Origin of the sequence: Pseudomonas sp. NFACC41-3 (assembly GCF_900109505.1) — a bacterium.
GTDB lineage: Bacteria > Pseudomonadota > Gammaproteobacteria > Pseudomonadales > Pseudomonadaceae > Aquipseudomonas > Aquipseudomonas chlororaphis.
In genome coordinates this window covers 506,108-731,340 of sequence record NZ_FOAE01000003.1, presented here as the reverse complement: position 1 = coordinate 731,340, position 225,233 = coordinate 506,108, and the positions used below count along the sequence as shown (strand labels likewise).

Here is a 225,233-nt window from a genome sequence, read left to right as displayed (position 1 = left end):
CCGCAATGAGCTTCGGTCAGGCACATGGTGCCGGTCCACTGGCCAGCGGTGAGCTTGCTCAGATAGGTCTGCTTCTGCTCTTCGCTGCCATGGGCGTGAATCGCCGACATGGCGCCGTGGGTCAGGCCCGGGTACATGCCCCAGGAAGTGTTGCTGGAGCCGACCATCTCGCTGATCACCAGCCCCAGCGAATGCGGCAGGCCCTGGCCTCCGTAGTTCGGGTCCGCCGCCAGGCCGTGCCAGCCGCCTTCTACATACTGGGCGAAAGCCTGCTTGAAGCCTTTGGGCGTGGTGACCACGCCATTGTCGAAATGGCAGCCCTCTTCATCGCCGGAGCGGTTCAACGGCGCCAGCACGTTTTCACAGAACTTCGCCCCTTCTTCGAGGATCGCGGCCACCATGTCCGGGCTGGCATCGCTGGCCCCCAGGGCGGCGTAGCTGGTGTGAAAGTCGAAGACGTGATCGATCAAAAAGCGCATGTCGCGCAGGGGAGCTTTGTACTCGGGCATGGTCGTTTCTCCGGCAGCAGATCAATCCAACCTACTGCCGCTCATCCGACCTGCCAATTACAGTCCAGACGCTGAATGCGCCGCTATCACTCAACCCGCAGCGGTGTCCATGCGCACCGCGCCACGGCGGTTCTGACCGAAGGCCATGACGCAGTTACGCCCCGCGCCCTTGGCGCTGTACAGCGCCTGGTCGGCAGACTTGAGCACCTCCTCGGGCGAACGGTGCTCCATCTGCCGCTCGGCGACGCCGATACTGACGGTCACCGATACGCTGGATGCCGCGGCCGCACCCCGGCGCTGACGCCCCTGCTGGTCGTCCTGGGGGCGGTTCTCCTGATTGCGCAACTGGATGTTGTAGTTGGCGATGGTCTCGCGAATGACCTCCAGGTGCGGCATGCATTCCTCGAGGGTCTTGCCGGCGAACACCACCGCAAACTCCTCGCCGCCATAACGGTAGGCACGACCGCCGCCGCTGACTTTCGACAGTTTGCTGGCCACCAGGCGCAGCACCTGGTCGCCCACATCGTGGCCGTGGGTGTCGTTGAATTTCTTGAAGTGATCGACATCGCTCATCGCCAGCACGTAGTTGCGACCCAGGCGCTGCATGCGCTCGTTCAAGGCGCGACGCCCCGGCAAGCCGGTCAGTTCGTCGCGGAAGGCCATCTGATAGGCCTCGTGGGCAACGGCCGCGGCGATCATCAGCATCACCTGGCTGCACATGATGTTCAGGGTGAACGGCAGGATGAAGGTCTTGGGCAGCATCCAGAACAGGCCCAGCAGCCCCACCAGCTGCGCCGCATGCAGCGGGCGTGGATTGCGCCAGTACTGGATCGCCAGCAACAGGAAGGCGGCGATAAACACCGGGTACGACAACTGGATCAGACTCATCCAGGCGCCGTGCAGGGCCGGCCAACGGATTTCCGCCAGCCAGGCCAGCAGCGCCTGGGGATAACTCTGCTCCAGGCCCAGCGCCACGCTGCCAAAGGCGAGCAATACGGCAAAGCGCGCCACCATGTCCTGGAACAGGTGGGTACGCTCCTGCCAGGCCGCAAACAGGCCGAACAGCAGCGGCAGCAGCAAGCAGACCAAGTGGAACACCACGGCCGCATCTTCGCGCACCTTGCCGTTGTCGCGGTAATAGTCGGTCTGGGTATCGAGCAGGAAATAGGCGATGTACACCGTGACCATCAGGAACAGTTCACGCTGGCGCCGATACACCGCGCAATAAGCACCGCCGAGCAGCAGCACCAGGGTCGGCAAGACGTTGAACAGCGAGGTGAAGAAGACGTTGAGATCCTTGACGTAGGCAGCCGCGAGCCCCGCAAGCAAGAGTAACAATGACGGTAGAAAATGGCTGAAACGTACAGCAGAAGAACGCGGCAAGGTAAAGCTCCGACGCGGTTAAACAGTAGATGGCACTATGCCTTCACCTGGCATGGTTAAACAGCACAAATGTGATGCATGTCACATTGCCACTTCTGTAACGGCAGGGATCGGCTTCTTCTTAACGTTTTAGTCGGATTATTTTCAGATTCATCCCGCGCACAAAAAAGCCGCTTCTCCCGAAGGAGAAGCGGCCTCTGAAGAGATGCCGGTAGGGCTTAGTAAGCCAGGCCGAAATCTTCTTCTTTCATGTCCATCAGGTTGTTGGCACCCGACAGCATGGCCGCCACGTGAGTGCGGGTACGCGGCAGGATGCGCTGGAAGTAGAAGCGCGCGGTCTGCAGCTTGGCGGTGTAGAACGCCTCTTCGGTGGTGCCGGCAGCCAGCTTCTCGGCAGCCAGGCGTGCCATGTCGGCCCAGAAGTAAGCCAGGCAGGCATAACCGGAATACATCAGGTAATCCACGGACGCGGCACCGACTTCTTCACGATCTTTCATGGCCGCCATACCGACCTTCATGGTCAGCTCGCCCCATTCCTTGTTCAGTGCAGCCAGCGGTGCGACGAACTCTTTGACCGACTCGTTGCCTTCGTTGTTCTGGCAGAACTTGTGGACGATCTTGGTGAAGCCTTTCAGGGCTTCGCCTTGAGTCATCAGCACTTTACGGCCCAGCAAGTCCAGCGCCTGGATGCCGGTGGTGCCTTCGTACAGCATGGAAATGCGGCTGTCGCGAACGTTCTGCTCCATGCCCCACTCGGCGATGAAACCGTGGCCACCGTAGATCTGCACGCCGTGGTTGGCGGATTCGAAACCGACTTCGGTCATGAAGGCCTTGGCGATCGGAGTCATGAAGGCCAGCAGTGCGTCGGCTTTCTTCTTCTCTTCTTCGTCCACGCCGTACTTGACGATGTCGACCTGCTTGGCGGTGAAGTAGACCATGGCCCGGTTGCCTTCGGCGAAAGCCTTCATGGTCAGCAGCATGCGACGTACGTCAGGGTGCACGATGATCGGGTCGGCGGCCTTGTCCGGCGCTTTCGGGCCAGTCAGGGAACGCATTTGCAGACGATCGCGAGCGTATTTCAGGCCGCCCTGGAAACCGATCTCGGCGTGGGCCAGGCCTTGCAGCGCGGTACCCAGGCGAGCGGTGTTCATGAAGGTGAACATGCAGTTCAGGCCTTTGTTCGCCGGGCCGATCAGGAAACCGGTGGCCGCGTCGAAGTTCATCACGCAGGTGGCGTTACCGTGGATCCCCATCTTGTGTTCCAGGGAACCGCAACTCACGGCATTGCGCTGGCCGACAGTGCCATCGGCGTTCGGCAGGAACTTCGGCACGATGAACAGCGAGATACCTTTGGTGCCAGCCGGTGCATCCGGCAGGCGGGCCAGAACGATATGGACGATGTTGTCGGCCATGTCGTGTTCACCGGCCGAGATGAAGATCTTGGTGCCGGTGACTTTGTAGGAACCGTCGGCCTGAGGTTCGGCCTTGGTACGCAGCATGCCCAGGTCGGTGCCGCAGTGCGGTTCGGTCAGGCACATGGTGCCAGTCCACTCGCCGGATACCAGCTTGGTCAGGTAAGCCTCTTGCTGCTCAGGCGTGCCGTGTTCGGAGATGGTGTTCATCGCGCCATGGGACAGGCCTGGGTACATGCCCCACGACCAGTTGGCTTCGCCGACCATTTCGCTGACAGCCAGGCCCAGGGACTCCGGCAGGCCTTGACCGCCATGCTCGACATCGTGAGCCAGGCTTGGCCAGCCGCCTTCGACGAATTGCTTGTAGGCCTCTTTGAAGCCAGTCGGGGTCTTAACGCCAGACTCGCTCCAGGTGCAGCCTTCCAGGTCACCCACACGGTTCAGAGGGGCCAGTACCTGCTCACAAAACTTCGCGCCTTCCTCGAGGATGGCGTCAACCATGTCTGGAGTAGCGTCCTGGCAAGCCGGCAGGCTCTGATAGTGCGCTTCATAGCCGAGCAGTTCGTCACGAACGAAGCGAATATCACGCAAGGGGGCCTTGTAGTCAGGCATAGCGATAAACCTCTGCTGATGTAACCGGGAATGAACGACCGCGTTGATTTATTGTGGCGGTCAAACAGTTGTTTGAAACATACGTTTACGCCCAAACCTTGTCAAGCGCCACGCAAACACCGTTCGTCATCGATCCTCTGCAGGCCTTGCACGCAAAGGCCCACAGCGAATGCCGTGAAATATTCGGAAGCTGAATAGAGTGTAGGAGCTGGCAGGCCAGCAAGACGGAAGATGGGGCTGTGCAGGGTGTTCTTGCGCGGGTCACCCTGCCCGCAAAAATAGGCAGGGCTACCGAAGGAGGGTCAAGCGTAGGTGTCGATCAGCGTACCGAGCACTTCATCGGCGGCCTTGGCGACTTTCACACCCAGCTCCGCCTGAACCTTGCCCATGGCCATCTCGACCATATTGCTGGCCAGGTCCGATTGCTGGCTGCGATCGACAGACCGCAGGCGCTCGACCTGAACCTCGGAAGATTGGCTGGCGACAGAACGTTCGATGGTCGTATTGGCGATCTGGCTGGCGGCCTGATCGACACGATTCTGCCCGGTCTGCACGGTACTCAGGCCGGCGTAGAAAGCGGTATTCCCGGAAATTTCCATGGGAGAATTCGACCCTGCAAGGAATGAACAGCGGCTATTGAACCAGACGCATCAGGAAAAGACCCGTCAAAAACACTAATGGCACAGTGCCTTACCATAGGCAAAATCTAGTCAAGCAGGTCCAGTTGCAGATACTCGGCCACCGCTTCGGCGCTGATCGCCTTCAATCTCGGGACCCGCCCCAGACAAGGTGCTGGCAGGCGCTCCGCCAGCGTGGCGAGGTTCTCCTCGAGCCGCGAAGTCTTCGGCTCGATGATATTGGCCACCCAGCCGGCCAGCTGCAATCCGTCCTGGGCAATCGCCTCGGCCGTCAGCAGCGCATGGTTGATACAGCCCAGACGCACGCCCACCACCAGGATCACCGGCAGATCCAGGGCCATGGCCAGGTCGGACAGGTTGTCCTGATCGGCCAGCGGCACACGCCAGCCGCCGGCCCCTTCGATCAGGGTGAAATCGGCGCCCTTGGCCAGCACCTGGCGCATGGGCGCCAGCAAGGCCTGCACCGTCAACGCCACACCAGCCTCGCGGGCCGCCAGATGGGGAGCGATGGCTGGTTCAAAGGCCAGTGGATTGACCTCATCGTAGGTCAGCGGCAACGAGCATTCAGCCAACAGAGCCAAGGCATCGGCGTTACGCAACCCCTTGGGGGTCAGCTCACAGCCCGAAGCCACCGGCTTCCCGGCCGCGGTGCTCAACCCCGAGAGTCGCGCGGCATGTAGCAAGCCAGCGGCGACGGTAGTCTTGCCAACATCAGTGTCTGTTCCGGTAACGAAATAGGCTCGGCTCATAGCGGCTTCTCCAATACGGCGTAGACCACCTGGTAGGTCGCGGGCAATCCCTGCGCTTGACGGAACTGTTCGTAGGCGTCGATCAGGCCCTTGATCCGCGCACGCCCTGTCAGCCCGCCGGGCCGTCCAGGGTTGAGGTTGTGCGCCCCCAGGGCCTTCAACTCATGGGTCAGACTGCGCACATCCGGGTAGTGCAGCACATGAGGACAGGTTTCCAGGCTCAGCACCCGCAAGCCGCTCGCCGCACACAGCTGTTGATACGTGCTGAACTCACGAAAGCGATTGACATGCACCATGCCGTCGACCTGACGCCAACTGTCGCGCAATTCGTACAGCGTACCGACGCACAGGCTGGCGAACGCCAGCACGCCGCCCGGCTTCAGCACCCGATACGCCTCGCTGAGAACCGAACGGAAATCCGCGCACCACTGCACCGCCAGGCTGGAGAAAATCAGTTCGCAACTCTGCCCTTGCAACGGCAAACGCTCGGCATCGCCAGCAATGAAATACCGCGCCCCGCCCAACGGCCGGGCGTGCTCGAGCATGCCTTCGGCGATGTCCAGCGCCAACCCTTCGCTGGCCTGGAAACGCTCGCCCAGCAGGCGGCTGAAATAACCGGTGCCGCAGCCCATGTCCAGCCAGCGGCCAGGCTCGCGGTCTTGCGGCAGGCGGCCCAGCAACTCGTTACCGACGTCGCGCTGCAGTTGCGCCACGCTGTCATAACTGGACGCCGCGCGGGAAAAGGAAGCCGCCACCTGGCGCTTGTCGGGCAAGCTGCCGGGGGGCTTGGGAAGGGACAGATCAGTCATCACCGGACTCATGCAAAAAAGCCTGGATCGCCCCCGCCACACCGTGGGGATCCTCCAGAAGAAACGCGTGGCTGGCCTGCTCAATCAGGCCAACTTCAACATCGGGCAACAACGCCAGCAGCTCGCCCGCGGCTTCGGCCGGCACCAGGCCGTCGAGCCCGGCGAACAGATGCAACTGCGGTCCACGAAACGCCTGCAAGGCATGGCGGGTATCCAACTGCGCCAACAGCTCCAGGCCGGCCATCAACACCGTGCCCGAGGTATGCGGCGCACCGCCCGACAGCAGGCGCGACAGACCGCGCGGATCTTCGGCGCCCTGGGCACACAACAGGCTGAAGCGCTTGAGGGTGGTGCGTGGGTCGGCGTTACAGCCGGCCAGAAACCCGTCGAAGGTCTCCCCCGGCATTGCGCTTGCCCACTCGGCATGCGCCACGAAACTGGGGTTGCTGGCCAACGTCAGCAGACCGCAGCAGCGCTCGCCACGACGCGACGCCAGCTCGGAAGCCAGCATGCCGCCCAGCGACCAGCCACCGAGCCAGGCATTGTCCGGCACGCTGGCATCCAGTTCGTCGAGCCACTCATTCAGGTCGCTGGACTCCAGCTCCGGCAACGGCTCGATCTCGACCCGCAGGTGTTCGTCGAGCCCCTGCAGCGCCGCCGCCAAGGGCTCCAGCGGCGATACACCGAGGCCCCAACCGGGCAGCAGAATCAGTCGATCACGCATGGCTTGGCTCCGGTCCTGGTTCGCTAAAACAATCCGCCAGTGCATTCAACAATAGCTGGACCTGAGCTTCACTGTGGGCGGCGGACAGGGTCACCCGCAGGCGGGCGCTCCCCGCAGGCACGGTAGGCGGACGAATCGCGGTGACCATCAGGCCGCGCTCGCGCAACATCTGCGACAGGCGAATCGCCCGCGCGCTGTCGCCGATCAGGATCGGCTGGATCGGCGTGAAGCTGTCCATCAGGGTCAGCCCGATCTGCTCGGCGCCCTGGCGGAACTGGCGGATCAGGGTGTTCAGGTGCTCACGCCGCCAGTGCTCGCTGCGCAGCAACTCCAGGCTTTTCAGGGTGGCGCAGGCCAGGGCCGGCGGCTGGCTGGTGGTATAGATGTAGGGACGGGCGAACTGGATCAGGCTTTCGATCAGTTCCTCGCTGCCGGCGACAAAGGCGCCGGCGGTGCCGAACGCCTTGCCGAGGGTGCCCACCAGGACCGGCACATCTTCATGGCTCAAGCCGAAGTGCTCGACGATCCCTGCGCCATTGGCCCCCAGCGGCCCGAAGCCATGGGCGTCGTCGACCATCAGCCAGGCGCCCCTGGCCCGGGTTTCGCGAGCCAGCGCCGGCAGGTCGGCCAGGTCGCCGTCCATGCTGAACACACCATCGGTGACCACCAGGGTATTGCCGGTGGCTTTCTCCAGGCGCTTGGCCAGGCTCTCGGCATCGTTGTGCAGGTAACGGTTAAAGCGCGCGCCGGAGAGCAGGCCGGCATCCAGCAATGACGCGTGGTTGAGGCGGTCTTCCAGCACCGTGTCGCCCTGCCCCACCAGCGCGGTGACCGCGCCGAGATTGGCCATGTAACCGGTGGTGAACAGCAGTGCCCGCGGGCGACCGGTGAACTCGGCCATGGCTTCTTCCAACTGGTGGTGGGGCATGCTGTGGCCGATCACCAGATGCGAGGCACCACCGCCCACGCCCCAGCGGGACGCTCCGGCGCGCCAGGCTTCGATCACTTGCGGGTGATTGGCCAGGCCCAGGTAATCGTTGTTGCAGAAGGCCAGCAACGGCTGGCCGTCGACCACCACTTGCGGCCCTTGCGGGCTTTCCAGCAGTGGGCGCTGACGATAGAGATTTTCGGCACGACGGGCAGCGAGACGCGCGCGGAGATCGAAAGACATGCAGGCCTCGATGATCGGACGATGATTGCCGTAGCCGCTGCCGCAGGCTGCGATCGCCCCGAAGGGGCGCGAGGACCTTGAGTCCGTCGAGGTCCTGCGACCAGCGTGGCCCGGACTATCGCAGCCTGCGGCAGCGGCTACACAGAGAGATGCTTAAACCGCGGCGTTGTAGAACTGCTCGCTGCTCTTCTGCTCCACCAGCGCCTGCTCGATGGCGGCCTGGTGCACCTCGTCGGCGTGCTCTTCGCGGGCTTCCGGCTGGATGCCCAGGCGCGCGAACAGTTGCATGTCCTTGTCGGCCTGCGGGTTGGCAGTGGTCAGCAGTTTCTCGCCGTAGAAAATCGAGTTGGCGCCGGCGAAGAACGCCAGGGCCTGCATCTGCTCGTTCATCGCTTCGCGGCCGGCGGACAGGCGCACATGGGATTTCGGCATCAGGATGCGGGCCACAGCGAGCATGCGGATGAAGTCGAACGGGTCGACGTCCTCGGAGTTTTCCAGCGGCGTGCCGGCCACTTTCACCAGCATGTTGATCGGCACCGATTCCGGGTGCTCCGGCAGGTTGGCCAACTGGATCAGCAGGCCGGCGCGGTCATCGAGGGATTCGCCCATGCCGAGGATGCCGCCGGAGCAGATCTTCATCCCGGCATCGCGCACGTAGGCCAGGGTCTGCAGGCGCTCGCTGTAGGTGCGGGTGGTGATGATGCTGCCGTAGAACTCCGGCGAGGTATCGAGGTTGTGGTTGTAGTAGTCCAGGCCGGCCTTCGCCAGCGCTTCGGTCTGGTCCTGGTCCAGGCGACCGAGGGTCATGCAGGTTTCCAGGCCCATGGCCTTCACGCCCTTGACCATTTCCAGCACGTACGGCATGTCTTTGGCCGACGGGTGTTTCCAGGCCGCGCCCATGCAGAAACGGGTCGAACCTATGGCCTTGGCGCGCGCGGCCTCTTCGAGGACCTTTTGCACTTCCATCAGCTTTTCTTTTTCCAGGCCGGTGTTGTAGTGACCGGACTGCGGACAATATTTGCAATCTTCCGGGCAGGCGCCGGTCTTGATCGACAACAGGGTGGAAACCTGGACGCGGTTAGCGTCGAAATGCGCGCGGTGCACCGTCTGCGCCTGGAACAGCAAGTCATTGAACGGCTGGACGAAGAGGGCTTTGACTTCAGCCAAAGTCCAGTCATGACGCAGATTGGCGGTGGTGCTGGCGCTCATGGGCGATTCCTTGATTATGCTTGGCAAGCGGCTGCGGGAAGGCAATACCCACAGCCGCGACACGGATGTTGGGCATATTTAAGGAAGCGCCATGCGGTGTCAACCACATTACCAAGGACCGGTTTACATCTGGTTAAAAAACAAACAAACCTGTTTACTCTGCGACGAACCGACCGACACGCCCCAAGCCATTTGCACCGCCTGCGAAACCGAACTGCCGTGGCTCGGCGATCATTGCCAGGTCTGCGCCCTGCCCCTGCCCGCAGCCGGCCTGACCTGCGGCCAGTGCCTCAAGCGACCGCCCGCCTTCGCCCAGGTGGTGGCGCCCTGGCGTTATGGCTTTCCGGTCGACAGCCTGGTCAGCCGTTTCAAGCACAACGGCAAATGGCCCTTTGGCCGTCTTTTGGCCGAACTTCTCGCGCAATCGCTGCAACATCGCTTTGCCGAGGACCTGGCGCAACCCGACGCCCTGCTACCGGTGCCCCTGGCCCGCAAGCGCCTGCGCCAGCGCGGCTATAACCAGGCGGCGATGCTCGCGCGCTGGCTGGGCGAGATCCTGCAAATCCCCTGTGACGAAACCTCGTTGCAGCGCACCCAGGACACGCCATCGCAGCAGGGCCTGGATGCCAGGGCGCGGCAACGCAACTTGCACCACGCCTTCGCCCTGCTGCCCGAGGCGGTGGTCCATGGCCGGCACCTGGCGCTGGTGGACGACGTGCTCACCACCGGCGCGACCGCCCACGCCCTGGCGCGGCTGCTGCTCAAGGCCGGGGCGCGGCGGGTCGATGTCTATTGCCTGGCACGCACGCCAAAACCCGGCGAGCCCGACTGAACTTGACTCTCGCCCCTCAAGCCGCAAACTCCCTTTCCATTCCCAGCGTTCAAAGCGTTCAGCCATGCCCTTGCCCACCTTGTTGACCCAGCACATCGCCCGTCGCCCGCAGCGCATTGCCCTGCTGCAGCACATCGCCGAACAGGGCTCGATCACCCGTGCCGCGAAAAGCGCCGGCCTGAGTTACAAGGCGGCCTGGGACGCCATCGACGAATTGAACAACCTGGCGCAAAAGCCTCTGGTCGAACGCAGTGTCGGTGGCAAAGGCGGCGGTGGCGCCAGGCTCTCCGTCGAAGGCGAACGGGTGCTACGCCTCTACCAGCGCTTGCAGACCTTGCAGGCCCAGGTGCTGGAAGCCGCCGAAGACGCCGCCGACCTCGATCTGCTGGGGCGCCTGATGCTCCGCACCAGCGCCCGCAACCAGTTGCACGGCACGGTGCTGGCGATCGAAGCGCAGGGGCGCAACGATCTGATACGACTGGCGCTCGCAGAAGACCTGGTGATCCAGGCGCAAATCACCCATGACAGCACCCTGCACCTGGAACTGGAGCCCGGCACAGGCGTCGTGGCGTTGATCAAGGCCGGCTGGCTGGAATTGCTGGCCATCGATCAACCCGCAACACCCGGACACAATTGCCTGCAGGGCACCCTGGAAACGATCCTCGACGCCGAAGACGGCCCCAGCGAAATCAGAATCGCCCTGCCCAGCGGCCAGACGCTGTGCGCCCTGGCCGAACCGCTGCACCTGCGACACCTTGGCTTGAGCGCCGGCCAGCCGGTACGGGTGCAGTTCTCGCCATCCAATGTGCTGCTCGGCACGCCGCTGTAACCAGACTTATCACGGCTCTGTAGCCGCTGCCGCAGGCTGCGATAAGGTCGCAGGACCTTGATTGACTCAAGCTCCCTGCGAGCCTTCGGCTCGATCGCAGCCTTCGGCAGCGGCTACACAAGCGGCGGAATGCTTGCGTCACTGCAATATGTTCGTCATCGACGCTGATTAAGGTGGCTGCAAAATCCCGCAGGAGCCTGTGATGAGCCTATTAGAAGAAGACCAACCTACCGACCTCGAAAAGATGGTCGGCCTCAGCCGCCGTGGTTTCATCAGCGCCGGGGCCCTGTGCGGCGCGGCCATGTTCCTCGGTGGCAACCTGCTGAGCCGCAGCGTGCTGGCCGCCAGCGTCAGCGCCGGTTCCAGCAAGCTGCTGGGCTTTGAAGGCATTGCCGCCGCCACCAGCGACACCATCACCCTGCCGCCAGGCTACAAGTCTTCGGTGCTGATCAGCTGGGGCCAGCCCCTACAGAAGAACGGCCCGGCCTTCGACCCGAGCGGCAATGGCACCGCCGCGGCCCAGGAGGTCCAGTTCGGTGACAACAACGACGGCATGAGCCTGTTCGCCTTCCCGGACGACAAGAATCGCGCACTGATGGCGATCAACAACGAATACACCAACTACCGCTACCTCTACCCCCACGGCGGCATGCCGCAGTCGGCGGAAGACGTGCGCAAGGCCCTGGCCAGCGAAGGCGTGTCGGTGATCGAAGTGCAGCGCCGCAGCGGCCAATGGCAGTTCGTCCAGGGCTCGCGCTACAACCGGCGCATCCATGGCAACGCGCCGATTCGCCTGAGCGGCCCGGCCGCTGGCCACGCGCTGATGAAAACCAGCGCCGACAAGAGCGGCCGCAAAGTCCTCGGCACCTTCCAGAACTGCGCCAACGGCAAGACGCCATGGGGCACCTACCTGACCTGTGAAGAGAACTTCACCGACTGCTTCGGCAGCAGCAACGCCCAACAGACGTTCGATGCCGCGCAGAAACGCTATGGCGCCTCGGCGAGCAGCCGCGACATCAACTGGCATCAGTTCGACCCGCGCTTCGACCTGGCGAAAAACCCCAACGAGCTCAACCGTCACGGCTGGGTCGTGGAGATCGACCCGTTCGACCCGCAGTCCAAGCCGATCAAGCGCACCGCCCTGGGCCGCTTCAAGCATGAAAACGCCGCCCTGGCCGAAACCCGCGACGGACGCGCCGTGGTCTACATGGGCGACGACGAGCGTGGCGAGTTCATCTACAAGTTCGTCAGCCGCGACCGCATCAACCACCGCAACCCCAAGGCCAACCGCGACCTGCTGGACCACGGCACCCTGTACGTGGCGATCTTCGACAATGGCGACGGCAACCCGGACCACCCGAAAGGCAAGGGCAAATGGGTCGAGCTGAGCCATGGCAAGAACGGCATCGACGCCAGCAGCGGTTTCGCCGACCAGGCCGAAGTGCTGATCCACGCCCGCCTCGCGGCCAGTGTGGTCAAGGCCACGCGCATGGACCGTCCGGAATGGATCGTGGTCAGCCCGAAGGACGGCCAGGTCTACTGCACCCTGACCAACAACTCCAAACGTGGCGAAGACGGCCAGCCTGTGGGCGGCCCGAACCCGCGGGAGAAAAACGTCTACGGGCAGATCCTGCGCTGGCAGACCGCCCGCGGCGACCACGGCTCGATGGACTTCACCTGGGACCTGTTCGTGGTCGCCGGCAACCCGGCCGTGCATGCCGGCCAGCCCAAAGGCGGCTCGTCGAACATCACCCCGCAGAACATGTTCAACAGCCCCGACGGCCTGGGTTTCGACAAGGCCGGCCGGTTGTGGATCCTCACCGACGGCGACTCCAGCAATACCGGCGACTTCGCCGGCATGGGCAACAATCAGATGCTCTGCGCCGACCCGGACACCGGTGAAATCCGTCGTTTCATGGTCGGGCCGGTGGGCTGCGAAGTCACCGGCATCACCTTCTCGCCGGATCAGCGGAGCCTGTTCGTGGGCATCCAGCATCCGGGCGAGAACGGCGGTTCGACCTTCCCCGAGCACCTGCCCAACGGCAAGCCGCGTTCCTCGGTAATGGTGATCACTCGGGAAGACGGCGGCATCGTCGGCGCCTGATCCACTGCTTCGCGAGCAAGCCTTGCCCCTACACATGTCTGTAGGGGCAAGGCTTGCTCGCGATAGCGCCCTCACAGTCACCACCTGTCATCCTTCGTGCGCTACCATGCTTGGCCGGACGCAGCAGCCTGCTGCGCGCAGGAGTCAGCATGTCTCACCCGTTCGAAACCCTTACCCCTGATCTAGTCCTCGATGCCGTCGAAAGCATCGGTTTTCTCAGCGACGCCCGTGTCCTGGCACTCAACAGTTACGAAAACCGTGTCTACCAGGTCGGCATCGAAGACAGCGAGCCGCTGATCGCCAAGTTCTACCGCCCGCAGCGCTGGACCAACGAGGCGATCCTCGAAGAACACCGCTTCACCTTCGAACTCGCCGAATGCGAAGTGCCGGTGGTGGCGCCGCTGATTCACCAGGGCGAAAGCCTGTTCGAGCATCAAGGCTTCCGCTTTACCCTGTTCCCACGCCGTGGCGGCCGGGCGCCGGAACCCGGCAACCTCGACCAGCTGTATCGCCTGGGGCAATTGCTCGGCCGCCTGCATGCGGTCGGCGCCACCCGCCCGTTCGAGCATCGCGAAGCGCTGGGAGTGAAGAACTTCGGCCACGATTCGCTGACCACCCTGCTGGAAGGCGACTTCGTGCCCAAGAGCCTGCTGCCGGCCTATGAGTCGGTGGCCCGTGACCTGCTCAAGCGAGTGGAAGAGGTCTACCAGGCCACGCCGCACCAGAACATCCGCATGCACGGCGACTGCCATCCCGGCAACATGATGTGCCGCGACGAGGTGTTCCATATCGTCGACCTCGACGACTGCCGCATGGGCCCGGCGGTGCAGGACCTGTGGATGATGCTCGCCGGCGATCGCCAGGAATGCCTGGGGCAGCTGTCGGAACTGATGGATGGCTACAGCGAGTTCCACGACTTCGACCCGCGCGAACTGGCGCTGATCGAACCGCTGCGCGCCCTGCGCCTGATGCACTACAGCGCCTGGCTGGCCCGGCGCTGGGACGACCCGGCCTTTCCACGCAGCTTCCCCTGGTTCGGCAGCGAGCGTTATTGGGGCGACCAGGTGCTGGCGTTACGCGAGCAACTCTCGGCGCTCAACGAAGAACCGTTGAAGCTGTTCTGACCCCAAGCCCTGATCCGACCTGTAGGAGCGAGGCTGGCCCGCGATCAACACACCGCGCTGCACCAGACCTGCCGCGGCGAGGCTATCGCGGGCAAGCCTCGCTCCCACAGACCCCGGATTGATCACAAAAGCCGGCAACCAGGATGACGCCGACAAAGACACGGCCTGACAAACCTCCTTACAATCCCCTCTTTGTTAGCTGCCTAAGCAAGGATTCTGCATGCAAGCCGCCAACCCGCGTCGCGGGTACATCCTGGGCCTGAGTGCCTACATCATCTGGGGCCTGTTCCCGATCTACTTCAAAGCCATCGCCAACGTGCCCGCCGTGGAAATCATCATCCACCGGGTGCTCTGGTCCGCGCTGTTCGGCGCGCTGCTGCTGATGGTCTGGAAGCATCCCGGCTGGTGGCGCGAGCTGCGGGACAACCCCAGGCGCCTGGCGATCCTGGCCCTGAGCGGCACCCTGATCGCGGCCAACTGGCTGACCTATGTCTGGTCGGTGAACAACGGGCGCATGCTCGAAGCCAGCCTGGGTTACTACATCAACCCGCTGGTGAACGTGCTGCTGGGCATGCTGATCCTCGGTGAGCGGCTGCGGCGCATGCAGTGGCTCGCGGTGGGCCTGGCGGCGGTGGGCGTGGCGCAGCAGGTGTGGCAGGTCGGCAGCCTGCCCTGGGTTTCCCTGGTGCTGGCGCTGACCTTCGGTTTCTACGGGCTGATCCGCAAGCAGGCACCGGTCAAGGCGCTACCGGGGCTGGTGGTGGAAACCTGGATGCTGGTACCGATCGCCCTCGCCTGGCTCTTGTTCAACCCCACCGCCACCAGTGCCCAGGCGGCCTTCTGGACCAGCTCCGAGGCCTGGTGGCTGGTGGCGGCGGGCCCGGTCACCCTGGTGCCGCTGGTGTGCTTCAACGCCGCCGCCCGTCACCTGCCCTACACCACCCTGGGCTTTTTGCAGTACCTGGCGCCGACTCTGGTGCTGCTGCAGGCAATACTGCTGTTCGACGAGCACCTGTCGTCGAGCACCCTGGTGGCGTTCATGTTTATCTGGGCCGGCCTGGCGGTGTACAGCGTGGATGCCTGGTTGAGCCTGCGCAAACGCAGCTGATCAATAAACGTACAAAGATCTGCAGGCCACGGTTGGCGTGGCCTGCATCTATCCTTCCCAAGGTTATCCACAGCGTGATCCCCGCCGTTTGTGCACAAGCCCTTGAAACTGCTGGTTTTTTGATCAGATTCCGCAAAGCCTTGGCCGGCTTGGGCTGGCGCTGGGTCTCTACAGGTTATCCACAGGCGCATGCACGCTAAAACTGGATAACCTGCCCCTTCGGTTCACACCTCGCTGCGCAGCACCAACTCCACCATCAGGTCATCCGCCAGGGTTTCCAGGCGCGACTGCAAAACGTCGAGGGACAAGGTCAGCGGCACCGCCAGGATCGCTTCGGCGTGGAACAGCGGCTCGCTGCTCATGGGCGCCGGGCGCACTTCGGTCACCAGTCGCTCCAGGTTCACCCCCTGCTCGCTCAACAGGCGGGTGATGTCGCGCACGATGCCCGGCCGGTCGTTGCCCACCAGTTCCATGGCGATCGGCTTCCAGGTGCAGGATTGTTCGATACCGCTTTCGGCGATCAGCACCCGAATGCCCTGGGCCGCCAAGCCTTGCAAGGCGTCCACCAGCTCGTCATAGGCTTCCGCCGGCACGCCGACCCGCAGGATGCCGGCGAACTGCCCGGCCATCCGCGACATGCGGCTCTCCAGCCAGTTGCCGCCGTGCGCGGCGATGCATTGGGCGATGCGCTCGACCTGTCCGGGCTTGTCCGGGGCGAATACGGTGAGTACGAGGTGGTCCATGGCGCAACCCTCTGTCAGGACGTTTGTTGTAGAAGGTCAAGTATAGGCAAGCCGCAGGGTCGCCGCGGCCCGGCAGGAGCGACGCCTGCTCGCGACAAGAATCACCCGGCCGGCATCGTTGGGACTGTCAGGACGCCATCGCGAACAAGCTTCGCGCCTACAAGGAAAAAAGGGGCTTGAGACAAATCGTGTACATGTTTTTTGAATTCTATGGAACAATCCGCAAGTTTTTTGAGAACATCCTGTTCCCCAGCGTGACCATGCCGCGAACTTGAGTCGCGGAACGACGTATTTAGTCTAATTTTCACAACCGCAATTCATCATGTAGTATGCCGCAGCGCGCACTACATAACGTTGAATCGATGTCTGCCAAGGCGCGGTCGCAACCCTGAAAGCCCTGTCAGCAAGGCTCCGAGCCGTTGATTGGAACCATCCCAGCCGCCCGCGATGGCATGTACTGGTAGAGGGGTTTGTGGTTTAAATGGCCAGAGGCTTCATTGTTAATTTGAAGAGCTGAAAAGCGAAATAGCTGAGCAGAGTGAGGCAAGCAATGACTGAACACGTTCAAGTCGGTGGCCTGCAGGTCGCCAAAGTCCTGTTCGACTTCGTGAACAACGAAGCCATTCCCGGTACCGGCCTCACCGCCGACACGTTCTGGGCCGGTGCCGACAAGGTCATCCACGACCTGGCGCCGAAGAACAAAGCCCTACTCGCCAAACGCGACGATTTCCAGGCGCGTATCGATGCCTGGCACCAATCTCGTGCCGGCCAGGCCCACGACGCCGTGGCCTACAAAGCCTTCCTGCAAGACATCGGTTATCTGCTGCCAGAAGCGGCGGACTTCCAGGCCACGACGCAAAACGTCGATGACGAGATCGCCCGCATGGCCGGTCCGCAGCTGGTGGTCCCGGTGATGAATGCCCGCTTCGCCCTCAACGCCTCCAACGCCCGCTGGGGCTCGCTGTACGACGCGCTCTATGGCACCGACGCCATCAGCGAAGCCGACGGCGCGGAAAAAGGCAAAGGCTACAACAAGGTGCGCGGCGACAAAGTCATCGCCTTCGCCCGCGCCTTCCTCGACGAAGCCGCGCCATTGGCCGCCGGCTCCCATGTCGACTCCACCGGCTACAAGATCGTCGACGGCAAGCTGGTGGTCGCCCTCAAGGGTGGCAGCAACAGCGGCCTGCGCGACGACGCTCAGCTGATCGGCTACCACGGCGATGCCGCGGCACCGACCGCGGTGCTGCTGAAACACAACGGCCTGCATTTCGAGATCCAGATCGACGCCAACAGCCCGGTTGGCCAGACCGACGCCGCCGGCGTCAAGGACGTGCTGATGGAAGCCGCCCTGACCACCATCATGGACTGCGAAGACTCGGTCGCCGCCGTCGACGCCGATGACAAAGTGGTGATCTACCGCAACTGGCTCGGCCTGATGAAGGGCGACCTGGCAGAAGAAGTGGCCAAGGGCGGCAAGACTTTCACCCGCACCATGAACGCCGACCGCGAATACACCGCGCCCAACGGCGGCAGTGTGAAGCTGCACGGCCGTTCGCTGCTGTTCGTGCGCAACGTGGGTCACCTGATGACCATCGACGCGATCCTCGACAGCCAAGGCAACGAAGTGCCGGAAGGCATCCTCGATGGCCTGGTCACCAGCCTCGCGGCGATCCACAACCTCAACGGCAACACCTCGCGCACCAACAGCCGCACCGGCTCGGTGTACATCGTGAAGCCGAAGATGCACGGCCCGGAAGAAGCCGCCTTCACCAACGAGTTGTTCGGGCGCATCGAAGACGTGCTGGAGCTGCCGCGCAACACCCTGAAAGTCGGGATCATGGACGAGGAGCGCCGCACCACGGTCAACCTCAAGGCCTGCATCAAGGCCGCCAGCGAGCGCGTAGTGTTCATCAACACCGGTTTCCTCGACCGTACTGGCGACGAAATCCACACCTCCATGGAAGCCGGCGCCGTGGTGCGCAAGGCCGAGATGAAGGCCGCCAAGTGGATCGGCGCCTACGAGAACTGGAACGTCGATATCGGCCTGAGCACCGGCCTGCAAGGTCGCGCGCAGATCGGTAAAGGCATGTGGGCCATGCCGGACCTGATGGCCGCCATGCTCGAACAGAAAATCGCCCACCCGCTGGCCGGCGCCAACACCGCCTGGGTACCGTCGCCCACCGCCGCGGCCCTGCACGCCCTGCACTACCACAAGGTCGACGTGTTCGCCCGCCAGGCCGAGCTGGCCAAGCGTGCCCGCGCCTCGGTGGACGACATCCTGACCATCCCGCTGGCCAGCAACACCAACTGGTCGGCCGAAGAGATCAAGAACGAACTGGACAACAACGCCCAGGGCATTCTCGGTTACGTGGTGCGCTGGATCGACCAGGGCGTCGGCTGTTCCAAAGTGCCGGACATCAACGATGTCGGCCTGATGGAAGACCGCGCCACCCTGCGTATTTCCAGCCAGCACATCGCCAACTGGCTGCGCCATGGCGTCGTCACCCAAGCCCAGGTCATGGAAAGCCTCAAGCGCATGGCGCCCGTGGTGGACCGGCAGAACGCCGGCGACACCCTGTACCGTCCGCTGGCACCGAACTTCGACAGCAACATCGCCTTCCAGGCGGCGGTCGAACTGGTGATCGAAGGCACCAAGCAGCCCAACGGCTACACCGAGCCGGTGCTGCACCGCCGTCGTCGCGAGTTCAAGGCCCGCAACGGCCTGTGATCCTGCGTTGACGCGGTAAAAGAAAAAGCCCTGGTCGCAAGATCAGGGCTTTTGTGTTTCTGCCGGGGAATCTTATCGCGAGCAAGCTCGCTCCTAGGGGGACACCCTGTTCCTAGCGCACCACTCCCAGCTCATGCTTGACCAGCGCCAGCAGCTTGCCGGTGTCGATCGGCTTGAGCAGGAAGTCCACCACGCTCAGGTGCATGGCCGCGATGGCGTCGCGCACATCGGCATCCCCGGAAATGATAATGATCGGCAACGCCGCCCGCTCCGATTCGCGCACCTGGCGTATCAGGTCCAGGCCGTTGCAGGGGGCCATGCGCAGGTCGGTGATCAGCAGTCCGATCGATTTGTTCGAGTTCAACAGTTCCAGCGCTGCCTTGCCACTGGCCGCGGTCATGCAGCGAATGCCATCCAGTCCGAGAATCTCCGACAGCAACTCACGGGCATCCTTGTCATCATCGGCGATCAACACGCGCTGGGGCGGCAGATCGGGCTCGAGCATCACGGCGTTCAACGCCTCGCGCTCGGCATCACTCAAAATATCGTGGTCGGACATGGCTTTCTCTACATATTCAAATCGATCCCCTAGCACAGTGGTCAGACATCGCTAAGCAGGCCTCCAATGTGCACTTCGTCGGATTTTTTTCCAAGAGGCCGGATAAGTACTTTTTTCACAGTTTTGACACCTGCTTGAAGCGAATTAACAGGTGCAGAGCCGCTACCTAGACTTACGTCCAATGGGCACCCGGCAGCGTGGGACCGACCATGACCCAAGACCCGACCACGACAAATCCAAAAAGACTGCGGTAATGGTTATGAGTAAAGCGGATGCCTTCACCCAGGCAGGGAAAACCGCGGTGTTGCAGAACATCCACGGCACGATGCAGTTTCTCCAGCGGTTCCCCCCCTTCAATCAGATGGAAAACGCTCACCTGGCGTATCTGGTCGAGCAATGCCAACTGCGTTTCTACGGCCCCGGCGAAAGCATCATCAAACCCGCCGACGGACCGGTCGAACACTTCTATATCGTCAAGCAGGGCCGGGTGGTCGGCGAGCGCCAGCACGCCCTCAAAGGCGGTACCGAAACCACTTTCGAGATCACCGCAGGCGAGTGTTTCCCCCTCGCCGCGCTGCTGGGCGAGCGCGCCACCCGCACCGAACACCTGGCGGCCGAGGACACCTTCTGCCTGCAACTGAACAAGCCAGCCTTCATCAAGCTGTTCGCTCTTTGCGCGGTGTTTCGCGATTTCGCCCTGCGCGGCGTCAGCAGCCTGCTGGACCAGGTCAACCAGCAGGTCCAGCAAAAAGCCGTGGAAACCCTCGGCACCCAATACTCCCTCAACACCCGGCTGGGCGAACTGGCGATGCGCCACCCAGTGACCTGCAGCCCGTCCACCCCACTGCGCGAAGCCGTGAGCCTGATGCACGAACAGCAGGTCGGCAGCATCGTGGTCGTGGATGAACACAAGGCACCGCTCGGCATCTTTACCCTGCGCGACCTGCGCCAGGTGGTGGCCGACGGCACCAGCGACTTCAACCAGGGTATCGAACGGCACATGACCCAAGCGCCGTTCGCCCTCTCGCCGGACCACAGCGCCTTCGACGCCGCTATCGCCATGACCGAACGGCACATCGCCCACGTCTGCCTGGTCAAAGAGCAGCGCCTGTGCGGCGTGGTTTCCGAGCGCGACCTGTTTTCCCTGCAACGGGTCGACCTGGTGCACCTGGCGCGGACCATCCGCAACGCGCCACGGATCGACAACCTGGTGGCGATTCGCGGCGAGATCGGCCAGCTGGTGGAGCGCATGCTCGCCCACGGCGCGTCCTCGACCCAGATCACCCACATCATCACCCTGCTCAACGACCACACCGTGTGCCGGGTCATCGAACTGACCCTGGCCGACAAGGGTGACCCGGGCGTGCCGTTCAGCTGGCTGTGTTTCGGCAGCGAAGGCCGGCGCGAGCAGACCCTGCACACCGACCAGGACAACGGCATCCTGTTCGAAGCGCGCGACGCCGCTCATGCGGCAGAGATTCGCGGCAAGCTGCTGCCCCTGGCGCAACAGATCAACCAGAGCCTGGCGCTGTGCGGCTTCACCCTGTGCAAGGGCAACATCATGGCCGGCAACCCCGAGCTGTGCCTGTCCCGCGCCGAATGGGCACGGCGCTTCGCCGCCTTCATTCGCGAGGCCACGCCGGAGAACCTGCTGGGTTCGAGCATCTATTTCGACCTGCGGGTGGTCTGGGGCGACGAGCAGGGCTGTGCGCAACTGCGCCGCGGCATCCTCGATCAGGTCGGCGACAACCGCCTGTTCCAGCGCATGATGGCCGAGAACGCGCTGCGCCAGCGCCCGCCGGTGGGGCGTTTTCGCGAGTTCGTCCTGGCCAGGAAAAATGGCGAAAAAGCCACCCTCGACCTCAAGGTCCAGGGCCTCACCCCCTTCGTCGACGGTGCGCGCCTGCTGGCCCTGGCCAATGGCATCGATGCCAACAACACCCTGGAGCGCCTGCGCCAGCTGGTGGCCAAGGAAGTCATCGAAACCCTCGACGGCGCCGCGTATGAAGAGGCTTATCACTTCATCCAGCAGACCCGCATGCAACAGCACCAGTTGCAGACCCGGCAGAACCTGCCCTACTCCAACCGCGTCGACCCGGACAGCCTCAACCACCTGGACCGGCGGATCCTGCGCGAGTCGCTGCGCCAGGCCCAGCGCCTGCAAAGCAGCCTGGCGCTGAGGTACCAGCTATGAGCCTGTTCGCCTGGTTGCGCCCGGCCAGCGCGGCACTCAGCGCCGAGCAACAACAACGCCGCGAACGCCTGCCCGTCGCCCCGGCGCTGGGCGAATGCAGCCTGCGCGAACAGCGCTGGGTGGTGCTGGACCTGGAAACCAGCGGGCTCAACCTCAATCGCGACCAGGTGCTGTCCATTGGCGCGGTGGTGATAGAAGACGGCGCCATCGATTTGGGCCAGCAGTTCGAGCGCACCTTGCAACGTACCGATCACAAGCTCAGCCCCAGCGTGCTGATTCACGGTCTCGGCCCTAGCGCGATCGCCGCCGGCAGCGACCCGGTGGAAGCCTTGCTGGATTTCATGGCGTTCGTCGGCGACAGCCCGCTGCTGGCCTTCCATGCGCCATTCGACCAGCACATGCTCGGTCGGGCGCTGAAGGACAGCCTGGGTTATCGCCTGCAGCACCCGTTCCTCGACGTCGCCGACATGGCCCCACTGCTCTGCCCCCAGGCGCATATCCGCGAAGCCGGGCTGGATGACTGGATAGGCTACTTCAAGCTGCACGCCGGCGAACGCCACCATGCCGCCGCCGACGCCCTGGCCACCGCCGAGCTGGCGCTGATCCTGTTCAGCCGCGCCCGCCAGCAGCAGATCCACAGCCCGCTGAACCTGCAACAGCGGCTCAGCCAATGGAAACGCCGGCAGCAGAGCCACTCCTTCTGACCCTGTAGCCGCTGCCGAGCCCTGCGAGGCTGCGATCGAGCGCATAGCGGTCGCCGGCCGGGGGCAACGCGCTCTGCCTGACACACTGCAAGCCCAGGCTTTGCGGCAACTGCGTTGCCGGTCGCAGCCTCGCGTTGCTCGGCAGCGGCTACAGGTATCGGCCCGCAAACATTGGCTGCGCCCCCGCCGACCGGCGCCCATTGCGCGGCTCTTTGCGCCCTGCCACAATCGCGAATAATTCTCGTTAGTTTCAACTTCTCGATTGGGATACCCAGGTGCCGTCAGCCCAAAGCCCCCACAGTGACCTCGTTGGTGCGTTGTATCGCGACCATCGCGGCTGGCTGCTGGCCTGGCTGCGGCGCAACGTGGCCTGCCCACAACGGGCCGAGGACCTGAGCCAGGACACCTTCGTCCGCCTGCTGGGCCGCGACGAACTGAAAGCCCCGCGCGAGCCGCGGGCGTTCCTGGTGGCCATCGCCAAGGGCCTGCTGTTCGACTACTTCCGCCGCGCCGCACTGGAGCAGGCCTACCTCACCGAACTGATGCTGATCCCGGAAGAGGAACACCCCTCCCCGGAAGAACAGCAATCGATCCTCGAAGACCTCAAGGCCATCGACCGCCTGCTGGGCAAGCTGTCGAGCAAGGCCCGCGCCGCTTTCCTCTATAACCGCCTCGACGGCCTCGGCCACGCCGAAATCGCCGAACGCCTCGGGGTGTCCGTGCCGCGGGTCAGGCAGTACCTGGCCCAGGGCATTCGCCAGTGCTACGTCGCCCTGTACGGTGAGCCGGCATGAGTTCGCTCAACGCCAAACCAGTGTCCGCCCGGGTGCTGGACGCGGCGATTGCCTGGCAGTTGTCGCTGGATTCCGGCGAGGGCAATCCGATGGCCCGCGAAGAATTCGCCAAATGGCACGCCGCCGATGAAGAACACGCCCGCGCCTGGCGCCAGCTGGGCATGCTCGACCAGCGTTTCAGCGTCGCCAGCGGCCCGGCCCGCAGCGCCCTGCTGCAATCGCGGGACGGCCTCCGCCGTCGTGTGCGCAAGCTCGGCAGTGGGCTGGCCAGCGTCGCCCTGCTGCTGGGCCTGGCCCTGTTCGCCGGCGAACGTTACGGCCAGCTGGATTACTGGCTCGCCGACCAGCGCACCGCCACCGGCGAGCAGCGCACCCTGCGCCTGGCCGACGGCACGCTGATCAACCTCAATACCCACAGCGCCGTGGATGTGCGTTTCGACGAAAAGCAGCGGCGCATCGTGTTGCAGGAAGGCGAGATCCTGGTCGAGACCGGCCACAACGACGCCCGCCCCTTTATCGTCGAAACCCGCGAAGGCCATATGCACGCGCTGGGCACGCGGTTCCTGGTCAAGCGCGAGGAACAGGGCACGCGCCTGAGCGTGCTGCAATCGGCCGTGGCCGCGCGGCCGGAATCCAGCCAGGACGAACAGATCCTCAAGGAGGGCCAGCAGGTGCTGATGCGCCGCGACGGCCTCGGCCCGCTGCTGGCCCTGAACCCCGGCGCCGATGCCTGGACCCGCGGCATGCTGGTGGTGGACAACGCGCGCCTGGCGGACCTGGTCAGTGAGCTGGGGCGCTATCGCCGTGGCCATCTGGGGGTGGCCGACGAAGTCGCCGACCTGCGCATCACCGGCAGCTTCCCGCTGCACGACACCGACCTGGCCCTGAGCGCGCTGCTGCCGACGCTGCCCGTGGCCATCGAGCGGCATACGCCCTGGTGGGTGACGTTGGTGGCGCGGTCCGAGAGCAAGACCAAGCCCTAGGCAGCACGATTTTTATCGCGAGCAAGCTCGCTACTACAGAAACGGCGGCGCCCTGTAGGAGCGAGCTTGCTCGCGAAAATTCCAACTGACGCCGCCTGCCCCAACCTGAAATATCCCTCTTGTTTTCGCAAATCGAAATTATTTTCAGTCCGCCCTATCACTTTTTGAATCTCGTCCGGCACATAGGCAATTGAGAAATGTTTCCATCCAGGAGCCGCCGTATGTCCCGCTCGCTAGACACCCTGTTGCGCCCCAGCCTGTTGGCCGTGGCGATTGCCCTTTGCGCCCCGCTGGCCAGCCCCCCGCTGATCGCCGCCGAACAGGCGTCCAGCGTGCGCGCCTACAACCTGCCGGCCGCGCCCCTGGCCAGCACCCTGAACCAGATCGCCAGCCAGGCCGGCCTGGCCCTGAGCCTCAACCCGAGCCTGGCCGCCGGCAAGACCTCGGCCCCGGTCAAGGGCCAGTTCGACGCCGCCGGCGCCCTGCGCGAGGCCCTGCGCGGCACCGGCCTGCAACTGGAACAAAGCAGCGCCGGCACCTACAGCCTGGTGGCGATTCCCGACGGTGTGGTGGCCCTGCCGGAAACCAGCATCACCGGCCAGCAGGCTTATGAGAGTGCCTGGGGGCCGGTGGACGGTTACCTCGCCACGCGCACCGCCGCCGGCACCAAGACCGACACCTCGCTGGTCGAAGCGCCGCGTTCGATTTCCGTCGCGACCCGCCAGCAGATGGAAGACCGCAATGTGCAGAATCTGGACGATGCCGTGCGTTACATGCCCGGCATCGTTTCCGCCAGCTACGGCAGCGACACCCGTTATGACTGGATGCGCGTGCGCGGCTTCGAGCCCACCCAATTCCTCGACGGCCTGCCACTGCCCCGCGGCGTGTATGCCAACCCGAAAGCCGAAACCTGGAACCTCGACCGCCTGGCCCTGCTGCGCGGCCCGGCCTCGTCGGTCTACGGCCAGACCCCGCCGGGCGGCCTGCTGGACATGGTCAGCCGGCGTCCCAGCGCAGAATCGAGCAATGCCATTCAGCTGCAGTACGGCAGCGACAACTACCGCCAGATCAACTTCGCCAGCACCGGCAAGATCGACGATGAAGGCCAGTTCCTCTACGGCCTCAGCGGCGTGGTGCGGGATGCCGGTACGCAGGTCGATCACATCGACAACAAGCGCTACAACATCGCCCCCAGCCTGACCTGGAACATCGATACCGATACCAGGCTGACCCTGCTCTCGCAGTTCACCCGCGACGATACCGGCGCGACCAGCCAGTTCATGCCGATCCAGGGCACCAAGATCAAGTCGCCACTGGGCGACGTCTCCCATCACAAGAACCTCGGCGACCCGGACTACGAGTTCTACGACCGTACCTACTACGCCCTGGGTTATGCCTTCGAGCACCGTTTCAACGATGTCTGGCAGTTCCGCCAGAACCTGCGCTACACCAAATCGGAGCTGTCCTTCCAGCAACTGACCGTGGGTTCCTACGCCTACTCTCCGGCTGACGCGGCAGGCAATATCAGCCGTACCTCGACCAACGTCGACGAGGACATCAGCCAGTTCGCGGTCGACAACAACTTCCAGGCCGACTTCGCCACCGGCGACATCACCCACACCGTGCTGATCGGCCTGGATCACCAACGGACCGACACCTCCTACCTGTCGATTTACGGCGACGGCGGGACCACCAACATCTTCAATCCGGTTTATGGCCAGCCGATCGTGCGCCCGGCGCGCTCCAGCGCTTACTACGACTACAACCAGAAAACCGTGCAGACCGGCCTCTACGTGCAGGACCAGATGGCCCTGGACAAATGGCGCCTGACCCTGGGCGGGCGTGAAGACTGGGTGCACCAGGGCACCACCTACTTCAACAAGAACGACGTGACCAACACCGACCGCAGCAAGAACTTCAGTGGCAACGCGGCGCTGAGCTATGTGTTCGACTCGGGCCTGGTGCCGTACCTGTCCTACGCCGAATCCTTCCAGCCCGCCAGCAACGCCAGCGTCTCCCCCACCGAGTCGTATAAACCCACCGAGGGCAAGCAATGGGAGCTGGGCATCAAGTACCAGCCGCCGGGCTCCAATACTCTGCTGAGTGCGGCGGTCTACGACCTGACCCAGAAAAACGTGCTGGTGACCAGCATCGGTGCCGGTGGCGAGTCGGTCACCAACCAGACCGGCGAAGTGAAGGTCAAAGGCCTGGAACTGGAAGCCGTGTCCGACGTGACCGACAACCTCAAGGTCATCGCCGCCTACACCCTGGCCAAGTCCGAGGTGCAAAAAGGCATCTACAAAGGCAACCGCCTGCAACTGATGCCCAACCAGCAAGCCTCGCTGTGGACCGACTACACCTGGCACAGCGGCGTGCTCGACGGTTTCGGCATTGGCGCCGGTGCCCGCTATACCGGCAACACCTACGGCGACCAGGCCAATACCTGGCTGGGCAAGGCCAATGCCTACACGGTGTTCGATGCCGCCGTGCATTACGACCTGGGCCGCCTGGACAACAGCCTCAAGGGCGCGTCGCTGAAGCTCAACGCCACCAACCTGTTCGACAAGGACTACCTGTCCACCTGCGATGGTTCCTACTGCTATTTCGGCGATCAGCGTAGCGTGGTCGCCAGTGCCACCTATCAGTGGTAATCGGCTGAGTTAACCACCGGGCCGTCCTGCAAGGACGGCCTTGCTGTGTCTGAAGGCGAAGAAATGAAAAGCAAAACCATCCGCCGCTGGTCCTTTATCCACACCTGGACCAGCCTGATCTGCACGGTGTTCCTGCTGATGCTGGCCCTGACCGGCCTGCCGCTGATCTTTCACCACGAGATCGATCACCTGCTGGGCGACGCGCCGCAGCTGCGGGAAATGCCCGCCGACACCCCACAACTGGACCTGCAGCAGCTGGTGCGCGCCGCCGAGGCCCATCGGCCGGGCGAGGTCATGCAGTACTTCGGCTGGGATGAGGAAGACCCCAACGGCGTGCTCACCATCATGGCCAGGACCGCCGGCACCGAACCCAACTCGTCCCACACCTTCATGCTCGACGCGCGCACCGGTGAAGCCGTGGAAACACCCTCGGCCAATGGCGGGCTGATGATGTTCATGCTGCGCCTGCACGTGGACCTGTTCGCCGGCCTGCCGGGCAAGCTGTTGCTGGCGTTCATGGGGCTGCTGTTCGTGCTGGCGATCGTCTCCGGCGTGGTGCTGTACCTGCCATTCATGCGCCGGCTGGAATTCGCCACGGTGCGCCAGGACAAATCCACCCGCCTGCGCTGGCTGGACCTGCATAACCTGATCGGCGTGGTAACCCTGACCTGGGCCCTGGTGGTCGGCGTCACCGGGGTGATCAGCGCCTGCGCCGACCTGCTGATCGCCGCCTGGCGCAACGACAGCCTCAGCGCGATGATCGAGCCTTACCGCGATGCCCCGCCATTGACCCGACTGGCCCCGGCCAGCCGCCTGCTGGAGATCGCCAAGGAGGTGGCGCCGGGCATGCAGCCGGACTTCATCGCCTTCCCCGGCACACGCTTTTCCAGCGAGCATCACTACGCGGTGTTCATGAAAGGCAGCACCCACCTGACCTCGCACCTGCTGACTCCGGTGCTGATCGACGCCAGCACCCTGGAGGTCACCGCGGTGGCCGAACGTCCCTGGTACATGGACGCCATGGGCATGTCGCAACCGCTGCACTTCGGCGACTACGGCGGCCTGCCGATGAAGATCCTCTGGGCGACCCTGGATGTGCTGACCATTATTGTCCTGGGCAGCGGGGTGTACCTGTGGCTGGTGCGGCGCCGCGCGGCCCGGCCGGCATTGGGCGAACCCGCCGCGGTGGCGCCATGAGGCCGCGGCAATCGAATTTCTGGAAGGTCTTCGGCGCGCCGCTGTTCATTGCCGTGCTCTGTGCCGCGGGGCTGTTCTCCGCGCTGCTCGGCGACGGCATCTGGGACGCCCTGAGCTGGCTCGGCCTGGGCGCCCCGGCCCTGATCGCCCTGCGGGGTCTGTTCAACCGCCCGCCACCGGCCTGACCCCGGCGACGGGGAAACCGCGCCACAGGTACAGCGCCAGCCCCAGGCCGATCGGCAGCACCGGGATGAATACGCGGTTTTCCTGCTGCGCCTCGGCGGCCACCAATACGCAGAACAGCGCCAACCCCAGCAGCGGTACATAGCTCGCCGCCAGGCTCCAGCGCCAGGGCCGGGTCACCGGACCGGGGCCCCGCAGGCTCAACAGGGCACAACCCAGGGCCGGCAGGGCCAGCGCCGGCAGCGCCCAGTACCAGGCCATGTAGGCGAACGCCATGATCAACTCCGGCTCACCCTCGCCGTGGCGACGAAACTCGTACTGCAAGGCCAGGTACACCGCCAGCGCGCCCGACAGCGTCAGGACCAGGCTGTACAACCCGTGTCGAAAATAACACCTGCGCATTCATCACTCCTTGTCTGTCCTGCATGCCGCCCCTGTGGCCGGGGCCAGAGGCTGCGTTAAGATCCCCGGGGCGGCGAGCCTGCGCTCCACTTCCACCTTCGAGGAATATTCATGTCCACCCCCAGCATGACGCTGTTCCACAACCCGGCATCACCTTATGTGCGCAAAGTCATGGTGCTGCTGCACGAGACCGGCCAGCTGGACCGCGTGGCCCTGCAAGCCAGCCAGTTGACCCCGGTGAACCCGGACACCGCCCTCAACCAGGACAACCCGCTGGGCAAGATTCCCGCCCTGCGCCTGGCCGACGGCAACGTGCTGTACGACAGCCGGGTAATCCTCGATTACCTCGACCAGCAGCATGTCGGCAACCCGCTGATCCCCCGCGAAGGCTCGGCCCGCTGGCGGCGCCTGACCCTGGCGGCGCTGGCCGACGGGATCCTCGATGCCTCGGTGCTGATCCGTTACGAACTGGCCCTGCGCGCCCCCGAGAAACACTGGGAGCAGTGGCTCGACGGCCAGCGCGACAAGATCCGCCGCGCCCTGGCCGTGCTCGAGGCCGATGCGATCGCCGAACTGGCCAGCCACTTCGACGTCGCTTCCATCGGCGTTGCCTGCGCCCTGGGTTACCTCGATTTCCGCCACCCCGACCTGCGGTGGCGCGACGCCCAGCCCCAACTGGCGGCCTGGTACGCCGAGGTCAGTCGACGCCCTTCGATGCTGGCGACCCAGCCGCCGGTTTGAAGCCTCCCACCTGAAGCATGGTGGTGGCCGCGCCGACCCTATCGCGAGCAAGCTCGCTCCTACAGGTACTGCGCTGTTCCATGTAGGAGCGAGCTTGCTCGCGATGGCCGCCCCACGGTGCTTCGGGCAACAACCCGACGATCCACGACAGCAGGGCCTGCGCCGCCTGCTGGTCCTCGCGCAACCCCAACGACCTACTCATGGGCCACCTGCGCCTCGAATGTCAGCGGCTGGTTCGCTTTGGCCTGGCCTACGCCGTACCAGTCGAGTTTGCGGGTCAGCACCATGAACACCCCCAGCAGGCCGAACAGCAGCAACGAGCCCATCAGCAGCGCGTAATCCTCGGCGCTGAGCAAGCCGTACAACAGGCCATACAAAGCGGCCAGGCCGGCGGCGAAACTCAGGCCGTGGCCCAGGCTGCGCAACACATGGCTGACGTAGAAACCGATCAGCGCCACACAGGCCCCGGCCGACAGCAGGTAGGCCAGGGCGAAGCCGATGTGCTCCGACAGCGACAGCAGCAACAGATAGAAGAACGCCAGGGCCACGCCCACCAGGGCGTATTGCACCGGGTGCACCGCCAGGCTCTTGAGCACCTCGAAGAGGAAGAAGCCGGCAAAGGTCAGGGCGATGAACAGCAGCGCGTATTTGATCGCCCGATCGCTCTTGAGGTACTGGTCCACCGGGTCGATGAAACTCACGCCGAAGGAGCGGTTCTTGAATTCCTTGCACTGCCCGCTGGCCAGGCAATTGATCAAGGCGCTTTCCAGGTTGGTGGAGAAGAACGAGGTCTGCCAGTTGGCGGCGAAGCCCAGGTCGGAAATCTCACGCTGGGCCGGCAGGTAGTTGCCGATAAAGCTCGGATGAGGCCAGTCGGCACGCAGACGCACCTTGCTGGTCTTGCCCACCGGCAGCACCTGCAACTGGCCGGTGCCTTGCAATTGCAGATCGAAGGCGAAGTCCAGGTCGGTGCTGCGCTTGCCGTCCAGCAGCGGCAGGTTGACGTGTACGCCCTCCCCGAGCCAGTCAATCCGGCTGCCGGGCGCGAAAGGCAGGTTCTGCCCGTTCAGTTCGAGGGCCAGCGCCTGTTCGATGCCGCGAATGTCGCTGATGCCCACGGCGAGAAACGGCTGCTCGAATTTGTAGTCGACGAAGTCTTCCTTGATCCCCAATTGCTCGGGCAGCGCAAACTGGCCGCTGATGCGGTTGTTGGCATGGAACAGCCGGGCCTGGTAGATGCCCCGGGCGCGCAATTCGGTCCGCACCTGGCCGTCGAGTTCGAAATGCTCCGGCAGGAAATACAGCTGCCCGCGTTCTTCTCCCTGTTCCTGGTAACGCGTGTTGGTCTTCTCGTTGGTTTTCCAGGTGCGCACCACCTTGCGATAAGGCACCACCAGCAGCGGGCCGCTCAGTTGCTGGCTGTAGCTGGAGCTGCGGGCGATATCGGTCAGCACACCGTCGCGCAGTTCCTGGCGCTCCTGGATCAGCCCGTCGATCATCAACAGCGGGACCAGCAGCCCCAGGATCAAAAGGGCGATAGCCCCAAGCTTTATGGTCAGATTGCGATTCATGGGTTCTCTCCCTGTTCGAATGAGGGAGAGTCTGGGCAGCCCATGTGGGGGTTTTATGGGGGCTGTGTGGAGACTGTGTGGAGATTGCGGTTCTGTCTTTGCAGGAACAGCCGGCCAACGACTGACAACCTGTAGCCGCTGGCGCAGCCTGCGATCGACTGCGCAGCGGTCGTAAAACCAGCCGGCACGTTTTTCCAGGTGAATCGCGGGTTCAGGGTTTACGGTCGCTACGTCGGAATGCCGCCCAAACCGGGCGCAGCCTCGCGGGCTCGGCAGCGGCTACATGGACTGCGCGCATCCTGTAGCCGCTGGCAAAGGCTGCGATCGGTCTGCGAAGCAGCCGCAAAACGGTACACGCAGGCAATCAGGCCGGGAACTGCAAGGTCACTTCAACGCCCCCGGCCACGTTGCCGATCCGCATCTGGCCGCCATGCAGCTGCACCACCTCTTCGACGAAGTTCAGCCCCAGGCCGGTGCTTTTGCGCCCGCTGTCGGGCCGTGGCAGGGAGTAGAAACGTTCGGTCAGGCGCGCCAGGGCGTAGTCCGGGATGGGCTCGGCCTGGTTGAACAGGCTGAACCGCAGCTGGTCGCCCACCCGGCTGGCGCTCAAGCGCAGCACGCCACCGGCGGGGGTGAAGTCCAGGGCGTTTTCCAGCAGGTTGCCCAGGGCCTGGCGCAACAGGAATGCCTCTCCCGACAGCTTCAGCCCCGGGTCGATGCGCTGCTCGACCTGCAGGCCCTTGCCCTCGATCCGTGCCTTCTGGCTGTCCAGAACCTGGTTCGCCAGGTCCGCCAGCGGCACCGCTTCCCGTTCTTCCAGGCCATGGCGCTGCTCGACCAGCGCCAGGTTCAGCAAACGCTCGATCAAGTGCTGCATGCGCGCGCTTTCGCTGTCGATGTTGCTGACGAAACGTGCGCGCTGCTCGCCGGGCATATCGCTCTGCAGCAGCTCCGCCGCCCCGCGAATCGCCGCCAGCGGGCTTTTCAGTTCGTGGGTCAGGGTGTGCACATAACGCTCGACATAGGCCTTGCCCTCCAGCTGGGTGCGCATGTCCTCCACCGCCGTGGCCAGCTGTTCCAGCTCGCCGCCGCGATAGTGCGGCAGCTCGGCGCGACGGCCTTCGCTGACCGCCTGGGCATAACCGGTCAGGCGGCGCAGGGCAGCACTCAGCCACCAGGACAGCAAGGCGCCGAACAGCAGGCCCAGGCCGATCAGGCCGGCGCCGTACCACAGCAGGCGGCGCTCGGTGCGGTCGACATAGGGTTGCAGGGAACTGTTGGGCTTGGCCACGGTGACCACGCCGATGATCCGGCCGTTGTCGCGAATCGGCGCGCCGACATGCATCACCGAGGAGTTCGGGTCATCGGCCACGCTGCGCGAGGAGCGCGCGCCGTATTGGCCGCGCAGGGTCAGGTACACGTCGTTCCAGCGCGAATAGTCCTGGCCGACCGCCAGGCCACTGGAGTCCAGCACCACCTTGCCCTCGGCGTCGGTGACGTAGATGCGGTGGTTGACCTGGTTCTTCGGCAGACCCCAGATGGTCGCCGCCGGCTGCCGCTCGCCATAGGCCTTGAGCAACTGCGGCCAGCGGTTCTCGCTGAGGGTGCCGGCCTTGAAGTCATCGCGCAGGATTTCCGCCAGCAGGTTGGCGGTGTCCACCAGAGTTTCCTCGGTGGACTGGCGCACGCCCGGGCGGATTTCTTCCATTACGGTGCTGAGCACGAAATAACCGGTCAGGCCGACGAACAGGACGTAGACCAGGAAAATCCGGATTCCCAACGGCATCAGCTGTGCCCCGGGCTGTAGCTGTAGCCCAGGCCGCGATGGGTCTGGATCGGCTCGGCATCGGCCGTCACCAGTCGCAGCTTGGCCCGCAGGCTCTTGATATGGCTGTCGATGCTGCGCTCGTAGCCGGCATCCGCCGCCACGCCCAGGGCATCGAGCAACTGCTCGCGGCTGAACACCCGCTCGGGTTGCTCCAGCAGGCAATGCAGCAGGCGGAACTCATGGCGGGTCAGGCTCAGCAGCTGGCCGCGGTAGCTGATCTGGAACTTGTCGGTATCGACCTGGAACGGCGAGGCCGGCGCCTCGAGCACCGCCCGCGGCGCCATGCGCTTGAGGATGGCCTTGACCCTCGCGGCGACCTCGCGCGGGCTGAAGGGCTTGACCACGTAATCGTCGGCGCCGATTTCCAGGCCCACCACCCGGTCGATTTCACCGTCCCGGGCACTGAGGAACATCACCGGCACCTCGCTGAAACGCCGCAGTTGCTTGCAGGTTTCGAAGCCGCTGATGTCCGGCAGGCCAATGTCGAGAATCAGCAGGTCCGCCGGTGTATGGCGCTGATAGTCCAGCGCCGCCTGCCCGAGATTCAGCCAGGTGGTGCTGAAACCTTCACCTTGCAGGGCAAAAATCAGCGTATCGGCAATCGCCGCTTCGTCTTCGACAATCAGGATATGAGGCATGGCATCCAAGCACGGGAGGTAAGTGCCAGAACGGTGCCGGATGCCTCATGCGCCGTCAATCAGCAGTCGGGCTTGTCCGCGGTATAACGCCGGGCCGGGTTCACCGCCGCGCCGAACTCACGCAGGGCCTTGGCGCCGATCAGCAGCGGATAATTGAAGCTGCTGCGGTCGGTCAGGTTGACCTCGACGGTGCGTTTGACGTTGCCCAGGCACATTTCCAGGTCGACCACCGGCCGCTTGGCCACCTGGGCCTCTTCCTTGTCTTCGTCTTCATCGGCGCGGCTCTTGATCTTGCTGATCCGCGCCACCTTGTGTTCGTAGACCTTGCCGTCGGCATCCTTGGTCGCCAGGCGGAAGCGCACCCACTCCTCGCCATCGCGGGTGAAGGTCTCGATGTCCTTGGCCGACAGCGAGGCGGTCAGGGCGCCGGTGTCCATCTTGGCCTTGAGGGTTTCGCCGATTTCCGGCAGTTGAATGTATTCGTAGCGCCCGTAGAGGGTCGGCTCGGCGGCCATGACCGGCAGCGCCAGCAGGGACAGGAGTGCAAGGACGGATTTCACGTGAGCAGGTTCCTTGGAAAGTGGGCAGCAGGATTTTAGACCGTGGCCGGGCAATTGGTTCGGCCCGCGAGAAAACCCGCAGCCGCCACGGTCGGCGAAATTGACCACCAGCATATCCCGGTATACGTGAAACATTCGTCAGCACATCAGGATTTGGCCAGCCCGGCGAAGGTGCTTATCATGGCGCGCCCAAAGGTTTTCAAGAGTTCCTTATGCGCCGCCTGCTCACCGGCTGTTTCGTCACCCTGCTGCTGTTGCTCAACACCCTGGTCCTGTTCGGGCCGCTGATGGTGTTCGCCCTGCTCAAGCTGGTCCTGCCAGGGCGCCTGCGCGACCATGCGTCGAAGGCGGTGATGTGGATTGCCGAAACCTGGGCCGAAATCGACAAGCTGATCTTCGCCCTGTGCATTCCCACCCAGTGGGATATCCGCGGCGGTGACGAGCTGCGGGGCGACACGTCTTACCTGGTGATCAGCAACCACCAGTCCTGGGTCGACATCCCGGCGCTGATCCAGACCCTCAACCGCCGTACTCCCTTCTTCAAGTTCTTCCTGAAAAAAGAGCTGATCTGGGTGCCCTTCCTCGGCCTCGCCTGGTGGGCCCTGGATTACCCCTTCATGAAGCGCTACAGCAAGGCCTTCCTGGCCAGGAACCCGGAGCTGCAAGGCAAGGACCTGGAAATCACCAAGGCTGCCTGCGAACTGTTCAAGCGCCAGCCGGTCACCGTGGTCAACTACCTGGAAGGCACCCGCTTCACGCCGGCCAAGCGTGAGCAGCAGCAATCTCCTTTCAAGCAACTGCTCAAGCCGAAAGCCGGCGGCGTGGCCTTCGTGTTGGCGGCCATGGGCGAACAGCTCGACGCCATCCTCGATGTGACGGTGGTCTATCCGCAGCAGAAGATTCCCGGTTTCTGGGACCTGATCAGCGGCAACGTGCCGCGGGTGATCGTCGATATCCAGACCCGTGAGCTGGACCCGGCGTTGTGGCAGGGGGATTACGAAAACGATCCGGCGTTTCGCCAGACTGTCCAGAACTGGGTCAACCAGCTCTGGACCGAAAAGGACCAGCGCATCGACGCCTTGCGCGCCGAGCGCCGTTGATCAACTGCCGCTGCCGACGCCCCAGATCCCACCCAGGCTGTTGAGCAGCGAACCGCCCACGCCCTGCTGACCCAGGTACTGCAGGATCACCGGGGCGAACTGGCCGATCATGCCGCTGTCCATGCCCAGGGCGCTGAACGCGCTGTTCAGGTCATTGGTGTTCTGCACGTTACCCAGCGCACTCTCCAGGCCGGCGGTCTTGCCGCCACCGCTCTGCCCGAGAAGGCCGCTCAAGGCACCCAGGCTGCCCAGCGCGTTGCCGCCCGAGAGCTTGTCCAGCCCCGGAACGCTTTTGCTCAGTTGCGAGTAGTCGGTGCTGCTCAGCTGGTTCTTCGCCAGGCCCAGCATCGCGCCGGTACCGCCGATGGCCTGCTCCGGCGTGACATCCAGTTGCGAGAGTGCACTGAGCAGATTGGCGGTCTGCGAGGTTGGAGCGGCAGCGGCGGCCTTGTCGCCACCCTGCATGCTGGACACCGCATTGGCGGCATCGCTCAGGCTGAAGCCTGCGGCAAAAACCGGGCTGGCTCCCAGGGTCAGCAACGTAGCCAGTGCAACACTGCGGGAAATTTTCATCGAGACAACCTCTTGAGCATGAAAACCACCCGAGATTGGGTGGGAAAAAGCAGCCATTTGACTGATGGCCAATAGGAATGTTCCCGGTCGCCGATCACAGATCACCACAAGGTTACCTCCCCAGCGCGAAACTAGGTTTTCCGAAGATCGACCTTTAGCCCCGCACGACAAAACCTGAATCAATGTCGAGCAGGTTTTATTGCGGGCAAGCTCGCTTCTACAGCGCAGAAGCGGCCCCTGACCGATAACCTGGCAAAGACGTTTCTGAAAAGTCTCAGCATGGTCCCCATGCAACCGGGTCTATGATTTCGCTGTTTTCGTCAAAGCAGCCATAGCAAACCACAATGAAAAAAATCCTGTATCCACTCTTGGCCATTGCACTCATCTCCATCGTGGCCTGGCGCGTCTGGTCACCGGTCGATGATTTGGCCTGTGCAGGCCAAACCGTAGCCAACGGCCCGCTGACCCGTTTCGTTACCGACTACTTCAAGCAAGGTAATGAAAGAGCCTGGCAAGAAGACACCAACGTCTTCGATATCCTCGCCGACCCCACGGCCAGCAGCATCACCCAGCAGCCGCAAGCGTATTACTGCGAAGCGCTCGGTCTGCTTGAAAGTCCGACACGCACACAGTCGGAGAAGGTCTATACCTCGATCCTGATGCTGAAGCTGCCCATCAACCATTACCTGAACCTCATGGATCACAGCCACAGGTTTTATAAAGAGGGGCGGATCGATGACACAGTGCTGGGGTTTGTCCTTAAACCCAGAGGAACCGCACTCAACTATTGGTGGCTTGCGCAATGGCGCTCCCGCTTCAACCGAGATGCGCCGTCTGTGTTCCCTCCACCCGATATTGCAGAAATACTGTCCGGAAAGTACTGGCTCCACTATCCGGGCGCAGGTTTCTGAACATCGAAAACAGGCATAAAAAAGGGCGACCCGAGGGTCGCCCTTTTTACTGCGTCAAAGCCTTAGGCCGCACTGAACAGCTTGTGCGGGTCGATGACGAATTTCTTCGGCACGCCGGCATCGAACTCGCCGTAGCCACGCGGTGCGTCGTCCAGGCTGATGACCTGCACGCCGACCACTTCGGCGATGTTGATGCGGTCCCACATGATGGCTTGCATCAGTTGGCGGTTGTACTTCATCACCGGGGTCTGGCCGGTGTGGAAGCTGTGGGACTTGGCCCAGCCGAGGCCGAAGCGGATGCTCAGGCTGCCCATCTTGGCCGCGGCATCCACCGCGCCCGGGTCTTCGGTGACGTAGAGGCCCGGAATACCGATCTTGCCGGCGACCCGCACCACGCCCATCAACGAGTTGAGCACCGTGGCCGGCGCTTCGTGCTGGGCACCGGAATGGCCATGGCCGCGGGCCTCGAAGCCCACCGCGTCGACCGCGCAATCCACTTCCGGCTCGCCGAGCAACGCGGCGATCTGTTCGTGCAGCGGGGTGTCCTTGGACAGGTCGGCGATTTCAAAACCCTGGGCCTTGGCGTGGGCCAGGCGTACCGGGTTGACGTCGCCAACGATCACCACCGCCGCGCCCAGCAGACGGGCGGACGCAGCCGCGGCCAGGCCCACCGGGCCGGCACCGGCGATGTAGACGGTGCTGCCCGGGCCAACGCCGGCCGTCACCGCGCCGTGATAGCCGGTCGGCAGGATGTCGGACAGGCAAGTCAGGTCGCGGATCTTCTCCATGGCCTTGTCGCGGTCCGGCAGTTTCAGCAGGTTGAAGTCGGCGTACGGCACCAGCACGTATTCGGCCTGGCCGCCGGTCCAGTCGCCCATGTCGACGTAGCCGTAGGCACCGCCGGCGCGAGCCGGGTTGACGGTCAGGCAGACCCCGGTGTGTTGCTCCTTGCAGGAACGGCAGCGCCCGCAAGCCACGTTGAACGGCACCGAAACCAGGTCGCCGAGCTTCAGGTTCTCGACGTCGCTGCCCTTCTCCACCACCTCGCCGGTGATTTCGTGACCCAGGACCAGGCCGACCTGGGCAGTGGTACGGCCGCGCACCATGTGCTGGTCCGAACCGCAGATATTGGTGGATACCACGCGCAGGATGACGCCGTGCTCAATCTTCCTGCCGCGCGGGTCCTGCATTTTTGGATAGTCGATTTTCTGTACTTCGACCTTGCCATTGCCGAGATACACGACACCACGATTACCAGACATGCTTTCACCTCGCTGTTGTTTTTATGAAACCGCGTTGCCGGAAAAAGGCAGCGCGTAGAGTGCTCGGGTACAGATGCTGTTTCGTTCTTCAAAATCGCTTCGCTGTAGCCGCTGCCGCAGGCTGCGATAAGTCCGGGCCACGTTGGTCGAAGGGCCCTCAAGGGCGGCGCCCCCTACGGGGTCGATCGCAGCCTGCGGCAGCGGCTACAGGTCATAGAACCACTGTTCGATTGGCGTTGAGGAACACCCGCCGTTCGATGTGATAACCCACGGCCCGCGCCAGGGTCAGGCCTTCGATATCGCGCCCCTTGGCAATCAGGTCCTCGGGGTAATGACTGTGGTCCACCACTTCCACGCCCTGGGCGATGATCGGGCCCTCGTCCAGGTCGTTGTTGATGTAGTGCGCGGTGGCGCCCACCAGTTTCACGCCCTTGTTGTAGGCCTGGTGATAAGGCTTGGCGCCCTTGAAACCGGGCAGCAGGGAGTGGTGGATGTTGATCGCCTTGCCATCGAGCTTGCGGCACAGCTCCGGCGACAGCACTTGCATGTAGCGCGCAAGGATCACCAGTTCGGCGCCGGAGTCCTCGATCACCTGCCACACCTGGCGCTCCTGGGACGGCTTGTCGTTGGGGTCCAGGGGGAAGTGGTAGTACGGAATCTGGTGCCAGTCGGCCAGGGGCTTGAGGTCCGGATGGTTGGACACCACCGCCACCACGTCCATCGCCAGTTGGCCGATGCGCTGGCGGTAGAGCAGGTCGTTGAGGCAGTGATCGGCCTTGGAGACCATGATCACCACTTTCGGCCGATGCTGCGGCGGGGTCAGTTCGACGTTCATGTCGAAAGCCCGGGCGCGCTCGGCCAGACCGTCGCGCAGGCCCTGCTCGTTGAAATTCTCGGGCTGGCGGAATTCCACGCGAATGAAAAAACGCGCCGAAAGCCGGTCATCGAAGGAGTGGTGCTCGGTGACATAGCAGCCCTGCTCGAACAGAAAGCGGGTCACCGCATCCACCGTGCCGAGCACGCTGGGGCAGTCGGCGGTGAGAATCCAGGTATCGGGTGCGCGGCTCATGCGGGGTGACTCCTGTTCGTAAGTACACTTCTGTAGCCGCTGCCGCAGGCTGCGATCGACCCCGAAGGGGGCGTGCCCTGCAGAGCCTCGGAAGGCCCTGCGGGCCTTCATCGCAGCCTGCGGCAGCGGCTACAGGGATTCGCGTCAGGCCTGGACGCTGAGGCCGTATTCGGCGGCGGCATCCTGCAGCCACAACCACCAGTAATCAGAGAAGCTGCGGCGGATCACCAGTTCCCAGGTGTCTTCGCCCATGCGGCGGATCACCAGTTGCGACTTGGCGAACACAGTGCCAACGGCCTTGCCCACCGGGAAGTTGTTCGGGTGCACGTCGTAGCTGGTGGACTTCATCAGCACTTGGCGCACGTTCGGGCCGGACAGCTCGAGGATCTGCTGGCCGCCACTGACGTTGACGATCTGGATATGCAGGTCGCCCAGCGCTTCACGCAGTTTTTTCTCGGCGGCGAATTCTTCGCCGCTCGGCACCACCAGCAACCACTCGTCCGGCCCCATCCACTGCAGGCTGGTTTCGCCCTTGGCGACCACGGTCAGGGCCACTGGCAGCTCCAGGCCCAGGGCCTTGTGCACGCCGGCAGCGAAGGCCGGGTCATGAGCATCGCCACGGATGGTCAGGTGGCCGAGGAGTTTCTTCTCGCGCAGGGTCACGCCTGCGTTCTTGCGGCCCTTGCCCACCAGGCTGGCGAGGTCGGCATGGTGCAGCGACGACTCGGCTTTGGCGCCAGTGGTCGGGCGCTGTTGGTAAACGTTGACTGCGGTCATAGAGCACCTGTCTTGAATTCTGTTGTGCGAAAACCACCGATCCCGTAGCCGCTGCCGAAGGCTGCGACAGGCCGGGGTCGCGCCCGACTCGAAGAACCTTCCTGCGCCCTCGAAAGCGGCGCCTGCTTCGCAGTCGTACGCAGCCTGCGGCAGCGGCTACATGGATCTTTGTTAAACGTTCTGGCGATCGCCTTTCGGATCGAAGAACACCGAAGAAACGATTTCCGCCTCGATCACCGTGCCGTCGGCCAATGGCGCGAACACCCGCTCACCCATCCGCTTCAGGCCGCCCTTGACCACACCCATGGCAAACGAATAACCCAGGGAGTTATGGGCGTAGCTGGAGGTCACGTGACCGACCATGCTCATCGGGATCGCCTGCTTGGTGTTGAACACCAACTGCGCGCCTTCCGGCAGCCACTGGTTCGGGTCGATCGGTTTCAGGCCCACCAGCTGCTTGCGCTGGTCGCGCACGCAGTCTTCGCGGTTCATGCCACGCCAGCCGATCCACGAGAACGGTTTGGTGCGACCGACGCACCAGCCCATGTTCAGGTCGTCCGGGGTCATCGAGCCATCGGTGTCCTGGCCGACGATGATGAAGCCCTTCTCGGCCCGCAGGACGTGCATGGTTTCAGTGCCGTACGGGGTCAGGTTGTACTTCTTGCCGGCCTCGACGATCTGCTCCAGTACGCCCATGGCATAGTCGGCCTGGACGTTGACTTCGTACGACAGCTCGCCGGTGAAGGAAATGCGGAACACCCGCGCCGGCACGCCGCCCACCAGGCCTTCTTTCCAGGTCATGAACGGGAAGCCGTCCTTGTCCAGGTCGATGTCGGTGACTTCGCTGAGCAGCTTGCGGCTGTTCGGCCCGGACAGGGTCATGGTCGCCCAGTGGTCGGTGACCGAAGTGAAGTACACCTTGAGGTCCGGCCATTCGGTCTGCTGATAGATCTCCAGCCATTGCAGGACACGCGCGGCGCCGCCCGTGGTGGTGGTCATGATGAAGTGGTTTTCGCCGACGCAGGCGGTCACGCCGTCGTCGAAGACCATACCGTCTTCCTTGCACATCAGGCCGTAGCGCGCCTTGCCCACGTCGAGCTTGGTCCAGGCGTTGGTGTAGATGCGGTTGAGGAACTCACGGGCGTCCGGGCCCTGGATATCGATCTTGCCCAGGGTCGAGGCGTCGAGCAGGCCGACGCTGTCGCGCACCGCCTTGCACTCGCGCTTGACCGCGGCGTGCAGGTCTTCGCCATTCTTCGGGAAGTACCAGGGGCGCTTCCACTGGCCGACGTCCTCGAATTCGGCGCCGTTCTTCACGTGCCACGCATGCAGCGCGGTGAAGCGCACCGGCTCGAAGATGTGCCCGCAGTGACGACCGGCCACGGCGCCGAAAGTCACCGGCGTGTAGTTCGGACGGAACATGGTGGTGCCCATCTGCGGGATGCTCACGTTCAGCGAACGGGCCGCGATGGCCAGGCCGTTGACGTTGCCGAGCTTGCCCTGGTCGGTACCGAAGCCCAGCGCGGTGTAGCGCTTGACGTGCTCGACCGACTCGAAGCCCTCGCGGGTCGCCAGTTCGATGGCGGCGGCGGTGACGTCGTTCTGCAGGTCGACGAATTGCTTGGGTGCCCGCGCGGTGCCTTTTTCATGGGGCACCTGGAACAGCGCCAGGGTCGGCTCTTCCACACGGCTCAGGGCTTTGGGCAATACCGCTTCCACGGCCTTGAAACCCGCTTCGCTGGCGGCGCGCACGCCCCCTTCGAAACCGTCGGCCAGGGAATCGCCGAGACCGTAGACGCCGTTGATGCCGCCGACGCACACGCGTTTCTGCGGCGCTTCGCCCGGTACGAAACCGAGGATGTCTTCACGCCAGATCGGCTTGCCGCCCAGGTGCGACGCCAGGTGCACCACCGGGCTGTAGCCGCCGGAGCTGGCAATCAGGTCGCAGTCCAGCCACTCGCCTGGGCTGGTGACCTTGTGGGCCTTGACGTCGATCGCCGCGACGCGGGCGCCGGTCACATGCTTGCTGCCACGGGCTTCGATCACCGCACTGGAGGTGAGGATGCGAATGCCCTTGGCGCGGGCTTCTTCCACCAGCGCGCCACGTGGGTTGTGACGGGCATCGGCGATGGCCACCACTTGCAGGCTGGCGTCGAGCCAGTCCAGGGCCACACGGTAGGCATGGTCGTTGTTGGTGCTCAGCACCAGTTTCTTGCCCGGCGCCACGCCGTAGCGACGCACGTAGACCGAAACCGCGCCGGCCAGCATGTTGCCCGGCACGTCGTTGTTGCCGTAGACCAGCGGACGCTCGCAGGCGCCGGTGGCCAGCACCACGCGCTTGGCGCGCACCCGGTGGATGCGCTGGCGCACCTGGCCGATGGGTGCGCGGTCGCCGAGGTGGTCGGTCAGGCGCTCGTGAATGGTCAGGAAGTTATGGTCGTGGTAGCCGTTCACGGTGGCCCGTGGCAGCAGGGTCACGTCCGGCAGCGACTTCAGCTCGGCGACCACGGTGGCGATCCACTCGGCCGCCGGCTTGCCGTCCAGGCTTTCGCGGCTGTCCAGCAGGCTGCCGCCGAATTCTTCCTGCTCGTCGGCGAGGATCACCCGCGCACCGCTGCGCGCAGCCGCCAGGGCCGCGGCCAGGCCGGCAGGACCGGCGCCGACGATCAGCACGTCGCAGTGCTGGTTCATGTAGTCGTAGGTGTCCGGATCGTTCTCGGTCGGCGAGCGACCCAGGCCCGCGGCCTTGCGGATGTACTTCTCGTAGGTCATCCAGAACGATTGCGGGTACATGAAGGTTTTGTAGTAGAAGCCCGGTGGCATCAGCTTGCCGCCGACCTTGCCGAGAATCCCCATCATGTCGTTGTTGACGCTCGGCCAGCCGTTGGTGCTGGTGGCGACCAGGCCCTGGTACAGCGCCTGTTGGGTGGCGCGCACGTTGGGGATCTGGGTGGCTTCGGTGGCGCCGATCTGCAGCACCGCGTTCGGCTCTTCGGCACCGGCGGCGAAAATGCCGCGCGGCCGGGAATACTTGAAGCTGCGACCGATGATGTCCACGCCGTTGGCCAGCAGGGCGGCGGCCAGGGTGTCGCCTTCAAAGCCTTTGTAGGTCTGGCCGTTGAAGGTGAAGCTGAGGACTTTGTTGCGGTCGATGCGTCCGCCGTTGGACAGGCGATTGGACTGGCTCATACCTTCTCTCCCAGAGCCTGCGTGGCCGCTTTCGGGCTATCGGTCTTGTCGGTGAATTGTGGCTTGGTACCGATCTTGTAGGTTTCGAGAATCTCGTAGGTCACGGTGTCGCGGGTGGCGTTGAAGTACTGACGGCAGCCGGCGGCATGGATCCACAGCTCGTGGTGCAGACCGCGAGGGTTATCGCGGAAGAACATGTAGTCGCCCCACTCCTCGTCGGTGCAGTTGTTCGGGTCCAGAGGACGCGGGATATGCGCCTGGCCGGACGAATGGAATTCCTCTTCGGAGCGCAGTTCGCCGCAGTGAGGACAGAAGATGTGCAACATAGGGATTTCTCCTGTTAGTGGGCGACAGCTGCAGCGCCGTGTTCGTCGATCAGCGCACCGTTGTGGAAACGGTCGATGGAGAAAGGTGCGGCCAGCGGGTGCATTTCACCCTTGGCCAGGCTCGCGGCGAATACGTTGCCCGAGCCAGGTGTTGCCTTGAAGCCGCCGGTACCCCAACCGCAGTTGAAGAACATGTTCGGCACCGGGGTCTTGGAGATGATCGGGCAGGCGTCCGGGGTGGTGTCGACGATGCCGCCCCATTGGCGGTTCATGCGCACCCGCGAAAGGATCGGGAACATCTCGACGATGGCCTGGATGGTGTGCTCGATCACCGGGTACGAACCGCGCTGGCCGTAGCCGACCCAGCCGTCGATACCGGCGCCGATCACCAGGTCGCCCTTGTCGGACTGGCTGATGTAACCGTGCACCGCGTTGGACATGATCACGCTGTCGATGATCGGCTTGATCGGCTCGGACACCAGTGCTTGCAGCGGGTGCGATTCGATCGGCAGGCGAAAGCCGGCGAGCTTGGCCATGTGCCCGGAGTTACCGGCGGTGACCACGCCGACGCGCTTGGCGCCGATGAAGCCCTTGTTGGTTTCCACGCCGATGCACACACCGTTTTCCTTGCGGAAGCCGATCACTTCGGTCTGCTGGATCAGGTCCACGCCCAGGGCGTCGGCGGCGCGGGCAAAGCCCCAGGCCACGGCGTCGTGACGGGCCACGCCGCCACGGCGCTGGACGGTGGCGCCCAGTACCGGGTAGCGGGTGTTCTTGGAGCAGTCCAGGTACGGAATCTCGTCCGCCACCTGCTTGGCGTTGAGCAGCTCGCCGTCCACGCCGTTGAGGCGGTTGGCGCTGACCCGACGCTCGGAATCACGGATGTCCTGCAGGGTGTGGCACAGGTTGTAGACGCCGCGCTGGGAGAACATCACGTTGTAGTTGAGGTCCTGGGACAGGCCTTCCCACAGTTTCATCGCGTGTTCGTACAGGTGCGCCGACTCGTCCCACAGGTAGTTGGAACGCACGATGGTGGTGTTGCGCGCGGTGTTACCGCCGCCCAGCCAACCTTTCTCGACCACGGCGACGTTGGTGATGCCGTGCTCCTTGGCCAGGTAGTAGGCGGTCGCCAGGCCATGCCCGCCACCGCCGACGATGACCACGTCGTAGACCTTTTTCGGGGTCGGCGTGCGCCACATGCGCTGCCAGTTTTCATGGTGGCTGAGGGAGTGCTTGAAGAGGCCGAAGCCCGAGTAGCGTTGCATAGTCATTTACTCCAAAACCGCACTCAGCGATAAACCGGGAAGTCCGCGCACAGGGCCGATACCTGACGAGCGACATTGGCCTCGACATCGGCATCGCCGAGGTGGTCGAGGATGTCGCAGATCCAGCCGGCCAGCTCCACGCACTGGGTAACCTTGAAGCCGCGGGTGGTCACCGCCGGGGTGCCGATACGCAGGCCGGAGGTCACGAACGGCGACTGTGGATCGTTCGGCACGGCGTTCTTGTTCACGGTGATATGGGCGCGCCCCAGGGCGGCGTCCGCATCCTTGCCGGTGAGACCCTGACGGATCAGGCTGACCAGGAACAGGTGGTTGTCGGTGCCGCCGGACACTACATCGTAGCCGCGTTTGATAAATACGCCGGCCATGGCCTGGGCGTTGTCGATCACTTGCTGCTGGTAGGCCTTGAAGCCAGGCTCCAGCGCTTCCTTGAAGCACACCGCCTTGCCGGCGATCACGTGCATCAGCGGGCCGCCCTGGGCGCCCGGGAAGACCGCGGCGTTGAGCTTCTTCTCGATTTCTTCGTTGGCCTTGGCCAGGATCAGGCCGCCACGCGGACCGCGCAGGGTCTTGTGGGTGGTGGTGGTGACCACGTCGGCGTAAGGCAGCGGGTTCGGGTACAGGCCAGCGGCGACCAGGCCGGCGACGTGGGCCATGTCGACGAACAGCAGCGCGCCGACCTTATCGGCGATCTGGCGGAAGCGCGGGAAGTCGAGGGTCTTGGAGTAGGCCGAGAAACCGGCGACGATCATCTTCGGCTTGCACTCGACGGCCAGGCGCTCGATTTCGTCGTAGTCGATCAGCCCGGTGTTGGTGTCGATGCCGTACTGCACGGCGTTGTACAGCTTGCCCGAGGACGACACCTTGGCGCCGTGGGTCAGGTGGCCGCCATGGGCCAGGCTCATGCCCAGGATGGTGTCGCCGGCTTGCAGCAGGGCCAGGTACACGGCGCTGTTGGCCGAGGAACCGGAGTGCGGCTGGACGTTGGCGTAGTCGGCGCCGAACAGTTGCTTGGCGCGTTCGATGGCCAGGGCCTCGACCTTGTCCACGTGCTCGCAGCCGCCGTAGTAGCGCTTGCCCGGATAACCTTCGGCGTACTTGTTGGTCAGGCCGCTGCCTTGCGCTTGCATCACGCGCTTGCTGGTGTAGTTCTCCGACGCGATCAGCTCGATGTGATCTTCCTGACGTTGCTCCTCGGCATTCATGGCCGCCAGCAGTGCATCGTCATAACCCTGGATTTGGTCTTGCTTGCTGAACATCGCGTCTCTCCCAGCGGCGGCGGTGCGCCTTTCGTCTCGGTGAGGCACGTACCCTGCGGTAGTGCCCTTTGGATGCGATGGTATGACCGGCGCTGACCGGCCAAATGCCTATGGACGCCACGCAAAGGTGCGTTTACGACATGGCCTGGCGCAGAGAGACAATTGCTTGCGGGCGCCACGCGCCGAAGGCTCTATATCGGTGGCTTGCCCACGACCGCCAGCCCCCGCCACCGACCAGTGGCGCCACAGCTTTCGGGTTGGCGTGTCGCCTCTGTAGCCGCTGCCGAGCCTGCGAGGCTGCACTCGAGGACGCAGTCCTCGCAAAACCTGAGCACGCGATATGCCTGGAAGAACAGGTTGCCTGGTTTTACGACCGCTCCGTGGCCGAGCGCAGCCTCGCCAACTCGGCAGCGGCTACAGGACGTTCGTAGCGACAACGGTTCGCCGTCAGGCCAGCAGGTTGCGCAGCATCAGCAGCAGGAGGAAATGCCCGGGGTACAGCAGATAGGCCCAGCGCCGCATCGGTGGCGGCGAAAAACCGCGCATCCGGCGCAGGATCGCCAGCCCCAGCCACGGCGCCAGCACGCAGGCGAGCAACGCCCAGGCCGCCACCTGATTACCCAGGCGCGCCGCCGGCAGCAGGCTTTGCCACTGGTTGGCCGCCAGGCCCAGCAGCCCCGGCAGCAGCGCCCAATACCAGCGGCGCTGCAGCACCAGCAACATCGCCAGCGGCAGCAAGACGCCGAACAGGCCGAACATCAGGTACCGGTCGAACAGCCCGCCGAGCAAGGCCGCGCCGATCCCCAGCCACAGCGCCAGCCCGCCGCGACGCTGCCAGGCGCGGGCCACCAACAGCCCCAGGGCCAGGGTCGGCAGCACATTCAGGGTGTCGGGGTCGGGAATGTACAGCCGGTACGGCACCTCGCTGAGCAGGCTGAACAACAGCAGCCAGCCCAGGTAACGCCATTGCCCCGCGCCCTCGCGATCCACCGCGCCGGCCCGCGCCACATTGGCCGCCAGCGCCAGGCAGAACCAGGGAAACGCCAGGCGCCCGGGCACATACAGCAGATCGAGGCTCCAGCCGACGTAGCGCAGGTGATCGAGCACCATGCAAAGCAGCGCCAGCCACTTGAGCAGGTCCAGGGCGCCATCGCGCCGGGCGGCCAGCGGGGTCAGTATCGGGTCTGGCATATATCCTCATGGCCTGTGCATTTTTCACCCATAAACAGAGCCTGTGCTCCCCCCTCAATCTTGGGTAAAGTGGCGCTCCACCGATCTCTGCGGGGCCTGTGCTGTCCTGCTGGCCCAGACCTCGTTGCGGACGCTTTACCCAAGGGCTCCTTACCCAGGAGCGCCTTATCCGGAGCCCTTTATCGAAGGACTCCCCTTTCGGACCCTTAGCACGGAAGACGGCCATGACCGACAAGAGCCAACAATTCGCCAGCGACAACTATTCCGGCATTTGCCCCGAGGCCTGGGCGGCCATGGACCAGGCCAACCGCGGCCACGAGCGCGCCTATGGCGACGACCAGTGGACCGCGCGCGCCGCCGATTATTTCCGCAAGCTGTTCGAGACCGACTGCGAGGTGTTCTTCGCCTTCAACGGCACCGCCGCCAACTCCCTGGCCCTGTCGTCGCTGTGCCAGAGTTACCACAGCGTCATCTGCTCGGAAACCGCCCACGTCGAAACCGACGAATGCGGTGCCCCGGAATTCTTCTCCAACGGCTCCAAGCTGCTGATCGCCGGCACCGAGAACGGCAAGCTGACCCCGGACTCGATCCGCGACATCGCCCTCAAGCGCCAGGACATCCACTACCCCAAGCCACGGGTGGTGACCCTGACCCAGGCCACCGAGGTCGGCAGTGTCTATACCCCGGAAGAAATCCGCGCCATCAGCGCCACCTGCAAAGAGCTGGGGCTGAACCTGCACATGGACGGCGCGCGGTTCTCCAACGCCTGCGCCTTCCTTGGCTGCTCGCCCGCCGACCTGACCTGGAAAGCCGGGGTCGACGTGCTGTGCTTCGGCGGCACGAAAAACGGCATGGCGGTGGGCGAGGCGATCCTGTTCTTCAACCACAAGCTGGCCGAAGACTTCGACTACCGCTGCAAGCAGGCCGGCCAGCTGGCCTCGAAGATGCGTTTTTTGTCCGCGCCCTGGGTCGGCCTGCTGGAAAACGACGCCTGGCTCAAATACGCCCGCCACGCCAACCATTGCGCGCAATTGCTGGCCGAGCTGGTGGCGGACATTCCGGGGGTGGAACTGATGTTCCCGGTGCAGGCCAACGGCGTGTTCCTGCAACTGTCGGAACCGGCCATCGCCGCGCTGACCGCCAAGGGCTGGCGCTTCTACACCTTCATCGGTAAAGGCGGCGCGCGCTTCATGTGCTCGTGGGACACCGAAGAAGCGCGGGTCCGCGAACTGGCCGCGGACATTCGCCAGGTCATGGCCGGCTGAATGCCCTCGCCGGCCTGCCGCCGCCTGTCGAGATCGGGAGCGGTGGGCCGGCGCTGCGTGACATCAGTTCACAAATTCCTGAACTGATTATTTCCCTCCACTGATTCAACATCACAGGCGTATATCCGAGACTCCGGGGTCAATTTATAAAAACAAGGCACAGCCCCATGACCAGCCTGCCCGCGGCAACGGAAAAAGCCCCGTCCCCCAGCCTCAAGATCGAAACCCGCTCCATCGACTACGTGCCGCGCCACGAGCGCCACGGCAAGGTCTGGCACCAGGGTCCGTTCTGGTTCACCGGCAACTTCGTCCTGACCACCATGGTCACCGGCTTCACCGGCGCCGCCCTCGGCCTGAGCCTGCACTACTCGATCCTGGCCATCGTCCTCGGCGTCTGCCTGGGCACCTTCTGCATGGCCTTCCATGCCAACCAGGGGCCACGCATGGGCCTGCCGCAGATGATCCAGTCGCGCGCGCAATTCGGCCTGCGCGGGGCCATCGTGCCCTTCACCGCGGTGGTCTTCGTCTACATCGGCTTCAACGTGTTCAACGTGATCCTCGCCACCGATGCCATCAACACCGTGGTGCCCGGCGCGCGGGCGCCCTGGTACAGCCTGATGATCATCCTTGCGGTGATCATCGCCGTGGTCGGGCATGACCTGCTGCACGCCGTGCAGCGCTGGCTGACCTACATCATGATCAGCGTGTTCACCGTGCTGACCATCAGCGCGCTGATGACCCTGCAGGCCGACGCCGCCGTGGCCGACGCGCACTTCTCCTGGTCGGCGTTCCTGATCCAGCTGTCGGCGGCCGCCGGCTACCAGATCAGCTACTCGGTGTATGTCTCGGACTATTCGCGCTACCTGCCGCACAAGACCTCGTCGCGCCAGGTGATTTTCTGGACCTACCTGGGCGCCGCGGGCTCGGCGCTGTGGCTGATGTCCCTGGGTGCCTTCCTCGCCTCCGCCCTGCCGTCCCCCGACGCCATCGGCAGCGTCCGCGAAGTCGGCAACCAGATGATCCCGGGCTTCGGCACCTTTACCGTGCTGATCGCCGTGCCCGCCCTGGTCGGCATCATGGCGGTCAACTGCTACGGCGCGATGCTCACCGGCATCAGCGCCATCGACGGCTTCCTGCAGATCCAGCCGAACCTCAAGAGCCGGGTGGTGGGCATCGCCCTGGTGGCGGTGGTGATTTTCCTGATCGCCATGAACATTCCCGACAGCTACCTGGCGAGCTTCAACACCTTCGTGCTGCTGATGCTGTATTTCCTGGTGCCCTGGACCGCGGTCAACCTGGCGGACTTCTACGTGGTGCGCAAAGGTCACTACGCCATCAACGACATCTTCAACCCGGCCGGCATTTATGGCCGCTGGGCCATGCCCGGGCTCATCGCCTATTTCCTCGGCCTGGTCGCAATGATTCCGTTCATGTCCCTGAGCTTCTACCAGGGCCCGGTGGCCCGGGCGCTGGAGGGCGCCGACATCGCCTTTGTCATCGGCCTGGCCGTGGCCGGCGTGGCCTACTGGGCGCTGACCCGGGGCCTGGACCTGGACGCCGAGCGCCTGGCGATCCAGGCCAGCGAACGCCAACTGGAAGGAGCCGGCCAATGACTGGATTGCCCACCCTGAAAGTCGCCTGCCAGCAGATCGCCCCACGGGTGGGCGAGCTCGACTACAACCGCGAGCTGGGCCAGCGGGCCATCCGCGAGGCCGCTGCCGAGGGCGCCCAGGTGGTGGTGCTGCCGGAGCTGGTGCAGAGCGGTTATGTGTTCACCGATCGGCAGGAAGCGCTGGCGCTGTCCGAGGCCCTCGACGGGCCGACGCTGACCCTGTGGAAGGCCCTGGCCGCAGAGCTGCAGGTGGTGATCGTCGGCGGTTTCTGCGAGCGCCTGAATGCCGGAGTGGCCAACAGCGCCGCGCTGGTCGAGCCCGAGGGGCGGGTGACGGTGTATCGCAAGGCCCATCTGTGGGACCGGGAAAAGCTTGTGTTCACTGTCGGCGACCAACCGCCGCCGGTGGTGGAGACCCGTTTTGGCGCGATCGCGATGCTGATCTGCTACGACCTGGAGTTCCCGGAATGGGTGCGCCTGCCCGCGCTGGCCGGCGGCGCCCTGCTCTGCGCCCCGGTCAACTGGCCGGACGGGCCGCGTCCGCCGGGCGAACGCCCGGCGGAAATGGTCCGGGTCCAGGCCAACGCCGCGGTCAACCGCATGTTCATCGCCGCCTGCGACCGCTGCGGCGACGAGCGTGGCGTGGCCTGGGTCGGCGGCTCGCTGATCGTCGACGCCGATGGATATCCCCTGGCCGGCAGCGCCCGTCAGCCCCAGCAGCAACTGCTGCTGGCGGAGCTGCCCCTGGCGGACGCCCGGCACAAGCACATCAGCGCCCATAACCACGTGCACCTGGACCGCCGCCCGGCGCTGTACTGAGCCCTCCCCGGCCGCGGGCAACACTCGCGGCCCTTCGCCTTTTCGCCCCTGATCCGCGCGCGCCGCCAGACATGAACTAGATTGTCTGGCGAGCCGCTGTACCCGCTCGGATAACGACAATAATCAGGAGCGCATCCATGTCCTTACAAGGCAAGACCCTGTTCATCACCGGCGCCAGTCGTGGCATCGGCCGTGAAATCGCCCTGCGGGCGGCGCGGGACGGGGCCAATATCGTGATCGCGGCGAAAAGCGCCGACCCCCATCCCAAGCTGCCCGGCACCATCTTCAGCGTGGCCCGCGAGGTCGAGGCGGCGGGCGGCAAGGCCCTGGCGTTGCAGGTGGACGTGCGTGACGAAGAGACGGTGCGCCAGGCCCTGGCCAAGGCCGCCGAGCAGTTCGGCGGCATCGATGCGCTGGTCAACAATGCCGGGGCGATCAAGCTGACCGGGGTGCAGCACATCGAGCTCAAGCGCTTCGACCTGATGCACCAGATCAACACCCGCGCCGTGCTGCTGTGCAGCCAGGCGGCCCTGCCCTACCTGAAAACCAGCGGTGGGCACATCCTCAACCTGTCGCCGCCGCTGAACCTGGCAAGCAAATGGTTCGCCCAGTACAGCCCCTACACCGTGACCAAGTACGGCATGAGCATGCTGACCCTGGGCATGAGCGAAGAATTCAAGAACTACGGCATCAGCGTCAACTCGCTGTGGCCGCAGACCATGATCGCCACGGCCGCCATCGAGTTCCAACTGGGTTCGCGCGAGTCGTTCAAGCATGCGCGCACGCCTGCAATCATGGCCGATGCGGCCCACGCGATCCTCTCCAGCAGCCAGCGCCGCATCACTGGGTGCTTGCTGATAGACGAGGAAATACTGCGCGAACAGGGGGTGAGCGACTTCGCCCATTACCGCTTCGATCCCGACAGCAGCGAAACGCTGATGACGGATCTGTTTATCGATTGAGCGAGTGGATCAATCTGTAGCCGCTGCCGAGGTACGAGGCTGCGATCGACTGCAAAGCAGTCGCAAACCCAGCCCCTCGATAGGTCAGAAGCACCGAGAGCTCCGGGTTCACGGTTGCTACGCAACCGATCGCAGCCTCGTGCCTCGGCAGCGGCTACGGGTTATGGGTCCGACGCTCAATACTCGACCCGCACATCCCCCTTCGGCACGCTGCAGCAGGACAGGATGTAGCCTTCGGCTTCGTCTTCCTCGGTGATGCCACCGTTGTGGTCCATCTCCACTTCACCGCCCAGCTTGAGCACCTTGCAGGTGCCGCAGATCCCCATGCCGCAGGCCTTGGGGATCATCAGGCCAAGCTTGGCCGCGGCGGCGTGGACGGTCTCGCCCGGCGCCACGCGGATGCTCTTGCCCGAAGCGGTGAACTCCACCTGGTGCAGGTCGGCGATGTCGATTTCCGGCGCCTCGGCGGCCTGCTCGGCCTGTTCCACGGCGTCGGCACGGGCTTCCGCCGGCGTCGCGCCGAAGGATTCCTCGTGGTAACGCGACATGTCGAAGCCGCTGGCTTCGAGCAGGCGCTTGACCGCGTTCATGTACGGCGTCGGGCCACAGCAGAACACCTCGCGTTCGAGGAAGTCCGGCGCCATCAGCTCCAGCATCTTGTGGTTCAGGTAGCCGCGATAACCGGCCCAGGGCTCGCCCAGGCCGTGTTTCTCGCAGATCAGGTGCAGGCTGAAGTTGTCGATCCGCGACGCCATGTGCTCCAGCTCGCGGTGATAGATGATGTCCTTCGGCGAACGGGCGCTGTGGATGAACACCATGTCGACATTGCCGTTGGTGTCGTAGAACCAGCGCGCCATGGACATCACCGGCGTGATGCCGACGCCGCCGCTGAGGTAGAGGACTTTCGGGCTCGGGAAGTCAATGGCGTTGAACAACCCCACCGGCCCGTGCACCGCCAGTTCCTGGCCTTCGTGCAGGGTGTCGTGCAGCCAGTTGGAGACCTTGCCGCCCGGGACGCGCTTGATGGTCACCGAGAAGCTGTACGGCACCGAGGGCGAGCTGGAAATGGTGTAGGAACGCATGATCGGCTGGCCTTCGATCTCCAGCTCCAGGGTGACGAACTGCCCCGGCTTAAAGAAGAACATGATCGGCTGGTCGGCCATGAAACAGAAAGTGCGCACGTCCCAGGTTTCCTGGATGACTTTGACGCAACGGACGATGTGTCGGCCATTGGCCCAGGTCTGGGTGGTTACCGGGTTCAGGAAGTTGTTGGACATGCTGATCTCCACGGCCGACTGCCGGCCTTTATGGTGGCGATTGTGCGCAGGCCCATGAACACCCATTTACCTATCTGCGACATTCACATACTTATCGCGACCAGCCCCCAACCACCGGGGCTTGCGCGTCGGGAACAGATTGGGCCATGTCGCCCATGGATAAGGTTCCGGGCCGCGCCGGCCCCACACTCGCCTCAACTGATAACCGCTGATTTTTCAGCCTTGCGTCGCACCAACCGTAGCCACTTTCGCCGGCCACACAGATGGCCATGAGGACCAAAACGATGGACGTCACCGCAACCCTGAGCCTGGGCGATCCGCTGGAACCCGCACGCAAGGCCACCGCGCAAATGCTCCAAGAACGCGAGCGGACCTTTTCCCTGCCGCAGCCGTTCTACTGCGACGAGCGCCTGTTCGATATCGACATGCAGGAGATCTTCCAGAAGGAATGGCTGATCGCCGGCATGACCTGCGAGATTCCGACCAAGGGCAACTACATGACCCTGCAGGTCGGCAAGAACCCGATCATCGTGATCCGTGGCGCCGACGGCGTGGTCCATGCCTTCCACAACGTCTGCCGCCACCGCGGTTCGCGCCTGTGCACCAGCGACAAGGGCAAGGTCGCCAAGCTGGTCTGCCACTACCACCAGTGGACCTACGAGCTGGACGGTCGCCTGCTGTTCGCCGGCACCGAGATGGGCGCCGACTTCGACATGAAGCAGTACGGCCTCAAGCCAGTGAACGTGAAGACCGCCGGTGGCTACATCTTCATCTCGCTGGCCGAGAACCCGCCGGCCATCGATGACTTCCTGGCGACCCTGACGCACTACATGGAACCCTACGACATGGAGAACACCAAGGTGGCGGTGCAAACCACCTTGATGGAAAAGGCCAACTGGAAGCTGGTGCTGGAAAACAACCGCGAGTGCTACCACTGCGGCGGTTCGCACCCGGAACTGCTGAAGACCCTGCTGGAGTGGGACGACGTCACCGACCCGCGCGCCGACCAGGCGTTCAAGGACCACGTGGCCGCCTCCGCCGCCGCCTGGGAAGCCGAGAAGATCCCTTACGCCCACGCCAGCTTCGGCCTGCGCAACCGCATCGTGCGCATGCCGCTGCTCAAGGGCACCGTGTCCATGACCATGGACGGCAAGCAGGGCTGCGCCAAGCTGATGGGCCGGATCAAGAACCCCGACCTGGGCTCGATGCGCATCCTGCACCTGCCGCACTCGTGGAACCACTGCATGGGCGACCACATCATCGTGTTCACCGTGTGGCCGATCAGCGCCCAGGAAACCATGGTCACCACCAAGTGGCTGGTGCACAAGGACGCGGTCGAAGGCGTGGACTACGACGTCGCGCGCATGCGCCAGGTGTGGGACGCCACCAACGACCAGGATCGTCGCCTGGCCGAAGAGAACCAGCGCGGCATCAACTCCACCGCCTACCAGCCAGGCCCGTACTCCAAGACCTACGAGTTCGGCGTGGTCAACTTCGTGGATTGGTACAGCGAGCGCATGCTGAGCAACCTCGGCGCCGAACCGGCTCCGTACCTCAAGGGCGTGCCGGTTCACGGCTGATCCCGGGCTGGGCTTCTGTAGGAGCGAGGCTTGCCCGCGGAGGCCGCGACACGGTGTACCGAACCACCGCGTTAGCGTTCATCGCGAGCAAGCTGAGCTCCTACAGGGGCAAGCTTGCTGTACGTTTTTTGATCGGAACCCCTCCCGGCCATGGCCGACAAGGCTCCCAGCCTTCCGCGAACAAGTTATCCACACCTCCACCCACAGCAAATGTGGGCAACTCGGCTTTCAGCCGGTGAAGTCGTTGGTAGAACCTGAAGAAAATCCGTGACTTATCCGGAAAGGCCTTTTCCACAAGGCCTTGATCGTTTTTTGTACAACCTCCTGTAAGCCACGTATTTAAAGGCCCGCAGATGAAGGCGAACACCTTATCCACAGAAGCGCCAACAGACTTTGGGGGCAACTTTGCGGCCAAGGGCCGCGAGCTGTGGAAAACCGCCGAATAGCGCGAAATATCAAGGCTTCAGGGCCGCCGGCGAGGCAAAACCGCGGATTTGCCTGTTTTTTGATCAGACCTCTGCAGACCACTGTTTATAAGGCTCTCAGCGGAGAGCGAACATCTTATCCACAAAGAGGCCAACAGACTTTGGGGGCAACTCGGCAGCGGCAGAGGACCGAGGGAATTCCTTATCCACAGAAAAACCTTTGGAAAAACCTCGACTTAGCTTGATCGTTTTTCGTACAACGCGCTGTAACGCTTGATTGGCGAGGCTTACAGAGAGGGACGAACATCTTATCCACAGAGGCGCGCACAGGGATTGTGGGTAACCGTGGGGTATGTGGCGTTTGGAGGATTTATCGCGAGCAAGCTCGCTCCTACATGGGACTCACACATCCCTGTAGGAGCGAGCTTGCTCGCGATAACGTACAACGGCGGCCCGACCCTAGCGGACCACGCCTTCTTCGATCAGCAGCTTGAGGATGGCCTCGGCCCCGGCTTCGGCGCTGACGCCCTTGAGCACCTGGCCGCCACCGCCGCTGGCCTTGGCGGTCGCGGCTTTCATGCGGTCGGCGCCGCTCTTGGCCTTGATCACTTTCAGGCGCTTGGGCCGCGGTTTGGCCGGTTGCAGGGTGGCGCTTGTGAATAACTCATCGTCGAGCACTTCCACCTGCCGCGCCTGCAACACCCCACGCCGGGCCGGGCCGTAGGCGCTCTGCCGAGGCTTGGGCGCGGCGTTATCCACAGTGGCGAGGAACGGCAGGCGCACCTTCAGCCGACGGCGCTGGCCGCGCGGCAGGGCTTGCAACACCAGGGCCACGCCGCCGTCGATGGATTCCACCTGGGCCAGGCCCACCACCAGCGGCCAACCGAGGTTTTCCGCCAGCAGGAACGGCAGCATGCCCGAACCTTCGCCGGTTTCCGCCTGGCTGCCGGTGAGCACCACTTGCGCCCCGGCATCGCGCAGATAATCGGTCAGCGCCGGCAGCGCATCGGCACCGGCCGACTGCTCCAGCACGTGCATCTGTTCCAGGCCCATGCCCAGGTACGCGCGCAGGGCCGGCTCGGCGATATCGCCGGCGTGCAGCACCTGCAGCCTGTCCCCGGCCAGTTGCAGCCCCAGCTCGACCGCCCGCGCATCCTGCTCGGCGCGCCGTGGCCGGCCGGAAGTCGGGTGGGCGCCGATGGACACCAGGCTGATCACATTGGTACTCATAAGCTCTGTCCTTCCCTTAAGCCGCATCGCGCTTGGCGCCGTTGCGGTAGGCCTCTACCGCCGCGATCAAGGCTTGAAGCAGCTCGGCGCTTTCGCCAATCACCGACAGGTCGGCGCGTTTGATCATGTCGCAGCCCGGATCGAGGTTGATCGCCACCACCTTGTCGCAGGCACCGATGCCCTGCAGGTGCTGGATCGCCCCGGAAATCCCCACCGCCACGTACACCCGGGCGGTGACCCAGGTGCCCGAAGCGCCGACCTGACGGTCGCGGGCCATGAAACCGTCGTCCACCGCCACCCGCGACGCGCCTTCGGTGGCGCCCAGGGCCGCGGCGGTCCTGTGGAACAGCTCCCAGTCCTTGACCCCGTTGCCGCCGGAGAAAATGAATTCGGCCTCGGCCATGGGAATCGCCGCCGGGTCCACCGCCACCGCGCCCAGGTCCTCGATTCGCGCCAGGCTGCGTGCCACCGTTGTGGATAACTCCACCGGCAGGGCTTCGTGGCGGGTTTCACTGACCGGCTCCGCGCATTCAGCAGCGGCCAGGATCAAGCGCGCCAGCGGTCGAGCCAGGTCCTGCAAGCCGGCACCGGCGCGGCCGACGCACTGCTCGTCCTTGACCTGCCAGACCCGCGTGGCCGGGCGTTCGCCCAGGGCCGCGGCAAAACGCCGGCCCAGTTCGCCGCCACCGGTACGGCTGTCGGGCAGCAACCAGTGGCGCGGGCTGAACTGGTTATCCACAGCCCGCAGGCCCTGGACCCGTTGTTCCGGTGCATAACCGCTGAATTCGTTGCCTTCGAGCACCAGCAGGCGGTCGACGCCGGCCGTGGCGAAGGCGTTTTCCTTGTGCTCGCCGAACACCACCGCCAGCACCGCGCCGTCCTTGCCGGCCAGCTGGTGGGCCAGTCCCAGAAGATCGCGGTCGTGGCTGCTCAGGCGGCCGCCGACCATGTCCGGCACCACGCTGATGTAGAACGCCGGCTGCGCCACCTGATGCAGCGGCAGCTGGACTTCGACCGCGGCGCTGCGTTTGACCGCCCCGCCCTGCTGGGCGCCGCTGCGGTCGATACGCTTGATGCCGTTGGGGCCGATGAAACCGATCCCGTGGGGGTTCTTGCGGAGGATGCCGTTGGGCCCCATCCAGCTGTGCTGCGCCGGTTGCATGGCCGCGTGCAGCGGATGCAGGCGGTTACGGGCGATCCATTCGGCCCGCGGGTCGCGGCGGATAATGTCGCTCATCAGTGGGCCTCCGCAGGTTCACGTTTGGCCGGGGTCACCGGCTTGCCAGGCGCGGCGTCTTCGAGCAACGCATCGGCCACCAGTTCGGCGATGTCCTTGATCAGCGGTCGTGGTTCGACCACGCCTTCGAGCATCGCGGTGCACTGTGGACAACCCACGGCCACCAGCTCGGCGCCGGTTTCGCGGATGTCGTCCATGCGCATGTCGGGGATCCGCTGCTTGCCCGGAATGTCGGTGATCGGCGCGCCGCCGCCACCGCCGCAGCAGCGCGAGCGGAAACCGGAGCGTTGCATTTCCTTGACCTCGATCCCCAGGGCGCGCAGGACCTCGCGCGGCGCCTCGTACTCGCCGTTGTAGCGGCCCAGGTAGCACGGGTCGTGATAGGTCACACTGTTGCCTTTGTGCTGGCCCAGATTCAGGGCGCCGCCGGCAATCAGCTCGGCCATGTAGGTGCTGTGGTGCTGCACCACGTACTCGCCGCCGAGGGCGCCGTATTCGTTTTTCAGCACATGGAAACTGTGGGGGTCGCAGGTGACGATGCGCTTGAAGCTGTACTTGGCCAGGGTCTGGATATTGCGCTTGGCCAGCAGCTGGAAGGTCGCCTCGTCGCCCAGGCGCCGGGCCACGTCGCCGCTGTCGCGCTCTTCCAGGCCCAGTACCGCGAAGTCGACCTTGGCCGCTTTCAGCACTTTGACGAAGGCACGCAGGGTGCGCTGGTTGCGCATGTCGAAGGCACCGTCGCCCACCCAGAACAGCACGTCGGTGGTTTTCTTCTCGCCGAGCAGCGCCAGGTTGAGGTCCGCCGCCCAGTTCATCCGCCCACCCGGGGCGAAACCGCCCGGGTTGTCGGTGGCGATCAGGTTTTCCAGGACTTCGGCGCCCTTGTTCGGAGTAGCGCCCTTTTCCAGGGTCAGGTGACGGCGCATGTCGACGATGGCATCGACGTGCTCGATCATCATCGGGCATTCCTCGACGCAGGCGCGGCAGGTGGTGCAGGACCACAGGGTCTCGGCGTCCACCAGGCCGTTGACGATCGGCTGGTGCGGATTGCCGCTGTGCTCACCGATGGGCTTGCCTGGGTAAGGACTGCCAGCGAACTTGGCATCGGTACCGCCAGCCAGGCCGACGACCATGTCCTGGATCAGCTTTTTCGGGTTCAGCGGCTGGCCGGCGGCAAAGGCCGGGCACGCGGCTTCGCATTTACCGCACTGCACGCAGGCGTCGAAGCCGAGCAACTGGTTCCAGGTGAAGTCCTTGGGTTTTTCCACGCCCAGCGGCGCGTTCGGGTCTTCCAGGTCCAGCGGCTTGAGGCCGGTGGAGCGGCCGCCACCGAAACGTTCGGCACGGCGGTGCCAGGCCAGGTGCAGGGCACCAGCGAAGGCGTGCTTCATCGGGCCGCCCCAGGTCATGCCGAAGAACAGCTCGGACACGCCCCACAACACACCGATGCCGAGGATCGCGGCCAGTACCCAGCCGCCGAAGTTTTCCGGGAGGATCCCGGCCACCGGCAGGGTCACCAGGAAGAACGACGCCGAGAACGCCAGCAGGCTTTTCGGCAGGCGCATCCACGGGCCTTTCGACAGGCGCGCCGGCGGGTTGCGACGGCGCAGGTAGACGAAGATCGCGCCGACGAACATCACCGCCGACATCAGCAGCAAGGCGTAGCCGAGGATGCGGTTATGCAGGCCGAAACCGTGCACCAGGATCGCCAGCACGATGGACGCCACGGCGCCACCGGCCGTGGCCACGTGGGTGTTGGCGATGTATTTGTCCCGCGCCACCACATGGTGCAGGTCGACCATGTAACGCTTGGGCATGGCCAGCAGGCCGCCGATCAGGTCGACCTTGGACGCACGGCCCCGGCGCCACATGGCCACCCGCCGCAACGCGCCCAGGACAACCAGGCCGATGGCTGCGAACAGCAGGATGGGAAGAAGGGTGTTCAACATGGTGGAGCTCCCAAAGACCTCGGGCTTAACTACCTGGATGACTTGCTTGATTCCTTGTAGGAGCGAGCTTGCTCGCGAAAAGCCCGAGAACGACGCGTTAAATCAGACCGCACGCGTCATCGTTCACGTCCATCGCGAGCAAGCTCGCTCCTACAGGGTTATCCACAAGCGCTTAGAAATCCTTGCAGATCCGCAGGGCGTCATAGATGGCCGCGTGGGTGTTGCGCTGCGCCACGCAGTCACCGATGCGGAACAGCAGATAACCGTCGCCCGCCTGGCTCAACGAAGGCTGCGGCTTGATCGCGAACAGCGCTTCGACGTCGACCTGGCCCTTGTTGCGCGAGCCTTCCTTGAGCGCGTAGTAGATCGCTTCGTCGGGCCGCACGCCGTTCTCCACCACCACCTGGTCGACCACCCGCTCCTCTTTGGCGCCGGTGTATTCGTTCTCCAGCACCGCCACCAGCTTGTCGCCTTCGCGGTAGACCTTTTCCAGCATCATGTCGCCGGTCATGATCACTTCCTTGGGGTACATGCTGCGGTAGTAGGTCGGGAACGACGTACCGCCGATGGCCACGCCCGGCTTGATGTCGTCGGTGACGATCTCGACCTGGCTGCCCTTGTCGGCGAGGAAGTCGGCCACCGACATGCCGGTGAACTCGCAGATGGTGTCGTAGACCAGCACGTTCTTGCCCGGCGCGACCTTGCCGTCGAGCACATCCCAGCTGCTGACTACCAGCCCTTCGGCGGCGCCCCAGTGCTCGTTCTGCTCAAGGAACGGATGCCCGCCGACGGCCAGCACCACGATGTCCGGACGCAGGTCGAGGATGGTCTCGGCATCGGCCGCGGTGCCCAGGCGCAGGTCGACCTTCAGCCGCGCCAGCTCCAGCTGATACCAGCGGGTGATGCCGGCGATCTGGTCGCGCTGCGGCGCTTTCGACGCAGTGGTGATCTGCCCGCCGATGGCCTCTTTCTTCTCGAACAGGGTCACGTCGTGGCCACGTTCGGCCGCCACCCGCGCCGACTCCATACCGGCAGGGCCGGCGCCGACCACCACCACCTTGCGTTTCGGCCCGGTGGACTTCTCGATGATGTGCGGCACGCCCATGTATTCACGGGAGGTCGCGGCGTTCTGGATGCACAGCACATCCAGGCCCTGGTACTGGCGGTCGATGCAATAGTTGGCGCCCACGCACTGCTTGATCTGGTCGACCTGGCCCATCTTGATCTTGGCGATCAGGTGCGGGTCGGCGATGTGCGCCCGGGTCATGCCGACCATGTCGACGTAACCACCCTCGAGGATGCGGGTGGCCTGGTTCGGATCCTTGATGTTCTGCGCGTGCAGTACCGGAACCTTGACCACTTCCTTGATCCCGGCGGCCAGGTGCAGGAACGGCTCCGGTGGATAACTCATGTTCGGAATCACGTTGGCCAGGGTGTTGTGGGTGTCGCAACCCGAACCCACGACGCCGATGAAATCGAGCATGCCGGTGTCGTCGTAATACTTGGCGATCTGCTTCATGTCCTCATGGGACAGGCCGTCCGGGTGGAACTCGTCACCGCAGATACGCATGCCCACGCAGAAATCGTCGCCGACTTCGGCGCGCACTGCCTTGAGCACTTCCAGGCCGAACTTCATCCGGCCTTCGAAGCTGCCGCCCCATTCGTCGGTCCGCTTGTTGACCCGCGGGCTCCAGAACTGGTCGATCATGTGCTGGTGCACGGCGGACAGCTCGACGCCGTCCAGGCCACCAGCCTTTGCGCGACGGGCAGCTTGCGCGTAGTTGCCGATCACCCGCCAGATCTCTTCCACCTCGATGGTCTTGCAGGTGGCGCGGTGCACCGGTTCGCGGATGCCCGACGGCGACATCAGGGTCGGCCAGTTGAAACCGTCCCAGCGCGAGCGGCGACCCATGTGGGTAATCTGGATCATGATCTTGGCGCCGTGCTTGTGCATGGCGTCGGCCAGATTCTGGAAGTGCGGAATGATGCGGTCGGTGGACAGGTTCACCGAGCTCCACCATTCCTGCGGGCTGTCGATGGCCACCACGGACGAGCCGCCACAGATCGCCAGGCCGATACCGCCCTTGGCTTTCTCTTCGTAATACTTCACGTAGCGGTCGGTGGTCATGCCGCCATCGGTGGCGTAGACCTCGGCGTGCGCGGTGCTGAGCACCCGGTTGCGGATGGTCAGTTTGCCGATCTGGATCGGCTGGAACATCGCTTCGAAAGCCATTTTTCTTAACTCCGCTTACAACGGCTTGACGGTGAACAGGCCATCGTCGTGGCCTTCTTCGGAACCGCCGTAGACCTGTTCGGCGACGGTGCGGATCTTGCTACCGCGGGCGGCCAGAATCTGGTCCATGGCGCCGGCGAACCAGCCGGTGAACATGTAGTCGACCTTGCGCCCGACCTTGCCGTACACATAGACGAAGGCCGAGTGTTCGAGCTTGACGCTGGCGGTGCCCTTGTCGAGGTCGATGTCCTGGATCTTGAACAGGCCCCAGCCGCGCTGCGACAGGCGCTTCATGTAGTGCTCGAACACCGCGACGCCTTCCAGGCCATGGCACTCGGCTTCTTTTTCACACCAGTGCCAGGCGGACTTGTAGCCGGCCTTGTAGAGGATCTCGGCGTAGGCGTCGGCGCCCAGCACTTCCTCGATGCCCATGTGGTTGTTGACGAAGAAGTGACGCGGCACGTACAGCATCGGCAGGGCGTCGGAGGTCCAGACACCGGTTTCGCTGTCGACTTCGATGGGCAGTTGCGGGGCGATCTTGGCCATGTTTCAAAACTCCGGAATTCTTTTGGATTGGTGCATCCGTAGCCGCTGCCGAAGGCTGCGATAAGGCTCGAAGAGCCTTCCGAGGGCCGCAGGAGCGAGTCTCCTTCGGAGCCGATCGCAGCCTTCGGCAGCGGCTACAGGTGTGTGCTGTGGAGGGTTGGCGTTATTCGCCCCAGACGTCCTTGAGGACGTTCACCCAGTTCTCGCCCATGATCTTGCGCACCACACGCTCGGAGTGACCGCGCTTGAGCAGGGTCTCGGTGAGGTTGGGGAACTCGCCCACGGTGCGGATGCCCAGCGGGTTGATGATCTTGCCGAAGTTGGTCAGGCGACGGGCATAGCCCTTGTCGTGGGTCAGGTATTCGAAGAAGTCCTGGCCATGGCCCTGGGTGAAGTCGGTGCCGATGCCGATGGCGTCTTCGCCGACGATGTTCATGGTGTATTCGATGGCCTCGGCGTAGTCGTCGATGGTCGAATCGATGCCCTTGGCCAGGAACGGCGCGAACATGGTCACGCCGACGAAACCGCCGTGGTCGGCGATGAACTTCAGCTCTTCATCGGACTTGTTGCGCGGGTGTTCCTTGAGGCCAGACGGCAGGCAGTGGGAGTAGCAGACCGGCTTTTTCGATTCGAGGATGACTTCCTCGGAGGTCTTGGAGCCGACGTGGGACAGGTCGCACATGACGCCGACGCGGTTCATCTCGGCGACGATCTCGCGACCGAAGCCCGACAGGCCGCCATCGCGCTCGTAGCAGCCGGTGCCCACCAGGTTCTGGGTGTTGTAGCACATCTGCACGATACCCACGCCCAGCTGCTTGAACACCTCGACGTAGCCGATCTGGTCCTCGTAGGCATGGGCATTCTGGAAGCCGAACAGGATGCCGGTCTTGCCCAGTTCCTTGGCCTTGCGGATGTCGGCGGTGGTGCGCACCGGCATCACCAGGTCGCTGTTCTCGCGGATCAGCTTCTGGCTGGAGGCGATGTTGTTGACCGTGGCCTGGAAGCCCTCCCACACCGACACGGTGCAGTTGGCCGCGGTCAGGCCGCCCTTGCGCATGTCTTCGAACAGTTCACGGTTCCACTTGGCAATGATCAGCCCGTCGATAACGATGCTGTCGGCGTGCAATTCGGCTGGGCTCATCAGGCAGTCCCCTTATTGGCAATTCATGCGCCGAATCGTCTGCCGGCGCTTTGGGGTCAGCATATGCCTCGGTGCCCGGGCAGCCGGGTGCAAAAACGACAGGGGAATTGCCGAAAGCGTCAATCCGCGACAAAGGGTCTGCCGGGCGTCCCTTGCACCATCTGTTCTTTGTCATGCGCATGGGCCAGAATCCGCCGCATCACTGGATTAGAGGGGGCTGCGACGCAATGAAATCGATCTTCCTGGCTTTGGCACTGCTGGCGACGGGCGCACAGGCGGCTGAAGAGGCCGACAACTCCCCGTGCGACAGCGTCGAACAGGATCAACAGACTCTGGAATGCGCCACCTTCAACAAAACCACCGCCGAGCAACTGCTGAGCGACAACCTGCAGGGCCTGCTCGAACGCCTGGGCACGCAATACGGCAGCGACAAGGCGCAGCTGGCCGACATCACCGCCAAGGTGCAGAACGCCCAGCAGCTGTGGCAGAAACAGCGCGACGCCGACTGCGCCATCGACACCTTCCCCGCCAAACCCGGCAGCAAGGCCTACGCCATTGCCCAGGCCGATTGCCTGGCGCGCATGAGCGATGAACGGTCGGAGTTTCTTGAGTCGATCGGGCAGGAATAGGCCCGACCGATACCTCTGCGGCAACCGTCATGACGTCATCGCGAGCCAGCTCGCTCCTACAGGCGTTGCGCCATACCTGTAGAGCGAGCTTGCTCGCGAAAATCCCCCGGCCTCCCCTCTCTCCCCGCTGTAACAAGCCATGAGCAATACCCGGACAAGGTTCTCGCCTTGGCCCGCGAGCGAATATAAGCAAAGATTGATTAATCTTATAAAAGGCTTATATTTGTTCATGAACAGCATCCTGTGGACCCGTAAGGCCGTCAAACAACTGCTGCGATTGCACAGCGCCCATCAGGTACAGATCCGCGACGCGGTGACCTTGCTCGGCGACATGCCCGACACCGGCAACGTCAAGGCACTCAGCGGTCACACCCATGCTTACCGCCTGCGAGTGGGCAACTATCGAATCCTGTTCGACTGGGATGGCGCTATCAGAGTGGTCAGTATCCAAGAGGTCAAGAAACGTGACGAACGCACCTACTGACATCCAGATCATCAACGGCACGGACGGCAAGCCGGCGTTCGTGGTGATCCCTTATGCGGACTATGTGGCGCAACGCCAGGAGCCGGACCTGATCCCCCATGACGTGGTCAGCCGCATCGTTGACGGCGCCACGCCAATCCGAGCCTGGCGCGAGCACCTGCACCTGACCCAGGACGAGGTCGCCAAGCGCCTGGGCATTTCCCAGCCGGCCTTCGCCCAGCAGGAAAGCGTCGCCAAGCCCCGCCGCGCCACCCGCGAGAAGATCGCCGCGGCCTTTGGCATTCGCGCCGACCAGCTGGAACTGTAAGCTGCACGCCATTCATCGAGAAAAGGTTTTCCCATGAGCATCTGCGGCATCGAAATCAAAGGCAGCGAAGCCATCTTCGCCCTGGCCACCCTGCAAGACGGCACGGCGCAACACCTGGCCAACGCCTGCAAGAAAATCGCCCTGGACGACGATGACGAAGCCGCCAACGTCAAAGCCTTCGCGGCCCAGGTGGCCGCCTTCGTCCGCGACAACGGCATCAGCCGCATCGCCATTAAGAAACGCAGCAAAAAAGGCGAATTCGCCGGCGGCCCGACCACTTTCAAGATCGAAGGCGTGTTCCAGCTGCTGGACAACTGCGAGGTGACCCTGCTGTCGCCGCAGACCATCAACGCGCAGAACAAGAAGCACAACTTCGACCTGCCGGCGACGCTGAACAAATATCAGCATGAAGCCTACAAAACCGCCTGCGCGGCCCTGCTGAAGAAATAAACCCTGGCTCTGGAGCGAGGCTTGCCCGCGATGTCGGCTTGTCTGACGCTGCGAGTTGCCTGCATCGCGAGCAAGCTTCGCTCCTACAGAATCGGGCAGCTCAAGCCTTCAGGCTTTGGCGCCGGTCTTCCCGCGGGCACTGGGCAAACCGCGCGCGATAGCTGCGGGTGAAATACGAGGGTGATTCGAAGCCGCAGGCGATGCTGACTTCCAGCACGCTCATGTCGGTCTGGCGCAGCAGTTGCCGGGCCTTTTCCAGGCGCAGCCCCAGGTAGAAGTTGCTCGGGGTGTCGTTCAGGTGCAGGCGGAACAGGCGTTCGAGCTGACGCCGGGTGACCTTGATCGACTCGGCCAGCTGCAGGGTGCTCAGGGGCGGCTCGCTGTGCTGTTCCATCTCGCCGATCACCTGCACCAGCTTCTTGTTGCGGATGCCGTAGCGGGTGGCGACTTCCATGCGCTGGTGGTCCTTGCGCGGGCGGATGCGCCCGAGCACGAACTGTTCGCTGACCTGGATCGCCAGCTCCGGGCCGTGGGCCTGGCCGATCAGGTCGAGCATCATGTCGATGGACGCGGTGCCGCCGGCCGAGGTGATGCGCCGTCGGTCGATCTCGAACAGCTCCTGGGTCACGCTGATCTGGGGATAGGACTCCTTGAACGCCTCGATCGCTTCCCAGTGCAGGGTCACGCGGTGGCCTTCGAGCAACCCGGCTTGCGCCAGGACCACGCTGCCGGTATCGATGCCGCCCAGGGTCACGCCCTCCACATCCAGGCGGCGCAACCAGTGCACCAGCGCCGGGGTGACGAACTTCAGCGGCTCGAAGCCGGCCACCACCAGCAGAGTCGCGCCCTTCTTCAACGGCTCCAGCGCCGCGTCGGCGTTGACCGACATGCCGTTGCTCGCCAATACCGCGCCACCATCGGCGCTCAGCACATGCCAGCGATACAGCTCGCCGCGAAAGCGATTGGCCACGCGCAGCGGCTCGATGGCCGAGATGAACCCGATGGCCGAGAAACCCGGCATCAGCAAGAAATAGAAATCCTGGGACATGGAACGCACTCGGATGACGGGCAGCGTGGCCACTGTGATACGCCGTTTCCACGCCGGGTTCAAGACGAAGGTCGCCGCAGTGCAAGAGCCGGTCGCCGCTGTGCGTTTTCAGCGCCCGCCGGCTGCGTAACGTGGCATCACCGGCGCACATAGACGCCGGAACCGACAATAACGACCTGCCGAGGAAACCTTCATGAAACGACTGATCAGCAGTTGCGTCCTTGCACTCAGCGGTACCGTCTTTCTCAGCTCCGGCGCCATGGCCGCCGACGCCGCCAGTTGCCAGAACGTGCGCCTCGGCGTGGTCAACTGGACCGACGTGATCGCCACCAGCGCCATGGCCCAGGTACTGCTCGACGGCCTCGGCTACAAGACCAGGCAGACCAGCGCCTCGCAGCAGATCATTTTCGCCGGCATCCGCGACCAGCGCCTGGACCTGTTCCTCGGCTACTGGAACCCGCTGATGACCCAGACCATCACCCCCTTCATCGAGGCCAAACAGGTCAAGGTGCTGGCCGAGCCCAGCCTCAAGGACGCCCGCGCGACCCTCGCCGTGCCTACCTACCTGGCGGACAAGGGCCTGAAGACCTTCGCCGACATCGCCAGATTCGAGAAGGAACTGGGCGGCAAGATCTACGGCATCGAGCCCGGCTCGGGCGCCAATACCCAGATCAAGGCAATGATCACCAAGAACCAGTTCGGCCTGGGCAAATTCCAGCTGGTCGAATCCAGCGAGGCCGGCATGCTCGCGGCGGTGGATCGCGCCGTGCGACGCAAGGAAGCCGTGGTGTTCTTCGGCTGGGCGCCGCACCCAATGAACGTCAACGTGCAGATGACCTACCTCACCGGCAGCGACGACGCCCTGGGCCCGAACGAAGGCATGGCCACGGTGTGGACCGTCACCGCGCCGACCTACGCCGAGCAGTGCCCGAACGTGAACCGGCTGCTGAGCAACCTGACCTTCAGCGCCGAGGACGAGAGCCGCATGATGCAACCGCTGCTCGACCACAAGGACGCCCTGGAATCGGCCAGGCAATGGCTCGCCGAACATCCGCAGGACAAGGCGCGCTGGCTCGAAGGGGTCACCACCTTCGACGGCAAGCCGGCCGCCGACAACCTGAAACTGACCAGCCAATAACCACCCCGAACTCCCTCTGCGCAGCGCCAAACGGCTGCGCAGCGACCCACCACGCCTGTAAGGAACCCGCACCATGAACCACGACGTCATCATCACCTGCGCACTCACCGGTGCTGGCGACACGACCGCCAAGAGCCCCCACGTGCCGGTCACCCCGAAACAGATTGCCGCCGCCGCGGTGGAAGCGGCCAAGGCCGGCGCCACCGTGGTCCACTGCCACGTGCGCAACCCGGACACCGGCAAGTTCAGCCGCGACGTCGCGCTGTACCGCGAAGTGATGGAGCGCATTCGCGAAGCGGACGTCGACATCATCGTCAACCTCACCGCCGGGATGGGCGGCGACCTGGAGATCGGCGCCGGCGAAAACCCGATGGAGTTCGGCCCCAACACCGACCTGGTCGGCCCGCTGACCCGCCTGGCCCACGTCGAGGAACTGCTGCCGGAAATCTGCACCCTGGACTGCGGCACCCTGAACTTCGGCGACGGCGACACCATTTACGTGTCCACCCCGGCGCAACTGCGCGCCGGCGCCAAGCGCATCCAGGAACTGGGGGTGAAGGCCGAGCTGGAGATCTTCGACACCGGCCACCTGTGGTTCGCCAAGCAGATGATCAAGGAAGGCCTGCTGGACGACCCGCTGTTCCAGCTGTGCCTGGGCATTCCCTGGGGCGCGCCGGCCGACACCACCACCATGAAGGCCATGGTCGACAACCTGCCGGCGGGTGCGGTCTGGGCCGGCTTCGGTATCGGCCGCATGCAGATGCCGATGGCCGCGCAGGCGGTGCTGCTGGGCGGCAACGTGCGGGTCGGCCTGGAGGACAACCTGTGGCTGGACAAGGGCGTACTGGCGACCAACGGCCAGTTGGTGGAGCGCGCCGGCGAGATCCTCAGCCGCCTCGGCGCCCGCGTCCTGACCCCGGCCGAGGGCCGGGCCAGGATGGGCCTGCGCAAGCGCGGCTGACCCGGAAGGCGGTTGCCTGTAGCCGCTGCCGAGCCCGCGAGGCTGCGCACGGCTGCAACGCAGCCGCCACAAGGGCGACCACGAATGACCTGATTTACCGCACCGTCCGGCCTTACGACTGCTGCGCAGCCGCACGCAGCCGCACGCAGCCTCGCGCTGCTCGGCAGCGGCTACAGATGCATTCACTTTTGACTTTCAGGAAATGACCATGAGCTTTATCACCGAGATCAAAACTTTCGCCGCCCTGGGCAGCGGTGTCATCGGCAGCGGCTGGGTATCGCGCGCCCTCGCCCACGGTCTGGACGTGGTGGCCTGGGACCCGGCGCCCGGTGCCGAGGCGGCCCTGCGCAAGCGCGTGGCCAATGCCTGGGGCGCCCTGGAGAAACAGGGCCTGGCACCGGGCGCTGCGCAGGATCGCCTGCGTTTTGTCGCGACCATCGAGGAGTGCGTGAAAGACGCCGACTTCATCCAGGAAAGCGCCCCGGAACGCCTGGAACTGAAACTCGACCTGCACGCCAGGATCAGCGCCGCGGCCAAGCCCAATGCGCTGATCGGCTCCAGCACCTCCGGCCTGCTGCCGAGCGAGTTCTACGAGAGCTCGACCCACCCGGAACGCTGCGTGGTCGGCCACCCGTTCAACCCGGTGTACCTGCTGCCGCTGGTGGAAGTGGTCGGCGGCAAGAACACCGCGCCAGAAGCCGTGCAGGCCGCGATCAAAGTCTATGAATCCCTGGGCATGCGCCCGCTGCATGTGCGCAAGGAAGTCCCGGGCTTTATCGCCGACCGTCTTTTGGAGGCGCTGTGGCGCGAGGCCCTGCACCTGGTCAACGACGGCGTCGCCACCACCGGCGAAATCGACGACGCGATCCGCTTCGGCGCCGGCCTGCGCTGGTCGTTCATGGGCACTTTCCTGACCTACACCCTGGCCGGGGGCGATGCCGGCATGCGGCACTTCATGGCCCAGTTCGGCCCGGCCCTGCAACTGCCGTGGACCTACCTGCCGGCCCCGGAACTGACCGACAAGCTGATCGACGACGTGGTCGAAGGCACCGCCGAGCAGCTCGGCACCCACAGCATTTCGGCGCTGGAGCGCTATCGTGATGACTGCCTGCTCGCCGTGCTCGAAGCGGTTAAAACCACCAAGGCCAAACACGGCATGAGCTTCAGCGAGTAACCCTGACGCCCCCTGTAGCCGCTGCCGCAGGCTGCGATAAGGCTCGAAGAGCCTTCCGCAAGAGCGCGTCTCCTGCGGAGCCGATCGCAGCCTGCGGCAGCGGCTACAGGTTCAGCCCGCCATTTTCGTGAGCCCATGACATGCCCGCACTCACCACCTACACCACCCGCATCAGCCCCGACTGGGTCGATTACAACGGCCACCTGCGGGACGCCTTCTACCTGCTGATTTTCAGCTACGCCACCGACGCCCTGATGGACCGGCTGGGCATGGACAGCAACCACCGCGAAGCCAGCGGCAACTCGCTGTTCACCCTGGAGCTGCACCTCAATTACCTGCATGAAGTGAAGCTCGATACCGAGGTCGAAGTGCACACCCAGATCATCGGCCACGACCGCAAGCGCCTGCACCTGTACCACAGCCTGCACAAGGTCGGTGACAACCTGGAACTGGCCGGCAACGAGCAGATGCTGCTCCACGTCGACCTCGCCGGCCCGCGCTCGGCGCCGTTCAGCGAGCCGGTGCTGAACAGGCTACGAGACATCGCCGCCGGGCAGGCCGACCTCCCCGCCCCCGCCTGGATCGGCCGGGTGATTGCCCTGCCGCCGGAAAAATAACCACCCATAAGAAAGGACCGCACCGTGAATACCTCCACCGCTTTTGCCGACTTCCGCAGTTACCCGTTGATCAGCGCGTTGACCGCCGTACAAGCCCTGGCGGACCGTGTTCAGGTGCAGTGGGCCGACGGTCGTTCGAGCCCCTTTCATCATCAGTGGCTGCGCGACAACTGCCCCTGCGCGCACTGCGTGTACAGCGTGACCCGCGAGCAGGTGCTGGAGATCGTCGACGTCGCCGAAGACCTGGCCCCGGCCGCCAGCCGGATCGACGCCCAGGGCTGCCTGAGCATCGACTGGCAGGACGGCCACCTCAGCCGCTTCGATCCGGGCTGGCTGCGGGCCCACGCCTACGACGATGAAAGCCGCGCCGAGCGCCGCGCGCGTCGCCCGCACAGCCAACTGTGGGACAGTCGGCTGCAACTGCCGGTGTTCGAGTACCAGGCGCTGATGGAGGATTCCCAGGCGCTGCTGCAATGGCTGCTGGCGGTGCGCGATATCGGCCTGACGCAAGTCCGTGGGGTGCCCACCGCACCGGGGTCGCTGGCCCAGGTCGCCAAGCGCATTGCCTTTATTCGCGAGAGCAATTTCGGCGTGTTGTTCAACGTGCAATCCAAGGCCGACGCCGACAGCAACGCCTACACCGCCTTCAACCTGCCGCTGCACACCGACCTGCCGACCCGCGAGCTGCAACCGGGCCTGCAGTTCCTGCATTGCCTGGTGAACGACGCCGAAGGCGGCGAAAGCATCTTTGTCGACGGCTTTGCCATCGCCGACGCCTTGCGCCGCGAAGACCCCCAGGCGTTTCGCGCGCTGTGCGAGATTCCCGTGGAGTTTCGCAACAAGGACCGCCACAGCGACTACCGCTGCCTGGCGCCGGTGATCGCCCTGGGTGCGCTGGGCGAGGTCACGGAGATCCGCATGGCCAACTTCCTGTGCGGGCCGTTCGAGGCCTCGGTGGACGACATGCCCCGGCTCTACCGCGCTTATCGACGTTTTATCGCCATGACCCGCGAGCCGCGCTTTCGCCTGATCCAGCGCCTCAACCCGGGCGAGCTGTGGTGCTTCGACAACCGCCGCACCCTGCACGCGCGCAACGCCTTCGACCCCGCAACCGGCGCGCGGCATTTCCAGGGTTGCTACATCGACCGCGACGAGTTGCTGTCGCGGATCCTGGTGTTGCAGCGCTAGACCGCGTCGCGTCAATCGCGAGCAAGCTCGCTCCTACAGAGGCGATGTCGTACCCAGCATCGTGCTACGACGCGAACCTGTAGGAGCGAGCTTGCTCGCGAAAAAATCTCCCAGGCAGCACCTTTTTCCCAGACAAAAAAAGACCCCGATCAAGCCGTGACAGGATCGGGGCAGAGGAGGTTTTCTGAGGAGCCGACACGAGGGTGACCAAACCTTCGATGACCGAGCTGGAATCCAGTGTGCCCAGTCGCCTTCAAGCCAAGTTAGCCGAAAACGACCTGTTCATAGGCATCCCGGCCATTGCGACAATTCGCCCTTGCCGACTGTCCGGGTGGCTACCAGAATCGGCTCACGACCACGCTCCCTGAACAAGGATAAGAGTCATGATGCACGCGGATCTGATTGACCAGGACGACCTGCTCGGCCAGCTGAGGGCCCTGGGTTTTGAAATGCCGGCCGGCGCCACGGCCGACCAGGCCTGCGAGTGTGCGGTGCGCGGCTTGAGCGATGCCCGGGCCAAGGCCCTCAAGGGCATGGTCGAGCAGATGCTGACCGGCAATGCCACCATCCTGCCAGCCGTGCGCCAGGCTATCGACAAACAACTGTTGCCGGCCCTGGCCCAATTCCAGAACAGCCGCGCCTGAGCCTTCGCCGGGCGCGGATCGCGGAGTAGAGTGCGGTGCCTGCAAGCCAAGGAGCCGCCCCCATGATTCGAATCGAACCCTGCCAGTCAGCCCATCAAGCGGGCTGGCTGTCATTGCGCCAGGCGCTGTGGCCCGACTGTCCGGCCGAGGAACACCGGGACGAAATCGCCCGCTTGCTGGACGACCCGCGGCGTTATATCAACCTGCTCGCTTATACCGCCGATGGGCAGCCAGTAGGGTTGGCCGAGGCTTCGTTGCGCCACGACTACGTGAACGGCACCGAGCATTCGCCGGTGGTGTTTCTGGAGGGGTTGTACGTCAGCGCCGAACAGCGGCGCCAGGGCATTGCCGAACGACTGGTCGATGCCGTCGCCCAATGGGGACGGGATCAGGGCTGCGTGGAAATGGCTTCGGATACCGGCCTGGAAAACCTGGTGAGCCAGACCGTGCACAAAGCGCTCGGTTTCGAGGAAACCGAGCGCGTCGTGTACTTCAGGAAAAGCCTGTGATTACAGCCTGACGCTGGCGAAGGTCGATTCGTTGCGCGCCTGGCTCAGCGAGGACATCGGGCCAGCCAGCACCAGCGCCTGCGGAATCGGCATCATCGCCACCTGTTGGGCGGTGTTGGAGCCCACGCGTTCGTCACGCGGTGGAATGCCGAAGTACTCGCGGTAGCACTTGGAGAAGTGCGGCGTGGAGACAAAACCGCAGACCGAAGCCACTTCGATGATCGACATCGGCGTCTGCTTGAGCAGCTGGCGGGCGCGGATCAGGCGCAGCTTCAGGTAGTAGCGCGATGGCGAGCAGTGCAGGTATTTCTGGAACAGCCGCTCCAGCTGGCGACGGGATACCGAAACGTAGACCGCCAGTTCGTCGAGGTCGATCGGCTCTTCCAGGTTGGCTTCCATCAGCGCGACGATTTCCTGCAGTTTCGGCTGGTTGGTGCCGAGCATGTGCTTGAGCGGCACGCGCTGGTGATCCTGCTCGTTGCGGATACGTTCGTAGACGAACATTTCCGAGATCGCCGCCGACAGTTCACGGCCGTGATCGCGGCTGATCAGGTGCAGCATCATGTCCAACGGCGCGGTGCCGCCGGAACTGGTGAAGCGATTGCGGTCGAGGGTGAACAGGCGGGTGCTCATGGCCACCCGCGGGAAGGCTTCCTGCATCGAGGCCAGGCATTCCCAGTGCACGCTGCAATCGAAGCCGTCGAGCAGGCCGGCGCAGGCCAGGGCCCAGCTGCCGGTGCAGACCGCGCCGAGGCGACGGGACTGGCGCGCCTGGCTTTGCAGCCAGGACACATGTTCGCGGGTCACGGTGCGCTGAATGCCGATGCCGCCGCAGACGATCACGGTGTCCAGGGCCGGGGCTTTGTGCATGGAGGCGTCGGGGGTGATCTGCAGGCCATCACTGGCCCAGACCTGGCCGCCGTCGACGCTGAGGGTGGTCCAGCGATATAGCTCGCGGCCGGACAACTGGTTGGCCATGCGCAGCGGCTCGACCGCGGACGCCAGGGAAATCAGCGTGAAATTGTCCAGCAGCAAAAAGCCGATGGATTGAGGCGCACGGTTCTGGGGTTGAGCCCCGGAGTTGAACGTCGTCATCGCGGTATCTCCTCACACAAAGCAGGTGATGGCCTCAGGCGGAGGCTCTTGTTATTGCCATCATTCTCACGCGGGAGACGGGCTTTGTGATGACAGAGCAATTGCCATGCCTAAAATTGAATGGCCATTCAATAACTCCTGAAAACGACGTCGCGATGCGTCTATATAAGCCGTGCGCAATGTGCGGGTTATCAGTGCCGAATCGGCCGTGGAGGGCCCTGGGCCGGTGGCTGTGAGCAAATCGGTAGCACTTGTGGGAACGGCGAGAAACGTCCCGGGAAAAGAGTGTCACCGCAAGCACAGATGGGCGCTCAGCCGAGGTCAGCGAAAAACCTGACCGATGGGCCTTGGGACTTACCTGTTTGCGACGCTCCAAAAGGTGGCGTGGGCGTCGCGAGGTGTTCAATTTATGAGCAGAACCCGGCTGACCTGACGGATGAATTCTACTTGTGGTTGGCGGTAAAAAGCCTGACTTCATCGCGAGCAAGCTCGCCCCTACAGGAGAACGCAGCACCTTGTAGGAGCGAGCTTGCCCGCGATGGACTGCGCAGCAGTCCCGCTGTTAAAGCATCAACACTCCACAGCGCTGACCGCCAAGCCACCGCGGGATGTCTCCTTGTATTTGTCGTGCATGTCGGCGCCGGTATCGCGCATGGTGCGGATCACCCGGTCCAGGGAAATGAAGTGCTGGCCGTCGCCGCGCAGGGCCATTTGCGCGGCGTTGATGGCCTTCACCGCGGCAATCGCGTTGCGCTCGATGCACGGCACCTGTACCAGGCCGCCGACCGGGTCGCAGGTCAGGCCAAGGTTATGCTCCAGGCCGATTTCCGCGGCGTTGCACAGTTGCTCCGGCGACGCCCCGAGAATCTCCGCCAGACCAGCGGCGGCCATGGCGCAGGCCGAGCCCACCTCGCCCTGGCAGCCGACTTCGGCGCCGGAGATCGAGGCGTTTTTCTTGCAGAGGATGCCCACCGCCGCCGCGCCGAGGAAAAAGTCCACCACGTTGGCGTCGGTGACGTCCTCGCTGAAGCGCATGAAGTAATGCAGCACCGCCGGGATGATCCCCGCCGCGCCGTTGGTCGGCGCCGTCACCATGCGTCCGCCGGCGGCGTTTTCCTCGTTCACCGCCAGGGCGAACAGGTTGACCCACTCCATGGCGCTCAGGGTCGAGCCGATCACATTGGGTTTGTTCAATTCCTGCAGGCTGCGGTGCAGCTTGGCCGCGCGGCGCCGCACATTGAGCCCGCCGGGCAGGATGCCTTCGTGTTTCAGGCCCTGCTCGACGCAATCCTGCATGGCCTGCCAGAGCTTCATCAGGCCGGCGCGGATCTCCTCCTCTGAACGCCAGACCTTCTCGTTGGCCATCATCAGTTCGGCCACCCGCAGGTTGTGCTTCTGGCACAGGCTCAGCAGTTCCACGGCGCTGGAGAAGTCATAGGGCAATTCGGTGCGATCCAGGTCCACCACGCCGCTGCTGGCCTGGGCCTCGTCGACGACAAAACCGCCGCCCACGGAATAATAGGTATCGCGGTGCAGCTCCCCGGACTCGCCTTCGGCCACCAGGGTCATGGCGTTGGGATGGAACGGCAGGTTCTCGTCGATCAGCAGCATGTCGCGCGCCCAGACGAAGGGAATCGGCAGGCGGTTGTCGAGCAGCAGGGTATTGGTTTCGCGCAGGGTCTCAATGCGACAGCCGATCTGCGACGGATCGATCGCATCCGGCCATTCGCCCATCAGCCCCATGATCACCGCGTTGTCGCTGCCGTGGCCGATGCCGGTGGCCGACAGCGAACCGTAGAGCCGTACCTCGATGCGGCGCACCTGCTCCAGCAGGTCTTTCTCGCGCAGGGCCTGGACGAACAGCGCCGCGGCACGCATGGGCCCGACGGTGTGAGAACTGGAGGGGCCGATGCCGATTTTGAACAGATCGAAAACACTGATAGCCATGACTGCGAAACTCCTCGATGAGCACACGCCGGGCGCCAAAACGCCCGGTGGCGAAGCTGCTACGCTCAAGCAGTAATCCGCCGAGATACGCGCATCATCAGGCTTTTGCAGTGTCGTTCGACGTCTCACACCGACTCACTCATGCCCACCAACGCCGTGGCCCGCCGACCTCCGGTTTCGGCCGTTTTTTTGCGGTTCAGATGGGCAAAAAGTGCTGAAAAAAGCTGTAAGCGACCTCACCGACACTGGATGCGACCCTCCCTGTACTGGATACGACGCACCCTGTAGGCGTCAGATTTTCACTGGTACATGATCAGTCTCGACTCGATTGCAAGGCACTGTGGTAGAGCTGTCCCACTCGCCCCAACCGCAACACTTATAAGTGCGGTCAGATACACCGCCAGAAAACACCCAGGAGTCCACCCCATGAAAGGTTCCCCGTCGTTGTTGTTGTTGGCCGCCATGCTGAGTCTGCCGCTTCTGGCGCACGCCGCAGAACCGGCGCAATGCAGCACCGTAAACTTCTCCGATGTCGGCTGGACCGACATCACCGTCACCACCGCGACCACCAGCGTCGTTCTCGATGCCCTTGGCTACAAGACCAAGACCACGATGATTTCCGTGCCGGTGACCTACAAGTCCCTGGCCGATGGCAAGAACATGGATGTGTTCCTCGGTAACTGGATGCCGACCATGGAAAACGACATCAAGCCCTACCGCGATGCCGGCACCGTGGAAACCATCCGCGCCAACCTGGAGAATGCCAAGTACACCCTGGCGGTCCCGGAAGAGCTGTACAACAAGGGCCTGAAGGATTTCGCCGACATCGCCAAGTTCAAGAAAGAACTGGACGGCAAGATCTACGGCATCGAGCCGGGTAACGACGGCAACCGCATGATCCAGAGCATGATCGACAAGAACGCCTTCGGCCTCAAGGACGCCGGCTTCAAGGTGGTCGAGTCCAGCGAGGCGGGCATGCTGTCCCAGGTCGAGCGTGCGCAACGGCGCAGCACCGCGGTGGTGTTCCTGGGCTGGGAACCGCACCCGATGAACACCCGTTTCAAGATGAAGTACCTGACCGGCGGCGACGAGTTCTTCGGCCCCAACTACGGCCAGGCGACCATCTACACCAACACCCGCAAGGGCTACGCCGAGGAATGCAGCAACGTTGGTCAGTTGCTGAAGAATCTGTCGTTCACCCTGAACATGGAAAGCACCCTGATGGGTAACGTCCTGGACGACAAGATGAAGCCCGAGGCGGCCGCCAAGGCCTGGCTGAAGAAAAACCCCGAGGTACTCGATACCTGGCTCGCTGGCGTGACCACCATTGACGGAAAACCTGGCCTGGAGGCCGTGAAAGCCAAGCTTGCACAGTAAGTCGCTTATGCCGGGTGGGGTCGCCCGCCCGGGCTGTTTATTCCTTGCATGCGGACGTTCAATACCATGCTCATTGATCAGAAAATCCCTTTAGGCCAGTACATCGCTGCCTTCGTCGAATGGTTGACGCAACATGGCGCCAACACATTCGATGCGATCGCATCGACCCTGGAAACGATGATCCACGGCGTGACGTTTGCGCTGACCTGGTTCAACCCACTGGCCTTGATCGGCCTGATTGCCTTGCTGGCGCACATCATTCAACGCAAATGGGGCCTGACGGCCTTCGTCGTGCTGTCCTTCCTGCTGATTCTCAATCTGGGTTACTGGCAGGAAACCATGGAAACCCTGGCCCAGGTGCTGTTCGCCACCCTGGTCTGCGTGCTCATTGGCGTGCCGTTGGGCATCGTCGCCGCGCACAAGCCGATGTTCTACACCATGATGCGTCCGGTGCTCGATCTGATGCAGACCGTGCCGACCTTCGTTTACCTCATTCCTACCCTGACCCTGTTCGGTCTGGGCGTGGTACCAGGCCTGATTTCCACGGTGGTGTTCGCCATTGCCGCGCCGATCCGCCTGACCTACCTGGGCATCCGCGATGTACCACAAGAGTTGATGGACGCCGGCAAGGCCTTTGGCTGCTCCCGCCGTCAACTGTTGTCGCGTATCGAGCTGCCCCATGCCATGCCGAGCATCGCCGCCGGCATCACCCAGTGCATCATGCTGTCGTTGTCGATGGTGGTGATCGCGGCCCTGGTGGGCGCCGATGGCCTGGGCAAACCCGTGGTCAACGCACTGAACACCGCCGATATCGCCCTGGGCTTCGAAGCAGGCCTGGCAATCGTACTGCTGGCGATCATGCTCGACCGTATCTGCAAACAACCCGAAGCCAAAGTAGGGGGTGACGCATGAGCATAATCCGCTTCGATAACGTCGACGTTATCTTCTCCAAGGATCCACGCGAGGCGCTCAAGCTGCTGGATCAGGGCATGACCCGCAACGAGATCCTGAAAAAGACCGGCCAGATCGTCGGTGTGGAAAAGGCCAGCCTGGACATCGAGAAAGGCGAAATCTGCGTGCTGATGGGCCTCTCCGGCTCCGGCAAGTCGAGCCTGCTGCGCTGCATCAACGGCCTCAACACCGTGAGCCGCGGCAAGCTGTTCGTCGAGCATGACGGCAAGCAGATCGACATCGCCTCCTGCACCCCGGCGGAACTGAAGATGATGCGCACCAAGCGCATCGCCATGGTGTTCCAGAAGTTCGCCCTGATGCCCTGGCTGACCGTTCGCGAGAACATCAGCTTCGGTCTGGAAATGCAGGGCCGGCCGGAAAAGGAACGGCGCAAGCTGGTGGACGAGAAACTCGAGCTGGTGGGCCTGACCCAGTGGCGCAACAAGAAGCCCGACGAGCTGTCCGGCGGCATGCAGCAGCGTGTCGGCCTGGCCCGCGCCCTGGCGATGGACGCCGACATCCTGCTGATGGACGAACCCTTCTCCGCCCTCGACCCGCTGATCCGCCAGGGCCTGCAGGACGAACTGCTGGAGCTGCAACGCAAGCTGAGCAAGACCATCGTGTTCGTCAGCCATGACCTCGACGAGGCCCTGAAACTGGGCAGCCGCATCGCCATCATGAAAGACGGCCGGATCATCCAGTACAGCAAGCCGGAAGAAATCGTGCTGAACCCGGCGGACGACTATGTGCGCACCTTCGTCGCCCATACCAACCCGCTCAACGTGCTCTGCGGTCGCAGCCTGATGCGCACCCTGGACAACTGCAAACGCATCAACGGCTCGGTGTGCCTGGACCCGGGTGGCGACTCCTGGCTCGACCTGGCCGAGGGCAACACCATCAAGGGCGCACGCCAGAACGGCGCCAGCCTCGACCTGCAGAACTGGATCCCGGGCCAGGCGGTGGAAGGCCTGGGCCGCAAGCCGACCCTGGTCGACTCCAATATCGGCATGCGCGACGCCCTGCAGATCCGCTACCAGACCGGCAACAAGCTGGTGCTGCACGACAACAACAAGGTGGTGGGGATCCTCGGCGACAGCGAGCTCTACCACGCGCTGCTCGGCAAGAACCTGGGGTAACAGCGACACGCAGACAAAAACGCCGCGACATCGATCGCGGCGTTTTTGTTTTATCGGGAATAAAGAGTGCAGGTTTGCTCCCTGTTGCGGGAGCGGGTGTTGCGCTGGGTCAGGGATGGCGCTTCGCGAGCAAGCTCGCTCCTACAGGTCAAATGCAATCCTTGTAGGAGCGAGCTTGCTCGCGATACAGGCGACACGGTGTAACAGGGCTACACCGCGCCTCTCACGTCTTAGCTGTAGACCCGGCCAAGGAGCTGCCGATGGCTTTCGAACTGGTCGAGCACATCACGGGTGATCTGCTCCTGCGTGAAGCCCATCAAGTCGTATTCCTGACTGCCGTTGTGCAGGTAGACCTCGGCGCGGTAGTAGCGCGCACGCTCTTCGGGCGCATCGGCCGATTCGCTCGGCGCCGCCAGGTAGCCGTCCAGGCTCACTTCATAGACAAAAGGGTTGCCCTCTTCCATCTCGATCCGCACGCCCATGCAACGCTTGGACTTGCCCAGCAGGGTTTGCACATCCAGGCCCTGGTTGCGCAGCTGGGTCGCGGCCTCTTCCAGCGCCGGCGTCACGTGCTTGTCCATGAAACGCTGGACCACCGCCTGGGTCGGCTGCAGGTCAAGCTGGGTCAGGCGCTCGCTGAAACCACGACGGCCACGGGCCGCCAGTTCCGCCTGCTCCTGTTCGATCTGCGTGTCCTGGCGCATGGCCTTGTGCAGGCCGAACATAAAGCACACCAGCACCACCGAGAACGGCAGGCCGGCCAGCACCACCATGGTCTGCATGGCTTCGAAGTTACCAGCGAACAGCAGACCGACGGTCACCAGGGTGATCACCACCGACCAGAAGATCCGCAGCCAGTGCGGGGCGTCTTCATCGACGTTGCCGCCCTTGCAGGACAGGTTGGCCATCATCACCGCGCCGGAGTCGGCCGGGGTCAGGAACAGCACGAAGCCGACGAAAATCGACACGCCGATGACAATCTTCGACGCCGGGTAATGATCCAGCAGCTGGTAGATCGCCATGGACGGCTGTTCCAGCGCCGTCTTGCCGAGTTCCACCGCGCCATGGTTCATCACCAGGTCCAGGGCCGAGTTACCGAACACCGACAGCCAGGCCAGGGTGAAGCCCAGCGGAATCAGCAGCACGCCCGCCACCAGCTCGCGCACGGTACGGCCACGGGAAATACGCGCGATGAACATGCCCACGAATGGCGCCCAGGAAATCCACCAGGCCCAGTAGAACAGGGTCCACAGGCCCAGCCAGCGGTCGGACTTGGCGCTGTCGCCTTCGTACACATAGAGGTCGAAGGTCTTGAGCACCACACCGTTGAGGTAATCGCCGACGTTTTGCACGAAACCGTTAAGCAGGTGCAGGGTCGGACCAAACAGCAGCACGAAGATCAGCAGGCCGCTGAACAACACGATGTTCAGGTTGGACAGGCGGCGGATGCCGTTTTCCACACCCGATACCGCGGCAATGGTGGCCACGGTGCTCATGACGATGATCACGATCAGCAGGTTGGTGTTGCTGTGTTCCATGCCGAACAGGTTTTCCAGGCCGGAAGACACCTGCATCGAGCCGATGCCCAGGTTGGTCACCAGGCCCAGCAGGGTCACGAACATGCCGAAACCGTCCACCGCGTGGCCGGCCGCGCCTTTGACCCAGCGCTCGCCCACCAGCGGGTAAAGCGCCGATCGCAGCGCCAGCGGCTGGTTGTGGCGGTAGGCAAAGTAGGCCACGGCCAGGCCGACCAGGGCATAGATCGCCCAGCCGTGCAGGCCCCAGTGCAGGAACGTCAGCTGCAGCGCCGAACGCGCAGCCTGGTTGCTGCCCGGTACACCTTCAGGCGGATTGAAGTAGTGGTCCAGCGGTTCGGAGGCGCCGAAGTACAGCAGCGAAATGCCGATACCGGACGAAAACAGCATGCCGGCCCAGGCGCCATAGCTGAAATCCGGAGTGTCTTGCTTGGTTCCCAGCTTGAGTTTGCCGTAGGAGGAAAACGCCAGGCCGACGACGAAGACCAGGTAGGCGGCGATCACCACCATGTAGTACCAGCCGAAGCTGCGGGACAACCAGGCCTGGGCAATGCCGAGCAGTCTGCCGGCCTCTTGCGGGGCGATGATCAGAATGGCGGTCAGCAACAGGATCAGCGCGGTAGAGGTGTAGAACACCCAACCGTTGACCCGCACCTTTTCCGGTGGGGTCTTTATAAGAGAGGCAGAACTCATGGCACAGATGCTCCAGGCAGTGCGAGAGAAGAACACAAGGCAACACGGCACCCGACCAATCGGTTAGTTGGCAGCCGACCGACGGGTGATATAAAGACACCCCGAAAAAAGCCCGAACCCGCAGGGGTTGCGTTGAGAACCAGCGTCGAAGGCCTTGTGCAAACGTGCAGTTCGTCACCTGGCCTTAAGCGTCTTGCCCATTCAACACATCCGTCCTCACTGGTTCACGCCATGCCCCGCTTGGGTTTCAGGCTTTTTCGGAGGTCGCTTTTCCGCCATCTACACGCAGGAAGGACCTGGAGGCAGCGACGATTTGTCGCAGATCTTATTCTTTGTTGATTGAACGTTCAATCAAAACAAAATAGACTGGCCCTCACGCCGGTAGCCGTTTCACGACTGCCAGCAGGCCTAAGGAGATGTGCAAGATGCCCAAGGTCGGTATGCAACCCATACGCCGCCAGCAGTTGATCGAAGCCACGTTGCTGGCGGTCGATCAGGTCGGGATGGGGGACGCCAGCATTGCGCTGATCGCCCGTTTGGCCGGTGTCTCGAACGGCATCATCAGTCATTACTTTCAGGACAAGAACGGCCTGATCGCCGCCACGGCGCAGTATCTGATGAGTGTCCTCAGCGAGAACGTCACCGCGCGCCGTCAGGCGCTGGAGGACAGCAGCCCGCGGGCGCACCTCCAGGTGATCATCGAAGGCAACTTCGACGCCAGCCAGGTCAATGGCCCGGCAATGAAAACCTGGCTGGCCTTCTGGGCCACCAGCATGCACCACCCGTCTTTGCACAGGTTGCAGCGGATCAACGATCACCGCCTGTATTCCAACCTGTGCTGCCAGTTTCGCCGCGTCCTGCCGCTGGATGATGCACGCAGCGCAGCGCGAGGCCTGGCAGCCCTGATCGACGGTTTGTGGTTGCGCGGCGCGCTGTCGGGAGACTCTTTCGACACCGAGCAGGCGCACCGGATCGCTTACGAATACATGGATTTCCAACTGGCTAAGCAGGAGCGCTAGAGCACATTACAAGACGCTCGGCCCCCTGAACTGCCACTGACCAGCGCGCCCAGGCTACACGGCACGCCCAGTGGTGAACGCCAACCACTTATGCACTTGCGAGGACTATCAACATGGCCCGTTTCGAACTGCAAAAACTCTACATTGACGGCGGCTACACCGACGCCGGCAGCGACGCCACCTTCGATGCCATCAATCCGGCCAACGGTGAAGTCCTCGCTCAAGTGCAACGTGCGACCAAGGAAGACGTGGAACGCGCAGTGGTCAGCGCCGAGAAAGGCCAGAAGATCTGGGCCGCGATGACCGCCATGGAGCGTTCGCGCATCCTGCGTCGCGCCGTGGACATCCTGCGCGAGCGCAACGATGAACTGGCTGCCCTGGAAACCCTGGACACCGGCAAGGCCTACTCCGAAACCAAGTATGTCGACATCGTCACCGGCGCCGACGTGCTGGAATACTACGCGGGCCTGGTACCGGCCATCGAAGGCGAGCAGATCCCGCTGCGCACCACTTCGTTCGTCTACACCCGTCGCGAGCCGCTGGGCGTCGTGGCCGGTATCGGCGCGTGGAACTACCCGATCCAGATCGCCCTGTGGAAATCCGCGCCAGCCCTGGCGGCCGGTAACGCGATGATCTTCAAGCCAAGCGAAGTCACTTCGCTGACCACCCTGAAACTCGCCGAGATCTACACCGAAGCCGGCGTTCCGGCTGGCGTGTTCAACGTCCTGACCGGTAGCGGCCGCGAAGTCGGCACCTGGCTGACCGAACACCCGCGCATCGAGAAAGTCTCCTTCACCGGCGGCACCGACACCGGCAAGAAGGTCATGGCCAGCGCTTCCAGCTCCTCGCTGAAAGACGTGACCATGGAACTGGGCGGCAAGTCGCCGCTGATCATCTTCGACGACGCCGACCTGGATCGCGCCGCCGACACCGCGATGATGGCCAACTTCTACAGCTCCGGTCAGGTCTGCACCAACGGTACCCGCGTCTTCGTACCGAGCCACCTGAAAGCCGCTTTCGAAGCCAAGATCGTCGAGCGCGTCGCGCGCATTCGCGTTGGCAACCCGGAAGACGAAAACACCAACTTCGGCCCGCTGGTCAGCTTCGCCCACATGGAAAGCGTGCTGGGCTACATCGCCAAGGGCAAGGAAGAAGGTGCTCGCCTGCTGTGCGGCGGCGAACGCCTGACCGACGGCGCATTCGCCAAAGGTGCTTTCGTGGCGCCGACCGTGTTCACCGACTGCACCGACGAGATGACCATCGTTCGCGAAGAAATCTTCGGCCCGGTGATGAGCATCCTGACCTACGAAACCGAAGAAGAAGTGATCCGTCGCGCCAACGACACCGACTTCGGCCTGGCCGCCGGTGTGGTAACCCGTGACCTGAACCGCGCGCACCGCGTGATTCATCAGCTCGAAGCCGGTATCTGCTGGATCAACGCCTGGGGCGAATCCGACGCCAAGATGCCGGTCGGCGGCTACAAGCAGTCGGGTGTTGGCCGTGAGAACGGCATCAGCTCGCTGAATAACTTCACCCGCATCAAATCGGTACAGGTCGAGCTGGGCGACTACGCCTCGGTGTTCTAAGACACCCAGCCTGAACGACAAACCCTGTAGCCGCTGCCCCGCTTGCGAGGCTGCGACAAGGCCCGTAGGGCCTTCGAGAGCCTCAGAGCGCGTCCCGTTCCGGGCCGATCGCAGCCTTCGGCAGCGGCTACAGGTTTATTGATCGTCCGATCCGACCCATCTCAAAGAGGGTGCATTCAATGTCCCAAGAATACGATTACATCATCATTGGTGCCGGCTCCGCCGGTAACACCCTGGCGACCCGTCTGACTGAAGACGAAGGCGTCACCGTGCTGCTGCTCGAAGCCGGCGGCCCGGACTACCGTTTCGACTTCCGCACGCAGATGCCGGCCGCCCTGGCGTTCCCGCTGCAAGGCCGTCGCTACAACTGGGCCTACGAAACCGACCCGGAGCCACACATGAACGGTCGCCGGATGGAATGCGGCCGCGGCAAGGGCCTGGGCGGCTCCTCGCTGATCAACGGCATGTGCTACATCCGTGGCAACGCCATGGACTACGACGGCTGGGCAAAACTGCCAGGCCTGGAAGACTGGACCTACCTGGACTGCCTGCCGTACTTCCGTAAAGCCGAAACCCGCGACATCGGCCCGAACGACTACCACGGCGGCGACGGCCCGGTCAGCGTGACCACGCCAAAAGCCGGCAACAACCCGCTGTTCCACGCCATGGTCGAAGCCGGCGTGCAAGCCGGTTACCCGCGTACCGAAGACCTCAACGGCTACCAGCAGGAAGGTTTCGGCCCGATGGACCGTACCGTGACGCCTAAAGGCCGTCGCGCCAGTACCGCCCGCGGTTACCTCGACGTGGCGAAAAAGCGTTCGACCCTGAGCATCGTCACCCACGCCCTGACCGACAAGATCCTGTTCGAAGGCAAGCGTGCCGTTGGCGTGCGTTACCTGGTCGGTTCCGCCGAAGAGCGCGTCGAAGCCCGTGCCCGCAAGGAAGTGCTGCTGTGCTCCGGCGCCATCGCCTCGCCACAGATCCTGCAACGTTCCGGCGTCGGCCCGGCCAAGCTCCTGGAAAGCCTGGACATCCCGGTGGTCCACGACCTGCCGGGCGTTGGTGAAAACCTGCAAGACCACCTGGAGCTGTACCTGCAGTACGCCTGCACCCAGCCGGTCTCGCTGTACCCGTCGCTGCTCTGGTACAACCAGCCGGCCATCGGTGCCGAGTGGCTGTTCAACGGCACCGGCATCGGCGCCAGCAACCAGTTCGAAGCCGGCGGTTTCATCCGCACTCGCGAAGAGTTCGAATGGCCGAACATCCAGTACCACTTCCTGCCGGTGGCGATTAACTACAACGGCAGCAACGGTGTGAAAGAACACGGCTTCCAGGCACACATGGGCTCCATGCGTTCGCCAAGCCGCGGCCGGATCCAGCTCAAGTCGAAGAACCCGCGCGACTACCCGAGCATCCTCTTCAACTACATGGCCACCGAGCAGGACTGGCAGGAATTCCGCGACGGCATCCGCCTGACCCGGGAAATCATGCAACAGCCGGCGCTGGACGCCTTCCGCGGCCGCGAAATCAGCCCGGGCATCGAAGTGCAGACCGACGAGCAGCTGGATAAATTCATCCGCGAGCACGCCGAAACCGCGTTCCACCCATCCTGCTCGTGCAAGATGGGCACCGACGAAATGGCCGTGGTCGATGGCCAGGGTCGTGTGCATGGCATGCAGGGTCTACGCGTGGTCGATGCCTCGATCATGCCGATCATCACCACCGGCAACCTGAACGCGCCGACGATCATGATGGCCGAGAAAATCGCCGACAAGATCCGTGGCCGCCAGCCACTGCCGCGCAGCAAGGCCGCCTACTACGTGGCGGGCGATGCTCCGGTACGTGGCAAGCCGGTACGTGAAGTGAGCGCTACCGCGCAGTAACTCCGAACGGCGCCGATCGCAACGATCGGCGCCTTTTTGCTGTGTCCGGCCTGTAGCCGCTGCCGCAGGTTCGGGCCGCGTTCGGACGATCGGCGGCGCAGCCGACGTAAACCAGCCACCATGATTCACCAGGCAAGAACCCGATTGCCGAATCACAGCCCTTGGCCACAACTACAGTTCTCCAACATTTCCCTGCCCCTCCCTGCTTGATACCGCCCACCGCACGGGCCTAATCTAGGCGCTCGCAGCATTCCCCAGCACCTTTTCCGACCTGGCTTCACAGCCCTTCGGGCTTTATCGCGAGCAATCGAACGTCGACCGGCCGCTCCTACAGAAAAAACCTGGCCCGACGCCCGCTTGCTCTCGATAAGGCCTGCAACAGCCAGACTGTTCACATGGAGGTTCCTCAGATGTTCGATTTCCACCCCCAGCTCAAGCAGCGCTTCGCTGCCTTGCGCACGGGCGCCGAATTCTTTTCCCTGCGCTACGTGCGCGAATCCGGCCAGTACCTGTCGGTGCGCAAGAACGTCGCGGAGCCGCCGAGCCTGAGCCGCGACGAAGGCGCGATGCTCACCGTGCGAGTCAATGGCGTCGAGGCTTACGCCGCCACCAACGACCTGTCGCAAAGCGGCCTGCAGGCCGCGCTGCAACGCGCCGAGCAACAAGCCCGGCTGATCGCCGCCCACGCCCTGCTCGACCTGCGCGAACAGTCGGTATCCAGCGACCGCGGCGACTACTTCTCGCCCAATCTCGACCAGCCCTTTCCCTCCCTGAGCGACTGCTACCAGTTGCTCGGCGACGAATCCGCGGCCGTGCCCAAGGACGAGCGCCTGGTGAACTGGCAGGTCAGCCTCGGCCTCACCCAGGTCGAGCAGATCTACCTCAACAGCGCCGGCGCCGAACTGCGCCAGGCCCAGCGCTTCGTCTACCCGGGCATGGACGTCACCGCCTACGACGGCAGCGACAGCCAGACCCGCAGCCTGGGCCGCGAGAACTTCGGCCAGCAGGGCGGCGCCGACGTGATCAGCCGTTGCGGGCTGATCGGCGCCGGGGCCCAGGTCGCCGACCAGGCGCTGCAATTGCTGCTGGCGCCCAATACGCCGCAGGGCCCGCGCGACCTGTTGCTGATGCCGGACCAGATGATGCTGCAGATCCACGAATCCATCGGCCACCCGCTGGAGCTGGACCGCATCCTCGGCGATGAGCGCAACTACGCCGGCACCAGCTTCGTGAAAAGCAGCGACTTCGGCAGCCTGCAATATGGCTCCAGCCTGCTCAACGTGACCTTCGACCCGGACATTCCCGAGCAGTTGGCCAGCTACGGCCATGACGACGACGGCACGCCCGCCAGCAAGCAGTTCCTGATCAGGCAAGGCCTGCTGCTGCGCCCGCTGGGCGGCGCGCTCTCGCAATTTCGCGCCGGCCTCGACGGCGTGGCCAACAGCCGCGCCTGCAGCTGGAACCGCCCGCCCATCGACCGCATGGCCAACCTTAATATCGAACCCGGCGACCAGCCGCTGGAGAAGCTGATCGGCGGTATCGAGAACGGCATCCTGATGTCCACCAACCGTTCCTGGTCCATCGACGATGCGCGCAACAAGTTCCAGTTCGGCTGTGAATGGGGCCAGTTGATCGAGAACGGCGAACTCAAGGGCGTGGTGAAAAACCCCAACTACCGGGCGATTTCCGCGCATTTCTGGAAAAACCTCAGCGCCGTCGGCGACGCCAGCACCTTCAAGGTCCTGGGCACGCCGAACTGCGGCAAGGGCGAACCGAACCAGGTGATCCGCGTCGGCCATGCCTCGCCGGCCTGTGTGTTCAGCCATGTCGATGTATTTGGAGGAGATGCCTGATGAGTACGTCCCTGAATCAGGCCGAGCAGTTCAAGGCCTTGGTGGACTGGCTGCGCGATGCCGTGCGCGAGCCCGAGCAGTTCACCCTGAGCTACGCCGCCGAGTCTTCGCAGTTCATCCGCTTCAACCACGCCAAGGTGCGCCAGGCCGGGCAAGTGCAGCAGGCCAGCCTCGGCTTCAAGCTGATCGACGACGGGCGCCATGCCGACCTCGAGATTACCCTCGCCGGCGATCCGCAGGTCGATGTCCAGCGCCTGGCCGAAGGCCTGCAACAATTGCGCGAGACCCTGCCGCTGCTGCCCCGGGACCCGTACCTGCTGCTCAACCCCGATGCCTGGAACACCCACAATGTGCAGGAGCACCCGCTGCCCAGCAGCGAGCAGGTAGTGGCCGAAATCGGCCAGGCCGCCGCCGGGCTGGACCTGGTGGGGTTCTATGCGGCCGGCCCGATCAGCCGGGGTTTTGCCAGTTCCTCGGGAGCCTTTGGCTGGCACCAGGCCAACAGCTTCAACTTCGACTTCAGCCTGTTCCACGAGAATGGCCAGGCCGTCAAAGCCAGCTACGCCGGGCATGAATGGAGCAGCCTGGGCTTCGCCCAGCGCTTCCAGCAGGCCCGGGAACAGCTGGCGTTTCTCGGACGACCGCTGCGCACCCTGGCGCCCGGGCACTATCGCGCCTACCTGGCGCCGGCGGCCCTGGAAGAAATCATGGGCATGCTGAGCTGGGGCGGTTTTTCCGCGCAGTCCATCGCCAGCAAGCACAGCCCGCTGCAAAAGCTCTATGCCGGCGATGCCAGCCTGAGCCCCCTGGTGTCGCTGGACGAGCAGGTCAGCGGCTCGTTGAGCCCGGCGTTTTCCGATGAAGGCTACCCGCGCAGCGACCTGTCGCTGATCGCCGGCGGCGTCGCCCAAGGGCAACTGATCAACTCGCGCAGCGCCGCCGAATACAGCCTGGCCACCAACGGTGCCGGCAGCGGCGAATACCCCAGCGCGTTGAACATGGCGCCCGGGCAGTTGTCGCAGCAGGAGATTCTCAAGCAACTGGGCACCGGCCTGTACATCAGCAACCTGTGGTACCTGAACTACTCGGACCAGCCGGCGGCGCGCCTGACCGGCATGACCCGCTTCGCCACCTTCTGGGTGGAGAACGGCGAGATCCAGGCTCCGGTCAGCACCATGCGTTTCGATGACAGCGTCTACAGCCTGCTGGGTTCGCACCTGGAAGGCCTGACCCGGGAGCGCGAGCTGCTGCTGTCGGCCAGTACCTACAGCCAGCGCCAGACCGCTTCGGCGCAATTGCCGGGCGCGCTGGTGAGCCGGCTGACGCTGACCTTGTAACCGCTGTCGCACGCAAATCTCGCTCCTACGGGATGGCGTCTGTAGGCGCGAGGTTTGCCCGCGATGCGGTTGCAGAGGGATACGTGCTCACCACAAGAAAGAGGTCCCATGCCCAACCGTGCCGAACTTGACGCCACCACCGCCCGCTGGCTGCCGTGGGTGGTGGCCATCGCCTTCTTCATGCAATCCCTCGACGGGACCATCCTCAATACCGCCCTGCCGGCCATGGCCCGCGACCTGGCGGAAGATCCGTTGCGCATGCAGGGCGTGGTCATCGCCTACATGCTCACCGTGGCGCTGCTGATCCCTGCCTCGGGCTGGATCGCCGACCGTTTCGGCACCAAGAAGATCTTCTTCGGCGCCATCCTGCTGTTCAGCATCGGCTCGTTGCTCTGTGCCCTGTCCAACTCCCTGAGCATGCTGGTCGGCGCCCGGGTGATCCAGGGCCTGGGCGGCGCCCTGATGCTGCCCGTCGGCCGGCTGGTGGTGCTGCGCGCCTACCCGCGCTCGGAACTGGTGCGGATCATGGGTTTCATCACCATTCCCGGGCTGCTCGGCCCGCTGATCGGCCCGACCATGGGCGGCTGGATGGTGCAGTACCTGACCTGGCACTGGATCTTCCTGATCAACCTGCCGGTGGGCGCGATCGGCTGTTATGCCGTCTGGCGCTTCATTCCCGACCTGCGCGGCAGCGAGCGCACGCGTTTCGACGGCCTGGGCTTTTTGCTGTTCGGCGCGGCAATGGTGCTGATCACCATCGCCATGGAAGGCCTGGGCGAACTGCACCTGCCGCACCTGCGGGTGATGTTGCTGCTGTTCGGCGGCCTGGCCTGCCTCGCGGCCTACTGGCTGCGGGCCGGGCATATCGACAATCCGCTGTTCGCGCCTTCGCTGTTCAAGGTGCGGACTTTTGCCGTGGGCATCCTCGGCAACCTGTTCGCCCGCCTCGGCAGCGGCGCCCTGCCGTTCCTGGTGCCGCTGCTGCTGCAAGTGGCCCTCGGTTATTCACCGTCCCAGGCCGGGATGAGCATGCTGCCGCTGGCCGCCGCGGCGATGCTCGCCAAGTCCATCGCCCGCCCGCTGATCGAACGCCTGGGCTATCGCATCGTCCTCACCGGCAACACCCTGGCGCTGGGGATCATGCTCGCCAGCATGGGCCTGGTCACGCAGCAGACGCCCTACCCGCTGCTGCTGGGCATGCTGGCGGTGCTGGGGGCGATCAACTCGCTGCAGTTCACGGCGATGAACACCGTGACCCTGATCGACCTCGACGACGCTTCCGCCAGCAGCGGCAACAGCCTGCTGTCGGTGGTGGCACAACTGTCCCTGAGCCTGGGGGTAGCCTGCGCCGGCGCGCTGCTCGGCGGCTTCACCGCCGAAGTCGGCAACGATGGCGTGAACACCGTGCTCGGCGCCTTCCAGCTGACCTTCCTCACGGTGGGGATCATGGCAATGCTGGCGGCGGCGATCTTCCTGCAGCTGTCGCCCAGGGACGGCCGGCGGGCGAAGAAGGTCCAGGAGCATATCGAGCACTGAGCCGCATCGGATAAAACATGCAGCTCGATTGACGTCGGCTGCGCCGCCGATCGCAGCCTTCGGCAGCGGCTACAGGAGGGAGCGATGGCTCGCTCGTCCAGAAATTGCAGGTAAAGGGAGCGGGACTGATACACTGCGCGACATTTTGTTTTGCAGGCCCGTCCCGTGACCACCATTGCCACCGCTTTTAATACTTTGCCGCTGTCCGCCGCCATGCTGGCTAACCTCGACTCACTCGGTTATGCCCAGATGACGCCGGTCCAGGCGCAAAGCTTGCCGGTGATCCTCAAGGGGATGGACTTGATCGCCCAGGCCAAGACCGGCAGCGGCAAGACCGCCGCGTTCGGCATCGGCCTGCTGAACCCGATCAATCCGCGTTATTTCGGTTGCCAGGCCCTGGTGATCTGCCCGACCCGCGAGCTGGCCGACCAGGTGGCCAAGGAAATCCGCCGCCTGGCCCGCGCCGAAGACAACATCAAGGTCCTGACCCTGTGCGGCGGCGTGTCCTTCGGTCCGCAGATCGCCTCGCTGGAACACGGCGCGCACATCATCGTCGGCACCCCGGGCCGCCTGTCCCAGCACTTGCGCAAAGGTTCGCTGAAACTCGACGGCCTCAACACCCTGGTCCTCGACGAAGCCGACCGCATGCTGGACATGGGCTTCTACGACCCGATCGAAGAGATCATCGCCTACACCCCCGAGCGCCGGCAGACCCTGCTGTTCTCCGCCACCTACCCGGTGGGCATCAAGCAGCTGGCCTCGAAGTTCATGCGCGACCCGCAGCAGGTGAAGGCCGAAGCCCTGCACGCCGACAGCCAGATCGAGCAGCGCTTCTACGAGATCTCGCCGGAAGAACGCATCGATGCGGTGGTCAAGGTACTTAACCACTTCCGTCCGCAATCCTGCGTGGCCTTCTGCTTCACCAAGCAGCAGGTCCAGGAAACCGTCGACCACCTGACCGCCAAGGGCATGTCCGCGGTGGGCCTGCACGGCGACCTGGAACAGCGCGACCGCGACCAGGTATTGGCGATGTTCGCCAACCGCAGCACCTCGGTGCTGGTGGCCACCGACGTGGCCGCCCGCGGCCTGGACATCGATGCCCTGGACATGGTGATCAACGTTGAGCTGGCGCGGGATTCGGAGATCCACATCCACCGCGTCGGCCGCACCGGACGCGCCGGCGAGAAAGGCCTGGCGGTCAGCCTGGTGGCGCCGTCCGAGGCGCACCGCGCCCAGGCCATCGAGCAATTGCAGAAGTCGCCCTTGAACTGGGAACAGATCGACAGCCTGAAATCCCAGGGCGGCGGCCCGCTGCTGCCGGCCATGAGCACCCTGTGCATCGGCGCCGGGCGCAAGGACAAAGTGCGTCCGGGCGACATCCTCGGCGCCCTGACCGGTGAAGCCGGCATCCCCGGCACCCAGGTCGGCAAGATCGCGATCTTCGACTTCCAGGCCTATGTCGCCGTGGACCGCGGCATCGCCAAGCAGGCCCTGCAACGCCTGAACAGCGGCAAGATCAAGGGCCGTTCGCTGCGCGTGCGTATCCTGTAATCCCGCAGCCCCCTTGTAGGAGCGAGCTTGCTCGCGATAGCGTCCGAACGGCCAACATCGATGCTGAACCAGACGCCGTCATCGCGAGCAAGCTCGCTCCTACACAAATTTTGTGTGAGGACACCGTTTTGCGCTCTACCGAAGTCGTGATCATTGGCGCTGGCGCCGCAGGGTTGATGTGCGCGCTGACCGCGGCCGGCCGTGGCCGCCAGGTGCTGCTGCTGGACCACGCCAACAAGGCCGGCAAGAAGATCCTCATGTCCGGCGGTGGGCGCTGCAACTTCACCAATATGTACACCGAGCCGGGCAATTTCCTCTCGCACAACCCGCATTTCTGCAAGTCGGCCCTGGCCCGCTACACCCAGTGGGATTTCATCGGCCTGGTGGCCAAGCACGGCGTGCCGTACCACGAGAAAAAGCTCGGCCAGCTGTTCTGCGACAACAAGTCCAGCGACATCCTCGGCATGCTGCTCGACGAGTGCGACCAGGTCGGCGTGCAGCTGCACCTGGACACCTCGATCCAGCAGATCGAGAAGCTCGACAGCGGCTACCTGCTGGAAACCACCCTCGGCCAGCTCCAGTGCGAATCCCTGGTGATCGCCACCGGCGGCCTGTCGATTCCGACCCTGGGCGCCACCGGCTTCGGCTATCAGGTGGCCAGGCAGTTCGGCCACGAGCTGCTGCCGACCCGCGCGGGCCTGGTGCCGTTCACCATCACCGACCAGCTCAAGGAGCTGTGCGGCGAGCTGTCCGGTACCTCGGTGGACTGCCTGGTGAGCTGCAACGACATGAGTTTCCGCGAGAACATCCTGTTCACCCACCGTGGCCTGAGCGGTCCGGCGATCCTGCAGATTTCCTCGTTCTGGGAATCCGGCGACACGGTGGAGATCAACCTGCTGCCAGACCACGACGCCGCAAGCTGGCTGCAACAGCAACAGGCCGAACGCCCGAACAGCGAGCTGAAGACCCTGCTCGGCGAGATCTTCACCAAGAAGATGGCCGGCCTGCTGGCGGACAACTGGTTCGTCTCCAAGCCGATGAAGCAGTACACCCACGCCGAACTGGCGCAGATCGCCGAGCAACTGGCGTGCTGGAAAGTGGTCCCGGCCGGCACCGAGGGTTATCGCACCGCCGAAGTGACCCTGGGCGGCGTCGACACTCGCGAGGTGTCGTCCAAGACCATGGAGTCGCTGAAGAGCCCGGGGCTGTATTTCATCGGCGAGGTGCTGGACGTCACCGGCCACCTGGGCGGCTTCAACTTCCAGTGGGCCTGGGCCTCCGGCTACGCGGCCGCGCAGTACGTCTGATCCGCTTCCCGGCATTCCCCTGACACCTGTAGCCGCTGCCGCAGGAGCCGCAGAACCGGCCACTGCGGTGGGACAGGCCGAACACGGTCGCCTGTTATGCGGCCGCTGCGCGCCCGATCGCAGCCTCGCGGGGCTCGGCAGCGGCTACAAGGTTTCCCCATTTCCTGTAGCCGCTGCCGCAGGCTGCGATCGACCCGAAGGGGCGCTACGATCTGGCGTCTCCCCCTGAGGTCCTGCGGACCTATCGCAGCCTTCGGCAGCGGCTACAGCGAGCGTCCGGCAACACGCCGGATGAACACTCCAGCTCCGGGCGGGAACAGAATTTGCCGTCGGATGTGACGACCCCATTGCGCGGTCGTCAATACTGGCTCAATTTAGCGGCATCGCCCCGGAAGGCTTTCTCACTTCATGTCATCGACCAGCTTTCGTCAGTCACTGCGGCGCCTTTGGGCGCTGGATAAATTCAGCTACAGCGTGCGGGTGTTCATCGCTCTGACCGGGAGCATGGCGCTGTGCTGGTACCAGGACGAAATGGCCTTGCTGATCCCCTTGTTCCTGGGGATTATCGCCAGCGCCCTGGCCGAGACCGACGACAGCTGGCAAGGCCGGATCAATGCCCTGGCCGTGACCCTGGTGTGCTTCAGCGTCGCTGCCCTTTCCGTCGAACTGTTGTTCCCCTATCCCTGGATCTTCGTCATCGCCCTGGCGCTGGCCAGCTTTGGCCTGACCATGCTCGGCGCCCTGGGCGAACGTTATGGGGCGATTGCCTCGGCGACCCTGATCCTGTCGGTCTACACCATGATCGGCGTGGACCAGCGCGGCGGCGCCGTCACCGACTTCTGGCACGAACCGCTGCTGCTGGTGGCCGGCGCCGCCTGGTATGGCCTGCTGTCGGTGCTGTGGCAGGCGATGTTTTCCAACCAGCCGGTGCAGCAGAGCCTGGCGCGCCTGTTCCGTGAGCTGGGCTATTACCTCAAGCTCAAGTCGTCGCTGTTCGAGCCGATCCGCCAGCTGGACGTGGAAGCACGCCGGCTGGAACTGGCGCAGCAGAACGGCCGGGTAGTGGCGGCCCTGAACGCCGCCAAGGAAATCATCCTGCACCGGGTCGGCAACGGCCGGCCGGGCTCCAAAGTCAGCCGCTACCTGAAGCTGTACTTCCTCGCCCAGGACATCCACGAACGTGCCAGCTCGTCCCACTACCCCTACAACGCCCTGGCCGATGCGTTCTTCCACAGCGACGTACTGTTCCGCTGCCAGCGCCTGCTGCGCCAGCAGGGCAAGGCTTGCCGGGCCCTGGGCGAATCCATCCAGCTGCGCCAGCCCTTCGTCTACGACGCCAGCTTCGCCGAGGCCCTGAGCGACCTGCACGCCTCCCTGGAACACCTGCGCATCCAGAGCAACCCGGCCTGGCGCGGCCTGCTGCGTTCGCTGCGGGCGCTGGCCGCCAACCTCGGCACCCTCGACCGCCTGCTCAGCGACGCCAGCAACCCCGATGCCCTCGCCGACGCCACCGACAGCAGCCTGCTGGACCGTTCGCCGCGCAACCTCAAGGACGTCTGGACCCGCCTGCGCACCCAGCTGACCCCGACGTCGCTGCTGTTTCGCCACGCCCTGCGCCTGCCCCTGGCCCTGAGCATCGGCTACGGCATGGTGCACCTGATCCACCCCTCCCAGGGTTACTGGATCATCCTCACCACCCTGTTCGTCTGCCAGCCGAACTATGGCGCCACGCGGCGCAAGCTGGGCCAGCGGATCATCGGCACCGCCATCGGCCTGGTGGTCGCCTGGGCGCTGTTCGACCTGTTCCCCAGCCCGCTGGTGCAGTCGCTGTTCGCGATTGCCGCCGGGGTGGTGTTCTTTACCAACCGCACTACCCGCTACACCCTGGCCACCGGCGCCATCACCATCATGGTGCTGTTCTGCTTCAACCAGGTGGGCGACGGCTACGGGCTGTTGCTGCCGCGCCTGTTCGATACCCTGCTGGGCAGCCTGATCGCCGGCCTGGCGGTGTTCCTGTTCCTGCCGGACTGGCAGGGCCGACGCCTGAACAAGGTGCTGGCCAATACCCTGACCTGCAACAGCATCTACCTGCGGCAGATCATGCAGCAGTACGCGGCCGGCAAGAGCGACGACCTGGCTTACCGCCTGGCCCGGCGCAACGCCCACAACGCCGACGCGGCGCTGTCCACCACCCTGGCCAACATGCTGATGGAGCCCGGGCATTTCCGTAAGGAAGCGGACGTGGGCTTTCGCTTCCTGGTGCTCTCGCACACCCTGCTCAGTTACCTCTCCGGCCTCGGCGCGCATCGGGAAACCCAGCTGCCGGCGGAAGTCCGCGAGCACCTGATCGACGGGGCCGGGGTCAGCCTGGCCAGCAGCATCGATGAAATCGCCCAGGGCCTGGCGAGCAAGCAGCCGGTGGCGATCCAGAGCGATGCCGAAGAGGCCCTGGCCAACGAGCTGGAGCAGATGCCGGACGAGATCGATGAAGGCCAGCGGCTGGTGCAGACCCAACTGGCGCTGATCTGCCGCCAACTGGGCCCCTTGCGGACCCTGGCGGCGCATCTGATCAAGGACACTGGCGAAGAACAGGCCGCGTAGCCGCTGCCGCAGGCTGCGATCGCCTCCGCAGGAGGCGCAAGCTTTCAAGAACGCCGCAGGTTTTGGCCTCGGCGCCCAGCCTGCGGCAGCAGCTTTAATGACGCCGTTTCACATCCCGTGCTGGCGCAGCAAGCGGTCGTAGCTGCCGTCGGCTTTCATCGCCTCGATCTCTCGATCGAACCCCGCCACGATCTGCGCATGCGCGGGGTTCTTCAGGCTGACCAGGATATGCAGGCCGTTCTCGCTCAGGGAATTGGGCAGGAACTCCACCGCGTTACGCACCCGCGGCGACTCCCGCGCCAGGTAATAGCGGGCGACGTACTCGTCCTCCAGGGTCAGCTTGACCCGGTCGGCGGCCAGCATGCGCACCGCCATCGCGAAGTTGTGCACCAGGACCTTCTGCAGCTCTGGATCGCTGTCGAAATCGGGGGAGTAGGCATAACCGCGCACCACCGCGATGGGGTACTGGTGCAGTTGCTTGAGGCTGGTGTATTCGATGGGGGCATCCTTGCGCCGGATGAAACGCACCCGATTGACCAGGTACTCCGAGGAGAATTGCCCCAGCTGGGTGCGGGCCTCATTGAACCAGGCATTCACCAGCACGTCGTAACGCCCCTCGCCGACGCCAAGCAAGGCCCGCGCCCAGGGCACCTGTTCGAACTCGCTGGCATAACCGGCCCGGGCCAGCGCGGTGCTGACGATGTCGGTGGCCAGCCCGCCGTTGACCAGCGTCGCATCCGTGAAGGGTGGCCAGGCGTCGGCCACCAATCGCAATTTTTCCGCATAAGCGCTCTGGCCCAGCAACAGCAATCCGATCAAAGCAAAAGCTCGATGCAATCGCGGCATGCGAAAAGATCCTTAGCGGGCGGACAGCCCTGCGTGTTTTTTTGCCCAGACTCGAGGTTCTCCGGCCGATGGACGGCCGCGACCCAGCTCCTAACAGTAGCTTATGGGCGCCACTGCACAGCGCTTCAGCGCAGATTACACAAAGAAGACCGCTACGAACCAACGCAATGATGGCATTTTGACCTGCCTCACAGAAACGCTACTCCAGCGCCGGGCAAGACAAGCCACCCGCCAGTCGCTTAACATCCGGGCACCGCTTTCCAAAGGATGAAACGATGACAATCGAATGGGTCTGCAAACACCACACCGATCTGGGCAAGGAGCAGCTGTACGCGATCCTGCAGTTGCGTACCAAAGTCTTCGTGGTCGAGCAGAAATGTGCCTACCAGGAAGTCGATGGCCAGGACCTGGAAGGCGACACCTGCCACCTGATGGCCTGGGACGATGACCAACTGGTGGCTTACCTGCGCCTGCTCGACCCGACCTCCCAGGGCGGCGACGTGGTCATCGGCCGCGTGGTGATCGCCCCGCAAGCCCGGGGCAAGGGGCTGGGCCATGAACTGATGGAGCACGCCCTGAAACAGGCGCAGAAACGCTGGCCGCACATACCGATCTATCTGTCGGCCCAGGCGCATTTGCAGGGGTATTACGGGCGCTACGGCTTCAACGTCGTGGGCGAGGAGTACCTGGAAGACGATATCCCGCATATCGGCATGCGCCGGGCCTGACAGGACAATCGCAAGCCTGCTGGCGCCAGCGGGCTTGCATTCAGATCGGATCCCTCAGGGATACTCCAGCACCGTCTTGATCCGCGACAGGTTCGCTTCGATCCAACCCTTGTCGATCGCGCCCCAGCTTTTGATCCGATAGCTGCCGGCATGATTGCGCGCGCCGTCCTGCTGCTCGAACTCACAGACGATATCCAGATCCGCCAGGGCGGCGATGGTGTCCTGCGCCGTGCGCCGCGGCATGCCGGTGGCCTCGGTCAGGGCCGGGACATTGCTGGCCAGGCCGCTGTCGATCAGGTACGCCACATACAGCCGGCGGTAAAAGCTGCTCTTGGTCTTGCTCACATCCATCGCCCGTTCCTTGTACAGGGTTACTCGGAACCACCTGCCCTGGCTTGCAGGTCGCGCCAGGTCAGGTAGACCCGCAGGTCGAATTCCAGTTGGTGATAGCCCGGCAGCATGTGCTCGCAGAGCTTGTAGAACGCCTTGTTGTGCTCGCTTTCCTTGAAGTGCGCCAGCTCGTGGACAACGATCATGCGCAGGAACTCCGGCGCCGCCTCCTTGAACAGCGAAGCGATGCGGATTTCCTTCTTGGCCTTGAGCTTGCCGCCCTGGACCCGCGAGATCGTGGTGTGCAGGCCCAGGGCGCGGTGCGTCAGGTCCAGGCGGTTGTCGAACAGCACCTTGTCGATGGCCGGGGCGTTGCGCAGGTACTCCTGCTTCAACTCCAGGGCATAGCCGTACAGCGCCTTGTCGCTCTGCACCCCGTGCTTGCCGGGGTACCGCTGGCTCAGGTAATCGCCCAGCCGCCCTTGCGCAATCAGCTGGCGCACTTGCTCTTGCAGGGTGGCGGGATAGGCCTGGAGGTATTTCAACGCGGTCATGGGGCGGCAACGCAATCACGAAAGGCCGCCAGTGTAGCGAATTCAACCCGGCAACGCGCTCCAGTCGAAAGGCTCGGCAAAGCGCTCGGCATCCGCGGCGATCAATGGCCGCGCCACCAGGAAGCCCTGCACGTACTCGCAGCCGTTGGCCTGCAGCCAGCGGTACTGCTCCAGGGTTTCCACTCCCTCGGCGATCACCAGCACGCCGAACGCCTTGCACAGGTCGATCACGCAGCGCGCCAGCGCCGCATCCCGTGCCGAATCCGGCAACCTGGCGATCAGGTGACGGTCGAGCTTGAGGGTGTCGAGCTGCAGATCCCGCAGGTGGGCCAGCGAACAGGCGCCCGAGCCGAAGTCATCCAGCGCCACCCGCACCCCGAGACTGCGCAACAGGCGCAGCTGCTTGCGCGACTCGTCGAGGTTCTGGGTCAAGGCGTCTTCGGTGATCTCGACCTCCAACTGCCGAGGCTCCAGGCCATGGCGTTCCAGGACCTGGCGCAGTTCGGTGGCGAGGTTCGGCATGGCGAACTGGGTGCCGCTCAAACTCACGCCCAGCACGGTCTGTTCGGCGAACAGCGTTTTCCAGGACGCCCGCTGGCTCGCACTCTGCTGATAGATCCAGCTCCCCAGGCGGCTGATCAGCCGCGCCTCCTCCAACAGCGGCAGAAACAACCCCGGCGGCACATCGCCGACGCTCGGATGCCGCCAGCGCAACAGGGCTTCGAAACCGCGCAGGCGCCCATCGACAATCGCCACCTGGGGCTGGTACACCAGGTTGAACTCCTTGTGCTCGACCGCGCTGCGCACACTTTCCTCGAGCATCAGCCGCGAACGGGCACGGCCGTTCATTTCGTGGTCGTAATAACGATATTGCTGGCGCCCGGCACGCTTGGACTCGTACATGGCGATGTCCGCCGCGCGCATCAGGCCATCCAGGTTGGAACTGCAATCGGGGTAGGTGGCGATACCGATACTGGCCCCCAGCGCGACCTCCAGGCCATCGAACTGCTGACAGATCGATATGCGCTCGATGAGCTTCTCGGAAATCTTCGCCGCCTGTTCCGGAAATTCCAGCTCCAGCAAGGCGGTGAATTCATCGCCGCCCATGCGCGCCAGGATGTCGAAGGAACGCAGGCAGGCCTTTATCTGTTCGGACACCCAGCGCAGCACCCGGTCCCCGGCGTCATGCCCCAGGGAATCGTTGACCCGCTTGAAACCGTCCAGGTCCAGGTACAACAGCACCAGCGACTTGTCGGAGCGCTCGCTGCGCAACAATAGGCTTTCCACAGTCTGGTAGAAGCCACGACGGTTGAGCAGGCCGGTCAGCGGATCGGTCACTGCCTGGTATTCCAGCTGCTGGTGCAGATGACGGACTTCCGACATGTCGAGCAAGGTCACCACCATCGCCTTCTGCTCGCTCGGCAGCGGCGCGCAGGACAACGCCACCGACACCTGCTGGCCCGGAGCCGTACGCAACGTGGCGTCGTGCAGGCGGTAGGTCTCGCCCTTGCGGTAGCTGGCATACAGCTCGGATTCGGCCCACTGCGGCACATGGGGCTTTTGCAGATAGTCGAGCAGCCACGCCCCCTCCAGCTCATTCACCGGAGCGTTGAGCAAGCGTGAAATCGCCGGATTGGCAAAGCGGATGACCCCGCCCTCATCCACCACCAGAATCCCCTCCGCCGCGTTCTCCAGCACCGAGGCATTGAAGGCCCTGGCACTCTCCAGGTCATGGCTCAGGCGCTGCAGTGCGCGGCGATTGCGCTGCTGCTCCAGTAGCGCCTGTACCTTGGGCTTGAGGATCTGCGGATCGAACGGCTTGAACAGATAATCCACCGCGCCGCTGGCGTAGCCCTTGATCACCGCGTCCTTGGACTGCTCGTTGGCGGTGAGGAAAATGATCGGGGTCAGGCGGGTTCGCTGGCTGCCGCGCATCAGGCGGGCGACTTCGAAACCGTCCATTTCCGGCATCTGTACATCCAGCAACACCAGATCGATCTCGTGTTCCAGTAACAGCCCCAGGGCCTCGACACCCGAGGCGGCAGTCATGACCTGCCAGTCGTGGCGCTGCAGGAGTGCTCGCATGCTGAGCAGATTTTCGGGGTAATCATCAACAATCAGTAAGACCGAGCTGGCTTCACCTGGCCGAGTTTGCGCGCATTCCATGCTGCTTCTCTTGTCTGTGTAGGGTCGGCCTGCGAACAAGACCGGACAAATACTGTGACTTCACTCTAGCCCTGGATCCAATAAAGCAGAAGCTGTCACAGCGCCATCATTTGGCCAAAGCCCGAGGCACCCGACTAACGGTCAGCCTCATAGTTGCTGAAACCGGTGGAAGCGTTTTTTCGACAGATGGTTGACGCCAATTATCCGCCGGACGGGCATTAACAAAAGTCCCTTCTACGCTTATAAAGATCGCCTTCAAAAGCGCAGGCTAAAGCCTTTGTCGGCTTTTTTATCCGGCATCAAATCGGGAAGCTTTGACTATGATCGACCTCGCAACCTGGAATCTGAGCATTCCCGAAGGCAGTCCACCGGCGACTATCGACACCCCCCGACTGGTGGAGGGCTTCAAGGATCAATATTTCCATTCCGACACCGGCACCCTGTTCTTCTGGTCGCCCGTCACCGGTTCCCGCACCGCCAACGCCATCTACCCACGCAGCGAGCTGCGTGAAACCTACTCCAACGGCACCCTGAAGAACTGGACCTACCCGGAAGCCGACAACCTGCTCTACGCCACCCTGGCGGTGAACCAGGTGCCGTCCACGGGCAAGATCGTCATCGGCCAGATCCACGCCTACAACAGCACCAAGCCCCTGGTGAAGGTCGAGTACCAGTACAAGACCACCACCCAGAGCGGCAACATAGTCGCCAAGGTCCGCATGCATCCGGACGATACCGATAGCCGGGTGATCATCGTCGCCGAAAACGTGCCGCTGGATCGCGAGTTCTCCTACCTGATCCACCTGAGCCCGGGCGGCGCCCTGGGCGTCAGCGCCGCGGGCTATCAATGGGACACCCAGCTCAGCAGCACCTGGCGCGACAAGCCGCTGTACTTCAAGGCCGGGGTGTACGTGCAGGACAACACCGGCTACACCACCGAAGGCGGCAAGGTGACCTTCTACAAGCTGGATATCGATCACAACCCGACCTGACGCTCCCGCGAATGGCAGATACGTGAGGCATGTCGGGAGACAGGTACAGAAAAACCGCATCGCTGCGGTTTTTTCTCAAGGGGTGGCCAACGCCTTATCGAGCCTAGCGCATGGTGCCAACATCGTCGATGATGCGCTCGAGCATACGGTCAGGGGTGTATCTGCATAAGATGTCCCAATCCACCTTGACCGATTTTCCCCTCAGAAAGCTGCCGATGCCCGGAAGCGAGCCATCCACGGTGACGAATATGTTTTCCGGCCGGTAGAAATCCAGGGTCTTTATCGACTCGTTGGTGGTGATCAGCTTCTTGTTGAAGAAAGCTGCCTCGAGTGCTCTCAGCGTCAGGCCCGACTGGCCATCCTGATTGACTTCCAGCAGCACATCCGCCGCGAGCGATCGGCGGATGTTGTCGTCATATGTCAGGACCTTGTCGATATGGAACCTGGAGTGCTCCTTCGAGGTACTGTCCCGGACGATGGCGAAATCGACGCTCGCACCTTCACGCTCAAGCGCCTGCGCCATGGCCTCAATCCTGGCGACACGCCGCTTGTCCTGTCCAAGAAAGAAGCATTTTGGCGCGTGCTCGTTCGCCGTCGCGGCGTCGACCAGCCCTTGCATTTCGTGGAATCCGAAGGGGAAAAACTGCTCCATGTACTCCATGCCGAAAGCAGCGCACTGATCTTTGTCGAAGCTATAGATACGATCGAAATGCCGATGCATTTCCCGGACAAAGTCCGCGTCCACCAGATCGCGCATCAACAACACTTTCTTGCCGGTGAAACTGGCGATGACACTGGGAATCAAGCCCCGTTTCACCTGCCCCTCGTTGCAAACCAGAATGTCGTCGCGCCCCACCCGGTTGATCGAGAGCACCAGTTTCCCAAGCCAGCCAGTGCCCACTCTTGGATAGCGTAGCCTTTTGTTGATCGACTTGATGTAGCGGCCCATTCTCTTGGCCGTCGAAGGGAAGACCATCAACCTCGCGCTGTGTCGGGTGGACAAATAATCAATCATCCGACGCTCGTATTGAGCCGTCCAGCCCAGGAAAAAAATCTTCATGTACTACCTGACACAACTACATTCGACTTTAAGAAAGCAGGATTTCTGTATCGTCCAGCCCGAATCAAAACAGCGTCGATACTAACATGATGGCTCCCTGGATAGCCGGCCAAATAATAGCGCAAGGCCACTCCATCCGGATGACAGACACAAAAAAGCCCGCATCGCTGCGGGCTTTTTTGTGAAACGCTAAGGCTTAGTTGACCTTGGCGTTCAGCTCACCTTTGAGGTAACGCTGGAACATCGCTTCCAGGGAGATCGGCTTGATCTTCGAGGCGTTGCCAGCGGTGCCGAAGGCTTCGTAACGGGCGATGCACACGTCGCGCATGGCGGTCACGGTGGCGCCGAAGAACTTGCGCGGGTCGAACTCGCTCGGGTTGGTGGCCATCAGGCGACGCATCGCACCGGTGGACGCCAGGCGCAGGTCGGTATCGATGTTGACCTTGCGCACGCCGTACTTGATGCCTTCGACGATTTCTTCAACCGGCACGCCGTAGGTTTCTTTGATGTCGCCGCCGTACTGGTTGATGATCGCCAGCCACTCTTGCGGAACCGAAGACGAACCATGCATCACCAGGTGGGTGTTGGGGATGCGCTTGTGGATCTCTTTGATGCGGTCGATGGCCAGCACGTCGCCGGTAGGCGGCTTGGTGAACTTGTAGGCACCGTGGCTGGTACCGATGGCGATAGCCAGGGCGTCGACCTGGGTCTTCTTGACGAAGTCCGCGGCTTCTTCCGGGTCGGTCAGCATCTGGCTGTGGTCCAGCACGCCTTCGGCGCCGATGCCGTCTTCTTCACCGGCCATGCCGGTTTCCAGAGAACCCAGGCAGCCCAGCTCGCCTTCCACCGAAACGCCGCAGGCGTGAGCCATGGCCACGGTCTGCTGGGTCACGCGAACGTTGTACTCGTAGTCAGTCGGGGTCTTGCCGTCTTCGCCGAGGGAGCCGTCCATCATGACCGAGGAGAAGCCCAGCTGGATCGAACGCTGGCAGACGTCAGGGCTGGTGCCGTGGTCCTGGTGCATGCACACCGGGATATGCGGGAATTCTTCGATCGCCGCCAGGATCAGGTGGCGCAGGAAAGGCGCGCCGGCGTATTTGCGGGCACCGGCCGAAGCCTGGACGATCACCGGAGAGTCAGTCTTGTCAGCGGCTTCCATGATGGCGCGCATCTGTTCAAGGTTGTTGACGTTGAAGGCTGGAACGCCGTAGCCGAATTCGGCTGCGTGGTCCAGCATCTGGCGCATGCTGATGAGTGCCATTGTGTGTATCTCTCCCGGTCGAGGGTCGTTAATCGTGCAAGCCTGCCGTAGCGGCGGCTGCTATTCAAGTGATTGCAGATCGGGGGTCAGCCCGGCCTGCCGGCATTATTACTACTGTAGGAGCGAGCTCGCTCGCGATGGGCTTCGGGACAACGCGATCATCCAGACGGATGGCGTTATCGTTGACGATCATCGCGAGCAAGCTCGCTCCTACAGGCCTACGGCGCTTTACAGCCGCGGCCGATCAAATCGTTGGTGGCGACCCAGTAAACCAGGCCTTCGTCACCTTTTTCGTGAAACGCCAGCATGTCGTTGCTGTACAGCGAACCGGAACCGCTCGGCTCCAGCTTCAGGCGATAGACCTGATCGGCCCCGCCCAACCGCACATCGACTTCCTTGCGGCTGCTGTCGGTATAGCGCCAGACCACTTGCGCCTGGCTGTCACACACCCAGGTCGTCCAGTTGTCCGTCTCGGCCGGTTTGAACAGGTCGAAGTTGGCGCAACCTGCCAGCAATCCCAGCGCAGCCACGGCGATAAAGCCTTTCATCGGTGTTCCTCGGCTGACGGCCCATGGCCGCCAGCACAACGCGTTATCGAATCAGACCCGTCAAGGGCAACCATGTTCCTTGGCCTTGGCTGGAGTCTCGTACTTGTCCAGACCATCGGGCCCCATGCGCTTGTTGATCACCGGCGCAGTCTCAGCCTGCCAGTCGGCCTGATAGCAACCTCTCTCAGGCTCTCCCGACTCGGGCTCCGGCTGGGCAGGCTGGCTGCCGCAACCGGCCAGCAGGCCCGCGACGATCAACAGCGGTAACGTCTTGACCATATGAACACTCCTTTGCCTGGCCATCGGGACTTCAGGCTTTGGCCCGGCTTTCCAGGACTTCGACCGCCGGCAGCACCTTGCCCTCGACGAATTCGAGGAAAGCGCCACCGCCGGTAGAAATGTAGGAGATTTGCTCGGCCACGCCATATTTATCGATGGCCGCCAGGGTGTCGCCGCCGCCGGCGATGGAGAACGCCGCGCTCTCCGCGATGGCCTGGGCCAGCACCTTAGTGCCGTTACCGAACTGGTCGAACTCGAACACGCCGACCGGACCGTTCCACAGGATGGTCTTCGACGACTTCAGCAGCTCGGCGAAGTTCGCCGCGGTTTGCGGGCCGATGTCCAGGATCATGTCGTCGGCCGCCACCTCGGCAATCAGCTTGACGGTAGCGGTCGCGCTTTCGGCGAATTCCTTGGCCACCACCACGTCCACCGGCAGCGGCACACTGACCTTGGCGGCGATGGCGCGCGCGGTATCCAGCAGGTCCGGCTCGTACAGCGACTTGCCGACCGGGTGACCGGCAGCGGCGAGGAAGGTGTTGGCGATGCCGCCGCCGACGATCAGTTGGTCGCAGATCTGGCTCAGGCTATTGAGGACGTCGAGCTTGGTCGAGACCTTGGAGCCGGCGACGATAGCCGCCATCGGCTTGGCCGGGGCGCCCAGGGCCTTGCCCAGCGCGTCCAGCTCGGCGGCCAGCAGCGGGCCGGCAGCGGCGACCTTGGCGAACTTGGCCACGCCGTGGGTCGAACCCTCGGCGCGGTGCGCGGTGCCGAAGGCGTCCATCACGAACACGTCGCACAGGGCGGCGTATTGCTGGGCCAGCTCGTCGGCGTTCTTTTTCTCGCCCTTGTTGAAGCGCACGTTCTCGAACAGCACGATGTCGCCGGCCTTGACGTCGACGCCGCCCAGGTAGTCGGCCACCAGCGGCACTTCACGACCCAGGGCACGGCTCAGGTAGTCGGCCACTGGCTTGAGGCTGTTCTCGGCGGAGAACTCGCCTTCGGTCGGACGGCCGAGGTGCGAGCAGACCATCACGGCCGCGCCTTTTTCCTGGGCCAGCTTGATGGTCGGCAGCGAAGCCAGGATACGCGCATCGCTGGTGACAACACCGTCCTTGACTGGGACGTTGAGGTCTTCGCGGATCAGTACGCGCTTACCTTGCAGATCGAGGTCGGACATCTTCAACACGGTCATGGGTCGCAATTCCTGGGTTACTGTTTTTTTGGAAACGGGAAGTTAAGAGACAGCTTTGGGTGCGGCTGTTTGCAGATAGTGTCCTGCAACGTCCAGCATTCGGTTGGCAAAACCCCACTCGTTGTCGAACCAGGCCAGGATGTTCACCAGCCGCGGGCCGGAAACACGGGTCTGGCTGGCATCGACGATCGCCGAATGCGGATCATGGTTGAAATCACAACTGGCGTGCGGCAACTCGGTGTAGGCCAACAGGCCCTTGAGCGGACCGCTGGTGGCGGCCTCGCGTAGGATCCGGTTGACTTCGCCGGTGTCGGTATCGCTCACGGTCTGCATCGTGATGTCGAGGCAGGACACGTTGACGGTCGGCACGCGCACAGCTTTGGCCTGAATTCGCCCGGCAAGTTCCGGCAGCAGCCGTTCGATACCGCGCGCCAGACCAGTGGACACCGGGATCACCGACTGGAACGCCGAACGGGTGCGGCGCAGGTCTTCATGGTGATAGGCGTCGATCACTGGCTGGTCGTTCATCGCCGAGTGGATGGTGGTGATCGACACGTATTCCAGGCCAATGGCCTGGTCCAGCAGGCGCAACAGCGGCACGCCGCAATTGGTGGTGCAGGACGCGTTGGACACCAGCAGCTCGTCGCCGGTCAGGCAGTCCTGGTTGACGCCGTAGACGATGGTGGCGTCGACATCCGCCTCGCTGGCCATCGGCTGGGAAAACAGCACCCGCGGCGCACCGGCGTCGAGGAAACGCTGGCCGTCTTCACGGGTGTGATAGGCGCCGGAGCATTCGAGCACCAGATCGACGCCCAGGGACGCCCAATCGATGCCTTCGGGGGTGGCACTGCGCAGGACCTTCACGCAGTTGCCATTGATATGCAGACAGTCGCCGTCGACCTTCACTTCGCCGGGAAACCGGCCGTGGGTGGAGTCGAAGCGCGTCAGGTATTCCACGCTGGCCATGTCGGCCAGATCGTTGATCGCGACAATCTCGAACCCGGCCGCAGCCCCCCGTTCGAACAGGGCACGCAAGACACAACGACCGATCCGGCCGTAGCCGTTGAGTGCAACTTTGTAGGGACGCGGTTGAGGCATGGGGTTCTCGTTAGCCGACAACTTCATGAGCGATACAAAACCATTGCAGGAGCGAGCTTGCTCGCGATGGACTTCAGGACGACGCGGTTATCCGGATAGCCAGCGTTATCGTTGACGACCATCGCGAGCAAGCTCGCTCCTACAAAGTGATGCGGCGACCAGAGGCCGCCGCATTCGCGCTTTTTTAGTCTTCCAGCAGCTCTTCGGCCTGACCCAGGATGTTTTCCAGGGTGAAACCGAACTCTTCGAACAAGGCCGGCGCAGGCGCCGACTCGCCGTAGGTGGTCATGCCGATGACGCGACCTTCCAGGCCGACGTACTTGTACCAGTAGTCCGCGTGTGCGGCCTCAATGGCGATACGCGCGCTGACCTGCAGCGGCAGGACCGACTGCTTGTAGCCGGCGTCCTGGGCATCGAACACGCTGGTGCATGGCATGGACACCACGCGCACCTTGCGGCCCTGCTCGGTCAGCTTGTCGAAAGCCTGCACCGCCAGGCCGACTTCGGAACCGGTGGCGATCAGGATCAGCTCAGGCTCGCCAGCGCAGTCCTTGAGCACGTAGCCGCCGCGGCTGATTTCGGCGATCTGCACGGCATTGCGGGTCTGATGCTGCAGGTTCTGACGGGAGAAGATCAGTGCCGAAGGGCCGTCCTTGCGCTCGATCGCGTTTTTCCAGGCCACCGCCGATTCCACGGCATCGGCTGGACGCCAGGTGTCGAGGTTCGGGGTGCAGCGCAGGCTGGCGATCTGCTCGATCGGCTGGTGCGTCGGGCCGTCTTCGCCCAGACCGATGGAGTCGTGGGTGTAGACATGGATCACGCGCTGCTTCATCAGGGCCGACATGCGTACCGCGTTGCGCGCGTATTCCATAAACATCAGGAAGGTCGCGCCGTAAGGCACCAGGCCGCCGTGCAGGGCCACGCCGTTCATGATGGCGGTCATGCCGAACTCGCGAACGCCGTAGTACATGTAGTTGCCGCTGGCGTCTTCGGCGCTGACGCCCTTGCAGCCTTTCCACAGGGTCAGGTTGGAACCGGCCAGGTCGGCCGAACCGCCGAGGAATTCCGGCAGCAGCGGGCCGAACGCGTTCAGGGCGTTCTGGCTGGCCTTACGGCTGGCGATGGTTTCGCCCTTGGCCGCGACTTCGGCGATGTAGGCATCGGCCTTCTCGGAGAAATCGGCCGGCAGGTCGCCGCTCAGGCGACGCACCAGCTCGTTGGCCAGCTCGGGGAATTCGGCGGAGTAGGCGGAGAAACGCTGGTCCCACTCGGCTTCGACGGCGCGACCGGCTTCCTTGGCATCCCATTCGGCATAGATGTCGGCCGGGATTTCGAACGGGCCGTGGTTCCACTTCAGCGCGGCGCGGGTCAGGGCGATTTCCTCGGCGCCCAGTGGCGCGCCGTGGCAGTCTTCCTTGCCTTGCTTGTTCGGCGAACCGAAGCCGATGGTGGTCTTGCAGCAGATCAGGGTCGGCTGCTCGCTTTTGCGCGCGGTGTCGATCGCGGTCTTGATCTCTTCCGGGTCGTGACCGTCGACGTTGCGGATCACCTGCCAGTTGTAGGCTTCGAAACGCTTTGGCGTGTCGTCGGTGAACCAGCCTTCGACTTCGCCGTCGATGGAGATACCGTTGTCATCGTAGAAGGCGATCAGCTTGCCCAGGCCCAGTGTGCCGGCCAGGGAAGCGACTTCATGGGAAATGCCTTCCATCATGCAGCCATCACCCAGGAACACGTAGGTGTGATGGTCAACGACGTTGTGCCCTGGACGGTTGAACTGCGCCGCCAGGACCTTTTCCGCCAGGGCGAAGCCCACGGCATTGGCCAGGCCTTGGCCCAGCGGGCCGGTGGTGGTCTCGACGCCCGGGGTGTAGCCGAATTCCGGGTGGCCCGGGGTGCGGCTGTGCAGCTGGCGGAAACTCTTCAGGTCGTCGATGGTGACGTCGTAGCCGGTCAGGTGCAGCAGCGAGTAGATCAGCATCGAGCCGTGGCCGTTGGACAGCACGAAGCGGTCACGGTCGGCGAAGGATGGATTGCTCGGGTTGTGCTTCAGATAGTCACGCCAAAGTACTTCGGCGATATCCGCCATCCCCATGGGGGCGCCGGGATGGCCGCTGTTGGCTTTTTGCACGGCATCCATGCTGAGGGCACGAATGGCGTTGGCACGCTCACGACGGCTTGGCATCGCTGATCTCCTGGGGGTTATCTAAGTCGGGTTGAATAAAAACGAATCGGAAAAAGGCGTGCATTTTCCCTCAGCCGGTAGGCGGGGGCAATGACAGATAGTGACTCTGGCGCGTTTTTCCGGTCGATAAAGGGGCAATAGCCTGATGAAACCATTCCGCAGTTCGTTTGTAGAACACAGGGACCTGCGTTAAGTGCCATCTATCGACCAATATCAAAACTTTTTGATATTGGTCTTGCGAGGTTGGGGGTGCGTCACTAGACTGCTGGCCTTATGAATTTACGCGCGCCCTCCATGAACCATGACGACTGCGACGAGCTGGCGGCCCTGTGCAAGGCCGGCGGCGATCCGCTGCGGCTGAATGTGTTGCGCGCGCTGGCCAACGACTCGTTCGGCGTACTGGAACTGGCGCAGATCTTCGCCATCGGCCAGTCCGGCATGAGCCACCACCTGAAGGTCCTGGCCCAGGCCGACCTGGTGGCAACCCGCCGCGAAGGCAACGCGATCTTCTACCGACGCGCCCTGCCCCACACCGAACTGCTGGGCGGCAGGCTGCACGCCGCCCTGCTGGATGAAGTGGACAACCTGACGCTGCCCGGCGAAGTGCAATCGCGTATCGGCCTGGTGCACCGCCAGCGGGCGGCCGCCAGCCAGGACTTTTTCTCACGGGTCGCGGAGAAATTTCGCGCCCAGCAGGACCTGATCGCAGGACTGCCCCAGTACCGCGAAAGCGTGCTGGCACTGCTCGACAAACTGAACTTCACGGACACCGCCACGGCGATCGAAGTCGGCCCCGGGGATGGCAGTTTCCTGCCGGAACTGGCCCGTCGCTTCGCCCGGGTGACCGCGTTGGACAACAGCCCGGCCATGCTCGAACTGGCACGCCAGGTCTGTGAGCGCGAAACGCTGGCTAACGTCAGCCTGCAACTGGCCGATGCATTGAATGGCGCGAGCCTGACGGCCGATTGCGTGGTGCTGAACATGGTCCTGCACCATTTCGCCGCGCCGGCCGATGCGCTGAAACGCCTGGCCGGCTTGCTGCAACCGGGCGGCAGCCTGTTAGTGACAGAGTTGTGCAGCCACAACCAGAGTTGGGCCAGGGAGGCCTGCGGTGATCTCTGGCTGGGGTTTGACCAGGATGATCTGGCCCGCTGGGCCACCGCTGCGGGACTGGTTCCCGGAGAAAGTCTGTATGTAGGTTTACGTAATGGTTTCCAGATCCAGGTCCGCCACTTTCAGCGACCGGCTGGCGACACTCACCATCGGTAAATTTTAGGAAACCGTCGAGATGAGCGAATACTCCCTTTTCACCTCCGAGTCCGTGTCTGAAGGGCATCCGGACAAAATCGCCGACCAGATTTCCGATGCGGTGCTGGACGCCATCATTGCCCAGGACAAGCACGCCCGCGTAGCGGTGGAAACCCTGGTCAAGACCGGTGTGGCCATCGTCGCCGGCGAAGTCACCACCTCGGCCTGGGTTGACCTGGAGCAGATCGTTCGTGACGTCATCACCGACATCGGCTACACCAGCTCCGACGTCGGCTTCGACGGCGCGACCTGCGGCGTGATGAACATCATCGGCAAGCAGTCCCCCGACATCAACCAGGGTGTCGACCGCGCCAAGCCTGAAGACCAGGGCGCCGGCGACCAGGGCCTGATGTTCGGCTACGCCAGCAACGAAACCGACGTGCTGATGCCGGCCCCGATCACCTTCTCGCACCAACTGGTGCAGCGCCAGGCCGAAGCCCGCAAGTCCGGCCTGCTGCCGTGGCTGCGTCCGGATGCCAAGTCCCAGGTCACCTGCCGCTACGAAGGCGGCAAGGTGGTCGGCATCGACGCCGTGGTCCTGTCGACCCAGCACAACCCTGACGTGTCGTACAAAGACCTGCGCGAAGGCGTGATGGAACTGATCGTCAAGCACGTGCTGCCGGCCGAACTGCTGTCCAAGGACACCCAGTTCCACATCAACCCGACTGGCCAGTTCATCATCGGCGGCCCGGTCGGCGACTGCGGCCTGACCGGCCGCAAGATCATCGTCGACAGCTACGGCGGCATGGCCCGTCACGGCGGCGGCGCGTTCTCCGGCAAGGACCCATCGAAGGTCGACCGTTCGGCCGCCTATGCCGGTCGTTACGTGGCCAAGAACATCGTCGCCGCCGGCCTGGCCGAGCGTTGCGAGATCCAGGTGTCCTACGCCATCGGCGTGGCGCAACCGACTTCGATCTCGCTGAACACCTTCGGCACCGGCAAGATCAGCGACGACAAGATCATCAAGCTGGTGCGCGAAGTGTTCGACCTGCGTCCATACGCGATCACCACCATGCTCGACCTGCTGCACCCGATGTACCGCGAAACCGCGGCCTACGGCCACTTCGGCCGTACCCCGCAAACCAAGACCGTGGGTGATGACACCTTCACCACCTTCACCTGGGAAAAGACCGACCGCGCCGAAACCCTGCGCGCCGCTGCCAACCTGTAATCCCGGCAGCACTTACCCAAGCCCCGCACGGTTCGCCTTGCGGGGCTTTTTTGTGGCTGAAGGTTTCATGATTTGCAGGGCGCTCCTACGGGGTCAGCCTGATTCCTGCGGGTATAAGCCGGCTCGCGAAAAAACCGGCGCATCGTCCAACCGGCCCGCGAAATACCCGGCAATCCATACGCCCTTTCTCCCTCCCGCCCACCCCTCTAGCCTGCAACCTGACTCCCCGAGCAAGGATGCTCCCCATGCCCTACAGAGCAACGCTATTGGCCGCAATCCTCCTGAGCGCCATCGCCCTGCCAAGCGTCGCCAGCCCGTGCCCCGACTGGACACCTGCCCAGGCGCAAACCGAAACGGCCACCCTGCAACAGCAAATCAATCGCTGGGACGACAGCTACCACCGTGAAGGCCTGTCGCCGGTGACTGACGAGCTCTACGACCAGTCCCGCGCCCGGCTCGAACATTGGCAAAGCTGTTTCCCCACCGTCAGTGCAGACCGCGCCAACCCGCTACGCACCGCACGCGGTACTGTCCCGCACCCCATTCCCCATACCGGCGTGGAGAAACTGGCCGATGAAAGTGCCGTACGCCAGTGGCTCGCCGGGCGCGAGGAGGTCTGGGTACAGCCCAAGATCGACGGCGTGGCCGTGACCCTGATCTATCGCCAGGGACGCTTCCAGCAAGCCATCAGCCGCGGGGATGGCCTTCAGGGCCAGGACTGGACCGGGCCCGCGCAACTGATAAGCGCCATCCCCAAACGCCTGCCCGAACCTCGGGACCTGCTGCTACAGGGCGAGCTCTATTGGCGCCAGAACGATCACATACAGGCCAAGGCTGGCAGCCTGAATGCCCGCGGCCAGGTTGCCGGCCTATTGGCGCGCAACCAGCTGGACCCTCGGCAAGCCAGCCGGATCGGCCTGTTCGTCTGGGACTGGCCACAAGGCCCGAGCACTCTGGCGCAGCGCCTGGCCGGCCTCAAGGCCCTGGGGTTTGCCCACAGCAGCGAGTACAGCCAGCGCGTCAGTACGTTCGCCGAGGTCCGGCACTGGCGAGAGCACTGGTATCGCTCGGCCCTGCCCTTCGCCAGCGATGGCATCGTCCTGCGCCAGAGCCGACGCCCAGAGGCGCAACGCTGGCAGGCCAAGGCGCCCTACTGGATCGCCGCGTGGAAATACCCGTTCGCCCAGGCCCTAGCCAGGGTGCGCAAGGTCGACTTCAAGATCGGCCGCACTGGCCGGATCACCCCGATGCTTGAGCTGGAGCCGGTCCTGCTCGACGACCGGCAGATCAGGCGGGTCAGCGTCGGCTCGCTGCCGCGCTGGCAGAAACTGGATATCCGCCCTGGCGACCAGGTGTCGATCAGCCTCGCCGGCCTGACCATCCCGCGCCTGAACGCGGTGATACTGCGCACGCCCCAGCGTGTGCCGCTGCAGGTTCCGGATGCCTCGGCCTTCCATGCGCTCAGTTGCTGGCACCCCCTGCCCGGCTGTGAGAGCCAGTTCCTAGCACGCTTGACCTGGCTGAGCGGAAAATCCGGGCTGGACCTGCCCCATGTGGGCACCGGCACCTGGGAGAAGCTGGTGGACGCCGGACTGATCAACGGCTTGGTCGATTGGTTGACCCTTGAGCCTGCAGAGCTTGCTAACATTACCGGCCTTGGCGAACGCAGCATCGCGCGTTTGCTGAGCAGCCTGCACAGCGCCCGCCGGCAACCGTTTCATCGCTGGCTCAAAGCCCTTGGACTGCCACCGACCGGCGACGCCAGGCTCGAAGATGGCTGGGCGGCGTTGGCGGCCAGAACCACCGAACAATGGCAGGCCCAAAGCGCTATCGGCCCGGGACGCGCCGCTCAGTTGAGCGCCTTCTTCCGCGATCCGCAGGTCCTGGCCTTGAGTGAAGAATTACGTGCCGCCGGAATCGAAGGCTTCTGAGGCTTTTACAGCCGGCGGCGTTGAACCCCGGGGACGCAGATGGCTCAAACAGCCCGTCGCCCCACTCCTGCTATTCATCTTTTCACATGGAGCCTTTATGAAATTTCTTGCACCGCTCACCCTCTTCACCGCATTCGCCCTGACAACCCCAGCCCTGATGGCCGCCGAGCAGGCCCCGGAACTCACCGGCTGCGCCGCCAAGCGCCAGGCCATCAGCACCCAGCTCGAACAGGCCAAGGCCCACGGCAACAGCGAACAACAGGCCGGCCTGGAAAAAGCCCTGAGCGAAGCCACCGCGAACTGCACCGACGCCTCGCTGAAAAAGGAACGCGAAAACAAGGTGCTGGACGCCAAGCACGAAGTCAGCCGGCGCCAGACCGACCTGGACAAGGCCATGAAAAAAGGCGACGCCGAGAAGATCAACAAGCGCAAGGACAAGCTGGCCGAGTCCCGCAAGGAATTGCAGGAAGCCCTCGACGAACTGGACAAGTAAGTTCGAGCCGCCGCGGCTGATGTGCCCGCCGCAGACACCTCAGGCGACAGAATCAGTGATCGCGAAACTCTTTATGGCAGGCACTGCAGGCATCTTCGACTTTCTGTACCGCCGGCCCCAGGTTGCTGGCCTTGTACGGCTGGACCTTGCTGGCGATGACCAGTTCACCGGTGGCCGCCTCAAGGGTGCGGGCCAGCTCCTGGAAACGTGCCTGCTTCTGCCAGACATCGTCAGTCGCGCTGGTGTGCTCCTGTTCCTTGACCTGCGGGAAGTGCTTCCAGGGTTCGTGGGACAGGTTGTCCAGCTTGATCGCGCCTTCGGTAAAGCGCGGGCCGTCGAACGGGATACGCCCACGGAGCATGCCGCCCAGGTCTTCACCGGTCTTGAGCATCTGTTTGAAGATCGCCTTGCGCTGACCCAGCGGGGAGTTCGGATCGACACCGCCGCAGGCGGACAACGTCAGGCAGGCCAGCAATACAACAGAGAGTCTTTTAAGCGTCATGGTGGCTTCGGGTCACGGGAAACGGCCGCCAGTATCCTCGCCTGTCCGGCAAAGACCAATAGCCCTATTAACAATATGGATTGCCTGACGTTGCCATGCGCCCAGGCAAGCCACAAAGGAAGTACCCAATGAACACCCGTTTCAAGCTGTGGCGTCGACACCTGGCCTGGGCCTTGCCGACCGCGATCCTGCTGGCCGGATGCAATGGCGGCGAAGTCGGCAAGCCACCCCAGCCCCATGCCATCGCCACCTATACCAGCGCCAGTTGGGAAGCCTTGCCCACTGTGTCCGACGACGACCTGCTGGCCGGCTTCGGTTCCTGGCGCAGCGCCTGCACCCGACTGAAAGCTGACCCGGTGTGGGGCCCGACCTGCGCGACGGCGGCCAATGTGCCACTCACCGCCCTCGATGTCCGCAGCTTTCTCAAGCAGCACCTGGACGTCTACGGCCTGCGCTCGGCCAGCGGCAGCAGCAACGGCCTGATCACCGGCTACTACGAGCCGGTCTATCCGGGCAGCCTGACCCAGACCCAGGCCGCTTCAGTGCCGGTCTATGGTGTGCCGGAAGACATGATCATCGTCGCCCTCGACAGCATTTATCCCGAACTCAAGGGCAAGCGCCTGCGCGGCCGCCTCGAAGGCCGGGTACTGAAACCCTACGACGATGCCGCGACCATCGAGACCAAGGGGGTCAAGGCGCCGGTGATCGCCTGGCTGACCGACCCGATGAACCTGCAATTCCTGCAGATCCAGGGCTCGGGCCGCATCCAGCTGGAAGACGGGCGCCAGTTGCGCATCGGCTATGCCGACCAGAACGGCCACCCGTACCGCCCCATTGGTCGCTGGCTGGTGGATCAGGGCGAGCTGAAGAAAGAAGACGTGACCATGGGCACCATCGCGGCCTGGGCCAAGGCCAACCCCAATCGCATCCCGGAACTGCAGGGCAGCAACCCCAGCTACGTGTTCTTCAACCGCAACCCGGACAGCAACGAAGGCCCGCGCGGCTCGTTGAACGTACCGCTGACGTCCGGCTACAGCGTGGCGGTGGACCGCAAGGTGATCCCCCTGGGCAGCCTGTTGTGGCTTTCCACCACCCGGCCGGATGGCAGCAGCCTGATCCGCCCGGTGGCGGCGCAAGACACCGGTGGCGCGATCGCCGGCGAAGTTCGCGCCGACCTGTTCTGGGGCACCGGCGACGCGGCCGGGCAACTGGCGGGAGACATGAAACAGCAGGGCCAGATCTGGATGCTCTGGCCCAAGGGCGCCACGCTGCCGAAAGTGCCTGAAGTCACCGACAGCAAATAGCCCTGTAGCCCCGTAGCCGCTGCCGAGCCCGCGAGGCTGCGATCGACTGCGTAGCAGGCGCAAAACCTGAGAATGCGCGGGGTCAGGATAACCGCGCCTGCTGCACGCCCGAGCGCAGCTTCGCGGGCTCGGCAGCGGCTACAGGATCAGATCGAAACGAAAAAGAAGCTGGCAATCAGCGCCATGCCGACGAGCCACACCAGCGAGCGCAGGATCGCCCAGTCCGCCAGGTAGCAGATGATGTACAGCAGGCGGCTGGTGATGAACAGCACCGCCAGCACATCGATGGTCACCAGTTCGGCGACGTTGGCGATGTGGGCAATGATCACCCCCGCGGCAAAGGCCGGGGTCACTTCAAAACTGTTGAGCTGCGCCGCTTGCGCCCGCCGGGCGAAACCTTCGAGGGTTTCGAGGTAGGCCCGCGGGTCATGGTTCTGCCGCAGGCCAAAGTTGCCCCCGCTGAACTTGGCGATGCTGTTGCACAGGTACGGCAGGAAGATGGCGATCAATACACACCAGAAAGCGACGGTCATGGCAGAGTCCTTTTTAAAGTCATGAGGGGAGCGGGGTCAGAACTTCATCACCAGCATGCCGAGCAGCACCAGCCCACAAGCTAAGAGCCGAGGTCGGCCGAAAGGTTCTTTCAGGTAACGCATGCCGAACAGCACCACCAGGATCACGCTGATTTCCCGCAGCGCCGCCGCCTCGGCGATCGATCCCAGCTGCATGGCCCACAGCACCAGAGCGTAGCTGAACAATACGCAGAACCCGACGCTCAACCCCAGCCTCCATTGCTCGCGCCAGAACAGGCTGAAGGCCGCACGCTTGCGCAGCAGCGCCAGCAGCGGAAAGGGCCAGGCGCTGAGCAGCGTCACCCACACCAGGTAATCCAGCGGATGGGACCAGCGGCGCAATGCCTGGCCGTCGATAAAGGTGTAGCAACCGATGCACAGGCCGATCAGCGCCACCACCGGCAACATCGACCATGGCAGGCGGTCGCCGCCACCGCCCTGCCACAGCAGGCACAGCATGCCGAAAGGGATCAACAGGATGCCGAGGATCTGCTGGAGGCTGAGCACCTCGCCCGCGAAGATCAGGGTCAGGGCCAGCACCACCAGAGGCGAAAGGCCGCGCATCAGTGGATAGACCAGGCCCAGATCGCCGACCCGATAGGCCTGGATCAGCAGGTAGCGGTAGAGCAACTCGAAAACCGCCGACGCCAGGATCCACGGCCAGATCTGCAGCGGTGGCCACTCGACGAACCCCAGCATCAATGCCACGAACAACAAGGCGACGCTGTCCATGCAGGCCACCACCAATAACCGTTCACCACTGAACTTGATCAGGGTATTCCACGCCGCATGCAGCAGCGCCGCCACCAGAACCAGAGTTGTCGCCAGCACCTCACACTCCCTGTTTGCTATAAGAGAATCGATTCACCTAAGGGCCTCGGCTGTCTATACTGACGCCGACCACGCCGCACTCAGTTGCGCATATCCATTCCAATAATTCCTGCCGCTGCCCAATCCGCCGGACCTGATCCGATGGAGGCGCAAAGCTGGCATGCGTATGCCTGATCAGGGCGTCAAGACTACAGACAGAGAATCCTCGCATGCCACTCGCCTTGCTCGCACTGGCTGTTGCCGCCTTCGGCATCGGCACCACTGAATTCGTCATCATGGGCCTGCTGCCCGATGTCGCCCGCGACCTGTCCGTCAGCATTCCCCATGCCGGCCTGCTGATTACCGGTTACGCCCTGGGCGTGGTGTTCGGCGCGCCGATCCTCGCCGTCGGCACCGCCAACATGCCGCGCAAGGCCACGCTGCTGGGCATGACCCTGATGTTCATCCTCGGCAATGTGCTCTGCGCGCTGGCGCCGAACTATGCCACGCTGATGGCCGCGCGGGTGATCACCGCGCTCTGCCACGGTGCGTTTTTCGGCATTGGCTCGGTGGTCGCCGCCAGCCTGGTGGCGCCGAACAAACGCGCCCAGGCGATCGCCATGATGTTCACCGGCCTGACCCTGGCCAATGTGCTCGGCGTGCCGCTGGGCACGGCACTGGGGCAATACGCCGGCTGGCGCTCGACCTTCTGGGCGGTGTCGGTGATCGGGGTGATCGCCGCCATTGCCCAGTGGTTCTGGCTGCCCCGGCACATCGCCATGGACAAGGCCAACCTGGCCAGCGAGTTCAAGGTCCTGGGCAAGACCAACGTGCTGCTGGCCCTGGGCATGAGCGTGCTGGCCTCCACCAGCCTGTTCAGCGTCTTCACCTATATCGCGCCGATCCTGCAGGACGTCACCGGCGTCAGCCCCCATGGCGTGACCATCATGTTGCTGCTGTTCGGCGTCGGCCTGACGGCCGGCAGCATGCTCGGCGGCCGCCTGGCCGACAGCCGCCTGCTGCCATCGCTGGTGGCCATGGCGCTGGCCGTGGTGTTGGTGCTGGCCGCGTTCAGCCAGACCAGCCACCTGCTGATCCCGGCGGCGATCACGTTGCTGCTGTGGGGGATTTTCGCCTTCGCCCTGTGCCCGATCCTGCAATTGCTGATCATCGACCAGGCCCACGAGGCTCCCAACCTGGGCTCGACCCTGAACCAGAGCGCCTTCAACCTGGGCAACGCCGCCGGCGCCTGGATCGGCGGGCTGGTCGTCGCCAGCGGCGCCGACCTGGCCGACCTGCCGTGGACCGGCGCACTGGTCGGCGGACTGACGGTGCTGACCGCGCTGCTGTTCATTCACCTGCAACGTCGCCAGGCGGCCGCGATCAATGTATCCGGCTGAGCCTCGACGAGCGTGCGACTGACCCACGGTCGCCTGCAGAACCGCGCACTGTCCGACCGGCTCACCGACAGAAGAATCTGAACTTTCCTTGTCGGTGTGCCCCGGGTCGCCAGCGGCCCATCAAACCCTTGCCCGGTGGTTTTCGGGCTTTCTTTTCACGTTTCTATCCAAGGGACTCCGGATGCTTGAACTCGTTGCCGCCTTCATCTGCCTGACCACCCTGCTCACCTACGTCAACTTCCGCTTCATCGGCCTGCCGCCGACCATCGGCGTGATGGTCACCGCCCTGCTGTTTTCCCTGCTGTTGCAAGGCTTGAGCTTCCTCGGCTATCCCGGCCTGGAAGAGCATGTGCAACAGCTGATCGGCCAGATCGACTTCGGCGACCTGCTGATGAACTGGATGCTGTCGTTCCTGCTGTTCGCTGGCGCCTTGCACGTCAACCTCAACGACCTGCGCAGCTATCGCTGGCCCATCGGCCTGCTGGCCACGGTCGGCGTGCTGATCGCCACGTTCGTCATCGGCAGCCTGGCCTACTGGATCTTCGGCCTGTTCGGCTGGCACGTGAGCTTCCTCTATTGCCTGCTGTTCGGCGCCCTGATCTCGCCGACCGACCCGATCGCGGTGCTCGGCGTGCTGCGTACCGCCAACGCTTCCAAGCCGCTGAAAACCACCATCGTCGGCGAGTCGCTGTTCAACGACGGCACCGCGGTGGTGGTGTTCACCGTGCTGCTGGGTATCGCCCAGCTCGGCGAAACCCCGACCATCGGCGCCACCGCCCTGCTGTTTGCCCATGAGGCCATCGGCGGCGTGGTGTTCGGCGGGCTGATCGGCTACCTGGTGTACCTGATGATCAAGAGCATCGAGCAGCACCAGATCGAGGTGATGCTGACCCTGGCCCTGGTGATCGGCGGCTCGGCGATGGCCAGCGAACTGCACGTCTCGGCACCGATCGCGATGGTGGTGGCGGGCCTGATCATCGGCAACCTGGGGCGCAACCTGGCGATGAACGACATGACCCGGCGTTACCTGGACGGCTTCTGGGAACTGCTCGACGACATGCTCAACGCCCTGCTGTTCGCCCTGATCGGCATGGAGCTGTTGCTGCTGCCGTTCAACTGGCTGCACTTGCTGGCCGCGAGCCTGCTGGCGGTGGCGATCGTGCTGTCGCGCCTGCTCACCGTGGCGCCGGCCATCGTCCTGCTACGCCGCTGGCGCAGCGTGCCGCGCGGCACTATCCGGGTGCTGACCTGGGGCGGCCTGCGCGGTGGGGTTTCGGTGGCACTGGCCCTGGCCCTGCCATTGGGCCCGGAGCGCGACCTGGTGCTGAGCATCACCTACATCGTGGTGCTGTCGTCGATCCTCCTGCAGGGCCTGACCATCGGCAAACTGGTGCGCCATGTCACCCAGGATGCACCGGCGGCCACCCAGGACGCTCACTGATCGTTTTTTGATCGATCGCGGACCCGCCCAGGGTCCGCAGTCGTTTTTGGCAGGCCACTTTCACTGCGCACCTGGGCATGGCTGATCAGGGCGAAGATGAAGCTGCCGCCGATGATGTTCCCCGCCAGCGTCGGCCCGGCGAACACCCACCAGAAATCCCGCCACGGCAACTCGCCGGCGAACACCAGGTACGAGACCTCCACCGAACCGACCACGATATGGGTGAAGTCCCCCAGGGCCATCAGGTAGGTGATCAGGATGATGATCCACATCTTGGCGCTCTCCATGGACGGGATCATCCAGACCATGGTGGCGATCATCCAGCCGGAGACGATGCCCTTGGCGAACATCTGTCCGGCATCGTTTTCCATGACCTTGCGCCCGATATCGAGGAAGGCCAGGTCGGTCCTGGCGTCGAAAATCGGCAGGTGCAGCATTACGTAGGCCACCAGCAGCGTGCCGCACAGGTTGCCCACCAGGACCACGCCCCACAAGCGGCACAGGCGCGCGAAATTGCCCAGGGTGGGTTTGCTCATGATCGGCAGCACGGCCGTCAGGGTGTTTTCGGTGAACAGTTGCTGGCGCGCCAGGATCACCGCCAGGAAACCCGCGCAATAACCGAAACTGGCAATCACCTTGAACCCTTCGCCGTCGGGCAGGCGCGAGTCGAGCAGGCCCATGCCCATCAGCGACAGGCCCATGGTCAGGCCGGCGGCCAAGGCCGACCACCAGAGCGCCGCGACGCTGCGCTCCAGCTCCTTGTCGCCCTGGGTGCGGATGATCTCGTGCAAGACCGCCGCGCGGGGCGGCTGGTTCTTGTCTACGTCGTGCTGCTCTTCGGGAGAAAGGCCCGGGGTCTTGCCGTCTGTCTGCACGTTAATGGCTCCTGAACCTGTGGGTACCTTGTCAGGTACGACATCCGGGGTTCAGGGCTCGTTCAGTGCCCTCATGCAGGAGCAGGCAGACTCACGCCCACAGCGGTCAGGCGATCGGCTCGTCGTCTTTGAACTGGTCCTTCACGTACCGGATCTCGGTACGACCGTGGGGAGCCGGCAAGCCGTCCTCGCCCAGGTTGACGAAGACCATCTTCTCGACGGTGAGGATGCTCTTGCGGGTGATCTTGTTGCGCACTTCACAGGTCAGGGTGATCGAGGTCCGGCCGAATTCGGTGGCGGTGATACCCAGCTCGATGATGTCGCCCTGGCGCGAGGCGCTGACGAAGTTGATTTCGGAAATGTACTTGGTGACCACGCGCTGGTTGCCCAGCTGGACGATGGCGTAGATCGCCGCTTCTTCGTCGATCCAGCGCAACAGGCTGCCGCCGAACAGCGTGCCGTTGGGGTTGAGGTCTTCGGGTTTTACCCATTTGCGGGTGTGGAAATTCATACTCACTCCTGACCGTCTTGCCGATTGATGCCGGCATCATGGCAGACCCCGGCGCAGAGCTCTATTGAGCTTCTACTATGGTCGCGATAACCGTTCGATCATCGTCCGACAGAAATCCTTGGGAAGTCGCTGGCAGACGGCTATAATCGCCTCCGTTTCAAAACGGTAACGATCACCTGATACCGTTTTCCCGCCACCTGTCCGAGGGGCGCTGCAGCAGGTTCGACCTGTCAGGCTCGGATGGGGCGTTGTCTGGCCGTGATGGTTCGGTCAGTCACTAAACGCACAACGGCGCCCATTCGCATACTTACGAATGGAGGCTCTTCATGAGCGCTGTCATCACGCCTGCAGATTTTACCGACTACAAAGTCGCCGACATGTCCCTGGCCGCCTGGGGCCGTCGTGAAACCATCATCGCCGAATCGGAGATGCCGGCCCTGATGGGTCTGCGTCGCAAGTACGCCGCTGAACAACCGCTCAAGGGCGCGAAGATTCTCGGCTGCATCCACATGACCATCCAGACTGCCGTGCTGATCGAAACCCTGGTTGCCCTGGGTGCCGAAGTACGCTGGTCGTCCTGCAACATCTTCTCGACCCAGGACCAGGCCGCTGCCTCCATCGCCGCCGCCGGTATCCCGGTATTCGCCTGGAAAGGCGAGACCGAGCAAGAGTACGAGTGGTGCCTGGAGCAGACCATCCTCAAGGATGGCAAGCCTTGGGACGCCAACATGATCCTCGACGACGGCGGCGACCTGACCGAGCTGCTGCACAAGAAGTACCCGCAGGTGCTGGATCGCGTCCACGGCGTGACCGAAGAAACCACCACTGGCGTGCACCGTCTGCTGGACATGCTGGCCAAGGGCGAGCTGAAGATCCCGGCCATCAACGTCAACGACTCGGTGACCAAGAGCAAGAACGACAACAAGTACGGCTGCCGTCACAGCCTGAACGATGCGATCAAGCGCGGTACCGACCACCTGCTGTCCGGCAAGCAAGCGCTGGTCATCGGCTACGGTGACGTGGGCAAGGGCTCGGCCCAGTCCCTGCGTCAGGAAGGCATGATCGTCAAGGTTTCCGAAGTCGACCCGATCTGCGCCATGCAGGCCTGCATGGACGGTTTCGAACTGGTTTCGCCGTTCATCGACGGCATCAACACCGGCACCGAAGCGAGCATCGACAAGGCTCTGCTGGGCAAGATCGACCTGATCGTGACCACCACCGGTAACGTCAATGTTTGCGACGCAAACATGCTCAAGGCCCTGAAGAAGCGCGCCGTTGTCTGCAACATCGGTCACTTCGACAACGAAATCGACACCGCTTTCATGCGCAAGAACTGGGCATGGGAAGAAGTGAAGCCGCAGGTGCACAAGGTTCACCGCACCGGCCCAGGCGCTTTCGACGCCCAGAACGACGACTACCTGATCCTGCTGGCCGAAGGCCGCCTGGTGAACCTGGGCAACGCCACCGGTCACCCAAGCCGCATCATGGACGGTTCGTTCGCCAACCAGGTTCTGGCGCAGATCTTCCTGTTCGGCCAGAAGTACGCCGACCTGTCGCCAGCCCAGAAAGCCGAGCGCCTGACCGTTGAAGTACTGCCCAAGAAACTCGACGAAGAAGTGGCCCTGGAAATGGTCCGCGGCTTCGGTGGCGTGGTCACCCAACTGACCAAGCAACAGGCTGACTACATCGGCGTCACCGTCGAAGGCCCGTTCAAGCCGCACGCTTACCGGTACTAAGAGCAGTTGCAAGTCTTGAGCTTCAAGCGGCAAGCAAAGGCCACAAGCCGTGCTTGCCGCTCGAAGCTTTCGGCTTCGTCCCTATTTGCTTAAACAGTTTCAAGCAGCCCGTTCCAGGCACAAGAGCTGAGCGCACCTCCGCTACTCTTGCAGCTTGTGGCTTGCAGCTTGTAGCTGGAGGTTTCCTCCATGTCCCAAGACCGTCGCTACAGCTTCGAGTTCTTCCCGACCAAGACCGATGCTGGGCATGAAAAACTGCTCGCCACTGCCCGCCAGCTGGCCAGTTACAACCCCGATTTCTTCTCCTGCACCTACGGTGCCGGTGGCTCGACCCGCGACCGCACGATGAACACCGTGCTGCAGCTCGAAAGCGAAGTGAAGATCCCCGCCGCACCGCACCTGTCCTGCGTGGGTGACAGCAAGGCCGACCTGCGTGGCCTGTTGACCCAGTACAAGGCCGCCGGCATCAACCGTATCGTCGCCCTGCGCGGCGACCTGCCTTCGGGCATGGGCATGGCCAGCGGCGAGTTGCGTCACGCCAACGACCTGGTGAGCTTCATTCGTGAAGAGACTGGCGACCACTTCCACATCGAAGTGGCGGCGTATCCGGAAATGCACCCACAGGCGCGCAATTTCGAAGACGACCTCAACAACTTCGTGCGCAAGGCCAACGCCGGCGCCAACAGTGCGATCACCCAGTATTTCTTCAACGCCGACAGTTATTTCTACTTCGTCGAACGCGTGCAACAAATGGGTGTGAACATCCCGATCGTGCCCGGCATCATGCCGATCACCAACTACAGCAAGCTGGCGCGTTTCTCCGACGCCTGCGGAGCGGAAATCCCGCGCTGGATCCGCAAGCAACTGGAAGCCTACGGCGACGACAGCCAAAGCATTCAGGCGTTCGGCGAACAGGTCATCACCGAAATGTGTGAGCGTTTGTTGCAAGGCGGTGCGCCAGGGCTGCATTTCTATACCCTGAACCAAGCCGAGCCAAGCCTGGCCGTCTGGAACAACCTGAAGCTGCCGCGTTAACCGCCCGACAGCATCAGAAAAGGCCTTGGCGAAATCCAGGGCCTTTTTTTTAACCCCCAATACATCCGAAGGATCGCCGTAGATGTCCACAGGCAGCACCGCAGCACGCCCACAATTGATTTATCTGGTTTACGGCGCCGCGACCTATCACCAGGAAGCCGCGTTCAGTATTGCCAGCGCCCTGGCCGGGCTGCGCGAAACACCGGGCGAAGCCCTCGACATCCAGGTCTTCACCGACAATCCCGCGCCTTACCGCGACCTGCCTGTGCGCGTGCGCCCCTTGGACGAAAACACCCGCCAGGCCTGGATCGCCCCACACGGCTACCACTTTCGCGCCAAGCACGTGGTGATGCAGCAGGTGCTGCAAGAGTCCGAACTGGCACTGCTGATCGACACCGATACCTTTTTCCACTGCTCGCCGCTGGAGCTGTTTCGCCGCATCCAGCCCGGCACCCTGCTGTGTAACGCATTCGGCATGTGCTACGGCGCCAACAAGGAGTCCGGCCTCTACCAGTGCCTGGCCGGCTTGCTGCGGGAACGAAAACTCGCCGACGAGCAGATGCCATTGCTGAACTCCGGCGTAATCGGCCTGCACCGCGCGGATGCCGATGTGCTGGACCGCTCCATCGCCCTGATGGACGAGCTGTACCCGCTGGCCAACGGCGCCTACACCCTCGAAGAATTCTGCCTGTCGGTGGCGGCCTATCGCACCAAACAGGTTCGCGAATGCCCCGACCTGATCCACCATTACTGGAGCCGCAAGCAGCTGTTTCGCGCCAAGATCAAGGCCTGGCTGGACAAGCACATCGCAGCGCCCACCAGCAGCGTCGCCCTGGACGAAACCCGCCTGGTCACCGCGACCCTGCCACGCCCGCCGACCTTGCAACGCCTGGCCTACAAGATCGTGACCCTGGCCCTGCCCGGGCACCAGCGGCAGTTCATGCGCGAAATCCTCTACGGCTGCTACCGCCACACCAACGAATTCGACCAGGCCTGCGCCCCGGTCTGGTGGGAGAAAGCCCGGGAAAACGCCGAAGGCCGCCTGAAAAAACCGCTCAACAGCCATCAACTCGAGCGCTGGTTCAACCACCCGGTGATTCGCCTGGTACTGGGCCAGCGGCGCAAGGCCATCTACCTGCATCTGATCGAGACAAAGGCTGACTGAGGCTTGAGCTAGACGGCCTCTAGCATTGGACGACCTGTCGTCGTAATCTCCAGCGATGCCCGTCATTGCCCAGCTGCTGACAGCCTTTATCTGCGCTTGCCTGAGCCTCACCGCTCATGGCGAGAAGCTGCGCATTGTCACCGAGCCCTGGGCCCCTTATGTCTATGAGGAACAGGGCAAGGCCCAGGGCCTGGATTACGAAACCACGGCGATCGTCTTCCAGCGTCTGGGGATCGAAGTCGAATGGCAGTTCCTGCCCTGGAAACGTTGCCTGGCCATGCTCGAACAAGGCCAGGCCGACGGTGCCCTGGACATCTTTCATAGCAACGAACGCGAAAGCAGCCTGCTCTACCCCAGCGAGCCGCTGTCGGACGTCGAGTTCGTGATGTTCTATGCCAACGCCCGGCCCTTTCCGTTCCACTCCCTGGAAGACTTGCGCGGGCTGACCGTGGGCACCTCCCCCGGCTACCTGTACAGCCAGGACTTCAGGGAATCCACCCTGTTCAAGCACGAGCCGGCGCCAACCCACGAAGCCAACTTCGGCAAGCTGCTGCGCGGTCGCATCGACCTGCTGATCACCGATCGGCGGGTCGGCCAGCATCTGCTCGACCAACTGAACATTCGCCAGCAGATCACCGAGAACCCGGTGGTCATCAGCCGCCAGAGCCAGTTTCTGGCCGTGCGGCGCAATGCCGGCATGGACTTGCTGGTGCAGCGTTTCGGCGCCGAACTCAAGCGCTTCAAGCGCGAGCCGGCCTACGCCGAACTGAGCGCCCGCTATGGCGCGGCGCCGGCCATCGCCGACTCAAGCGCAATGCCGCCCGGCACACCGCGCAAAACCGTTGAGCAGCAGGAAAGCAGCGCACGCTGATTGCTCTGTTATACTCCGGCCTTCCCGCCAGGCTCACGCCCGGACGCTCGATCCTGTTCAAGGCATCTCGATACCGCTACAGCGCAGCCACAAGGCCCGCGCGAGCCCTCGCCGATGAGCCTTCAGGAGCCAGCAGGACCGGACGGGATTGCGTCCTCTTAAACGCCATTCGCGCCAGGCAAGACTATCCCTCTGGGCCAAGCCCTCACTAAAACAGGATTACTCATGTCCTTTGCTTCCCTCGGTCTCTCCGAGGCTTTAGTCGGCGCCATCGAAGCCGCCGGCTACACCCAGCCTACTCCGGTGCAACAGCGGGCCATTCCCGCCGTGTTGCAAGGTCGCGACCTGATGGTCGCGGCACAGACAGGTACTGGTAAAACCGGCGGTTTCGCCCTTCCGATCCTGGAACGGTTGTTTCCCAATGGTCACCCGGACAAATCCCAGCGTCACGGCCCGCGCCAACCGCGCGTACTGGTCCTGACCCCGACCCGCGAACTGGCCGCGCAAGTGCATGAGAGCTTCAAGGTCTATGCCCGCGACCTGAAGTTCGTCAGTGCCTGTATCTTCGGCGGCGTCGGCATGAACCCACAGGTTCAGGCCATGGCCCGTGGCGTCGATGTGCTGGTGGCCTGCCCCGGCCGCCTGCTCGACCTGGCCGGCCAAGGCAGCGTCGACCTGTCCCACGTGGAAATCCTCGTGCTCGACGAAGCCGACCGCATGCTCGACATGGGCTTTGTCCATGACGTGAAGAAAGTCCTCGCGCGCCTGCCCGCCAAGCGCCAGAACCTGCTGTTTTCCGCGACCTTCTCCAAGGACATCACGGACCTGGCCGGCAAACTGCTGCACAACCCGGAGCGCATCGAAGTCACGCCGCCGAACACCACGGTCGAGCGTATCGAGCAACGGGTGTTCCGCCTGGCCGCCAGCCACAAGCGCGCCTTGCTGGCCCACCTGATCACCGCCGGCGCCTGGGAACAGGTACTGGTCTTCACCCGCACCAAGCACGGCGCCAACCGCCTGGCCGAGTACCTGGACAAGCACGGCCTGACCGCCGTCGCCATCCACGGCAACAAGAGCCAGAACGCCCGCACCAAGGCCCTGGCCGACTTCAAGGCCGGTGAAGTGCGGATCCTGGTCGCCACCGATATCGCCGCCCGTGGCCTGGACATCGACCAGTTGCCACACGTGGTCAACTTCGAGCTGCCGAACGTCGACGAAGACTACGTGCACCGTATCGGCCGTACCGGCCGCGCCGGTCGTTCGGGCGAAGCGATCTCGCTGGTCGCACCGGACGAAGAGAAGCTGCTCAAGAGCATCGAGCGCATGACCAAGCAGAAGATCCCCGACGGCGATCTGATGGGCTTCGATGCCAGCGCCGTGGAAGCCGAGAAACCGGAAGTGCGCGAGCGTCCGGACGTGCGTAACCCGCGCAATTCCCGTGGCCCGCGTGGCGACGGTCCGAATGGCGGCGGTGGTGGCGGCGGCCGTAAAGACAAAGGCAAGGACAAGGGCAAGGACAAACCGGCCGCTCGCGGCGACCGCCCGGCCCGTGAGCAGAAGCCTCGCGAAGGCACCCCGGCCCGCGAACAGCGCCAGCCGACGCCACGCGCCGACCGTGCGCCGGATGAGTTCCTGGACGACGACGTAGACAACTTCGGCAATCGCGCCGACTACGTCAGCCCGTACCAGAACAAGAACAACCAGGGCCGCGGCCGTCGTCCGGGCGCTCCAGCCCAGGGTGCAACCAGCAGCAACGCGCCACGCAGCGGCGGCCAGGGTCGCTCCGGCGGTCCGCGCACCAGCAACGGTGCCACCACCGGCACCCCGCCTGCCAAGCGCAACGGCCCACGCAGCGGCGCTCCACGTGACGGCCAGGCCCGTCGCGAAGAGTCGCGCAATCGTCGTCCGGCCCGTGACGACCAGGCGCGTCAGGAGCCGGCTGTGCAGAACCCGCGCGGCAACCAGCCGAAGATCATGCACAAGGAATCGAAAGCCGACCGCTTCCCGACACCCGAGCAGCTCGATCAACTGCCAAGCCGTCCACGTGGCGAGAAGCCAGCCTTGCTGACCCGCAATCGCTGAAGTTTTCGCGACAATAAAAAACGCCCCTGATCTCGCAATCAGGGGCGTTTTTTTATGAGCTCTGTAGCCGCTGCCGAGGCTGCGAGGCTGCGATCGACCGGGAACCGGTCGCAGGCCTTGAAGACCATGAAGGTCCTGCGGACCTTATCGCAGCCTCGCGGGCTCGGCAGCGGCTACAGGCGAAGCATTACTTCGCTTTCACACCTTCAAAGGTGATGTACAGCTGAACGGTATCGGACTGTGGGCCAACATCCATCCCGTCCTTGTTGAACTCTTTGCGGCTGATGCTGGTGGTGCCTTCAAAACCGGCACGGTAGCCACCCCATGGATCCTTGCCTTCACCCAGGAAGGTGGCCTTGACCACGATAGGCTTGGTCACACCGTGGAAAGTCAGGTCGCCAGCCACATCGGCGGTCTGCTTGCCATCAGCATTCTTGCCGGTTGGCTTGACGCTGGTGGAAACGAACTTCGCATCAGGGAATTTGCCCGACTCCAGGAAGTCCTTGCTGTTGACGTGCTTGTCACGCTCGGCGTGGTTGGTGAACACGCTGGCGGTGCGCACGTTGACTTCGATCTTGGCGTCTTCAGGCTTGGCCGCGTCGAAGCTGAACTTGCCGTCCAGGTCCTTGAAGGTACCGGTGATGAAGCTGTAGCCCAGGTGGCTGATCTTGAAGTCGACGAAGGCGTGCTGGCCTTCCTTGTCGATCACGTAGTCCGCGGCCATCGCCTGACCGGCAGACAACAGAGCAGAACCGATTGCCAGAGCGGCGAGAGTCTTTTTCAACATGCTTTCTATTCCTTTTGAGTCGAGGTTGAGCATCAGGCTTTGCGCCCCAGCATACGAGCCAGGGTCGTGTCACGATCGATAAAGTGGTGTTTCAAGGCAGCCAGAGCATGCACTCCGGCGAAGATCACCAGGGCCCAGGCCAGGTACAGGTGCACCTCGCCGGCCACATCTGCCTGGTCCGGCAGTCCGGAAACCAGGGCAGGTACTTCAAACAGGCCAAACACCGGAATCCCGACACCGTCTGCGGTGGAAATCAGGTAACCGGCAATCATCACAGCGAACAGACTGAGATAAAGGAAGGCATGGCCGAACTTGGCGCCCAGGCGCGTCAGGCGACCGTGGTTGGCCGGTGCCGGTGGCGGCGGGCTGACAAAGCGCCACAGCACCCGCAGCAACATGATCGCGAACAACGTCAAGCCAATGCTCTTGTGCAGGTCCGGCGCATCTTTACGCCAGGCACTGTAGTAATCCAGGCCGACCATCCACAGGCCCAGGGCGAACAATCCAAAGACTGCCAGCGCCACGCTCCAGTGCAGAAAAATGCTTACCCAGCCGTAGCGGGAAGAAGAGTTACCTAGCTGCATTACTTAAATCCTGTAAGAACTGCTGCCCAAGACTATCGATTTAACTATCGAATTAAAGCGGAAATTTTCGCTTTGAAATATCGAGAAATACGATGTTGATCCTACGAACACTAAATTAACCAGGCATTAAGGTCTACGTGGGGAAAACGTGACAGACCGTCCTGCGACCGCGATCAATTCGCCCTTCCAGGCATGCAATGGGTTGTGACACGGCCTGGCATTGCATAGGCTTGCGCGATTGTTTGCTCGCGTACTTAGAGCCGCCTCCAGGAGACTGAACATGGGCCTCAACAACCAGTGGATGCAACGCGATCTCGCGGTGTTATGGCATCCCTGCACCCAGATGAAAGACCACGAGCAGCTGCCGCTGATCCCGATCAAGCGCGGCGAAGGCGTGTGGCTGGAGGACTTCGAAGGCAAGCGCTACCTCGACGCGGTCAGTTCCTGGTGGGTCAACGTATTCGGCCACGCCAACCCGCGCATCAACCAGCGCATCAAGGATCAGGTCGATCAGCTGGAGCACGTGATCCTCGCCGGATTCAGCCATCAGCCGGTGATCGAGCTGTCCGAGCGCCTGGTGAAAATGACTCCCGAAGGCCTGACCCGCTGCTTCTATGCCGACAACGGCTCGTCGTGCATCGAAGTGGCGATGAAGATGAGCTTCCACTACTGGTTCAACCGCGGCCAGAAAGACAAGAAGCGCTTCGTCACCCTGACCAACAGCTACCACGGCGAAACCATCGCCGCGATGTCGGTGGGCGACGTGCCGCTGTTCACCGAGACCTACAAGGCCCTGCTGCTGGACACGATCAAGGTGCCAAGCCCGGACTGCTACCTGCGCCCCGAAGGCATGAGTTGGGAAGAACACTCGCGCAACATGTTCGCGGCCATGGAACAGACCCTGGCGGAACACCACGCCACCCTCGCCGCAGTGATAGTCGAACCACTGATCCAGGGCGCCGGCGGCATGCGCATGTACCACCCGGTGTACCTCAAGCTGCTGCGCGAGGCCTGCGACCGCTACGGCGTGCACCTGATCCATGATGAGATCGCCGTCGGCTTCGGTCGTACCGGCACGATGTTCGCCTGCGAACAGGCCGGCATCCGCCCGGACTTCCTCTGCCTGTCCAAGGCCCTGACCGGCGGCTACCTGCCGCTGGCCGCGTGCCTGACCACCGACGACGTCTATAGCGCCTTCTACGACGACTACCCGACCCTGCGCGCTTTCCTCCACTCCCACAGCTACACCGGCAACCCGCTGGCCTGTGCGGCGGCGCTGGCGACCCTGGATATCTTCGAGCAGGACAACGTCATCGAGAACAACCGGGTCCTGGCCCAGCGCATGGCCAGCTCGACCGCGCACCTGGCGGATCACCCGCACGTTGCCGAAGTCCGCCAGACCGGCATGGTGCTGGCCATCGAGATGGTCCAGGACAAGGCCAGCAAGACCGCCTACCCGTGGCAGGAACGCCGTGGCCTGAAAGTCTTCCAGCACGCCCTGGAGCGTGGCGCCCTGCTGCGTCCGCTGGGCAGCGTGGTGTATTTCCTGCCGCCCTACGTGATCACTCCGGAGCAGATCGACTTCCTCGCCGAAGTCGCCAGTGAGGGCATCGATATCGCCACCAGCGACAAGGTCAGCGTGGCGGTGCCCAAGGACTTCCACCCAGGCTTCCGCGATCCGGGTTGAGCCCCTCGCCGGCAAGCCCGCCGTTTTGCAGAAGCGGGCTTGCCGACGCAAAGATCCATTGACCCACCTCGAACCGAATTTTCCCCAGAGAACCACCATGAGACTGTCCCGCTTCTTTATCGACGCCCCCCTGAGCCTCGGCGAGCACGAGCTGCCGGAAGCCCAGGCCCACTACATCGGGCGCGTACTGCGCATGGCCGAGGGCGACGCGCTGCAGCTGTTCGACGGTTCGGGCAACGAATTTCGCGGCACGCTGCTGGAAGTCGGCAAAAAACGCGTGGTGGTCCGGCTCGATGAAAATTTTGCCGGGCAGGTCGAGTCGCCGCTGCAGATCCACCTCGGCCAGGGCCTGTCCCGGGGCGAGCGCATGGATTGGGCGATTCAGAAGGCCACCGAACTGGGGGTGAATGAAATCACCCCGATCTTCAGCGAGCGCTGTGAGGTGCGGCTCAAGGACGAGCGCGCCGACAAGCGCCTGGCCCACTGGCGCCAGGTGGCCGTGAGCGCCTGCGAACAATGCGGGCGCTCGCGGGTGCCGGTGATTCATCCGCCGGTGCTGCTGGCCGACTGGATCAAGCAGACCCAGGCCGACCTCAAGCTGGTGCTGCACCCGGTGGCCGAGCCACTGGTAAGCCACGCCAAACCTGCGACCCTGGCATTCCTGATCGGCCCGGAAGGCGGTTTGTCCGATGCCGAAGTGGACCAGGCCCAGGACGCGGGCTTCCTGCCGGCGCGCCTCGGGCCGCGGGTGCTGCGCACCGAAACCGCGCCAGTGGTAGCGCTGGCCGTGGCCCAGCAACTCTGGGGCGACTTCTAACCCCTTCTGTAGGAGTGAACTTGCTCGCGAAAAACGGGCTCAGCCAACGTAATTGCCACGCTCGGACGATCCAATCGCCAGCAGGCTCGCTCCTACAGAGGGGCCGATCACTCCACCGGATCGCTCACCGGTTTGGCGATGATCGCCTTCAACTCGCTGGTCATCGGGAACTCCAGGTTCAGGCCCTTGGGTGGAATCGGTTGTTCGAACCAGCGCTGGTAGATCCCGTTGATTTCCCCTGAGCGGTACAGGTCCGCCAGGGTGGCGTTCACCAGCTCCAGGAACTGCGGATCGTCCTTGCGCACCATGCAGCTGTAGATTTCCCGCGACTGCTCCTCGCCGACCACCACCCAGTTGTGCGGATCGCGGGCCTTGGCCCGTTCGCCGTAGAGCAGCGCGTCGTCCATGTAGAACGCTGCGGCGCGACCCGATTGCAACATCTGGAAGGCTTCGCCGTGGTCCTTGGCGCTGATCACGAACATGTCGACCTTGTGCTCGACGTTGTAGCTCTTGAGGAAACGCTCGTTGGTGGTGCCGGCGGTGGTCACCACGTTCTTGCCACGCAGGTCGGCAAAACTCTTGATCCCGCTGTCTCTGGCCGTCAGCAACTGGCCCTTGACGTAGATGAAGCCGTAGGAAAACGCCACCTGCTTCTGCCGTTCGGCGGTCACCCCGGTGGAGCCGCATTCCAGGTCCACGGTGCCGTTCTGCACCAGCGGAATGCGCGTCTGCGACGTCACCAGGTTGTACTTCACCGCCAGTTGCGGCAGCGCCAGCTTGTCGCGGATGCGCTCGACGACCTTGCTCGCCAGGTCCACCGAGTAGCCCATGGGTTTGCCGCTGTTGTCACCCACGTAGGAAAACGGCACCGAGGCATCGCGATAACCCAGGGTAATACTGCCGGCAGTGGCGATCTTGCCCAGGGTGCCGGTCAGCGGCGCCTCGCTGGCGTACAGCGGGGAGCCGAGCAACAGGCCCAGGGTGCAGCCGAGCAACGTGATTTTTTGCATTGTTATTCTCCGTTGTGGGTGAAGGCGTTAGCGGCGAACCGCGATGACGGTGATTTCCACCAGGATGTCCGGACGCGCCAGGGCGGCCTGCACCGTGGTGCGGCTTGGCGCCTGGCCCGGGGACAGCCAGGCCGACCAGACCTCGTTCATCGCGGCAAAGTCCCGCTGGATGTCTTTCAGGTAGAGGGTCGCACTGAGCAGATGATCCTTGTCGCTGCCGGCCTCGGCCAGCAAGGCGTCGATCTTCGCCAGCACTTCGCGGGTCTGGCCGGCGGCATCGGTGGCCGCGCCCGGCACCTGGCCAGACAGGAACAGCAGATCGGCAAAACCCGCGACAGCGCTGAGGCGGTCATTGCTGTGAAGACGCTGGATGGTCATGGGACAGCTCCTTGTACGTGAAAGAAATCAGGCGGCATGGGGCGCGAGCCCCTGCATGTCGATGGAAGTGCGGCGCTGGCCGATCAGCTCGGCCAGCAGGCGCCCGCTGCCACAGGCCAGGGTGAAACCCAAGGCGCCATGGCCGAGGTTGAGCCACAGGTTGCGGTAGCCGGTGGCGCCAATCAGCGGTACGCCGCTGGGGGTCGCCGGGCGCATGCCGGCCCACTCGATGGCGGCATCGTAGTCGCCGGCGTTGGCGAAGGTTTCCCGGGCCTGGCGCTGCATCAGGGCCAGGCGCCTGGGGTCCAGGGCCGGGTCGAAACCGACGATATCGACCATGGCCGCCACCCGCAGCTGCTGGCCGATCCGCGCGTAAACGATCTTGCGGTTGTAATCGGTGATGCTGATTTCCGGCGCCCGGTGCCCCGCGCCGATCGGCACGCTGAGGCTGTAGCCCTTGAGCGGATACAGCGGCAGCTTCAGCCCGGGCAACGCCAGTTCGCCACTGCGATGACCGGCGGCAAGTATCAGTTGATCCACCGCCAGCACTTCGTCGCCCAGCTCGATGGCCTGCACCTGGCCGCCCACCTGGCGAATGCCGGTGACCGGGCGCCCGGTCAGCAGCTGGCAACGACCGGACGCCTGCAACCGCGCCACCAGTTGCTGGCAGAAGGCGTGGCAGTCGGCCACTTCTTCGTCCGGGGTGAAGATGCCGCCGACAAAGGGCGCGCCGCCGAGGGTTGGCTCCAGTTGCGCGCATTCGCCAGCGGACAGCACCTGCTGTTGGCGGGGATCGGCCAGGCCGTGGCGGGCGTGCTCGAAGCTCGTGGTTTCGCGGAAGGTCACCAGCTTGCCGTTGCGCCGCCAGTGAAAACCCTCGAGCCGGTCCTCCTCGCGCCAGCTCTGCAAGGTGGCCTGGCTTAGCAGCGCCAGGCGCAGCAGATGGGCACCGTTGCGGCGGTTGACCGAGCCGCGGCAGGCCGCCAGGAACCCGGCCATCCAGCGCCACTGCGCCGGGTCCAGGCGCAGGCGCAGCTTCAGCGGCGAGTCGCCACGCAGCATCCAGCCCAACGCCTGCCAGGGCACGCCGGCATCGGCCAGCGGCGCCACGTAGCGGTACGACAGCTGGCCGCCGTTGGCGAAGCTGGTCTGGCTGGCGAAGGTGTCGCGCGCCTCCACCAGGCTGACGTCGAACCCCTCGCGAACCAGGGCGTAGGCGCTGGCCAGGCCAATGACCCCGCCGCCGATGATGCAAACCCGCTGTGCCATGTCAGTCCTTAAAGCCTTGTTGAGCGGGCTTCAGGTTAGGACCAGGTGACAGGCCCGGGACAATGAATAAAGATGGACCACCCATAAACAAAGGTTATGGACTCATCATGCGACTGCGCCATATCGAGATTTTCCAGGCCATCCGCCAGACCGGCTCGATCAGCGGCGCGGCGCAACTGCTGCACGTCTCCCAGCCGGCGGTGACCAAAGTCTTGCAGCACGCCGAGCAGCAGCTGGGCTTCCCGCTGTTCCTGCGGGTCAAGGGCAAGTTGCAGACCACCCCGGAAGCCCTGGAGCTGGAGCGCGAGGTCGACAAGGTCAGCGAAAGCCTGCAAGGGGTGCGGCGCCTGGCCCAGAGCCTGCGCCGCGAGCCGGGCCACAGCCTGCGGATCGGTGCCACGCCGGCGCTGGCCCTGTCCTTGTTGCCGCCGGCCATCAACCAGTGGACCCGGCGCTACCCGGACATCGTCTGCGAGCTGTCCAGCGCCCACAGCCGCGAGTTGGTGCAGAACCTGCTGATGCGCGAGATCGACGTGGCCCTGACCCTGCAACGTCCGGATCATCCGGGGCTGACCGCCCAGGCCCTGGCCAGCGGGGTGCTGGTGGCGCTGGCGCCGCTGGATTACTGGCCCCAGGCGGCCAGGGGCACACCGCTGCCGCTACTGGAGCTGGCGGGTGCGCCCTTGATCGGCCTGTCCAGCGCCGACCCGCTGGCGGCGAAACTCGACGGTTACCTGAAAGCCGTGGAACCGGCGCCCCGAGTCAGCATTGCCGTGCAGACCTACTCCCTGGCCCGGGCCATGGTCGAATCCGGCGCCGGGCTGGCGGTGATCGACCCCTTCACCGCCCTCGGCGCCTCGCCCGCCAGCACCGCGATCCGCCCGCTGACCCCGGCGCTGCCGATTACCCTGTATGCCGTGACCCGCGCGGCGGAGGCGCTGCCGCACACCTTGAGCAGCCTGCTGGAGATCTTCGGCGGCCGCGCGCAGGAGCAGCTGGATCGGTTGATGACCGGGGATTGAGGACACCTGTCAGGACGTCATCGCGAGCAAGCTCGCTCCTACAGGGATGTACGCTACCCGTTGTAGGAGCGAGCTTGCTCGCGATAAACGATAACGCGCTCGCCGATCAGAGCACGTAGAAGAAAATCGCCACGAAGTGCAGCAGGCTGCCGGCGATCACGAACAGGTGCCAGATCCCGTGGGCATGGCGCAAACGGCTGTCGAGGGCAAAGAAGATGATGCCCACGGTGTAGAGCACCCCGCCCGAGGCCAGCCAGGCGAAGCCGGCGGGGCCCAGGGCCGCCAGCAGCGGCTTGACCGCCACCAGCACGATCCAACCCATCACCGCGTAGATCACGATGGACAGGATGCGCGCCTCGGAGCGCGGCTTGATCTCCTGCAGGATGCCGATCAGCGCCAGCCCCCAGACGATCCCGAACAGCGTCCAGCCCCAGGGCCCGCGCAGGGTCACCAGGCAGAACGGCGTATAGCTGCCGGCGATCAGCAGGTAGATGGAGAAATGATCGACCTTCTGCATGATGCTTTTCGCCCGCCCGCGCACGCTGTGGTACACGGTCGAGGCGCTGTACAGCACCAGCAAGGTGAAGCCGTAGATCGCCACGCTGACGATTTTCCAAGGGCTGCCGTCGAGGCTGGCCAACACCAGCAGCCAGATCCCTCCGACCAGTGCCGCAATCGCGCCCACCAGATGCGTCCAGGCGTTGAGTCTTTCCCCGTGATACATGTGCCACTCACCTCCCAAGGCGAAAATCTGCGCAAGGCTCAGGCCTGTAGCCTGAAAGCGCAATGTTTGCGAATAAAGCTATGGACGAAAAAACCTCCAGCCAAGTCATGACCCGGCAGGCACAATCGGAGCATTCGAATAAGAGCACCCATCATGCTGATCGATGAAGAATTGACCCTGAAAAAGCTCGAAGTGTTTCTGGCGTTCATGCGCACCGGCAACCTGGCGCGCGCCGCCGCCGAGTTGCAGACCAGCAATGTCAGCGTGCACCGGGCCATTCACTCCCTGGAAAGCGCCCTGCGCTGCCCGCTGTTCAAGCATGAAGGACGTAACCTGACACCGCTGGAAAGCGCCTTCGTCCTCGAAGAACGGGCGCAGAAGCTGATCCAGGACGTGGTCGAAAGCGTGCGCCTGACCCGCGAAGCCGCCGGGTTCTCGGCGGAACGCTTCAAGCTCGGCTCGTTGTATTCATTGACGGTGAAGACCGTTCCGCAGCTGATCATGGGCCTGAAGCTGCGCCGTAGCGAGCTGAATATCGACCTGATCCTGGGCTCCAACATCGACCTGCTGTACAAGCTGAAGAACATGGAAGTCGACGCGATCCTGGTGTCCCTGGACGACAGCGTCAGCGACCCGGACTGCGAGCAGATCCCGCTGTTTTCCGACGATATCTTCCTGGCCACGCCGGCCGACTCGCCGTTCGCCCAGCAGGCGGAAGTCGACCTCAGCGATGTGCGCGATGCGACCTTCATCACCCTGACCCAGGGCTTCGCCACCCATCAGGACGGGGTGCGGGTGTTCAAGCAGGCGGGGTTCGAGCCGAAGGTGGCGATGCAGGTCAACGACATCTTCACCCTGCTGAGCATGGTCAGTTCGGGGGTGGGCTATGCCCTGCTGCCGGGAAGGATTGCCGCGGTGTACGAAAACCGCGTGAAGCTGATTCCGCTGCAGGCGCGCTACCGGCTGCAACAGCATATCGGCGTGGTGTTCCTCAAGGCCAAGGAGCGCGACCCGAACCTGCTGGCGCTGCTGGCCGAATGCCGGATGTATGCCAACCGGCAAGACACATAAAGCGCGGTGTTTACACGAGCGCTATCGCGGCTCGCTCCTACAGGAGACCGTATACCTCTGTAGGAGCGAGCTTGCTCGCGATAAGGCCAGCCGCCCCCTACCCCACCAACCCGCGCACGATGAAATACAGCAACGAAGGCCCCAGCAGGCAACCCAGCCCGGTATGGAAGGTCGCGGTCAGTGCGCCATAGGGCACCAGGCGCCGGTCGGTCGCCGCCAGGCCCGCGGTCACCCCGCTGACGGTGCCGGCCAGGCCACCGAAGACCATCGCCGAACGCGGGTTGTCCAGGCCCATCCAGCGCGCCGCCATGGGCGTGCCGACCATCACCAGGATCGCCTTGATCAGCCCCGTGGCGATGGACAGCGCCACCACATCGGAGCTGGCGCCGATCGCCGCCCCGGTCACCGGACCGACAATGTAGGTCACCGCGCCGGCGCCGATGGTGGTCATGCTCACCGCATCGCGATAACCGAAGGCCCAGGCGATGCTCGCCCCGACAATGAACGGCAGCACCGTGCCGAGAAACAGCGCGATGGCGCCGATCATCCCGGCCTTGCGTGCCTCGGTGGCCTGGACCTCGAAGGCCGTGGCGACAATCGCGAAGTCGCGCAGCATGGCGCCGCCCATCAGGCCGATGCCGGAAAACAGCGCCAGGTCCGCCAGGCCCTTTTGCCCACCGGTGATCGTGCCGCCAACCCAGGCCAGCACCAGGCCGATGACGATGGCGATGGCCGAGCCGTGCACCCGGCCAAACGTCAGGCGCTTGGACAGCAGCACCGAGACCCACATGATCACGCCGACAAAGGCGAAGGCGGTGACCAGGCCGTTGTGTTCCAGGCCTTTCTCGATCAGATCCCACATATCAGCGTCCCCCTGCCGGAGCGGCACCAGGGGCGACAGCGTCCGGTTCGTCCGGCAACGGTTCGCCTTTGTTGGTGCGGCTGATCAGGGCGATGGTGCAACCACAGAGCAGCACCGAACCAATGGCCGCCAGCACCGCCACCGGGCCGCCGTGCAGGGCGGTGACCACGTTCTGTTGCGCGGCCATGGCCACCACCACCGGGATGTACATGGCGCCCCAGAAGCCGACGCCCATCTCGCAGTCCTTGGTCATGCCGCCGTGCCTGTGCATCCACAGCCGCGCGCAGATCAGCAGGATCATGGCGATGCCAACCCCGCCGACGTTGGATTTCACTCCCAGCAGGACGCCGAGCATGTCACCGATAATCACCCCTGCCAGCGTACAGATCGCCAGCAGCGCCACACCGTAAATAATCATTGTTGTAGTCCTCAAAGTGCATCGTCGAAGTTGTTGTTCTTGTGCTTCGCCAGCTTGAGTCGGTATCTAGGGTTGGCGGTTTCCCTCCTCACGCAACAGCGCTTGCAAGGTGTCGAGCCGGGCCCCATCGCAGGCCATCACGGTGCCCTGCTCGAACACCCGACGCGCCAGAGCGGTCAGCACCGCGCCGGGCGGCAGTTCGATCTGCAGCCGCACGCCGCGCTCGTAGGCGCTTTGCACGGTGCCGCGCCAATCCACCACCCGGCACATGTTGAACGCCAGGTCGTCGCGCAACTGCTCCGGCGTACGCAGCGGCCGCGCGCGGCTGCCGCTCAGGTAACCCAGTCGCGGCGGCTGCAACGCCACCCTGGCGAACGCCTCGGCCAGGGCCTGGGCCGGCTGCTCCAGCAGCGGGCAGTGGGACGGCACGCTGACCGCCAGACGCTTGGCCACCCCGACCCCACAGCCCCGGGCCAGCTCGGCGACCTGGCCCATGGCGGCATCGCTGCCGGCGATCACCACCTGGCTATCGGCATTGATATTGGCCAGGTACACCGGGTTGTCCGGGCGGTGCACCCGGGCCAGCAAGGCCTCCACCGTCGCCAGTTCCAGGCCGATGATCGCGGTCATGCCATAACCCTGTGGATAGGCCTGCTGCATCAGCTCGCCGCGCAGGCTGACCAGACGCAGCGCATCGCCAAAATCCAGCACCCCAGCCACCACCGCGGCGGGGTAGGCGCCAATCGACAGGCCCGCCACGTAATCCGCGCCCGGCCCGTTTTCCAGCAACACCCGGGCATGGGCCACGCCGGCGATCAGCAGGCACAGCTGCACCGCCCGGGTGCTCGCCAGGGCCTGGGGCGAATCCAGGGCCAGGGCATCCTCGCCCAGGACCTCGCTCGCCTGTTGCAGGCAGGCCTCGGCCAGGGCGCTGGGCGGCAGGCGATGCAACATCCCCGGCTGCTGCGCGCCCTGGCCCGGAAACACCAGCAGGCTGCTCACGCCACCTGCTCCAGGGCCTGCCACGGATCGCCGACCAGACGCGCGCCGCTGGCGCTTTTCAGCAGCACCCGCGCCGATGTCCCGGCCCACTCGCGCAGGGCCACGGCGCCGTTGGGCGTCTGCAATTGCAGGTCCACCGAGCAGACGGCGGCGTCGAGCAGAGCCAGCAACGCCCGGGCCTCGGCCCGGTCCATGGGCTGCGCAGTGCGCAGGATCAGGTCCAGGTCGCTGTGCCGATGCAGCGCCGGCACACCACTGGCCAGTTCAAAACCGGCGCTGCCGCTGACACCCCAGGCCAGGCCGAGGGCATCCAGGGGTTCACGCAACCGAGCCAGTGCCTGGAGCGCTGGCCAGGCCCGATCCGACTCGACATGGCACAGCGCTTCCGGCCGCACCCGGCGCTCGATGGTCGCCACCGCCATCAGCGTTCCGTAGCGCTGTTCCCGCAGCCGCCCACGCACGCCCACCGCCACCTGCCCGGGCGCGGTCAACGCACGGCGCACCACCACCGGTTGCCCGGCGGCCATGGCCGCCACCGCCCAGGCCGGGGCATCGGCGGGCAGTTGCCAAGGGGACAGGCCCCACAGCAGGTCATGGGGCAGCAAGGCGCTGGTCATGGCGCTCACCATTGCTCGCGCAACAGCTGGCGGACCTGGCTGGAAGCGCCACGGTTGCTGGCGCCCAGGCGTCCCGACAGATCGCGGCCATGGGCTCGTGCATCGGCAATCGCCTGGCCCAGGCATTGCCGTACCAGGGTCAGGTCGTCGGCGGTCGGCTGTTCGATCTGGCTGACCGACAATGTCTCCCAGAGCAGGCCGAGGCTGGCATAGCTGTCGATGTCATAGGCCATGGGCGGCACGCTGGCGGCCAGGGTCTCCAATTCCTCGACGCTGCGCAGGGTGACCCGCGCCGCCGAGACCTTGCCCATGGCGTGCACCATCACCCCCGGGTCGCGCAGGGCGATCAGGCGGTTGGCCTGGTAACCGTGGGCCAGGAAGGCCCCGGACATGGCCTTGCCCACCAGCAGGCCGATCACCGGATGCCCGGCTAGCCGGGCCCGGGCATAGCTGTCGGCGGCCGCGGCCAGGGCCTGATGGATGCCCAGGGCCTCTTCGCGACGCCCATAGGCCTGGCTCGGCACGTCGACGATGGCGATCAGCGCGCGCTTGACGCTCTGCTCGCGGTCGGCCTCGATCGCTTCGTCCACCGCCTTGGCCAGGCCCCAGCCTTCCAGCAGGCCGACCTCACCGTTACGGGCGCGCACAAAAGGGTTGGCCGGGTCGGCGACCACGGCGATAAACCGCACCGGTTGCTGCTCCAGGGTGGCGTCCGCCACCTTCAACGAGGCCGGCAAACCCGCTACCGGGGCGGCACCCGCGCTCAGGGCCGTGAACCAATGCAGGCCCCGCAGGGAATAAGCACTCATGAGCGGTCTCCTCGATACAGCTGGCGAACCGTTGCCGGGTCGATCTGTGGGTGGCTGTCCAGCCGGGCCAGGCGTTGCAGGTACAGCTCGGCCTGCCGGCTGCGTTGTGCGCTGGGCAGGCCCTGGGCCAGCAGTTCGCCGAGCTGTTGGCGGATCTGCGCCACGTCGTCGGCCACATAGCGGTCCGCCAGGCCGCTGGCGAAACGCTGCTCGCCGCCGGTCAGGCTCCAGATAAAGGGCCGGTCGCGGGAGTCGTATTCCTCGAGGCCGGCTTCCTGCTCGATCACCTGCGGGCCGTTGAGGCCCAGGCGCGCCTCCTGGGTCACCAGCAGGTAGCTGCACAGCCCGGCGGCAATCGACATGCCGCCAAAACAGCCGACGCTGCCGGCCACCACGCCTATCACCGGCTGGTACTGGCGCAGGTCGACGATGGCCGCGTGAATGTCAGCAATCGCCGCCAGCCCGAGGTTGGCTTCCTGTAGGCGCACGCCGCCGGTTTCCAGCAGCAGTACGGCGCGGGTAGCAATGCCCTTGCGGTTGTCTTCGGCCGCCAGCTCCAGGGCGCCGGCGATCTTCGCCCCGCCGACCTCGCCGAGGCTGCCGCCCTGGAACGCGCCTTCAATGGCGGCGATCACCACCGGCAGGCCGTCGATGCGGCCCTTGGCGATCACCACCCCGTCATCGGCCTGGGGCACCACGCCCTGGCGCGCCAGCCACGGCGACATCACGCGCTGGAACGGATCAAGCAACTCACGAAAGCTGCCGGCGTCGAGCAGGGCCTTGGCGCGCTGCCGGGCACCGAGTTCGACGAAGCTGTGTTTGTTGAGCAAACGGGCGCTGTCAGTCATGGCCGATCTCCTCGAAGCCCTGCTCCAGGCGCAGACGTACCACGCCCGGGGTGGCGCCGAAATCATGGATGTCGATGCTCAGGGCCGGCGGCGTCTGGCCGTCGAACATGCGCTCGAACAGATGCTGCCAGCGCGACGCGCTGCCGTTGACCGAGGTCTGCACCTGAATGCTCAGCTTGCCGGGCTGCCCGGGTTCGAGCAGCACTTCCAGGTCGCCCGAGCCGACACAGCCCACCAGCGCCCGGCCCCGGGCGGGTTGCCCGGCGGGAAATTCGAAAGACAAGGTTTCCATCACACTGCTCCCTGGATAAAGGCGGCGCCGGAGGCGATCCGGTCGATCAGCAGGCAGGCCGCGAGCAAGTCCGCGGCGCCACCGGGCGAGGCATTCAAGGCCAGCAGGCACTGGTCCAGCTCATGCAGGCGGCGACGCCCGGCCAGGCTGGCGCTGCCGCCGGCGTCGAGCACCGCCTGGGCGCCCTGTTGCATGGCCCGCAGGCCCGCCTCGCCGGCGCGATAGAGCACGCAGGTATCGGCCAGGCCGGTCATGATCGCCAGCAGCGCATCGAGCCGGGCATTCTGTTCGCCATGCCCCTGGGCACGACTGCGTTCGAGTTGCGGCAGGCCCCGTTGCAGCACCGCCGGAAAGCCCAACTGGGCTTCTTCCCGAGCGCCACGCACGCCATAGCGCAGCGCCACTTGCGCGCCGTGGCTGAGGGGCCGTGGCGCGTAACGGTCGTCCAGCAGCGCCAGACGCGCGGCCCGCAGACACAGGGCGCCGGCGCTGTTGGCTTGAGGTTGCAGCGCGGCGGCGGCCACCAGCAGGCCCAGGGCCCAGATCGCACCACGATGAGTGTTCACCCCGTGAGTCGTAGCGAGCATCGCCGCTTCGCCTTCACGGCCAATGCGGCCCAGGGCTTCGCGCAGGGGCAGGCCGACCGTGCCGAACGTGCTGGCGGCATCGGCCATTTCCTTGAAGGCTGGCCACAGCGACAGCGCCGAGGCATGCATCAGCCCCAGGTGCAGATCGCTATGGGCGCCGTTGCCGCGACGGTCGACCAGGGCCGGCTTCGGCGACAGGTCGGCCTCGTCGATCAGCGCGTCCACCGCCAGGTCCGCCAGGCGCTCGGCCAGGCTCAGGGGTTTGCTTTGCAGGTTGAAGGCGTGCATTTACCAGCTCCTGAACTTGGCGGGCGGGTTGTACAGGCCACCCGACCACTCCACCAGATCGGCGACGCTTTTCGCCGCCAGCAGCTCGCGGCTGGCGTCGGTGCGGCGGATACCGAGGTCTTCGGGCAAGGCGATCAGGCCTTCGCGGCGCATGCGCGCGGTGTCTTTCGGGTTGTGGCGCAGGCCGATGGCGGTTACCCCGGCCACCGCCGCGATCATCGCCTGGCGCTCTTCCAGGGAACGCGCCTTGTACAGGTAGGCGATGCCCTCTTCGGTCAGCAGGTGGGTGACGTCGTCGCCATAGATCATGATCGGCGCCAGGGGCATGCCGCTCTTGCGCGCCACTTCCACGGCGTCGAGGGTTTCGACGAAGGTCGGTTTGCCGCCTTCCTGGAAGGTCTCGACCATTTGCACCACCAGCTTCTTGCCTCGCTCCAGCATCGGTTGTTGCGCGTCGTCGTGGCGCATATCCAGCCAGGCCGGGGTGCCGTGGCGCCGGCCACGGGGGTCGTGGCCCATGTTCGGCGCACCGCCGAAGCCGGCCAGGCGGCCGCGGGTCACAGTGGAGGAATGGCCGTCGCCATCGACCTGCAGGGTCGCGCCGATAAACAGATCCACCGCGTACTGCCCGGCCAGTTGGCAGAACATCCGGTTGGAGCGCAACGAACCGTCGCGCCCGGTGAAGAACACATCCGGCCGCGCGGCGATGTAGTTTTCCATGCCCAGCTCGGTGCCGAAGCAATGCACGCTTTGCACCCAGCCGCTTTCGATGGCCGGGATCAGGGTCGGGTGCGGGTTGAGGGTCCAGTTGCGGCAGATCTTGCCTTTCAGGCCCAGGGACTCGCCGTAGGTCGGCAGGATCAGCTCGATGGCCGCGGTGTTGAAGCCGATGCCGTGGTTCAGCGACTGGACCTTGTGTTTTTCATAGATGCCGCGGATCGCCATCATCGCCATCAGCACATGCACTGGCTTGATGTGGCGTGGGTCGCGGGTGAACAGTGGTTCGATGTAGAACGGCTTGTCGGCCACCACCACGAAGTCGACCCAAGAGGCCGGGATATCCACCCGCGGCAACTCGCTGACGTCGTCCACCAGCTGGTTGACCTGGACGATGACAATGCCATCGCTGAACGCCGCCGGCTCGATCAGCGCCGGGGTGTCCTCGGTGCTCGGCCCGGTATAGATATTGCCCGCGCGGTCGGCCATGAACCCGGCCGAGAGCACCACGTTGGGGATCAGGTCCACCACCAGCCGCGCATAGAGTTCGATGTAGGTATGGATCGCGCCGATTTCCAGCAGGCCGTCTTCCAGCAGTTGGCTGATGCGCAGGCTCTGGGTGCCGGCGAAGGAGAAGTCGAGCTTGCGGGCGATGCCGCGTTCGAACAGGTCCAGGTGCTCCGAGCGGCCGACGCTGGGCATGATCATGTGCAGGTCGTGCAGGCGGCTCGGGTCGGCCTTGGCCAGGGCGCGCGACAGGAAGTCCGCCTGCTTCTGGTTGTTGCCCTCCAGCACCACGCGGTCGCCGGGCAGAATCAACGCCTCCAGCGCCGCGACTATCTTGTCGGTGGGCAACACCGCACCATCGGCGAGACCCCGCACCTGCTCGAGACGCCGCTGCTTTTCAGCGCGCCGCCGCGTCCAGCGCGAGTCGGGGGATATTGTTGTTGTCATGCTCACTCCACGGGTTCGCTGTCGTGGCCGCTACCTTAGGAGCGCAGGAGGCAAGGCATCAATCAAGCACAGTGGTGGATCGTTACGGTGAGGGTAATGATCAAGGGCGCAGGCCATCGCGCCTACGCCCCATAAACAACCTTGCGCTTAAGCCTCGATCCGCCACTGCAGCGCATCCAACGCATCGCAGCCATCCTGCAACAGCAGATGGGCCGCATTGACGATGTGGTGCAGGTCCTGGTCGTTTACGCCTTTGAGACTCAGGCAGTTGAGGCTGTGCATCAGGTCACGAGTGGCCTTGACGCGCTGGACGGCACAACCGTGCAGGTCGGATGCCGGGGCGTTGGGGTTGAGGTAGAGCACGGGGGTGGTGGTGAGATTGCTGTGTAGCGGGATGAAGTCCGTCATGGGTATTTCTCCGTGAATGCTGAAGAGTTACCACCCTATGCGGCTAAACAAAGAGGGTGGCAGCTGTACGCGGGTTAGCCGACCGGACCATTCACGGAAGTCCGGCACACCCGCAGGTGTCCCACGCACAGCCGCCATAGCAAATGCAGGCAGCAAAAAGCGCCAGCATTATAGGAGGGCGCTTGTGCGTCCGTGAACAGTTTCGACCGGCTAAGATCGGCCACCGATGCGTCGGCGGCAAACCCACTATGGCTATGCAAAAAACCAGCGACAACCCGCAATGTGTTGCCATTGCCTTCAGCAAAACCAGATCTGCCCCACTCCCCCCTGATGCCTCCCCAAACCTGTAGCCGCTGCCGCAGGCTGCGATAGGACCGCAGGTCCTCCAGCGGTTTCAAGATCCTGCGCCTGCTGCGCAGTCGATCGCAGCCTCGCAAGCTCGGCAGCGGCTACAGGGTTAGCGCCGACCGGTAGGTCGCGCATGGCGCAGCTTTGGCTTTTGATTTTGATCTACCCGCCCCATCGGGAGGCCGAGTGGAGGCGTTCATCAGGGGGATGGCGCGCAGCGCCCCTCGACGCAGTCGAGGACATCGTATGGAGGTCGAAGCGAAGCCGACCGGAGTCGATGCCCCCTGATGGACGCCGGAGCGAGGGAACCTGAGCGCAGCGAAGGCCGTACGCCAGGGGCGAGACCTTTTGGTTACTTTTGGGGCGTTTGCCAAAAGTGACCCGCCGTAAGGGCGGAACCATAAGTAGCCGTGACCGCAGGAATGGATATGTACACCGTCCAACATCAGCAGCGAGGCCATCGCAGGCAATCGAACGTCAACCGGCCGCTCCTCCAGATCAGTGGCGCACCCATCAGTCCCAAATAGGGACCGATCAAGCCGCTCGACAGGACCTAGGACAACCCCGCTTCCACCAGCATCGCCTCCAACCCCAACAAATCCGGAATCTTCGCCACCTGCTCCCCCACCTGCACCGCGGCTTTCTCCAGCCGGCACAACGGCACGTCGACATAGCTCAGCTGGCTGTCGAGCCGGCAGGAGCGCGGGATGCCCTGAATCACCAGAGCGATGAACTTCAGGCGCTCGCGACCGCCCAGGGTATTGAGCACCACGATGCGGGCGCGCTCGCCAATGGCCAGGGGCTGGCCGCAAGCGGCCTCGAAGCTGATCAGCGGCAGCTGGCGGTCGCGCCAGGCAACAGAGCGCAGGTACCAGGGTGGCGCGTCGCTGGCCGGTTCGCCGCGTTGATAGTCGATCAATTCGGCCACCGCGACGTTGGGCAGGATCAGGGTGCGGTCGGCCAGGGGCAGCAGCAGTCCGGTGAGGAAGCTGGCGCGGTAGTCATGCATGGGGTCTGCTCCACTGGGCGATGCTCTCCAGCAATACCGACTCCTGGTAAGGCTTGCCGAGGTAGTCGTTGACGCCGATGGCCATGGCCCGGTCGCGGTGTTTCTGCCCGGTGCGCGAGGTGATCATGATGATCGGCAGCTGGTGCAGGCGCGGGTCGGCGCGCACCTGCATCGCCACCTCGAAGCCGTCCATGCGCGGCATTTCGATGTCCAGCAGCATCAGATCCGGGGTGTGCTCCTGCAACAGCGCCATGGCGTCGACCCCGTCCTTGGCGGTCAGCACGTTCATGCCGTGGCGTTCCAGCAGGCGGCTGGTGACCTTGCGCACCGTCACCGAATCGTCGACCACCAGCACCAGCCTCGGCCGCAGCGGTTCGACCTCGGCAATCACTTCGTCGCCAGCCGCCATGCGCGGCGCCGGCAAGCGCGTTTGCAGGGCGCGGATATGCGCCAGCAGATCGAGGATCAGCACCACCCGGCCATCGCCGAGGATGGTCGCGCCGGACAGCCCCTGCACCGCCGCGAACTGCGGCCCCAGGCTCTTGACCACGATCTCCCGGGTGCCGGCCATGGCGTCCACCTGCACGGCGATCCGATGTTCGTTGTAATGCACCAGCAGCACCGGCAGCGGCAGGCTCTGCCCCAGCAGTTTCGGCCGGGCCACGGTGTGCAGCAGTTCGCCGAGGTAGCACAGCTCATAACGCTGGCCGGCGTATACGTAATGGGGCGGGTCGAGCTGGTAATGGCTTTCCAGTTCGTTGGGCAGCACCCGCACGATGCCCTCGATGGTGTTCAGCGGGATCGCGTACTGCTCCTCCAGGCACTGCACCATCAGCGCACGGTTGACCGACAGGGTGAACGGCAGGCGGATGCGGAAATGCACGCCCTGCCCCGGGATCGAGTCGATGGTCATCGAGCCGCCGAGCTGGCGCACCTCTTCATGGACCACGTCCATGCCCACCCCGCGCCCGGAAATCTGGGTGATTTTCTCCGCCGTGGAAAACCCCGGCTGCATGATGAATTGCAGCACGTCGCGGTCGCTGATCTCGGCATTGGGGGCGAGCAGGCCACGCTTGATCGCCTTGCGCCGCACCGCTTCCAGCGGCACCCCAGCGCCGTCGTCGCGCATGTCGAAAACGATATCGCCGCCTTCGTGGGACAGGTCCAGGGTGATCCGCCCCTGATCCGGCTTGCCCGAGGCGCGCCGCACCTCGGCGGACTCCAGGCCATGGTCGACGGCGTTGCGCAGCATGTGCTCCAGGGGCGCGACCATGCGCTCCAGCACATTGCGATCCATCTCGCCCTCGGCGTTGCCGACGCTGAACGAGACATCCTTGCCCAACTCCTCCGCCACCTGGCGGACAATGCGTTTGAGGCGCGGCACCAGGCGCTCGAACGGCACCATGCGCGTGCGCATCAGGCCTTCCTGCAATTCGGTATTGACCCGCCCTTGCTGCTGCAACAGGTTTTCCGCGTCCTGGTTGCGCCGGTCCAGGGTTTCCTTGAGGTCGAGCAGGTCGGACGCCGACTCGAACAAGGCCCGCGACAGTTGCTGCAACTGCGAATGGCGGTCCATCTCCAGCGGGTCGAATTCCTCGTAGCCCAGGCGCTCGGCCTCGACCTGCTGGCGGCTGAGAATCCGCCCCTGGGTTTCAGTATCCAGGCGACGCAACTGGTCACGGATACGCTCGATGGTGGTTTCCATTTCGCTCAGGGCCACCCGCGCATCGTTGACCTGTTGCTCGATGCGCCCACGGAAGATCGAGGTTTCCCCGGCCAGGTTGACCAGGTCGTCCAACAGCTCGGCCGAGACCTTGACCATATCCCCGGCCACCGCCGCTTCCGCCGGTACCGCTGGCGGTTCGGGTTTGTTTGGCGGGCTAAGGTCGGGCAGCAACAGAAGCGGGGCTTCGGCCTGGGCCGGATGGGTAAAGCCGCGAATCGCCTCGATCAGGCTGTCGGCCGGCTTGATCGGTTGCTCGGCGCGGGCGGCGTCGAGCATCTGCGCCAGGCGGTCCTGGCTTTTCTGCAACAGGCCGAACAGCGCCGGGGTCGGTTGCAGCAGGCCCGCGGACAGGCCTTCATAGAGAAACTCCAGTTCATGGGCCAGGTCGCCGATCGGCACGATCTCCACCATGCGCGCACCGCCCTTGAGGGTGTGCAGGTCACGCAGCAGGGTTTCCACTTCCTGGCGGCTGGCCGGCTCGGCCTGCCAGCGCGTCAGCGCCGCCCCCGAACTGTCGAGGATGTCGAAGCCTTCTTCGAGGAAGATCTCCAGCAGCTCCGGATCGTGGGCTGCCGAATCGTCGGTCACCGCGGCCTCGGACACCTCGCTGGTGACCCCGCTGCGCTGGCGAAAACCGCGAATCGCTTCGATCAGCGCCTTGGGGTCGCTCAGCGCTTGCTGTGCCTGCAATTGCTGCAACAGCAGCGCCAGTTGCGCATGGCTGCGTTGCAGCAGGTCGGCCAGGGCCTCGCCATGCTGGTAACGGCGATCCACCAGGCCTTCGTAGAGATTTTCCAGTTCCTGGGCCAGGTCACCCACCGGGCCGACTTCAGCCATGCGCGCACCGCCCTTGAGGGTGTGCAGGTCGCGTTGCAGGGAAGACAGCGGTGCAACGTTGTCCGGGTCGGCCAGCCAGCGCTGCAAGGCCTGGCCGGCGCTTTCGAGAATATCCATCGCCTCTTCGAGGAAGATCGCCACGATTTCATCGTCCGGCTCCTCCACCTCGATCTGCGCCTCCTGCTCCATCTCGGCGGTGGCACTGGCCAAGTCGGTGATGCTCAGGGTGCGGCTGCCGTCGCTGCGGATCAGGCCCATGGCCGCAGGGTCGAGGCTTTCCTCGAGCAGTTCGCGCAAGGCCCGGACCATGGCCGGTTGCGGGCTGATTTCCTGGCCGGCGGCCAGTTCGTCGAGCATGTTGATCAGGGCTTCGTGGGCGTTTTCCGCCTCATGGAAAAACCGTTCGCCCACCGCCAGGCTGCTTTCTTCCACGGCGCCGTACAGGTCCAGCAGCGCTTCGCACAGCTCATCCATCGGCTGCAGGTCCGCCAGGTGCGCGCCTTCGCCAAGGGTGGTCAACTCGTCCAGCAGGGCGCTGAGTTCCTGCCGCTCGCCGGGGTGCTGTTGCCAGCGGCGCAGCAGGTTTTCGGCATCCAGCAGGATGTCCATGCCCTGGGCCAGGAAGCTGCTGATCAACTGCGCATCGCGCTTGACCCGCAGCCCGGTATTGGGCGCGTTGAGCAGGGTTTCCAGGCGCTCGGCGGTCAACGCCTTGACCCGTTCGATCAGGTCGGCGGCGCCTTCGATGGGCGCCAGCGGATCGCTGCCCAGCTGTTGCAGGCTGCGGCGAAACAGACCTTCGGCCTCCAGCAGCAGTTCGACCTCGTCCAGGTCCAGGGCCATCAGGTGCGCGCGGTATTCCCGGGCCAGCAGGTCCAGCGGCGCCGCCAGCTCGGCGATCGGCAGTACACCGGCCATGTAGGCGCTGCCCTTGAGGGTGTGCAAGGCGCGCTGCAATTCGTCGCTGGCCTGCAGCGGCAGGTGCTCGGCAGCCTGATCGAGAAAGCGCTTGATGCTCTCCAGATGGGTTTCGGCCTCGTTGCGGAAGATCTCCAGCAACTGCGGGTCGAGCTCGTCTGCCAAGCCGTCTGGCGACGCCGTGTCGCCCTTGGCCAGGGCATGCGCCCGGGCAGCCAGGCGGTCGACATCGTCGCGCTGGCGCTGGGCCTGGGCGGCGAACTCGGCGACCAGCTCCGGCAGCAGCTGCAATACCTCTTCAAGCAGTTGCCGCACCTGCGGCCCCGGCTCCACGCTGTGTTCCAGGACGCGGTTGAGCAGGTTCTCCACGGCCCAGGCCAGCTCGCCCAGCACCAGCGCACGCACCATCCGCCCGCTGCCCTTGAGGGTGTGGAAGGCCCGGCGCAGTTCGCCCAGCGCCGCCTTGCCGTGAGGATCGGCGGTCCAGCGCGGCAGGTACTCGCGCAGCACGTCGAGCACTTCGTCGGTCTCTTCGAGGAAGACTTCACGCAGCTCGTCGTCCACCGGCGCTTCATCGCCCGGCGGCGGCAACAGGCTGCCCGGCGTGTCCAGCGCTGGTGGGTTGAGCGCCGAGACCGGGCTGGCCAGTACATCGGCCAGGGACTGCGCCACTTCCGGGTTGTCCAGTTCCTGCAGGTCCTGCATCACCAGGGCTTCGTTGGGGCTGAGCACATCACTGAGCAGCGGCACCTGTTCGTTCGGCAGCCACTCGTCCGGCGCCCGCTTTTGTGGCGCATAGCCCAGCGCGGCCAGGCCCTGCTCGGCCACGTCGAGAATCTTTTCCCCCGGCGCCTGGGGATCGTCGTTCAGGCGCTCCAGGTAATACTCGATGCTGGTGATCACGTCGGCCAGATTGTCCAGCTGCTGCCAGCCGGGCTGGCGCGGGTCCAGCAGCAGGTGTTCGCGCACAAAGCCGATGCAGGCTTGCAGCAGGCCCGCCGCACGGCCCAGGGGAATCATCGCCAGGGCGCCGCGCACCTGGGTCAGCAGCTCCGGCAGCGCCTGCAAGTGTTCGCGGTCCCAACCGGCATCGATGTAGTCGACGATCAGGTCCTTGGCCTGTTGCAGGCAGATCCGCGCCTCCTTGATCACCAGTTGGTGGATCTGGGTCAGGTCGGTGGTCGGCAGGCGGCTTTCTTCGCGGCTCTCGGGTTCGGCCGGGCCGACCATGCCGGCCAGGGTCGCCTCGACATACAGCAGGGCCCCGGCCACATCCATCAGCACCGCGTCATTCGGTTCGCGCTGGCCCTGGGCCAGGCTCAGCACCACCGCCAGTTGGTCGATGATGACCTTGCGCGGCTGGCCGAAACCCAGCACCGCCAGGGTGTCGGCGATCTGTCGCAGGGGCGCCAGCAGGCTGTCCAGGTCCGACGCGTGCTGGCGGTCGCTGCGCACGAACAGGTCCAGGCGTTCCTTGACCCGCACCAATTCCTCGCACAAGGCCGACAGCACCGAGCGCATGGCGTCTCGGTCCGGGCCGGCCATGCGCGCCCGCTCCTGGTCGACCAGCGCATTGTCGGGCAAAGCGTCATCGAGTCCGTAGGTGTCTTTCATGGTCTGCATCTGCGCGGTGGGATAGCGGGCCTTGGCGATGTAAAACAGCAGGCTTTTCAACAGTTCGTCGGGGGCCGCCTGGTTGACCCCGGCGATGCCTTGTTCATAGAGGCGCTTGAGTTCGCGGTCGGCATCCTTGAGCAGGCTGCGCACCGCCGGGCTGTTGGCGATCGCCCCGCTGCCCATGCCTTCCACCAGGGCCAGGGCGATCTGCCACAAGGGCCCCAGCGGGGCGTTCTGGCACAACACCTGGAGGCGTTCGAAAACCTTGGCCATGTAGCCCAGGCTGTTTTTCACATCCTGTTCGCGCAGCAGGTCGACCAGCGCGGTTTGCAGCATGTGCCGCAACTTGCGCAGCAGGATGGTCAGGTCGGGGGGCGCCAGGCGGTTCAGTGTCGCCTGGTCCAGCGCCGGCAGGTCCGGCAGCTGCGGGCTGAACAGGCTGGTTTCGCTCAGCAGGCCTTCGCCCCGGGCGCTGCGCAGGTCGTTGAGCAGCGGCAACACCACCAGCGGCAGGTCGCGGCGCGCGCTTTGCACCCGGTCGAGGTACTGCGGCAATTGGCTGATGGCTTGGCGCAGCAGGTAGATCGCCTCGTCCCGCTGGGCCACGCGGTACTCGCGCAGGGCCAGGGTCAGGGCTTCCATTTCTTCGGCGAGCAGCGCCGCACCATAGAACTCGACCATCTGCAGGCTGCCGTGGACCTGATGGATGCACTCCAGGCACTGTTCGAGAGCCTCCACCGCCTGCGGCTCGTCGACCAGATGATCGAGCGCCTGGTGGGCCTGCTTCAGCGTTTCGGCAATTTCGCCCTTGACCCATTCCAGGGCCACATAGTCGTGCCGATCACCCATTACCATTCCCATCAAAGTCGTGCTCCGGCCTCAGCGGTTGTCCCGCGGCGTCTGCTCGCGACCGGCCGGCAAGGTGAAACCGGACACCGAGCGCCGCAGCTGGCTGGCCATTTTCGCCAGGTTGCCGATGCTCTCGGCCGTCGCGGTCGAGCCGGACGAAGTCTGTGAAGTAATCTGCTGGATCACGTTCATGGTCAAGGATATCTGTCCGGCCGACGACGTCTGCTGCTGGGCGGCGTTGGAGATGCTCTGGATCAGCGCCGCCAGGGTCTTGGAGACGCCTTCGATTTCTTCCAGGGCCACCCCGGCATCCTGCGCCAGCCGGGCGCCGCGCACCACTTCCGAGGTGGTCTGCTCCATGGAGATCACCGCCTCGTTGGTGTCGGTCTGGATCGCCCGCACCAGGGTCTCGATCTGCCGGGTCGCCGCCGAAGAACGTTCCGCCAGGCGCTGCACCTCATCGGCCACCACCGCGAAGCCGCGCCCGGCATCCCCGGCCATGGAAGCCTGGATCGCCGCGTTGAGGGCGAGGATATTGGTCTGGTCGGCAATGTCATCGATCAGGCTGACAATGTCGCCAATTTCCTGGGACGACTCACCCAGGCGCTTGATGCGCTTGGCGGTGTCCTGGATCTGCTCGCGAATGTTGTCCATGCCGTGGATGGTGTTGTGCACCACCTCGTTGCCCTTGTTGGCGATCTCCACCGAACGCTCGGCCACCGCCGAGGACTCGGCGGCGTTGGCCGACACCTGATCGATCGACTGGGCCATTTCGTTGATCGCGGTGGAGGCTTCGGAAATCTGCTGGGCCTGATGCTCCGAGGCTTCGGCCAGTTGCATCGCGGTGGCCTGGGTTTCCTGCACCGCGCCGGCGACCTGGCCGGCGGTGAGGTTGATGGTCGCCACCAGGTCGCGCAATTGGTCCACGGAATAGTTGATCGAGTCGGCGATGGTGCCGGTGAAGTCCTCGGTCACCGAGGCGGTCACGGTGAGGTCGCCGTCGGCCAGGTCTTCGATCTCGTCCAGCAAACGCATGATCGCATTCTGGTTGCGCTCGTTCTTCTCCGCGGTCTCGTGCAGCTGGCGGTTGGTTTCGCGGACCATCACCAGGCCAATGAGGATGATCGAGGCCAGCGCCGCCAGACCCAGGACATAACCGCCGATGGTGTCCAGCGAACGGCCGCCGGCCAGATTCTCGAAACCGATGGCCAGGTGCGAGGCCTCGTCGAGCAGGGTCTGCGACAGGCTGAAGATATTGCTCGCCGATTCGCGGACCTGGAACAGCTCGGGGGAGGTTTCGAGGATTTCATCCACCGAGCCGGAGACGAACTGGAACAGCTCGCTGATCTCGGTCAGGCGCGCCCGCGCATCGCGGTCCTCGACCTGGCTGATCTTCAGGGTCGGGTTGCCCTGGAGCATGCCACTCAGCACCTGGCCAAAGCGCGCCGCGTCACGGCCGAAGGCGTCGGCGGCCTGAACCGCGTTTTCGTCGCCGGCCAGCACGGTATTCACCGCGCCGAGAATGCGCTCGGCGAGCAGCGACTGGCGTTGCGCCATGGCCACCTGGGCGGCCGGAGCGCCGCGTTGCAGGAGGATTTCCACGACCTTTTCATACTCGACCTGCAACTGCGGCACGGTTTCCGCCAGGGTCGCGGCCACCTGATGCAGGGACAATACGGTCTGTTCGCTGGCCAGGATCGCGTCGGCGTTGTGCAGCAGCTTGTCCCAGTCCTGCTGCACCGCGCGCATTTCCTGACGCACCGCCACCGGCGCGGCGGGCAGCCCGGTGGCCGGGTCGCCTTTTTTCAGGTAGCCCCAGCGCTGGGCGAAATCGTTGCGCGCATCGCCCAGCAGCTTGAAGGCCGCGGCCTTGCCCGCCGCGGCTTCCGTGGCGTTCTTGGCAATGCGCTGGGACAGCACCCGCAACTCGCCGGCGTGGCCGATGTACTGCTTGTCGTACGTGGCCTGGGTGTTGAGGTAAGCGAAGTTGGCGAACAGCAGCATGATGAACACGATCAGGGCAATGAACAGCACGATGATCTGCGAGCGGCTGCGCGATCCTTCCATTGGCTTGCCTGGGTTGGCTTTTAGCATCTGCACACCTGAATTCCGGTTGTTCTGTTGCCCGCGCCATGGACGGCGCGGTCCTGCAGGTTCATCGCGCAATATTCATCGCGAGCAAGCCTCGCGCCTACAGCGCCACATCCAGGAACCCCGGCGACTGCGCCAGGGCGAAGGGACTGAATACCCACCAGACCGGCTCACACGGGAAATACCCCCGCAGGTACGGCGTGATGGCGCCCTGCTCGCTAGCGTTGGCCGCGGTTTCCAGGCTGCTCTGCTCGAAGTGCTGCATGCCGGCCACCTCGTCCACCATCAAGCCGGCGAACACCTCTTTGTGCTCGACCACCAGCACCCGCCGCTGCTTGCGCAGGGCCGACAGCTCATGGCCGAAGAACCCGCACAGGTCCATGATCGGCAGCAGCCGTCCGCGCAAGTTGGCCACGCCTTTCACCCAGGGCTTGACCCCGGGCAGCAGGGTATAACGGGGCTCGTGCAGGACCTCGCTGACTTCGCCCATCGGCGCCACATACCAATGCTCGCCGATGCGAAAGCCGATACCGCTCCAGCCGTGCTGGCGGGTTTCCTGGGAAGGCAGGTCGGCTGCCAGCAGGCGGCAGCGCTGGTCGATCTCGAGCAGCAGTTCGAAGGCGGTTTGCGACTCGGCCATGGCGCGGGCGGTCAGCCGGCCAGGACGCTGTTCAGGGTCTTGATCAGGGTGTCTTCGTCGACCGGCTTGGTCAGGTAATCCTTGGCGCCCTGGCGAGTGCCCCAGACCTTGTCGGTTTCCTGATCCTTGGTGGTGATGATGATCACCGGGATATGGCTGGTTTCCGCGTCCTTGGTCAACTGACGGGTCGCCTGGAAACCATTGAGGCCGGGCATGACGATGTCCATCAGGACCGCGTCGGGCTTTTCCTGGCGCGCCAGGGCCACGCCGTCGGCGCCGTTTTCGGCCTTCAGGACTTCATGGCCGTGCTTTTCCAGCATGCCGGTCAGTTTGTACATTTCAGTCGGCGAGTCATCGACGATCAGAATACGAGCCATGGTCTTCCCCATACGAATAGGCGTGCGGCCCGCTGGCCGAACCTCAATGTGCTTGTTCTACTGCGGCGAACCCCGGCACATGGGCCTTGATCGCGCTCAGCAGCTCTTCCTTGCTGAAAGGCTTGGTCAAAAACTGGTCAGAGCCGACGATGCGACCCTTGGCCTTGTCGAACAGGCCGTCCTTGGAGGACAGCATAATCACCGGCGTGGACTTGAACGCGCTGTTGTTCTTGATCAACGCGCAGGTCTGATAGCCATCGAGCCGCGGCATCATGATGTCGACGAAAATGATGCCCGGGTGGTTGTCGGCGATCTTGGCCAGGGCCTCGAAACCGTCGACCGCGGTGATGACTTCACAGCCCACATTCTTCAGCAGCGTTTCGGCCGTGCGGCGAATCGTCTTCGAATCATCGATCACCATCACCTTGAGGGCGCTGGATTGCTGTTCCATATCTGCTCTACCATCGCCACAGCGAATCGATTTTCTGCCCGTACTGGTGGCCAATGCCTCAAGCCCTTGATGTTCAAGGCCTGAGCACGGCATGCGAGCCTTTTTAGCATACTCTCCCTACGCAATCTATCGGCCGACCGGCGCGGTGGTTTTTCCTTGACCGGGAACCGCCCGAGCGCCACTCTGACGCCACTTTTTCAAGCCATTGCGCCCACTAATTTTCGAGGAAACCGCCCATGAGCGTTCGCGTCGGGATTGTCATGGACCCTATCGCCAGCATCTCCTATAAGAAGGACAGCTCGCTGGCCATGCTGCTGGCCGCCCAGGAACGCGGCTGGACCCTGTTCTATATGGAACAGCGCGACCTGTACCAGGCGACCGGTGGCGTGGCCCGGGCGCGGATGCGCCCGCTGAAGGTGTTCGCCGACCCGCACAAGTGGTTCGAACTGGAAGCCGAGACCGACAGCGCCCTGAGCGAGCTGGACGTGATCCTGATGCGCAAGGACCCACCGTTCGACATGGAGTTCGTCTACTCCACCTATCTGCTGGAGCAGGCCGAGCGCGACGGCGTGCTGGTGGTCAACAAGCCGCAGAGCCTGCGTGACTGCAATGAAAAGCTGTTCGCCACCCTGTTCCCGCAGTGCACGCCACCGACCATCGTCAGCCGTCGTCCGGACGTGTTGCGCGAATTCGCCGACCATCACGGCGATGTGATCCTCAAGCCGCTGGACGGCATGGGCGGCTCGTCGATCTTCCGCCACACCGCCGGCCACCCGAACCTCTCGGTGATCCTCGAAACCCTGACCCAGCACGGCAAGCAGCAGATCATGATCCAGGAGTACCTGCCGGCCATCGTCGATGGCGACAAACGCATCCTGATGATCGACGGCGAACCTGTGGATTATTGCCTGGCGCGGATTCCCGCCCAGGGTGAAACCCGTGGCAACCTCGCCGCCGGTGGCCGTGGCGAAGCCCGGCCGCTGACCGAGAAAGATCGCTGGATTGCCGCACAGGTCGGCCCGACCCTGCGCGAGAAAGGCCTGCTGTTCGTGGGGCTCGACGTGATCGGCGAGCACCTGACCGAAATCAACGTCACCAGCCCGACCTGCATCCGCGAGATCGACAACGCCTTTGGCACCAACATCGGCGCAATGCTGATGGATGCCATCGATCAGAAGCTCAAGGCTCGTTGATCCAGAACTGCCAAGCACAAACCAACATTGCGTTATCATGCGCCGCCTGTGAAACGCGCGATGTTGGTCTTGTGATGCTTTTTGTGATGTTGAACCGCTGATGACTTTTGTGAACCGCTAATGGCTCTCCCTTCCGATCTGCCCCCCGAGCTGGCCCACAGCGGTGTGCGCCCGGCCGATCGCCTGGGGTTTACCCTGTTCCTGGCCGCCCTGCTGCATATCGCGCTGATTCTCGGCCTGGGCTTCTCCTTCGCCGAACCCAAGCAGATCAGCAAGACCCTGGAAATCACCCTGGCCACCTTCAAGAGCGAGACCAAGCCGAAGAAGGCCGATTTTCTCGCCCAGGAAAACCAGCAAGGCAGCGGTACCCTGGACAAGAAGGCGATCCCGAAGACCACCGAAGTGGCGCCGTTCCAGGAAAACAAGGTGAACAAGGTCACCCCGCCGCCTCCGGCCAAGACCGAAGTCAAGCAAGCCGCGCCCAAGGCCGCGGTCGCCACCACCGCGCCGAAGCCGAAAAAGACCGTCACCAAGCGTGAAGAGGTCAAGACCGAGGCCAAACCCAAGGTTCCGGTGCCGACGTTCGACAGCGAGCAGCTGTCCAGCGACATCGCCAGCCTGGAGGCCGAACTGGCCCAGGAGCAGCAGCTGTACGCCAAGCGCCCGCGCATCCACCGCCTGAGCGCGGCCTCGACCATGCGCGACAAGGGCGCCTGGTACAAGGACGAGTGGCGCAAGAAGGTCGAGCGCATCGGCAACCTCAATTACCCGGAAGAAGCCCGGCGCAAGCAGATCTACGGCAACCTGCGGCTGATGGTCTCGATCAACCGCGACGGTTCGCTGTACGAGGTGCTGGTGCTGGAGTCCTCCGGCCAGCCGCTGCTGGACCAGGCGGCCCAGCGCATCGTGCGCCTGGCGGCACCGTTCGCGCCCTTTACCGGCGACCTGTCGGATATCGACCGCCTGGAGATCATTCGCACCTGGAAGTTCGCCCGCGGCGACCGGCTGTCCAGCAACTGATCCCCTACCTCTTGTAGCCGCTGTCGAGCTTGCGAGGCTGCGTACGGGCGCATAGCGGCCGCAAAAAATGTCCATGCGGTGTGCCAGGCAAAACGTGCGGGCAGATTTGCGCCTGCTGCGCAGTCGTACGCAGCCTCGCAGGCTCGACAGCGGCTACAGGATTCATGGGGAATGAGAGCATCCCCAGCTTGTCAGTTCGCCCCTCCACCGCCACACTAGCGCTCATGAAAAACGTCAGCCCCAGCTACCTCAAGCATCACTTCCTGATCGCCATGCCGCACATGGCCGACCCGAACTTTGCGCACACCTTGACCTACATCGTCGAGCACAATGCCAATGGCGCCATGGGGTTGGTGGTCAACCGTCCGCAGGACCTGAACCTCGCCGATATCCTCGAGCAATTGCGCCCCGAGATCGACCCGCCAGCGCTCTGCCAGCATGTGCCGATCTTCATCGGCGGCCCGGTGCAGACCGATCGCGGTTTTGTCCTGCACCCCAGCGGCCCGACCTTCCAGGCCACGGTCGAGCTGGACGGCCTGTCGCTGTCGACGTCCCAGGACGTGCTGTTCGCCATCGCCGATGGCGTCGGCCCGGCCAAAAGCCTGATCGCCCTCGGTTATGCCGGCTGGGAAGCCGGGCAGCTGGAAGCCGAGCTGGCGGACAACGCCTGGCTGACCTGCCCGTTCGACGCCGACATCCTGTTCAACACCAGCAGCGAACTGCGCCTGGAAGCGGCGGCCAAGCACCTGGGCATCAATCTCGCCCTGCTGACCAGCCAGGCGGGCCACGCCTGATGGCCCTGCGACTGATCCTCGGGTTCGACTACGGCACCAAACAGATCGGCGTGGCGGTTGGCCAGGCCATCACCGGCCAGGCCCGCGAGCTGTGCACCCTGAAGGCGCAGAACGGCGTGCCGGACTGGAACCAGGTCGAAGCCCTGATCAAGGAATGGAAGCCGGATGCGGTGGTGGTCGGCCTGCCATTGAACATGGACGGCACCCCGAGCGAGATGTGCGTGCGCGCCGAGAAGTTCGCCCGGCGCCTCAATGGCCGCTACAACCTGCCCTTCTATACCCATGACGAACGCCTGACCACCTTCGAGGCCAAGGGCGAACGCCTGGCCCGGGGCGGCCAGAAAGGCAGTTACCGCGACAACCCGGTCGACGCCATCGCCGCCGCCCTGCTGCTGCAAGGCTGGCTCGACGAAAACGCAGCGCTGTTGAACAACTGAAACGCCGAATCCTGAAGATGCGTGGTCAACCCCCGCCCACGCGCCTCCTGGCCACAACACCAGCCGTAAGACCCTGCGCCTTGCTGCATGCAACCAGGCGCGGGCCCACGAAGGAGCAATCATGAGCCTGCCCAATCCCGCCGAACTGATCAGCCAGATGGCCGTGCGTCTCACCGCCCACCTGGAACAACGCGCCATCAACGAGCCCCGCTATATCGGCATCCGTACCGGCGGCGTCTGGGTCGCCCAGACCCTGCTCGCCGAACTGGGCAGCGACGCGCCGCTGGGCACCCTGGATGTGTCCTTCTACCGCGACGACTTCAGCCAGAACGGCCTGCATCCGCAAGTGCGCCCTTCCGAGCTGCCGTTCGAGATCGAGGGCCAGCACCTGATCCTGATCGACGACGTGCTGATGAGCGGCCGCACCATTCGCGCCGCCCTCAACGAGCTGTTCGACTATGGCCGCCCGGCCAGCGTGACCCTGGTCTGCCTGCTGGACCTGGACGCCGCCGAGCTGCCGATTCGTCCGAATGTGGTCGGCGCCACCCTGTCGCTGGCCGCCCACGAGCGGGTAAAATTGTCCGGTCCTGCGCCGCTTCAACTCGAGCTTCAAGACCTCGCCCTTTAATTCGCCCCTCTAAAGAGTCCATTGCGATGACGCCTCTAGACGCCAAGCGCCCGCTGCAGCTCAACGATCAGGGCCAGCTGCGCCACTTCCTCTCGCTCGACGGTCTGCGTCGCGAGCTGCTGACGGAAATCCTCGACACCGCCGACTCCTTCCTCGAAGTCGGCGCCCGGGCCGTCAAGAAAGTCCCTTTGCTGCGCGGCAAGACCGTGTGCAACGTGTTCTTCGAGAACTCCACCCGCACCCGCACCACCTTCGAACTGGCGGCCCAGCGCCTGTCGGCGGACGTGATCACGCTCAACGTGTCCACCTCCTCGGCCAGCAAGGGTGAAACCTTGCTCGATACCCTGCGCAACCTCGAAGCCATGGCCGCCGACATGTTCGTCGTGCGTCACGGCGACTCCGGCGCTGCGCACTTCATCGCCGAACATGTGTGCCCGCAGGTGGCGATCATCAACGGCGGCGACGGCCGCCACGCCCACCCGACCCAGGGCATGCTCGACATGCTCACCATCCGTCGGCACAAGGGCGGCTTCGAAAACCTCTCGGTGGCCATCGTCGGCGACATCCTGCACTCGCGGGTGGCGCGCTCGAACATGCTGGCCCTGAAAACCCTGGGGTGCCCGGACATCCGCGTGATCGCGCCCAAGACCCTGCTGCCGATCGGCATCGAGCAATACGGGGTGAAGGTCTACACCGACATGGCCGAAGGCCTGAAGGACGTCGACGTGGTGATCATGCTGCGTCTGCAGCGCGAGCGCATGCAGGGCGGCCTGCTGCCGAGCGAGGGCGAGTTCTACCGCCTGTTCGGCCTGACCACCGCGCGCCTGGCCGGCGCCAAGCCGGACGCCATCGTCATGCACCCGGGCCCGATCAACCGCGGCGTGGAGATCGAATCGGCGGTGGCCGACGGTCCGCATTCGGTGATCCTCAATCAGGTGACCTACGGCATCGCGGTACGCATGGCCGTACTGTCCATGGCCATGAGCGGGCAGACCGCCCAGCGACAATTCGAGCAGGAGAACGCCCAGTGAAGCTCAGCATTCTCGGCGCCCGTGTCATCGATCCAAGCAGCGGCCTGGATCAAGTCAGCGATATCCATCTGGAAGCCGGCAAGATCGTCGCCATCGGCGCCGCGCCCGCCGGTTTCAGCGCGGCTGAAAGCCTCGACGCCAAGGGCCTGGTGGCCGCGCCCGGGCTGGTGGACCTGAACGTCTCCCTGCGCGAGCCGGGCTACAGCCGCAAAGGCACCATCGCCAGCGAAACCCGCGCCGCCGCCGCTGGTGGCGTCACCAGCCTGTGCTGCCCGCCGCGCACCAAGCCGGTGCTGGACACCTCGGCGGTGGCCGAGCTGATCCTCGATCGCGCCCGCGAGGCCGGCAATACCAAGGTGTTCCCGATCGGCGCCCTGAGCAAAGGCCTGGACGGCGAACAGCTGGCCGAGCTGATCGCCCTGCGCGACGCCGGTTGCGTGGCCTTCGGCAACGGCCTGGATGGCTTTCGCAGCACCCGCACCCTGTGCCGGGCGCTGGAATACGCGGCGACCTTCGACCTGACGGTGATTTTCCACTCCCAGGATCGCGACCTGGCCGAAGGCGGCCTGGCCCACGAAGGCGCCACCGCCAGCTTCCTCGGCCTGCCGGGCATTCCGGAAACCGCGGAAACCGTGGCCCTGGCCCGTGACTTGCTGCTGGTGGAGCAAAGCGGCGTGCGCGCCCACTTCAGCCAGCTGACCAGCGCCCGGGGCGTGGCCCTGATCGCCCAGGCCCAGGCCCGTGGCCTGCCGGTGACCGCCGACGTGGCGCTGTACCAGCTGATCCTCACCGACGACGCGCTGATCGACTTCTCCAGTCTCTATCACGTCCAGCCGCCGCTGCGCTCGCGCGCCGACCGCGAAGGCCTGCGCGAGGCCGTGAAGTCCGGGGTGGTCCAGGCCATCTCCAGCCATCACCAGCCCCACGAACGCGACGCCAAGCTGGCGCCTTTCGGCGCCACCGAGCCGGGCATCAGCAGCGTCGAGCTGCTGCTGCCGCTGGCCATGACCCTGGTGGAAGACGGTCTGCTCGACTTGCCGACCCTGCTGGCACGCCTGAGCAGCGGCCCGGCCGACGTCCTGCGCCTGCCGGCCGGCAAGCTGGCGGTAGGCGCTCCGGCGGACCTGGTGTTGTTCGACCCGAGCACGTCCACGGTGGCCGGCGAACACTGGTTGTCGAAAGGCGAGAACTGTCCGTTCCTCGGCCATAGCCTGCCGGGCGTGGTGCGTTACACCCTGGTGGATGGACGGATCAGCCACAAGGGCTGACGGCCATGATCGCGAGCAAGCTCGCTCCTACAGGTACGGCGCAGACCCTATGGGCGCCGCACTTCTTCTGTAGGAGCGAGCTTGCTCGCGATGGCGCTCCTGTACTCAACGCCGCTGCGCGTTACGCAACGACACCTGGTCGTTCAGCGTCCAGAAGTCATACAAGACCCCCAGAAAGAACACCCCGCCAGTCAGCAGGTACAGCAGGCCGCTGATCCATTTGCCCTGATACATGCGGTGCACGCCGAAGATCCCGAGAAAGGTCAGGAGGATCCAGGCGACGCTGTACTCGATGGGGCCCGGGGTAAAACGCAGGTCGGCCTCGCGGTCCATGGCCGGGATCAGGAACAGGTCGATCAGCCAGCCGATGCCCAGCAAGCCCAGGGTGAAAAACCAGAGGGTTCCGGTAACCGGCTTGCCGTAATAGAAGCGGTGAGAGCCGGTAAAACCGAAAATCCACAACAGGTAACCGATCACCTTGCTGTGGGTGTCATGGGTCGAACCGTCCGGGCGATAGGTGTTCATTGAGTACCTCGTTCCACGCAATAGATAAATTTTCTTTAATTCTTTGTGACTTTTTTACAGGCAGCCGACGTGTGGCAAATGTTAAGGTCGCTGCCGTGAAACCCTTGTACTGCCTGACTTCTGTCGGACAATTGCGTCAATTTGCCGCCTCTTCAGCGAATTTGACCTCCAGGTTGAATCGACCAACGGCCTGAGAAGTGACAAAAAAGCTGTTATAAAGTTGCGCGCTAACCCATATGAGCCTTGCCTAATGCGTCCATTTTTCAAGACATGGCTAACCATTTGCCTATTGATGCCACTGGCTGCCCACGCCACCAATCGTGAGCAACGTCTTCCCAACGTGAACGGCTTCACTCCAAAAGCCCACGTTACCCAAATCAGCAAGAACAGCTCCAAGAACAAGCTGTCGGTCAAACGCCCGACTCATCTGAGCAGCGTCAGCAGCAAGCCGGTACCGCAGATGGCGGCCAAGCAGAGCAGCACCGTGCTCAGCCGTGCCGTCAACGTACTGGGTACCCCTTACCGTTGGGGCGGCAGCAGCCCAAGTAAAGGCTTCGACTGCAGCGGCCTGGTGAAATACGCCTTCAACGACGTCGCCGCCGTCGATCTGCCGCGCACCTCGAACGCCATGGCCAGCGGTCACGGGCAGAAAGTCGAGCGCAAGGACCTCAAGCCTGGCGACCTGCTGTTCTTCAATCTCAAGAGCCGTCGGGTCAACCACGTCGCCATCTACCTGGGCAACGATCGCTTCATCCACGCGCCGCGCCGCGGCAAGTCGGTGACCATCGATACCCTGAAGAAGCCGTACTGGGACAAGAACTACGTAGTGGCCAAGCGGGTTCTGCCAAAAGAGCAGAACACCCTGCGCATCGTTCAGCGCTGATCGCCCTCCCTGATCGCGAGCCATCGAGCCACCATGCTCGATGGCTCGCGATTGCATTTGCCGCTCCGATACCTCTTCAAATACTGTCCGGCGCCCGCGCCTTTTCCCGGGCGTGCTCCCGGCTGACCAGCCCCGCATCCGCCAGCGCCTTCAGGCTCATGTCCAGGGTCTGCATCCCCAGTGCCCCGCCGGTCTGGATCGCCGAGTACATCTGCGCCACCTTGTCCTCGCGGATCAGGTTACGGATCGCCGCGCTGCCCAGCATGATCTCGTGAGCCGCTACCCGGCCTCCGCCAATACGCTTCACCAGCGTCTGGGAAATCACCGCCTGCAGCGATTCCGAGAGCATGGAGCGGACCATCGCCTTCTCCTCGGCCGGGAACACGTCCACCACCCGGTCCACGGTTTTCGCCGCCGACGTGGTGTGCAGGGTGCCGAACACCAGATGCCCGGTCTCCGCGGCGGTCAGCGCCAGGCGGATGGTTTCCAGGTCGCGCATTTCCCCTACCAGAATCACATCCGGGTCTTCGCGCAGGGCCGAGCGCAGGGCCGTGGAGAAGCTGCGGGTGTCGCGATGCACCTCGCGCTGGTTGATCAGGCACTTCTTCGATTCGTGGATGAACTCGATGGGATCCTCGATGGTGAGGATGTGCTGGTGCCGGCTCTGGTTCAGGTGATCGATCATCGCCGCCAGGGTGGTCGACTTGCCCGAGCCGGTCGGCCCGGTCACCAGCACCAGGCCGCGGGGCACTTCGCTGATCCGCCGAAACACCTCGCCCATGCCCAGCTCGTCCATGCCCGGCACCTTGGCCGCAATGCTGCGAAAGACCGCGCCGGCGCCGCGCTGATGGTTGAAGGCATTGACCCGAAAGCGCGCCAGGCCCGGCACCGCGAAGGAAAAGTCGATCTCCAGCGCGGCCTTGAACTCGGCCCGTTGCGGATCAGTCATGCTGGCCAGGATCAGCTCGTGCACCTGTTGCGCCTCCAGCACCGGCAGGTTGATCCGGCGAATATCGCCGTCGATGCGAATCATCGGCGGCAAACCGGCCGAGAGGTGCAGGTCCGAAGCGCTCTGTTTGACGCTGAAGGCCAGCAACTCAGTGATATCCATAGCGTTCCCCAATTCCAGTAGAATGCCGCGAACCCAAGACCCGCTGGCGTACATCGAATGTCCACGATAGCAGACAACATCGCCCTGGTTAGCGCACGGATCCGTGCCGCGGCGCAGGCCTCGCAACGTGACGAAAGCAGCATCCATCTGCTGGCCGTGAGCAAGACCAAGCCCGCCGCGGCGCTGCGTGAAGCCTACGCGGCCGGTCTGCGCGACTTCGGCGAGAACTACCTGCAAGAAGCCCTGGGCAAACAGGCGGAACTTGGCGACCTGCCCTTGAGTTGGCACTTCATCGGCCCCATTCAGTCGAACAAGACGCGAGCTATCGCCGAGAACTTCGCCTGGGTGCATTCCGTGGATCGCTTGAAAATCGCTCAACGCCTGTCCGAGCAACGCCCGGCCGACTTGCCGCCGCTGAACATCTGCATTCAGGTCAATGTCAGTGGCGAGGCCAGCAAATCTGGCTGCACACCGGCCGACCTGCCGGCCCTGGCCAGCGCCATCAGCGCCTTGCCGCGCCTGAAACTGCGCGGGCTGATGGCGATTCCCGAGCCGACCGAAGATCGTGCCGCCCAGGACGCCGCCTTCGCGGCCGTGCGCAGCCTGAACGACAACCTGCGCGACAGCCTGGACCTGCCAACCGACACACTTTCCATGGGCATGAGCCACGACCTCGAAGCGGCCATCGCCCAAGGCGCCACCTGGGTACGTATCGGTACCGCCCTGTTTGGTGCCCGCGACTATGGCCAGCCATGACTGTGGCGGCCTCACCTCTGAATAAGGACCTGTCATGAGCAAGACTCGTATCGCCTTTATCGGCGCCGGCAACATGGCTGCCAGCTTGATCGGCGGCCTGCGCGCCAAGGGCCTGGACGCCAGCCAGATCCGCGCCAGCGACCCTGGCGCCGAAACCCGCGCCAAGGTCCAGGCCGAGCACGGCATTGAACTGTTCGCCGACAACGCCGAGGCCATCGCCGGCGTCGACGTGGTGGTGCTGGCGGTCAAGCCACAGGCCATGAAGGCCGTGTGCGAAGCCCTGCGTCCCAGCCTGAAGCCGCACCAGTTGATCGTGTCCATCGCCGCCGGCATCACCTGCGCCAGCATGAACAAGTGGCTCGGCGAGCAGCCGATCGTGCGCTGCATGCCCAACACCCCGGCCCTGCTGCGCCAGGGCGCCAGCGGCCTGTACGCCACCGCCGCGGTGAGCGCGGCGCAACGCCAGCAGGCCGAAGAACTGCTGTCGGCCGTGGGCATCGTCCTGTGGCTGGAACAGGAGCAGCAACTGGATGCGGTGACCGCCGTGTCCGGCAGCGGTCCGGCGTATTTCTTCCTGCTGATCGAAGCCATGACCGCCGCCGGCGAGAAACTCGGCCTGCCACGGGAAACCGCCCGCCAACTGACCCTGCAAACCGCGCTGGGCGCGGCGCACATGGCGGTGTCCAGCGACGTCGACGCGGCCGAACTGCGCCGCCGCGTGACCTCGCCGGCCGGGACCACGGAAGCCGCGATCAAGTCGTTCCAGGCCAGTGGCTTCGAAGCCCTGGTGGAAAAAGCATTGGGTGCCGCCGCGCACCGCTCGGCCGAGATGGCCGAACAACTGGGCCAATAAGGAGCCAATGATGATTGGATTGAACACTGCGGCGGTGTACGTGCTGCAAACCCTGGGCAGCCTCTACCTGCTGATCGTGCTGCTGCGCTTCGTGCTGCAACTGGTACGCGCCGACTTCTACAACCCGCTGTGCCAGTTCGCCGTGCGCGCCACCCAGCCGCTGCTCAAGCCGATGCGCCGGGTCATCCCGAGCCTGTTCGGCCTGGACATGTCGTCGCTGATCCTGGCGATCCTCGTGCAACTGCTGCTGATGGCCCTGACCCTGCTGCTGACTTACGGCACCACCGGCAACCCGCTGCAACTGCTGATCTGGTCGATCATTGGCGTGACCGCGCTGTTCATGAAGATTTTCTTTTTCGCCCTGATCATCAGCGTGATCCTTTCCTGGGTCGCCCCGGGCAGCCATAACCCGGGCGCCGAACTGGTCAACCAGATCTGCGAGCCGGCCCTGGCGCCGTTCCGTCGCATCCTGCCGAGCATGGGCGGCCTGGATATCTCGCCGATCCTGGCGTTCATGGTGCTCAAGCTGATCGACATGCTGGTGATCAACAACCTGGCGGCCATGACCATGATGCCGGAAATCCTGCGTCTGCTGATCTGACCCGGCCTCTGCGATGAGTTACTTTCGCTGGGACGGCGACGACCTGATCCTGGAGTGCCACCTGCAACCTGCGGCCCGTAGCGATGACTTCGCCGGGCTGCATGGCGAGCGCCTGAAGATCCGCCTCACCGCACCGCCGGTGGAGGGCAAGGCCAACGCTTATTTGATGGCGTTCCTGGCCAAGGCGTTCGGCGTGTCCAAGAGCCAGGTCAGCCTGATCAGCGGCGAGCTGAACCGGCAGAAACGGGTGCGGATCAACGCACCGAAAAAACTCCCGGATCTGCCGGACTTACAGCGTCCGTCCTGATCACTCTCTGTAGCCGCTGCCGCAGGCTGCGATAAGGGCCGAAGGCCCTTCGAGGCCCTCAAGAGCACGTCTCCTGCGGAGCCGATCGCAGCCTGCGGCAGCGGCTACAAGGTTCGTCACAAGCCGCGGGAGAATCAGCTCCGGCCTTTGCTTGCCGCTGGGGGCAGCGGTCTTTAGACTTACGCCTCATTTAAACGAGAGCAGGGTCGATGCCAACTGCCTTTCCCGCCGATTCCGTTGGTCTGGTGACGCCGCAAGTGGCGCATTTCAGCGAGCCCCTGGCCCTGGCCTGCGGCCGCTCCCTGCCAGCCTATGATCTGATCTACGAAACCTACGGCCAGCTGAACGCCACGGCGAGCAATGCCGTGCTGATCTGCCACGCCCTGTCCGGCCATCACCACGCCGCCGGCTACCACAGCCCCGACGACCGCAAGCCGGGCTGGTGGGACAGCTGCATCGGCCCGGGCAAGCCGATCGACACCAACAAGTTCTTCGTCGTCAGCCTGAACAACCTCGGCGGCTGCAACGGCTCCACCGGCCCGAGCAGCATCAACCCGGATACCGGCAAGCCGTTCGGCGCCGATTTCCCGGTGCTGACCGTGGAAGACTGGGTGCACAGCCAGGCGCGCCTGGCCGACCGCATTGGCATCCACCAGTGGGCCGCCGTGATCGGTGGCAGCCTGGGCGGCATGCAGGCCCTGCAATGGACCATCACCTACCCGGACCGGGTGCGCCATTGCCTGGCCATCGCCTCGGCGCCCAAGCTGTCGGCGCAGAACATCGCCTTCAACGAAGTGGCGCGCCAGGCCATCCTCACCGACCCCGAATTCCACGGTGGTTCGTTTCAGGAACAGGGCGTGATCCCCAAGCGCGGGCTGATGCTGGCGCGGATGGTCGGGCACATCACCTACCTGTCCGACGACTCCATGGGCGAGAAATTCGGCCGTGGCCTGAAAAGCGAAAAGCTCAACTACGACTTCCACAGCGTCGAGTTCCAGGTCGAAAGCTACCTGCGTTATCAGGGCGAGGAGTTCTCCGGGCGGTTCGACGCCAACACCTACCTGCTGATGACCAAGGCGCTGGATTACTTCGATCCAGCGGCGAACTTCGACGATAACCTGGCGAAAACCTTCGAAGGCGCCAAGGCCAAGTTCTGCGTGATGTCCTTCACCACCGACTGGCGCTTCTCCCCGGCCCGCTCGCGGGAGCTGGTGGATGCCCTGATGGCCGCGCGCAAGGACGTCAGCTACCTGGAAATCGATGCCCCACAGGGTCACGACGCCTTCCTGATTCCGATCCCGCGTTACCTGCAGGCGTTCGGCAACTACATGAACCGTATAACGCTGTGAGGACGCCATGAGAGCTGATCTGGAAATCATCCAGGAATGGATCCCCGCCGGCAGCCGCGTGCTCGACCTCGGTTGCGGCAATGGCGAACTGCTGAGCTGGCTGCGCGATCACAAGCAAGTCACCGGCTACGGCCTGGAAAACGACCCGGACAACATCGCCGAGTGCGTGGCCAAGGGCATCAACGTCATCGAGCAGGACCTGGACAAGGGCCTGGGCAACTTCGCCAGCAACAGCTTCGATATCGTGGTCATGACCCAGGCCCTGCAGGCCGTGCACTACCCGGATCGGATCCTCGACGAAATGCTGCGGGTCGGCCGCCAGTGCATCATCACCTTCCCCAACTTCGGCCACTGGCGCTGCCGCTGGTACCTGGCCAGCAAGGGGCGGATGCCGGTCTCCGAATTCCTGCCGTACACCTGGTACAACACGCCGAACATCCACTTCTGCACGTTCGAGGACTTTGAAGAGCTTTGCCGCGAACGTGAAGCCAAGGTCATCGATCGCCTTGCGGTGGATCAACAGCACCGGCACGGGTGGGCCAGTAAGCTATGGCCTAATCTGTTAGGTGAGATCGGCATCTACCGCGTCAGCAGCCCCGGCCTGCAGGATCACCAGATCGCGGTATAAACCAGGTTCAAAGCAAGGAGAACGATCATGGGTCGCTTGGTTACTTTTCTATTGGCAGCGTGCCTGAGCGCGTCGGCGATGGCCGCCGACACCATCAAGGGCGAGCGCCAGGAAGTGTTCGGTGACGTGACCGTGCACTACAACACCTTCAACTCCACCTTCCTGCAACCGGATATCGCCAAGGCCGCGGAGCTGGTGCGCAGCAAGAACCAGGGCGTGATCAACGTTTCCGTGCTCAAGGCCGGCAAACCGCTGGTCGCCCAGGTCACCGGGACCGTCAAGGACCTGACCAGCCAATCGGTTCCGCTGAAATTCAAGCAGGTCACCGAACAGGGCGCGATCTACTACATCGCCCAGTACCCGGTGGAACAGCAGGAAACCCGCACCTTCGAAATCAAGGTGCAGACCGGTGACGCGATCAACACCATCAACTTCAACCAAGAGCTTTTCCCCGGCGAATGATGACTTTTACCCAACTCGTACTGGCCAGCCATAACGCCGGCAAACTCAAGGAACTCCAGGCCATGCTCGGCGACTCGGTGCACCTGCGCTCGATCGGCGAGTTCAGCAGCGTCGAACCGGAAGAAACCGGCCTGTCGTTCGTCGAGAACGCCATCCTCAAGGCCCGCAACGCTTCGCGCATTTCCGGCCTGCCGGCGCTGGCGGACGATTCCGGCCTGGCGGTGGATTTCCTCGGCGGCGCGCCGGGCATCTACTCGGCACGTTACGCCGACGGCCAGGGCGACGCGGCGAACAACGCCAAGCTGCTGGACGCCCTGGAGGACGTTCCCGAGGCCGAGCGCGGCGCGCAGTTCGTCTGTGTGCTGGCGCTGGTGCGGCATGCCGAGGATCCACTGCCGATCCTCTGCGAAGGCCTGTGGCACGGGCGCATCCTCACGGCCGCCAGCGGCGAACACGGTTTCGGCTACGACCCGCTGTTCTGGGTGCCGGAGCGCAACTGCTCCAGCGCCGAGCTGGACCCGATCCAAAAGAACCAACTCAGCCATCGCGCCCGCGCCATGGCCATTCTGCGGCAACGCTTGAGCCTGCAATGACCATTGATTCGTCCGCGCCACCGCTGATTCTCGGCGGTGCGCAAACGCCCCGGGCGGCCCTGCCCCAGCTGCCGCCCCTGGCGCTGTACATCCACATCCCGTGGTGTGTACGCAAATGCCCTTACTGCGACTTCAACTCCCACGCCGCCAGCCCGGTGCTGCCGGAAGAAGAGTACGTCGACGCCCTGCTGGCCGACCTCGACCAGGACCTGCCCGCCGTCTACGGCCGCGAGCTGAGTTCGATCTTCTTCGGCGGCGGCACGCCGAGCCTGTTCAGCGCCCAGGCCCTGGGCCGGCTGCTCAAAGGCGTGGAGCAACGCATCCCGTTCGCCCGCGACATCGAGATCACCCTGGAAGCCAACCCCGGGACCTTCGAACAGGAGAAGTTCACCGCCTATCGCGCCCTGGGCATCAATCGCCTGTCGATCGGCATCCAGAGTTTCCAGGAAGACAAGCTCAAGGCCCTGGGCCGCATCCACAATGGCGACGAAGCCGTGCGCGCCGCCGGCATGGCGCGCCAGGCCGGGTTCGACAACTTCAACCTGGACCTGATGCACGGCCTGCCCGACCAGTCCCTGGACGACGCCCTGGGCGACCTGCGCCAGGCCATCGCCATGAAGCCGACCCACCTGTCCTGGTACCAGCTGACCCTGGAACCCAATACGGTGTTCTGGAACCAGCCGCCGACGCTGCCGGAAGACGACACCCTGTGGGACATCCAGGAAGCCGGCCAGGCGCTTTTGGCCGAGCACGGCTACGTCCAGTACGAAGTCTCGGCCTATGCCCAGCCCGGCCGGGCGGCCCGGCACAACCTCAATTACTGGAGCTTCGGCGACTTCATCGGCATCGGCGCCGGGGCACACGGCAAGCTCAGCCATCCGGACGGGCGCATCGTGCGCACCTGGAAGACCCGCCTGCCCAAGGACTACCTCAACCCGGCAAAACACTTCAAGGCCGGCGAAAAGGACCTGAGCAACGAAGAGCTGCCGTTCGAGTTCCTGATGAACGCCCTGCGCCTGACCGAGGGCGTCGAGGCGCGGCTGTATCCGCAGCGTACCGGGCTGCCCCTGGAAAGCCTCGCCGAAGGTCGCCGCGACGCCGAACAAAGCGGCCTGTTGCAGGTCGAACCGTCACGCCTGGCCGCCACCCCGCGCGGCCAGCTGTTCCTCAATGACTTGCTGCAGAAATTTCTGAGCTGATTTCAGCCCTAAGGGAAAACGAATGGATTTGATACTCGACCTGCTCGCTACCGTGTCCCGCTGGAGTCGCAGCAACCTTTCAGAAATCTCCCTGGCCCTCGTCGGCTGCCTGTTGGTGCTGTTCGGCGCCGATATCAAGGGCTGGGTCGAAGCACGCCTGGGTGGCCTCGCCGGCGCCCTGCGCGTACCGATGATGGCGTTGCTGTGCATGATCGGCAGCGGCACCGCGCTGATCTACGCCACGCCGTGGATCGTCCGCGGCCTGAGCCAGTTCAACAACTACAGCCTGGCGCCAGTGCTGCTGGTGGTGCTGGTGTTGATCGGCGTCGTCGCCGACCGTCGCTGACCTGTAGCCGCTGCCGCAGGCTGCGATTGGCTGCGCAGCAGCCATAAACCCAGACACCGCGTTACACCTGACGTATCGCATCGACAGGCTTGGCAGTCGCTTCGCAACCGATCGCAGCCTGCGGCAGCGGCTACATGACTTATGCACAAGGATGAATATGAGCAGGAAAGCCGCCGAAGAAGTCAGCAAGTTCCTCAGCTACGTGCTGCGCCACGAGCCGCAGGCGATTGGCCTGCAGCTGGACAGCGAAGGCTGGGGCGGGATCGATGCCTTGATAGAGGGTGCTGCCAGGGAAGGACGCCAGCTGACACCCGAACTGATCGCCGAGGTGGTCGCCAGCAACGACAAGAAACGCTTTGCCCTGTCCGAGGACGGCCAGCGTATCCGCGCCGTGCAAGGCCATTCCAGCAAGACCGTGAGCCTGCAGCTCGCTGAACAGCAGCCACCGGCCGTGCTTTACCACGGCACCGCCACGCGGTTCATGGACTCGATCAACGAGAAAGGCCTGATCCCGGGCTCACGTCATCACGTGCACCTGTCACAGGACCTGGCGACCGCCGAAGCAGTGGGGCAGCGTTACGGGAAGGTGGTGGTACTCAAGATCGCCGCACAGGACATGCAGGCGCAGGGCTTCAAGTTCTATCAGGCGGAGAACGGGGTCTGGCTGACCGATCACGTTCCCGTCGACTTCCTCTCGCCCCTGTAGGAGCGAAGCTTGCTCGCGATAGCGGACTTCGCAGCGCCGCTATCTTTCAGCCTGGCAGCCGATCGCGAGCAATCGAGCATCGACCGGATGCTCCTACACAGCAGGGCTCACGCCAGCTTTTCGAACTTCAGGTCCCATACCCCATGGCCCAGGCGTTCGCCGCGGCGCTCGAACTTGGTGATCGGGCGTTCGGCCGGGCGTGGCACGCACTTGCCGTCTTCGGCCAGGTTGCGGTAACCCGGCGCGACATTCATCACTTCCAGCATGTACTCGGCGTAAGGCTCCCAGTCGGTGGCCATATGCAGGATGCCGCCGACCTTCAGCTTGCTGTGCACCAGCTCGGCGAAGGACGCCTGGACGATACGCCGCTTGTGGTGACGGCTCTTGTGCCACGGATCGGGGAAAAACAGCATCAGGCGATCCAGGCTGTTATCGGCGATGCAACGGTTGAGCACCTCGATCGCATCGCAATCGTAGACTCGCAGGTTGGTCAGGCCCTGGGTCAGCACGCCGTTGAGCAACGCGCCGACACCCGGACGGTGCACTTCCACACCAATGAAATCCTGCTCCGGCGCGGCTGCGGCCATTTCCAGCAGCGAGTGGCCCATGCCGAAGCCGATTTCCAGGGAGCGTGGCGCCGAGCGACCAAACACCTGATCGAAATCCACCGGCGCGTCGGCCAGCGGCAGCACATACAGCGGCGCGCCCTGCTCCAGGCCGCGCTGCTGGCCTTCGGTCATGCGCCCGGCGCGCATCACGAAACTCTTGATGCGGCGGTGTTGGCGCTCGTCGCCGGCTTCCGGCTGGATTGGCGTGTCGTTTGATTCAGTCATCAATGGCTCTTACTTGATCAGACCATCCAGCGGCGAGGAGGCGCTGGCATAGAGTTTCTTCGGCATGCGGCCGGCGAGGTACGCCAGGCGGCCTGCCACAATGGCGTGCTTCATGGCTTCGGCCATCAGCACCGGTTGTTGCGCATGGGCGATGGCCGAGTTCATCAGCACCGCTTCGCAACCCAGCTCCATGGCGATGGTGGCGTCGGAGGCAGTGCCGACACCGGCATCCACCAGCACCGGGACCTTGGCTTCTTCGAGGATGATCTGCAGGTTGTACGGGTTGCAGATCCCCAGGCCGGTACCGATCAGGCCGGCCAGCGGCATGACCGCGATGCAGCCCATTTCCGCCAGCTGGCGGGCGATGATCGGGTCATCGCTGGTGTACACCATCACGTCGAAACCTTCCTTGACCAGCACTTCGGCGGCCTTGAGGGTTTCCAGCACGTTGGGGAACAGGGTTTTCTGGTCGGCCAGCACTTCCAGCTTCACCAGGTTATGACCGTCGAGCAGTTCACGGGCCAGGCGGCAGGTGCGCACGGCCTCGACCGCGTCATAGCAGCCAGCGGTGTTCGGCAGGATGGTGTAGCGATCCGGCGGCAGGATATCCAGCAGGTTCGGTTCGCCCGGGTTCTGCCCGATATTGGTCCGACGCACGGCGACGGTGACGATCTCGGCCCCCGAGGCTTCGATAGCCAGGCGGGTTTCTTCCATGTCACGGTACTTGCCGGTGCCTACCAGCAAACGCGACTGGTAAGTACGACCGGCCAGGACGAAAGGCTTGTCGCTGCGAACGTTGCTCATCGGAAATCCTCTGTTGGGGTGAGGTTCTTGCAGAATACGTGGGTGGGGCCAGCCCTGGCCCGGGTGGCTAGCCGCCGCCGATGGCGTGTACCACTTCGACCTGATCGCCCTCGTTGAGGGTGGTCTCGGCGTGCTGGCTGCGCGGGACGATATCCAGGTTGAGTTCGACCGCGATCCGGCGTCCGGTCAGGTCCAGACGGGTCAGCAGGGCCGCAACGGTTTCGCCGTCGGGCAGTTCAAAGGATTCGCCGTTCAATTGAATGCGCATGCCGAATGCCGCCATCATTTTTAGGGGCCAGCATTCTAGCCCGATCAGTCTGGCCGACCCAAGCCATTCGTCTCGAAATGGACCTGCCGGTCAGCTCAACCGCCAGGCGGCAAGACCCAGGCATAACCAGCCGACCAGGAAGGCCAGGCCACCGAAGGGGGTGACGATGCCCAGCTTGCTGAAACCGGTCAGGGTCAGCAGGTAGAGGCTGCCGGAAAACAGCAGGATGCCGATGGCGAACGAAGCGCCGGCCCAGGTCGCCAGGCGGCCGGGAATCTGCGTGGCCAGCAGCGCCACACCCAGCAGCGCCAGGGCATGCACCAGCTGGTAGGTGACGCCGGTATGGAAAATCGCCAGGTATTCCGCGCTCAGGCGATTTTTCAGGCCGTGGGCGGCAAATGCGCCCAGGGCAATGCCGGTAAAGCCGAAAAAGGCGGCCAGCATCAGGAAGCCACGCAGCATGAGGAACTCCAGTCAGAATCGTCGGTCGGGCCTGTATAATGGCGCGCTCAATGGGTTCGGCCAAGCCATCTCTATGCTGCGTTTATTTTTCCGTCGTTTCTCTAAAGCCCTGCTCTGGTTCGCCGCCGGCAGCGTTTTGCTGGTGCTGGTGTTCCGCGTCGTGCCGCCTCCGGGCACGGCCTTGATGGTCGAACGCAAGATCGAATCCTGGATCGACGGCGAACCCATCGACCTGCAACGCAGCTGGAAACCCTGGGACGAAATCTCCGACGACCTGAAGGTGGCGGTGATCGCCGGCGAAGACCAGAAGTTCCCTGAGCACTGGGGGTTCGACATTGGCGCGATCCAGGCCGCCTTTGCCCACAACGAGCGCGGCGGCTCGATCCGCGGCGCCAGCACCCTGAGCCAGCAGGTGGCGAAGAACCTGTTCCTGTGGTCTGGGCGCAGTTGGCTGCGCAAAGGGCTGGAAGCCTGGTTCACCGGGCTGATCGAGATCTTCTGGCCCAAGCAACGGATTCTCGAGGTCTACCTCAACAGCGCCGAGTGGGACGAAGGCGTATTTGGCGCCGAGGCCGCGGCGCGGCATCACTTCGGCGTCAGCGCGGGCTCGCTGTCGCGGCAACAGGCCAGCCTGCTGGCCGCGGTCCTGCCCAACCCACGGGTATGGAGCGCCAGCCATCCGAGCGGCTATGTGGCACAACGAGCCGGCTGGATCCGCCGACAGATGAGCCAGTTGGGTGGCGACAGCTACCTGCTGGGCCTGAACGATTCGCGCAAGGCGCTGTGGGCGCAGTGACGCCCAGGATCCGATCGCGCTACAGGCCCGCGTCTTCTTGCTTGCTCGCGATAACGTCCCCACAGACACCACAGCGCCAACGCCACAAACAAAAACGCCCCGATAGGATCGGGGCGTTTTTTATTGCGTGGCCGTATTACGCGGCAATCGACAGTTTGAGCTTGTTCATCGCGCTCTTCTCGAGCTGACGAATACGCTCGGCCGACACGTTGTACTTCTGTGCCAGGTCGTGCAGCGTGGCTTTCTCTTCCGCCAGCCAGCGCTGGTAGAGAATGTCGCGGCTGCGGTCGTCCAACACTTCCAGCGCCTCGTGCAGGTTGCTGGTGGAGTTGTCGGTCCAGTCGGCATCTTCCAGCTGACGGGCCGGATCGTACCGGTGGTCTTCCAGGTAGTTGGCCGGCGATTGGAAGGCGCTGTCGTCATCCGCTTCGGCGGCTGGGTCGAAGGCCATGTCATGGCCGGTCAGGCGGCTTTCCATCTCGCGCACTTCGCGCGGCTCCACACCGAGGCTTTCCGCCACACGATGGACTTCTTCGTTGTTCAACCAGGCCAGGCGCTTCTTCTGGCTGCGCAGGTTGAAGAACAGCTTGCGCTGGGCCTTGGTGGTCGCGACTTTCACAATGCGCCAGTTGCGCAGGATGAACTCGTGGATTTCCGCCTTGATCCAGTGCACGGCGAACGAAACCAGACGCACACCCATTTCCGGGTTGAAGCGTTTTACAGCCTTCATCAACCCGACATTGCCTTCCTGAATCAGGTCGGCCTGGGCCAGACCGTAGCCGGAATAGCTACGGGCGATATGTACGACAAAACGCAGGTGGGCGAGCACCATCTGCCGAGCCGCCTCAAGATCCTGCTCATAGTAGAGACTCTCGGCCAGTTCACGCTCCTGCTCGGGCGTCAGCAAGGGAATGCTGTTCACCGTGTGCACATAGGCCTCCAGGTTCGCACCCGGGACCAAGGCATAAGCAGGTTGCAAAGAAGTGGTCATACGAAAAAACCTCCGACTCACATAACTCGTGCTTATTCAGCACTGCTGAAAATTGACCGGAAACCGCAAAACAAGTTCCCAAAAATTCTAAAAGGTCAATACAAGCAAAAAGACACTATTTCGGCGCCAGCTCCCGCAAGTGGCGGGCGACCGCAATCCACGCACCGATATACCCCAACAACACCGCGCCAAGCAAGAGTGATAGACCATCGGCGACCGGCACGCCAGCCAGGGCAAAATCACTGCCGTACAAACCGGCCAGCCCCACCACCGCGTCGTTCAGCCAGTCGAGGCCGAACGCCAGAACACCCCAGGACAGTATCCCCGCACCGAAGCCATACAGGGCGCCCATATAAAGGAAGGGACGCCGCACATAACTGTCCGTGCCGCCGACGAGTTTAATCACTTCTATCTCGGTGCGGCGGTTTTCAATATGAAGACGAATGGTATTGCCTATCACCAAAAGTAATGCGGAAACCAGCAACACCGTCAGGCCGAAGACAAACCGGTCACCCAGCTTGAGGATCGCCGCCAGCCGCTCGACCCACACCAGGTCCAGTTGCGCCTGTTGCACCTTGGGCATTTCTGCCAGGCGCTGACGCAAGGCTTCCAGGGTTGCCTTGTCCACTTCGTTCGGCGTGACCAGGACCACGCCCGGCAGCGGGTTCTGCGGCAACTCCTTGAGCGCCTCGCCCAGCCCGGACTGCTGCTGGAACTCGTCCAGGGCCTTGTCCTTGCTGATGAACTCGGCATCCGCCACGCCCGGCATGGCCTTGATCTGCTCGCTCAGGCTTTCGCCCTCGGTGGCGCTGGCGTCGAGTTCCAGGTACAGGGAAATCTGCGCCGCGCGCTGCCAGGACCCGCCCAGGCGCTCGACGTTGTTGAGCAACAACGACAAGCCCATCGGCAGGCTCAGGGCCACGGCCATCACCAGGCAGGTGAAGAAGCTGCCGATCGGCTGCTTGCCCAGGCGACGCAGGCTGTCCAGCAGGCTGGCGCGGTGGCTTTCGATCCAGGCATGCAGCAGGGTGCCGAAATCCGGGCCGTCGTCTTCGTCGCGCTTTTTCTTCTGCGGCGGCTGGTCCGAGGCTTTCGGCGCCACGCGTTCGGCCACTTTGGGGCTACGGGTCGCACTCATACGCCAGCCTCCCCGTCGCCGATCAATCGGCCGCGTTGCAGGGTCAGCATGCGGTGACGCATGCGCGCGATCAGCGCCAGGTCGTGACTGGCGATCAGCACGCTGGTGCCCAGACGGTTGATATCTTCGAATACGCCCATGATTTCCGCCGCCAGACGCGGGTCGAGGTTACCTGTGGGTTCGTCCGCCAGCAGCAAGGCCGGGCGGTGCACGATGGCGCGGGCAATGCCGACACGCTGCTGCTGACCGGTGGACAGATCGCCCGGGTAGAGATCGATCTTGTCCGAGAGCGCCACGCGCTCCAGGGCCGAGTCCACGCGCTTGGCGATTTCAGCCTTGGACAGGCCGAGGATCTGCAGCGGCAAGGCGACGTTGTTGAAAACGGTGCGATCGAACAGCAGCTGGTGGTTCTGGAACACCACGCCGATCTGCCGCCGCAGGAATGGAATCTGCGCATTGCTGATGGTGCTCAGGTCCTGACCGGCCAACAGCAGCTTGCCGCTGGTTGGGCGCTCCATGGCCAGCAGCAACCGCAGCAGCGTGGACTTGCCGGCGCCGGAGTGGCCGGTGACGAACAGAAACTCGCCGCGACGAACCCGGAAACTCAGCTCGTGCAGGCCGACATGGCCGTTCGAGTAACGCTTACCGACCTGTTCGAAACGAATCATGAACGCTCCCGCTCGGCAAACAGTGCCTGGACAAAGGGTTCGGCTTCAAAGGTACGCAGGTCGTCGATGCCCTCACCGACGCCGATGTAGCGGATCGGCAGGCCGAACTGCTTGGCCAGGGCGAAGATCACCCCGCCCTTGGCGGTGCCATCGAGCTTGGTCAGGGCCAGGCCGGTCAGCTCGACCGTCTGGTTGAACTGCTTGGCCTGGTTGATGGCATTCTGGCCAGTACCGGCGTCGAGCACCAGCAGCACTTCGTGCGGCGCGTCGGCGTCCAGCTTGCCGATCACCCGGCGAACCTTCTTCAACTCTTCCATCAGGTTGTCTTTGGTGTGCAGGCGACCGGCGGTGTCAGCGATCAACACATCGATGCCACGGGCCTTGGCGGCCTGCACGGCGTCGAAGATCACCGAAGCCGAATCGGCGCCAGTGTGCTGGGCGATCACCGGGATCTTGTTGCGCTCGCCCCAGACCTGCAGCTGTTCCACGGCCGCGGCGCGGAAGGTGTCGCCCGCGGCGAGCATGACCTTCTTGCCTTCGAGCTGCAGCTTCTTGGCCAGCTTGCCGATGGTGGTGGTCTTGCCGGCGCCGTTGACGCCCACCACCAGGATCACGAACGGCTTGGTTTGCGAAGCGATCCGCAGCGGCTGCTCCACCGGCTTGAGCATGCTCGCCAGCTCGGCCTGCAGCGACTTGTACAGCGCATCGACGTCGGTCAGTTGTTTGCGCGCGACCTTCTGGGTCAGGTTCCGAATGATCACCGCGGTGGCTTCCACGCCCACGTCGGCGGTCAGCAGGCGGGTTTCGATATCTTCCAGCAGCTCGTCGTCGATGGTCTTCTTGCCCAGGAACAGGCTGGCCATGCCTTCGCCGATGCTGGCGCTGGTCTTGGACAGGCCCTGCTTGAGGCGGGCGAAGAAGCCGACTTTGTTTTCCTCGGCACGGGGCGGCTCGGCGACAGCGGGCGCTTCGACCGCCGCGACTGGAGCAACTGGAGCAACTGGAGCAACTGGAGCAACTGGAGCAACGACAACCGGGGCAGGCTCCGGTTCTGGAACAGGTTCGGGCTTCACGAAAGCCGGGATCACCGGTTGTGGCACGTCCTCTTCTTCGATCTGCGCCTGGGCTTCAGTTGGCTCGCTGCTGTGTGCCAACTCGGCCACCAACAGCTCGGCGGCTTGCTGCAGATCGGTCGCGGCCGGAATCGGCGGGGTAATGTGCGGCGCCTGCTCGTCTTCCACCAGCGCCACCGGCTCTTCCGCCACCGGCAGGGTCAGCCAGGGCTTGTGCTCGGCATCGGGGGTCAGCGGCAGTTCTGGCGCAGGAGCAGGTTCGGCCGCTGGTGCGGGCTGTTCAGGCTGCCGGATCGGCTCGGCGATCGGCAACGCCACAGGAGCCGCGGCCTCGGCAACCGGGGCTTGTTCTATAACGGGAGCGGGAGCCGGGGCAGGCTCGACAGGGACTTGTGGCTGTTCGACGACGGTTTCCTGCGGCTTTTTGCGCAGCCATCCGAACAGGCCTTTCTTCTCGCCAGCCGCGGCTGGGGTCTTCTTGTCGTCGTTGGAACCAAACATGGAGGACGGCTATCTCAAGGTAGCGACGCGCCATCAAGGCGCACCGGCAAATAAATATTCGATGCAGAACAGACTGCGTTTCCGCCGGCTTGTTCACGCGCAACATTTTGTCGAGGTGCCCAATGGCATCTCAAGGATCGATTTTACTAAAGGACTGAAACGGCAAAATCGGCGAAAAGTCGAAGTCTAGTCGATAAAACAGCGCTTTTTGCCGGGAACCCATACAACCTGCTCAAGCACACATTGATCCATGCGAGCCTGATAGGCGTGGCCGCCAGTAAAACGGATCAGTATCCTAGCACCTCCTCGCCCGTAGGCTAAGACCAAGCGGGCAGTCCAACAGGTTTAAAAAACGAATGAATGCTCTAGCCCGCCGCGCCGCAGGCCTGCTGCTCAGTACGGTTTGTCTGCCCCTTTCAGCCTTGGCTGCCGATCCACAACCCACCCACGAATTCACCCTCGACAACGGCCTCAAGGTCGTGGTCCGCGAAGACCATCGGGCTCCGGTCGTGGTCTCCCAGGTCTGGTACAAAGTCGGCTCCAGCTACGAAACCCCGGGCCAGACCGGTTTGTCCCACGCCCTGGAACACATGATGTTCAAAGGCAGCGAAAAGGTCGGCCCCGGCGAAGCCTCGCTGATCCTGCGCGACCTGGGCGCCGAAGAGAACGCCTTCACCAGCGACGATTTCACCGCCTATTACCAGGTGCTGGCCCGTGACCGCCTGGGCGTGGCCTTCGAGCTGGAAGCCGATCGCATGGCCAGCCTGCGCCTGCCGCCCGACGAGTTCAGCCGCGAAATCGAAGTGATCAAGGAAGAGCGCCGCCTGCGCACCGACGACAAGCCGATGTCCAAGGCCTTCGAGCGCTTCAAGGCGATGGCCTACCCGGCCAGCGGCTACCACACACCGACCATCGGCTGGATGGCCGACCTCAACCGGATGAAGGTCGAGGAACTGCGCCACTGGTATGAATCCTGGTACGTGCCGAACAACGCCACCCTGGTGGTGGTCGGCGACGTGACCCCGGACGAAGTCAAAACCCTGGCCCAACGTTATTTCGGCACCATTCCCAAGCGCGCCGTGCCCGCGGCGAAGATTCCCCTGGAACTGGCCGAGCCCGGCGAGCGGCAGATCACCCTGCGGGTGAAGACCCAGCTGCCGAGCGTGATGTTGGCCTTCAACGTGCCGAGCATCGCCACCGCCGAAGACAAGCATTCGGTGCACGCCCTGCGCCTGATCGCCGCGCTGCTCGACGGCGGCTACAGCGCCCGCATCCCGACCCGCCTGGAGCGCGGCGAAGAGCTGGTGTCCGGCGGCTCGTCGAGCTTCGACGCCTACACCCGCGGCGACAGCCTGTTCCTGCTTTCGGCCATGCCCAACAGCCAGAAGAAGAAAACCATCGCCCAGGCCGAAGCCGGACTGTGGCGCCTGCTCGAAGAGCTGAAAACCACCCCGCCGACCGCCGAAGAACTGGAACGCGTGCGCGCCCAGGTGATCGCCGGCCTGGTCTACGAACGTGACTCCATCACCAGCCAGGCCACCGCCATCGGCCAGCTGGAAACCGTCGGCCTGTCCTGGAAACTCATGGACACCGAACTCGCCGAACTGCAAAGCGTGACCCCTGAAGACATCCAGAAGGCCGCTCGTACCTATTTCACCCGCGAACGCCTGAGCGTTGCCCACGTATTGCCTGAGGAGTCCGCTCATGAGTAAGCGCAAAAGCGCCAGCCCGGTCCTGCTCGGCCTGGCACTCGTGGCCCTGATCGCCGCCGCCGGCCTTTATCTGCTGCGCGCGGACCCATCCGACGCCAGCCAGGCGCTGGACAAGGCCAAGAGCAGCCAGAAGCTGCAATCCCTGGCCGAGCTCGACGGCAAGGCCCCAAGCCGCCGCAGCCTCGACATCAAGACCTGGAGCACTGCCGAAGGCGCCAAGGTGCTGTTCGTCGAAGCCCATGAGCTGCCGATGTTCGACATGCGCCTGACCTTCGCCGCCGGCAGCAGCCAGGATGGCGACGCGCCAGGCCTGGCGATGCTGACCAACGCCATGCTCAACGAAGGCGTGGCCGGCAAGGATGTCGGCGCGATCGCCGAAGGTTTCGAGGGCCTGGGTGCCGATTTCGGCAACGGCGCCTACAAGGACATGGCCATCGCGTCCCTGCGCAGCCTCAGCGCGCCGGACAAACGCACGCCGGCCCTGCAGCTGTTCGCCGATGTCGTCGGCAAGCCGACCTTCCCGGCCGACTCCCTGGCGCGCATCAAGAACCAGATGCTCGCCGGCTTCGAGTACCAGAAGCAGAACCCCGGCAAGCTGGCGAGCCTGGAACTGATGAAGCGCCTGTACGGCAGCCATCCGTATGCCCATTCCAGCGATGGCACCGCGCAGAGCGTGCCGCCGATCAGCTTGGCCCAACTGCGGGCGTTCCACGCCAAGGCCTATGCCGCCGGCAACGTGGTGATCGCATTGGTGGGCGACCTGTCGCGCAGCGATGCCGAGGCGATTGCCGCGCAGATCTCCGCCGCCCTGCCCAAAGGCCCGGCGCTGGCGAAAATCCCGCAGCCGAGCGAGCCAGAGGCCAGCGTCGGCCATATCGAATACCCCTCCAGCCAGACCAGCCTGCTGCTGGCGCAACTGGGCATCGATCGTGACGACCCGGACTACGCCGCGCTGTCCCTGGGCAACCAGATCCTTGGCGGCGGCGGTTTTGGCACCCGGCTGATGAGCGAAGTGCGCGAGAAGCGCGGCCTGACCTACGGCGTCTATTCCGGCTTCAGCCCGATGCAGGCCCGTGGCCCGTTCATGATCAACCTGCAGACCCGTGCCGAAATGAGCGAGGGCACCCTCAAGCTGGTGCAGGACGTGCTCGCCGACTACCTCAAGACCGGCCCGACCCAGAAGGAACTCGACGACGCCAAGCGCGAACTGGCCGGCAGCTTCCCGCTGTCCACCGCCAGCAACGCCGACATCGTCGGCCAACTGGGCGCCATCGGCTTCTACAACCTGCCGCTGAGCTATCTTGAAGACTTCATGCAGCAGTCCCAGAGCCTGACCGTGGAGCAGGTCCGGGACGTACTGAACAAGCACCTGAGCGCCGACAAGATAGTCATCGTCACTGCCGGCCCGACCGTGCCGCAAAAGCCGTTGCCGGCCCCTACTGACAAACCCGCCGAGCAGCCGCTCGGGGTTCCGGAGCACTAATGGCCAGCCCATCGCGTCCCAGCAAGAAACCCGTCCATAACCAGCACAACGGTGTGGGCCAACTGCGCATCATCGGCGGCGAGTGGCGCAGCCGCCGCCTGAGCTTCCCCGATGTGCCGGGCCTGCGCCCGACCCCGGACCGGGTGCGCGAAACCCTGTTCAACTGGCTGGCGCCCTATGTCGCCGGGGCCAAGGTGCTCGACCTGTTCGCCGGCAGCGGCGCGCTGTTTCTCGAAGCCCTGTCCCGTGGCGCCGCCATGGGCCAGGCGCTGGATGCCAGCAACCTGGCCGTGTCGCGCCTGCGCGAACACCTGGGCACTCTGCGCTGCACCGTCGGCCAGGTGCAGACCGCTGACGCCCTGCGTTATCTGGAAACCCAGCCGGCCAGCCGTTTCGACCTGGTGTTCCTCGACCCGCCGTTCCATCAGAACCTGCTGCCGGCCGCCTGTGCCCTGCTGGAAGAACGCGACTGGCTGGCCGACGATGCCTGGGTCTATACCGAAAGTGAAACCGCGCCTTCGACCCTCGGCCTCCCGGCGAACTGGCGCCTGCATCGCGAGCAAAAATCCGGGCAGGTGTACTACGCCTTGTGGCAACGTATGGCAGAGATCGCCGGTTAAACCACTGGCCTGAAAAGGTGCGCAGCCCCGCCGGGGACGCGCACCGCTGCGACGAGAATCACCGTGCCTACTCCGTCAGATCGTTTCATTCCCGCCTTCGGCCTCGGCAACCCGCACCTGCAGACCCTGTGGGGCCCGCTGTGGCGCAAGACCACTCACCTCGAGCGCCAGCGCGAACGCCTGTGGCTCGACGACGGCGACTTTCTCGATCTCGACTGGCACGGCCCGCACTCCGCCACCGCGCCCCTGGTGCTGGTGCTGCACGGCCTGACCGGCTCTTCCAACTCGCCTTACGTGGCCGGCCTGCAAAAGGCCCTGGCGAGCCAGGGCTGGGCCAGCGCGGCGCTGAACTGGCGTGGCTGCTCGGGCGAACCCAACCTGCTGCCGCGCAGTTACCACTCGGGGGCCAGCGAAGACCTGGCCGCCGCCATCGACCACCTGCGCAGCAAACGCCCGCAGGCCCCGCTGTTCGCGGTGGGCTACTCGCTGGGCGGCAATGTATTGCTCAAGCACCTGGGGGAAAGCGGCAGCGCCAGTCAGTTGCAAGGCGCCGTCGCGGTGTCGGTGCCGTTTCGCCTGGACCAGTGCGCCGACCGCATCGGCCAGGGGTTTTCCAAGGTCTACCAGGCGCATTTCATGCGCGAGATGCTGGCCTACATCAAGGACAAGCAGCGCCAGTTCCAGCACGACGGGCGCCATGAGGGCCTGGCCGTGCTGGAGCGGCTCGGGCCGCTGGAGAAGATGCGCACCTTCTGGGACTTCGACGGCCGGGTCACCGCGCCGCTGAATGGTTTCGCCGACGCCCAGGACTATTACCGGCGCGCCTCCAGCCGTTATTTCCTGGGGGAAATCCGCACGCAAACCCTGATTATCCAGGCCGCGGATGATCCTTTCGTGTTCCCCCACAGCCTGCCGGAAGCCGGCGAGCTGTCCGGCAGCACCCACTTCGAGCTGCAGGCCAAGGGCGGGCACGTCGGTTTTGTCGAGGGCTCGGTGAAGACTCCGGGTTATTACCTGGAGCGGCGCATTCCCCAGTGGCTGTCCGGCCTGGGGGGCGAGTTGCGATGAACGGCGGCCAGGGCGAGTCGATCCGTTTCTGGCAGACCGCGCCCTTGGCCGGCGTGGAGTTGCTGGCCGCGCGTTACATCGAACATCGCTTCGTGCCCCATGTGCATGACGGCTATGTGATCGGCATGATCATGGACGGCGCCCAGCGCTACCGTTATCGCGGCGCCGAGCATCTGGCGGGGCGTGGCACCCTGGTGCTGATCAACCCGGACGAGCTGCACACCGGCCACAAAGGCACCGAGGACGGCTGGCTGTACCGGGCGTTTTATCCGGACAACGCGCAGATCCTCACCATGCTCGGCGAACTGGAGTTACCCACCGACAGCCTGCCGGCCTTCGGCGCCACGCTGTATCGCGACCCCGATCTGGTCAGCGGTTTCTGCCAGTTGCATCAACTGCTGGAAAGCCCGGCCACCGCCCTGCAACAACAGACCCTGTGGCGGGAAATGATGCTCTTGCTGCTGCGGCGTCACGCCGGGGTCAAGGCGCCGGGCAAACCCGGGCGGGAACACCGGGCGATCGTCCAGGCCAAGGAGTTGCTGCAAGCGCAGCTGGCGGCCCCGCCCTCCCTGGAGGAACTGGCCGCGGCGGTGAATCTTTCGCCCTTCCATTTCGCCCGGGTGTTCCGCCGCGCCACCGGCATGCCGCCGCACACCTGGCTGATGCAACAGCGCATCGCCCAGGCCCGGGCACTGCTGCGCGACGGCTGCCTGCCGCTGGAAGTGGCGACACAATTGGGGTTCGCCGACCAGAGCCATCTGAGCCGGCAGTTCAAGCAGGTCTACGGCGTGGGGCCGGCGGCCTATCGCAGCGCTCGCCAGTCCTTCTGAACCGACACTCCCTTGCAGGAGCGAGCTTGCTCGCGATCCACCCTTGCAGACGGCACGCCATTTCTGGCAGATCACGCCGCCGAAAGGTTTTTTTCGCGAGCAAGCTCGCTCCTACAGGAATGGTTTTGGCTCAGTCGCCCGTGGCGACTGCGCGCTGCAGATCGGTGATCCATTCGCTCCAGGAGCCGGCATACAGCCTGCCCAGGGGATAACCGGCCAGGCACAGGGCGAACAGGTTGTGACAGGCGGTCACGCCCGAGCCGCAGTACGCCACCAGTTCGCTCGGCGAACGCTCGCCCAGCTTCGCGGCAAAACGCTTCTTGAGCTGATCGGCCGGCAGGAAACGGCCGTCGCTGCCCAGGTTGTCGGTGAAAGCCGCGCATTGCGCGCCGGGGATATGCCCGGCCACCGGGTCGATCGGCTCCACTTCGCCGCGAAAACGTGGCTGGGCGCGGGCGTCGAGCAGGGTCAGGGTCGGCTGGCCGAGGTGCTTTTGCAGTTGCTCGGCACTCAACAGCAGGGATTGGTCGGGCTGGCCAGTGAAGTGGCCGGGGACATTGGCCGGTGGATCCAGGCTCAATGGCAGGCCCGCGGCGTGCCAGGCTTTCAGGCCGCCATCGAGAATGAACACGCCGTCGCGCTTGCCCAGCCAGGCCAGCAGCCACCAGGCGCGGGCGGCATAGGCACCGGGGCCGTCGTCGTAAAGCACGATGTCACTGTCGGCGTCGATGCCCCAGGCTTGCAGGCGCGCGATCAGCGTCGCCGGTTCGGGTAGCGGATGGCGCCCGGTCACGCCCTTGACCACCCGGCCACTGAGGTCGCGCTCCAGGTCGGCAAAATGCGCGCCGGCCAGATGCCCACTGGCATAACTGCGCTGGCCGTAATCCGGGTCTTCCAGGGCAAAACGACAATCGAGAATCACCAGCCCGGGCTGCTCCAGGCGAGCGGCCAATTGCTGTGGACTGATCAGTTGCGCGATGGGCATGACGGGCTCCAGTAATTGAACGATGACTTGATCCAGATCCTACTGCACTTCTTCCAGGGCTTGCGCCAGGGGCACGTAAAACTCGTCGTATAGCGCGTCGACCGCCTCCCGGGCGTGGTCGGTGACAAATCCGGCTTCCAGCACCAGCACCTGATACACGCCGCGCTTGATGGCTTCTTCGCTCAGGTGCGCGGAGTTTTCCCGGGTGGTGCACAAAAAACGCACCCAGGAGGTAAGGATGATCCAGGCATTGAGGGTCAGGGACTCGATCTGCACCTTGTCCATCCGCAGGATGCCGACCTCGACGAAACCTTCGTAGATCGCCGTGCCGTGGATCAGGCAGCGCTGGGAGAAGCGCCGATAACGGGCGGCCAGTTCGGCGTCGCTGTCGAGCAGGTGTTCCAGGTCGCGGTGCAGGAAGCGATAGCGCCACATGGCGGCCAGCAGCTCCTGCAGGTAATAGCGCTTGTCCTCGACGGTCACGGTACGGCCCTGGGGCAGGCGCAGGAAGCTGTCGACCAGGGCTTCGTACTCGCAGAACAGCACGGCGATGATCGCCTGCTTGTTGGGGAAGTGGTAATACAGGTTGCCCGGCGAAATCTCCATGTGGGCCGCAATGTGGTTGGTGCTGACACTGCGCTCGCCCTGCTGGTTGAACAGCTCCAGGCTGTTCTGGACGATACGTTCGCGGGTTTTTATGCGTGGGGCCATGAGCGTGGGCTTTAATCGAGAAGGCGTTGCCCGGCATCTTACGACCTATCCCCAACGGGATAAATCAAAGCCGGCCCGGGATGTCATTTGACATTTTAGAGCATAAACTCTAAAAACTTCCCACCCACAAAACCCGGAGTCGCCCATGTCTGCCGAAATCGCCTACTTGCCGGAAGCCCACCAGCAGCTGGATGAGCTCCACCGTCTGTTCGCCGCCCAGCGCCAGGCCTTCGCGGCCAACCCCATGCCGCCGGCCGCCCAGCGCCAGCAATGGCTCAAGAGCCTGCGCGAGCTGCTCGACAGCGAACGCCAGGCCCTGATCGATGCCATCAGCGAAGATTTCAGCCATCGCAGCGCCGACGAAACCCTGCTCGCCGAACTCATGCCCAGCCTGCATGGCATCCACTACGCCAGCAAACACCTCAAGGGCTGGATGAAACCTTCGCGGCGCAAGGTCGGCGTGGCCTTCCAGCCGGCCTCGGCCAAGGTCGTCTACCAGCCATTGGGCGTGGTCGGGGTGATCGTGCCGTGGAACTACCCCCTGTACCTGGCCATCGGCCCGCTGGTGGGCGCGCTCGCCGCCGGCAACCGGGTGCTGCTCAAGCTCAGCGAATCGACCCCCGCCACCGGCCTGCTGCTCAAGCGCCTGCTGGCCAAGGCGTTCCCCGAGGACCTGGTCGCCGTGGTGCTGGGCGAAGCCGACGTGGGCGTGGCCTTCTCCCGGCTGCCCTTCGATCACCTGCTGTTCACCGGCGCCACCAGCATCGGCAAGCATGTGATGCGCGCCGCGGCGGAAAACCTGACCCCGGTGACCCTGGAGCTGGGCGGCAAGTCTCCGGCCATCGTGTCCGACGACGTACCACTCAAGGACGCCGCCGAACGCATCGCCTTCGGCAAGACCATGAACGCCGGCCAGACCTGCGTCGCCCCGGACTACGTGCTGGTCCCGGAACACCGCGTCGGCGCCTTCGTCGACGTCTATCGCCAGGTGGTCCGTGGTTTCTTCCCGACCCTGGTCGACAACCCCGACTACACCGCGATCATCAACCCGCGGCAGCTGGCGCGCCTGAACAGCTACATCAGCGACGCCACCAGCAAGGGTGCGCTGCTGATCCCGCTGTTCGAAGAGAACCAGGAACGGCGCATGGGCCACAGCCTGATGCTGAATGTCAGCGACGACATGACGGTGATGCAGGATGAGATCTTCGGCCCGATCCTGCCGATCGTGCCCTACACCGGCCTGGACCAGGCCTTCGCCTACATCAACCAGCGCCCTCGCCCGTTGGCGCTCTATTACTTCGGCTACGACAAGGCCGAGCAGGAGCGGGTGCTCAACGAAACCCACTCGGGCGGGGTCTGCCTCAACGACACCCTGCTGCACGTCGCCCAGGACGACATGCCGTTTGGCGGCATCGGCCACTCGGGCATGGGCCATTACCACGGTCACGAGGGCTTCCTGACCTTCAGCAAGGCCAAGGGGGTGCTGAGCAAGCAGCGCCTGAATGCCGCGCGGCTGATCTACCCGCCCTACGGCAAACCGATCCAGAAACTGATCCAGAAGCTGTTCATCCGTTAATCAGACCATTGCGGGTAATAACAATAATGACCCCCAGCCTGCCTGCCGCACCCGTACTGTCGCGCCGTGGCCTGTTGAAAATCGGCCTGTGCGCCAGCGCGTTCCTGACCACCGCCGGCCTCGGCGCCAGCCTCAGCGGTTGCTCGTCCAGCACCCCTGCCAGCGGCTTTGCCGCATTGCGCAGCAGCGACCTGCCGATTCTGCGGGCGCTGCTTCCGGTCATGCTCGACGGTGCCGTGGCCGCCGAGAAGTTGCCGGCGGCGCTCGACGCCCCCCTGAAAAGCCTGGATCACAGCCTCGACCACCTGTCGCCGGAAATGCTCAAGCTCACCCAGCAGCTGTTCGACGTGCTGGGCATGGGCATCACGCGCGGCCCCCTGACCGGCATCTGGGGCAGTTGGGAGAACGCCAGCGCCGACGATATCCGGCACTTCCTCAAGCGCTGGGAAAACAGCTCCCTCAGCCTGCTGCGCATGGGCCACGCGTCCCTGCTGCAACTGGTGATGATGGCCTGGTACAGCCGCCCCGAATCCTGGGCCCATTGCGGTTATCCCGGGCCACCCAGAATCTGAAGACTGCTCATTCTGTAGCCGCTGCCGAAGGCTGCGATCGCTCCCGCAGGGAGCGTCGTTCTTGAAGCCGCTGAAGGTCCTACGGACCTTGTCGCAGCCTTCGGCAGCGGCTACACAAGCACCCAGAAGCCCCAGAACAACAAGAGAGCGCCTGATATGCCCGTACCCGATCTGTTTCGCGAAGGCCTGGCCCGAGGCTGGAAAACCTACAACGGTTCGCAATTGCAGGAGGACCTGACCCTCGAGGCGGATGTCGCCATCATCGGCAGCGGCGCGGGCGGCGGCACCACCGCCGAGATCCTCAGCGCCGCCGGCTACAAGGTGCTGCTGATCGAGGAAGGGCCGCTCAAGACCAGCGACGACTTCAAGATGCTCGAGGACCAGGCCTACGCCAGCCTCTATCAGGAAGGCATCGGCCGCATGAGCAAGGATGGCGCCATCACCATCCTGCAAGGCCGCGCGGTCGGCGGCACCACCCTGATCAACTGGACGTCCAGCTTCCGTACCCCCGAGCCGACCCTGGAGCACTGGGCCAAGGAGCACGACGTCAAGGGCCACAGTCCGGCCGAGATGGCCCCCTGGTTCGCGAAGATGGAGCAACGCCTGGGGATCGCCCCGTGGATCATGCCGCCCAACGCCAACAACGACGTGATCAGGATCGGCTGCGAGAAGCTCGGCTACAGCTGGCACGTGATCCCGCGCAACGTGCGCGGCTGCTGGAACCTCGGCTATTGCGGCATGGGCTGCCCGACCAACGCCAAGCAGTCGATGATGGTCACCACCATTCCCGCGACCCTGGAGAAAGGCGGCGAGCTGCTGTACCTGGCCCGCGCCGAGCGCCTGCAGATCAAGGGCGACCAGGTCGAGAGCCTGCTCTGCCTGGCCATGGACGAACGCTGCGTGGCGCCCACCGGGCGCACCATCCAGGTCAAGGCCCGGCACTACGTGCTGGCCGGTGGCGGGATCAACAGCCCGGCCCTGCTGCTGCGCTCCGACGCGGCCGACCCGCACAAGCGCCTGGGCAAACGCACCTTCCTGCACCTGGTGAACTTTTCCGCCGGGCAGTTCGACCAGGTGATCAACCCCTTCTACGGGGCGCCGCAGTCGATCTACTCCGATCATTTCCAGTGGCTGGACGGTACCACCGGCAAAATGTCCTACAAGCTCGAGGTGCCGCCGCTGCAACCGGCGCTGGCCGCCACCCTGCTCGGCGGTTTCGGCCCGCAGAGCGCCCTGAACATGCAGCAGTTGCCCCACACCCACGCCATGCTCGCGCTGCTGCGCGACGGTTTTCACCCGGACAGCAGCGGTGGCAGCGTGGAACTGCGCGGCGACGGCTCGCCGGTGCTCGACTATCAGGTCTCGGACTACGCCTGGGACGGTGTGCGCCGGGCCTTTCACAGCATGGCGCAGATCCAGTTCGCCGGCGGCGCCAAGGCAGTCATGCCGATGCACAGCGATGCCCGCTACGTGAAGACCCTGGCCGAGGCCAAGACCCTGATCGACGGCCTGAACCTTGCGCTGTACCGCACCCGCCTGGGCAGCGCCCATGTGATGGGCGGTTGCGCCATGGGCGAAGACCCGAAGAACGCTGTCACCGACAGCCTGGGCCGGCATCACCAGTTGGCCAATCTGTCGATCCACGACGGTTCGCTGTTCCCCACCAGCATCGGCGCCAACCCGCAATTGTCGGTCTACGGCCTGACCGCGCAACTGGCCACGGCCCTGGCCGAACGGCTGAAAAGCGGGTGAAAACGCCGCTTATTTTCGTCGTCTATAGTGCTTTCTTCCGTTACAGGCGACTTGGCCGACCGGAAAGGCTGCGATACCATCCGACTCCCCAACGGACTCCCGCCAGGACGACGCGATGAACCGAGTGTTGTACCCAGGTACCTTCGACCCTATTACCAAGGGCCATGGCGATCTGGTCGAACGCGCCTCGCGCCTGTTCGATCATGTGATCATCGCCGTCGCCGCCAGCCCGAAGAAAAACCCGCTTTTTCCCCTGGAACAGCGTGTGGAACTGGCTCGCGAGGTCACCAAGCATCTGCCGAACGTTGAAGTCGTCGGTTTTTCCACGTTGCTGGCGCATTTCGCCAAGGAGCAGAACGCCAATGTCTTCCTGCGGGGGCTGCGGGCGGTTTCGGACTTCGAATACGAATTCCAGCTGGCCAACATGAACCGCCAACTGGCGCCGGACGTGGAAAGCCTGTTCCTCACGCCGTCGGAGCGTTATTCGTTCATTTCCTCGACCCTGGTCCGGGAAATCGCGGCATTGGGCGGCGATATCAGCAAGTTCGTGCATCCGGCCGTGGCCGACGCCCTGACCTTGCGCTTCAAGAAATAACCCCCGCGGGAGCTGGCGCAGCCCGCGCCGGCTTCCGCGCAGTCGACCTGCAAACGCCCCTCCCATCGCGCCCGCGTGCACTGCGCTCGCCAATGCGGCACAATTGCGCCATTGGTTTTTCAAATGCCTGGGCCCGCCGCCCCGGCCGGAGTGCCCCATGTCCCTGATCATCACCGACGATTGCATCAACTGCGACGTCTGCGAACCCGAGTGCCCGAACGCCGCGATTTCCCAAGGCGAAGAGATCTACGTGATCGACCCGAACCTGTGCACCCAATGCGTCGGCCACTATGACGAGCCGCAATGCCAGCAGGTCTGCCCGGTGGATTGCATCCCGCTGGACGAGGCCCATCCGGAAACCGAAGAAGAGTTGATGGCCAAGTACCGGAAGATCACCGGCAAGGCATAACACAGCCATCGAGACTTGCGACCGTAGCCGCTGCCGAAGGCTGCGATCGGCCGAAACGGCCGCGACGCCAGTAAGATCGCCACAAGTCCTACGGAGCTATCGCAGCCTTCGGCAGCGGCTACAGGCGATCAGCTCTGGCATTTAGGGCAATACACGCTCGCGCGCTGCCCCAGCTTGATCTCCCGCAGCCCCGTGCCACAGACCTTGCAGTGTTCCCCGCCGCGCCCGTAGACGAACAGTTCCTGCTGGAAATAGCCCGGCTGCCCGTCGCCGCCGATAAAGTCGCGCAGGGTGGTGCCGCCGCGCTCGATGGCCGCGGCCAGGATGCGCTTGATCTCGATCGCCAGCTTCAGGTAGCGCGCCCGGGAAATCCCCTTGGCTTCGCGACGCGGGTCGATGCCGGCGGCGAACAGCGCTTCGGTCGCATAGATATTGCCCACCCCCACCACCACCGCGTTGTCCATGATGAACGGCTTGACCGCCATCGAACGTCCCCGCGACAGCTGATACAGGCGCTCGCCGTCGAACAGGTCGGTCAGCGGCTCCGGCCCCAGGCGGATCAGCAGTTCGTGATTGAGCGGGTCCAGGCTCCAGAGCATCGCGCCAAAGCGCCGCGGGTCGGTGTAGCGCAGGGCCAGGCCGGACTCCAGCTCGATGTCGACATGCTCGTGCTTGGCCGCCGGCAAGCCGACCTCCACCAGGCGCAGGTTGCCCGACATGCCCAGGTGACTGATCAGGGTGCCGACTTCGGCATTGATCAGCAGGTACTTGGCGCGGCGCTCAACCTTGACGATCTGCTGGCCGGACAGGCGCACATCGAGGTCCTCCGGAATCGGCCAGCGCAGACGCCGGTCGCGCACGATCACGCGGCTGACGCGCTGCCCTTCCAGGTGCGGCGCGATACCGCGCCGGGTGGTTTCGACTTCCGGTAATTCAGGCATGTGTGCCTCGTATTCTCTATAACGTGGTCGGGAATCAGTGCGCGCCCAGTTCGCGCACGGTTTCCTTGAGGTTCTCGAAGTCGTAGTCGGACAGGCCGACGTAATCGAGGATCAGATGGCCGATGCTGTTCCATTCATGATCATCGACCTGATTGCCCAGCACCCGGTAGGACGCGCAGATATGCTCGGCCATTTTCAGGATCGCCAGCAGGTTCTTCAGCTGGCTGTTGCGCGACGACTCGTCGCTGAAGATCGCCAGGGCGTTGTGGTGATTGGCGATGGCGTTGGTCACGTGCTCCGGCAGGCGCCAGGACTTGGCCGTGTAATAACCGACCACCGCGTGGTTGGTGTTGAACACACGGTTTTCCGTATCCACCACGCGGTTCTCGGGGCCCGCGCTGGCGTAGGCCTCTTCCAGCACCGTCATGTAGTCGGGGAAGCGCTTGAGCATCAGCGGCACGCCGCAATCGTGGAACAGGCCCAGGGCATAAGCCTCGTCGACCGCTTGCGAGCCGGTGCGCTTGGCCAGGGTCAGGCAGGTCATCGCCACATCCTGGGCGGTGTCCCAGAAACGGTTGAGGGTGACGATGGTTTCGTCGCTCATCTCGCCCTTGATCGACTGCGCGTTGATCAGGTTGATGATCGAACGGCTGCCCAGCAGGTTCACCGCGCGCTGGATCGAGGCGATCTTGTTGCTCAGCCCGTAATACGGCGAGTTGACGATTTTCAGCAGGGCGCCGGAGAGGCCCGGGTCCTGGGAGATCAGCCGCGCGATCACTTCCAGGTCAGGGTCGGGCATGTACTGCTCCATCTGCAGATCCACCATGATCTGCGGTTGGGGCGGCACGCTGATGCCTTGCAGGGCCTGTTGAATCTGTTCGGCGGAAAGCTCTTGGGACATCGCTTGGGACATAGGTACGCACTCTGGGCTAGGCGGCGATTCTAACCCTTTAGATGGCGCCCATGGCCAGCCGGAAGGAACTTTACAACGGGCGCCTCGGGGCAATGCCGGGCCAGGCGCGGGGTATCCACGGCGGGTTTGCCCTGTCACCGCATATCCACTCGCCAGCCTCTCGGCGAGCGCAACACGTTATACTCCCGCTCTTTTTTCCGGAGCGACGTCATGTCCCTGCCAAGCCTGCGCCTCAAAGCCAACGCCGATCGCCGCCTGCGCGCCGGCCACCTGTGGGTCTACAGCAACGAAATCGATGTAGCCGCCACCCCACTCCACGGCTTCAAGGCAGGCGACCAGGCAGTGCTGGAAGCCGCCGGCGGCAAGCCGCTGGGCGTCGTCGCCATGAGCCCGAACAACCTGATCTGCGCCCGCCTGCTGTCGCGCGACGCCAAGCTGGCGCTGGACAAGTCGCTGCTGGTGCACCGCCTGAACGTGGCGCTGTCGCTGCGCGAGCGCCTGTTCGACAAACCGTTCTACCGCCTGGTCTACGGCGACTCCGACCTGCTGCCGGGCCTGGTGGTCGACCGTTTCGGCGACATCCTCGTCGTGCAGCTGGCTTCGGCGACCATGGAACAGCACAAGGACGACGTGATCGCCGCCCTGGTCCAGGTCCTCAAGCCCAGCGGCATCCTGTTCAAGAACGACTCCGCCGCGCGCGACGCCGAAGGCCTCAACCGTTACGTGGAAACCGTGTTCGGCCTGGTGCCGGAGTGGGTCGCCCTGGAAGAGAACGGCGTGAAGTTCGAGGCCCCGGTGATGGAAGGCCAGAAGACCGGCTGGTTCTACGACCACCGCATGAATCGCGCCCGCCTGGCGCCTTACGCCAAGGGCAAGCGCGTGCTGGACCTGTTCAGCTACATCGGCGGCTGGGGCGTGCAGGCCGGCGCCTTCGGTGCCAGCGAAGTGTTCTGCGTCGATGCCTCGGGCTTCGCCCTTGACGGTGTCGAGCGCAACGCCGCGCTCAACGGCATCGCCGAGAAAGTCACCTGCATCGAAGGCGACGTGTTCGAAGCCCTGAAAGAGCTCAAGGCCGCCGAAGAGCGTTTCGACGTGATCGTGGCCGACCCGCCCGCCTTCATCAAACGCAAGAAAGACCTGAAGAACGGCGAAGGCGCCTACCGCCGCCTGAACGAACAGGCCATGCGCCTGCTCAGCAAGGACGGCATCCTGGTCAGCGCTTCGTGCTCGATGCACCTGCCCGAAGACGACCTGCAGAACATCCTGCTCACCAGCGCCCGCCACCTGGACCGCAATATCCAGCTGCTGGAACGCGGCGGCCAGGGTCCGGACCACCCGGTACACCCGGCCATCCCGGAAACCCGCTACATCAAGAGCATCACCTGCCGCCTGCTGCCTAACAGCTGAGCCTGACTGGACGCCCCTTGCCCCACGCGGCAAGGGGTGCCCAAACCGATTGCCCCCTCCTCACCCAAGAATCAGCGCTCAAGCGACCTGTGCCCGACGGCGCGCGCGCCATAAAGAGCCGAGGAACATGGCGCCGGAGAACGCGAGGGTCGGCGCGGCGAAGAACGCCAGGGACAGCAACCCGCTCTTGAAGGGGTCGAGGTGGCGGTGCTGAATCCATAGCTTGAACAACCACTGCACCAGCCAGGGCATTGGCAAAGCCAGCAGCACCCAGGCGCCATTCCCAAGCAGCCGTCGCCACAGATCGTCACGCCCCTGCAGCAGCGTGGCACTGAGCAGGGTCATCAGCAGCAGGCCGGCCATCACGCCCAACCCCACGCCAAGGGTGAAGGGCAGGCCACGACAGGCCCACACCAGCCCCGCCGCACCCAGCGCAACCAGCAATATCGCGATCCAGGTCCGCGGCTGGCGTCGCTGCTCGGCCAGCAGCTGCAACAGCCCGCCACCCACCAACAGGGCAGTCGCCAGCGCGGCCATTGCGACACCGGACCCGCCGCTGTAGAGGACGGTCCACATCAGCAGCAGGCCCTGCGCCAGGCCGATGACAAGGTAGAACCTCAGGGATCGCAGCGTCGCGGACATTCCAGCTCCATTGGAAGGTGATCGAAGGCCGGCGAGTCTAAACCAGTCCCTGATCGCCGGCTGCCCATTTCCATATCCAGGCATTCGACGCCGTAGAGCGGCCACGGCATTCCTTCCTGGCGCCAGCGGTGTAGAATCGCGAGATTCATCGCCAGTCATCCCCCGGCGGGTTTATGAGCTCAGGCTGAGGCGCGCGGTGATCCCGCGGCGTCATCGGCAGCTTCAGGACACACGGCCATTTCTGAGTGTTCCAGGGGTCAATAGAAGCTCACTCCCCATTTGTTACCTGATTAGCCGCCCGGAGTGCTCCATGCCTGATTACCGCTCGAAAACATCCACCCACGGCCGCAACATGGCCGGCGCCCGCGCACTGTGGCGCGCCACGGGGATGAAAGATGACGACTTCAAGAAGCCGATCATCGCCATTGCCAACTCCTTCACCCAGTTCGTCCCGGGCCACGTGCACCTCAAGGACCTGGGCCAGCTGGTCGCCCGCGAAATCGAACGCGCCGGCGGCGTGGCCAAGGAATTCAACACCATCGCCGTGGATGACGGCATCGCCATGGGCCACGACGGCATGCTGTATTCGCTGCCGAGCCGCGAGATCATCGCCGACTCCGTGGAGTACATGGTCAACGCTCACTGCGCCGACGCCATCGTCTGCATCTCCAACTGCGACAAGATCACCCCCGGCATGCTGATGGCCGCCCTGCGCCTGAACATCCCGGTGATCTTCGTTTCCGGCGGCCCGATGGAAGCCGGCAAGACCAAGCTCGCCGCCCACGGCCTCGACCTGGTCGACGCCATGGTGATCGCCGCCGACTCCAGCGCTTCTGACGAGAAGGTTGCCGAGTACGAGCGCAGCGCCTGCCCGACCTGCGGTTCCTGCTCCGGCATGTTCACCGCCAACTCGATGAACTGCCTGACCGAAGCCCTGGGCCTGGCCCTGCCGGGCAACGGTTCGACCCTGGCCACCCACAGCGACCGCGAACAGCTGTTCCTGCAGGCCGGCCGCACCATCGTCGAGCTGTGCAAGCGCTACTACGGCGAGAACGACGAATCCGTGCTGCCGCGCAACATCGCCAACTTCAAGGCGTTCGAGAACGCCATGATGCTCGACATCGCCATGGGCGGTTCGACCAACACCATCCTGCACCTGCTGGCCGCCGCCCAGGAAGCCGAGATCGATTTCGACCTGCGCGACATCGATCGCCTGTCCCGCAGCGTGCCGCAACTGTGCAAGGTGGCGCCGAACATCCAGAAGTACCACATGGAAGACGTGCACCGCGCCGGCGGCATCTTCAGCATCCTCGGCTCCCTGGCGCGCGGCGGCCTGCTGCACACCGACCTGCCGACCGTGCACAGCCGCAGCATGGAAGAAGCCATCGCCAAGTGGGACATCACCCAGACCAGCGACGAAGCGGTGCACCACTTCTTCAAGGCAGGCCCGGCCGGCATCCCGACCCAGACCGCATTCAGCCAGTCGACCCGCTGGCCGAGCCTCGACGACGACCGTGAAAACGGCTGCATCCGCAGTGTCGAGCACGCCTACTCGAAAGAAGGCGGCCTGGCCGTGCTGTACGGCAACATCGCCCTGGACGGCTGCGTGGTGAAGACCGCCGGCGTCGATGAGTCGATCCACGTCTTCGAAGGCAACGCGAAGATCTTCGAAAGCCAGGACAGCGCAGTGCGCGGCATCCTCGCCGACGAAGTGAAGGAAGGCGACATCGTCATCATTCGCTACGAAGGTCCGAAAGGCGGCCCGGGCATGCAGGAAATGCTGTACCCGACGTCTTATCTGAAGTCCAAGGGTCTGGGCAAAGCCTGCGCCCTGCTGACCGACGGCCGCTTCTCCGGCGGTACTTCGGGCCTGTCCATCGGCCACGCTTCGCCAGAGGCAGCGGCGGGCGGCGCCATCGGCCTGGTACAGGACGGCGACAAGGTGCTGATCGACATTCCGAACCGCTCGATCAACCTGCTGGTCAGCGACGAAGAACTGGCCGCGCGCCGTGTCGAGCAGGACAAGAAAGGCTGGAAACCGGTGGAAAAACGCCCACGCAAGGTGACCACTGCCCTGAAGGCCTACGCCCTGCTGGCCACCAGCGCCGACAAGGGCGCGGTGCGCAACAAGGCGATGCTCGACGGTCTGTGATTGCCAGCCGCTGAATGAAAATGCCCCGCCAAGTGCGGGGCATTTTTTTGTCTGGAGATCGGCCTCTGCGAGGCTTGCCCGCGATGGGCTCAACCCGCGGTTACTGGATGTCCTCCGGCTTGACGATCACCCAGTTCTTGTCCGCCGTCACCGGCAGCCCTTCCTTGGCCTGGGCCGCGGCGTGCTTGGCCATCATGCCGTTGATCTGGGCCATGTACTTGTCCTTGCGGTTGATCCACAGGTGGATGCCGCCCTTGGCCACGTCGACACCGTGGAACAGCATGTAGCCATCGCTGGTTGGGGTGTCGCCGCCCACCAGCACCGGTTTTTTCCACTCGTCGATGTAGGTCAGGATCGCCGCGTGCTTGCCGGCCATCCAGGTCGCCGGGGTCCACAGGTAAGGGGTCAGTTCCAGGCCGAGGTTGGCCTTCTCGTCATACTTGCCGGCGGTGATCTGCTTGCGCGCGGTGGTCAGCTCGCCGGTCTTGCGGTCCTTGAGCAGGGTGGTCACGCCGATGACGTTCTGCGGTTTGACGTTGTAGCCGTACTTCGGATCGGACGCGACCATGCGCACCAGTTCCTCGGAGGCGGCGGTCATCACGTAGACCTCGATGCCGTTCTCCATCAGTTTGTTGTACAGCTCTTTCTGGCCGGTGAAGATTTTCGGCGGATTGATCTCGGTGTTCTTGACCACGTCGCCTTCAAAATAGGTGGCCGGCACCGGCTTGCCCGAGGCCATCAATTCGTCGACATAGCCCTTGAGTTCCTTGAGGGTGAAGCCGGAGAACACCTGCGCCACCCAGGGGTAGCAGACCATGTCGTCGATTTCACAGAGGCGGTAGTAATAGCTGAACAGGCTTTCCTTGTGCTCGGCGGTGTCCTTGAACGGCATCAGCTTCAGGGAAGGGTCGAGGGTCTCGCGGGTGATCAGGCCCTTGTTCTCCATGAACGGCAGCAGCGACTCTTCCAGGTCGTAGCGGTAACTGGTGTTGTCCATGTCGAACACCGCGTAGTTACCCTTGTTGGCGTTGGCCGCGATCATCGCGTCCAGTTGCTTGGCCTGGTCCGCGGGCCAGTGCTGCAAGTCGGTGGCGAGAACCTGGCCGGCAAGGCCCAGGCAGAGTGCGGCAACCAGAAATTTCGGAGCGAGTTTCATCGGCGTTTTCTCCCTGATTTAAAGAGATCGACGCTAACAAATCGCTGTGACAATTCTCGCCTGTGGGCGACCGCCCGCGTCCTGATCCCGTCACCGGCATGTGCCTGAGCGTCAGCGGCTTATTCCAAAAACGACAGTCCCAATGCGTTTTTGATATTAATTCATTAGATATCAAGCTGTTAGGCTTGCCGGTTCGCAATCGCAGCCACAAGCGATTGGCACAAGTCTTATCGGAGCCTTAATGAACCTGCCGCTGATCCTCAACCTGCTGGTGTTCCTCGCCTTGCTGCTGGGCCTGGCACAAACCCGTCACACCACCTGGAGCCTGGCCAAGAAGGTCCTGCTGGCACTGGTGCTGGGCGTGGTTTTCGGTGTTGCCCTGCACAGCATCTACGGGGCCGGCAATCCCGTCCTGAAAACCTCCATCGGTTGGTTCGACCTGGTGGGCAACGGTTATGTGCAATTGCTGCAGATGATCGTGATCCCGCTGGTGTTCGCCTCGATCCTCAGTGCCGTGGCGCGCCTGCACAACGCCTCGTCCCTGGGCAGGATCAGCTTCCTGACCATCGGCACCCTGCTGTTCACCACCGCCATCGCCGCGCTGATCGGCATCGCCCTGACCAACCTGTTCGGCCTGACCGCCGAAGGGCTGGTGGCCGGCACCCAGGAAATGGCCCGCCTGCAGGTGATCCAGAGCGATTACGCGGGCAAGGTCGCCGACCTGAATATCCCGCAACTGCTGCTGTCGTTCATTCCGCAGAACCCCTTCGCCGACCTGGCCCGGGCCAAGCCGACCTCGATCATCAGCGTGGTGATCTTCGCCGCCTTCCTCGGTGTCGCCGCCCTGCAGCTGCTCAAGGACGACGCCGACAAGGGCCAGAAAGTGGTCAACGCCATCGACACCCTGCAAGCCTGGGTCACCCGCCTGGTACGCCTGGTGATGAAGCTGACCCCTTACGGCGTGCTGGCGCTGATGACCAAGGTGGTCGCCAGCTCCAACCTGCAGGACATCATCAAGCTCGGCAGTTTCGTGGTGGTGTCGTACATCGGCCTGGGCCTGATGTTCGTGGTCCACGGCCTGCTCGTTTCGCTGGCCGGGATCAACCCGCTGCGCTTCTTCCGCAAGATCTGGCCGGTGCTGACCTTCGCCTTCACCAGCCGCTCCAGCGCCGCGAGCATCCCATTGAGCATCGAGGCGCAGACCAGCCGCCTGGGCATTCCGCAGTCCATCGCCAGCTTCGCCGCCTCGTTCGGCGCGACCATCGGCCAGAACGGCTGCGCCGGCCTGTACCCGGCCATGCTGGCAGTCATGGTGGCCCCGACCGTGGGCATCAACCCGCTGGACCCGCTGTGGATCGCGACCCTGGTGGCGATAGTGACCTTGAGTTCGGCCGGGGTGGCCGGGGTCGGCGGTGGTGCGACGTTCGCCGCGCTGATCGTGCTGCCGGCCATGGGCTTGCCGGTGTCCCTGGTGGCGCTGCTGATTTCCGTGGAGCCGCTGATCGACATGGGCCGCACCGCACTGAACGTCAGCGGTTCGATGACCGCCGGGGCGATCACCAGCCAGATCATGCAGCAGACCGATAAAGAAAAGCTCGATGCCGATGAGCATGCGGAGCTGGCGCAGGCTTGATCTTCCAGCCCCGTTCCGGGTTCACGCCCGGAACGGGACTGCGACCTGTAGCCGCTGCCGAGGCTGCGAGGCTGCGATCGACTGCGAAGCAGTCGTAAACCAGACAACCCGTTCTTCCTGAAACACCGCGTGTTCGGGTTTTGCGAGGACTTCGTCCTCGATCGCAGCCTCGCAGGCTCGGCAGCGGCTACAGGGCTACAGGGCTACAGGGCTACGGGGTTAAACCCTTTCCCAGACTTCGAAGCTGTAGGCCGGCTTGTCCCCTTGCGCTGGATTCGGCACGTTCGACACCAGTTGCCACTGGTTCAGGTCGAACTCCGGAAACCACGCATCGCCCTCCGGGCTCAGCGCCACGCGCGTCAGGTACAGCCGATCGGCCTGCTCCAGGCCCTGGGCATACAGCTGCGCACCGCCGATCAGCATCAGCTCGGTAACGCCCTGTTCCAGCGCCCACTCCTCGGCACGCGCCACCGCCGCTTCCAGCGACGGGTACACTTCGGCGCCTTCGAGCCGCAGGTCGGCCTGGCGACTGACCACGATATTCAGCCGTCCCGGCAGCGGACGCCCCAGCGAATCCCAGGTCTTGCGACCCATGATGATCGGCTTGCCCAGGGTGGTGGCCTTGAAGTATTTGAAATCCCCCGGCAAGTGCCAGGGCATGCTGTTGTCGACGCCGATCACGCGGTTTTCACCGAGGGCCGCGATCAGGCTGAGAGGGAGAGATTTTTTCATGCCGGCGAGGATACCAGAGGCTCGGTGCCCCGCAACGTACCCCGATCAGCGCGACAGCGGTTATGCTCAGCGCTCATTTGAGCAACGGAATGACGCGTGACAGCACTGACCCCACTGCAAAAACTCTGGCTCACCGAAGCCGTACGCCTGCGCGAGGAACACGCCGGCGCCCTGGAGGACCAAGAAGCCAATCGTCTGGCGCGCACCGCGGGCGGCGATCTGGCGAGCCGCCTCCAATACCGCGCGCTGTGGCTGGCCGAACGCGACGGCCTGGCCGCTGCCCTGCGCCACTGGGTCCAGGGCGCGCGCCTGGCCCTGTTGCTGATGGCCGTGTTGGCCATGGTCAGTGGTGCCGGCCTGGCCTTCGCCGCCCTGGGTAACGGGCAGGCGCCGGTCAACGTGTTCTGGGCCCTGGGTAGCCTGCTCGGCCTCAACCTGCTTCTGCTGCTGAGCTGGGCCCTGGGCCTGCTGTTCGCCGGTGAACACGGCGCCAGCCTCGGCCGCCTGTGGCTGTGGCTCAGCGCCAAGCTCGCCCGCGACGCCAAGGCCGCGCAGCTGGCGCCGGCCCTGCTGCTGTTGCTGCAACGGCGCAAACTCAATCGCTGGGCCATTGGCACCCTGATCAATGGCTTGTGGCTGCTGGCCCTGCTCAGCGCCGTGGCGATCCTGCTGATGCTGCTGATCACCAAGCGCTACGGGTTCTACTGGGAAAGCACCCTGCTCGGCGCGGATGCCTTCGTGGCGATCACCAACGCCCTCGCGGCCATACCCCGTGCCATAGGTTTCGGGGTACCGACCGTAGAGATGATTCACGCCAGCACCCGGGATGTTTACAACACTGAACTGGTGCGCCAGATGTGGGCCGTCTGGCTGGTGGCCTCGCTGATCATTTACGGCGTGCTGCCGCGCCTGCTGTTGATGCTGTTCTGTCGCTGGTGCTGGAAGCACGGGCAGGCGCGCCTGCAACTGGACCTCAACCTCCCCGGCTACAGCCAGCTGCGCGAAGCGCTGATGCCCAGCAGCGAACGCCTGGGGATCAACGATGCCGCCCCCGACCTGCTGCACCGCGTCGAAGGCGGCGTCAGCGCGCAGGACAGCGATGGCGCCCTGCTGGTGGCCATCGAACTGGACGACCAGCGCCCCTGGCCACCGCAATTGCCGGCCACGGTGAAAGACGCCGGCATCCTCGACAGCCGCGAATCCCGGCACAAGCTGCTGGAACAGATGAGCCGCTTTCCGCCGGCGCGCCTGGCCATCGCCTGCGATCCACGGCGCTCGCCGGACCGTGGCAGCCTGGCGCTGATCGCCGAGCTGGCCCGCAGCGCCACCGCCACCCGGGTCTGGCTGTTGCAGGCGCCGCCCGGCGAAGCGCTGGACGCCGAACGCCTGGGCGACTGGCACGTGGCGCTGCAACAGCTGGAGCTGCCATTCGCCGATTGCGCACCGCTGAACTGGCTGGAGACCGGGCATGACTGATCCTCGCAAACCACCGTTGAAGCTGGCGGTGGTCGGCCACACCAACGTCGGCAAGACCTCCCTGCTGCGCACCCTGACCCGGGATGTGGGGTTCGGCGAAGTCTCCCATCGCCCCAGCACCACCCGCCATGTCGAGGGCGCGCGGCTGTCGGTGGACGGCGAACCGCTGCTCGACCTGTACGACACCCCCGGCCTGGAAGACGCCATCGCCCTGCTCGACTATCTGGAACGCCTGGAGCACCCCGGCGAGCGCCTGGACGGTCCGGCCCGCCTGGCGCGGTTTCTCGAAGGCAGCGAAGCGCGCCAGCGTTTCGAACAGGAAGCCAAGGTACTGCGCCAACTGCTGGACTCCGACGCCGGGCTGTATGTGATCGACGCTCGCGAGCCGGTACTGGCCAAATACCGCGACGAGCTGGAAGTCCTCGCCAGCTGCGGCAAGCCGTTGCTGCCGGTGCTGAATTTCGTCAGCAGCGCCAACCATCGCGAGCCGGACTGGCGCGAAGCCCTGGCCCGCCTGGGCCTGCACGCGCTGGTGCGCTTCGACAGCGTGGCGCCGCCGGAGGACGGCGAGCGGCGGCTGTATGAAAGCCTGGCGTTGCTTTTGGAAAGCTCGCGGCCGCAGCTGGAACGCCTGATCGCCGACCAGCAGGCGCAGCGCCTGGCCCGTCAGCAAAGCGCCGCGCGGCTGATCGCCGAACTGCTGATCGATTGCGCCGCCTGTCGGCGCAGCGTGGTCAGCGAGGTCGAGCAGGAACAACAGGCCATCGGCGAGCTGCGCAAGGCCGTGCGCCAGCGCGAACAGCGCTGTGTCGAGGCGCTGCTCAAGCTCTACGCCTTCCGCCCGCAGGATGCCGCCGCCAGCGATGTGCCGCTGCTCGACGGACGCTGGGGCGATGACTTGTTCAACCCGGAAACCCTCAAGCAACTCGGGGTCCGGGTCGGTGGCGGGATCGCCGCCGGCGCGGCGGCCGGGGCTGGCGTCGATCTGCTGGTGGGCGGCCTGACCCTGGGCGCGGCGGCCCTGGCCGGGGCGATTGCCGGCGGCGCGCTGCAAACCGCTCGCAGCTACGGCGGCCGCCTGCTGGGCAAGCTCAAGGGCCAGCGCGAACTGACCGTGGACGACAGCGTGCTGCGCCTCTTGGCCCTGCGCCAACGGCAACTGGTGCAGGCGTTGAATGCGCGCGGGCACGCGGCGCTGGGCAGCATCCAGCTGGCCACGCCCCAGGACCAGAGCTGGCGCGAGGGCAAGTTGCCGGAGGCGCTGAACAAGGCCCGCGCCCATCCGCAGTGGTCGTCGCTGAACCCGGCGCCGCGCCTGAGCCAGGCCGAACGTCAGGAGCAGATCGAGGTGTTGGCGCAGAAGCTGGTGGTCGACAGTTAAGCCTGCGGCGCCCCCGCCTACGTCATCGCGAGCAAGCTCGCTCCTACAGAACATGCGTTCCCCTGTAGGAGCGAGCTTGCTCGCGATAGCTGTCCCCCGGGCACCGCAGGACTCGGATCAGGCCGCCAGCAACCGCACCGCCTTGTCCTTGAGCACCTGCAAATCCATCACCGGCACCCGCAGCTCCTTGGCCTGTTCGTCCCAATGGCGCAGGCGCAGGCTGACCGCGCATAGCGGGTCCTGCTCGAAGGCCCGGGCCTCTTCGGCGCTCATCACCCCGCCCTGGTATTCCAGGGTGCGCCGGCTGGCTTGGCTGAGCCGCTCGTAGTAGCCCGGCTCCTTGCAGGTCAGGTAACGCTTGGCCTGCACGTGGTACTCCACCAGCCGCGCCAAGCGCTCGCTGAAACCGGCGCGGCGCAGGTAGTCGGCGCCCAGCCGCTCATGGCCGGCCATGCCGAAACCGCCCATGCTCTCGACACCTTGCGCGCAGATATGCCCGATATCGTGGAAGAACGCCGCCAGTACCACTTCGTCGTCGAAGCCCTCGGCCATGGCCAGTTGCGCGGCCTGGGACATGTGCTCGATCTGCGACACCGGCTCGCCGATGTAGTCGCTGTCGCCAAAGCGCTCGTACAGGCCGAACACCTCGGCGATCCGCTGCTCAGGCCCCATCAGGCTTGCTCCAGCAAGCGGGCGATATTGCCCTCGGCCATGGCCGGGCCGACGCTCATGCCCACGCCGGTATGCATCAGGGCCACGCTGACCCCGGCGGCCGGGCGCAGGAACGAAAACGGCCCCGGGCCGCGGGCGCCATAGACACCCTGCCAGCGCTCGACCACCCGCACCTTGCAGCCCAGGGTGTGTTCGGCCAGTTCGAGCATCCAGGTGTCCACCTGCTCGGCATTGAACGGCGACGGGTCGCTGCCGTAATGGTGGGAGTCGCCGATGATCAGCTCGCCATAGGGCGTCGGGCTGATCAGCAGGTGGATGCCGTTTTCGTGCAGGTGTGGCGCGTCCCGCAGGATCTGCGCCTGCACCGCCGCTGCTTCGGGCAGGTCGGCAAAGGCGCCGTAATGCACGCAGCTCAAGCCGGTGAGCAGCGCGTGTTGCAGGTCCAGCTGCACCTCGGGCCGGGCGCGGAGCATTTGCAGGCGGCAGACCTGCGGCGCCAGCGCGGCAATCGGCTCGGCCAGCAGGGTCTGGTAGTCATGCCCGGAACAGACCAGGATCTGCCCCGCGCGAAAGCTGCCGGCGGTGCTGTGCAATTGGCCGGGCTCGATGTCGCGCACCAGGGTGGAAAAATGAAACTCCACCCCCAGGTCGCGGCGCAGGTAGTCGATCAGCATCGGCATGGCTTCGCGGGAATACAGCTGCTGGTCATCCAGGCCGTGCAGCGCCGCGCGATGATGGCGGAAGCGGCCGCCGTACAGATCGTTCAAGGCCGCGCCGCGTAGCAGTTCGACGCGGTAGCCGTGCTCCCGCGCGCGTCCGGCGCAGAAGGCCTGCAGCAATTGCTCCTCGGCCTCAGTGCGGGCGAACAGGTAAGAGCCGTTGCGCTTGAGCGGCAGACCGGCCAATTGCGCCCAGTCGCCCCAGATGCCGCGGCTGGCCCTGGCCAGGTCGAGCATCACGCCTGGCGGCTGGCCGGTCACCAGGGCCTGGCCGAAATTGCGCACCGACGCGCCCAGGGGCGTGGCGCTGCGCTCGAAAACCTTGACCCGCAAACCGCGCTTGGCCGCGGCATAGGCATGGGACAGCCCGAGAATGCCGGCGCCGACGATCAGCAGGTCGTTGTGGTTGCTCATGGGTGTGGTCCTTGGGAAATGCCCCTACGAGGTCAATCGCGAGCAAGCTCGCTCCTACAAAGGCCAACCCTGTAGGAGCAGCCGGTCGACGCTCGATTGCTCGCGATAGCGGTCTATTGGTTACTGGGCGGCGACCTTCTCGGACTTGCCGTCATAACGCTTGCGCCACTCGGCGAGGATCTGGTCGCGGTTCTTCGAGGCCCAGGCGAAGTCGTTCTTGATCAGGCGCTGCTCGTAGTCGGCCGGCAGCTCGGTCTGCGGCTTGGCGATCCCCGGCTGGGCCAGGACGGCGAAGTTTTCCTTGTACAGCTCCATGGCCGCGGGGCTGGCGGAGAAGTCGGCGAGCTTCTTCGCCGCTTCTTCATGAGGGGTGCCCTTGATCACCGCGGTGGCTTCGATTTCCCAGCCCAGGCCTTCCTTGGGCAGCACGATGTCCAGCGGCGCACCCTGGCGCTTGAGCTGCACGGCCGGGTATTCGAAGGAGATGCCGATCGGGAATTCGCCGGCCGCCGCCAGCTTGCAGGGCTTGGAGCCGGAGTGAACGTACTGGCCGATGTTCTGGTGCAGCTCGTCCATGTACTGCCAGCCCTGCTTCTCACCGAAGGTCTGCAACCAGGCGCTGACGTCGAGGAAGCCGGTGCCGGACGAGGCCGGGTTGGGCATGACGATCTTGCCCTTGTACTCAGGCTTGGTCAGGTCCTGCCAGCTCACCGGCTTGGTCAGGCCCTGTTTTTCGGCCTCGACGGTGTTGAAGCAGATGGTCGCGGCCCAGACGTCCATGCCGACCCAGGCCGGCGGGTTGGCGGCGTCGCGGTAGTTGCCGCCGATCTTGCCCAGGTCCTTCGGCGCATAGCTTTGCAGCATGCCCTGCTGATCGAGGATCGCCAGGCTGGAGGCCGCCAGGCCCCACACCGCGTCCGCCTGCGGCCGGGCTTTTTCCGCCAGCAGCTTGGCGGTGATGATCCCGGTGGAATCGCGCACCCATTTGATTTCCACATCCGGGTTGGCGGCTTCGAAGGCCTGCTTGTAGCTCTTGAGCTGTTCGGCTTCGAGGGCGGTATAGACCGTCAGTTCGGTCTTCGCGGCAAAGGCGTTCATGCTGAAGGCAGTGAGGACAGCAGCGGCAACAGCCAGGGGCTTGAACATGGTGCGGTTCCTTTCTGGAGTGGGGGCTTGTTAGTGGGGGTTGGGCAGAGTCAGTGACCGGGCGCGGTCTGCCGCCAGGCCTGGGAGCGGCGCAGCAAGCCGCGCGAAGCCCAGGCCAGGAGCAGCGACACGCCCGCCGAGGTCAAGAGAATCAGGGTCGACATGGCGGCCGCGCCGCCGACGTTGCCGGCGTCGTCCATGTTCAGCACCGCCACCGCCGCGAGGATGGTGTCGGGGCTGTAGAGGAAGATCGCCGCCGAGACAGTGGTCATGGCCGAGACGAACAGGTAGCGCAGGATGTCCAGCAGCGCCGGCAGGCAGATCGGCACGGTGACCCGCAGGTAATGGCGGTACAGCGGGGCCTTGAGCGACAGCGCGGCGGCCTCGAATTCGGCATCGAGCTGGCGCAGCGCGGTGGTGGCGGTCATCTGCGCGGTGGTCAGGTAGTGGGCGATGGTGCACACCACCAGCAGGGTCATGCTGCCGTAGAACACATGCAGCGGGTTGCCGCTGAGGTTGAAGAAGAAGACGTAACCCAGGCCCAGCACCAGGCCCGGCACCGCCATCGGCACGAAGCTGAGCATGCGCAGCGCCAGGTTGAGGCCGCGCTGGGCGTGGGTCTTCTCCATCAGGTAGGCGCCGGTGAAGATCAGCGCGCTGCCGATCAGCGCCGTGCACAGGGCCATGGTCAGGCTGTTGCGGTAGGCCAGCCAGCCGCCGCCGGCGGTGTCGTTGAACTGGTAGTGGTTGAGCGACAGTGACAGGTTATAGGGCCAGAACTTCACCAGCGACGAGAACACCGCCATGCCGAACACCAGCAGCAGCGCCGCGCAGATCAGCAGCACGATCGCCAGGTAGCAACCGTCCCGCAGCCGGGAAGGCGCCGGCTGGAACACCTGGGCCCGGCCGCTCATGGAATCGCCATGGCGACGGCGCAGCCAGGCATCGACGCCGAAGCTGAACAGCGCCGGCAGCAACAGCACCATGCCGATCAAGGCGCCACGGCCGAACTGTTGCTGGCCGACCACCGCCTTGTAGGCTTCCAGCGCCAGCACCTGATAGTCGCCACCGACCACCACCGGCACGCCGAAATCGGTGATGGTCAGGGTGAACACCAGGCAGAACGCGGCGAACACCGCCTGCCGGGTGGCCGGCCAGGTGATGCTGCCAAAGGCCCTGGCCGGGCTGGCGCCCATGCTCGACGCGGCGTCGAACAGCCGCGCATCGGCCAGGGACAGGGCCGACAGCAGGATCATCAGCGCGTGGGGAAAGGTGTAGATCACCTCGCCGAGAACGATGCCCCAGAAGCCGTAGATATTGTCCGAGAGCAGGCCACGGAGCAGGCCCTGGTTGCCGAACAGATAGACCAGGGCGATCCCCGGCAGCATCGACGGCGCCATCAACGGCAGCAACGACAGGCCGCGCCAGATCGCCTTGCCGGGAATCAGCGTGCGTTGCAGGGCATAGGCGAACAGGTAGGCCAGCGGCACCACGATGGCGGCGACGCTGAGGGAGACTTTCAGGCTGTTGCCCAACAGCCAGTGGAAGTTGGCGCCGGTCACCAGCTCACGGGCGGCGACCAGGCCGCCGCCCTGCCCGGCTTCGCCGCTGAAACCGCGCCAGAAGATCGCCAGCAACGGCAGCAACACCGCCAGGCCCAGCAACACCAGCAGGACCAGCTTGCCGCCGAGCACGAAGAGGCGGTCGCCGATTTGCGCACGGGCCGCCTGGCGCGCCCGTTTTGCGGGTAGCGGCAGGCTCAGTTCAACGGCCATCTCAGGCAAACACCTGCAGGCTGCGCGGCGGCAAGGCGACCCAGATGTCCTGGGCGCCGAGGCGCGGCATGGCTTCCGGGGCCAGCTCGGCCAGCAGTGGATGGCCGGGCAATTGGTTGAGTTCGAAACTCATGCGGCAGCGGTTGCCGAGGAAGGTGATCTCCCGGACCTTGGCCGGGAACAGGTTTTCCTCGTGCACCGGCGGGTTGACGCTGATCGCCTCCGGGCGGCAGAACAAGCGGCCCGAGGCGGCCTTGCCGGAGTCGGCCGCCAGCCGCAGGTTCATCCCGCCGACCTGGGCGTGGCTGTCGCTGCTGCGGCGGAACGGCAACCAGTTGCCCTGGCCGACGAATTCGGCAACGAACGGGGTGGCCGGGCGATCGTAGATTTCCTGCGGCGTGGCGTATTGCTCGACCTTGCCGTTGTTCATCACCGCGATGCGGTCGGCCATCAACATGGCCTCGTCCTGGTTGTGGGTGACCATCAGGGTGGTGATACCCAGGCGCCGCTGCAGCTGGCGCAGCTCGGTGCACAGGTGCTCGCGCACCCGGGCATCCAGCGCAGACATCGGCTCGTCCAGCAACAACAACGAAGGCGCCGGGGCCAGGGCGCGTGCCAGGGCCACCCGCTGCTGCTGGCCACCCGACAGCTGGCCGGGGTATTTCTTTTCGCTGCCGGTCAGGCCCACCAGTTCCAGCATCTGCGCCACGCGCTTGCGCACTTCGTCGCGGCCGCTGCCGGCCAGGCCATAGGCGATGTTGGCTTCGACGCTGAGGTTGGGGAACAGCGCATAGGACTGGAACAGAATGCCGTAGTCCCGGGCCTGGGGCGCCAGGTGCGAGACGTCGCGGCTGCCCAGGTACAACTCGCCCCGATCCTGGCGCTCGAGGCCGGCGATGCAGCGCAGCAAGGTGGTCTTGCCGCAGCCCGACGGGCCGAGCAGGCACACCAGCTCGCCGGCCGCCACGTCCAGGGAGACGTTATCCAGCGCGGTGAAAGCGCCAAAGCGTTTCTGCATGCCGCGCACTTTCATCGACGCGCCGGGGTTGCTCAGGGCAGTTGCGATCGGGTGGTTCATGGACGGACCTCATCAAGCAGATGCAGGCCATCCTAGGGCGCGAATGCGTAGTTACTGTGGCAGTGAGGCAAAAGCTGCCGATAGTGGTATTGGCGGATTTGGGTTCAAGAGAACGCAGAGCCTTGTAGCCGCTGCCGAGCCCGCGAGGCTGCGAACGGTTGCGCAGCAACCGCAGGTCCGACAACGCGATCTGGCGAGGTAACCGCAGGGCGCCTTTTGCGGGCGCTGCGCACCCGTTCGCAGCCTCGCTGCGCTCGGCAGCGGCTACGGATGAGGTGTGGGCGGATCAGGCTGGCGCCATTTCCTGCGCCAGCCCGAGGAAGGCCGCCGGCAGGCGCGCGCCCTTGCGCTCCTTGAGGCAGTACAGGTATTCGGCGATCTGCGGCGCGTTCTCGATGGTCAGCACCCGCAGCTGCGGATCGTGGGGGACTTCCTGACGGGCAATGATGCTGATGCCGATATTGCGCAGCACCGCCTCGCGGATCGACTCGCGGCTGCCGATCTCCAGCAGCGGCCCGAAGCTGACCCGGGCGCTGTCGAGCAATTCCTCGGTCAGGCGCCGAGTGGTGGAGCCCGGCTCGCGCATCAACAGGGTATGCCCGGCCAGGGCGTTCAAGGGCACATGATCGAGGGCCGCCAACGGATGATTGCGGTGTACCGCCAGCACCAGCGGGTCGCTGCCAAGCACCCGGCGGATCAAGCGCGAATCTTCCAGCAGCTGCGAGGACGCGGCAATGTCGACCCGGTATTCCTCCAGCGATTCCAGGACCTGCTGCGAGTTGCCGATTTCCACCGACACCTCCACCTGGGGCAGGCGCTCCCGGAAGGTCTTCACCAGATCGAGGATGTAATACGGCGCCGTGGCGGCGATCCGCAGGGTGCCTTGCAGCTGGCCGCTGTTGCGCAGGAAAAACTCGATATCGGCTTCCTGCTGCAACAGCGCCTTGACCATCGGCAACAGCCGGGCGCCCTCTTCGCTGACGCTGAGGCGGCGGCCGCCGCGATAGAACAGCTCGACCGCATATTGGCTTTCCAGATGACGGATCTGGGTGGTCACCGTGGGCTGGCTCAGGCCGAGCTTTTTCGCCGCCAGGGTGATGCTGCCCAGGCGGGCCACCAGGTAAAACGCCTTCAGCTCGGCACTCAGCACTGCGTCCTCTCATCGTCTATTTGCGCAACAGGCGCAAACCGTTGAAGACCACCAACAGGCTGACGCCCATGTCGGCGAACACGGCCATCCACATGGTGGCCAACCCGAAGAAGGTTACCCCAAGAAAGATCGCCTTGATGACCAGGGCCAGGGCGATATTTTGCACGAGGATGTTCGAGGTCTGGCGGGACAGCCGGACAAAGGCCGGAATCTTGCGCAGATCGTCGTCCATCAAGGCGACATCGGCGGTCTCGATGGCGGTGTCGGTGCCTGCCGCGGCCATGGCGAAACCGATCTCCGCGCGGGCCAGGGCCGGGGCGTCGTTGATGCCGTCACCGACCATGCCGACCCGGTGCCCTTGGGCGTACAGGTCTTCGATGGCTTGCAGCTTGTCGGTGGGCAACAGGTCGCCGCGGGCCTGATCGATGCCCACCTGGGCGGCGATGGCTTCGGCGGTGTGCGGGTTGTCGCCGGTCAGCATCAGGGTCTTGATACCCAGCTCGTGCAACTGCCGGATCGCTTCGCGGCTGGACTCCTTGACCGTGTCCGCCACGGCGAACAGGGCCAGGGGGCCGACGCTGTCGAGCAACAGCACCACGGTCTTGCCTTGTTTCTCCAGGGCGAACAGCTTCTCTTCCAGCTCCGGCGAGCACAGCCCCAGTTCCTCCACCAGGCGGTGATTGCCCAGGTGGTAGAGCTGGCCGTTGATTTCGCCACGCACACCGCGGCCGGCCAGGGCTTGGAAGTTATCCACAAGGTGCAGGCTCAGCTGCTTATCCACAGCCGCATTGGCGATGGCCAGGGACACCGGGTGGTCGGAACGGGACGCCAGGCTGGCGGCGATGGTCGGGGCGCTGCTGTCCGCCAGCGGGTCGAGGGACAGGAAATCGGTCTGCACCGGCTTGCCGTGGGTGATGGTGCCGGTCTTGTCCAGCGCCAGATAGTCGAGCTTGTAACCGCCCTCCAGGTAAACCCCGCCCTTGATCAGGATGCCTTTGCGCGCCGCCGCGGCCAGGCCGCTGACGATGGTCACCGGAGTGGAAATCACCAGCGCGCAGGGGCACGCCACCACCAGCAGCACCAGGGCGCGGTAGATCCAATCGAACCAGGCGGCACCCATGAACAGCGGTGGAATCACCGCCACGGCCAGGGCGAAGGCAAACACCGCGGGGGTGTAGATTTTCGAGAAGCTGTCGACGAAGCGCTGGGTCGGCGCGCGCGCGCCCTGGGCTTGTTCCACGGCATGGATGATCCGCGCCAGGGTCGAGTTGTTGGCCGCCGCGGTCACCTTGTACTCCAGCGAGCCGGCCTGGTTGATGGTGCCCGCGAAGACCTTGTCGCCCAGGGTCTTTTCCACCGGCAGGCTTTCGCCGGTGATCGGTGCCTGGTCGATGGTCGAGCTGCCGGCCACCACCTCGCCGTCGAGGCCAATGCGTTCACCCGGACGTACCCGTACCAGCGCGCCCAGCTCGATGCTTTTCGCTTCCCGTTCGACCCAACTGCCGTCTGCCTCCTGCACCGTGACCCGTTCCGGGGTCATCTGCATCAGGCCACTGATGGCATTGCGCGCGCGGTCCAGGGACCGGGCCTCGATCAACTCGGCCACGGTGAACAGGAACATCACCATCGCCGCTTCCGGCCATTGGCCGATCAGCACCGCGCCGGTCACGGCGATGCTCATCAAGGCGTTGATGTTGAGGTTGCGGTTCTTCAGGGCGATCCAGCCCTTCTTGTAAGTGCCGAGGCCACCACTGAGGATCGATACCAGGGCGATCACCGCCACCACCCAGGTCGGCGCGGCGCTGGTGAAGTGGATCACTTCCGCGGCCAGCGCGCCGATGCCGGACAGCGCCAGCGGCCACCAGTGCTTTTTCACCGGCACAGCGGCCGGGGCATCGGACTCGCCGCCCAGGCCGATGGGCTCGGCTTCCATGCCCAGGGACTTGATGGCAGCGATGATCGGGGCGACGTCTTGCAGGTCGTGGGTCACGCCCAGCACCCGGTTGATCAGGTTGAACTCCAGTTGCTGCACACCCGCCAGCTTGCCCAGCTTGTTCTGGATCAGCGTCTGCTCGGTCGGGCAGTCCATGGCCTCGATGCGAAAGCTGCTCAGGCGCGCATTGGCGCTCGACGCCGCGCTGAGCACAACCCGCGATGGCGCGGCGGCCGACGAACAGCAGGAATCGCCATGGCTGGCAGCCTGGGGCTCGCTCAACTGGACCAGCGACGGCGCTGAACAGCAGGAACCGCCGTGGCCAGCATGGTCGTGTTTTTTCAGCGGATGCAGTTTGGTGCCATGGCCGTGATCGTGATCGTGATCGTGATCGTGATCGTGGCCAGCATGCTGGGAGTCAGCGCCGGGCTTGCCGTGGGTGTGCAGGGAATCGCTCATAAGGTCGCGTCCGAAAAGGTGCCTGTTGCCAAGTGAACACCCTGTAGCCACTATAGGGTCAAGCACCCTTTCGGAGATTGTCGCGATGAAAATTGGCGAGCTGGCGAAACTGACCGACTGTCAGGTCGAAACCATCCGTTACTACGAGCGCGAAGGCCTGCTGCCGGAACCGGCCCGCAGCGAGGGCAATTACCGTCTGTATACCCAGGCCCACACCGAACGCCTGACCTTCATCCGCAACTGCCGCAGCCTGGACATGACCCTCGAGGAAATCCGCAGCCTGCTGAACCTGCGCGACAGCCCCCAGGACCAGTGCCAGAACGTGAACGCGCTGATCGACGAACATATCCACCACGTCAAGGCGCGGATCGACGGGCTGCTGGCCTTGCAGACACAGCTGCTCGACCTGCGCCAACGCTGCAGCGAAGGGCCGGACCTGGATCAGTGCGGGATTTTGCAGCGCCTGGAAGTCAGCGGCTCGGTGGCGCCCAGCGAGGCCGAGGACTCTCATGTGGGCCGTAGCCACGGGCACTAGAAACGACGCGGGCCAGACTCGCTCCTACACAGAGGCAGATGCCGTATCGACCACGTGTGGGCGTGGTCTTCGGGATTGCTAGAAGAGGCCCTGCGGGCCTTATCGCAGCCTGCGGCAGCGGCTACAGGAGCCGCCGCCGGGTATCTCGCTCAGACCGCCATCGGCGCGGTCATCGGCGCGTGGTGCTCGTAGCCTTCCAGCGAGAAGTCGCTCGGCTCGACCTTTTCCAGCCACTCCGGCTCGTACACGCCGGTCTTGGCGAACTCCGGTACACGCTCGGAAATCACCAGCTTCGGCATCGGGAACGGCTCGCGCTTGAGCTGCTCGTTGAGCATATCCAGGTGGTTTTCGTAGACGTGGGCGTCACCGATGAAATAGGTGAACCAGCGCGGGGTGTAGCCGGTCAGGCGACCGATCAGGCTCAGCAGCGCGGCGCCTTCGGTGAGGTTGAACGGCGTGCCCAGGCCCAGGTCGTTGGAGCGGATGTAGAGGGTCAGGGAAATTTCCCGGGTCTCGACATTCGGGTGGAACTGGTACAGCAGGTGACACGGCGGCAGGGCCATTTCATCCAGCTGGGCGCAGTTCCAGCCGTGGAACAGGATACGGCGGCTGCCCGGGTCCTTGATGATGGTATCCACACACTGGCGCACCTGGTCGATGGCCTTGTACAGCACCACATAGGCCTGGCCGTTTTCCTCGCCTTCGGCGATCTGCCGGTAGCCCTGGTTCAGGGTCTGCTCGATGGCGGCCGGGTTGCTCAGGGGGATCTGCTTGTACGCCGGCCACTTGCGCCATTGCACGCCGTAGATCTCACCCAGGTCGTCCTCGCCCTGGCGGAAGGGGTTGGCCAGCCACTGGGCGTTTTCGTTGGCGTTCTGGTCCCAGACCTTGCAGCCCAGGGCACGGAATTCGGCGGCGTTGTTCACCCCACGGAGGAAACCGCACATCTCGCCGATGGCCGACTTGAAGGCCATCTTGCGGGTGGTGATCGCCGGGAAACCGTCTTTCAGGTCGTAACGCAGCATCGCGCCGGGGAAGCTGATGGTGTTCACGCCCGTGCGGTTGGCCTGCTTGGTGCCGTTCTTGATGACGTGGGCGACCAGATCGAGATATTGCTTCATGTATTACCTGTGTCCTTGAAGGCAGGGCTCGCGCCCTGCGATCCGAATTAGAGCGCGGCGTCTTTCGCCACCGGTGCCGCTGGAGCGCGGTGATAGGCCAGCCAGATCAGGAACAGGCCGCCAACGATCATCGGCAGGCACAGCACCTGGCCCATGGTCAGCCAGTTCCACGCCAGATAGCCCAACTGCGCATCCGGGACCCGGACGAACTCGACGATAAAACGGAAAATACCGTAAAACAGGGCGAACATCCCGGAAACCGCCATGGTTGGACGGGGTTTGCGCGAGAACAGCCAGAGGATGAGGAACAACGCCACGCCTTCCAGGGCGAACTGATACAGCTGCGAAGGATGGCGCGGCAGCTGGGCCGGGTCGCTGAACGGCGGGAAGATCATCGCCCACGGCAGGTCGGTCGGCTTGCCCCACAGCTCGGCGTTGATGAAGTTGCCGATGCGCCCTGCGCCCAGGCCGATCGGCACCATCGGCGCGACGAAGTCCATCAGCTGGAAGAACGACTTGCCGTTCTTCTTGCCGAACCACAAGGCCGCGAGCATCACCCCGATGAAACCGCCGTGGAACGACATGCCGCCTTTCCAGACCTCGAAGATCAGCGTCGGGTTGGCCAGGTAGGCGCTCAGGTCGTAGAACAGCACATAGCCCAGGCGCCCGCCGACAATGACCCCCATCGACATCCAGAACACCATGTCGGAGAGCTTCTCCTTGGTCCAGGTCGGGTCGAAGCGGTTCAACCGGCGCGACGCCAGCAGCCAGGCGCCACCGATGCCGATCAGGTACATCAGGCCGTACCAGTGAATTTTCAGCGGACCGATGGCCAGGGCCACCGGGTCGATCTGCGGGTAAGGCAGCATTGCGACTCCTCGTTAGAGTGAAACTCGATTGCGCCGCGACCATGTCACGCGCGGATTAAGCCAGGATTGCGGAACCTGTCAGAGCAGGAACGTCAGGCCGACCACAAACAGCAGGCCGGCGAACAAGCGCTTCAACAGGCGCGCCGACAGCCGATGGGCCAGGCGCGCGCCGAACCGGGCAAAGACCATGCTGGTCAGGGCGATGCCCAGCAGCGCCGGTAAATACACAAAACCCAGACTATGGGCCGGCAACAACGGATCATGCCAGCCCAGAATCATGAAACTTATTGCACTGGCCACGGCAATCGGCAAACCGCAGGCCGAGGACGTGGCCACCGCCTGCTGCATCGGCACGCTGCGCCAGGTCAGGAACGGCACGGTCAGCGAGCCGCCGCCGATGCCGAAAATCGCCGAGGCCCAGCCGATCACACTGCCGGCCAGGGTCAGCCCGAGCTTGCCGGGAACGTCGCGGCTGGCCTTGGGCCGCAGGTCCAGGGTCATCTGCAGGGCGACCACCAGGGCGAAGACGCCGATGATTTTCTGCAGGTTCGGCCCGGAAATCGCTTCGGCCGTCAGCGCCCCGACTCCGGCGCCGAGCAGGATGCCCAGGGTCATCCAGGCAAAGATCGGCCAGCGCACCGCGCCCCTGCGCTGGTGTTCGCGAACCGCGTTGACCGAGGTAAAAATGATGGTCGCCAGCGACGTACCAACGGCCAGGTGGGTCAGGATCGACGGATCGAAACCTTGCAGGGTGAAGCTGAACACCAGCACGGGAACGATGATGATGCCGCCACCTACGCCAAACAGACCGGCCAATATGCCCGCGCAGGCCCCCAGCAGCAGATAGAGCAGAAATTCCATGGAGGCACCCCGAAAAGAGAGCGGCATGGTAACGGATGCACGGCCCTTGGCTCCACTGGATGGCGATGGATACCCAGTCGTTCTGTGCGTAAAGTGAGCAAAAAACACAAAAGGGACAACCTGATGTGCTTGATCGTATTCGCCTGGCGGCCGGGCCACGCCCTGCCCTTGATCGTCGCGGCCAACCGTGACGAGTTCTACGCCCGCCCCAGCCTGCCGTTGGCGCAATGGCCCGAAGCCCCCGATATCTATGCCGGGCGCGATCTGGAAGCGGGCGGCACCTGGCTCGGCCTGGGCGCCGACGGACGCTTCGCCGCCCTGACCAATATCCGCAATCCCCATCAGCCCCCCGCGCGCCGCTCCCGAGGCGAACTGGTGGCGCGTTTTCTCAGCAGCAAGATATCGATAGACGACTATTTCAGCGACGTTGTCGGCCGATCGCTGGAATATGCCGGCTTCAACCTGCTGGTGGGCACCCCCGATCAGCTCTGGCACTACAACGCCCAGGCCCGTGAGCCGCAGCAACTGGGCAGTGGCGTGTACGGCCTGTCGAATGCCGGCCTCGACACGCCCTGGCCCAAGCTGCTCAAGGCCAAGGCAGCATTACAGGAAGTACTGGACGACCCGCAGCCCCAGGCTCTGCTCGCCCTGCTCAGCGATGCGCAGACCGCGCCGTTTGCCGACCTTCCCGATACCGGGGTCGGCCTGGCCACCGAGAGCCTGCTGTCGAGCGTGTTTATCGCCAGCCCTAGCTACGGCACGCGGGCCAGCACGGCGCTGATCGTCCGGGCCGATGGTTCGAGGCACATAGTCGAGCGCAGCTTCGGGCCCTATGGTGGGCATCTGGGGGAAGTGGAGCTGAGGGTTTAGCGGAGGCTATCGCGAACAAGCCCGCTCCAGCAGCTGTAGGAGCGGGCTTGTTTGCAATGGAAACAACGGAAACTAAAGGGTCTTGGCCGACGCCGGATTGATCATCCGCGCCAGGCCCAGGTTTTTCAGCGCCAGTTGCAGCGAGCTGTGGATAACTTGCGGGTTGTCGATGGTCATCAGCTCGGCCAGCAATTCCTTGGCCTTGCTGAGATTGATCTGACGCAGCATCCACTTCACTTTCGGCAGGTTGGTGGCGTTCATCGACAGGCTGTCGAAGCCCATCGCCATCAACAGCACCGCCGCCGCCGGATCGCCGGCCATCTCGCCGCAGATACTCACCGGCTTGCCTTCGGCATGGGCGTCGCGCACCACAGTCTGCAAGGCTTGCAGCACCGCCGGATGCAGGTAGTCGTAGAGGTCCGCCACCCGCGGGTTGTTGCGGTCCACGGCCAGCAGGTACTGGGTCAGGTCGTTGGAGCCGACCGACAGGAAGTCCACCTGGCGCGCCAGCTCCTTGGTCTGGTACACCGCGGCCGGGATCTCGATCATCACCCCGATCGGCGGCATCGGCACGTCGGTGCCTTCGTCGCGTACTTCGCCCCAGGCGCGGTGGATCAGGTGCAAAGCTTCTTCCAGCTCATGGGTGCCGGAAATCATCGGCAGGAGGATGCGCAGGTTGTTCAGGCCTTCGCTGGCCTTGAGCATGGCGCGGGTCTGGACGAGGAAAATCTCGGGATGGTCGAGGGTGACGCGAATGCCGCGCCAGCCGAGGAAGGGGTTGTCTTCCTTGATCGGGAAATACGACAGTGACTTGTCGCCGCCAATGTCCAGGCTGCGCATCGTCACCGGTTGCGGGTGGAAGGCCGCGAGTTGCTCGCGATAGATCGCCAGCTGCTCCTTTTCGCTCGGGAAGCGTTGGTTGATCATGAACGGCACTTCGGTGCGATACAGGCCCACGCCTTCGGCGCCACGCTTCTGCGCCCGCGCCACGTCCGCCAGCAGGCCGGTGTTGACCCACAGCGGCATGCGGTGGCCGTCCAGGGTCACGCATGGCAGGTCGCGCAGAGCATCCAGGCCCTGGGCCAGTTGCCGTTCTTCCTCGACCACATCGGCGAACTGCTTGCGCAGCACGTCGCTGGGGTTGGTGTAGACCTCGCCGTGGTAGCCGTCGACGATCATCTGGATGCCGTCGACTTTCGAGTACGGCAGGTCGACCAGGCCCATCACCGTCGGAATGCCCATGGCCCGGGCCAGGATCGCCACATGGGAGTTGCCCGAACCCAATACCGAGACCAGGCCGACCAGCTTGCCTTCGGGCACCTCGCCGAGCATGGCCGGCGTCAGTTCTTCACTGACCAGGATGGTGTTGTCGGGGTAGACCAGGGTCTGCTGGCGCTCTTCCTGCAGGTAGGCCAGCAGGCGCCGGCCCAGGTCCTTGACGTCCGACGCCCGCTCGCGCAGGTAGGCATCGTCCATCAGCTCGAAACGGTTGACGTGATCGGTGACCACCTGGCGCAACGCGCCCTGGGCCCATTGGCCGGTCTTGATCACGGTGGTCACTTCGCTGCCCAGAGAGGCATCGTCGAGCATCATCAGGTAGACGTCGAACAGCGCCCGTTCTTCGGGACGCAGCTGGGTGGCGAGTTTTTCCGAGAGGGTGCGCATGTCGGCGCGCACGCCTTCGATGGCGGTCTTGAACAACGCCAGCTCGGCGTCGATGTCGGTAATGCTCTTGTCAGGCACCACATCCAGGTCGGCCGGCGGCAGCATGACCACCGCGGTACCGACCGCCGCGCCAGGCGAGCCGGGCACGCCGACGAACTTGGCTTCCTGGATGCCCTTGCCCTGGCGGCCCAGGCCACGGATCGAACCGGTGGCTTCGGCATGGGCGATAACCCCCGCCAGCTGGGCGCTCATGGTCACCAGGAAGGCTTCTTCGCCCTCGTCGAACTGACGACGCTCCTTTTGCTGGATGACCAGGACGCCGACGACCCGGCGGTGGTGAATGATCGGTGCACCGAGGAAGGAGGCATAACGCTCCTCGCCGGTCTCGGCGAAGTAGCGATAACGCGGGTGATCGGCGGCGTTTTCGAGGTTCAGCGGTTCTTCGCGCGTACCGACCAGGCCGACCAGACCTTCGTTGGGTGCCATGCTGACCTTGCCGATCGAGCGCTTGTTCAAGCCCTCGGTGGCCATCAGGACAAAACGGTTGGTCTCCGGATCCAGCAGATAGACCGAGCAGACCTGGCTGCCCATGGCCTCTTTGACGCGCAACACAATAATCCCCAACGCCGCCTTGAGATCCTTGGCGGAGTTAACTTCCTGGACGATCTTGCGCAGCGTATTGAGCATGGCTCGGGGTCGAACTCCGTCGTCAGTCGCGCGCTAGAAGGCGCGGGGCAAGCTCTTTGAGAGCGCGGCGGTAAACCTCGCGCTTGAATGTCACCACCTGGCCCAACGGATACCAATAACTGACCCAGCGCCAGCCATCGAACTCCGGTTTACCGGTCAAATCCATCCGCACCCGCTGCTCGTTGGAGATCAGGCGCAGGAGAAACCATTTCTGTTTCTGGCCGATGCACAGCGGTTGGCTGTGGGTACGGACCAGGCGTTGCGGCAAACGATAGCGCAACCAGCCCCGGGTGCAGGCGAGAATTTGCACATCTTCGCGTTCCAGGCCTACTTCTTCGTTCAACTCGCGGTACAAAGCGTCTTCCGGCGTCTCTTCGGGGTTGATCCCCCCTTGCGGAAACTGCCAGGCATCTTGATTGATACGGCGAGCCCATAGCACCTGGCCGGCATCATTCGTCAGAATGATCCCGACATTGGGGCGGAAACCATCGGGGTCGATCACGGCAACAACCTCGCAAACGCATGTCGCCGCATTGTTCCACAAAGGTTGTGAAAGCAGCAACGAGGCTTCCTACCTTATGTGCACTCTTGTGAAAAGACCGTATTCTGATCGCCTTTTTTCAGACTTATCAGCGAGTAACCGTGATGCGCCTGGCTTTATTCGACTTGGACAACACCCTTCTGGGCGGCGACAGTGACCACGCCTGGGGCGACTACCTGTGCGAACGAGGCTTCCTCGACGCCGTCACCTACAAGGCCCGCAACGACGAGTTCTACCAGGACTACCTGGCCGGCAAGCTCGACAATGCCGCCTACCTGAACTTCTGTCTGGAGGTTCTCGGCCGCACCGAGATGGACGTGCTCGACCAATGGCACCGCGACTACATGCGCGACTGCATCGAGCCGCTGCTGCTGCCCAAGGCCGCGCAACTGCTGGCCAAGCACAAGGCCGCCGGCGACAAGCTGGTGATCATCACCGCCACCAACCGCTTCGTCACCGCGCCGATCGCCGAGCGCCTGGGTGTGGAAACCCTGATCGCCACCGAGTGCGAGATGCAGGATGGCCGCTACACCGGTCGCAGCACCGACGTCCCGTGCTTTCGCGAAGGCAAGGTCACCCGCCTGACGCGCTGGCTCGAGGAAACCGGCCATAGCCTGGAAGACAGCTACTTCTATAGCGATTCGATGAATGACTTGCCGCTGCTGGATCTGGTGGCGAACCCGATCGCCGTGGACCCGGACCCGAACCTGCGGGCCCTGGCCCTGCAGCGTGGCTGGCCGGTGATCAGCCTGCGCGACTGAGAAAGCTAGCGCGAGCTCGCCCCTATAGGAGCAAGCTCGCGATCAGGCCGTCAAACCGGCTTGGCGCCCATCAACCCGGCAATGGCGAAGAAACACACGAAGCTGAACACCGCCAGCGCCAGGGTGAACTTCGGACTCCCCACACCCGAAGCGATCCGCAGCCGATTGAGCCGCGCCAGCAGCCAGAAACAGCTCAGGGCACCCACGGTGTAGATCAGGCTGGAGGCCAGGATCCAGGTCTGACCCAGCGACCAGCCCAGCAGATGCACCAGCCACCAGCCGCTGAACGGCAGGCTGGCCAGGCAGATCACCAGCAACAGCCAGACGAATACCAGCGGCCGGCGCAACAGCCGGCTGTAGATGCTTGCGTCACCCTTGCTACGAGCGCGCCAGACCCAGATCGCCAGCCCCAGCGCGCTGCCCAGCAGCAACACGGTGGCCAGGATATGGACGGTTTTGAGGACGGTCAGCGTTTCCATGTCATTAACTCCTTGAGGCCTTGCCCACCAGCGTAGCCGTTCAGCCGAGGAACAGCTGATACGCCGGGTTATCACTCTCGTCCCAGTACGGGTAACCGATCTGCGCCAGCGCCGCCGGTACCAGGTGGCGTTCGCTCGCCGGCACTTGCAGGCCGGCGACCACCCGGCCATCGGCCGCGCCATGGTTGCGGTAATGGAACATCGAGATGTTCCAGCGCCCGCCGAGCTTGTTGAGGAAGTTGAACAGCGCGCCCGGGCGTTCCGGGAACTCGAAGCGGAACACCACTTCATCGCTGACCCGCGCCGCATGCCCGCCGACCATATGACGGATATGCAGCTTGGCCAGTTCGTTGTCGGTCAGGTCGGTCACCGGGAAGCCCTGTTCGGACAGGCTGGCGATCAGCGCGCTGCGTGGATCGTTTTCCGGGTGAGTCTGCACGCCCACGAAGATGTGCGCTTCGCTGCCGGTGTTGTAGCGGTAGTTGAATTCGGTGATCTGGCGCTTGCCGATGGCTTCGCAGAAGGCCTTGAAGCTGCCCGGCTTCTCCGGGATCGTCACGGCGATGATGGCCTCGCGGCCCTCGCCCAGTTCGGCGCGCTCGGCGACATGGCGCAGGCGGTCGAAGTTGACGTTGGCGCCGGAGTCGATGGCCACCAGGGTCTGCCCGCTGACGCCACGCTGCTCGACGTATTTCTTGATCCCGGCCACGCCCAGGGCGCCAGCCGGCTCGGTGATGGAGCGGGTGTCGTCGTAGATGTCCTTGATCGCCGCGCAGATCTCGTCGGTGCTGACGGTGATCACTTCATCCACGTAGTCCTTGCAGATGTCGAAGGTGTGCTGGCCGATCTGCGCCACCGCGACACCGTCGGCGAAGATGCCCACGGTCGGCAGTACCACGCGTTCGCCGGCGGCCATGGCCGCTTGCAGGCAGTTGGAGTCGTCCGGCTCGACGCCGATGATCTTGATTTCCGGCCGCAGGTATTTGACGTAGGCCGCGATCCCGGCGATCAGGCCGCCACCGCCGACCGGCACGAAGATCGCGTCCAGGCGCCCCGGATGCTGGCGCAGGATTTCCATCGCCACGGTGCCCTGCCCGGCAATGGTGTGCGGATCGTCGTACGGGTGGATATAGACGTAGCCTTTTTCGTCCACCAGCTTCAGCGAGTAGGCCAGGGCTTCCGGGAAAGTATCGCCGTGCAGCACCACTTTGCCGCCGCGCGAGCGCACGCCTTCGACCTTGATCTCCGGGGTGGTCTTGGGCATCACGATGGTCGCCTTCACCCCCAGCACCTTGGCCGCCAGGGCCAGGCCCTGGGCATGGTTGCCGGCCGAGGCGGTGACCACGCCCCGGGCGCGCTCGGCATCGCTGAGCTGGGTCAGCTTGTTGTAGGCGCCGCGAATCTTGAACGAGAACACTGGCTGCAAGTCTTCGCGCTTGAGCCAGATCTGATTGCCCAGCCGCTCGGAGAGCTGGCGGGCAGTCTGCAACGGGGTTTCTACGGCAACGTCGTAAACGCGCGAGGTGAGGATCTTTTTGACGTACTGTTCGAGCATCGGAAAGCATCACTGAGCGGGTTGGGCAGGGCCAGCGAGTCTAACCCAGCGTTTACCCGGGCGACCACACGAATCCAGAGGTTTTAAAAGCCCCGTAGCCGCTGCCGGAGGCTGCGATAGGTCTGCAGGTCCTCCGGCCACTCGCGTCTGTCACGACCTGACGGTCGATCGCAGCCTTCGGCAGCGGCTACCAAAAGCGGTTCGCCAAACGGGCAATGACCTGCTCAGGACACCGGCCTATAATGCCGGCCTTTCCGTTCCCCCCTTGCCCGCTTCCGGAGCCCGCATGACCCAGGATCAACTCAAACAGGCCGTGGCCCAGGCTGCCGTCGACCTCATCCTCCCGAAACTCGATGACAAGAGCATCGTCGGGGTCGGCACCGGCTCCACCGCCAATTGCTTCATCGACGCCCTGGCCCAGCACAAGGCCGCCTTCGACGGCGCGGTCGCCAGCTCCGAAGCCACCGCAGCGCGCCTCAAGGGCCACGGCATCCCGGTGTACGAACTGAACACCGTCAGCGACCTGGAGTTCTACATCGACGGCGCCGACGAAAGCGACGAACACCTGAACCTGATCAAGGGCGGCGGCGCGGCCCTGACCCGCGAGAAAATCGTCGCGGCGGTAGCCAAGACCTTTATCTGCATCGCCGACGCCAGCAAGCTGGTGCCGGTGCTGGGCGCCTTCCCGCTGCCGGTGGAAGTGATCCCCATGGCCCGCAGCCACGTGGCCCGCGAGCTGGTGAAGCTCGGTGGCGACCCGGTCTACCGCGAAGGCGTGATCACCGACAACGGCAACATCATCCTCGATGTGCACAACATGCAGATCACCAATCCGGTGGAGCTGGAAGCGCAGATCAACGCGATTGTCGGCGTGGTCACCAACGGCCTGTTCGCCGCCCGCCCGGCCGACGTGCTGCTGCTGGGCACCCGCGAAGGCGTGAAGACCCTCACCGCCTGATGCCGCCGATTTCGCCCCTGCCGCAAAGGCGGGGGCGAAAGCTCTCCCATCCAGCCCCCGCCCTGCCCTCCCGCACCAACCTCGCCACTACTGC

At 64.2% G+C, this 225,233-nt stretch carries 206 protein-coding genes and 1 riboswitch (1 of these 207 cut by a window edge); of the genes, 101 read left to right on the top strand and 105 right to left on the bottom strand.

Going from position 1 to position 225,233, the window contains the following annotated elements:
* The 9 genes from BMY68_RS17645 to bioB all read right to left on the bottom strand — a co-directional run.
* Positions 1-509 carry the beginning of an acyl-CoA dehydrogenase C-terminal domain-containing protein gene (locus tag BMY68_RS17645; protein ID WP_085533110.1) on the bottom strand. Its footprint begins 1,288 nt before the window's first position, so the window shows 509 of its 1,797 coding nt (coding positions 1-509); it begins with the start codon at positions 507-509; its stop codon lies off the left edge, out of view.
* A 90-nt stretch (positions 510-599) separates the two neighbouring features.
* Positions 600-1,892, bottom strand: coding sequence for a GGDEF domain-containing protein (locus BMY68_RS17640; RefSeq protein ID WP_009045908.1), 1,293 nt, complete (start codon positions 1,890-1,892; stop codon positions 600-602).
* A 218-nt stretch (positions 1,893-2,110) separates the two neighbouring features.
* Positions 2,111-3,916 (bottom strand): phenylacyl-CoA dehydrogenase, encoded by a 1,806-nt coding sequence (locus tag BMY68_RS17635; protein ID WP_009045909.1) that lies wholly within the window; start codon positions 3,914-3,916, stop codon positions 2,111-2,113.
* A gap of 302 nt (positions 3,917-4,218) precedes the next feature.
* Positions 4,219-4,515: a hypothetical protein gene (locus BMY68_RS17630; protein ID WP_007926068.1), complete on the bottom strand. Its 297-nt coding sequence runs from the start codon at positions 4,513-4,515 to the stop codon at positions 4,219-4,221.
* 107 nt (positions 4,516-4,622) lie between these two features.
* A complete protein-coding gene (gene bioD / locus BMY68_RS17625; protein ID WP_062824413.1) occupies positions 4,623-5,303 on the bottom strand; it encodes a dethiobiotin synthase in 681 nt (226 codons plus the stop codon).
* A complete protein-coding gene (gene bioC / locus BMY68_RS17620) occupies positions 5,300-6,112 on the bottom strand; it encodes a malonyl-ACP O-methyltransferase BioC (RefSeq protein WP_085533108.1) in 813 nt (270 codons plus the stop codon). The genes bioD and bioC overlap by 4 nt, the downstream gene beginning before the upstream one ends.
* Complete coding sequence (locus tag BMY68_RS17615) at positions 6,105-6,836, bottom strand: alpha/beta fold hydrolase (RefSeq protein ID WP_085533106.1); 732 nt, start codon at positions 6,834-6,836, stop codon at positions 6,105-6,107. The genes bioC and BMY68_RS17615 overlap by 8 nt, the downstream gene beginning before the upstream one ends.
* A complete protein-coding gene (bioF, locus tag BMY68_RS17610) occupies positions 6,829-8,007 on the bottom strand; it encodes an 8-amino-7-oxononanoate synthase (protein ID WP_085533104.1) in 1,179 nt (392 codons plus the stop codon). The genes BMY68_RS17615 and bioF overlap by 8 nt, the downstream gene beginning before the upstream one ends.
* Positions 8,008-8,160: 153 nt before the next feature.
* Complete coding sequence (gene bioB / locus BMY68_RS17605; protein WP_007926062.1) at positions 8,161-9,216, bottom strand: biotin synthase BioB; 1,056 nt, start codon at positions 9,214-9,216, stop codon at positions 8,161-8,163.
* A 91-nt stretch (positions 9,217-9,307) separates the two neighbouring features.
* On the opposite strand from bioB, the gene BMY68_RS17600 reads away from it, so the two are divergent.
* The 5 genes from BMY68_RS17600 to rarD all read left to right on the top strand — a co-directional run bounded on the left by BMY68_RS17600 (position 9,308) and on the right by rarD (position 15,213).
* Positions 9,308-10,048: a ComF family protein gene (locus BMY68_RS17600; protein ID WP_085533102.1), complete on the top strand. Its 741-nt coding sequence runs from the start codon at positions 9,308-9,310 to the stop codon at positions 10,046-10,048.
* A gap of 64 nt (positions 10,049-10,112) precedes the next feature.
* Positions 10,113-10,877, top strand: coding sequence for a TOBE domain-containing protein (locus BMY68_RS17595; RefSeq protein ID WP_085533100.1), 765 nt, complete (start codon positions 10,113-10,115; stop codon positions 10,875-10,877).
* 202 nt (positions 10,878-11,079) lie between these two features.
* Positions 11,080-12,981: a PhoX family protein gene (locus BMY68_RS17590; protein ID WP_085533098.1), complete on the top strand. Its 1,902-nt coding sequence runs from the start codon at positions 11,080-11,082 to the stop codon at positions 12,979-12,981.
* A gap of 149 nt (positions 12,982-13,130) precedes the next feature.
* On the top strand, positions 13,131-14,105 hold the full coding sequence (locus BMY68_RS17585; RefSeq protein WP_062824406.1) for a serine/threonine protein kinase: 975 nt from the start codon (positions 13,131-13,133) through the stop codon (positions 14,103-14,105).
* A 220-nt stretch (positions 14,106-14,325) separates the two neighbouring features.
* Positions 14,326-15,213, top strand: a complete 888-nt coding sequence (gene rarD, locus BMY68_RS17580) for an EamA family transporter RarD (RefSeq protein ID WP_009045920.1) — start codon at positions 14,326-14,328, stop codon at positions 15,211-15,213.
* Between the two features lie 224 nt (positions 15,214-15,437).
* On the opposite strand, the gene BMY68_RS17575 is transcribed toward rarD, so the two are convergent.
* Positions 15,438-15,956: a glycine cleavage system transcriptional repressor gene (locus BMY68_RS17575; RefSeq protein WP_007926052.1), complete on the bottom strand. Its 519-nt coding sequence runs from the start codon at positions 15,954-15,956 to the stop codon at positions 15,438-15,440.
* A gap of 550 nt (positions 15,957-16,506) precedes the next feature.
* Here BMY68_RS17575 and BMY68_RS17570 point away from each other — a divergent pair.
* Positions 16,507-18,684, top strand: a complete 2,178-nt coding sequence (locus BMY68_RS17570; RefSeq protein ID WP_085533096.1) for a malate synthase G — start codon at positions 16,507-16,509, stop codon at positions 18,682-18,684.
* 112 nt (positions 18,685-18,796) lie between these two features.
* On the opposite strand, the gene BMY68_RS17565 is transcribed toward BMY68_RS17570, so the two are convergent.
* Positions 18,797-19,243, bottom strand: coding sequence for a response regulator (locus tag BMY68_RS17565; protein WP_009045922.1), 447 nt, complete (start codon positions 19,241-19,243; stop codon positions 18,797-18,799).
* 253 nt (positions 19,244-19,496) lie between these two features.
* On the opposite strand from BMY68_RS17565, the gene BMY68_RS17560 reads away from it, so the two are divergent.
* The 7 genes from BMY68_RS17560 (at position 19,497) to BMY68_RS17530 (ending at position 27,951) form a co-directional block, all read left to right on the top strand.
* Positions 19,497-21,437, top strand: a complete 1,941-nt coding sequence (locus BMY68_RS17560; RefSeq protein WP_085533094.1) for a putative nucleotidyltransferase substrate binding domain-containing protein — start codon at positions 19,497-19,499, stop codon at positions 21,435-21,437.
* Complete coding sequence (locus BMY68_RS17555; protein ID WP_085533092.1) at positions 21,434-22,141, top strand: 3'-5' exonuclease; 708 nt, start codon at positions 21,434-21,436, stop codon at positions 22,139-22,141. Before BMY68_RS17560 ends, BMY68_RS17555 begins: the two co-directional genes overlap by 4 nt.
* 275 nt (positions 22,142-22,416) lie before the next feature.
* A complete protein-coding gene (locus BMY68_RS17550; RefSeq protein ID WP_007926037.1) occupies positions 22,417-22,935 on the top strand; it encodes an RNA polymerase sigma factor in 519 nt (172 codons plus the stop codon).
* Positions 22,932-23,918 (top strand): FecR domain-containing protein, encoded by a 987-nt coding sequence (locus BMY68_RS17545; protein WP_085533090.1) that lies wholly within the window; start codon positions 22,932-22,934, stop codon positions 23,916-23,918. Before BMY68_RS17550 ends, BMY68_RS17545 begins: the two co-directional genes overlap by 4 nt.
* Positions 23,919-24,139: 221 nt before the next feature.
* On the top strand, positions 24,140-26,569 hold the full coding sequence (locus BMY68_RS17540; protein WP_085533089.1) for a TonB-dependent siderophore receptor: 2,430 nt from the start codon (positions 24,140-24,142) through the stop codon (positions 26,567-26,569).
* Positions 26,570-26,632: 63 nt separating this feature from the next.
* On the top strand, positions 26,633-27,766 hold the full coding sequence (locus BMY68_RS17535) for a PepSY-associated TM helix domain-containing protein (protein ID WP_009045928.1): 1,134 nt from the start codon (positions 26,633-26,635) through the stop codon (positions 27,764-27,766).
* Positions 27,763-27,951 carry a hypothetical protein gene (locus BMY68_RS17530; RefSeq protein ID WP_009045929.1) on the top strand — a complete coding sequence of 63 codons (189 nt, stop codon included), beginning with the start codon at positions 27,763-27,765 and terminating at the stop codon, positions 27,949-27,951. The genes BMY68_RS17535 and BMY68_RS17530 overlap by 4 nt, the downstream gene beginning before the upstream one ends.
* Here BMY68_RS17530 and BMY68_RS17525 read toward each other — a convergent pair.
* The gene (locus BMY68_RS17525; RefSeq protein WP_085533087.1) at positions 27,929-28,351 is read right to left on the bottom strand and encodes a hypothetical protein; all 423 of its coding nucleotides are present in this window, start codon (positions 28,349-28,351) and stop codon (positions 27,929-27,931) included. The genes BMY68_RS17530 and BMY68_RS17525 overlap by 23 nt on opposite strands.
* A gap of 111 nt (positions 28,352-28,462) precedes the next feature.
* Between BMY68_RS17525 and BMY68_RS17520 the strand changes: the two genes are divergently transcribed.
* Entirely contained in the window at positions 28,463-29,092 is a 630-nt protein-coding gene (locus tag BMY68_RS17520; protein ID WP_007926031.1) for a glutathione S-transferase, read from the top strand.
* Between the two features lie 194 nt (positions 29,093-29,286).
* Here the strand turns inward: BMY68_RS17520 and creD are convergent, their stop codons facing one another.
* From creD to BMY68_RS17495, 4 genes are all read right to left on the bottom strand, one after another.
* Positions 29,287-30,663: a cell envelope integrity protein CreD gene (creD, locus tag BMY68_RS17510; protein ID WP_085533085.1), complete on the bottom strand. Its 1,377-nt coding sequence runs from the start codon at positions 30,661-30,663 to the stop codon at positions 29,287-29,289.
* A gap of 364 nt (positions 30,664-31,027) precedes the next feature.
* Entirely contained in the window at positions 31,028-32,449 is a 1,422-nt protein-coding gene (gene creC / locus BMY68_RS17505) for a two-component system sensor histidine kinase CreC (protein WP_085533083.1), read from the bottom strand.
* Positions 32,449-33,129: a two-component system response regulator CreB gene (gene creB, locus BMY68_RS17500; protein ID WP_085533081.1), complete on the bottom strand. Its 681-nt coding sequence runs from the start codon at positions 33,127-33,129 to the stop codon at positions 32,449-32,451. The genes creC and creB overlap by 1 nt, the downstream gene beginning before the upstream one ends.
* A gap of 59 nt (positions 33,130-33,188) precedes the next feature.
* Positions 33,189-33,689, bottom strand: a complete 501-nt coding sequence (locus tag BMY68_RS17495; RefSeq protein ID WP_038575213.1) for a retropepsin-like aspartic peptidase RloA2 — start codon at positions 33,687-33,689, stop codon at positions 33,189-33,191.
* A 212-nt stretch (positions 33,690-33,901) separates the two neighbouring features.
* On the opposite strand from BMY68_RS17495, the gene BMY68_RS17490 reads away from it, so the two are divergent.
* Positions 33,902-34,789, top strand: a complete 888-nt coding sequence (locus tag BMY68_RS17490) for an acyltransferase (protein ID WP_007926017.1) — start codon at positions 33,902-33,904, stop codon at positions 34,787-34,789.
* Here the strand turns inward: BMY68_RS17490 and BMY68_RS17485 are convergent, their stop codons facing one another.
* Positions 34,790-35,362 carry a DUF2780 domain-containing protein gene (locus BMY68_RS17485; RefSeq protein ID WP_085533080.1) on the bottom strand — a complete coding sequence of 191 codons (573 nt, stop codon included), beginning with the start codon at positions 35,360-35,362 and terminating at the stop codon, positions 34,790-34,792. It abuts the gene before it with no gap.
* A 344-nt stretch (positions 35,363-35,706) separates the two neighbouring features.
* On the opposite strand from BMY68_RS17485, the gene BMY68_RS17480 reads away from it, so the two are divergent.
* Positions 35,707-36,273, top strand: a complete 567-nt coding sequence (locus BMY68_RS17480) for a hypothetical protein (protein WP_085533078.1) — start codon at positions 35,707-35,709, stop codon at positions 36,271-36,273.
* Positions 36,274-36,335: 62 nt separating this feature from the next.
* Here the strand turns inward: BMY68_RS17480 and fdhA are convergent, their stop codons facing one another.
* The 8 genes from fdhA to BMY68_RS17440 form a co-directional block, all read right to left on the bottom strand.
* On the bottom strand, positions 36,336-37,535 hold the full coding sequence (gene fdhA, locus BMY68_RS17475; protein WP_009045939.1) for a formaldehyde dehydrogenase, glutathione-independent: 1,200 nt from the start codon (positions 37,533-37,535) through the stop codon (positions 36,336-36,338).
* Between the two features lie 211 nt (positions 37,536-37,746).
* Complete coding sequence (gene purU / locus BMY68_RS17470) at positions 37,747-38,604, bottom strand: formyltetrahydrofolate deformylase (RefSeq protein WP_007926386.1); 858 nt, start codon at positions 38,602-38,604, stop codon at positions 37,747-37,749.
* A gap of 144 nt (positions 38,605-38,748) precedes the next feature.
* A complete protein-coding gene (gene soxG, locus BMY68_RS17465) occupies positions 38,749-39,381 on the bottom strand; it encodes a sarcosine oxidase subunit gamma (protein ID WP_062824389.1) in 633 nt (210 codons plus the stop codon).
* A 171-nt stretch (positions 39,382-39,552) separates the two neighbouring features.
* A complete protein-coding gene (locus BMY68_RS17460; RefSeq protein WP_009045941.1) occupies positions 39,553-42,570 on the bottom strand; it encodes a sarcosine oxidase subunit alpha in 3,018 nt (1,005 codons plus the stop codon).
* Positions 42,567-42,896 (bottom strand): sarcosine oxidase subunit delta, encoded by a 330-nt coding sequence (locus BMY68_RS17455; protein WP_007926380.1) that lies wholly within the window; start codon positions 42,894-42,896, stop codon positions 42,567-42,569. Before BMY68_RS17455 ends, BMY68_RS17460 begins: the two co-directional genes overlap by 4 nt.
* A gap of 14 nt (positions 42,897-42,910) precedes the next feature.
* Complete coding sequence (locus BMY68_RS17450) at positions 42,911-44,161, bottom strand: sarcosine oxidase subunit beta family protein (RefSeq protein WP_007926378.1); 1,251 nt, start codon at positions 44,159-44,161, stop codon at positions 42,911-42,913.
* A gap of 23 nt (positions 44,162-44,184) precedes the next feature.
* Complete coding sequence (glyA, locus tag BMY68_RS17445; RefSeq protein ID WP_085533076.1) at positions 44,185-45,438, bottom strand: serine hydroxymethyltransferase; 1,254 nt, start codon at positions 45,436-45,438, stop codon at positions 44,185-44,187.
* 447 nt (positions 45,439-45,885) lie between these two features.
* Positions 45,886-46,629 (bottom strand): TraX family protein, encoded by a 744-nt coding sequence (locus BMY68_RS17440; protein ID WP_085533074.1) that lies wholly within the window; start codon positions 46,627-46,629, stop codon positions 45,886-45,888.
* A gap of 224 nt (positions 46,630-46,853) precedes the next feature.
* Between BMY68_RS17440 and BMY68_RS17435 the strand changes: the two genes are divergently transcribed.
* From BMY68_RS17435 to BMY68_RS17420, 4 genes are all read left to right on the top strand, one after another.
* Positions 46,854-47,894, top strand: a complete 1,041-nt coding sequence (locus BMY68_RS17435) for a threonine aldolase family protein (RefSeq protein WP_007926372.1) — start codon at positions 46,854-46,856, stop codon at positions 47,892-47,894.
* Positions 47,895-48,061: 167 nt separating this feature from the next.
* A complete protein-coding gene (locus BMY68_RS17430; protein ID WP_085533072.1) occupies positions 48,062-49,507 on the top strand; it encodes a purine-cytosine permease family protein in 1,446 nt (481 codons plus the stop codon).
* On the top strand, positions 49,504-50,325 hold the full coding sequence (locus BMY68_RS17425) for a nitrilase family protein (protein ID WP_085533071.1): 822 nt from the start codon (positions 49,504-49,506) through the stop codon (positions 50,323-50,325). Before BMY68_RS17430 ends, BMY68_RS17425 begins: the two co-directional genes overlap by 4 nt.
* 137 nt (positions 50,326-50,462) lie before the next feature.
* Positions 50,463-51,287, top strand: coding sequence for an SDR family oxidoreductase (locus tag BMY68_RS17420; protein ID WP_085533069.1), 825 nt, complete (start codon positions 50,463-50,465; stop codon positions 51,285-51,287).
* A 176-nt stretch (positions 51,288-51,463) separates the two neighbouring features.
* Here BMY68_RS17420 and gbcB read toward each other — a convergent pair whose 3' ends face one another.
* On the bottom strand, positions 51,464-52,564 hold the full coding sequence (gene gbcB, locus BMY68_RS17415; RefSeq protein WP_009045947.1) for a glycine-betaine demethylase subunit GbcB: 1,101 nt from the start codon (positions 52,562-52,564) through the stop codon (positions 51,464-51,466).
* Positions 52,565-52,848: 284 nt separating this feature from the next.
* Between gbcB and gbcA the strand changes: the two genes are divergently transcribed.
* Positions 52,849-54,144 (top strand): glycine-betaine demethylase subunit GbcA, encoded by a 1,296-nt coding sequence (gene gbcA / locus BMY68_RS17405; RefSeq protein WP_007926366.1) that lies wholly within the window; start codon positions 52,849-52,851, stop codon positions 54,142-54,144.
* 884 nt (positions 54,145-55,028) lie between these two features.
* On the opposite strand, the gene BMY68_RS17400 is transcribed toward gbcA, so the two are convergent.
* The 6 genes from BMY68_RS17400 to BMY68_RS17375 form a co-directional block, all read right to left on the bottom strand.
* Complete coding sequence (locus BMY68_RS17400) at positions 55,029-55,799, bottom strand: electron transfer flavoprotein subunit beta (RefSeq protein ID WP_085533067.1); 771 nt, start codon at positions 55,797-55,799, stop codon at positions 55,029-55,031.
* A 16-nt stretch (positions 55,800-55,815) separates the two neighbouring features.
* Positions 55,816-57,036: an electron transfer flavoprotein subunit alpha gene (locus BMY68_RS17395; protein WP_009045950.1), complete on the bottom strand. Its 1,221-nt coding sequence runs from the start codon at positions 57,034-57,036 to the stop codon at positions 55,816-55,818.
* The gene (gene dgcB, locus BMY68_RS17390) at positions 57,036-58,985 is read right to left on the bottom strand and encodes a dimethylglycine demethylation protein DgcB (RefSeq protein WP_085533065.1); all 1,950 of its coding nucleotides are present in this window, start codon (positions 58,983-58,985) and stop codon (positions 57,036-57,038) included. The genes BMY68_RS17395 and dgcB overlap by 1 nt, the downstream gene beginning before the upstream one ends.
* A gap of 172 nt (positions 58,986-59,157) precedes the next feature.
* On the bottom strand, positions 59,158-61,218 hold the full coding sequence (gene dgcA, locus BMY68_RS17385; RefSeq protein WP_009045952.1) for a dimethylglycine demethylation protein DgcA: 2,061 nt from the start codon (positions 61,216-61,218) through the stop codon (positions 59,158-59,160).
* A 15-nt stretch (positions 61,219-61,233) separates the two neighbouring features.
* Positions 61,234-61,764, bottom strand: coding sequence for a DUF5943 domain-containing protein (locus BMY68_RS17380; protein WP_007926354.1), 531 nt, complete (start codon positions 61,762-61,764; stop codon positions 61,234-61,236).
* A gap of 163 nt (positions 61,765-61,927) precedes the next feature.
* The gene (locus tag BMY68_RS17375; RefSeq protein ID WP_007926352.1) at positions 61,928-62,905 is read right to left on the bottom strand and encodes a dipeptidase; all 978 of its coding nucleotides are present in this window, start codon (positions 62,903-62,905) and stop codon (positions 61,928-61,930) included.
* 227 nt (positions 62,906-63,132) lie between these two features.
* Here BMY68_RS17375 and BMY68_RS17365 point away from each other — a divergent pair, with 227 nt between their 5' ends.
* The 4 genes from BMY68_RS17365 to BMY68_RS17350 all read left to right on the top strand — a co-directional run bounded on the left by BMY68_RS17365 (position 63,133) and on the right by BMY68_RS17350 (position 64,775).
* Positions 63,133-63,534 carry a lysozyme inhibitor LprI family protein gene (locus tag BMY68_RS17365; RefSeq protein ID WP_009051237.1) on the top strand — a complete coding sequence of 134 codons (402 nt, stop codon included), beginning with the start codon at positions 63,133-63,135 and terminating at the stop codon, positions 63,532-63,534.
* 229 nt (positions 63,535-63,763) lie between these two features.
* Positions 63,764-64,018 carry a type II toxin-antitoxin system RelE family toxin gene (locus tag BMY68_RS17360; protein WP_085533063.1) on the top strand — a complete coding sequence of 85 codons (255 nt, stop codon included), beginning with the start codon at positions 63,764-63,766 and terminating at the stop codon, positions 64,016-64,018.
* Positions 63,957-64,325, top strand: coding sequence for a helix-turn-helix domain-containing protein (locus BMY68_RS17355; protein WP_051003931.1), 369 nt, complete (start codon positions 63,957-63,959; stop codon positions 64,323-64,325). Before BMY68_RS17360 ends, BMY68_RS17355 begins: the two co-directional genes overlap by 62 nt.
* A 33-nt stretch (positions 64,326-64,358) precedes the next feature.
* The gene (locus BMY68_RS17350) at positions 64,359-64,775 is read left to right on the top strand and encodes a DUF3010 family protein (protein ID WP_009045955.1); all 417 of its coding nucleotides are present in this window, start codon (positions 64,359-64,361) and stop codon (positions 64,773-64,775) included.
* Positions 64,776-64,875: 100 nt separating this feature from the next.
* Here the strand turns inward: BMY68_RS17350 and BMY68_RS17345 are convergent, their stop codons facing one another.
* Positions 64,876-65,823 (bottom strand): GlxA family transcriptional regulator, encoded by a 948-nt coding sequence (locus BMY68_RS17345; protein ID WP_009045956.1) that lies wholly within the window; start codon positions 65,821-65,823, stop codon positions 64,876-64,878.
* 193 nt (positions 65,824-66,016) lie between these two features.
* Between BMY68_RS17345 and choX the strand changes: the two genes are divergently transcribed.
* From choX to aac(6'), 7 genes are all read left to right on the top strand, one after another.
* Positions 66,017-66,961 carry a choline ABC transporter substrate-binding protein gene (gene choX, locus BMY68_RS17340; RefSeq protein WP_009045957.1) on the top strand — a complete coding sequence of 315 codons (945 nt, stop codon included), beginning with the start codon at positions 66,017-66,019 and terminating at the stop codon, positions 66,959-66,961.
* Between the two features lie 73 nt (positions 66,962-67,034).
* Entirely contained in the window at positions 67,035-67,922 is an 888-nt protein-coding gene (locus BMY68_RS17335) for a 3-dehydrocarnitine:acetyl-CoA trimethylamine transferase CdhC (protein ID WP_085533061.1), read from the top strand.
* 208 nt (positions 67,923-68,130) lie between these two features.
* Entirely contained in the window at positions 68,131-69,096 is a 966-nt protein-coding gene (locus tag BMY68_RS17330) for an L-carnitine dehydrogenase (RefSeq protein WP_085533059.1), read from the top strand.
* A gap of 140 nt (positions 69,097-69,236) precedes the next feature.
* A complete protein-coding gene (locus tag BMY68_RS17325; RefSeq protein WP_085533057.1) occupies positions 69,237-69,713 on the top strand; it encodes a thioesterase family protein in 477 nt (158 codons plus the stop codon).
* A 24-nt stretch (positions 69,714-69,737) separates the two neighbouring features.
* Positions 69,738-70,901 (top strand): gamma-butyrobetaine dioxygenase, encoded by a 1,164-nt coding sequence (locus tag BMY68_RS17320; RefSeq protein ID WP_085533055.1) that lies wholly within the window; start codon positions 69,738-69,740, stop codon positions 70,899-70,901.
* Between the two features lie 383 nt (positions 70,902-71,284).
* The gene (locus BMY68_RS17315) at positions 71,285-71,545 is read left to right on the top strand and encodes a hypothetical protein (RefSeq protein ID WP_007925996.1); all 261 of its coding nucleotides are present in this window, start codon (positions 71,285-71,287) and stop codon (positions 71,543-71,545) included.
* A 62-nt stretch (positions 71,546-71,607) separates the two neighbouring features.
* On the top strand, positions 71,608-72,054 hold the full coding sequence (gene aac(6'), locus BMY68_RS17310) for an aminoglycoside 6'-N-acetyltransferase (RefSeq protein ID WP_085533054.1): 447 nt from the start codon (positions 71,608-71,610) through the stop codon (positions 72,052-72,054).
* Here the strand turns inward: aac(6') and BMY68_RS17305 are convergent, their stop codons facing one another.
* Together BMY68_RS17305 and BMY68_RS17300 are read right to left on the bottom strand one after the other, a co-directional pair.
* On the bottom strand, positions 72,055-73,149 hold the full coding sequence (locus BMY68_RS17305) for a choline metabolism transcriptional regulator GbdR (RefSeq protein WP_009045963.1): 1,095 nt from the start codon (positions 73,147-73,149) through the stop codon (positions 72,055-72,057). It lies immediately after the preceding gene.
* A gap of 570 nt (positions 73,150-73,719) precedes the next feature.
* Positions 73,720-75,096, bottom strand: coding sequence for an L-serine ammonia-lyase (locus tag BMY68_RS17300; protein WP_085533052.1), 1,377 nt, complete (start codon positions 75,094-75,096; stop codon positions 73,720-73,722).
* A gap of 426 nt (positions 75,097-75,522) precedes the next feature.
* Between BMY68_RS17300 and BMY68_RS17295 the strand changes: the two genes are divergently transcribed.
* From BMY68_RS17295 to choV, 3 genes are all read left to right on the top strand, one after another.
* Entirely contained in the window at positions 75,523-76,473 is a 951-nt protein-coding gene (locus BMY68_RS17295) for a choline ABC transporter substrate-binding protein (RefSeq protein WP_085533050.1), read from the top strand.
* 66 nt (positions 76,474-76,539) lie between these two features.
* Positions 76,540-77,385, top strand: a complete 846-nt coding sequence (choW, locus tag BMY68_RS17290; RefSeq protein WP_007925985.1) for a choline ABC transporter permease subunit — start codon at positions 76,540-76,542, stop codon at positions 77,383-77,385.
* Positions 77,382-78,560: a choline ABC transporter ATP-binding protein gene (choV, locus tag BMY68_RS17285; protein ID WP_009045965.1), complete on the top strand. Its 1,179-nt coding sequence runs from the start codon at positions 77,382-77,384 to the stop codon at positions 78,558-78,560. Before choW ends, choV begins: the two co-directional genes overlap by 4 nt.
* Positions 78,561-78,790: 230 nt before the next feature.
* Here the strand turns inward: choV and betT are convergent, their stop codons facing one another.
* A complete protein-coding gene (gene betT, locus BMY68_RS17280; protein ID WP_007925980.1) occupies positions 78,791-80,788 on the bottom strand; it encodes a choline BCCT transporter BetT in 1,998 nt (665 codons plus the stop codon).
* A 425-nt stretch (positions 80,789-81,213) separates the two neighbouring features.
* Between betT and betI the strand changes: the two genes are divergently transcribed.
* From betI to yccS, 9 genes are all read left to right on the top strand, one after another.
* The gene (betI, locus tag BMY68_RS17275) at positions 81,214-81,807 is read left to right on the top strand and encodes a transcriptional regulator BetI (protein ID WP_009045966.1); all 594 of its coding nucleotides are present in this window, start codon (positions 81,214-81,216) and stop codon (positions 81,805-81,807) included.
* A gap of 113 nt (positions 81,808-81,920) precedes the next feature.
* Positions 81,921-83,393, top strand: coding sequence for a betaine-aldehyde dehydrogenase (gene betB / locus BMY68_RS17270; RefSeq protein WP_007925976.1), 1,473 nt, complete (start codon positions 81,921-81,923; stop codon positions 83,391-83,393).
* Positions 83,394-83,572: 179 nt separating this feature from the next.
* Complete coding sequence (gene betA / locus BMY68_RS17265; RefSeq protein ID WP_009045967.1) at positions 83,573-85,276, top strand: choline dehydrogenase; 1,704 nt, start codon at positions 83,573-83,575, stop codon at positions 85,274-85,276.
* Positions 85,277-85,686: 410 nt separating this feature from the next.
* A complete protein-coding gene (locus BMY68_RS17255) occupies positions 85,687-87,129 on the top strand; it encodes a TldD/PmbA family protein (RefSeq protein WP_085533049.1) in 1,443 nt (480 codons plus the stop codon).
* Entirely contained in the window at positions 87,129-88,466 is a 1,338-nt protein-coding gene (locus BMY68_RS17250) for a TldD/PmbA family protein (protein WP_085533047.1), read from the top strand. The genes BMY68_RS17255 and BMY68_RS17250 overlap by 1 nt, the downstream gene beginning before the upstream one ends.
* A gap of 63 nt (positions 88,467-88,529) precedes the next feature.
* Positions 88,530-90,002 carry a multidrug transporter subunit MdtD gene (gene mdtD, locus BMY68_RS17245; protein WP_139214889.1) on the top strand — a complete coding sequence of 491 codons (1,473 nt, stop codon included), beginning with the start codon at positions 88,530-88,532 and terminating at the stop codon, positions 90,000-90,002.
* A 213-nt stretch (positions 90,003-90,215) separates the two neighbouring features.
* Positions 90,216-91,553: an ATP-dependent RNA helicase DbpA gene (gene dbpA / locus BMY68_RS17240; RefSeq protein ID WP_231999354.1), complete on the top strand. Its 1,338-nt coding sequence runs from the start codon at positions 90,216-90,218 to the stop codon at positions 91,551-91,553.
* Positions 91,554-91,681: 128 nt separating this feature from the next.
* A complete protein-coding gene (locus tag BMY68_RS17235) occupies positions 91,682-92,860 on the top strand; it encodes a BaiN/RdsA family NAD(P)/FAD-dependent oxidoreductase (RefSeq protein WP_062824370.1) in 1,179 nt (392 codons plus the stop codon).
* Between the two features lie 408 nt (positions 92,861-93,268).
* A complete protein-coding gene (yccS, locus tag BMY68_RS17230; protein ID WP_062824369.1) occupies positions 93,269-95,461 on the top strand; it encodes a YccS family putative transporter in 2,193 nt (730 codons plus the stop codon).
* A gap of 108 nt (positions 95,462-95,569) precedes the next feature.
* Here the strand turns inward: yccS and BMY68_RS17225 are convergent, their stop codons facing one another.
* Complete coding sequence (locus BMY68_RS17225; RefSeq protein ID WP_085533045.1) at positions 95,570-96,307, bottom strand: substrate-binding periplasmic protein; 738 nt, start codon at positions 96,305-96,307, stop codon at positions 95,570-95,572.
* Between the two features lie 275 nt (positions 96,308-96,582).
* Between BMY68_RS17225 and BMY68_RS17220 the strand changes: the two genes are divergently transcribed.
* The gene (locus BMY68_RS17220; RefSeq protein ID WP_085533043.1) at positions 96,583-97,035 is read left to right on the top strand and encodes a GNAT family N-acetyltransferase; all 453 of its coding nucleotides are present in this window, start codon (positions 96,583-96,585) and stop codon (positions 97,033-97,035) included.
* A gap of 54 nt (positions 97,036-97,089) precedes the next feature.
* Here BMY68_RS17220 and BMY68_RS17215 read toward each other — a convergent pair whose 3' ends face one another.
* Genes BMY68_RS17215 through BMY68_RS17205 form a run of 3 tightly spaced genes read right to left on the bottom strand, consistent with a single transcriptional unit; the run spans position 97,090 to position 100,085 of the window.
* Positions 97,090-97,386 (bottom strand): winged helix-turn-helix domain-containing protein, encoded by a 297-nt coding sequence (locus tag BMY68_RS17215; protein WP_007922307.1) that lies wholly within the window; start codon positions 97,384-97,386, stop codon positions 97,090-97,092.
* 20 nt (positions 97,387-97,406) lie between these two features.
* Positions 97,407-97,919 carry a M48 metallopeptidase family protein gene (locus BMY68_RS17210; protein ID WP_007922309.1) on the bottom strand — a complete coding sequence of 171 codons (513 nt, stop codon included), beginning with the start codon at positions 97,917-97,919 and terminating at the stop codon, positions 97,407-97,409.
* A 42-nt stretch (positions 97,920-97,961) separates the two neighbouring features.
* On the bottom strand, positions 97,962-100,085 hold the full coding sequence (locus BMY68_RS17205; RefSeq protein WP_085533042.1) for a putative bifunctional diguanylate cyclase/phosphodiesterase: 2,124 nt from the start codon (positions 100,083-100,085) through the stop codon (positions 97,962-97,964).
* Positions 100,086-100,405: 320 nt separating this feature from the next.
* Here BMY68_RS17205 and BMY68_RS17200 point away from each other — a divergent pair, with 320 nt between their 5' ends.
* On the top strand, positions 100,406-101,077 hold the full coding sequence (locus BMY68_RS17200) for a polysaccharide lyase family 7 protein (protein ID WP_009045978.1): 672 nt from the start codon (positions 100,406-100,408) through the stop codon (positions 101,075-101,077).
* A 103-nt stretch (positions 101,078-101,180) separates the two neighbouring features.
* On the opposite strand, the gene BMY68_RS17195 is transcribed toward BMY68_RS17200, so the two are convergent.
* The 7 genes from BMY68_RS17195 to tkt all read right to left on the bottom strand — a co-directional run bounded on the left by BMY68_RS17195 (position 101,181) and on the right by tkt (position 108,700).
* Positions 101,181-102,137, bottom strand: a complete 957-nt coding sequence (locus BMY68_RS17195; RefSeq protein ID WP_085533040.1) for a WaaS/CpsH family glycosyltransferase — start codon at positions 102,135-102,137, stop codon at positions 101,181-101,183.
* 196 nt (positions 102,138-102,333) lie between these two features.
* Positions 102,334-103,398 (bottom strand): class II fructose-bisphosphate aldolase, encoded by a 1,065-nt coding sequence (fba, locus tag BMY68_RS17190; protein ID WP_003229012.1) that lies wholly within the window; start codon positions 103,396-103,398, stop codon positions 102,334-102,336.
* A 218-nt stretch (positions 103,399-103,616) separates the two neighbouring features.
* The gene (locus tag BMY68_RS17185; protein WP_007922315.1) at positions 103,617-103,946 is read right to left on the bottom strand and encodes an MliC family protein; all 330 of its coding nucleotides are present in this window, start codon (positions 103,944-103,946) and stop codon (positions 103,617-103,619) included.
* Positions 103,947-104,006: 60 nt separating this feature from the next.
* A complete protein-coding gene (locus tag BMY68_RS17180; protein WP_009045980.1) occupies positions 104,007-104,225 on the bottom strand; it encodes a hypothetical protein in 219 nt (72 codons plus the stop codon).
* A 31-nt stretch (positions 104,226-104,256) separates the two neighbouring features.
* On the bottom strand, positions 104,257-105,420 hold the full coding sequence (locus BMY68_RS17175; protein WP_085533038.1) for a phosphoglycerate kinase: 1,164 nt from the start codon (positions 105,418-105,420) through the stop codon (positions 104,257-104,259).
* 42 nt (positions 105,421-105,462) lie between these two features.
* Positions 105,463-106,518, bottom strand: a complete 1,056-nt coding sequence (gene epd / locus BMY68_RS17170; RefSeq protein ID WP_009045982.1) for an erythrose-4-phosphate dehydrogenase — start codon at positions 106,516-106,518, stop codon at positions 105,463-105,465.
* A gap of 184 nt (positions 106,519-106,702) precedes the next feature.
* Positions 106,703-108,700 carry a transketolase gene (gene tkt / locus BMY68_RS17165; protein ID WP_007922335.1) on the bottom strand — a complete coding sequence of 666 codons (1,998 nt, stop codon included), beginning with the start codon at positions 108,698-108,700 and terminating at the stop codon, positions 106,703-106,705.
* A gap of 273 nt (positions 108,701-108,973) precedes the next feature.
* On the opposite strand from tkt, the gene BMY68_RS17160 reads away from it, so the two are divergent.
* The 4 genes from BMY68_RS17160 to BMY68_RS17145 all read left to right on the top strand — a co-directional run bounded on the left by BMY68_RS17160 (position 108,974) and on the right by BMY68_RS17145 (position 113,603).
* A complete protein-coding gene (locus BMY68_RS17160; protein WP_009045983.1) occupies positions 108,974-109,969 on the top strand; it encodes an ArsR/SmtB family transcription factor in 996 nt (331 codons plus the stop codon).
* Between the two features lie 19 nt (positions 109,970-109,988).
* The gene (metK, locus tag BMY68_RS17155) at positions 109,989-111,179 is read left to right on the top strand and encodes a methionine adenosyltransferase (RefSeq protein ID WP_009045984.1); all 1,191 of its coding nucleotides are present in this window, start codon (positions 109,989-109,991) and stop codon (positions 111,177-111,179) included.
* A 245-nt stretch (positions 111,180-111,424) separates the two neighbouring features.
* Positions 111,425-113,110, top strand: coding sequence for an NAD-dependent DNA ligase LigB (gene ligB, locus BMY68_RS17150; protein ID WP_085533036.1), 1,686 nt, complete (start codon positions 111,425-111,427; stop codon positions 113,108-113,110).
* Between the two features lie 97 nt (positions 113,111-113,207).
* Positions 113,208-113,603, top strand: a complete 396-nt coding sequence (locus BMY68_RS17145; protein ID WP_085533034.1) for a DUF1090 domain-containing protein — start codon at positions 113,208-113,210, stop codon at positions 113,601-113,603.
* Positions 113,604-113,655: 52 nt separating this feature from the next.
* Here BMY68_RS17145 and BMY68_RS17140 read toward each other — a convergent pair whose 3' ends face one another.
* Complete coding sequence (locus BMY68_RS17140) at positions 113,656-114,105, bottom strand: c-type cytochrome (protein WP_009045986.1); 450 nt, start codon at positions 114,103-114,105, stop codon at positions 113,656-113,658.
* 128 nt (positions 114,106-114,233) lie between these two features.
* Here BMY68_RS17140 and BMY68_RS17135 point away from each other — a divergent pair, with 128 nt between their 5' ends.
* Positions 114,234-115,409: a murein transglycosylase A gene (locus BMY68_RS17135; protein WP_085533032.1), complete on the top strand. Its 1,176-nt coding sequence runs from the start codon at positions 114,234-114,236 to the stop codon at positions 115,407-115,409.
* A 146-nt stretch (positions 115,410-115,555) separates the two neighbouring features.
* Here BMY68_RS17135 and BMY68_RS17130 read toward each other — a convergent pair whose 3' ends face one another.
* Positions 115,556-115,942, bottom strand: a complete 387-nt coding sequence (locus BMY68_RS17130) for an MAPEG family protein (protein WP_085533030.1) — start codon at positions 115,940-115,942, stop codon at positions 115,556-115,558.
* Between the two features lie 36 nt (positions 115,943-115,978).
* Positions 115,979-116,812 (bottom strand): EamA family transporter, encoded by an 834-nt coding sequence (locus BMY68_RS17125; protein ID WP_085533028.1) that lies wholly within the window; start codon positions 116,810-116,812, stop codon positions 115,979-115,981.
* Positions 116,813-117,021: 209 nt separating this feature from the next.
* On the opposite strand from BMY68_RS17125, the gene BMY68_RS17120 reads away from it, so the two are divergent.
* Positions 117,022-118,191, top strand: a complete 1,170-nt coding sequence (locus tag BMY68_RS17120) for an MFS transporter (protein ID WP_085533026.1) — start codon at positions 117,022-117,024, stop codon at positions 118,189-118,191.
* A 181-nt stretch (positions 118,192-118,372) separates the two neighbouring features.
* Positions 118,373-119,632 carry a cation:proton antiporter gene (locus BMY68_RS17115; protein WP_009045991.1) on the top strand — a complete coding sequence of 420 codons (1,260 nt, stop codon included), beginning with the start codon at positions 118,373-118,375 and terminating at the stop codon, positions 119,630-119,632.
* Here the strand turns inward: BMY68_RS17115 and BMY68_RS17110 are convergent.
* The gene (locus tag BMY68_RS17110) at positions 119,626-120,513 is read right to left on the bottom strand and encodes a formate/nitrite transporter family protein (RefSeq protein ID WP_037036221.1); all 888 of its coding nucleotides are present in this window, start codon (positions 120,511-120,513) and stop codon (positions 119,626-119,628) included. The genes BMY68_RS17115 and BMY68_RS17110 overlap by 7 nt on opposite strands.
* A gap of 100 nt (positions 120,514-120,613) precedes the next feature.
* Positions 120,614-121,018 carry an acyl-CoA thioesterase gene (locus BMY68_RS17105; RefSeq protein ID WP_007932525.1) on the bottom strand — a complete coding sequence of 135 codons (405 nt, stop codon included), beginning with the start codon at positions 121,016-121,018 and terminating at the stop codon, positions 120,614-120,616.
* 197 nt (positions 121,019-121,215) lie between these two features.
* Positions 121,216-121,322, top strand: a riboswitch (S-adenosyl-L-homocysteine riboswitch).
* Positions 121,323-121,344: 22 nt separating this feature from the next.
* Between BMY68_RS17105 and ahcY the strand changes: the two genes are divergently transcribed.
* The 5 genes from ahcY (at position 121,345) to BMY68_RS17080 (ending at position 127,907) form a co-directional block, all read left to right on the top strand.
* Positions 121,345-122,754, top strand: a complete 1,410-nt coding sequence (gene ahcY, locus BMY68_RS17100; RefSeq protein ID WP_009045993.1) for an adenosylhomocysteinase — start codon at positions 121,345-121,347, stop codon at positions 122,752-122,754.
* A gap of 189 nt (positions 122,755-122,943) precedes the next feature.
* Positions 122,944-123,789: a methylenetetrahydrofolate reductase [NAD(P)H] gene (gene metF / locus BMY68_RS17095; RefSeq protein ID WP_007932530.1), complete on the top strand. Its 846-nt coding sequence runs from the start codon at positions 122,944-122,946 to the stop codon at positions 123,787-123,789.
* Between the two features lie 82 nt (positions 123,790-123,871).
* The gene (locus BMY68_RS17090) at positions 123,872-124,954 is read left to right on the top strand and encodes a hypothetical protein (RefSeq protein ID WP_009045994.1); all 1,083 of its coding nucleotides are present in this window, start codon (positions 123,872-123,874) and stop codon (positions 124,952-124,954) included.
* A 55-nt stretch (positions 124,955-125,009) separates the two neighbouring features.
* Positions 125,010-125,825, top strand: a complete 816-nt coding sequence (locus BMY68_RS17085) for a substrate-binding periplasmic protein (protein ID WP_062824356.1) — start codon at positions 125,010-125,012, stop codon at positions 125,823-125,825.
* Between the two features lie 225 nt (positions 125,826-126,050).
* A complete protein-coding gene (locus tag BMY68_RS17080) occupies positions 126,051-127,907 on the top strand; it encodes an RNA helicase RhlE2 (protein ID WP_009045996.1) in 1,857 nt (618 codons plus the stop codon).
* Positions 127,908-128,094: 187 nt separating this feature from the next.
* Here BMY68_RS17080 and BMY68_RS17075 read toward each other — a convergent pair whose 3' ends face one another.
* Both BMY68_RS17075 and BMY68_RS17070 read right to left on the bottom strand, forming a co-directional pair.
* A complete protein-coding gene (locus BMY68_RS17075) occupies positions 128,095-128,694 on the bottom strand; it encodes a YceI family protein (RefSeq protein WP_007932534.1) in 600 nt (199 codons plus the stop codon).
* A 32-nt stretch (positions 128,695-128,726) separates the two neighbouring features.
* Entirely contained in the window at positions 128,727-129,278 is a 552-nt protein-coding gene (locus BMY68_RS17070; protein ID WP_062824355.1) for a cytochrome b, read from the bottom strand.
* Between the two features lie 280 nt (positions 129,279-129,558).
* Between BMY68_RS17070 and BMY68_RS17065 the strand changes: the two genes are divergently transcribed.
* Entirely contained in the window at positions 129,559-130,965 is a 1,407-nt protein-coding gene (locus tag BMY68_RS17065; RefSeq protein WP_085533024.1) for an adenosylmethionine--8-amino-7-oxononanoate transaminase, read from the top strand.
* A 97-nt stretch (positions 130,966-131,062) separates the two neighbouring features.
* Positions 131,063-131,782 carry a 16S rRNA (uracil(1498)-N(3))-methyltransferase gene (locus tag BMY68_RS17060; protein ID WP_085533022.1) on the top strand — a complete coding sequence of 240 codons (720 nt, stop codon included), beginning with the start codon at positions 131,063-131,065 and terminating at the stop codon, positions 131,780-131,782.
* A 107-nt stretch (positions 131,783-131,889) separates the two neighbouring features.
* On the opposite strand, the gene BMY68_RS17055 is transcribed toward BMY68_RS17060, so the two are convergent.
* Genes BMY68_RS17055 through BMY68_RS17045 form a run of 3 tightly spaced genes read right to left on the bottom strand, consistent with a single transcriptional unit; the run spans position 131,890 to position 134,439 of the window.
* Positions 131,890-132,792, bottom strand: a complete 903-nt coding sequence (locus BMY68_RS17055; RefSeq protein WP_085533020.1) for a transporter substrate-binding domain-containing protein — start codon at positions 132,790-132,792, stop codon at positions 131,890-131,892.
* A gap of 27 nt (positions 132,793-132,819) precedes the next feature.
* On the bottom strand, positions 132,820-133,170 hold the full coding sequence (locus BMY68_RS17050) for a RidA family protein (RefSeq protein WP_009046000.1): 351 nt from the start codon (positions 133,168-133,170) through the stop codon (positions 132,820-132,822).
* Positions 133,171-133,197: 27 nt separating this feature from the next.
* Positions 133,198-134,439, bottom strand: coding sequence for a D-amino acid dehydrogenase (locus BMY68_RS17045; RefSeq protein WP_085533018.1), 1,242 nt, complete (start codon positions 134,437-134,439; stop codon positions 133,198-133,200).
* Positions 134,440-134,546: 107 nt separating this feature from the next.
* Here BMY68_RS17045 and BMY68_RS17040 point away from each other — a divergent pair, with 107 nt between their 5' ends.
* A complete protein-coding gene (locus BMY68_RS17040; RefSeq protein WP_085533016.1) occupies positions 134,547-135,461 on the top strand; it encodes a LysR family transcriptional regulator in 915 nt (304 codons plus the stop codon).
* Between the two features lie 106 nt (positions 135,462-135,567).
* Here the strand turns inward: BMY68_RS17040 and BMY68_RS17035 are convergent, their stop codons facing one another.
* A complete protein-coding gene (locus BMY68_RS17035; protein WP_009046003.1) occupies positions 135,568-136,185 on the bottom strand; it encodes a PAQR family membrane homeostasis protein TrhA in 618 nt (205 codons plus the stop codon).
* Between the two features lie 153 nt (positions 136,186-136,338).
* On the opposite strand from BMY68_RS17035, the gene BMY68_RS17030 reads away from it, so the two are divergent.
* A complete protein-coding gene (locus tag BMY68_RS17030) occupies positions 136,339-137,256 on the top strand; it encodes a LysR family transcriptional regulator (RefSeq protein ID WP_009046004.1) in 918 nt (305 codons plus the stop codon).
* A gap of 97 nt (positions 137,257-137,353) precedes the next feature.
* Here BMY68_RS17030 and madM read toward each other — a convergent pair whose 3' ends face one another.
* The 16 genes from madM to pilG all read right to left on the bottom strand — a co-directional run bounded on the left by madM (position 137,354) and on the right by pilG (position 155,921).
* Positions 137,354-138,118 (bottom strand): malonate transporter subunit MadM, encoded by a 765-nt coding sequence (madM, locus tag BMY68_RS17025; protein ID WP_025807207.1) that lies wholly within the window; start codon positions 138,116-138,118, stop codon positions 137,354-137,356.
* A 1-nt stretch (position 138,119) separates the two neighbouring features.
* Positions 138,120-138,536, bottom strand: coding sequence for a malonate transporter subunit MadL (madL, locus tag BMY68_RS17020; protein WP_037005044.1), 417 nt, complete (start codon positions 138,534-138,536; stop codon positions 138,120-138,122).
* A 66-nt stretch (positions 138,537-138,602) separates the two neighbouring features.
* Positions 138,603-139,538: a malonate decarboxylase subunit epsilon gene (gene mdcH / locus BMY68_RS17015; protein WP_085533014.1), complete on the bottom strand. Its 936-nt coding sequence runs from the start codon at positions 139,536-139,538 to the stop codon at positions 138,603-138,605.
* Positions 139,535-140,155 (bottom strand): malonate decarboxylase holo-ACP synthase, encoded by a 621-nt coding sequence (locus tag BMY68_RS17010; protein WP_085533189.1) that lies wholly within the window; start codon positions 140,153-140,155, stop codon positions 139,535-139,537. The genes mdcH and BMY68_RS17010 overlap by 4 nt, the downstream gene beginning before the upstream one ends.
* 5 nt (positions 140,156-140,160) lie before the next feature.
* Positions 140,161-140,964 carry a biotin-independent malonate decarboxylase subunit gamma gene (gene mdcE / locus BMY68_RS17005; protein WP_085533012.1) on the bottom strand — a complete coding sequence of 268 codons (804 nt, stop codon included), beginning with the start codon at positions 140,962-140,964 and terminating at the stop codon, positions 140,161-140,163.
* The gene (locus tag BMY68_RS17000) at positions 140,961-141,812 is read right to left on the bottom strand and encodes a biotin-independent malonate decarboxylase subunit beta (protein ID WP_053262971.1); all 852 of its coding nucleotides are present in this window, start codon (positions 141,810-141,812) and stop codon (positions 140,961-140,963) included. The genes mdcE and BMY68_RS17000 overlap by 4 nt, the downstream gene beginning before the upstream one ends.
* A complete protein-coding gene (locus BMY68_RS16995; RefSeq protein ID WP_007932573.1) occupies positions 141,805-142,104 on the bottom strand; it encodes a malonate decarboxylase subunit delta in 300 nt (99 codons plus the stop codon). The genes BMY68_RS17000 and BMY68_RS16995 overlap by 8 nt, the downstream gene beginning before the upstream one ends.
* On the bottom strand, positions 142,104-142,979 hold the full coding sequence (locus BMY68_RS16990) for a triphosphoribosyl-dephospho-CoA synthase (protein ID WP_085533010.1): 876 nt from the start codon (positions 142,977-142,979) through the stop codon (positions 142,104-142,106). The genes BMY68_RS16995 and BMY68_RS16990 overlap by 1 nt, the downstream gene beginning before the upstream one ends.
* Positions 142,980-144,650, bottom strand: coding sequence for a malonate decarboxylase subunit alpha (gene mdcA / locus BMY68_RS16985; protein ID WP_085533008.1), 1,671 nt, complete (start codon positions 144,648-144,650; stop codon positions 142,980-142,982).
* A 147-nt stretch (positions 144,651-144,797) separates the two neighbouring features.
* On the bottom strand, positions 144,798-145,058 hold the full coding sequence (locus tag BMY68_RS16980) for a hypothetical protein (protein WP_053262974.1): 261 nt from the start codon (positions 145,056-145,058) through the stop codon (positions 144,798-144,800).
* A 901-nt stretch (positions 145,059-145,959) separates the two neighbouring features.
* On the bottom strand, positions 145,960-146,415 hold the full coding sequence (locus tag BMY68_RS16975) for a chemotaxis protein CheW (protein WP_085533007.1): 456 nt from the start codon (positions 146,413-146,415) through the stop codon (positions 145,960-145,962).
* Positions 146,408-152,362: an Hpt domain-containing protein gene (locus tag BMY68_RS16970; RefSeq protein ID WP_085533005.1), complete on the bottom strand. Its 5,955-nt coding sequence runs from the start codon at positions 152,360-152,362 to the stop codon at positions 146,408-146,410. Before BMY68_RS16970 ends, BMY68_RS16975 begins: the two co-directional genes overlap by 8 nt.
* 30 nt (positions 152,363-152,392) lie before the next feature.
* Positions 152,393-154,429 carry a methyl-accepting chemotaxis protein gene (locus tag BMY68_RS16965; RefSeq protein WP_239694099.1) on the bottom strand — a complete coding sequence of 679 codons (2,037 nt, stop codon included), beginning with the start codon at positions 154,427-154,429 and terminating at the stop codon, positions 152,393-152,395.
* 124 nt (positions 154,430-154,553) lie between these two features.
* A complete protein-coding gene (locus BMY68_RS16960; RefSeq protein ID WP_062824341.1) occupies positions 154,554-155,093 on the bottom strand; it encodes a chemotaxis protein CheW in 540 nt (179 codons plus the stop codon).
* Positions 155,094-155,104: 11 nt separating this feature from the next.
* Positions 155,105-155,470: a twitching motility response regulator PilH gene (gene pilH, locus BMY68_RS16955; protein ID WP_007929961.1), complete on the bottom strand. Its 366-nt coding sequence runs from the start codon at positions 155,468-155,470 to the stop codon at positions 155,105-155,107.
* A gap of 43 nt (positions 155,471-155,513) precedes the next feature.
* Positions 155,514-155,921 carry a twitching motility response regulator PilG gene (pilG, locus tag BMY68_RS16950; RefSeq protein ID WP_007929962.1) on the bottom strand — a complete coding sequence of 136 codons (408 nt, stop codon included), beginning with the start codon at positions 155,919-155,921 and terminating at the stop codon, positions 155,514-155,516.
* Between the two features lie 236 nt (positions 155,922-156,157).
* On the opposite strand from pilG, the gene gshB reads away from it, so the two are divergent.
* The 7 genes from gshB (at position 156,158) to BMY68_RS16915 (ending at position 162,292) form a co-directional block, all read left to right on the top strand.
* Positions 156,158-157,114, top strand: a complete 957-nt coding sequence (gene gshB, locus BMY68_RS16945; RefSeq protein ID WP_053262978.1) for a glutathione synthase — start codon at positions 156,158-156,160, stop codon at positions 157,112-157,114.
* Positions 157,115-157,234: 120 nt separating this feature from the next.
* Entirely contained in the window at positions 157,235-158,134 is a 900-nt protein-coding gene (locus tag BMY68_RS16940) for an energy transducer TonB (protein ID WP_009046018.1), read from the top strand.
* A gap of 224 nt (positions 158,135-158,358) precedes the next feature.
* Positions 158,359-158,928 (top strand): YqgE/AlgH family protein, encoded by a 570-nt coding sequence (locus BMY68_RS16935; RefSeq protein ID WP_007929972.1) that lies wholly within the window; start codon positions 158,359-158,361, stop codon positions 158,926-158,928.
* Positions 158,928-159,365, top strand: coding sequence for a Holliday junction resolvase RuvX (gene ruvX / locus BMY68_RS16930; protein ID WP_009046019.1), 438 nt, complete (start codon positions 158,928-158,930; stop codon positions 159,363-159,365). Before BMY68_RS16935 ends, ruvX begins: the two co-directional genes overlap by 1 nt.
* A gap of 121 nt (positions 159,366-159,486) precedes the next feature.
* Positions 159,487-159,993, top strand: a complete 507-nt coding sequence (gene pyrR / locus BMY68_RS16925) for a bifunctional pyr operon transcriptional regulator/uracil phosphoribosyltransferase PyrR (RefSeq protein ID WP_085533003.1) — start codon at positions 159,487-159,489, stop codon at positions 159,991-159,993.
* A gap of 26 nt (positions 159,994-160,019) precedes the next feature.
* A complete protein-coding gene (locus BMY68_RS16920) occupies positions 160,020-161,024 on the top strand; it encodes an aspartate carbamoyltransferase catalytic subunit (RefSeq protein WP_007929978.1) in 1,005 nt (334 codons plus the stop codon).
* Entirely contained in the window at positions 161,021-162,292 is a 1,272-nt protein-coding gene (locus tag BMY68_RS16915) for a dihydroorotase (protein ID WP_085533001.1), read from the top strand. Before BMY68_RS16920 ends, BMY68_RS16915 begins: the two co-directional genes overlap by 4 nt.
* A 105-nt stretch (positions 162,293-162,397) precedes the next feature.
* Here BMY68_RS16915 and BMY68_RS16910 read toward each other — a convergent pair whose 3' ends face one another.
* A complete protein-coding gene (locus BMY68_RS16910) occupies positions 162,398-162,817 on the bottom strand; it encodes an NINE protein (protein ID WP_085532999.1) in 420 nt (139 codons plus the stop codon).
* A 250-nt stretch (positions 162,818-163,067) separates the two neighbouring features.
* On the opposite strand from BMY68_RS16910, the gene BMY68_RS16905 reads away from it, so the two are divergent.
* On the top strand, positions 163,068-163,700 hold the full coding sequence (locus tag BMY68_RS16905; RefSeq protein WP_007929981.1) for a C40 family peptidase: 633 nt from the start codon (positions 163,068-163,070) through the stop codon (positions 163,698-163,700).
* Positions 163,701-163,776: 76 nt separating this feature from the next.
* Here BMY68_RS16905 and BMY68_RS16900 read toward each other — a convergent pair whose 3' ends face one another.
* The gene (locus tag BMY68_RS16900; RefSeq protein ID WP_085532997.1) at positions 163,777-164,811 is read right to left on the bottom strand and encodes a type IV pilus twitching motility protein PilT; all 1,035 of its coding nucleotides are present in this window, start codon (positions 164,809-164,811) and stop codon (positions 163,777-163,779) included.
* Positions 164,812-164,868: 57 nt separating this feature from the next.
* Here BMY68_RS16900 and BMY68_RS16895 point away from each other — a divergent pair, with 57 nt between their 5' ends.
* From BMY68_RS16895 to BMY68_RS16845, 11 genes are all read left to right on the top strand, one after another.
* On the top strand, positions 164,869-165,567 hold the full coding sequence (locus BMY68_RS16895) for a YggS family pyridoxal phosphate-dependent enzyme (RefSeq protein WP_009046024.1): 699 nt from the start codon (positions 164,869-164,871) through the stop codon (positions 165,565-165,567).
* Between the two features lie 34 nt (positions 165,568-165,601).
* Positions 165,602-166,420, top strand: a complete 819-nt coding sequence (gene proC / locus BMY68_RS16890; RefSeq protein ID WP_009046025.1) for a pyrroline-5-carboxylate reductase — start codon at positions 165,602-165,604, stop codon at positions 166,418-166,420.
* Between the two features lie 10 nt (positions 166,421-166,430).
* A complete protein-coding gene (locus BMY68_RS16885) occupies positions 166,431-167,021 on the top strand; it encodes a YggT family protein (RefSeq protein ID WP_009046026.1) in 591 nt (196 codons plus the stop codon).
* Between the two features lie 13 nt (positions 167,022-167,034).
* Positions 167,035-167,328: a DUF167 domain-containing protein gene (locus tag BMY68_RS16880; protein WP_007929988.1), complete on the top strand. Its 294-nt coding sequence runs from the start codon at positions 167,035-167,037 to the stop codon at positions 167,326-167,328.
* A gap of 209 nt (positions 167,329-167,537) precedes the next feature.
* On the top strand, positions 167,538-168,677 hold the full coding sequence (locus BMY68_RS16875; protein ID WP_009046028.1) for a homoserine O-succinyltransferase MetX: 1,140 nt from the start codon (positions 167,538-167,540) through the stop codon (positions 168,675-168,677).
* 7 nt (positions 168,678-168,684) lie between these two features.
* Positions 168,685-169,305, top strand: a complete 621-nt coding sequence (gene metW / locus BMY68_RS16870) for a methionine biosynthesis protein MetW (protein ID WP_007921185.1) — start codon at positions 168,685-168,687, stop codon at positions 169,303-169,305.
* Between the two features lie 27 nt (positions 169,306-169,332).
* Positions 169,333-169,767 carry a DUF4426 domain-containing protein gene (locus BMY68_RS16865; RefSeq protein WP_009046029.1) on the top strand — a complete coding sequence of 145 codons (435 nt, stop codon included), beginning with the start codon at positions 169,333-169,335 and terminating at the stop codon, positions 169,765-169,767.
* Positions 169,764-170,360 carry an RdgB/HAM1 family non-canonical purine NTP pyrophosphatase gene (gene rdgB, locus BMY68_RS16860; protein ID WP_085532995.1) on the top strand — a complete coding sequence of 199 codons (597 nt, stop codon included), beginning with the start codon at positions 169,764-169,766 and terminating at the stop codon, positions 170,358-170,360. The genes BMY68_RS16865 and rdgB overlap by 4 nt, the downstream gene beginning before the upstream one ends.
* The gene (gene hemW, locus BMY68_RS16855) at positions 170,357-171,559 is read left to right on the top strand and encodes a radical SAM family heme chaperone HemW (RefSeq protein WP_062824336.1); all 1,203 of its coding nucleotides are present in this window, start codon (positions 170,357-170,359) and stop codon (positions 171,557-171,559) included. The genes rdgB and hemW overlap by 4 nt, the downstream gene beginning before the upstream one ends.
* Before the next feature lie 22 nt (positions 171,560-171,581).
* On the top strand, positions 171,582-171,905 hold the full coding sequence (locus BMY68_RS16850; RefSeq protein ID WP_085532993.1) for a DUF3392 domain-containing protein: 324 nt from the start codon (positions 171,582-171,584) through the stop codon (positions 171,903-171,905).
* A gap of 157 nt (positions 171,906-172,062) precedes the next feature.
* Positions 172,063-172,611, top strand: a complete 549-nt coding sequence (locus BMY68_RS16845; protein ID WP_085532991.1) for an RNA 2'-phosphotransferase — start codon at positions 172,063-172,065, stop codon at positions 172,609-172,611.
* 107 nt (positions 172,612-172,718) lie between these two features.
* Here BMY68_RS16845 and trmB read toward each other — a convergent pair whose 3' ends face one another.
* From trmB to BMY68_RS16825, 4 genes are all read right to left on the bottom strand, one after another.
* A complete protein-coding gene (gene trmB, locus BMY68_RS16840; RefSeq protein WP_085532989.1) occupies positions 172,719-173,444 on the bottom strand; it encodes a tRNA (guanosine(46)-N7)-methyltransferase TrmB in 726 nt (241 codons plus the stop codon).
* Positions 173,445-173,453: 9 nt separating this feature from the next.
* Positions 173,454-174,248 (bottom strand): thiazole synthase, encoded by a 795-nt coding sequence (locus BMY68_RS16835; protein WP_007921204.1) that lies wholly within the window; start codon positions 174,246-174,248, stop codon positions 173,454-173,456.
* 67 nt (positions 174,249-174,315) lie between these two features.
* The gene (thiS, locus tag BMY68_RS16830) at positions 174,316-174,516 is read right to left on the bottom strand and encodes a sulfur carrier protein ThiS (RefSeq protein ID WP_007921206.1); all 201 of its coding nucleotides are present in this window, start codon (positions 174,514-174,516) and stop codon (positions 174,316-174,318) included.
* 90 nt (positions 174,517-174,606) lie between these two features.
* Entirely contained in the window at positions 174,607-174,978 is a 372-nt protein-coding gene (locus BMY68_RS16825; protein WP_085532988.1) for a DUF423 domain-containing protein, read from the bottom strand.
* A 73-nt stretch (positions 174,979-175,051) separates the two neighbouring features.
* Here BMY68_RS16825 and mtgA point away from each other — a divergent pair, with 73 nt between their 5' ends.
* Positions 175,052-175,774 carry a monofunctional biosynthetic peptidoglycan transglycosylase gene (gene mtgA / locus BMY68_RS16820; RefSeq protein ID WP_009046037.1) on the top strand — a complete coding sequence of 241 codons (723 nt, stop codon included), beginning with the start codon at positions 175,052-175,054 and terminating at the stop codon, positions 175,772-175,774.
* 136 nt (positions 175,775-175,910) lie between these two features.
* On the opposite strand, the gene rpoH is transcribed toward mtgA, so the two are convergent.
* The 4 genes from rpoH to ftsY form a co-directional block, all read right to left on the bottom strand.
* Entirely contained in the window at positions 175,911-176,765 is an 855-nt protein-coding gene (gene rpoH, locus BMY68_RS16815; protein ID WP_007921212.1) for an RNA polymerase sigma factor RpoH, read from the bottom strand.
* Between the two features lie 115 nt (positions 176,766-176,880).
* Positions 176,881-177,903, bottom strand: coding sequence for a permease-like cell division protein FtsX (gene ftsX / locus BMY68_RS16810; RefSeq protein ID WP_009046038.1), 1,023 nt, complete (start codon positions 177,901-177,903; stop codon positions 176,881-176,883).
* A complete protein-coding gene (gene ftsE / locus BMY68_RS16805; protein WP_085532986.1) occupies positions 177,900-178,571 on the bottom strand; it encodes a cell division ATP-binding protein FtsE in 672 nt (223 codons plus the stop codon). Before ftsE ends, ftsX begins: the two co-directional genes overlap by 4 nt.
* Positions 178,568-180,145: a signal recognition particle-docking protein FtsY gene (ftsY, locus tag BMY68_RS16800; protein ID WP_085532984.1), complete on the bottom strand. Its 1,578-nt coding sequence runs from the start codon at positions 180,143-180,145 to the stop codon at positions 178,568-178,570. The genes ftsE and ftsY overlap by 4 nt, the downstream gene beginning before the upstream one ends.
* Positions 180,146-180,501: 356 nt before the next feature.
* Between ftsY and BMY68_RS16795 the strand changes: the two genes are divergently transcribed.
* The 5 genes from BMY68_RS16795 to BMY68_RS16775 all read left to right on the top strand — a co-directional run bounded on the left by BMY68_RS16795 (position 180,502) and on the right by BMY68_RS16775 (position 185,858).
* A complete protein-coding gene (locus tag BMY68_RS16795) occupies positions 180,502-181,857 on the top strand; it encodes a M16 family metallopeptidase (RefSeq protein WP_009046040.1) in 1,356 nt (451 codons plus the stop codon).
* Positions 181,850-183,340, top strand: a complete 1,491-nt coding sequence (locus BMY68_RS16790) for a M16 family metallopeptidase (RefSeq protein ID WP_085532982.1) — start codon at positions 181,850-181,852, stop codon at positions 183,338-183,340. The genes BMY68_RS16795 and BMY68_RS16790 overlap by 8 nt, the downstream gene beginning before the upstream one ends.
* Complete coding sequence (gene rsmD, locus BMY68_RS16785; RefSeq protein ID WP_007921224.1) at positions 183,340-183,960, top strand: 16S rRNA (guanine(966)-N(2))-methyltransferase RsmD; 621 nt, start codon at positions 183,340-183,342, stop codon at positions 183,958-183,960. The genes BMY68_RS16790 and rsmD overlap by 1 nt, the downstream gene beginning before the upstream one ends.
* Before the next feature lie 63 nt (positions 183,961-184,023).
* Positions 184,024-185,028: a hydrolase gene (locus tag BMY68_RS16780; protein ID WP_085532980.1), complete on the top strand. Its 1,005-nt coding sequence runs from the start codon at positions 184,024-184,026 to the stop codon at positions 185,026-185,028.
* Positions 185,025-185,858, top strand: coding sequence for an AraC family transcriptional regulator (locus BMY68_RS16775; protein ID WP_085532978.1), 834 nt, complete (start codon positions 185,025-185,027; stop codon positions 185,856-185,858). Before BMY68_RS16780 ends, BMY68_RS16775 begins: the two co-directional genes overlap by 4 nt.
* Before the next feature lie 130 nt (positions 185,859-185,988).
* Here BMY68_RS16775 and BMY68_RS16770 read toward each other — a convergent pair whose 3' ends face one another.
* Complete coding sequence (locus BMY68_RS16770; RefSeq protein ID WP_085532977.1) at positions 185,989-186,843, bottom strand: sulfurtransferase; 855 nt, start codon at positions 186,841-186,843, stop codon at positions 185,989-185,991.
* 39 nt (positions 186,844-186,882) lie between these two features.
* Positions 186,883-187,554, bottom strand: a complete 672-nt coding sequence (locus tag BMY68_RS16765; RefSeq protein ID WP_085532975.1) for a TetR/AcrR family transcriptional regulator — start codon at positions 187,552-187,554, stop codon at positions 186,883-186,885.
* Positions 187,555-187,699: 145 nt separating this feature from the next.
* On the opposite strand from BMY68_RS16765, the gene BMY68_RS16760 reads away from it, so the two are divergent.
* The 5 genes from BMY68_RS16760 (at position 187,700) to BMY68_RS16740 (ending at position 192,458) form a co-directional block, all read left to right on the top strand.
* Complete coding sequence (locus BMY68_RS16760) at positions 187,700-189,130, top strand: coniferyl aldehyde dehydrogenase (protein ID WP_085532973.1); 1,431 nt, start codon at positions 187,700-187,702, stop codon at positions 189,128-189,130.
* A 26-nt stretch (positions 189,131-189,156) separates the two neighbouring features.
* On the top strand, positions 189,157-189,702 hold the full coding sequence (locus BMY68_RS16755; RefSeq protein ID WP_085532971.1) for a twin-arginine translocation pathway signal protein: 546 nt from the start codon (positions 189,157-189,159) through the stop codon (positions 189,700-189,702).
* A 156-nt stretch (positions 189,703-189,858) separates the two neighbouring features.
* Positions 189,859-191,454, top strand: a complete 1,596-nt coding sequence (locus BMY68_RS16750) for a GMC family oxidoreductase (RefSeq protein ID WP_085532969.1) — start codon at positions 189,859-189,861, stop codon at positions 191,452-191,454.
* Between the two features lie 115 nt (positions 191,455-191,569).
* Entirely contained in the window at positions 191,570-192,049 is a 480-nt protein-coding gene (gene coaD, locus BMY68_RS16745) for a pantetheine-phosphate adenylyltransferase (RefSeq protein ID WP_003229157.1), read from the top strand.
* 157 nt (positions 192,050-192,206) lie between these two features.
* Positions 192,207-192,458, top strand: coding sequence for a YfhL family 4Fe-4S dicluster ferredoxin (locus tag BMY68_RS16740; protein WP_007921257.1), 252 nt, complete (start codon positions 192,207-192,209; stop codon positions 192,456-192,458).
* A gap of 128 nt (positions 192,459-192,586) precedes the next feature.
* Here BMY68_RS16740 and mutM read toward each other — a convergent pair whose 3' ends face one another.
* Both mutM and BMY68_RS16730 read right to left on the bottom strand, forming a co-directional pair.
* Positions 192,587-193,399, bottom strand: a complete 813-nt coding sequence (gene mutM, locus BMY68_RS16735) for a bifunctional DNA-formamidopyrimidine glycosylase/DNA-(apurinic or apyrimidinic site) lyase (RefSeq protein ID WP_009046050.1) — start codon at positions 193,397-193,399, stop codon at positions 192,587-192,589.
* Positions 193,400-193,433: 34 nt separating this feature from the next.
* Positions 193,434-194,246 (bottom strand): HDOD domain-containing protein, encoded by an 813-nt coding sequence (locus tag BMY68_RS16730; RefSeq protein WP_164485217.1) that lies wholly within the window; start codon positions 194,244-194,246, stop codon positions 193,434-193,436.
* Between the two features lie 276 nt (positions 194,247-194,522).
* Between BMY68_RS16730 and BMY68_RS16725 the strand changes: the two genes are divergently transcribed.
* Entirely contained in the window at positions 194,523-195,719 is a 1,197-nt protein-coding gene (locus tag BMY68_RS16725; RefSeq protein WP_007921262.1) for a class I SAM-dependent rRNA methyltransferase, read from the top strand.
* A 78-nt stretch (positions 195,720-195,797) separates the two neighbouring features.
* Here BMY68_RS16725 and BMY68_RS16720 read toward each other — a convergent pair whose 3' ends face one another.
* Positions 195,798-196,361, bottom strand: a complete 564-nt coding sequence (locus BMY68_RS16720) for a hypothetical protein (RefSeq protein WP_085532968.1) — start codon at positions 196,359-196,361, stop codon at positions 195,798-195,800.
* Between the two features lie 310 nt (positions 196,362-196,671).
* Between BMY68_RS16720 and ilvD the strand changes: the two genes are divergently transcribed.
* A complete protein-coding gene (ilvD, locus tag BMY68_RS16715) occupies positions 196,672-198,513 on the top strand; it encodes a dihydroxy-acid dehydratase (protein ID WP_009046053.1) in 1,842 nt (613 codons plus the stop codon).
* Positions 198,514-198,613: 100 nt separating this feature from the next.
* Here ilvD and BMY68_RS16710 read toward each other — a convergent pair whose 3' ends face one another.
* Positions 198,614-199,669: an HAD family hydrolase gene (locus BMY68_RS16710; protein ID WP_062824325.1), complete on the bottom strand. Its 1,056-nt coding sequence runs from the start codon at positions 199,667-199,669 to the stop codon at positions 198,614-198,616.
* Between the two features lie 241 nt (positions 199,670-199,910).
* Between BMY68_RS16710 and BMY68_RS16705 the strand changes: the two genes are divergently transcribed.
* Positions 199,911-201,302 carry an L-cystine transporter gene (locus BMY68_RS16705; RefSeq protein WP_085532966.1) on the top strand — a complete coding sequence of 464 codons (1,392 nt, stop codon included), beginning with the start codon at positions 199,911-199,913 and terminating at the stop codon, positions 201,300-201,302.
* 219 nt (positions 201,303-201,521) lie between these two features.
* On the opposite strand, the gene BMY68_RS16700 is transcribed toward BMY68_RS16705, so the two are convergent.
* The gene (locus BMY68_RS16700; protein WP_085532964.1) at positions 201,522-202,034 is read right to left on the bottom strand and encodes a dihydrofolate reductase; all 513 of its coding nucleotides are present in this window, start codon (positions 202,032-202,034) and stop codon (positions 201,522-201,524) included.
* A gap of 96 nt (positions 202,035-202,130) precedes the next feature.
* Between BMY68_RS16700 and BMY68_RS16695 the strand changes: the two genes are divergently transcribed.
* Positions 202,131-203,510 carry a DUF2868 domain-containing protein gene (locus BMY68_RS16695; protein ID WP_085532962.1) on the top strand — a complete coding sequence of 460 codons (1,380 nt, stop codon included), beginning with the start codon at positions 202,131-202,133 and terminating at the stop codon, positions 203,508-203,510.
* The gene (locus tag BMY68_RS16690; RefSeq protein WP_085532961.1) at positions 203,503-204,891 is read left to right on the top strand and encodes a GTPase/DUF3482 domain-containing protein; all 1,389 of its coding nucleotides are present in this window, start codon (positions 203,503-203,505) and stop codon (positions 204,889-204,891) included. The genes BMY68_RS16695 and BMY68_RS16690 overlap by 8 nt, the downstream gene beginning before the upstream one ends.
* 117 nt (positions 204,892-205,008) lie before the next feature.
* On the opposite strand, the gene BMY68_RS16685 is transcribed toward BMY68_RS16690, so the two are convergent.
* From BMY68_RS16685 to BMY68_RS16655, 7 genes are all read right to left on the bottom strand, one after another.
* Positions 205,009-205,563 carry a phosphonate degradation HD-domain oxygenase gene (locus BMY68_RS16685; protein WP_062824320.1) on the bottom strand — a complete coding sequence of 185 codons (555 nt, stop codon included), beginning with the start codon at positions 205,561-205,563 and terminating at the stop codon, positions 205,009-205,011.
* The gene (locus BMY68_RS16680; RefSeq protein ID WP_062824319.1) at positions 205,563-206,696 is read right to left on the bottom strand and encodes a TIGR03364 family FAD-dependent oxidoreductase; all 1,134 of its coding nucleotides are present in this window, start codon (positions 206,694-206,696) and stop codon (positions 205,563-205,565) included. Before BMY68_RS16680 ends, BMY68_RS16685 begins: the two co-directional genes overlap by 1 nt.
* A gap of 120 nt (positions 206,697-206,816) precedes the next feature.
* Positions 206,817-207,842: a putative 2-aminoethylphosphonate ABC transporter substrate-binding protein gene (locus BMY68_RS16675; protein WP_085532959.1), complete on the bottom strand. Its 1,026-nt coding sequence runs from the start codon at positions 207,840-207,842 to the stop codon at positions 206,817-206,819.
* A 50-nt stretch (positions 207,843-207,892) separates the two neighbouring features.
* Positions 207,893-209,617, bottom strand: a complete 1,725-nt coding sequence (locus BMY68_RS16670) for a putative 2-aminoethylphosphonate ABC transporter permease subunit (protein WP_085532957.1) — start codon at positions 209,615-209,617, stop codon at positions 207,893-207,895.
* Position 209,618: 1 nt separating this feature from the next.
* Positions 209,619-210,695: a putative 2-aminoethylphosphonate ABC transporter ATP-binding protein gene (locus BMY68_RS16665; protein WP_085532955.1), complete on the bottom strand. Its 1,077-nt coding sequence runs from the start codon at positions 210,693-210,695 to the stop codon at positions 209,619-209,621.
* A gap of 286 nt (positions 210,696-210,981) precedes the next feature.
* Positions 210,982-211,845 (bottom strand): LysR family transcriptional regulator, encoded by an 864-nt coding sequence (locus BMY68_RS16660; RefSeq protein WP_007930341.1) that lies wholly within the window; start codon positions 211,843-211,845, stop codon positions 210,982-210,984.
* 16 nt (positions 211,846-211,861) lie between these two features.
* Entirely contained in the window at positions 211,862-214,237 is a 2,376-nt protein-coding gene (locus tag BMY68_RS16655; RefSeq protein ID WP_085532953.1) for a heavy metal translocating P-type ATPase, read from the bottom strand.
* An 85-nt stretch (positions 214,238-214,322) separates the two neighbouring features.
* On the opposite strand from BMY68_RS16655, the gene cadR reads away from it, so the two are divergent.
* Complete coding sequence (gene cadR / locus BMY68_RS16650; protein WP_007930346.1) at positions 214,323-214,772, top strand: Cd(II)/Pb(II)-responsive transcriptional regulator; 450 nt, start codon at positions 214,323-214,325, stop codon at positions 214,770-214,772.
* A 149-nt stretch (positions 214,773-214,921) separates the two neighbouring features.
* Here the strand turns inward: cadR and BMY68_RS16645 are convergent, their stop codons facing one another.
* From BMY68_RS16645 to BMY68_RS16635, 3 genes are all read right to left on the bottom strand, one after another.
* Positions 214,922-215,893 (bottom strand): thymidylate synthase, encoded by a 972-nt coding sequence (locus BMY68_RS16645; RefSeq protein ID WP_009046065.1) that lies wholly within the window; start codon positions 215,891-215,893, stop codon positions 214,922-214,924.
* A gap of 47 nt (positions 215,894-215,940) precedes the next feature.
* Complete coding sequence (gene lgt / locus BMY68_RS16640) at positions 215,941-216,762, bottom strand: prolipoprotein diacylglyceryl transferase (protein WP_009046066.1); 822 nt, start codon at positions 216,760-216,762, stop codon at positions 215,941-215,943.
* A gap of 78 nt (positions 216,763-216,840) precedes the next feature.
* A complete protein-coding gene (locus BMY68_RS16635; protein WP_053263017.1) occupies positions 216,841-217,623 on the bottom strand; it encodes a sulfite exporter TauE/SafE family protein in 783 nt (260 codons plus the stop codon).
* A 123-nt stretch (positions 217,624-217,746) separates the two neighbouring features.
* Between BMY68_RS16635 and BMY68_RS16630 the strand changes: the two genes are divergently transcribed.
* Positions 217,747-218,493 carry an NRDE family protein gene (locus BMY68_RS16630; RefSeq protein WP_085533187.1) on the top strand — a complete coding sequence of 249 codons (747 nt, stop codon included), beginning with the start codon at positions 217,747-217,749 and terminating at the stop codon, positions 218,491-218,493.
* A gap of 72 nt (positions 218,494-218,565) precedes the next feature.
* Here BMY68_RS16630 and ptsP read toward each other — a convergent pair whose 3' ends face one another.
* Positions 218,566-220,845 carry a phosphoenolpyruvate--protein phosphotransferase gene (gene ptsP, locus BMY68_RS16625; RefSeq protein WP_009046069.1) on the bottom strand — a complete coding sequence of 760 codons (2,280 nt, stop codon included), beginning with the start codon at positions 220,843-220,845 and terminating at the stop codon, positions 218,566-218,568.
* Positions 220,846-220,867: 22 nt separating this feature from the next.
* Positions 220,868-221,347 (bottom strand): RNA pyrophosphohydrolase, encoded by a 480-nt coding sequence (locus BMY68_RS16620; RefSeq protein ID WP_007927344.1) that lies wholly within the window; start codon positions 221,345-221,347, stop codon positions 220,868-220,870.
* A 143-nt stretch (positions 221,348-221,490) separates the two neighbouring features.
* On the opposite strand from BMY68_RS16620, the gene BMY68_RS16615 reads away from it, so the two are divergent.
* Positions 221,491-222,147, top strand: a complete 657-nt coding sequence (locus BMY68_RS16615; protein ID WP_053263020.1) for a histidinol-phosphatase — start codon at positions 221,491-221,493, stop codon at positions 222,145-222,147.
* Between the two features lie 50 nt (positions 222,148-222,197).
* On the opposite strand, the gene BMY68_RS16610 is transcribed toward BMY68_RS16615, so the two are convergent.
* Positions 222,198-222,626 carry a DUF2269 family protein gene (locus tag BMY68_RS16610; RefSeq protein WP_009046070.1) on the bottom strand — a complete coding sequence of 143 codons (429 nt, stop codon included), beginning with the start codon at positions 222,624-222,626 and terminating at the stop codon, positions 222,198-222,200.
* 40 nt (positions 222,627-222,666) lie between these two features.
* On the bottom strand, positions 222,667-224,181 hold the full coding sequence (gene ilvA, locus BMY68_RS16605; RefSeq protein WP_007927333.1) for a threonine ammonia-lyase, biosynthetic: 1,515 nt from the start codon (positions 224,179-224,181) through the stop codon (positions 222,667-222,669).
* 286 nt (positions 224,182-224,467) lie between these two features.
* Between ilvA and rpiA the strand changes: the two genes are divergently transcribed.
* Positions 224,468-225,139 (top strand): ribose-5-phosphate isomerase RpiA, encoded by a 672-nt coding sequence (gene rpiA, locus BMY68_RS16600; protein ID WP_023967944.1) that lies wholly within the window; start codon positions 224,468-224,470, stop codon positions 225,137-225,139.
* Positions 225,140-225,233: the final 94 nt, after the last annotated feature.

What these genes read in the sequence shown, in the direction of transcription:
- BMY68_RS17635 (WP_009045909.1), bottom strand. Translation starts at nt 3,916, where the DNA reads ATGCCTGACTACAAGGCCCCCTTGCGTGATATTCGCTTCGTTCGTGAC.
- BMY68_RS17630 (WP_007926068.1), bottom strand. Translation starts at nt 4,515, where the DNA reads ATGGAAATTTCCGGGAATACCGCTTTCTACGCCGGCCTGAGTACCGTG.
- bioD (WP_062824413.1), bottom strand. Translation starts at nt 5,303, where the DNA reads ATGAGCCGAGCCTATTTCGTTACCGGAACAGACACTGATGTTGGCAAG.
- bioC (WP_085533108.1), bottom strand. Translation starts at nt 6,112, where the DNA reads ATGACTGATCTGTCCCTTCCCAAGCCCCCCGGCAGCTTGCCCGACAAG.
- BMY68_RS17615 (WP_085533106.1), bottom strand. Translation starts at nt 6,836, where the DNA reads ATGCGTGATCGACTGATTCTGCTGCCCGGTTGGGGCCTCGGTGTATCG.
- bioF (WP_085533104.1), bottom strand. Translation starts at nt 8,007, where the DNA reads ATGTCTTTCGATCTCCGCGCGCGTCTCGCTGCCCGTCGTGCCGAAAAT.
- bioB (WP_007926062.1), bottom strand. Translation starts at nt 9,216, where the DNA reads ATGAGCGCCAGCACCACCGCCAATCTGCGTCATGACTGGACTTTGGCT.
- BMY68_RS17600 (WP_085533102.1), top strand. Translation starts at nt 9,308, where the DNA reads ATGCGGTGTCAACCACATTACCAAGGACCGGTTTACATCTGGTTAAAA.
- BMY68_RS17595 (WP_085533100.1), top strand. Translation starts at nt 10,113, where the DNA reads ATGCCCTTGCCCACCTTGTTGACCCAGCACATCGCCCGTCGCCCGCAG.
- BMY68_RS17590 (WP_085533098.1), top strand. Translation starts at nt 11,080, where the DNA reads ATGAGCCTATTAGAAGAAGACCAACCTACCGACCTCGAAAAGATGGTC.
- BMY68_RS17585 (WP_062824406.1), top strand. Translation starts at nt 13,131, where the DNA reads ATGTCTCACCCGTTCGAAACCCTTACCCCTGATCTAGTCCTCGATGCC.
- rarD (WP_009045920.1), top strand. Translation starts at nt 14,326, where the DNA reads ATGCAAGCCGCCAACCCGCGTCGCGGGTACATCCTGGGCCTGAGTGCC.
- BMY68_RS17575 (WP_007926052.1), bottom strand. Translation starts at nt 15,956, where the DNA reads ATGGACCACCTCGTACTCACCGTATTCGCCCCGGACAAGCCCGGACAG.
- BMY68_RS17570 (WP_085533096.1), top strand. Translation starts at nt 16,507, where the DNA reads ATGACTGAACACGTTCAAGTCGGTGGCCTGCAGGTCGCCAAAGTCCTG.
- BMY68_RS17565 (WP_009045922.1), bottom strand. Translation starts at nt 19,243, where the DNA reads ATGTCCGACCACGATATTTTGAGTGATGCCGAGCGCGAGGCGTTGAAC.
- BMY68_RS17560 (WP_085533094.1), top strand. Translation starts at nt 19,497, where the DNA reads ATGGTTATGAGTAAAGCGGATGCCTTCACCCAGGCAGGGAAAACCGCG.
- BMY68_RS17555 (WP_085533092.1), top strand. Translation starts at nt 21,434, where the DNA reads ATGAGCCTGTTCGCCTGGTTGCGCCCGGCCAGCGCGGCACTCAGCGCC.
- BMY68_RS17545 (WP_085533090.1), top strand. Translation starts at nt 22,932, where the DNA reads ATGAGTTCGCTCAACGCCAAACCAGTGTCCGCCCGGGTGCTGGACGCG.
- BMY68_RS17540 (WP_085533089.1), top strand. Translation starts at nt 24,140, where the DNA reads ATGTCCCGCTCGCTAGACACCCTGTTGCGCCCCAGCCTGTTGGCCGTG.
- BMY68_RS17535 (WP_009045928.1), top strand. Translation starts at nt 26,633, where the DNA reads ATGAAAAGCAAAACCATCCGCCGCTGGTCCTTTATCCACACCTGGACC.
- BMY68_RS17530 (WP_009045929.1), top strand. Translation starts at nt 27,763, where the DNA reads ATGAGGCCGCGGCAATCGAATTTCTGGAAGGTCTTCGGCGCGCCGCTG.
- BMY68_RS17525 (WP_085533087.1), bottom strand. Translation starts at nt 28,351, where the DNA reads ATGCGCAGGTGTTATTTTCGACACGGGTTGTACAGCCTGGTCCTGACG.
- BMY68_RS17520 (WP_007926031.1), top strand. Translation starts at nt 28,463, where the DNA reads ATGTCCACCCCCAGCATGACGCTGTTCCACAACCCGGCATCACCTTAT.
- creD (WP_085533085.1), bottom strand. Translation starts at nt 30,663, where the DNA reads ATGAATCGCAATCTGACCATAAAGCTTGGGGCTATCGCCCTTTTGATC.
- creC (WP_085533083.1), bottom strand. Translation starts at nt 32,449, where the DNA reads ATGCCGTTGGGAATCCGGATTTTCCTGGTCTACGTCCTGTTCGTCGGC.
- creB (WP_085533081.1), bottom strand. Translation starts at nt 33,129, where the DNA reads ATGCCTCATATCCTGATTGTCGAAGACGAAGCGGCGATTGCCGATACG.
- BMY68_RS17490 (WP_007926017.1), top strand. Translation starts at nt 33,902, where the DNA reads ATGCGCCGCCTGCTCACCGGCTGTTTCGTCACCCTGCTGCTGTTGCTC.
- BMY68_RS17485 (WP_085533080.1), bottom strand. Translation starts at nt 35,362, where the DNA reads ATGAAAATTTCCCGCAGTGTTGCACTGGCTACGTTGCTGACCCTGGGA.
- BMY68_RS17480 (WP_085533078.1), top strand. Translation starts at nt 35,707, where the DNA reads ATGAAAAAAATCCTGTATCCACTCTTGGCCATTGCACTCATCTCCATC.
- fdhA (WP_009045939.1), bottom strand. Translation starts at nt 37,535, where the DNA reads ATGTCTGGTAATCGTGGTGTCGTGTATCTCGGCAATGGCAAGGTCGAA.
- purU (WP_007926386.1), bottom strand. Translation starts at nt 38,604, where the DNA reads ATGAGCCGCGCACCCGATACCTGGATTCTCACCGCCGACTGCCCCAGC.
- soxG (WP_062824389.1), bottom strand. Translation starts at nt 39,381, where the DNA reads ATGACCGCAGTCAACGTTTACCAACAGCGCCCGACCACTGGCGCCAAA.
- BMY68_RS17460 (WP_009045941.1), bottom strand. Translation starts at nt 42,570, where the DNA reads ATGAGCCAGTCCAATCGCCTGTCCAACGGCGGACGCATCGACCGCAAC.
- BMY68_RS17455 (WP_007926380.1), bottom strand. Translation starts at nt 42,896, where the DNA reads ATGTTGCACATCTTCTGTCCTCACTGCGGCGAACTGCGCTCCGAAGAG.
- BMY68_RS17450 (WP_007926378.1), bottom strand. Translation starts at nt 44,161, where the DNA reads ATGCAACGCTACTCGGGCTTCGGCCTCTTCAAGCACTCCCTCAGCCAC.
- glyA (WP_085533076.1), bottom strand. Translation starts at nt 45,438, where the DNA reads ATGTTCAGCAAGCAAGACCAAATCCAGGGTTATGACGATGCACTGCTG.
- BMY68_RS17440 (WP_085533074.1), bottom strand. Translation starts at nt 46,629, where the DNA reads ATGCCAGACCCGATACTGACCCCGCTGGCCGCCCGGCGCGATGGCGCC.
- BMY68_RS17435 (WP_007926372.1), top strand. Translation starts at nt 46,854, where the DNA reads ATGACCGACAAGAGCCAACAATTCGCCAGCGACAACTATTCCGGCATT.
- BMY68_RS17430 (WP_085533072.1), top strand. Translation starts at nt 48,062, where the DNA reads ATGACCAGCCTGCCCGCGGCAACGGAAAAAGCCCCGTCCCCCAGCCTC.
- BMY68_RS17425 (WP_085533071.1), top strand. Translation starts at nt 49,504, where the DNA reads ATGACTGGATTGCCCACCCTGAAAGTCGCCTGCCAGCAGATCGCCCCA.
- BMY68_RS17420 (WP_085533069.1), top strand. Translation starts at nt 50,463, where the DNA reads ATGTCCTTACAAGGCAAGACCCTGTTCATCACCGGCGCCAGTCGTGGC.
- gbcB (WP_009045947.1), bottom strand. Translation starts at nt 52,564, where the DNA reads ATGTCCAACAACTTCCTGAACCCGGTAACCACCCAGACCTGGGCCAAT.
- gbcA (WP_007926366.1), top strand. Translation starts at nt 52,849, where the DNA reads ATGGACGTCACCGCAACCCTGAGCCTGGGCGATCCGCTGGAACCCGCA.
- BMY68_RS17400 (WP_085533067.1), bottom strand. Translation starts at nt 55,799, where the DNA reads ATGAGTACCAATGTGATCAGCCTGGTGTCCATCGGCGCCCACCCGACT.
- BMY68_RS17395 (WP_009045950.1), bottom strand. Translation starts at nt 57,036, where the DNA reads ATGAGCGACATTATCCGCCGCGACCCGCGGGCCGAATGGATCGCCCGT.
- dgcB (WP_085533065.1), bottom strand. Translation starts at nt 58,985, where the DNA reads ATGTTGAACACCCTTCTTCCCATCCTGCTGTTCGCAGCCATCGGCCTG.
- dgcA (WP_009045952.1), bottom strand. Translation starts at nt 61,218, where the DNA reads ATGGCTTTCGAAGCGATGTTCCAGCCGATCCAGATCGGCAAACTGACC.
- BMY68_RS17380 (WP_007926354.1), bottom strand. Translation starts at nt 61,764, where the DNA reads ATGGCCAAGATCGCCCCGCAACTGCCCATCGAAGTCGACAGCGAAACC.
- BMY68_RS17375 (WP_007926352.1), bottom strand. Translation starts at nt 62,905, where the DNA reads ATGAGCCCAGCCGAATTGCACGCCGACAGCATCGTTATCGACGGGCTG.
- BMY68_RS17365 (WP_009051237.1), top strand. Translation starts at nt 63,133, where the DNA reads ATGAAATCGATCTTCCTGGCTTTGGCACTGCTGGCGACGGGCGCACAG.
- BMY68_RS17360 (WP_085533063.1), top strand. Translation starts at nt 63,764, where the DNA reads ATGAACAGCATCCTGTGGACCCGTAAGGCCGTCAAACAACTGCTGCGA.
- BMY68_RS17355 (WP_051003931.1), top strand. Translation starts at nt 63,957, where the DNA reads ATGGCGCTATCAGAGTGGTCAGTATCCAAGAGGTCAAGAAACGTGACG.
- BMY68_RS17350 (WP_009045955.1), top strand. Translation starts at nt 64,359, where the DNA reads ATGAGCATCTGCGGCATCGAAATCAAAGGCAGCGAAGCCATCTTCGCC.
- BMY68_RS17345 (WP_009045956.1), bottom strand. Translation starts at nt 65,823, where the DNA reads ATGTCCCAGGATTTCTATTTCTTGCTGATGCCGGGTTTCTCGGCCATC.
- choX (WP_009045957.1), top strand. Translation starts at nt 66,017, where the DNA reads ATGAAACGACTGATCAGCAGTTGCGTCCTTGCACTCAGCGGTACCGTC.
- BMY68_RS17335 (WP_085533061.1), top strand. Translation starts at nt 67,035, where the DNA reads ATGAACCACGACGTCATCATCACCTGCGCACTCACCGGTGCTGGCGAC.
- BMY68_RS17330 (WP_085533059.1), top strand. Translation starts at nt 68,131, where the DNA reads ATGAGCTTTATCACCGAGATCAAAACTTTCGCCGCCCTGGGCAGCGGT.
- BMY68_RS17325 (WP_085533057.1), top strand. Translation starts at nt 69,237, where the DNA reads ATGCCCGCACTCACCACCTACACCACCCGCATCAGCCCCGACTGGGTC.
- BMY68_RS17315 (WP_007925996.1), top strand. Translation starts at nt 71,285, where the DNA reads ATGATGCACGCGGATCTGATTGACCAGGACGACCTGCTCGGCCAGCTG.
- BMY68_RS17305 (WP_009045963.1), bottom strand. Translation starts at nt 73,149, where the DNA reads ATGACGACGTTCAACTCCGGGGCTCAACCCCAGAACCGTGCGCCTCAA.
- BMY68_RS17300 (WP_085533052.1), bottom strand. Translation starts at nt 75,096, where the DNA reads ATGGCTATCAGTGTTTTCGATCTGTTCAAAATCGGCATCGGCCCCTCC.
- BMY68_RS17295 (WP_085533050.1), top strand. Translation starts at nt 75,523, where the DNA reads ATGAAAGGTTCCCCGTCGTTGTTGTTGTTGGCCGCCATGCTGAGTCTG.
- choW (WP_007925985.1), top strand. Translation starts at nt 76,540, where the DNA reads ATGCTCATTGATCAGAAAATCCCTTTAGGCCAGTACATCGCTGCCTTC.
- choV (WP_009045965.1), top strand. Translation starts at nt 77,382, where the DNA reads ATGAGCATAATCCGCTTCGATAACGTCGACGTTATCTTCTCCAAGGAT.
- betT (WP_007925980.1), bottom strand. Translation starts at nt 80,788, where the DNA reads ATGAGTTCTGCCTCTCTTATAAAGACCCCACCGGAAAAGGTGCGGGTC.
- betI (WP_009045966.1), top strand. Translation starts at nt 81,214, where the DNA reads ATGCCCAAGGTCGGTATGCAACCCATACGCCGCCAGCAGTTGATCGAA.
- betB (WP_007925976.1), top strand. Translation starts at nt 81,921, where the DNA reads ATGGCCCGTTTCGAACTGCAAAAACTCTACATTGACGGCGGCTACACC.
- betA (WP_009045967.1), top strand. Translation starts at nt 83,573, where the DNA reads ATGTCCCAAGAATACGATTACATCATCATTGGTGCCGGCTCCGCCGGT.
- BMY68_RS17255 (WP_085533049.1), top strand. Translation starts at nt 85,687, where the DNA reads ATGTTCGATTTCCACCCCCAGCTCAAGCAGCGCTTCGCTGCCTTGCGC.
- BMY68_RS17250 (WP_085533047.1), top strand. Translation starts at nt 87,129, where the DNA reads ATGAGTACGTCCCTGAATCAGGCCGAGCAGTTCAAGGCCTTGGTGGAC.
- mdtD (WP_139214889.1), top strand. Translation starts at nt 88,530, where the DNA reads ATGCGGTTGCAGAGGGATACGTGCTCACCACAAGAAAGAGGTCCCATG.
- dbpA (WP_231999354.1), top strand. Translation starts at nt 90,216, where the DNA reads ATGCTGGCTAACCTCGACTCACTCGGTTATGCCCAGATGACGCCGGTC.
- yccS (WP_062824369.1), top strand. Translation starts at nt 93,269, where the DNA reads ATGTCATCGACCAGCTTTCGTCAGTCACTGCGGCGCCTTTGGGCGCTG.
- BMY68_RS17225 (WP_085533045.1), bottom strand. Translation starts at nt 96,307, where the DNA reads ATGCCGCGATTGCATCGAGCTTTTGCTTTGATCGGATTGCTGTTGCTG.
- BMY68_RS17220 (WP_085533043.1), top strand. Translation starts at nt 96,583, where the DNA reads ATGACAATCGAATGGGTCTGCAAACACCACACCGATCTGGGCAAGGAG.
- BMY68_RS17215 (WP_007922307.1), bottom strand. Translation starts at nt 97,386, where the DNA reads ATGGATGTGAGCAAGACCAAGAGCAGCTTTTACCGCCGGCTGTATGTG.
- BMY68_RS17210 (WP_007922309.1), bottom strand. Translation starts at nt 97,919, where the DNA reads ATGACCGCGTTGAAATACCTCCAGGCCTATCCCGCCACCCTGCAAGAG.
- BMY68_RS17205 (WP_085533042.1), bottom strand. Translation starts at nt 100,085, where the DNA reads ATGGAATGCGCGCAAACTCGGCCAGGTGAAGCCAGCTCGGTCTTACTG.
- BMY68_RS17200 (WP_009045978.1), top strand. Translation starts at nt 100,406, where the DNA reads ATGATCGACCTCGCAACCTGGAATCTGAGCATTCCCGAAGGCAGTCCA.
- BMY68_RS17195 (WP_085533040.1), bottom strand. Translation starts at nt 102,137, where the DNA reads ATGAAGATTTTTTTCCTGGGCTGGACGGCTCAATACGAGCGTCGGATG.
- fba (WP_003229012.1), bottom strand. Translation starts at nt 103,398, where the DNA reads ATGGCACTCATCAGCATGCGCCAGATGCTGGACCACGCAGCCGAATTC.
- BMY68_RS17185 (WP_007922315.1), bottom strand. Translation starts at nt 103,946, where the DNA reads ATGAAAGGCTTTATCGCCGTGGCTGCGCTGGGATTGCTGGCAGGTTGC.
- BMY68_RS17180 (WP_009045980.1), bottom strand. Translation starts at nt 104,225, where the DNA reads ATGGTCAAGACGTTACCGCTGTTGATCGTCGCGGGCCTGCTGGCCGGT.
- BMY68_RS17175 (WP_085533038.1), bottom strand. Translation starts at nt 105,420, where the DNA reads ATGACCGTGTTGAAGATGTCCGACCTCGATCTGCAAGGTAAGCGCGTA.
- epd (WP_009045982.1), bottom strand. Translation starts at nt 106,518, where the DNA reads ATGCCTCAACCGCGTCCCTACAAAGTTGCACTCAACGGCTACGGCCGG.
- tkt (WP_007922335.1), bottom strand. Translation starts at nt 108,700, where the DNA reads ATGCCAAGCCGTCGTGAGCGTGCCAACGCCATTCGTGCCCTCAGCATG.
- BMY68_RS17160 (WP_009045983.1), top strand. Translation starts at nt 108,974, where the DNA reads ATGAATTTACGCGCGCCCTCCATGAACCATGACGACTGCGACGAGCTG.
- metK (WP_009045984.1), top strand. Translation starts at nt 109,989, where the DNA reads ATGAGCGAATACTCCCTTTTCACCTCCGAGTCCGTGTCTGAAGGGCAT.
- ligB (WP_085533036.1), top strand. Translation starts at nt 111,425, where the DNA reads ATGCCCTACAGAGCAACGCTATTGGCCGCAATCCTCCTGAGCGCCATC.
- BMY68_RS17145 (WP_085533034.1), top strand. Translation starts at nt 113,208, where the DNA reads ATGAAATTTCTTGCACCGCTCACCCTCTTCACCGCATTCGCCCTGACA.
- BMY68_RS17140 (WP_009045986.1), bottom strand. Translation starts at nt 114,105, where the DNA reads ATGACGCTTAAAAGACTCTCTGTTGTATTGCTGGCCTGCCTGACGTTG.
- BMY68_RS17135 (WP_085533032.1), top strand. Translation starts at nt 114,234, where the DNA reads ATGAACACCCGTTTCAAGCTGTGGCGTCGACACCTGGCCTGGGCCTTG.
- BMY68_RS17130 (WP_085533030.1), bottom strand. Translation starts at nt 115,942, where the DNA reads ATGACCGTCGCTTTCTGGTGTGTATTGATCGCCATCTTCCTGCCGTAC.
- BMY68_RS17120 (WP_085533026.1), top strand. Translation starts at nt 117,022, where the DNA reads ATGCCACTCGCCTTGCTCGCACTGGCTGTTGCCGCCTTCGGCATCGGC.
- BMY68_RS17115 (WP_009045991.1), top strand. Translation starts at nt 118,373, where the DNA reads ATGCTTGAACTCGTTGCCGCCTTCATCTGCCTGACCACCCTGCTCACC.
- BMY68_RS17105 (WP_007932525.1), bottom strand. Translation starts at nt 121,018, where the DNA reads ATGAATTTCCACACCCGCAAATGGGTAAAACCCGAAGACCTCAACCCC.
- ahcY (WP_009045993.1), top strand. Translation starts at nt 121,345, where the DNA reads ATGAGCGCTGTCATCACGCCTGCAGATTTTACCGACTACAAAGTCGCC.
- metF (WP_007932530.1), top strand. Translation starts at nt 122,944, where the DNA reads ATGTCCCAAGACCGTCGCTACAGCTTCGAGTTCTTCCCGACCAAGACC.
- BMY68_RS17090 (WP_009045994.1), top strand. Translation starts at nt 123,872, where the DNA reads ATGTCCACAGGCAGCACCGCAGCACGCCCACAATTGATTTATCTGGTT.
- BMY68_RS17085 (WP_062824356.1), top strand. Translation starts at nt 125,010, where the DNA reads ATGCCCGTCATTGCCCAGCTGCTGACAGCCTTTATCTGCGCTTGCCTG.
- BMY68_RS17080 (WP_009045996.1), top strand. Translation starts at nt 126,051, where the DNA reads ATGTCCTTTGCTTCCCTCGGTCTCTCCGAGGCTTTAGTCGGCGCCATC.
- BMY68_RS17075 (WP_007932534.1), bottom strand. Translation starts at nt 128,694, where the DNA reads ATGTTGAAAAAGACTCTCGCCGCTCTGGCAATCGGTTCTGCTCTGTTG.
- BMY68_RS17070 (WP_062824355.1), bottom strand. Translation starts at nt 129,278, where the DNA reads ATGCAGCTAGGTAACTCTTCTTCCCGCTACGGCTGGGTAAGCATTTTT.
- BMY68_RS17065 (WP_085533024.1), top strand. Translation starts at nt 129,559, where the DNA reads ATGGGCCTCAACAACCAGTGGATGCAACGCGATCTCGCGGTGTTATGG.
- BMY68_RS17060 (WP_085533022.1), top strand. Translation starts at nt 131,063, where the DNA reads ATGAGACTGTCCCGCTTCTTTATCGACGCCCCCCTGAGCCTCGGCGAG.
- BMY68_RS17055 (WP_085533020.1), bottom strand. Translation starts at nt 132,792, where the DNA reads ATGCAAAAAATCACGTTGCTCGGCTGCACCCTGGGCCTGTTGCTCGGC.
- BMY68_RS17050 (WP_009046000.1), bottom strand. Translation starts at nt 133,170, where the DNA reads ATGACCATCCAGCGTCTTCACAGCAATGACCGCCTCAGCGCTGTCGCG.
- BMY68_RS17045 (WP_085533018.1), bottom strand. Translation starts at nt 134,439, where the DNA reads ATGGCACAGCGGGTTTGCATCATCGGCGGCGGGGTCATTGGCCTGGCC.
- BMY68_RS17040 (WP_085533016.1), top strand. Translation starts at nt 134,547, where the DNA reads ATGCGACTGCGCCATATCGAGATTTTCCAGGCCATCCGCCAGACCGGC.
- BMY68_RS17035 (WP_009046003.1), bottom strand. Translation starts at nt 136,185, where the DNA reads ATGTATCACGGGGAAAGACTCAACGCCTGGACGCATCTGGTGGGCGCG.
- BMY68_RS17030 (WP_009046004.1), top strand. Translation starts at nt 136,339, where the DNA reads ATGCTGATCGATGAAGAATTGACCCTGAAAAAGCTCGAAGTGTTTCTG.
- madM (WP_025807207.1), bottom strand. Translation starts at nt 138,118, where the DNA reads ATGTGGGATCTGATCGAGAAAGGCCTGGAACACAACGGCCTGGTCACC.
- madL (WP_037005044.1), bottom strand. Translation starts at nt 138,536, where the DNA reads ATGATTATTTACGGTGTGGCGCTGCTGGCGATCTGTACGCTGGCAGGG.
- BMY68_RS17010 (WP_085533189.1), bottom strand. Translation starts at nt 140,155, where the DNA reads ATGACCAGCGCCTTGCTGCCCCATGACCTGCTGTGGGGCCTGTCCCCT.
- mdcE (WP_085533012.1), bottom strand. Translation starts at nt 140,964, where the DNA reads ATGAGTGCTTATTCCCTGCGGGGCCTGCATTGGTTCACGGCCCTGAGC.
- BMY68_RS17000 (WP_053262971.1), bottom strand. Translation starts at nt 141,812, where the DNA reads ATGACTGACAGCGCCCGTTTGCTCAACAAACACAGCTTCGTCGAACTC.
- BMY68_RS16995 (WP_007932573.1), bottom strand. Translation starts at nt 142,104, where the DNA reads ATGGAAACCTTGTCTTTCGAATTTCCCGCCGGGCAACCCGCCCGGGGC.
- BMY68_RS16990 (WP_085533010.1), bottom strand. Translation starts at nt 142,979, where the DNA reads ATGCACGCCTTCAACCTGCAAAGCAAACCCCTGAGCCTGGCCGAGCGC.
- mdcA (WP_085533008.1), bottom strand. Translation starts at nt 144,650, where the DNA reads ATGACAACAACAATATCCCCCGACTCGCGCTGGACGCGGCGGCGCGCT.
- BMY68_RS16980 (WP_053262974.1), bottom strand. Translation starts at nt 145,058, where the DNA reads ATGACGGACTTCATCCCGCTACACAGCAATCTCACCACCACCCCCGTG.
- BMY68_RS16975 (WP_085533007.1), bottom strand. Translation starts at nt 146,415, where the DNA reads ATGCATGACTACCGCGCCAGCTTCCTCACCGGACTGCTGCTGCCCCTG.
- BMY68_RS16970 (WP_085533005.1), bottom strand. Translation starts at nt 152,362, where the DNA reads ATGGGTGATCGGCACGACTATGTGGCCCTGGAATGGGTCAAGGGCGAA.
- BMY68_RS16965 (WP_239694099.1), bottom strand. Translation starts at nt 154,429, where the DNA reads ATGGAAGGATCGCGCAGCCGCTCGCAGATCATCGTGCTGTTCATTGCC.
- BMY68_RS16960 (WP_062824341.1), bottom strand. Translation starts at nt 155,093, where the DNA reads ATGGCCGAGTCGCAAACCGCCTTCGAACTGCTGCTCGAGATCGACCAG.
- pilH (WP_007929961.1), bottom strand. Translation starts at nt 155,470, where the DNA reads ATGGCTCGTATTCTGATCGTCGATGACTCGCCGACTGAAATGTACAAA.
- pilG (WP_007929962.1), bottom strand. Translation starts at nt 155,921, where the DNA reads ATGGAACAGCAATCCAGCGCCCTCAAGGTGATGGTGATCGATGATTCG.
- gshB (WP_053262978.1), top strand. Translation starts at nt 156,158, where the DNA reads ATGAGCGTTCGCGTCGGGATTGTCATGGACCCTATCGCCAGCATCTCC.
- BMY68_RS16940 (WP_009046018.1), top strand. Translation starts at nt 157,235, where the DNA reads ATGGCTCTCCCTTCCGATCTGCCCCCCGAGCTGGCCCACAGCGGTGTG.
- BMY68_RS16935 (WP_007929972.1), top strand. Translation starts at nt 158,359, where the DNA reads ATGAAAAACGTCAGCCCCAGCTACCTCAAGCATCACTTCCTGATCGCC.
- ruvX (WP_009046019.1), top strand. Translation starts at nt 158,928, where the DNA reads ATGGCCCTGCGACTGATCCTCGGGTTCGACTACGGCACCAAACAGATC.
- pyrR (WP_085533003.1), top strand. Translation starts at nt 159,487, where the DNA reads ATGAGCCTGCCCAATCCCGCCGAACTGATCAGCCAGATGGCCGTGCGT.
- BMY68_RS16920 (WP_007929978.1), top strand. Translation starts at nt 160,020, where the DNA reads ATGACGCCTCTAGACGCCAAGCGCCCGCTGCAGCTCAACGATCAGGGC.
- BMY68_RS16910 (WP_085532999.1), bottom strand. Translation starts at nt 162,817, where the DNA reads ATGAACACCTATCGCCCGGACGGTTCGACCCATGACACCCACAGCAAG.
- BMY68_RS16905 (WP_007929981.1), top strand. Translation starts at nt 163,068, where the DNA reads ATGCGTCCATTTTTCAAGACATGGCTAACCATTTGCCTATTGATGCCA.
- BMY68_RS16900 (WP_085532997.1), bottom strand. Translation starts at nt 164,811, where the DNA reads ATGGATATCACTGAGTTGCTGGCCTTCAGCGTCAAACAGAGCGCTTCG.
- BMY68_RS16895 (WP_009046024.1), top strand. Translation starts at nt 164,869, where the DNA reads ATGTCCACGATAGCAGACAACATCGCCCTGGTTAGCGCACGGATCCGT.
- proC (WP_009046025.1), top strand. Translation starts at nt 165,602, where the DNA reads ATGAGCAAGACTCGTATCGCCTTTATCGGCGCCGGCAACATGGCTGCC.
- BMY68_RS16885 (WP_009046026.1), top strand. Translation starts at nt 166,431, where the DNA reads ATGATTGGATTGAACACTGCGGCGGTGTACGTGCTGCAAACCCTGGGC.
- BMY68_RS16880 (WP_007929988.1), top strand. Translation starts at nt 167,035, where the DNA reads ATGAGTTACTTTCGCTGGGACGGCGACGACCTGATCCTGGAGTGCCAC.
- BMY68_RS16875 (WP_009046028.1), top strand. Translation starts at nt 167,538, where the DNA reads ATGCCAACTGCCTTTCCCGCCGATTCCGTTGGTCTGGTGACGCCGCAA.
- metW (WP_007921185.1), top strand. Translation starts at nt 168,685, where the DNA reads ATGAGAGCTGATCTGGAAATCATCCAGGAATGGATCCCCGCCGGCAGC.
- BMY68_RS16865 (WP_009046029.1), top strand. Translation starts at nt 169,333, where the DNA reads ATGGGTCGCTTGGTTACTTTTCTATTGGCAGCGTGCCTGAGCGCGTCG.
- rdgB (WP_085532995.1), top strand. Translation starts at nt 169,764, where the DNA reads ATGATGACTTTTACCCAACTCGTACTGGCCAGCCATAACGCCGGCAAA.
- hemW (WP_062824336.1), top strand. Translation starts at nt 170,357, where the DNA reads ATGACCATTGATTCGTCCGCGCCACCGCTGATTCTCGGCGGTGCGCAA.
- BMY68_RS16850 (WP_085532993.1), top strand. Translation starts at nt 171,582, where the DNA reads ATGGATTTGATACTCGACCTGCTCGCTACCGTGTCCCGCTGGAGTCGC.
- BMY68_RS16845 (WP_085532991.1), top strand. Translation starts at nt 172,063, where the DNA reads ATGAGCAGGAAAGCCGCCGAAGAAGTCAGCAAGTTCCTCAGCTACGTG.
- trmB (WP_085532989.1), bottom strand. Translation starts at nt 173,444, where the DNA reads ATGACTGAATCAAACGACACGCCAATCCAGCCGGAAGCCGGCGACGAG.
- BMY68_RS16835 (WP_007921204.1), bottom strand. Translation starts at nt 174,248, where the DNA reads ATGAGCAACGTTCGCAGCGACAAGCCTTTCGTCCTGGCCGGTCGTACT.
- thiS (WP_007921206.1), bottom strand. Translation starts at nt 174,516, where the DNA reads ATGCGCATTCAATTGAACGGCGAATCCTTTGAACTGCCCGACGGCGAA.
- BMY68_RS16825 (WP_085532988.1), bottom strand. Translation starts at nt 174,978, where the DNA reads ATGCTGCGTGGCTTCCTGATGCTGGCCGCCTTTTTCGGCTTTACCGGC.
- mtgA (WP_009046037.1), top strand. Translation starts at nt 175,052, where the DNA reads ATGCTGCGTTTATTTTTCCGTCGTTTCTCTAAAGCCCTGCTCTGGTTC.
- rpoH (WP_007921212.1), bottom strand. Translation starts at nt 176,765, where the DNA reads ATGACCACTTCTTTGCAACCTGCTTATGCCTTGGTCCCGGGTGCGAAC.
- ftsX (WP_009046038.1), bottom strand. Translation starts at nt 177,903, where the DNA reads ATGAGTGCGACCCGTAGCCCCAAAGTGGCCGAACGCGTGGCGCCGAAA.
- ftsE (WP_085532986.1), bottom strand. Translation starts at nt 178,571, where the DNA reads ATGATTCGTTTCGAACAGGTCGGTAAGCGTTACTCGAACGGCCATGTC.
- ftsY (WP_085532984.1), bottom strand. Translation starts at nt 180,145, where the DNA reads ATGTTTGGTTCCAACGACGACAAGAAGACCCCAGCCGCGGCTGGCGAG.
- BMY68_RS16795 (WP_009046040.1), top strand. Translation starts at nt 180,502, where the DNA reads ATGAATGCTCTAGCCCGCCGCGCCGCAGGCCTGCTGCTCAGTACGGTT.
- BMY68_RS16790 (WP_085532982.1), top strand. Translation starts at nt 181,850, where the DNA reads ATGAGTAAGCGCAAAAGCGCCAGCCCGGTCCTGCTCGGCCTGGCACTC.
- rsmD (WP_007921224.1), top strand. Translation starts at nt 183,340, where the DNA reads ATGGCCAGCCCATCGCGTCCCAGCAAGAAACCCGTCCATAACCAGCAC.
- BMY68_RS16775 (WP_085532978.1), top strand. Translation starts at nt 185,025, where the DNA reads ATGAACGGCGGCCAGGGCGAGTCGATCCGTTTCTGGCAGACCGCGCCC.
- BMY68_RS16770 (WP_085532977.1), bottom strand. Translation starts at nt 186,843, where the DNA reads ATGCCCATCGCGCAACTGATCAGTCCACAGCAATTGGCCGCTCGCCTG.
- BMY68_RS16765 (WP_085532975.1), bottom strand. Translation starts at nt 187,554, where the DNA reads ATGGCCCCACGCATAAAAACCCGCGAACGTATCGTCCAGAACAGCCTG.
- BMY68_RS16760 (WP_085532973.1), top strand. Translation starts at nt 187,700, where the DNA reads ATGTCTGCCGAAATCGCCTACTTGCCGGAAGCCCACCAGCAGCTGGAT.
- BMY68_RS16755 (WP_085532971.1), top strand. Translation starts at nt 189,157, where the DNA reads ATGACCCCCAGCCTGCCTGCCGCACCCGTACTGTCGCGCCGTGGCCTG.
- BMY68_RS16750 (WP_085532969.1), top strand. Translation starts at nt 189,859, where the DNA reads ATGCCCGTACCCGATCTGTTTCGCGAAGGCCTGGCCCGAGGCTGGAAA.
- coaD (WP_003229157.1), top strand. Translation starts at nt 191,570, where the DNA reads ATGAACCGAGTGTTGTACCCAGGTACCTTCGACCCTATTACCAAGGGC.
- BMY68_RS16740 (WP_007921257.1), top strand. Translation starts at nt 192,207, where the DNA reads ATGTCCCTGATCATCACCGACGATTGCATCAACTGCGACGTCTGCGAA.
- mutM (WP_009046050.1), bottom strand. Translation starts at nt 193,399, where the DNA reads ATGCCTGAATTACCGGAAGTCGAAACCACCCGGCGCGGTATCGCGCCG.
- BMY68_RS16725 (WP_007921262.1), top strand. Translation starts at nt 194,523, where the DNA reads ATGTCCCTGCCAAGCCTGCGCCTCAAAGCCAACGCCGATCGCCGCCTG.
- BMY68_RS16720 (WP_085532968.1), bottom strand. Translation starts at nt 196,361, where the DNA reads ATGTCCGCGACGCTGCGATCCCTGAGGTTCTACCTTGTCATCGGCCTG.
- ilvD (WP_009046053.1), top strand. Translation starts at nt 196,672, where the DNA reads ATGCCTGATTACCGCTCGAAAACATCCACCCACGGCCGCAACATGGCC.
- BMY68_RS16710 (WP_062824325.1), bottom strand. Translation starts at nt 199,669, where the DNA reads ATGAAACTCGCTCCGAAATTTCTGGTTGCCGCACTCTGCCTGGGCCTT.
- BMY68_RS16705 (WP_085532966.1), top strand. Translation starts at nt 199,911, where the DNA reads ATGAACCTGCCGCTGATCCTCAACCTGCTGGTGTTCCTCGCCTTGCTG.
- BMY68_RS16700 (WP_085532964.1), bottom strand. Translation starts at nt 202,034, where the DNA reads ATGAAAAAATCTCTCCCTCTCAGCCTGATCGCGGCCCTCGGTGAAAAC.
- BMY68_RS16690 (WP_085532961.1), top strand. Translation starts at nt 203,503, where the DNA reads ATGACTGATCCTCGCAAACCACCGTTGAAGCTGGCGGTGGTCGGCCAC.
- BMY68_RS16685 (WP_062824320.1), bottom strand. Translation starts at nt 205,563, where the DNA reads ATGGGGCCTGAGCAGCGGATCGCCGAGGTGTTCGGCCTGTACGAGCGC.
- BMY68_RS16680 (WP_062824319.1), bottom strand. Translation starts at nt 206,696, where the DNA reads ATGAGCAACCACAACGACCTGCTGATCGTCGGCGCCGGCATTCTCGGG.
- BMY68_RS16675 (WP_085532959.1), bottom strand. Translation starts at nt 207,842, where the DNA reads ATGTTCAAGCCCCTGGCTGTTGCCGCTGCTGTCCTCACTGCCTTCAGC.
- BMY68_RS16670 (WP_085532957.1), bottom strand. Translation starts at nt 209,617, where the DNA reads ATGGCCGTTGAACTGAGCCTGCCGCTACCCGCAAAACGGGCGCGCCAG.
- BMY68_RS16665 (WP_085532955.1), bottom strand. Translation starts at nt 210,695, where the DNA reads ATGAACCACCCGATCGCAACTGCCCTGAGCAACCCCGGCGCGTCGATG.
- BMY68_RS16655 (WP_085532953.1), bottom strand. Translation starts at nt 214,237, where the DNA reads ATGAGCGATTCCCTGCACACCCACGGCAAGCCCGGCGCTGACTCCCAG.
- cadR (WP_007930346.1), top strand. Translation starts at nt 214,323, where the DNA reads ATGAAAATTGGCGAGCTGGCGAAACTGACCGACTGTCAGGTCGAAACC.
- BMY68_RS16645 (WP_009046065.1), bottom strand. Translation starts at nt 215,893, where the DNA reads ATGAAGCAATATCTCGATCTGGTCGCCCACGTCATCAAGAACGGCACC.
- lgt (WP_009046066.1), bottom strand. Translation starts at nt 216,762, where the DNA reads ATGCTGCCTTACCCGCAGATCGACCCGGTGGCCCTGGCCATCGGTCCG.
- BMY68_RS16635 (WP_053263017.1), bottom strand. Translation starts at nt 217,623, where the DNA reads ATGGAATTTCTGCTCTATCTGCTGCTGGGGGCCTGCGCGGGCATATTG.
- BMY68_RS16630 (WP_085533187.1), top strand. Translation starts at nt 217,747, where the DNA reads ATGTGCTTGATCGTATTCGCCTGGCGGCCGGGCCACGCCCTGCCCTTG.
- ptsP (WP_009046069.1), bottom strand. Translation starts at nt 220,845, where the DNA reads ATGCTCAATACGCTGCGCAAGATCGTCCAGGAAGTTAACTCCGCCAAG.
- BMY68_RS16615 (WP_053263020.1), top strand. Translation starts at nt 221,491, where the DNA reads ATGCGCCTGGCTTTATTCGACTTGGACAACACCCTTCTGGGCGGCGAC.
- BMY68_RS16610 (WP_009046070.1), bottom strand. Translation starts at nt 222,626, where the DNA reads ATGGAAACGCTGACCGTCCTCAAAACCGTCCATATCCTGGCCACCGTG.
- ilvA (WP_007927333.1), bottom strand. Translation starts at nt 224,181, where the DNA reads ATGCTCGAACAGTACGTCAAAAAGATCCTCACCTCGCGCGTTTACGAC.
- rpiA (WP_023967944.1), top strand. Translation starts at nt 224,468, where the DNA reads ATGACCCAGGATCAACTCAAACAGGCCGTGGCCCAGGCTGCCGTCGAC.